This is a genomic window from Chitinophaga eiseniae (genome assembly GCF_900167135.1).
In the GTDB taxonomy this organism is placed as follows: domain Bacteria; phylum Bacteroidota; class Bacteroidia; order Chitinophagales; family Chitinophagaceae; genus Chitinophaga; species Chitinophaga eiseniae.
The window spans coordinates 301,689-532,374 of record NZ_FUWZ01000005.1 but is presented as its reverse complement, the minus strand read 5'-3'; the positions used below and the strand labels follow the sequence as shown (position 1 = coordinate 532,374).

Here is a 230,686-nt window from a genome sequence, read left to right as displayed (position 1 = left end):
ATATGGCGGCAGCCTCTCCGAACCGCATGCCCGCAAAATATGCAAGATCATGGACCTCGCCATGCAGAACGGCGCCCCGTTGGTAGGCCTCAATGACAGTGGCGGCGCCCGTATACAGGAAGGAGTGGTGAGCCTGGGCGGTTATGCGGATATTTTCTACCGCAACACCCGCGCTTCCGGCGTTATCCCCCAGATATCCGCCATCATGGGACCCTGCGCCGGCGGCGCCGTATATTCTCCAGCCATCACCGATTTCATCATGATGGTGGAAAATACTTCCTACATGTTCGTGACCGGTCCCAACGTGGTGAAAACCGTCACCCACGAAGAAGTGACCTCCGAAGAGCTGGGCGGCGCCCAGACCCACGCCACCAAAAGCGGCGTTACCCATTTCGCCTGCGCCAACGAGGTGGAATGCATCCAGAACATCAAAACACTGTTGAGCTATATCCCGCAAAACTGCGAGGAGACAGCACCCGTATATCCTTACGAAGGCGGCAACGAGCTGCGGGAAGCCCTGAATACGCTGATCCCTGCCAGCCCCAACCAGCCTTACGATATGAAGGAAGTGATCGCCCATCTGACAGATGCCGACAGCTTCTTTGAAGTGCATAAGGACTTTGCCGACAACATCATCGTGGGCTTCGCCCGCATCGGCGGCAGAAGCATCGGTATTGTGGCCAACCAGCCCGCTGTGCTGGCCGGCGTGCTCGATATCCACGCCTCCGTGAAAGGCGCCCGTTTTACCCGCTTCTGCGATGCGTTCAACGTACCGCTGCTGGTACTGGTAGACGTTCCCGGCTTCCTGCCCGGTACCGACCAGGAATGGAACGGCATCATCACCAACGGCGCCAAACTGCTGTATGCCCTCTGCGAAGCGACCGTACCCAAAATTACCGTCACCACCCGCAAAGCCTACGGCGGCGCCTACTGCGTGATGAACTCCAAACATATCGGGGCCGACCTCAACTACGCTTTCCCACAGGCGGAGATAGCCGTAATGGGCGCTAAAGGGGCCGTGGAAATCATCTATAAGAAAGAAATTGACTCCGCTCCGGACCCGGAAACCCGGACCAACGAGCTGGTGGCCGATTATACCGAAAGATTCGCCAACCCTTACCTGGCAGCTGAAAAAGGATATATCGACGAGGTGATCCTGCCGGAGCAGGCCCGCGCCAAACTCATCAAGGGCTTCAAAATGCTGGAAAATAAAGTGGTGAACATGCCGAGAAAAAAACACGGTAACATACCTTTGTAATCAATTACGAGTTACGAATTACGAATTACGGATTTTGGCGTAAAAGGTAGTCCCAATTCGTAATCCGTAATTCGTAATTCGTAATTGATGAAGTCTATTTTTAATTTCATCCTCTTTACATCGGTATTCATTGCCTTGTGTGCACTGCTGATGATATGGCAGGCCAACCAGTTGCTGGGACTGCAGTATCCGCGACAGACCTTTTATCTTTTTGTTTTCTTCTCCACTATTTGCAGTTATAACTTTCACTGGTACCTGACTCCCGGCTCCTATTCGTCGTCAGAAAGGCTGCAGTGGGTTGACCGGTACCGCGACCTCATGCTGATGCTCTGCGGTGTTGGGCTGGCTGGCGCCCTGTTCTATTTCTGGCCCTTACGCAGCCACTGGCTGGTACTCAGCGGCGGCGCAATACTCACCTTCCTCTATTCTGCCCCTAAGGTGCCCTACAAACCTTTTACCTGGCTGCGCCGGATAGCCGTAGGCAAAACGCTGTTCCTCACCGCGGTGTGGACGTATGTGACCACGCTGCTGCCCGCCTTCGTGGCCAATCAGGGCCTCTCCTGGCCGCTGGTGCTTTTTACGCTGCACCGTTTCCTGCTGATATATGCCATCTGTATCCTGTTCGATTTCCGCGATGTGGAGTCCGACAAAAAGGAAGGCATCCGCAGCCTGATCACGTATCTCGATTACCGAAGCCTCAACCGGCTCTATTATATCACCCTGCTGTTTTCCGCCCTGAGCGCGGTTCTGCTGGGCCCTTACACCTCCGTTCCTGTAATAGGGACTTTGCTGGTGCCCGTGCTGGTGACCGGTTTGCTGACAAAAAAAGCCCACCGCGACCCGTCCGACTACCTGTTTTATTTCGGACTGGACGGCCTGATGGCCCTGTCGGCCCTGCTCCACCTGATGCTGGTCAGCCTCTTCCCGTAAAGAAGCCTTTGTCATAATGGGTAATTTGCTACATTTGTCCGGTCTCAAAAAGTGATATTACTATGTCCAAAAAACAGAAATCCATACTCACGAAGGAATCGCTGGCATTCCTCAAAGACTACCTGAATAATCCCTCTCCTACCGGTTTTGAGAAAGAAGGACAAAAGCTGTGGCTCAAATATCTGACACCGTATATCGATGAACACCAGGTGGACGCCTATGGCTCCGTGGTGGGAGTTATCAATCCCAAAGCCCCTTTTAAGGTGGTGATTGAAGCCCACGCGGATGAAATTTCCTGGTTTGTCAACTATATCTCCCCGGAAGGACTGATCTATGTGATCCGTAATGGCGGCTCCGATCAGGCGATCGCCCCTTCCATGCGGGTAAATATCCACACCGAAAAAGGCACCGTTAAAGCGGTCTTCGGCTGGCCCGCCATCCACACCCGCCTGCGCAGCGGCGACGGTAAAGAACCACAACCCAAGGTAGAAAACATCTTCCTGGATTGCGGCGCCCGTTCCCGTAAAGAGGTGGAAGACCTGGGCATCCATGTAGGCTGCGTATGTACTTTCGACGATGGTTTTGAAGAACTGAGCTACGACTACTTTATTTGCCGCGCTATCGACAACCGTATCGGCGGTTTCATGATCGCTGAAGTGGCCCGCCTGCTGAAAGAGAAAAAACAACAACTGCCTTTCGGCCTGTATATCGTTAACGCCGTACAGGAAGAAGTAGGGCTGCGGGGCGCCGAAATGATCGCCAAACGCATCAAACCTGATGTGGCCATTATTACCGACGTTACCCATGATACCACCACGCCGATGATCAACAAAAACATCGAAGGGGAAATCAAATGCGGCGGTGGCCCCAGCATTACCTATGGCCCTGCCGTGCACAATATCCTGCGCGAGCTGATCATCAAGACCGCAAAGAAAAACGACATACCGCACCAGCTGCATGCCGTAAGCCGCAGCACCGGCACAGATACCGACGCTTTTGCTTACTCCAACGATGGTACGCCGTCCGCGCTGATCAGCTTACCGCTGCGTTACATGCACACGACCGTGGAAATGGTAAAACGCGACGATGTCGAAAATACGATTCAGCTGATCTACCAGACATTGCTGCAGATCACGCCGAAAACAAACTTTAAATATCTGTAAATCAATTACGAATTACGGATTACGAATTACGAATTGAGGCCTTTCCTTACAGAGCGGTTATTTAATAACCTTTCCAAAAGAGAGCCCTCAATTCGTAATTCGTAATCCGTAATTCGTAATTGATCAACGGAAGTAGTCAGCAGCCCTGCGTACTTTCTCCACCCACATACCGGAAGAAGGCAGTTCCACATACTCACTCAGTCCCACTTCACTGGCGCCCGGCGCCCAGTCGTACGTGTAGCCCATACGGGTCCATGGGTAATGATAATCCGTGTTCGTGATCAGCGGGCGGTAATATGCAAAGATGATGTAGTTGTTAAACCAGGTGGTGTAATCAGCCGATACGCCGTTTACCAGCGCATAACCGGTAGTGGTGGTGTTGATGGCCGGATTGCCCGCGGGGCGGTACAGACGGGCGGCTTTCACCCATACTTCAGCGATGTGCGTGTTGGTTTTGGCGTTTACCGGCGGCAGGCCAAGCAGTTGACAGATGCGCTGCACGGTATCTGAGCCGGGCTTAAAGTCCTGCCCGATACGGCTTTTCATCTGTTTGGGGATAAACAGCCAGGCTTCCCCCCAGGTGTTGGTGATAGAATCGCCTTCGGGGTAGCTGGAAGGGAAACGCATGAAAGTAGCCATCAGCACGTAGCTCTGGCCGTTGATGGTTTTCCATTGCAGGTTGGGGTTGTCTGCCGTGATCGGCCACAGGGCATTGGAGATCTCGCTGCTGTCGGCCACCATGGCGTCAGCCACGGCACGCGCATAGAGGGTGTCCATGTTATACACCGGGATGGGAGGCGCCGGATCATCGTTCTTGCTACAAGCCGAAAAAAAGAGGGCGGTGAAGCAAAGGTAAACGAGCAGTTTACCGCTTAACAAGGTGTTTTTCATAGTAATGGTTTTGCTGTAGAGGTTATTGATATTTGGATATTTGGATATTTGGTTATTTGGTTATTTGGCTATTTTTTTTGAGTGACCGCAAGAAACTAATTTTCAAGGATATATACAACTTTTTCCGGCGAGGGGTTGTATTGGTGTTACAGCCAACAGTATATTTACTGTAACGAAAACCCTTTTTATGATGCAGTCATTATTTACCGAACTGCAGTATCCTTTTCCCTCAAGGATCCATCCAAACCATGCCCTGATTGAAAAAGAGATACCTGCGTTGATAGATGCTTACACTTTCCTTTCGCCCGATGCCCGCCGACAGTTCAAAGCCGCTGATTTCGGCCGGCTGACAGCCCTTTGGTATCCTGATTGTCCTTTTAAGATGCTGATCCCCGCTGCCCGCCTCCTCGTCTGGGTGTTTATTTTCGATGATGTATACGCACGGCTACCGCTGCCACAGCTGAAAGCGGCGCAGGACCGGCTGACCGGCATCCTCCGGGGCCATTCTCCCGCTCAGGAAGAAGAGAGTGTGTTTCAGCAGTTTGCCATCGCGCACCACGAGCTTGCCTTTCACAGCCAGGCAGCAGCCTGGAAAGCACGCTACCTCAAAAGCTGGCAATATTTCTTCGAAGGCCAGCAGCTCGAAAAGCAGTACAGTTATAAGCAGGAGCTGACTTATCCCCGGCTGGCCGAATATATGGACCTCCGCGAAAAATTGGGTGCTGCCTATCCTTACATTGACCTGGTGGAGGTAGTATCCGGTTGTATCCTTCCTGCGGAGGTGTTTCAACATCCGGCTGTTCAGCAGCGCAGGTTTTTCGTCAGCAGGCTGACCACCTGGGACAATGACCTGTTGTCTTTTGAGAAAGAAAAACGTAGCCTGGAGGCGATGAACCTGGTAGCGGTCATACAGCATGAATACCGTGTTTCGTTGGAAGAAGCTTATCGTATAGCCCTGCGTATGCGCCAGGAGCAGGTGGCCGACTACCGGCAGCTGTGCACCGAATGGCCGGACTTTGGCGCCTGGAAGGCGGTGGTGGCCGACTATGTGCTTCAGCTGGACCGGATGATCAGCGGTCACCTGGAGTGGTACCGGGATAATCCCCGGTATGCCTGAAACGCAGCGGCCCGGGAGGCATCTCCCGGGCCGCTGCCAGTATGTGACCACCGTTATGATGGCTGCACAAAATACTCCACTCCGAGGCGGTATCCTTTCATGCCGAGGCCACAGATGGAGCCTACGCATTTAGGCGCGATGAGGGAGGTATGCCGGAATTCTTCCCGGGCGTACACGTTGCTGATGTGTATTTCTATCACCGGTGTTTTGATGGCGGCGATGGCGTCGCGGATAGCTACGGAAGTATGCGTATAGCCGCCGGCGTTAAGCAGGATGCCATCATAGGAAAAACCGGTCTGGTGGAGATAGTTGATGATCTCTCCTTCCACGTTGTGCTGGAAATAGCTGAATTCCACTGCGGGGAAAGCTTTTTGCAGCTGCCGGAAATAATCTTCGAAAGACTCGCTGCCGTAGATGCCCGGTTCCCGCTTGCCCAGCAGGTTGAGATTAGGCCCGTTGATGATGGCTATCTTCATGATAATGCTGAAAGTAAATGATGAACGACGAAGATAATTATATCCGTTGTATTATTTATTGTCGCTCCCCCAGCGGAAGGTCTGCTGTTCCACGCCGGCCAGGTCGATGATACGGTCTACCACGGTGGCGGCCACGTCTTCGATGGTGGCAGGCAGGCTGTAATACGACGGTGTGGCGGGGCAGATGATACCGCCGGCCAGCACCACGGTTTCCATGTTGCGGATGTGCATCAGGTTATAAGGTGTTTCCCTTACCACACAGATCAGCTTGCGCCTTTCTTTTAATACAACATCAGCGGCCCGGGTGATCAGGTCATTGGAGATGCCGGTGGCGATGCGTCCGAGGGTGCCCATCGAACAGGGACAGATGATCATGGTATTAAATCTTCCGGAGCCGGAAGCAAAAGGAGCGTTGAAGTCCTGCTGCGTGTAAAAACGAAAGGGTAGCTGGCGATAATCTTCGTTTTTCAGTTCTGTTTGCCAAACGGTCTTGGCATTCTCGGTCATGACAACGGCTACCTCATCCAGCTGACCGGCCGCGGCGTGGAGCTTATGAAGCAACTGCCTGGCGTAGATGGACCCGCTGGCGCCGGTAACTGCTACTACTATACGATGTTTCATGGTGCTATACGATATATAGCACAAAGCTAGTCTATTATCCGTTCAGGTGATCGGCAATCTCATCCATGGTGATACCGGTATGGCTTTCATCATAGATACAGGCGCCGTTACGGATCAGCAGGATCTGGGGAGACTCATGAGGCACCTGGTACCGGTGGGCTATTTTACCGGAAAGATCACGGTGAGCCAGGAGGTCCAGGTAATAAAACGTTAACCCTTCCGGAGCTGCTGCACGTTCCAACCGGGACTTCGCCATGGAGCTGATGGAGCACCGCGTACTGTGCTTAAAGATAACTACCGGCTGCAGGGCAGACGCCTCGTTGATTTCCTGCAGTTGTTCCTCACTGGTTAACGTTTTCCAATTCATGATGATTAGCTCATTTTATTATGCGTCGCTGCCGGGGCCTTCGCCATCCCTTTCATCGGACATCCCAGTTTCTGGTGGCTCGCGCAGGACGTTAAGAAAGCTGCAAAGATACAAACCATACCGGCGCAGCCCAAAATTCTTACATACGATTTCATGGGAGAAAATTTAATTGGTAAACGAAATTTCATAGGAATTTATGATAATGACAACTTTTTTAATCGTCTTTTGTAACGTTATTTTGCAAATATAATTAATACATTAAAAAAAACAACGATACATATTAAATTTGGATATTTGAAAATTTTAAAATTTTGTTATTGGATTTGCGGACTTTGCGCCCAAAACCAATAACAAAATAGCTAAATATCCAAATAACCCAATAGGTATGAAGGTACATTTTATCGCAATAGGTGGAAGTGTGATGCACCAGCTGGCCATTGCGCTCCAACAGAAAGGTTATGAAGTAACCGGCAGCGATGACGAGATATTTGAACCGGCATTATCCAACCTGCGGCAGGCAGGTATTTTACCGGACAACATCGGCTGGGACCCTGCCCGTATCACCCCTGGTATCGATGCCGTCATCCTGGGCATGCATGCCCGGGAAGACAACCCCGAACTGATCAGGGCCCGTGAGCTGCAACTGAATATCTACTCTTTCCCGGAATACATCTATCAGGAAAGCAAAAATAAAACAAGGGTAGCCGTAGGCGGTAGTCATGGTAAAACCACCACCACCGCCATGATCATGCACGTGCTGCAATACAGCCAGCGCCGGTTTGATTACCTGGTAGGCGCCAAACTGGAAGGGTTCAATCAGTCTGTAAACATCACCGACGCCCCCCTGATCGTCTGCGAAGCCGACGAATACCCTGCCTCCGTCATCGAAAAAAGGCCCAAATTCCTTTTCCTGCACCCGCAGATAGCGGTACTGACCGGCATTGCCTGGGACCATATCAACGTATTTCCCACTTACGACATTTATAAAGAACAGTTCGCCCTTTTTATCCGGCAGATGGAACCCGGCGGCGTGCTGATCTATAACAGCGCTGATACGGAGCTCAACAGCCTCGTGGCTGCCGAAGGCCGTCACCTGAAACTGGTCCCCTATACCACCCCCATCCATATGATCCGCGAGGGCGTTACCCGCGTGTTCTTCGATGAAGGGCTCGCCGACCTGGCGGTATTCGGGGAGCACAACCTGCTCAACATGCACGCCGCGAAGCTGGTATGCAACGAGCTGGGCCTGTCTGACGAGGAATTCCTCGCTGCCATCGCCTCCTTCAAAGGCGCTGCCAAAAGGCTGGAGCTGGTTGCCAAAAGTGATAACAGCGTGATTTACCGCGACTTTGCCCATGCCCCTTCCAAAGTGAAGGCCACCATGGAAGCCACCCGGCAGCAGTTCCCCCACCGCAGGCTCATTGCCGTGCTGGAACTGCACACCTATAGCAGCCTCAACGCGGACTTCCTCTCGCAATATGCAGGCGCCATGGACCCCGCCGATGCAGCCGCAGTATATTACAGCAAACATGCCCTGGAAATTAAACGGATGCCCGACCTCGAGCCGGCAATGGTCCGGGAGAAATTCGGCCGCAGCGACCTGCAGGTCTTCAACGACCGCGCACAGCTGGAAGCGTTCCTCGGGGCGCAGGATTATCACCAGGCCAACCTCCTGCTGATGAGCTCCGGAACATATGACGGACTGGATTTCCCGTCACTAAAGAAGCTGCTAGCCAAATAATACGCTACCTTTGCGCAAATTTCAAAATTTCAAAATTTCAAAATTTCAAAATTCCTAAATTTCTAAATAGCATGCCTTCTTTGCTCCTCAAAAGGCCATTGGCCGTAATTGATCTGGAAACGACGGGTACGAACGTGGCCACAGACCGTATCATTGAAATCGCTATCATTAAAGTATTTCCTGATAAAACCACACAGTCGAAAGTAAAACGCATCAACCCCGGAATGCCTATTCCGGCCGGATCTACCGCCATCCACGGCATTAAGGACGAAGATGTGAAAGATGCGCCTACCTTTAAGCAGGCTGCCAACGAACTGAAAATGTTCCTGGAAAACTGCGACCTGGCCGGCTATAACAGCAACCGCTTCGATATTCCGCTGCTGGTGGAAGAATTCCTGCGTACCGGCATGGAATTCGACGTGTCCAAACGCCGCTTTGTGGACGTTCAGCGTATTTTCCACCTGATGGAAAAAAGAACGCTCGCCGCCGCTTACAAATTCTACTGCGACAAACAGCTGGAAAATGCGCACAGTGCCGAAGCCGACGCACTGGCTACCTACGAGATACTGGAAGCCCAGCTGGGCCGTTACGAAAACCTGCAACAGGATATTGACGGACTGGCGGACTTCACCAAAGAAGAAGAATACATCGACTTTGCCCGCCGCATCGTGATGCAGGGCGGCCAGGAAGTATTCAACTTCGGTAAGTACAAAGGCCGGCCGGTGAAAGAAGTGCTGAAGGCTGAGCCTCAATACTATGACTGGATGATGAAGGCAGACTTTCCGCTGAATACCAAGCAGAAACTGTCAGAAATCTATCACAATATGATGTTAAAAAAACTGTAATATTTTTCAGGAACGCGGTATCTTGCGTCGTAATTGAACTATTTTCGCAGTACACAAAATTTCATCGGCTGAATTGGAAAAGCTTGTCATTATTCCTACGTACAATGAGAAGGATAATATCCGCAATATCATTGACGCTGTATTTTCCTTACAGCAGAATTTCCATATCCTGATTGTGGACGATGGTTCTCCTGACGGTACAGGCAATATTGTAAAATCACTGCAAAATGAACATCCGGGACAACTGTTCCTGGAAGAACGTTCCGGCAAACAAGGGCTGGGAACTGCTTACATCCACGGTTTCAAATGGGCGCTGGCCAGAAACTACCAGTATATCTTTGAGATGGATGCCGACTTTTCCCACAACCCGAAAGACCTGGTACGTCTCTACGACGCCTGCGCCAAAGGCGGTGCAGACGTGGCCGTGGGCTCCCGCTATGTAAAAGGCGGGAAAACCGAAAACTGGCCCTGGGACAGAGCAGTGCTCTCCTACGGCGCCTCCATCTATGTGGGCATGATCACCTGGATGCCGGTCAAAGACCCCACCGCCGGGTTTGTATGTTACCGTAATACGGTGCTGGAAGCCATCAATCTTGACCAGATCCAGTTCGTAGGCTACGCCTTCCAGATAGAAATGAAATTTACCGCCTGGAAGCTGGGCTTTACCATCGCTGAAGTGCCCATCACCTTCAAAGACCGCCGCGAAGGGTATTCCAAGATGAGCAAAGGCATTGTGAAAGAAGGGGTGCTCGGCGTATTGAAAATCCAGTGGCAGAGCCTCTTCCGCAACTACAAAAAAAGAGTTACCAATTAATTAATCTGATGATAGGGATATTCAGTGGTCCGGGTGTGTACCTTTGCAGGGAATCCATCCGGATCACTGAATTTGAAAGGCGGACGGCGACTATTCGCGTTCGCATCGCGTGTGTATGAAAAAAGCGTTTTTACAGCTGCATCTGTCTGTATTTCTTGCAGGATTTACCGGCATCCTGGGCAAACTGATATCCCTGAATGAAGGACTACTGGTATGGTACCGGTTACTCATCACCGCTGTGACCATGTACATCCTGTTCCGCCTGCAGGGCACCTTCCGTAAACTTCCCTTTAAAGATATTGTACCTATCGGCGTCACCGGCGTAGTGGTGGCCCTTCACTGGCTTTTCTTCTACGGCAGTATTAAATACTCCAACGTGTCTATCGGGGTGATTTGTTTCTCGCTCACCAGCCTGTTTACCGCTATTTTTGATCCGCTGATCAACCGGCGACGGCCGGATATGGTGGAAATGCTGCTGTCTATGCTGACGCTTTTCGGTATTTTACTGATCTTTCATTTTGACACCCAATACCAAACCGGTATTATTCTCGGCGTTATTTCCGCGATGTTCGCCGCACTGTTTACCGTATACAACAAGCGGCTGGTGAAACGGTTCGACACCAATACCATCACCTTTTACGAGCTGTCCACCGGTTTTGTGGTCCTCTCGCTCATCTTACCTTTTTACCTTCACTATTTCCCGGTGAGCACTGTGATACCGGGCTTTTCAGACCTGATGTACCTGCTGGTGCTGGCCTGGCTGTGTACCATCTGTATGTACACGCTGAGCATGAATGCACTGAAAAAAATCTCCCCTTTTACCGTCAACCTGTGTTTTAACCTGGAGCCGGTATACAGCATTGTGCTGGCGTTTATCCTTTTTCATGAGAACAAACATCTCAACAACGCCTTTTATGCGGGCCTGGCCTGTATCATACTGTCCGTAGCTTTGCAAATGGCGCGGGTCAGCTGGCAGCACCGTACCGGCAGAATGCTGGCGGGCTAAAACAGTTGCAGGTCCAGGTGCTGGTAGGCGCCCAGGAAATGATTATCGGGTTCCAGTTCCGTGATGAGGTAGTTGATCTGGTTCAGGTCACATACTTTCATGCGTTGGGAGGAGTTCAGTTTTTCGGCGATACTGAGGATGGCCATTTTGTTGGTAGCCCGCAGCATGGCCCTTTTCACCTGTACCACTTCCCAGTCTGATTCCGTCATGCCATCCTGTATGGAGAAGCCGTTGGCCCCCATGAGGCAGAGGTCTACTTTTATCTCCGACAGCTGGTTGATAACGCTGGCGCCTATATGAATATGGGAGCTGCGGGACAGTTGACCGCCGATGGTGATCACGGTCAGGTTCGGGTGCTCCACCAGTTGCAGCGCCACGAGGGGGCTGATGGTAAAGAAAGTGGCCCGCAGGTTGACCGGGATGGCTTTTGCCAGTTCAATCATGGTGGTGCCGCCGCCGGTGAGGACCACCATATCATTTTTCAGCAGCTTCAGCGTTTTTTCCGCTATTTGTTTCTTCGCAGCCTGTGCATATACAGAGTTTCCTTCATCAAACGGGTAATGGAAGGAGCGGCCAATGGCGCCTCCATGTACTTTTAATACTTTCCCTTCTTCTGCCATCTCTTTCAGATCGCGCCGTACGGTATCTTCAGAAATACTAAGCATAGCACTGATATCGGTTGACAACACTTTATTGTGCAGGTTGATCTGCTTCATGATAAACGCCTGGCGCTCTTCTTTCAACATGCTGTGGGGACTTTTTTGCTTGTTCACAAATGTAGAAAAATCTAATCCAAATTGATTGTGCGTGTTTTATCCGCTTTTCACATTAAATAAACGCATTTTCCTGTAATTTGCCTTTTTTTCATGAAATTTTATGCTACTTTCATGCACAAAAACGCAAAGTAATGCAAGATTCCCGTGTACCAGAGTGAAAAGCTGCGTTCTGCCTGTAACAGTAACCGATCAACATAAAAAGTTTAATTATCTGAATTTTAGCACGTTATAACTAAAAACTTTTAAAACAACCAACATCTAAATCTAAAAAAACATGAAGAAAAGGCTACTTTTCACTTTCATTTTTTTGCTGGTTTATGCGAGTTCATGGGCCCAAAATATCATCAAGGGCACCGTACTGGACAAGAACAATCAGCAACCCATTATCGGCGCTACGGTGGTAGCCGGTAAAAAAGGCACCGTAACAGACCCCAACGGCAAATTCTCCCTGGATGCGCCCGCGGGCACGCTGGTGCTGCACGTTACCTTCATCGGCTATCAGCCGCAGGATATTCCGGTAGGTAAAGGCAACGTGCAGGTGCTGCTCTCTCCTGACGAACGCTCACTGGAACAAGTGGTGGTGGTGGGTTATGGTACGCAGAAAAAAGCCAATCTTACCGGTGCGGTCAACACGGTTGATATCGGCAAAACCATGCAGAGCCGTCCCATCACCGATCCCTCCAAAGCATTACAGGGTATCTCTCCCGGCCTGAACATCCAGTTCTCCAACGGCGGCCTCGCTTCCGGTACCCCCTCCATCAACATTCGCGGCGTCGGTTCCCTGAACGGCACCAGCCGTCCGCTGATCCTGGTAGACAATGTGGAAACACCGGACCTCACCCTGATCAACCCTGAAGACATAGAAAGCGTGTCCGTACTGAAAGATGCGGCCTCCACTTCCATCTACGGCGCCCGTGCGGCATTTGGTGTGGTACTCATCAAAACCAAATCCGGTACCCGCAACACGCCTACCCGTATCACCTACTCCAACAACTTTGCATGGAACTCCCCGTTGAACCAGCCGGACTTCGCAGATCCTGAAAAAGAACTGCCCGGCCTTATCAACTCCGCTGCCCGCGCAGGTCTGGCCCCGGAAGCATTTGGCATGTCTTACGCCAAAACACTGGCCGGTATCAAAAACTGGAAAGCGAAATACGCTAATAACCGCACCAGCAACGAGATGATACCGGGAGAAGACTTCGACCTGCCCACCGCCAACGACCCCGCGCTGTTCTACCGCGTATGGGACATAAAAGATATCATGTTCAAAAAATGGACGCCCCAGCAGATACACAACCTGAACGTACAGGGCGGTAGCGAAAGAGTATCCTACTACCTGTCCGCCGGTTACAATCAAAACAGCGGGGTGATGAAACCCAACCCGGACGGTCTGAAGAAATACAACATCACCGGCGCCATCAGCGCACAAGCCACCAAATGGCTGGACGTGGACCTGAAGATGATGTACCGCAACTACGAATATGATTTCCCGTTTGAGTACTGGCCTTACTTCCAGTACATGTGGCGTTGGGGAGCCTATTTCCCTTACGGCACCTATAAAGGCGTTGGCTTCCGTACGCCTGCAGGCCTCATGGGAGGCGCTCCCACCAACAGCGTGGTCGATAACTACACCCGCGTGAACCTGGGCGCTACCCTGAAACTGACGAAAGACCTGAATATCCGCGCTGACTACACCATCGGCCGCGACAATATCGTAAGGCACGAAACAGCCAACAAGATCAACCTGTGGAACTACTGGTCAGCCACCATGCCACTGGAAAACGTTGCCACCACCAGCCAGGACTTCGCCAGCTACGGCGGCAGACGCTTTAAGGTAAATACCTTCAACATCTACGCTACCTACGACAAAAAACTGGGTAAAGACCATCAACTGAAACTGATGGCCGGTATGAACGCCGAAGACACCGACACACTGGGCTTTGGCGCTTCCAAACGCAACATCCTCGATCCTTCCATGCCGGAGCTGACACTGGCCATCGGCGACCAGTCTGTAAATGGCTTCCACTATATCAACGCATACGCCGGCTTCTTCGGCAGAGTGAACTACGCCTATAAAGACAAATGGCTGCTCGAACTGAACGGCAGATACGATGGTGCTTCCGCCTACCCTGTCAACAACCGCTGGGCTTTCTTTCCCTCTGCGTCCGCCGGCTACCGTATCACGGAAGAAAACTTCATGCAGTCCTACAGAAAAGTACTGTCTGATATGAAAATCCGCGCTTCTTACGGTACGCTAGGCAATCTCGACGTAGGTGGCAAATATTACATTCCCTCCATGGAAACCGGCAACGTGACCGGCTGGATGAACGGCAATATCCTGGCACTCGGCGTAGACGCCCCCTCCATCGTCAGCGACGCGCTCCGCTGGGAGAAAGTAAACACACTGGACTTCGGTACAGATATCAGCCTGTTTAACAACAACATCAATGTTACTTTCGACTGGTATCAGCGTAACACCAACGGTATGATCACCAGCCGTACGGTGCCCGCTTTCCTCGGCGCCAGCGCTCCTAAAATAAACGATGGCTCCCTGCGTACCACCGGTTACGAGATCTCTATCGGCGGTAACTACCAGCTCAAAAAAGACTGGACCGTTTACGGTACCCTCGCCTTCTGGGACAACAAAACCGTTGTTACCGAATGGAACAACCCTTCCATGCTGATCAACCAGGCCTATAAAGGCAAAGTGGTCGGTGAAATCTGGGGCTTTGAAACAGACCGTTATTTCACTTCCGCAGATGACGTAACCAGTTCCCCCGACCAATCCAAACTGACCAGCGGCAACTTTAAATTCGGTCCCGGTGACATTAAATACAAAGACCTCAACGATGACAAGGTCATCAACGGTGGTAAAGGCACCCTCAACGATCACGGCGACCTGAAAAGAATCGGAAACTCCCGTCCCCGCTACCAATACAGCCTGAGACTGGGCAGCAACTTTAAACAGTTCGATATAGACGTACTGTTCCAGGGCGTAGGCAAACAGGACTTCTGGGGCCTCGGCGACATCGCCATTCCGCTGTACCGCGGCAACGACATCATGTACGATCACCAGCTGGATTTCTGGACACCGGACAACCCCAACGCGAAATATCCCAATCCTTTCCCGGGCAATAACGGCGGCAACGTGACCGGCCTGGCGAGACTGGACGGTAGCAATAACTTCTATCCACAGTCCAAATACCTGCTCAACCTGTCATATCTGCGCCTGAAAAACATCACCCTGGGATACACCCTGCCTGATGAACTGGCCAAACGTATTCACTTACAACGGTTACGTATATACGGCAGCGCCCAGAACATTGCTACCTTCTCCAACGTCGGTGTGCCCATTGATCCGGAAATCACCACCGGCCAAGGCTCCATCTACGGCAGGACCTGGCCTTTCCAGAAAACATGGTCCTTTGGTTTACAGGTGAACTTCTAAAAAAAACAGACATGAAAAAACGTATATATCTACCCGTTATACTCGCTGCAGCCCTGCTTACCGGCACCGGATGCAAAAAATATGTAGACAAAGGTCAGATTGATAAATTTGACGACAACAACTTCTGGAAATCAGAAGACAACGTTCGTATCTACTCCTGGAACTTTTACAGTGTATTTTCAGGCTACGGCAACAACTCCACCTTCGGTGACTTTTACTTTACCTCTTTAAGTGATGACCAGGTAGGCGCCAGCTTAAAAAACTTTACGCTGACCGTTCCCTCCGATATCGGCGGCACCAAATGGAACTTTGAAATGGTCCGCAGGGCCAACCTTCTGCTGGAGCGCATCGACAGGGTGCCCACTTCCGATGAGACCAAAAACCACTGGAAGGGTTTTGGTCGTTTCTTCCGCGCCTACTGCTACTATATCCTCGTAAGGGAATACGGCGACGTGCCCTGGATGGACAAAGTGCCGGATGTTTCAGACGAAAACTACCTGTACAAGGGAAGAGACTCCCGTACTACGGTCATGGACAATGTACTGGCCGACCTGGATTTTGCCATTGCCAACCTGCGTACCAAAGACCAGGAAAATACCGTCAACAAATATGTGGCGCTCGCCCTGAAATCCCGCATATGCCTGTTTGAGGGCACCTGGCGCAAGTATCACAATATACAGGGCGGCGCGAAGTTCCTGCTTGCCGCCAAAGACGCCGGCGACCAGCTGATGAAAGGGCCTTTTACCCTCAATCCGCAGTATAAAACCATCTACAATTCCATGGACCTGGCGGGTAACAAGGAAGCCATCCTTTACAAAAAATATGTGGTAGGCTATCTCGGTCACAGCCTGATCAACTACCTGAGCACCAGTACCCAAATGGATGGCATCTCCAAAGATGCGGTGGAATCATTTGTGTGCACAGATGGTTTGCCCATTGCACAGTCACCCAAATATGCCGGCGACGAGGACCTGAAACATACCCTCACCGACCGTGACGGCCGTTTGATCCAGTCTGTGGACACCGTGCTGGCATATAAAGGAAGAGCCAATAAAGGGCTTACCACTTCTACCGGCTACCGGCCGGCCAAATTCCTGAACCCGCAGGTGGCCAGCACCGACGGCAGCAAAGGCGATACCGACGCCCCGCTGTTCTGGCTGGCAGAAGTGCTGCTCAACTACGCCGAAGCCGCAGCAGAACTGAATGACTTAGGCCAGTATGCTTTTGCCCAGGGCGACCTGGACAAAACAGTAAACCTGCTCCGTGCCCGCGCAGGCGTAGCCAAGCTGGAATACCTCGGTGGCAAAAGCGCCGGTGTAAGCGGTAAGGAAATCATCGACGCCAAAAACAAAGCCGGTGTAAGCTCCCTGATCTGGGAAATCAGACGCGAAAGAAGGTCTGAGCTGATGCTCGACGGTTTCCGCAAATATGACCTGTTCCGCTGGGGACAGGGCAAGGCCCTGAACACCGCCACCAACCCTGATATTATCAGAGGCGCCAAAATTCCGGAGTTCCCTGCAGGCACCACAGAAAAAGCGGAAAGGGACGCCAACGGGTATATCATCGTTAAACCAGTGATAGAACGGGAGTTCAAAGACCCCAAGAACTACCTAGAACCTATCCCGAGCGGCCAGATCGCCCTTTATCCGGACGGCAGGCTGACACAGAACCCCGGCTGGTAACCTCCTATCGTGTGATCTGCATATGAGATAAATCGAAACAACAAAAAGTGAAGGCCCCCTGACCACCGTTGGTCAGGGGGCCTTTCGCTTTCCATACCCGCTCCCCGCCGCTGGTAAAAGTCTTTATACTTTTGCCCGAAAAAAGTATACTTTGCGCGCATGAGAAATATGTTACTGGCCCTCTCCCTGCTGGGGGCCTCTTTTGCTTATGCACAACAACCTGCCAAAAAACCGCTTGACCATACCGTGTACGACAGCTGGCAGAGTATCGGCACTAAACTCATCAGCAACGATGGACAATGGGTAGTATACACCGTCACCCCACAGGAAGGCAACGCATCCCTGGTGATTTATGACCGCAAAACAGGCCAGTCCCGTACCATCGCCCGCGGCGCCAGCCCGGTGATCACCAACGATTCCCGGTATGTGATCTTCAGCATTAAACCGCTGTATAAAGACACCCGCGAAGCCCGCATCAAAAAGAAAAAGCCGGCCGATATGCCGAAAGATTCCATGGGCATCTTCACCCTCGCTTCCGGCGACCTGCAGAAACTGCCCCGCATCAAATCCTTTAAAACACCCGCCAAAGGCAGCGGATGGCTCGCCTACCTGACGGAAAAACCCGCCGACAGCGCTAAAACCAAAGGAAAGGCCGCCCCTAAAGCTGCTGACTCCGACCGCGCCGACGACGACAAAAGCGGCAGCGATAAAAACGAAAACGGCACCCTCGTGATCCGGCAGCTGAAAGACGGCAGCCAGGATTCCGTTAAAAACGTCGCTGAATACGCATTCAGCAAACCCGGTAACAACCTCCTCATAGAAATCACCTCCGATAAAAAAGACTCCCTGTCCCGCTCCGGCATATTGCTATGGCATACCGCCACCCGCAAGGCAGACACCCTGAGCCGCGGATACGGCGACTATAAACAGTTTGCCTTCGACGAGAAAGGTGAACAGGCAGCTTATTTTGGTACCCGCGACAGCGCCAAATCACTGCAACAGTTCTACCAGCTGTTTTATTATAAACCCGGACAAGACAGCGCCATCACCGCAGCCGACAAAAACAGCAGCGGCATCCCTTCCCGCTGGACCATCAGCCCCAACAGCCTGATCTGGTTCAGCAAAGACGGGCAACGCCTGTTCTTCGGCACCGCTCCCATCCTGCCGGCAAAAGATACTACCATCGTGGACTTTGAAGTGGCCAAGGTGGACATCTGGAACTACAAAGACGATTACCTGCAGCCCATGCAGCTCAAAAACGCCGACAAGGAACTGAAAAGGAGCTACGCCGCAGTCTATTATCCAGGCAGCAAACGTATCCTCCAGCTGGGCGACCAGGACCTCGAGAACGTGGTGGTCCCGGCAGAAGGCAACGGCCGCTACGCCCTCGGATACACCGACAAAGGCCACAGAGTGCAGCTGCAGTGGGTGGGCCGTACCCTCAAAACAGGCTATCTCGTTAACCTGGAAGACGGTACCCGCAAAAAAATCAGGGAAAACCTGGACGGCTTCTACTCCATCTCCCCCAACGGTCAGTATATCGTGTGGTATGACCTGGCAGACAAACAATACTTCAGCTACCACAACGCCACCGGCGCAGTCGTGAACATCAGCAAAGACATTCCGGCCAAACTGTTTGATGAAGAAGACGACCATCCGGACGTGCCGGAACCATACGGCTTTGCAGGATGGCTCAACAACGACCGGTACATTTATATTTATGACCGCTATGATATCTGGCAGGTAGATCCTACCGGTAAGACAGCTCCCGCTATGATCACCTATGGCGTGGGCCGTCAGACCAAAACCCGCTTCCGCGCGCTGAAACTGGACCAAGAACAGAAATTCTACAACGCCGGCGATGTTATTGTCATGAGTGCATTCCAGGACAGCACTAAATATAACGGATATTACAGTCTGCGACTGCTGGCCAAAAATGATAAACAACGCAGGCCGCAACAGCTGGTGCTGGGCCCCAACAGTTACCTGGACCTGCTGAAAGCAAAAGACGCCAACGCCTACACGTACGTACGCGCCAACTACACAGAGTCGCCCAATGTGTATACCGGCGAATTGAACAAAGCAGTGAAAATCAGCAATACTAACCCGCAGCAACAGGAATACAACTGGGGCACAGCCTCGCTGTATAAATGGAACACCTTTACCGGTAAAGCATCAGAAGGTATTCTCTATAAGCCGGAAGACTTCGACCCGAATAAAAAATATCCTGTTATTTTTTACTTCTATGAGAAGCTGACCGATGGGCTGTATAACTATCAGGCGCCTGCTCCTACGCCTTCACGGCTGAACATTTCTTTCTTCGTGAGCCGCGGTTATCTGGTGTTTGCACCGGATATCACTTATGAGAACGGCTATCCGGGCAAGAGCGCGTACGACTACATTGTGAGTGCGGCAGAAAATCTCGCCAAACAACCCTGGGTAGACGGTAAGAACATGGGCATCCAGGGCCAGAGCTGGGGCGGTTACCAGGTGGCATTTCTGATTACGCAGACCAATCTTTTCAAGGCTGCCTGGGCAGGAGCGCCCGTAGCCAATATGACCAGCGCTTATGGAGGCATCCGCTGGGAAAGCGGCATGAACCGCCAGTTCCAGTACGAACATTCCCAGAGCCGCATTGGCGCCACCCTGTGGGATAAACCGGAGCTGTATATCCAGAACTCCCCGCTGTTCAACCTGCCCAAGGTGAACACGCCGGTTGCCATTATGGCCAACGATGCCGACGGCGCCGTTCCCTGGTACCAGGGCATTGAAATGTTCACCGGCTTACGCCGGCTGGGCAAACCCGTATGGCTGCTGAACTACAATAACGAAGCCCACAACCTGGTACAACGCCAGAACCGCAAGGATATCCAGCGCCGCGAACAACAGTTCTTCGACCACTTCCTGAAAGGCGCTCCGGCGCCGCAATGGCTGGAATCCGGCGTGCCTGCTACTGAGAAAGGCATTAACTGGGGCTTTGATGTTAAATAGTCACGCGAAGGGTTTCTCGCAAAGGGTTCTCGCAAAGCACGCAAAGCAGCAAAGAGCGCAAAGATTATATAAGCGAGCAAAGAAAGCAAAGGAGCGGAGATCAAATGTGATCTCCGCTCCTTTGCTTTCTTATTTAAACTTAAAAAAAATCTTTGCGCGCTTTGCTGCTTTGCGTGCTTTGCGAGAACCCTTCGCGAGAAAAATTTTAAAATATTTAACAAAATTTATATATTTACAATAAATAATCGCCACTTTAGCGTATGGTGTGACTTGCAGCGATAGCGATATCCACTAACACCACATTTTTGTACCTATGAACTTCCATATCTGTCATCCTGAAGATGCATTGCGTCCGTTTGTCAAGCAGTTTTATTACTGGGAAGATGATTCCCGCGGCCTGATCCAGTTACCGCAGCATTTGTTTACGTTGGGCGACCAGTACATGGTATTTATGCTGGAAGGAACGGCCGAGGTAAAGCCGGCAGCACACGCTGCGTTTACGGTTCCGCGTCATGCCGTGACGGGGCATTTTACCTGCGCCTATCAACTACAGGTGACGGGCCCGGTAAGGATGGTGATCGTGCAGTTGAACGCTTACGGATGTTATCGTTTGTTGGGTATTGATGGTCAGTCTTTCACCAACTACTACCGCAACCTGGACCTGCAGGAGAATGCAGCCTGGGCGCAACTGGGCGGTCAGTTGCAGCAGTTGCGTCATCCACAGGAGATCGCTGCGCTGCTCAACAGCAGCCTGCAACAGGTATTACAGGCCGACGCGCCGTGTCTGAAACAGGCCGACGAGATGGCGGATTACCTGCTGGCGCGTCAGGGCAATGTGAGCGTGGAAGAACTGGCGCAAGCCTTCCGGCTGTCCCGTCCAACGCTGGAGCGGTTCTTTAACCGCGTCATCGGCATACCGCCGCAGTTATTTGCCCGCATGGTGCGTTTCCGCAACGCCCTGCAACAGGCAGACAAAGCGCAGTGGCAGTTGCCTGCTACCGCCTATTACAATCTGGCGATGTTTATACAGGACCATCTGCAGTTCAACGGCGAAATGCCTTCCTGGTACAATGCGCCGGCTACGATTGCACATATGCCCGCACGGCCCCTGCAACAGGTAGCCGTGGCGAGTTAGAAAAAAATGTCTACATTTAGTAACGCTCAACGTTACTAACTATGACAACTGCAGTATACCTTGTAAAAGACGGAGATTATACGGTTTCAACTGATAAAAACAGGCTGGACATCAGCGTTATACACGATTTTCTGGCCAAAGAGTCCTACTGGGCGCAAAATATTCCTGTCAGTGTGGTAGAAAAAGCACTGGCAGGATCTTTATGTTTCGGGCTGTATCACCGCGACCGGCAGATAGGTTTTGCGCGGCTGATCACCGACCAGGCTTCCTTTGCTTACCTGGCGGATGTTTTTGTGGTGAAGGAACAACGGGGTAAGGGGCTTTCCAAAATGCTGATGCACGCTATACTGGAACACCCGGAGCTGCAAACGCTGCGGAGATGGCTGCTGGTAACCCAGGATGCACACGAATTATACCGGCAGTTCGGTTTCACCGAAGTACCCAATCCGGAGAAGTTTATGCAACTTCATAACCCGAACATCTATACGAAGTAACTATTCAATCATTCTATTACCCCCATCAATTTGGTGCTATATGCAATATTCTGCGGCCCACTGGCGCGACCAACTAAAACTGCAACCACACGTGGAGGGCGGCGCCTTCCTGGAAACGTACCGTTCTGACTGGATGCTGGACATGAGCACCCTGCCGGCTGGCATGGGTGGCAACCGCAACGCATCTACCTGTATTTATTTCCTGCTGGAAGAAGGTCAGTTTTCTGCGTTTCACCGTATTGCCGCCGATGAAATCTGGCATTTCTATGATGGCCATACGCTTACTATTTATGAAATTGAACCCGGCGGGCAGCTTCAGGCGCATAAACTGGGCCGTGACATTGCCAACGGGGAAAACCTGCAGGTCATCATCCGTGCCGGCAACTGGTTTGGCTCCCGCGTGGAAGTGCCCGGCGGTTATGCCCTCACCGGCTGCACCGTAGCCCCCGGCTTCGACTTCGCCGATTTTGAGCTGGCTGACAAAGCCACTTTACAGGCCGCCTATCCGCAACATGCCGCGCTGATTGACAGCCTCACGCGGTAAACTAACGTTAACGATTAAACGCATATGATACTCCCGGCTTTTTATTAATTTACAGCCGGACAGGCGTTGTTTGTCCCGTTTTTCAAATCATCCTCATGAAAAAGATCCTCTATATTGCCGCCTTTTTGTTACTGGCTGCCCTGCTGTTCTGGCTGGGCAAACGTTTTGGTTCCACGAATGTCAGCGAGCAGGTGATCTCCAACAGCACCATCGTGAAAGAGATCGCAGAACTGGCCAGCCTGGACGTACGGGGCACCTCCAGCATCAAGCGGAGCAATATTGAAGACAGTGGCGGATGGAGTGATAATCTGAAAAAAGCCTTCCTGGAAAACACCGTCTGGGTGTCTATCCCCTATCAGGCTAAATACGGGGTGAATATCGACAGCAGTAAATTTTATGTGGAAGTGAGCAACAAAAAAATCATTGTCCGCCTGCCGGAACCCAGGCTGCTGAGCTACGAGCTGAAAGTGGACCGGATGGAAACCGCCAACCGCAAAGGATGGTTCCTGTTCCAGGACGATGAAACCTATACCGCTGTACAGAAGAAATTATACCAGACCTCCCGCGATCAGCTGCAAAACAACCAGATATACATCCAGCAATCCAAAGACAAGATCCGGAAGGTGATGGAACAATACTACGCCCCGTTCCTGAAAGACCATACCCTTGAGGTGCAGTTTGGCGCCGCGGGTACCGCCACTCCGCCGTTGGACTGATCAGGCGGCATTGAGCGCAATGTACCGCACGAGGCTGCGTTTGGCCACCGGCAACAACGTTTCGTTGACCGGCACCACCAGAGAAGTTTCCACACAGTATACGGCCGGATTCGGTAACTGATTGTTTTTCCGGATCAGAATGGTTTTGATGTGTTCGCAGGTATGTACCAGGTCTTTGGTATAAGCCTCCAGGTACTCCGTGCGGATACCCCGGAATTGTTCATCGTGCCGTTCAAAAATAGTCAGGTGATAACTGTACACCAGCGTGTCGCTGTAGCGTCCGTCGCACAACAGCAGGTATCCCGACGTGTTTTCCAACGGCACCAGTCCCACCGGTGAAATCCGCAGTTTATCCTGCACAAACTCATAGATTTCCGTTCCGTCGCGAATGGTATCATTCATCGCCGAAAGAGCGTAGGCGATAATTTCCTCCAGCTCCTGCATCAGTTCATCGTCTGCACTTACTTTTTCATACAACAGCAGCAGTTTCTCCAGGTCTATGCCGGTCAGGCGTTTGGGAAACTGTTGCTCCATCAGTTGTTTGTTTTCCCGGAACGCCCGGAGGTTGTTAAAATGAAAGATGATGTCAGCCAGCTGGGGATACAGCATGTTTTGATTAAAGGCACGGTGAATTTCCTGCAGGTAGGACAACAAGGTGTATTTCTTCAGTTCAAAATCGATATACCCGTCCGCAAACCAGGTTTCGCTCAGCTTTCCCATACGAAAATGAATTTAATGGTCAGCTTTAATTTACGAAAAAAAGGGGACAAAACCCGGGGCGGCCCCACCCCTTTGAAATGCTTTGAAATGCCTTGTTCCGGGAGCAACAGGCGGAAGAAATGACGCAAATTTTCCGGGACAACGGCAACATAAAACGGACAACAGCGGAAAATATCGTGCGCCCGTCAGCCTGATTGACCCGCAAATGACAGCATGGAAGCGTCATTTAGCGCCTTATTCATATGAAAAATAAAAACAATAACTAAGTAATGGAAGGCATAAAACGGAAACTATCCCCGACGGTGTAAAAACAGCGCAGAATGTTTACTGTAGAGGATTTCCACATGATTGCCTTCACCTGTGGCGATGCTTGCCGGAAATATTTTTTAACCATCACTACTTTATTAATGTTTATTTCATAACTTCAGTATATTATTTTTCATTTTTTTAATTTCAGTTATCATGAACATTTACGTAGCCAACCTGCATTATAGGTTGACCGATGAGGATCTGCATCAGATCTTCAGCGATTATGGAGAGGTTACCTCCGCTAAGGTTATCAAAGACCATGAAACAGGCCGCTCCCGTGGTTTCGGTTTTGTGGAAATGCCTAATCAGGAAGAAGGAGCCAAGGCTATGGATAGTTTAAACGGCAGCGAGATAGAAGGCAAGCAATTAATGGTAAACGAAGCAAGACCTAAACAGCCGAATAATAATTTCAAAGGAGGTGGTAATCGTGGTGGCGGAGGAGGATATGGCTCCCGTGACCGTCGTTACTAAACCCTTATTCGGGCACAAAGGAATTGAAGAGGCGCTTTAAACGGCGCCTCTTTTTTATTGGGGGATTTTTGATTTACTGATTTTTTGATTTACTGATTTTTTGATTTACTGATTTTTTGATTTTTTGATTTCGGGAGATGATCGACCAGGAAATGATTGCCATAAACTGGAAGACCGATGCGATCCTATCGCATCGGTCTTCCAGTTTATATTCGATTTATAATCCACAAAATCAAAAAATCCGTAAATCAAAAAATTTCAAAATGATCATACGGTTCTTTTCGGGTCGAAATTTTCCAGTTCCTGTGCTACGGCGGTCAGGAAAGTGGCGCCGAGGGAGCCGTCCACGATACGGTGATCGTAGGACATGGACAGGTACATCATGTGGCGGATGGCGATGGAGTCGCCCAGTTCGGTTTCTATCACCACGGGGCGTTTTTTGATGGCGCCTACCGCGAGGATGGCTACCTGCGGCTGGTTGATGATGGGTGTTCCCATCAGGCTGCCGAAAGTGCCTACATTGGTGAGGGTGAAGGTACCTGCCTGGGTATCTTCCGGTTTCAGTTTGTTCTGACGGGCAGCATTGGCCAGGCCGTTGACCTGTTTGCTGAGGCCGGTCAGGTTGAGCATATCCGCGTTTTTGATCACGGGCACGATCAGGTTGCCGGAAGGTAAGGCGGTCGCCATACCGATATTGATATCTTTTTTGATAATGATTTTATCGCCGTCGAGTGAGCAGTTGATCAGCGGGAAACGTTTGATACATTTCACGATGGCTTCGATGAACAGCGGGGTGAAGGTGAGTTTTTCGCCTTCTCTTTTTTCGAATTCGCCTTTCATGCGGTCGCGCCATTTCACCATGTTGGTCACATCGGCTTCTGCGAAGCTGGTCACGTGCGGGCTGGTTTGTTTGCTCATCACCATGTGATTGGCGATCAGTTTGCGCATGCGGTCCATTTCCACGATTTCCACGTTGCCGTTATAGGTAGGGGAAGCAACGGTGGTGACTGCCGGCGTGCTGCGTACAGCAGCAGCGGCGGCGGCGGGAGCGGCAGGTTCCGCAACGGGTGTTACGTCAGGGACTACCTTACCTTCTTTACGATCGGCTACATACTGGAGGATGTCTTTTTTGGTAACGCGGCCGTCGCTGCCGGAACCGGGAATCCTTTCCAGGTCGGCGAAGCTGACGCCTTCCTGTTGAGCAATGGTGAGCACGAGCGGGGAATAGAATCTGGCACCACCGGCAGCAGGCGCTGCGGGGGCAGCGGCAACAGGGGCAGCGGAAGGTACGGCGGCGGCAGTGAATCTCGGCTCGGAGGCCGCTGCCGGCGTTTCTGGTACAGGTGCAGGAGTGGCCGCTGCATCGGCATTGGTATTGATACGGGCTATCACAGTGCCTACCGGTACTACATCGTTTTCTTTGAAGAGTACTTCGGAGATGGTCCCTTCCGCGATAGAGGGGACTTCACTGTCCACTTTGTCCGTAGCAATTTCCAACACGGTTTCATCCACTTTTACGTGATCGCCCGCCTTTTTATGCCAACGCAAAATGGTGGCTTCCATGATGCTTTCTCCCATTTTTGGCATTACCAATTCTACAATGGCCATAAGATTGTTTTTAGCTTTAAGTGTGGACAAAAATAAGGGAATTGTATCAATTCAATCAGCAGGCCCTGCGGCTTATTCCAAAATGAGCCTGCGCAGCTCATTCATGGCGTAAACTGCGGTCATCTGGGTGTTCCGTTCCCGGTCATACCGCAGGTGATATTTGATGGTCGTCATTTTCTCACGGTTGCCCACCGCCACCCATACGGTGCCGACCGGCTTTTCCGGTGTACCGCCATCGGGGCCCATAATGCCGGATACGGCTATGGCATAATCTGTTTCCAGCAGCTGTAGCGCGCCGGCCAGCATTTCCTTTACTGTTTCCTCACTCACCGCGCCATAAGTCTGCAGCGTCTCTGCCTTTACGCCCAACAACTTCATTTTCATCTCATTGGCATAGGTAATGGCGCTGCCTTTATAATAGGCGGAGCTTCCCGGTACCGCCGTGATCCAGGTGGATATCTGTCCGCCGGTACAACTTTCCGCGGTGCCAACCGTCTGGCCTCTTTCTTTCAGCAGTTGCCCCAACACCTCCCCGATCGAAATATCCTGATCAGTGACAGTGATATCCGGCAACAGGGCCGCCAGTTCATGGAAATACACTGTCAGTTCAGCCGCCGTGGTGACCTTGTCTGCCCCGAAAGCGGTAAGTCGCAGTTTCAGCAGGCTGTAGCTGGGCAGGTAGGCCAGTTTGATATGCGGGGGCAGTTTGGCTTCGAAAGGGGCGATGCGTTCCGCCACAAAAGACTCTCCCATGCCGGAAGTGATGAGCGTACGGTGCACAACGGCGGGCGTATTAAAATGTGCCGCCAGCTGCGGCAGCACGTAACTTTCCATGATACCTTTCATTTCATGCGGCACGCCCGGCATAGACACATAGATCTTACCGTCTTTTTCGAACCACATACCCGGCGCCGTGCCTCTTTCGTTGGCGATCACCGTGCAGGATTCCGGCACCATGGCCTGAGCCACGTTGCGCTCCAGTATCGGCAAGCCGCGGCTTTCGAAGATATGAAGCACCCGCTGCAGTGTGGCTGCATCCTGCACCAGCCGTGTCTGGAAATACTCACAGAGGGTAGGCTTGGTGATATCGTCGGCCGTAGGCCCCAGTCCACCTGTAATCAGTACAATATCAGCCACTTCGGCTTCTTCGGCCAGGGTGGCCAGAATATCTTCCTTCACATCGCCAATGGCTACACGCCGATGCACCCAGATACCTAACGCATTGAGTTCCTGCGCCATCCAGGCGGAATTGGTATCAATCGTTTGTCCTATCAGCAGTTCATCACCAATGGTAATGATGCTGGCGGTTATTTTGCCCATAAACAATTACGAGTTACGAATTACGAATTACGAATGGAGGGCCTGTTATGTGGCTATAGTTGCGAACTAAGGCTTATAATAAGTCCTCAATTCGTAATTCGTAATTCGTAATTTCTAATTAAAAAATGGTTCCAGCCGTTCTTTCAGCGCTTCCGGCAGGCCTGCTTTCTGTTTGGTTTTCACATCGATGAACACCAGGGTGGTCACGCCTACGTTCAGCAATTCTCCTTTTTCGTTGTATAGTTCACTGTGAAACTGTATCCGTGAGCTTTTCGGCAGCTCTTTTAATATAGTCTTCACCGTTATCAAATCGTCGTAATAGGCCGGCCGCAGGTATTTTACATTCAGTTCCGCTACCGGCATGATCACGCCCTGTTCTTCCAGCTCGCGGTAGCTGAAACCCAGCTCCCGGATGGCTTCCGCCCTGCCTACTTCATAATACAGGCCGTAATTGCCGTAATAGAGATATCCCATCTGGTCTGTTTCCCCATATCTTACCCTGATCGTCGTTATACTGCTAAACATGATTCCATTTTTTTATTTTGATATTTTCTTATTTTGATATTGTTATTTCGATATTTTCCAATTTAAGAACACCTGGGCAGCCTGCAAATAAAAAAATATCAAAATGAAAAAATACCGAAATGCTGTTATTTGCCCAATGCACCGTCAACAGAGAACTTGCCCGGACCGGTAAACAGCACCACCAGGAAAGCCGTCAGGTACATCAGCGGCAACTCTATCTTATCAAAATTAAGCGCCAGCAGATCGGCCTTATGCACCATCCCCAGGATGACGGACATGCAGATCACCAGCGGCACGGCGGCCAGCCTGGTCAACAATCCGAGCATCAGAAAAATTGAACAGAAAACTTCTGCAAAAACGGTCATCCCCAACGAAAATTTGTGCCCTACCCCCAAAGGATCGGGGAAAGTATTCATTTTGGCAGCAAAATTGATCAGTTTGGGCCATCCGTGCAATAACAACAGGCCGCCGAACATCAGTCGTAATATCAGCATAGAGAAGCTCACGGCACCGCCGGTATAGCCGGTTGAGAATAGTTTTCTCATAACAGGTAAGGTTTTTGCGCTATAAAAATATTTGCCGCAATATAGCGCAATAGCCTTTTCCGGACATCCGGAGTTATCCACATTGTTGGAAAACCGATCAGAAAAGAAAGGATATTACTTTTATATTTGCCTGGTTTGTGTCCCTGATACTGTTCCGTATAATACCTGGCGGGAAAATATTTCCGGCAGGGATTCGTTTTAAACGCATAATTCAAGATATAACAGCAAAAGCATGCAGTTCATAAGAAAAGTTTATATTCCAGGACATCTGTACTTATCCATGCTGACTTTCGCCGGCGCAGGTATCGCTGGGATGCCCGCTGCCCACGCGCAGCAAACGCGTATTTACACCGAGCCGGAAAAAGTGTTCAAAGATGCACAACAGTACTTCCAGCAGGAAAAGTACAGCGTATCCATGCAGCTTTTCAAGCAAACGATCGACAACATCGATTATTTCCATGAAACCAACCGCGACCTGGTAAAGTCCGACGCCTACTATTATTACACCGTATGCGCGCTTAAACTGGGACAGGGCAACGCAGAAAAAACAGCGCTGGAATACCTTAAAATATTCAACAACAACGCCCGCGAACAGCTGGTGAGCTATCAGCTGGGAAAATATTATTTCCACCAGAACAGGTTCAAAGACGCCATCCCGCTGTACGAAAAAGCCAGCATCGACAACCTCTCCAATGAGGAAATAGCCGAAGCCAAATTTGAGCTGGCCTACTGTTACTTCAACGTCAAGGATTTCCAGAAAGCACAGCCGCTGTTTGCCAGCATCCGGGAAGTACAGGGCAAATACTACGTGCCGGCCAACTACTACCACGGCTTCATCTCCTACTACAACCATCAGTACGGCGATGCGCTCAGCAGCTTCCAGAAAGTAGTGGAAGATCCCAAGTACAAAAACATCGTACCTTACTACATTGCTGAGATCTACTACTTCCAGGGCAAACACGACCAGCTGATCTCCTACACGGAGCCCCTGCTCCGGCAAGGCGGCCAGTACTACGAAGCAGAGATGAAACAACTGCTCGGTAAAGCCTACTTCGAACGTAAAGACTATAAAAAAGCCCTGCCCCTGTTGCAGGAATTCCAGGATAATGCCGACGAAGTACGTAATGAAGACATCTACCAGCTGTCTTATTCCTACTATCAGACCGGCAATCTCAACAAAGCCATCACCGGCTTCAAACAACTCAGCAGCGCCAAAGACTCCCTGGGACAGAATTCCATGTACCTGCTGGGAGACTGCTACCTGCGCACCGGCCAGAAAGCCAACGCCCGCAATGCCTTCGCCTTCTGCGCCAACAACAGCTCCAACGCACAGCAACAGGAAATTTCCCGTTTCAACTACGGCAAACTCTCCTATGAGCTGGGCTACCAGGACGCTGCGCTCAACGAGCTGACGCAGTTCGTTAAAAACTACCCGCAGTCGCCCTATAACAAAGAAGCCCGCGAAGTCCTCGTGAGCCTCTTTATGAACACCAACAACTACCGCGACGGCCTGGCCACCATCGAACAGATCCCCGATAAAAACCCGGCCGTACTCAAAGCCTATCAGAAGATCGCCTACGGCAGGGCTACCGAGCTGATCAACGATCAGCAGCTGGCAGAAGCCGACCGTCTGCTCGATATCGCCATCAACAACCCTTACGACGCGCAAACCAAACAGCTGGCCCAGTTCTGGAAAGCAGAAATAGCCCTGCGCCAGAATAAAACAGACAAGGCGATCACTAACCTGAACGCCTATCTGGGCGGCACCCCGCCGGTATCCGGCGAAGCCAACCCGCAGACCGCCAGCTACAACCTCGGCTACAGCCTGCTCAAACAGGACAAATACGCCGAAGCGCTGCCTCATTTCGAAACAGCACAACGCGCCAGCGGTCCTAACGCCACCAGGATTTCCACCGACGCCGCCCTGCGCGCCGCCGACTGTTACTATATGCTGCGCCAGTTTCCGAAAGCGCTTTCGCTGTACGACCGCATCATCAGCAACAATGAACCGGGCGCCGATTATGCTATTTACCAGAAAGCCATTATCCTCGGCCTTCAGGGTAAACAGGCCGATAAACTGGCCCTGCTGAAACAACTGGGCAACAAGTTCCCGTCTTCCGACTTCAGCAACCAGACAGACATGGAAATCGCCAACACCTATCTCTCCCAGGAGAAATACAACGAAGCGATCCCCTACCTGGAAAACGTACTGCAGAAACAACCCAACGGCGCCAACGCCCCGCGCTCGCTGCTGAAACTGGGCCTCTGCTACTACAACAAAGACAACGAAAGCAAAGCCCTCGCTTACTATCGCCAGGTGGTGGAGAAGTTCCCCGGCTCCCCGGAAAGCAATGAAGCGCTGCAAAGCATTAAATCTATCTATGTTAGTCAGGGTAAAACGGACGACTATCTCGCATTCCTGAAAGCCAGCGGCCGCACCGTGACTGCCACCGCAGAAGATTCGCTCGCTTACGCCGCCGCAGAAGCCCGTTTTACGAACAACGACTGCTCCGGCGCTATCACCGCTTTCGACAGCTATATCCAGAAATATCCCAACGGCCAGTTTATTCTGCCCGCCCATTTCTATAAAGCCGAATGCTCTTATAACAACAAAGATTACGCAGGCGCGTTGCCGGCTTATGAATTTGTGTTGTCCCGCAACAACAGCCTGTACGCCGAGCGTTCAGCCCTGCAGGCGGCCAACATTAATTTCTACCAGAACAAAAGTTACGATAAGGCGCGCAGCTACTACCTGCAGCTGCAGGACCTGGCCACCAGCAAAGAGAACAGCCTGGCAGCCACCCGCGGCCTGCTGCGCAGCAACTACCAGCTGAAACACTGGGACGAAGTAGGCAACTACGCCGAAATGCTGCTGTCTACCGCCAATATCAGTACCGACGATCAGATCATCGCCCACTTCTACCTGGGTAAAGCGCAAAAAGAAGCGAAACAATACGCCAACGCACTGGCTGAATTTAAAACAGTGGCCGGCATGACCAAATCCGAAACAGGCGCCGAAGCCCGTTACGATATGGCCGACTGTTACCTGCAGCAAAACGATCTGGCAGCCGCTGAAAAAGCCGGCTTCGACGTGATCAAAAACACGCCTTCCTACGATGTGTGGGTGGCCAAATCATATATCCTGCTGGGTGACGTGTATTTCCGTCAGCAGGACTACTTCAACGCCAAAGCCACTTTCCAGAGCATCGCTGAAAACTGCCCCATTCCGGAGCTGAAAGCCGAAGCAAAGGAAAAATTCGCCAAAGCGGAAGCAGCAGAAAAAGCAGCCGGAAAAAAACCTAAGAAACAGTAGCCATTTGGAAATTTTCAAATTTTCAAATTTTGAAATTTTAAGATTACGACAGCATGAATATTCTCAACATACATCGCAAACGCGCTTTTACCATAGCAGGCATGTGCCTCGCAGGCATCCTTCATCAGCAGCAGGCATGGGCACAGGAGCCGCTGAAACAGGAAACGATCGATATCATTTCCACCAATCAGCCTAAACTCCGCGACGCCTATAAACTGAACCTGACCGCCTCCCTGCCGGGAGTGGACACCAGCAGGCCCATGTTAAAATACCAGGTGCCGGCCCTGAACCTGAACTTCATGTACCAGGCCGCCCCACTAAAACCACTGGCATTGGGCAAAGATTCCCTGTCGCTGTTGCAAAACAATTTTGTCAAACTCGGTTACGGCAACTATAAAACGCCGTATGTGCAGGCAGGCTTCGGCAGCGGCCGCAAAGACCTCTACAACTACGGCCTGTTTGTTAACTACACCAGCTCACAGGGCAAAGAGATATCCGACCAGAACTACAGCAACCTCAATGCGCTGGCTTCCGGTTCGTACCTGCTGCCCGGCCTCCAGATGGACGCAAGCCTTGGCTACGACCGCAACACCATCCACTACTACGGGTACAACCACGACAGCGTCAAATACGACAAAAAAGATATCGCGCAGACTTTTAACACTATCACGGCACAGGTGGGACTAAAAAACCGCCCGCAGAACGACTGGGCGTTTCAGTTTCAGCCAACAGTGAAGTTCATCGCTTTCAACGATTCGTATAAACGCACGGAAAATACTTTCATCGCCAGGATACCCGTGCGCAAGCAGGTGTTTGAAGACATCTACATCAAAGCCGAAGGCGTTTTTGATCTGTCTACCTACAAACAGGACAACGGCCGTAACATCAACAACAATGTGGTGGCCATCCATCCGGCAGTAGACATCATCAAACCGGGATTTGTGCTGCATGCCGGCGTAAACCCCACCTGGACCAATGATAAGTTTTATCTGCTGCCCGACATCGTGAACGAGTCGCACCTGGTACGCAAGAAACTGATCCTGAGCAGCGGCTGGATTTCCTATTTCGATAAGAACTCTTACCGCAACCTGGCCAACAAAAACCCGTTCCTCAACGGCCTGGTGGATGGTATCCTCAACACCCGCGTGGAAGAGAAATATACCGGTATCAAAGGTACGCTGGGCGGCCACTTCAACTACAACACCAAGTTTGCGGCTGTAACCTGGTACAACATGCCCCTGTTCGTCAACGACGCCACAGACATGAAATATTTCACTACCCGCAACGAAGAGCAGTTACGCGCTTTCCAGCTGCATGCGGAAGTAGGGTATATTGAAGAAGAAAAATTCCAGGCAAGGGTAACTTTCGACTGGTACAATTACAACAAACAGGAGACGGAAGTGAAACCGTGGCACCTGCCTCCTTTCCAGGGCGACCTGTTTGTGCAGTATACGCTGGCAAAGAAGCTGCACCTGAATGCCGACCTGTTTGCCCTCAGCGGCAGTTATTACCAGCTGCCAAACAAGGACTTTGGTAAAACGAGCGGCGCGTGGGACATGAACGCCGGCGCTTCTTACGATATCGGCAAAAACTTCAATGTATGGCTGAACGCCAACAATATCTTTAACTCCCATTATCAGCGCTGGTACCTGTATCCGACCTACGGTTTCAACATCGTGGGCGGAATTATGGTGAAGTTCTGATTTTGAGTTAATTTAGTTGCACGCAAAGACACGAAGCAGCAAAGCGCAAAGAATGATATTTGCTGCTTTGCTGCTTTGTGATTTCATAGGAATATTAACCACAAACACCTCTTCATGTTGACACTACAGCAATATATCCAGGAAGTATTGTTCAGGCAGCGGATTTGCGTTGTTCCCCACATCGGTACGTTCTCCATCCAGCATTTCCCCGCACGGTATAACGCCGGCGCACAAACGTTGCTGCCTCCGCGCGACCAGGTGGTTTTCACCCAGTCGTGGCAGGACGACGGCTCCTGCCTGGAATGGATAGCCCTGAAGGAGAACCTGGTCCCTGCTGTAGCCCAGCGGAAGCTGGAGAAGTACATCGAAGAGTTTAAGGAGGCCCTGCAACCGGGGCAGGCGCTGGAGCTGCCGGGTATTGGCAAGTTACAGGGCGATTTTGCCGGCAATCTGCATTTTCATGCCGAAGAGCTGCCGGTAGACCCTGCCGATCTGCCGATCACGCCCATACAGCGGCAGGAACCTGCTGCGCCGTTTACCCCGCCGGCCACAACTCCTATGGCGGAAGAGCCGCCTGTACCGCCGGTTTCCGCTCCTGTAGAGCCGGTTATGACGGAAGAAGAGGAAAACACGCTGGAAGCAGTGACGGAAGGCAGTATTTTCAAATGGTGGTGGGCCGTGGCCGGCGCCTTGATTTTACTGGGCGGCCTGGCTGCCTGGTGGTATATTGGCCGTCAGGGGGGTGGTAATACGCCCGCCAGCCCCCCTGCAGCGCCGGTAACAGCAGACACAACACAGCAGGCCATGCCCGACAGTAGTCTGGCTGCAACGCCTGCTGCGCCGGACTCCATCTCTTATTTTATTGTGCTGGAAGAATTCCCCGACAGCCTGACAGCCGCTAAGAAGACCGCCAAACGACAGGCCTGGGAACAGCCTGTGGTGATGATCCAACGGGGCAATCGCTATAAAGTAGCGGTACCGGTAACGTCTTTACCGATAGATACCACGAGTGAATTACAGGCTAAAAGAAGTAAATACGGTATCAATAAGGCCTACCTGGAGTATTGATGCTTATTTGATTTCCGCGGCTACGATATCCAGCCCTTCCGCAAAAGAATGTGGCTTATATCCCAGTTCATTGATCGCCTTATCGATGACCAGGCCGGTTTTGGCCGGGCGGGCGGCAGGCTGGGAAAGGCTTCTGGAGCTGATCTTTTCGATCAGGCTGGTATCCAGCTGGAAGTATTCGGCCGTTTTAATGGCCATATCATAGGGTGTCAGGACTTCGCTGCCGGAGATATTGAACATACCGGTAGCTTTCTTCTCTGCCAGTAACAGGCATCCTTCCGCCAGGTCCTGGCACAGGGTAGGCGTACGCCACTGGTCGTCTACCACTTTTATCTTTTTACCCTGCTGGAGATTATTTTTCACCCATGTGATCATGTTGCTGCGATGCGGATCGTTGGAGACGCCATATACCAGCACGGTACGCACGATGGCCCATGACAGCTTGCTGTTACGCACCAGTCTCTCCGCCGCTGCTTTACTGGTGCCGTAATAATTGATGGGGTTGACCGGCGCCTCTTCGTCATAAGGGCCGTTGAGCCCATCAAATACAAAGTCAGTCGAGAGGAAAATAAAGGAGGCGTTTATTTTTTCCGCTGCGTTCACGAGGTAGCGCGTAGCGCCGACGTTCGTATCCCAGCAGGCGTCTTTATTTTTTTCGCAGTCGTCCACCTGGGACATGGCCCCGCTGTGGATGATCAGGTCGGGCTGATGTTTCTGTACCAGCTGCTGCACGCTGCCGGCATCCCGCAGGTTTACCGCTTCGTAAATGTAATGGTCGCGTTGAGGGGAACGGTTAGCACCTCTGCCGGTGGCTATTACATCGTATGTCTTGTTTTGGACGAATACCGAAATCAGGTGTTGACCCAGCAGTCCATTGCTACCTGTAATTAATACCTTCATAATGCCATATTAGTACGCTGTCTTTAAAGATAAGAAAACAATTACGAATTACGAATTACGAATTACGAATTACGAATTACGAATTACGAATTACGAATTACGAATTGGGGGGCTTTTAATGGAGGGCTATTTAAGCAACCGCTCCGTAAGGCAGCCCTGAATTCGTAATTCGTAATTCGTAACTCGTAATTGATTTACATGCCCAGGTTATACATGGTGAAAGACCATATGTCTGTCGCCTCATCGATCAGTTTGGACGTAGGTTTTCCTGCGCCATGTCCCGCCTGTGTTTCGATGCGGATCAGCACCGGGTTGGGGCCGGCATTGCAGGCCTGCAGCGTGGCGGCGAACTTAAAAGAGTGCGCCGGCACCACACGGTCGTCATGATCGGCGGTAGTCACCATGGTGGCCGGATAAGAGACGCCCGGTTTCAGGTTATGCAGCGGAGAGTATTTCAGCAGGTATTTAAAATCTTCTGCGTTGTCGCTGCTGCCATATTCCACCGCCCAGGCCCAGCCGATGGTGAATTTCTGGAAGCGCAGCATATCCATTACGCCTACTGCCGGCAGCGCCACTTTGAAGAGATCGGGGCGTTGCGTCATGCAGGCGCCTACCAGCAGGCCGCCGTTGGAGCCGCCGCGGATAGCTATTTTAGAAGGATTGGTATACTTTGTTTTCACGAGGTATTCAGCGGCGCCGATGAAGTCATCGAACACATTTTGTTTCTTTTCCTTCATACCGGCTTTATGCCATGCCTCTCCGTATTCGCTGCCCCCGCGCAGTGCTACTACCGCATAGGTACCGCCCTGTTCCATGAAGTAGAGGTTGGACACGCTGAAACCGGGTGTCTGTGCGATGTTGAAACCACCGTAACCGTAGATCAGTACGGGGTTATTGCCATTATTTTTCATGCCTTTTTTGGAGGACAGGAACATGGGCACTTTGGTACCGTCTTTACTGGTAAAGAAAACCTGTTTGGTTTCATATTCGTCCGGATTAAATTTCACCGCTGCTTTGTTGAATAGGGTAGTTTTGCCGGATTTGATATCATAGCGGTAAATGGTGGGTGGCGCCACAAAAGAGGTGTAAGCGTAGAACAGCTCCTGGTCTTCTTTTTTACCGTCGAAGCCACCCGCGGTACCGATGCCCGGCAGTTGGACTTCATGTTCGGGGCGGCCGGTATAATCATATTGATATACGCGGGTAGAGGCATCTTTCAGGTAAGAAAGGAACAGTTTGCCGCCGGCGTTGCCTACATTTTGCAGCACTTCTTTCTTTTCCGGCACGATCACTTTCCAGTTGGTTTCCGCCGGGTTGGCCGGATCTACCAGGACGATCTTATAATTGGGCGCCTCGTGGTTGGTGAGCAGCAGCAGTTTGTCGCCGGCATTGTCTATAACAGCTGGTTCGTAGGAGAACCCTTTCACCAGCAGGGAGAAATCTTTCTGCTCCGGGTTTTGCATATCGCGGAACCACAGTTCCCTGCCGGAGGTGCCTTCTGTTGTGGAGAGGATAAGGAAACGTTCATCTTCCGTTACGCTGACGCCAGCGTTGCGGAGCGGATGGTCTTTATCCATATATATCAGTTCATCCTGTTCCTGCGGCTGACCGATTTTGTGAAAATATACCTTTTGGAATTCGTTCTTTCCGGACAGTTTGTTTTGTTCGTCCGGTTTGTCGTAACGGCTATAGTAGAAGCCATCGCCTCTCCAGCTGATGCCGCTGAATTTGATCCATTCCAGTTTATCGGAGAGCAGCTGGCGGGTGGCCACGTCCATTACATAACCTTCCTGCCAGTCGGACCCTGCTTTTGCGATCAGGTAAGCCGCGTATTTACCATCTTTAGAGAAGGCGAGGGTCCCCAGGGCGGTGGTGCCGGCGGCTGACAGTTTGTTAGGATCTATAAATACCTCCGGGGTACCGTCGGGGGTGGCGCTGCGGTACAGTACGGACTGGTTCTGGAGGCCGTCATTTTTAAAGAAGTAATAATAGTTACCGTGTTTAACGGGGGCCCCTGTTTTGGGGTAGTTCCATAGTTCTTCCAGTCTTTTTTTAACGGACGCGCGGAAAGGGATGGTAGCGAGGTAATCCTGTGTTACCTTGTTTTCGGCGTCTACCCAGGCTTTTGTTTCGGTGCTGTGGTCGTCTTCGAGCCAGCGATAGGGATCGGGGATGCGGGTCCCGTGGTAATTATCTACGGTGTCTGTTTTTTTGGCAACCGGATATTGCCAGTTTTTTTGTTGTGCCATACCTTCCAAAGTCATTAAGCTCATGCCTAATATCAACCAACTCTTATTAGTCTTTTTCAACATGCCTATATTTTTTAAAAAAATTAGCTACTTTGTTTGATTAAAATTAAATATTTAGGTTAATTCATAAGATAACTGTTAGAAAACAATTGCAAAATGTTATTTTTGTGCGCCTTTAAGATATTTTTTTAGCAATTTATATGAAAAAATTGAACAACATTGCAGTCCTTACCTCCGGCGGAGATGCCCCGGGCATGAACGCAGCCGTTCGTGCGGTGGTAAGAACGGGCATTTATCATCAGCTGAATGTGTTCGGCGTCATGTATGGATATAGGGGAATTTTGAAGAATGAGATTTTCCCGATGGAGTCCAAATCAGTAGCCAACATTATTCAACGTGGAGGCACCATCTTAAAGACCGCCCGGTGCAAAGAGTTCTATGAATATGAAGGGCGAAAAAAGGCTTATGAAAATCTGAAGAAGCACAACATTGACGGGTTGGTAGTGATCGGGGGAGATGGTTCGTTCAATGGGGCGCAGAAGTTCAGCCAGGAATTTGACATTCCGTGTATAGGCTTGCCTGGTACTATTGACAAGGACATTGCGGGTACTGACTTCACCATTGGTTTTGACACGGCGGTTAACACTGCGATCGAGGCCATTGACAAAATCAGGGACACTGCAGACGCGCATGACCGGCTGTTTGTGATCGAGGTAATGGGCCGTGACGCCGGTTACATCGCATTGCACAGCGGTATCGCCACTGGTGCCGAGCATATTATGATGCCGGAACGCAAAACCGAATTACACGACATTATCGAAGAATTGCAGGCTAATGAGCGCCGCAAGAAACTGGTTAATCTGATCGTGGTAGCCGAAGGGGATGAAACCGGAGGCGCCAATGAAGTAGCACGCCGTATTAAAGAAAGTTGTCCGCAACTGGATACCAGAGTATGTATCCTCGGGCATATCCAAAGGGGAGGTTCTCCCACCTGTACCGACCGTATCCTGGCCAGCCGTATGGGCTATGCCGCTGTAGACGCCCTCCTCGAAGGTATTCACAATGTGATGATCGGGATCGTAAACGACAAGATCCATTATACCCCCCTGGACAAAGCCGTTAAAGCAAAACAGGAAATTGACCCCGAATGGTTTAAGATTGTTAAAATTCTTGCGAGTTAAAAAATAAGACTTATGAGTACAAAGGATCTATCGAAATACTATCACAAGCAGATGGACAACGCTGCCGGCAGAGCACACTCTTCCCGCAAAACGAAAATCGTGGCCACTGTTGGCCCGGCCTGTGATACCTATGAACAGCTGCTGGCACTGGTGAAAGCGGGCGTGAACGTATTCCGCCTCAATTTCTCCCACGGCTCGCATGAAGATAAACTGCGGATCATTGAATACATCCGTCAGATCAACAAAACCGAACCTTACAACGTAGCCATGCTTGGAGACCTTCAGGGACCGAAACTCCGCGTAGGTGAAATTGAAAATAACGCCCTGCCGCTGAAAAAAGGGGATATCCTCACCTTTGTAAACGAAAAAGTGGTGGGCAACATGGAGAAAATCTATGTTTCTTACCCTGACCTGTATAAAGATCTTCGCATTGGCCAGAAAATCCTGCTGGACGATGGTAAAATCGAAACCGTAGTAAAAGAGCTGTTGCCTGCTACCGGTGAAATCAAAGCAGAAGTAAGCTTACCCGGCGTACTGTCTTCCAAAAAAGGTTTTAACCTGCCAGACACCAAGGTATCCTTACCTGCGCTGACAGAGAAAGACATCGTGGACCTGGAATTCATCATTGACCAGGAGCTGGACTGGGTGGCCCTGTCTTTCGTACGCAGCGTAAAAGACCTGGCTGATCTGCGCAAGCGCCTGGAAGCAAGGAACTCCAAGATCAAAGTGATCTCCAAGATCGAAAAACCGGAAGCGATCCAGAACCTGAAAGAAATCATCTGGGAAAGTGACGGCGTTATGATTGCCCGTGGCGACCTCGGCGTGGAGCTGCCGGTAGAGCAGATCCCGATGATCCAGAAAGATATTATCCGTAAATGTATCCACCGTGCGAAGCCTGTGATCGTGGCTACGCAGATGATGGAGAGCATGATAGACCGTACCCGTCCGAACCGTTCTGAAATCACCGACGTGGCCAATGCCGTACTGGAAGGCTCCGACGCCGTGATGCTCAGTGGTGAAACCGCTACCGGTCAGTTCCCGGAACTGGTGATCCAGACCATGAACAAAATCATTATGGAAGTGGAAAAAGAAGCGATCATTTACAACCGTAACCTGATCCCTCACCGCCACTCCCCTACTTTCCTCAGCGACGCGCTCTGCTACAACGCTTGTAAAATCGCGGAAGACCTGGATGCAGATGCCCTCATCGGCATGACCCAGAGCGGCTATACCGGCTTTATGCTGAGCAGCTACCGTCCGCGCTCTCCGCTGTATGTATTCACCAAAGAAAGAACGCTGGTGAACCAGCTGAGCCTCAGCTGGGGTGTACGCGCCTTCTACTACGAAGAAGAAGAAAGCCTCGATGATATCGTATTCGATCAGATCAATATCCTGAAAGAAAGAGGTTTCATCAAAGTGGGCGACGTGGCCGTAAACACCGGCAGCACGCCGGTGAAACTGCACCTGCCGACCAACATGCTGAAAATTACGCGTGTAGAATAGTTTTTCACGATTATTCTTAGCGATATCCTACAAAGGGAAAGCCCGAAGCAGTTGCTTTGGGCTTTCCCTTTTAAACAGTTTCCTGTCAATATTATAGAATTTATTTCTTTTTATAGGTCGCCAGGTAAATCGCCAGCGCAGCGAGTATCAACAACGTGCCTGCAAGACATACCCCGTTCCACTTGCCGACAGACCATACCCACAGTCCTATTCCGGAGCCGAGGGAAGTACCGATAAAGCTGGTCGTCATAAACACGGTATTCAACCGGTTACGCGCTTCCGGCACCAGTGCGTATATGCGTGTCTGATTGGACACATGGATGCCCTGTAAGCCCAGGTCTATCGCGATGATGCCGACGATGATCCCGATGATGTTTGCCTGGAAGACATAAAACATCGCATAACCGGCGAGCAGGAAGATGATACCGTACCCGATGGCGATGCGCGGGTTCTTTTTATCGGCGATGCGTCCGATCAGCGGCGCCCCCAGTGCGCCGGCGGCGGCGGCAAGGCCCATAAGGCCTATCTGTTCGCTCGTATACCGGAAGGGTGGCTCAGACAACAGGAACACAACGGTGGTCCAGAACATGCCGAACATCGCAAAACAGCAGGCGTTGATAGCGGATGCTTCTCGCAGCATCGGTTGCTCTTTTGCCAGTGTAAACAGGGATTTCATCAGATCGCCGTAGCTACCGGTGAACTGTGGTTTGCTTTGTGGAAAGGAGAAGACCATAATGACCACCAGTAATGCGCTGATGCCTGCCGCGATGAAGAACATGGCGCGCCAGCCCCAGTGGTGGCCTACTACGCCGCTCAGGGTGCGGGACAGGAGAATACCGACCAGCAGACCGCTCATAATGGTACCGATCACTTTTCCGCGGTTGGCCGCATCTGTCAGGTGTGCCGCCAGCGGGAGGATAAGCTGGGGTACTACCGACGTGAAGCCGATCAGGAGGCCGGTGATTTTCAACATCAGGATGTTTTGGGAGAAACCTGCCGCGGCGAGGGCTGCTACCGCTGTGGCGGTCATGGCAATGATCTGCCCTTTACGCTCGAGCTTGTCACCCAGGGGTACGCAGAAGAGGAGCCCCAGCGCATAGCCTACCTGTGTGAGAAAAGTGACCTGCCCGGCATTGGCTTCAGACACGCCGAATTCCTGGCTCATCAATACCAGCAGCGGCTGGCTGTAATAAATATTAGCGACGATCAGGCCTGTACACAAGGCCATGATCATGATATTCCATCTGCTTAATGCCATAAAACCTGTCTTTTGGAGGTGCAAAGATACAGTTCTCCGTTCATCCTTGCCCGAAAGTCTGTTTAATATGAAATGGCTAAATTTGTGATTATTTCACTGCTTACGGGCAAAAAGGTTACAGCTATGTTTACAAGTATCCATCCGTTTACACAGAAGACCATTGCTGAATACAAGCCGCACACCAAAGCGGAAATCGAACAGAAGCTACTGACAGGAGAAAAGGCCTACCGTACGTTGTTGCAGGTACCGCTGGAACAGCGCCGGGAATGGATGATGCAGGTTGCCCGTTCACTGAAGGAGAACGTGGAAACACATGCTACGCTGATCACGCAAGAGATGGGCAAAACGCTGAAGGAAGCCCGCGCCGAAGTGCTGAAATGTGCTTCCACCGCCGAATACTTCGCCGAAAACATCACTGAAATATTACAGCCGCGGCCTATACCCTCCGACGCCTATAAGAGTTACGTCAGTTATGAGCCGAAGGGCATCATCCTGGCGATCATGCCCTGGAATTTCCCCTACTGGCAGGTTTTCCGTTTTGCCATCCCCAATATATTAGCCGGCAATACCGGGTTGCTGAAACATGCCAGCAATGTGAGCGGCTGTTCACTGGCCATCGAGAAAGTGTTTATGGAATCAGGATTTCCCGAGGGTGTTTTTCAGTCGCTGCTCGTATCCTCCAAAGACCTGGAGCCGATAGTAGCCGATCCGCGGGTACAGGGCGTAACGCTGACCGGCAGCACCCCTGCCGGCAAAAGCGTGGCCGCACTGGCAGGCAAATACCTGAAGAAAACAGTATTGGAGCTGGGAGGCAGTGATCCGTTCATCGTGTTGAAAGATGCCGACCTGGAAGCCGCTGCGCGGACGGCCGTACAGGGACGTATGCAGAATGCAGGGCAGTCCTGCATCGCCGCCAAACGCTGGATCGTAGAGAAAGAGATCGTGCCTGCGTTTACCGCGGAAGTGCGCCGGCTGCTGGAGCATCTTCAGCAGGGCGATCCTATGCTGGAGAGCACCAACATGGGGCCCATGGCCCGCCCGGACCTGGCGGAGGAACTGGGCAAACAACTGCAGGACACCATCCGCCAGGGCGCCAAACTGGAATTGGGCGGCACCTATGAAGGATGTAACTTTGCCCCCACGCTGCTGACAGGTGTCACCAGCGATATGACTGCTTTCCGGGAAGAGACCTTCGGCCCGCTGGCGGTGATCATTGAAGCGGCCGACGAAGACGAGGCCATTGCGCTGGCCAACGAGACCGATTTCGGCCTTGGCTCCGCGCTCTGGACCAGCGACCTGGATAAAGCCGCCCGCCTCTCCTCACGGATAGAAAGCGGCAACGTATTTATCAACGCCATGGTGCGCTCCGATGCCCGCCTGCCTTTTGGCGGCGTGAAACAATCGGGCTATGGCCGGGAGCTGTCACTGGAAGGCACACACGAATTTTTGAACATCAAGACTGTTTATATACAACAATAACTGTAAAATGACCACGTCCCTTAAACGAGAACGATATACTCCCTATATCACTTTCTCCCGTGAGGAATGGGCAGAGACAAGCGGTGACGCGCTGCTCCAGCTGCAGGACTACTACGACCTGGAACAGCTCCACGGTATGAACGAACCGCTTACGCAGGAAGAAATCACCCAGATATACCTGCCGCTGGCCCACCTGCTCAACTTATACGTAAAATCCTCACAGGCGTTGCATAAAGCCACCAGCAGCTTCCTTGGCAGCCAGGTGCTGAAAGTGCCCTATATCATCGGCATCGCGGGCAGCGTGGCCGTGGGCAAAAGCACCACCGCCAGGGTATTGCAACGGCTGTTGCAGGCATGGCCTGATCATCCGCGGGTGGACCTCGTCACCACTGACGGGTTCCTGTATCCCAACAAAACGCTGGAAGCCAATAATATCATGAACCGCAAAGGTTTCCCTGAAAGTTATGATATCAAAAGGCTGATCCATTTCCTCGCCGATGTAAAATCCGGTAAAGAACGCGTGGCTGCGCCGCTCTATTCCCACCTGGAATATGACGTGCTCCCCGGCCAGCTGCAGTGGATAGAACAACCCGACATCGTGATCGTAGAAGGCGTGAACGTGCTGCAGGTACGACCGCGCCAGCAACAGAAAGACCCGGCCATCTTCGTGTCTGATTTCTTCGATTTCTCCATTTATGTAGATGCCGCAGAAAAAGATATCCGTAAGTGGTACATCTCCCGGTTTGAGTCCTTACGGGCCACCGCCTTCCAGAACCCCGAGTCTTTCTTCCACCGCTACGCCCACCTGTCAGATACCGCCACCGTGGAACTGGCCACGCAAATATGGGAAGACATCAACAAACCCAACCTGGAGCATAACATCGCTCCCACCCGCTACCGCGCCAGCCTGATCCTGGAAAAAGGACATCATCATTTTGTGCAGTCGGTAAAACTGCGGAAGGCATAAGCGTTTATTCATTAGCGTTATATGACAACAGGTCCGTGCTTAGCAGGCACGGACTATTTTTTGCGCTATATTTGTTGCAAATTTTCACTGTCATGCATATTCATTTTCTCCGCCACGCTACCGTAGTGATAGCATGGGGTACACATAAGATCCTGGTCGACCCGATGCTCAGCCACAAAGACGCGCTCGATACAGTGCCCAACGCCGCCAACACCCGCCGTAACCCTCTCATCGACCTGCCGCTCAGCCATACCGAACTGGCAGCGCTGCTGGACACCATCGATGCGGTGATCGTCACCCATCTTCACCGTGACCACTGGGACGTGGCCGCGCAACAGCTGGTGCCTAAACACCTGCCGCTGTTCTGCCAGCCGGAAGATGTGGAAAAACTCACCGCACAAGGCTTTACACAACTGATCCCCGTTCACGACACCACCACCTGGGAAGGAATTCGTATATCCCGCACCGGTGGACAACACGGTACCGGCGATATCGGTAAACTGATGGCGCCCGTATCCGGCTTCGTACTGGAAGAAGGCGCCGACCGCCTCTACATCGCCGGCGACACCATCTGGTGCGACGAAGTAAAAGCTACGCTGGACCAGTACCAACCTACCGACACCATCGTTAACGCCGGCGCCGCACAGTTCCTTACCGGCGATCCCATTACCATGACAGCAGAAGATGTACTGCAGGTGCTGCAACACCCTGCAAACACCCGCGTAACCGCCGTACATATGGAGGCTATCAATCATTGTTACTTGACAAAAGAAAAGCTGAAAGCCACTATCGGCGATAGTTTCGGGGATAGATTGTTTATTCCGTAAAATATTTTTTTGGAAGTATGGAATAATTATATACCTTCGCGCTCCAATCAATTGAAAACGATTCCGTAGCTCAGTTGGTAGAGCAATACACTTTTAATGTATGGGCCCTGGGTTCGAGTCCCAGCGGGATCACAGACAACTTGCAAACCTCGCGCTAGTCGCGGGGTTTTGTTTTTTTAGTTGAGCGTTTAGTCGAGCTCCTTTTATATAACGGATCAAGTTGAAAGGTTGGGGGATAGCGTAAAAAGTTAAGCATATAATTTAGTTAATCGGTAGAGAAAAAATTCTATATCCCGTACACCTCTTAGCGCATTTCTAAAGGATTTTATTTTGGCATTAAAAGCCTCTGCAGCAGCATTTGTCGCTCTGTTATTGAAGAAGTTGAGGATGCCCAGATAATGAGTTCTGATAGTCCTGGCAACGGTTTTGATGGATAATATCCCCTTAAAAGAACAAAACCTTTGACCAGCACAGGTTTTGGAAAGTTTCTGTGATCCCGCTGAGACTATATCCTTCTGGAATAACTTATTTTATACCAGAACCGTTTTACTAATTTCTGCTTTCAATTTGTTCACGGATCAACTGTTTTTCTCTCTCTAGTTCGGCTCTCAATTCTTCTTCAGTTGGTAAAACAAGTCGGTACTTCGATGCAAATAATTGTTTATTTTCTTCAAGTATGCTGTACTTTACTATCGTATGATCTTTTTCGGCACAGAATATTATTCCAATCGTTGGATTATCACCCTCTGTTTTTTTCAGGTCTTCGAACATACGTACATACATATCCATTTGCCCGATATCTTGATGTGTTAATTCATTGATTTTCAAATCAATTAATACGAAACACTTTAAAATGTAGTTATAAAACACCAAATCTATATAAAAGACTTTTGTGTCAGTTTTAATTCGATATTGCCTGCCTACAAATGAAAATCCTTTACCTAATTCCAGTAAAAACGATTGCAAATTACTAATAATGGCGGTTTCGATCTCGCTTTCCGAATATCCTGTTGGCCGCTCCAATCCCAAGAATTCTAAAACATACGGGTCTTTAATAATATCGCTTGATATAACCTTTTCCATGTGTAGCTCATCTCTTAATGCAGCACTTTTATTTTGTGTAGATAATAAGCGTTCATAATATAGTGTATTGATATTGCGTTCCAACTGCCGGGTACTCCATGATTGCGCAGCAGTTTCGCTTATATAGTAATCCCGTGCAGTTGAGCTTTCTACACGCAATAATATTCTATAATGCGTCCAGGTCAATTCGGGACGCAGTGCGTCCCGAATTGGAAATGTCTGGTAAAATTGCCTTATACGACGCAACTCCCTTTCTTCAAATCCTTTTCCAAACTCTATTGTCAAATGTTTGGCCAATTCTTTCAATAAAAAGGTTCCATAATTAGTTTTTTCATTTCCATTTTGTTCTTCCTCAATAATACGTTTGCCAATCTGCCAATAAGCATCCACCATTGTAGAACTAACAGCAGCATATGCTTTTTGCCTGGCAGCTGAAAGCATTTTTCTAATATCTGCAAGAAATGATTTCTCAAGCATAAACAATGACCATTGTTTGGGCTTTCAAACTTACTGAAAAATTCAATAATGGCAGGACACATAAAGTGAACGAATTAAAAAAGGATACACTAAAAGTAAAACTGTTTTATGTATCCTTTTTTGGGATCAAGTTGAAAAGTTAGGGGATAGCGTAAAAAATAGTTTTTTTGCGTCCAACTAAGATTGATAGCCGTGGATAAGAATTTTAGCCTTCTGATTGAGGCCCTGCTCCCAGAAGGGATTTTATATTATTTTGAGATAACTGATGCTTCTCAAAATGAGACTGAGATTAGTATTTATTTAGAAGAAAAGAATATTGTTCCCGCTGAGCATCAGCATAAAAAACTTCACGCCAAGGACTTCCTTCCCCCCGTTGCAGTTCAGGATTTTCCTATCCGCAGAAAGAAGGTTACTTTATATGTAAAACGCCGCCGGTGGGAGGTCGTAGCTACCGGAGAAACAGTAACAAGAGATTGGGAAATAGTAAAGAAAGGTACGCGAATGACGTTGGAGTTCGGTTACTTTTTAAAAGGATTACTTAGATAATCACCCTATCAGCCCCGTTCAGCTTGGCCATATCTACGGAGTTGACGGAAAACAGGTCGGTCAACAATACAAACATCATTTAAGTGATTTTTCCAGTTGGGAGCAGAAAGAACATGCTTCCCTGTGGATGCTTTTTGAACAAAACATTGGCCCTGCATTAAGTATAGACGAAACGGCCTTTTCCAGCGGGGAATTGTATACAATCGTCACCAACAAGCTGGCTAAAGGGCGTAAAGGCTCAATAGTGGCTATGATCAAGGTCACTCAGTCTGAATTTCTCAAAGAAATACTATTTAAAATCCGTAAGCGCCTACGCCAGAGAGTACAGGAAGTTACGATTGATATGTCTGGCAGCCTCAATAGCGCCGTTAAAGCCTGCTTCACCAACGCCCATAGGGTGATAGATCGCTTCCATGTGCAACACCTGGCTTTTGACGCAGTGCAGCAAATAAGAATAAAACATCGCTGGGAGGCCCTGGAACAGGAAAATCAGGAATATGAGCAAGCGAAACGGACAGCAATAAAGTATGAACCTTTCAGGCTACCCAATGGCGACACCGCTAAGCAGTTGTTAGCCGGAAGCAGATATTTGCTGTTTAAACATCCCAGACTATGGACCAGAATGCAGCAGCAGAGGGCGGAATTACTATTCAGCCACTATCCCCTCATTCATAAATCCTATCAACTATCCCTGCGTCTGGGTGAGGTTTACAGGCAGTGCAAGTGTAAAGAAGAGGCGTTTAAGAAACTGGCTTTGTGGTATAATGACGTAGAGGAATCAAGAGATCGGACCCATTATATCATCCTATTATTCACCGCCTGCGCCAACGCATCCGCAATACTCCCCACTTCTAACCGCTCAAATATCTTCCGTCGATAATATTTCACTGTATTCGGCACTACAAATATTTTTTCCGCAATATGGTTAATAGAAAGTCCCTGGGCCACTCAGGTAGCTGTGTATAAAAATCAAACCCAGCATTAGGTCGTCCGCAGTTATATCAAGGCCGAAGTAGTTGGCAAACAAAAATGATGAAGATTTTTTTTGTACTACCTTTACAAAGGTAACCGCCTGATTATATCATTTTTAAATCTGTTTCAAAACCGTCTGTATCTATAAAATAGCTGACATGTCATTAACCCGAAAGCCTGCGCGGCCTGTAGAAACCAGGCCACTTCGTTTCTCAGTTAAACATTACTTTTAAAATCATCTTATCTATGAAATTAACTTTTCGCTTATGCCATGTGTTCGTTCTTAGTTTGTTACTAACGACTATCTCTCATTACGCCCATGCCAGGGCAGCAGCACCCGTTGACACCGGCTGGGTGGGAATGGGCCCCACACAAGCCCCCGCCAGTCCTAATGACCCCTACTATTACAAACTGGTACAGGTAAATGGCAGCGCCTCACGTTATGCTACGGTGATCGAACTGGCTGTCAGTGGCGACGCCAACTTTTATGACCAGCAGGGTACCTACCAGATCAGGGTAGATAAGTTTGACGGAACGCCAGGCAGGTTTGACGGCCTTGAAATCCGGTGTGTTTCGGGAAACCCGGCGGCGGCCACTTTCTATGTATATAATGATGCGCTATGGCTTAAATCGAACTACAAATGGGGACTGATTGCTTACCGCACTCTGGCCCAGTTTCACGCTTCCCCCATTGTAGCAGCCCCCTACGCTCAGACGACGACCACGCCGGTAGGATTTTTAGCTACCACAAGCATCAATGGACTAAAATGCGATTTTGATAATAACCGCTTTTATCCGCTTCCCTATCAGGATATACAGGGGAATCTGTCCGTACCCGGAAACATAGGCGCGGGGGTAGTTCCTAATTATGCACTACATGTACTCTCACATGGTAACACGAACAAAGCAGCGGCGTATCTGTGGGGAGAAAACTATGGAACGGCCATAGGCACGCTCAATGCAACTGCGGCCAACTATGCCTTTGCGGTACTGAATAACGCTAAGGCCGACGGCTCCAGTGCACCGGGCGGCGGCAAGCCCCTGCTGTACGTAAGAGGCGATGGCAACGTAGGCATAGGCACCTCCGTGCCTCAGGCCAAGCTGGCGGTAAAAGGCGATATCTTTGCCCAAAGGATCAAAGTTACCCAAACCGGGTGGGCAGATTTCGTATTCCATCCCGAGTACAAACTGCCCGGATTACTGGAAGTAGAACGTTTTGTCAAAGAACACAGACATTTACCCGAAATCCCTTCCCAAAAAGAAATAGAACAAAATGGGCAGGACGTCGGTGACATGAATAAGAAACTACTACAGAAAATAGAGGAATTAACACTCTACCTGATCGAAATGAAAAAGGAGAATGAAGATTTAAGAAAACGGATGGAAGCAGTAGAAAAGAAACAGGATAGCAACCAGTAAACATGTTTGTCCGGTAACAAAAAAGCCCGTGCAGAGACATCGTTCTTTTTTGTTACCGGATTCCTTCCCCCATTGCCCATATTTTTTTTGTTTCACGGGAATACCCTATCTTTTTAGCCGGAAACCCGATCATGAGAAGATGCCCGGCAAAATAACCTTAATTGTTAATTACCAGAAGATAATTTAATCTTCCTATGTCTTTAAAGGCAATTAGCTTAGCATCCCTCCTCTTTTTAGCCTGGCTCCCAACCTGGGCGCAATACAGTCTACAAGGAATTGTGGCAGACAGCAATCATCAACTACTAACCAATATGCATATAGCATTGTCCGGGACGACTGGACAAGTTTATAATACCGTGACCGGGAAAGCAGGCCGGTTTGCTTTTGACAAACTGCCCCAGGGCACCTATACGCTGAAAGTGAACGGAATGGGATATAGTGCCGATAGTATGCAGATAAACCTGATCAAAGATACTTTTGTTACAGTAACATTAAAACCTGTTCCCACGGAACTGAAAGGCGCCACCATCATGGCCACCAAACCTGTATTTGAGAAAAAAATAGACCGATTTGTATTTAACGTGCAAAATACGGGTTTAGTGATTGGTAACAACGTTTGGGACGTATTAAAACAAACACCGCTTGTCAACGCCCGGGAATCCGGCACCTTATCAATTCTTGGATTACAGGGGGTATCCGTGTACATCAATAATCGCCGAAGTATTTTGAGTGGCCGCGACCTTCAGCAATATTTAAACAACCTGCCCGCGGATAATATAACGAGCATTGAGGTAATTACAGTACCCTCCAGTAAATATGAAGCCGGCAATCCCGGAGGTATCATTAATATCTTACTTAAGAAGGATGAATCCATTGGTTTAAACGGAAGTATAAACATAGCTGACAGGCAGGCCACCTATAATACGCCAGGCGGAGGTTTACAACTCAACTACCGCAACCGGAAGTTTGGCCAGCAACTGATGGTAAACGGCAGCTCACGGAGAGCTTATTTTTATAACGACAATGTCATCAACTACCTCGGAAATACCCAACAACAGGAGTTGATACACAATCAAACTATCAAAAAACCGGAAAACAGTATTGGCCTGTCCACGTCCGTGGATTATACCATTAATCCCTCGTCCGCATTAGGGGCCACCATCGACTTCAGAACAACCCATTCCAATGATTACAACAGCGGGTTTAATGAGATCAATGCCCCCGGTCAAAAACAACTATACACCAACACCAACCCGGAAACACGCAATACCAACTTTCTTTCGTTAAATCTTAACTACCAATACCTCGATAAGAAACATAAAAGGGAATTTGCAGTCAGCGCCGACTATTTCAATTATCAAAATAATCAGCAGGCCGAATTTTTCTCCTATAACAAGCAGACACCCGAGATAGTACATAACGGGAATCGTACCGACACCCGACAGTTGATTAACAACTACGCCATAAAAGCGGATTACAATCAGCTGGTCCTTAAGAATGTGAAAATGGAGACAGGTATACGGTTTTCCCATACCCGGACCAATAACCTTCTGGCTTTTGATAACTTTAGCAACGGCAACTGGATTCCCAATCACCTCCGGTCAAATGACTTCACGTACCAGGAATGGATCAGTGCAGCTTATATTTCACTATATAAAAAAATCAATAAGCACCTGGAGATAAAAGCAGGAGCGAGACTGGAACAAACGAACTTAAAGAACAGGCTTACAACCGCTAAAGAATTCCATGACCAGCACTATATAAATGTATTCCCTACCGCATATATCAATTACACTGTTAATGATAATAATACACTATCATTTTCAATGAAAAGCGATATCCGGCGCCCCGCGTATGCACAACTAAATCCTTTCATTTTTGTAATCAGCGACAAATATCTTGTGAAAGGAAATCCTGAATTAAGCCCCTCCAACAGCATTATGATGGAGCTGGCCTACACAATGTACCACGATTATATTTTTATGGCACGCTACACAAAAAGCACCCGCCTTTTTGAACAAATAGCAATCGTCATTCCTCCTGACACAACGCTGCTTGACAGGTTCAACTATGGCAACGCGGATAACTGGAGTTTAGTAAGTGTCATCAATAAGTCAATCATAAAAGAACGGTGGAAAATTAGCCTTTCCAATACCCTTACGTTGCAACGGCAACAGGTGGATGCCCCTCAAACTCATATCCGTACCAGAGATTACCTATACATGTGTAATCTTTCCCAGCAGTTCACCAATCTTTTCGGAAGCAAAATAGACGCCTCTATTAACGGGAGTTATTTTAGCAAGATGGTTACCGCCAACAGCGAAATCAGCGGCTTCGGAGAAGTCGGAATAGGTTTTACACGAAATATACCTGCACATAACCTGTCGGTATCTTTCTATGCAGGAGATATATTTAATACCCAGCGGCTAAAACATTTCTACACCACAAACGACCTTTCTGTGTCTGATATGACCGGATTCAGCGACACCCGTTACGTCAGACTTTCCATAGTTAAAAAAATAGGAAGCAATAAAGTTAAGACCGTTAGAAAAAAAGATCCGGGCAATAGCGAAGAGGCCAACAGAACAAGATAGCCAGACAGCATCATATTTAAGTAACCATTTAACCCGATTTGAATCCCTTAGACAACTCCGCATATCAGCGGACACAACACGGTAGTAGTTTGGTTGCCCACCGGTTAAGTACCGTTAAAAATGCCGATCAGATTATCGTATTGGAGGGAGGACAGCTATCTGAACAAGGTACCCATACCGAACTGGTCAGCAGCAGGAAAAAATATTTCGAACTGATACGAAACCAACTGGAATTAGGGCAATGAGGGCTCATTCCAGCTGGTTTACCTTATTCTTCCACCCACATCCCCGTACGCTTTGCCAGGTCGATCTTTTCCTGGCCCTGCGCTGTCATCAGTCCCGCCGCGATCATCCGGCCTGCCCGTTCGATATTAGGTTTGCTCCACTTGCTTTTTGCTTTGCGGGGTGTAAATGTCAGGTAGAAGCTTTCTTCATCCCGCTTTTTGGCTTTGCTGTCGATCCAGCCGAAGCACAGCGCTTCTTCTGTTGCTTCAATCAGGGAGACGCAGCGTACCTTGCTTTTTTTACGATATTGTATAAGCCATACACCTGCTTCCGCCTGGCTATTCTTCGCCAGCCACTTCCGCCATTCGGCCCTGGTGGGGGCATATACGGCTTGTCTTCCGTCAAGGGTTTCCATAGCTATAAATTATTTTTCTGTTGAAGAATTTCCTGGTAATGTGGGTTGGTCATGATACCGATAATATTTCCGAAGGGGTCTGTTACCGCTGCTGTAGCAAAGCCGCTTCCCTCCTGCCCGCGTTGGGTAATAGGCTCAAATACCGTGGCGCCCAGCGCTATCAGCCGGTCTAAAGTAGCTTTGATGTCATCCACATGCCAGTAGGTCACGGCGCCGCCGGTGTCTGCGGACCTGCCCGGAGGAGCGTACTGGCTGTCTATTACTCCCAGCTCATGCTGATAGTCGCCCAGACGGAACTCGAAATAGCCAGGCATGTCAAAATAGGGTGTTATGCCGAGGAATTCGGAATACCATTTTTTTGCTGCGGCGTGGTCGGCGGCGTAAAAGGTGAGTGTTGCCATGCCGCGTAATACTGATGAATGTGCCATATGGATAGTTTTTTGAATGATTGTTTAACAAAAATAGACCCCGGTTTTGACAACCTTATGTCAGCAGGGTCGGAAAAAATTTTAAAAATATCCGGAGATGAGGCTTTATCCTTTTTTTACTTTTCCTTTCCGTAGTGCCCTGAAAACCATTATTTTTACGCCAAACGTTAATCCATCATGAAAATTATATCCCTTACTGTGATAGCGCTCTGTAGCGCTGTATGTGCATTTTCCCAAACCTTGCAATCTATTACTGACAACGGAAACTACACCACTAAAAATGTCTGGATAGGCATGGCGCCGGCTGGCGGCGTAGCTGAAAACTGCCTGAACATCGGTGGTAAGATAAAACTATTGGGGCTGGCGCAGACCTATACTACCGGCGCCGATGGCAACCAGCCCACCATCTTTAGAAGTGGTATTGCTACAATGGCCTATCCGTTTAACGCCTTTGACAATCTTATTCTGCAAGCCGGTATACAAGGCAAAGATATTCTGTTTGTTACAGGCAGTACACCCAGGGAGCGGCTGGTCGTGAAGTCAGATGGTAACATTGGTATTGGCACCGCTTCACCGATTGCTCCCCTGGACATAGCCACCAGCACCAACACTTTCGGGCTGAAGATCGGGGACGCCGCCAAATCCAATATCCGGATAGCCGGTACTACCGAAGGCGCAGAAGGTTATGGGCTCATACAAACTTTTACCAATGGTACTACAGCAGGTGGTAACCTGGTGTTACAGCGGGATGGCAGCGGAAAGGTAGGCATCGGGCTTCCATCACCCCGATATGTGCTCCATACGGTCGCTTACAATAATTCCGGCGCCGCCGCAGCCTTGCTATGGGGACAACAATATGGTGTGATGATAGGCGTCGAAAACAACTCTCCCAACTACTATGCGTTGAATGTTGCCGGTAATGTCAGCCCTCTCGGTTCAGGCAACACCAACGAAGGTGCTAGAAGCCTGTTGTCTGTAAGGGCAGATGGGAATGTAGGTATAGGCACCCTCAATCCGGGCACGTATAAACTCGCGGTAGACGGCACCGTGGGCGCCAGGAGAATAAAGGTGACCCAGCAGACTTCCTGGGCTGATTTTGTGTTTCATGAAAACTACCGGCTGCCTTCCCTGCAGGAACTGGAGGGTTATATACAGCAACACAAACATCTCCCCGATGTGCCGACAGCGAAAGAAGTACAGGAAAACGGTATCGACATTGGCGATATGAACGCTACCCTGTTACAGAAAGTAGAGGAACTCACCCTGTATATCATCCAGCTGAATAAAAAGAATGAGGCACTGGAAAAGCGGGTGGCGGAGATGGAGAAACAAAAAAAATAAGCGATCTGTATTAAAAGATGATAAAAAAATAGCCGTTAATCAACCCGTTAACGGCTATTTTTATGATAGCTGATTACTTGGTGTTCATGCTGTTGATCAGCGCAATAAGTGTAGTAGCGCTAACCGGAGCAGGATTAAAAGTGACGGTAGTGTAGTTCTTACCGGCAGGAGGAGCAGCGATCGTTACTGTTTTCTGTTCGGCATAGAATTGACCGCCAATAGAAGAGATGGCCAGGAAAGTGCCACTCTGTCCAACCGGGATAGCGTTCTGATAGCTCAGGAAGCCCTCAAAACCAGCCGGTGGCGTGAAGATGGTATTGTAGAATTTGATGATGCTGTTAATACCAGTAGGTTTGAAGTACAGCATAGTAGGTTCCTCACCGCCAAAGCTGCTGCCGGTGGCCGGATTGTAATTGGAATTAAAATAGGCCAGCACAGTGGTTTTAGGATTAGGCAGGCTCATTAACCGGTCGCAGTTGGTCCACTTGATGAGGCTGTCCAGCCGGAAGTTGAGCGTACCGTTGGTACCGTCAAACAGCGCATAGGCAGAAGCCGGATTGGTTACCTGCTGCCAGTCCACCCCTTTATTGGCGCTCACGGTAGTAGACAGGGTAATAAACTGGTTTAAATAAGTATAACCGCTGGTATTAACGGTGATGGTGGTATCTCCGTTCCACATCGGGATACGCTGGGCGTCTGGTTTGGCAGGCACCTGTACCCTGATGGCGCTGTCTTTGCGCAATTTAAGCGGTGTGGTACCCTGTGAGGCGGCCACAAAAAACTCACCGAAAGATTCCAGCGGCGCACCGGTGTTAGTAGCGGTAGGCCTGTCCGCGAAGATCATACCGGAGGCATTGCTGATTTCCTTCACAGTAAACGTGATAGTGCCGGAAGCCGGGCTGCCGTCAGGCCTTACCAGTGCGTTACGGTAAATGGTATACTTCCTGCCGTTTTTAGTGGTAAAAGAAGCGTTCTCCTGGAGGCTTACGGTATAGCTTTCGTAGGCAGGCCCGTTGGCCCTCAGGAATGTGTGCAGTTTTAAACCGTCCGGATCCGGCGCTGGCGCAGCGGTGGCAGTGAGTTTTTCTTTTGAGGCGTCGGTAGGATCGGAAAAATCGTTTTTCAATTGCTTGGTACATGCACCGAGCAGCAGGAACACGGCAACGCCGCCTGCAACGTAGAAGGATTTAATGCTCATAGTTTTGACTTGAGGGAATTTAGGAATTGGGTTTCAAGTGATCAGTTATTGCAAAAGTGATTATTGGTTGAGCTATGAAATTACCATGTATAACTGCAGTGATAATTCAGATGGATAATTATTTTTATTTTATAGAGAAACCAGGGTGATATAGATCGTCAGGTGTCCGGATCACCCCCTGACTTTGTCCGGATTGCCTGCTGCGGGCATTGACCTAAAAAGGTACATTTGACAAAACAATTCGTTATGGCAAATATCTTACACCGCATAGGGATCAAAACTATGTCTATTGAGGAAGTATACCGTGCTTTAACCACCAGGGAAGGGCTCGCTGGCTGGTGGACCACCGACACGCGGGGCGAAGGTGATCAGACCGGAAACACCGTTATATTCCGGTTTGGTACAGACGGGTTTGATATGAAAGTAACAAACCTTCAATCGCCCGGCCTGGTAGAATGGGAAGTAATCGACGGCCCCCGGGAATGGATCGGCACTACCATCCGTTTCGAGCTGAAGCAGGACCGTGACTATGTCATTGTACTATTTAAGCACCTGGACTGGAAGGAACCTGTTGAGTTCATGCATCATTGCAGTACCAAATGGGCCATCTTCCTGATGAGCCTGAAATCGCTGGTAGAAACGGGGAAGGGACACCCTTTTCCTGATGACGTCAAAGTCGATAACTGGAATTAAAAAAAGCTCGATGACCTACGAGACTTTTCCGCCGCACCCTGATTTGAGCGCCTTCGTCAAATGTTACTGGACATTAGCGGTCCCAGCTGAAAAAGAAGCGCCCCGGCAGCGGGTGCTGCCGGACGGGTGCATCGAATTGTTTTTTATTCTGGGAGATGACATCCGGCGGTTTGTGTCGGAAGACACTTTTATTATCCAACCCCGTGAAATGGTGCTGGGACAAATTACGGAACCTTATTTCATACAACCCGCCGGGCATGTCCACTCTTTCGCGGTCCGTTTTTATCCTTACGGCTTTGCCAATTTTATTACACTACCTATTCAGCAGCTGGCCAATAAAGAAACACCGCTCGAACTGTTGTTCGGCCCGGAAATATCCGCTACGCTGACGCGGGACATCATCGACGCCTGCGATACCACGCAAAGGATACAGATCATCGAAACCTTCCTGATGAACAGGCTGAACCGCCAGGCAACGATCGACCAGGTCGTAAAATCGACGGTAGACGCCCTGCTACACAAAAAAGGCGGCACTTCCATCCATTCCATCCTGGAAGTGGACCTGTCCAAACGGCGACAGCTGGAACGGAAATTCCTGAAGCAGATCGGTATGAGCCCCAAACAGCTGGGTAAGGTCATACGGCTGCAAGCCGTATTGAAAATGTTGCTGCATGAACAGCCAGGCCATTTAACCAACATCGCCTATGAGCGCGACTATCACGACCAGGCTCACTTTATCAAGGACTTCAAAGAGTTTACGGGCGTAAGTCCCAGGTACTTTTTGAACGACGATTCCATGGCGCTTTCATCGCTGTTATATTCCCGGGACTAGTGTCGCAATTTTACAATTTGATGCCCACCGGGTACTGTAGTTTTGTCGAAAACTTCAGTAGACATGGAAAACTTCATTTCAATCGTGGAAATCCCCACCGGATCGTTTGCCCGTGCGGTAGCATTTTACCAGTCTGTTTTCAACATCGGGATCCGGGAGATAGATATGCAGGGAACGCAGATGGGATTGTTTCCCGGCGGCGGACCTGTGAATGTGGCCCTGATAAAGGGAGATGACTATAAGCCCTCCGCGATCGGCACGCTGGTTTACTTTAACGGCGGCGATGATCTGCAAAACGTACTCCATAAAGTTGAACCCGCCGGCGGCAGAGTGCTTCTGCCTAAAACGCTCATCGACGCGGAGAATGGCTTCTACGCCCTATTTACGGACACAGAAGGCAACAGGATGGGACTGCATTCTTACAAATAACTTCAGATACCGCTGCTAATGTCAATCAGGCGGATTATGCTTATCTTCAGCTTCTAAAATGCAAAACCAATGGATAAGTTATTAAGTATGGGCTCAATGGCTCTCAGGAAAGCGGCGTTAAACGAACAGGCAAAGGAATTTCTGCTGGAGAACGAAGTTTTGTTTAACGTATTAAAGAAGGCGGCTGACAGGTATATCGGCGGAGAAACGCTGGACGAAACAGTCCGCAAAGTAATGCAGCAAAACGGGAACGGCTTTAAATGCTCCATTGAGTTTATGGGCGAGAGTACCCGGAACGAGCACGAGGCGGCAGAAGCCACTACCGAATTTGTGAAGATCTGTCAGCAAATCAACCAGCAAAACCTGTATTCAACTGTCTCGCTGGACCTCTCCCATATCGGGCTGGCGGTTTCGGAAGACCTTTGTTACAACAACCTGATGACCATCTGCGCAGCAGCAACCAAAGGAAAAACAGAAGTAATTATCAGCGCGGAAGGCACCGAACGCACGGATGCCATCCTCCATACCTACAAACGCGCAGTAAAAGAATATAGCGACTTAGGTATCACCCTGCAGGCATACCTTTACCGTTCTAAAGATGATTTTGCCGAACTGCTGAAAACGCCTGGCCGCATCAGGATCGTCAAAGGCGCCTTTGAAACCGCTCCTCAGCTTTCCATGCCGAGAGGGGAAGCGCTGGATGAAGCGTACCTGGACTATGTAGCGCAACTGTTGTCCAACGGTCACCTGTGCTCCATTGCTACCCACCACGATAAAATACAACAGCAAGCCAAAGCGCTGGTCCATCAATATCATCCGGACAAAGACAAATACGAATTTGAGAGCCTGTATGGCATCCAGACCGAACAACTTGACAAACTAAAAGCAGAAGGTTATCCCACCAAATTGTATTTCGTGTATGGAAAGGAATGGTATCTGTATTTATGCAACCGGCTGGCAGAATATCCGATGAATATTTTCAGGGCGCTGAATGATATTGTTGGTTAATTCGACCCAGGTATACACAGAAATAGCGATGAACAACAATATCACTTTCTCTGAATCAAAATATTCCGTCAAATTTGACATTGAACACGGAACGTTCCTGCGGATACTACATACCATAGATAAATACTGCGATGAAGATGAGAGCGAACAGCAGGAAGAGCAAGACCCGGCGCCTGCCGATCATGTCGTTATGGAAGAAATGAAGAAAGCAGGGGAATTCCGAATACCGCCTTAAATGCCTTATCTCCCCTTCTTCATTTGTTCCACCACCGTCCATCCTTCCGGGGTGATGCCCATAATCTCTGTCACCACCCCAAGCGTTTTATAAGTATCGAAGAAAGCCATCCGGGCAATAGGGTGGTCCACTTCACTGATGACGGGGTAGCCCTGCTTTTGCAGTTCGTCGGTCACTCGCCCGAAGCCGCTTACCGGCAGCCGGAATGCCAGATGCTGTGTGCCGCCGGCTGGATATTGCGCAAGGTAATCATGGAACATGCTTTGCCCGGAAAGCGGCTGGACCAGTTCAATAAAAGTACCACCGTTATATGTCTGCGTGGTGAGCCATTCGGCAGCCACTACCTTTCCATGGTAGGTCATCGCCAGGTCCTGCGCACGGACATGTTCCGGTTCAGGAAAACCAGCAATGCCCAACGCCCCTGAGAGAAATTTCACCGCGGCATATATATCAGGCACCACCCAGCCTATTTGTGCCAGCTCCAGTCCGGCGATGGTTTCATTAATAGTGTTCATATCCGTTCCTTTAAAAGCGTATAGCCATGTGATCAGGCATCCGGTATCTGCGGTTCTACCAGTTTAGCCAGTTTCTCCAGTGATTCCTGCCAGCCCAGGTAACACATTTCCGGTGGTATCATCGCAGGAATCCCCTCCTGTGTAATCTTTATCTCCGTGCCGGCCACTGTTTTCCGTATCCAGACGGACGTGGTCATTTCCCCGGGCATATTGGGATCGTCGAACTGATCAGTATATTTCAGGAACTCATTGGGCTTTACTTCCAGGTAGGTGCCACCGAAAGAATGACCATTGCCCGTAGAGAAATTATGAAACGATGCTTTATGCGAACCGCCAGTCACCGCATTCAGTTCATGAACAGTGCAGAGATATCCGTAAGGAGGTAGCCATGCAGCCAGCGCCAGCGGCTCTGTAAAGGCGCGGAAAACTTTGTCGGGAGTAGTTTTCAGCATTCTGTGCAAGGAGACAGTATTATTTGCCATAAGATAGACTTTTGCTTCCTACTCGTGTGGCTTTTCGGCTCCGCCCGTTTTTGGTAGTGGTCGCTGCTCCACTTGTTTGCAGGTTGTTTTCAACACAACAAAGATGGGAATAAGATGGGAATAAGAAGGGGGCCGGATAAGACAATTTAAAGGGCTGTTTGCGACGGGAACCGGAAGCATATTGCTATCCTATAACTCCCTGACACCCTGCGCGCTATCTGTTGGCGAGCATCTATACATTTTTTGGCCGGATTTAAAAAAGGAGGTACTTTGCACCACCGAAAAAAATAGTGCACGCTATTCTTTTGCAGAAATTTTTTTGATAACCATGCTATATGACCCGCTGTGAACCTATGTGCGGCCGGGCTATTTCTTGTACCATGAAAAATATATTAGGAGTACTGTTATCTGTCAGTACATTGTTTGGAACCTTATCTGTCCGGGCCCAAGGCCAACGTCCTCCCCTGAAGGAACCCGTAAAAGTGATACCTTCTTCACCGGAAGCTTCTGCACTGGGGCGATACGGGGAATGGCCGGTGAGTTTACATACAGGTACTGCTAATATCAGTGTTCCGTTCTACACTATTTCACTACGTGATCTGTCGTTGCCGGTACAGTTGTCGTACCATGCCTCCGGTATCAAAGTGGAAGATGTTGCTTCCTGGGTGGGCACCGGCTGGGCACTGGAAGCCGGCGGGATGATCACCCGTACCGTACAGGGCATACCTGACGATGAGATGAACGGCTATATGAGAACGCGGACCGAACTGGATAACTTTCCGAAGGTATTTGATGCCAGGCAACCGCGGGATTACAAGATCCTGAGCGAGGCCAGTCAGACCGGCGCTACGCCTTATGACACGGAGCCGGACTGGTACTTCTTCAACTTCGCAGGTAAAAGCGGAAAGTTCTTTATCGATAAAGATGGTTCCATGAAATCCATGCCTGCCAGTAACCTGAAAGTGATTCACTACCCTGCATTCTTCTCCGGAAGCCTCAGCGAGCGTTATTGGGAGATCCTGGATGACAATGGTGTCACTTACTTCCTTGGCCAGGATGGGGCACAGGAGAAAACCACCTACCAGGATGATGATAAAATGGTGCGCAGGAGTAATATCAATGGATGGTACCTGAACAAAATCGTATCTCCCAACAAACAGGACAGCATTGTCTTCACCTACGATGACAAAAGCGAATTTTATAACGTAAAAGGATCACAGGCGCTGGTACTGCCACAGGCAGTACCAAATGATTTTCTGACCACCACCATGCTGGAAAACGCCGGATTCGGGTATTACGGCACTACTGACCCGGGCGCCGCTACCAATGCGGTCAGCGGTAAAACCCAACTCAGGGCTATCACCTGGAAAGACGGCAGGATCGACTTTCATGCAAAAACACGGCGTGCGGATATCTCAGGCGTATTGCTGGACAGCATAGTGGTACGGAATGCTCAACAAGACATCATCAACAAGTATGAGTTTAAATACGACAACAACACTAACCGGCCTTATCTGCTGAGTATTGTGCAGCGTCCGTCGCCCGAAGTAACACAGGACTATTACTCCTTCGAATATGATAAAAATTCTATGCCCAACCGGTTCTCCGATGCACAGGACCGATGGGGATACTACAATGGCGCCAATAGCAATACCAATATGATCGAGAGCCATCCGGCGATGACAAAATACAAAAACCCATTCCCCGTGGCTAAGGCCGACAGGGTCGCCTCTAACCAGGCAGCCGTTGGCAGTCTGACCAGAATAAAATACCCAACCGGCGGGTCCACTTCTTTTACCTATGAAGTGAACCGGTATGACCGTACCGCCGAACCGCCGAAGGAGATACCTGGCTATTATGGATCGGGAGGATTTAACAGCACAGCATCCTATTTAAGTACTCGTCACATCGAACACACCGTTGATGCAAGGGAACGGGCCGCCGGGAAAACCACAATATCGATTAAAGTAAATAATTATATGAGAGGCGTAGAACCTGAAGATGCCTGGCTACCCCGCTTTATCATCTATTCAATAGACAAAGAAGGAAAAGAAAGTATATTCTATCAATGGAACGCGCATGATAATAAAATGACCAGCGATTACACCTATAACAAAGACGGCACAGAAAATCTCAGTTATAATTCGGAGGGCTATCTTGAGAGTTTTCCGGAAGGAAAAATAAGGTTCGTACTCGAGATCGTTTGCATTAAAAGATGGGGGGAATGTCCTGTATTTCCAAGAATGCCAGACATTTCGGTTAACTATGAATATATGAAGTGGTACCCGCCTACCACCGAATCCCAGGCGCAATATAACACCGCCGGAGGTATCAGGATAAAGGAAATGACGATTTACAGTCATGATAACAAGCCGCTGATCCGAAAAGAGTATACTTATACGAAAATGGGCGTTGTAGACAACAAACCGCAGGAAATATCCTCCGGCACACTGATCAGCACGCCGGTTAATTACTCCATCAGCAGACGGGCATTGTCCTGTGGGCCGATATACGATGCAAATGGACAACAGGCTTGCAGTTTCTCGCAAATCATGGTGGGCACCTTCAGTTCTACACCGGTGACGGTATTGGGTATGACAGGCGGGGGCTACGTGGGATATGACAAAGTAACTGAGAAAGTTATTGACTATGGTAAAAATACCGGAAGAACCGACTATTACTACAGCAATGCCTACAATGGTTATAGTTCCGTCAACATGAACGGCATCTACAACGGTTTTGAAGCCGATGGATGGGGGCTTCAGTTCCCTTTAATCGACCGTAGTTATGCCAGGGGCTTGCTCCTGCAGAAAGATGTCTTTGCTATCCCCCCGTCAGGGGCCGAAAAGCTGGTAGCACAGGAAGTAAACAAGTACAACCTCAATGACAAAGAGAACGATCCTAATCTCGTTACTTCGCGTTATCTCCGGGTGGTGCGGCTGGCCGACTCCCTGAAAACCTGCTGCGCCAGAACTTACACCGACGCCGAAAGAATAGAAAACAGGGTATATGAATTCGGGTATAGCTATTACGATGTCAAATCTCCATGGGTAACACTCGCCAGCAAAACAATGATGAACGACAGCGTCACTACCACCACCAACTACAGCTATAATAGTTCCAACCAGTTAATTTCAAGGGAAGAGCGGACCAATAGCAGGAACGAGACCGCCGTTATCAGCCTGAAATACCCTTCCGATAAGGTATGGGCCGGGCAGGACCCGAAGGGGATTTACCAGAAAATGATCGACCGGAATATGATCCTCCCTGTTGTGGAAGAAGAAAATATCGTCAACGGGGTCCAACGTAATAAAACTACCGTCAGCTATAGAGACTGGTACAATAACGGCAGAATCATCAGACCCGATACCGTGTTTACCTCCAACCTGGGCAAAACGATGTATCCTGCGGTCATTTATAAATCCTATGATCCACTGGGTAATATCAGGTCCATGAGCGCCGGCAGTAATTTCACCTCCTCCATTATATGGAGTTACAACGATGCTTACCCGGTCATGAAAGCAGACAATGCAGAAGCGAATGAAATATACTACGAAGGATTTGAAAACAGCACGCTGACCGGAGTAGCCTCTGATGTGTCCCACCAGGGAAATAAATCTTTCAGGGGCACGCTGTCTGTCAATTTCGTAAGGCCCGACAACAAGGAGTACCTGCTCTCCTACTGGAAGTACACCGGCGGCAGCTGGAAAAAAGTGATTCAGCCGTTAACCGTTAACAATCCGACAGTGAACGCCACCGAGCCTATCGATGATGTTACGATATATCCTAAAGGAGCGGCCGTAAGCACTTACAGCTACCTGCCGCTAGTAGGGATGACGTCAGAGAACTCACCGGTTAACATCCTCAGAAAATACTCGTATGACAAACTGGGCAGATTGCAGATCGTGCGCGATGCAAATAACAGAATACTGAAAATGCTCTGTTACAACTATTACGGACAGGCCACCGATTGTCTGCCAAAATAGCCCTGTGCCATCGTAAACGCTTATTCTACTAACATTGTAGCACACTATACAATATGAAATTCAGAAAGTCAGTTAACCTGATCATAAAACTGGTCATCCCTATACTCAGCTTTTGTGAAACCGTTTCCGCCCAGAATGTACCTGCGGAAACCGACAAACCGCCGGTAGCCGCGCCATTGTCGCCGGCCGCCGGGTATGACAGTGTTCTCCGGAACTATATCTGTACCTGGGAGCCGTCGATGCCACTAACCAATCCTGCAGATGTTTCCAATGCAGGACGCCCCGCGGCAGAGGTCAAATTGACCACAGCATATTTTGATGCCATCGGCCGGCCATTGCAGACGGTCAGCAAACAGATGAGCGGCACCGGGAAAGATCTTGTGTCGATGTTCCTGTATGATAACGTTGGACGGGAAAAGTTGAAGTACCTGCCTTACGCATCGCAAACCGGCGCCAATGATGGCAAATTCAAACTAAACCCGTTCGCGGACCAGAAAGATTTTTATCAAAGTGAGACGTTAAATCCCGGATCGGTCAATGAAACTGTCTACTATAGCGAGGTTGAATTTGAAGCTTCGCCGCTGAACCGCATTTTAAAGACCTACAGTCCGGGCAATAGCTGGGCACAAACAGGCGGCAGCCACCCCGTTGGCCAGCAGTATGACGCCAATACCACGGAAGATGCCGTTCGCATCTGGAAGATAGCGGACGACCAGAGCATACCGGTTAGTCCGGGTACCTATGCCACCAAACAGCTCTATAAAGTTATCACGTCCGACGAACAGGGCCAAACCACCATTGCATTTACCGATAAAGACGGTCGTCTGATACTGAAGAAAATTCAGTTGAACAATGACTGGCTTTCCACTTATTATGTTTATGATGACTCTGGCAACCTGCGGTTTGTGATACCTCCGCGGGCGGTACAGATTATCAACGGCAACTGGAACCTCGCTCCTGTGGCGGCAGAGCTCTGCTTTCAGTACCAGTACGACGAGCGTAACCGGATGATTGTAAAAAAGGTACCCGGCGCCGCCCCCGTAGAGATGGTGTACGACATCCGCGACCGGTTGGTACTAACCCGTGACGGAAACCTGAAAAGTAAGCGCCAATGGCTCATGTCCTTTTATGACGGCCTTAATCGCGTGGTGGAAACGGCCTTATACACAGCTGACACCAATACTTACACACGGGCAGTATTGCAGCAGCAGTTAAATACCTCCACCGGTACAGGCAGCATACAATATGATTTCCCGGGTGTCACGCACCTGGTCGTTAAAACCAATGACCGGCAGCTCTATGAAGCCCGGGAGAGTATCACCATAGAACCTGATTTTGAATCCGCCAGCGGCGATAACCTGGACTTCCGTGTTGATCCGGCATTGTCAAACGGCAGCATCTACCTGCCCGTTACCAACCCGCTGCCCAACATACCCGCGGCGGCGCTAACGCCACTTACTTTCACCTATTACGACCATTATGCGTATGACGGTCTGAAGACCGCAGTGGCTGCCGACTTCACTAAACCGCAGGCCGGAAGCAACTTATACGCACAACCGGTCCAAACCAATACTGCCCCTGAGGGAATGGCTACAGGAACGCGCATACGGGTCTTAGGGACAGATACCTGGCTGACCACCACCAATTATTATGATGATGACAACCGGTTGGTACAGACGATCAGTGACAACCTGGGCGGTGGACAGGACGTAGCCACCACCCTCTACGATTTCAGTGGTAAAGTGCTGAGCACGTATGTGCATCACCGCACCAAACAGAGTAGCGCCACACCGGAAACCAAAGTACTCACGATGATGCATTACGATCATGCAGGAAGGGTGGATGAAATCACTAAGCGGATCAATGACAACCCCGCTTTGCAGCGGACCATTGTTACCAATAGTTATAATGAGCTGGGACAGATAAAAACAAAGCGGTTGGGCATAACCGGCACCGGCCAGTTGGAGACCCTCGACTATGAATACAATATCCGTGGATGGCTGAAAGGCATTAACAGAAAGTTTGCCACGGGCAAGGCCAGCAGTAACTGGTTTGGCCAGGAGCTCAGCTATGACTATGGGTTCTCCGGGAAACAGTTCAACGGTAACATCGCCGGGGCGAAATGGAAAAGCCGCTCCGACGGAGTAGCACGGGCCTTTGGGTACCGGTATGATCCTGTTAATCGTTTGACTGCCGCGGACTTTAGTCAGTTGGAAGGAAGCGCCTCCTGGACAAAATCAAAAATGGATTTCTCCGTCAGCAATCTGACCTATGATGCCAATGGCAACATACTGTCCATGAGCCAGAAGGGAATGGAAGGCAGTGTTATCAAACAGATTGACAGCCTGAAATATGGTTATCTCTCCAACAGCAACAAATTGTCGTTCGTTACAGATAAACAAAATAATCCCAACACGCTGCTGGGTGATTTCCGGGAAAAACAAAATGACGAATCCCCCGATTATCAGTACGACCTTAACGGCAACCTGGTCCTCGATCAAAACAAACAGCTGACTATCCGCTACAATCACCTGAATCTCCCTGAAAACATCGTCGTTACAGGAAAAGGTTCTATCACCTACACTTATGACGCCGGCGGGAATAAATTAAGAAAGACAGTAGTGGACCAAACCGGTACCGGTAAAACAACTGTCACCGATTATACCGGCATGTTCCAGTATACCAATGATACTTTACGTATTATCAGTCACGAAGAAGGCCGTATCCGTACCATTGTAAAGGCAGGAACACCCCTCGACTACAAATACGACTACTTTATCAAGGACCACCTGGGTAACATCCGCATGGTACTCACCGAGCAGACAGATTTCACCATGTATGCTGCCACCATGGAAAATACCCGTGCCGGTGTTGAAACAGCGCTCTTCAGCAATGTGAATGAAACCAGGGTCCCAAAACCGGCAGGCTATCCCAACGACGACATGGATAGTAAAAATGCCGCCGTGGCAAAGCTGAATGCCAATCCCGGCGGAAATAAAATCGGCCCGTCACTGGTACTGCGCGTTATGGCCGGCGATACTATTCAGGTGAATGCCCGCGCCTTCTATAAATCCCAGGGTCCTGTAACCCAAAATGCACCTCCGCCGCCGGAAGACATGGTAGCGGGACTGGTACAGGCTTTCGGCGGACAGGCAGAGGGCGGTAGCCAACACGGATTTGCAGCAGGAAACAACAGCACGCCTTTCAATACCAACTTCTACAACAATCAATACCAGCGGCTTAAGGAAAAAAGCCCGGATCAGCCGGACAGCAAGCCCAAAGCATATCTTAATTTTGTATTGTTCGACGATCAGTTTAAATTAGTCGATCAAAACAGTGGTGTTAAACAGGTGAGCGGTGAAGCCGATCAACTGCAAACCCTCGGTACAGACAGAATGCCGATCACCAAAAATGGCTTCCTGTATGTATACACCAGTAACGAATCACAGCAGGATGTGTTCTTTGATAATTTAGTGGTGACACAGGCATCCGGACCAGTGCTGGAAGAAACGCATTATTATCCGTTTGGGTTGACGATGGCTGGGATATCTTCCAATGCACTCAAAGGGAGCAGTTATGCGGAGAACAAATATAAGTTCACCGGGCAATTGTTAGATGAAGATTTAGGATGGAATACTTACCAAATGAAATGGCGGACGATGGATCCTCAAATTGGGCGTTTTTTGCAAGTTGATCCGCTGGCGACTAAGTATGTACATAATAGCCCTTATGCTTACGCGGAGAATAAAGTAACTACAGGTATTGACTTAGAAGGTTTAGAATGGGTATCAAGGATAGATGGTAACGGGGCTACCAGTGTAAACGCCAATGTAAAGTTTAGTGTAAATGAAATGCTTAAGCTTACTCCTGAGCAGATAACAGCTTATCAAACAGCAATCAGTAATCAACTTAATAAGACATTACAAATTTCATCTGATGGCTCGATTTCGGGAAATGTTACATATAATGGAGGTAACGCCAGCAAATTGAGAGTTGTTGTTCCTAGTTTAGAGCTTTATGGAAAGGCTAGTATAGTTGGTGGGCAAACGACATTTTCTGCTTCAAGTATAAACGTATTTGATAAAGAAGGTAATTTACGTTCTCCAGAGAGTGTAGGTATAGACGGAGCTCATGAGCTGTTGCATACATTGAGACTTGAACATCCTTTTGAGAAAACACAAGGGGTGGACACCAAGCTCATTAGCGAAGGAGGTAATAATTATTCAACTACACCAGGGACAGACTCTAAAATACCATTTAATATTATGAATTATCCTATGATAAATATAGATGGAAAGAAGTCCGGGGATTTATGGAAGAGTACAGGGCAATCTCCTTCCTACCTAACTAAAGATCAAGTTAAAATATTATTAAATGAAATTAAGCTTCAGAATACTGGAGCAGGGGCGCCCGGTAGTTCAGGATTTCAAAATTATTGGATAAACACTCCAGGGGAAGAAGTTAAAAGGAAAATCAAATGAATAAAATTGCATTAATATTTTTAATACAAATTATTTGGGGGTATAGTTGTAAGGCTCAAAATAGAGTCAGTACTGGAGCTACGGATTGTGTCCAGGAATATGATTCTACCCTACAGCAAAAGGTTTATACTAACGTGGATAAGATGCCTGAATTTGAGGAGGGGGAGTTAAGTTTAATGAAGTTCTTTAGAGATCATTTTCGGTATCCCAAAGACCAGGATTTTTTTCAAGGGTCAATTAATTTAGTGTTTGTGATTGGGGCTGACGGACAGGTAAAAAATGTCCATATTGCAAATAAGCAGGATGCATCTTTAACATTGGTTGATAAGGAAGCCCTGAGAGTATTAAATAGTATGCCCAAATGGAAGCCAGGACGTTGCAAAGGGGAAAATGTGCCTGTAAGAATGTTTTGGCCAATAAGGTTTTAAATTTTGATAGTCTGGAAAAGGTTCTCGGGTTATGTGTTATGTTAAAAACGAAGAAGCCGCAGAAAATCTGCGGCTTCTTCGTTTTATGCTTTTAATTTTTTAGCAGTGTCAAGCTGAGCCGGTAAGTGTCTCCATCACCCTAAACCCCACCACATGTCCTCCTCCTCCACCGACATCATCACCCACGCCTCACCCTGCGCCTACTCGGCGATGCGGTAAGAGACGCCTGCCTCGCCGGCGACCTCACCAAAGCTGCTCTCCTCCTCGGCGCCAACATCCCCGCCGCCATGCTGGACCACCCCAGCAGCCTGGAACACGATAAAAAACAACTCTCCTTCGATACTAAATATGCGCCCTGGTCTTCCCGCACCATCATCCTCAGCGGGGAAAATAAAACCATCGGCCTTATCCGCTTTCATACCAGCCCTGATCGTCACGCCTCCAAGGACTACCTGAAAAACGCCGTGGAAATCGGCTATCAGATCTTTGCACCGCACCGCAGAAAAGGATATGCCAGGGAAGCGGTGACGGCGGTTTTCAACTGGGCTGAGGAGCATTTCCAGGTCTACCGCTTCGTAGCTTCCATAGCGCCGGATAACCGGCCGTCGCTGAACCTGGTGACCTCCCTCGGCTTTACCAAAGTAGATGAAGTCATGGATGAAACAGACGGTATGGAACATGTTTTTGCCGTAAATTACACAGATGAAAAACATCGTTGAACAATACCTGGCCGGTCTGCAGGAGCGGCTATCTGAAGAGGATAAAGCCGAATTGACCTATGCTTCCGGCGCCACTGCGGCGCAACTGGAAAAACTGCAGCAAACCTACCCCGACTGCCCCGCATCACTGCTGCAACTGCTCGCAAAAATAGACGGCACCTACTGGCGCGAATACGGCGAACATACCGTCTCGGTGTTAATACTGGGGTCTGACATACACCGGTACCCGTATTACCTGAAATCTGTGGACCAGATACTGGAAGACGACAAATACGGACTGAGCATCCGGGACATCTACGGAGAAGATGCTGACGAGACGCCCGAGCTGGTAGATACCGGTATCGATTCGAATATCAATATGAACCGCTGGTTGTGTTTTTCCGATTGTACGAACAACGGTGGCACCTCCAAACTTTACCTCGACTTCAACCCTGCCCCCGGCGGCGCTTCGGGGCAAGTGGTACGTTTCCTGCACGACCCCGACAACTACCGGGTCATCGCCGGCAGCTTCGACGAATACCTACTGAAACTCATGGAGCACGACTATACGTTTATTTCTTCAGAATGAGGTTGTTCGCAATTTTACAATTCCGGGCTGGCTAAAAGCGCTTGCTTTGTAGAAAAAAGACAAATGAAACAACTCCTTTTTTTAATCCTGCTGATATCCGCCAGCTACGGCGTGCAAGCGCAATCCGAAAACGCATCGTTACAAGCAGCCAGGAAAGCCATTGAAGCCAGCAATGACGTCTATTCCGATTTGGCCAATAAAAACGACGGTAGTATCCTGACATGTTATACCGCCGATGCCTGCCTCTATCCTCCCAATGCGGCGCCGGTATGCGGCCGCGACAACATGGCTAAGTTTTTCAAAAACGGCCCGAAAGTAAACTCCAGATTCATTATCCAGCACCTGTACGGCGACGGACAAACTTATGTTACCGAAGAAAGTTATTATGAAATGACCGACCCACAAGGCCATAAAATAGACGACGGCAAAGTCATCGTCATCTGGAAAAAGACTGCCGATGGATGGAAAATGTACAGGGACATGTTCAGCAGCAACCACCCGGCAAAATAACTAAAACCCAATGTTCACCGCCTGCTGAAGCGCCACATCATCTTTTACCAGCCGCCGCCTTGCCTCAGAAGGAGTGATACCGGTAAACTTCCGGAATTCTTTGATAAAATGCGCCTGGTCATAGTAGCCACCCTCGTAAGCGATGGCCGTCAGTGACGCCGGCGTGTCCAGCACCAGTTGCAGGGCCCTGTTGAAACGTACCACTGCGGCCAGCGCAGCGGGACTGATGCCCACATGCTGCAGGCAAAGCTTCTGGATATATCTTTCAGACATCCCTGACTTTCGGGCGATAGCGGGCAAGTCCAGTTTATTATCCCCCGACAACAGCAGCCGGGAAAACTGCTGCACCATGGTCACCTTCTGCAAATGTTTTTCCTGCTTTGCCAACCGCTCCAGGAAGAACTGCTCCAACACCGCGATCTTGTCCCTGATGGCACCCATTTCCATGATCCGGCCATACAGTTCCCTGATCTCCGGCAAACGTATGTCATACAGATCAGTGGCATAGTTGGTAAATTCCGAAAGCGGATTGGGAAAAAACAAAGCGCCGGCATGGGGATAAATCCGTGCAATCAGTACTACGGTCCCTTTCGACACCGTCAGCCGGGTCGGCAGTGTCAGATGTCCCAGCAGCTCTATCTCCGGCAGGTCTTTCCTCCTGCCGTTGATGATGGTCGCCGCAGCTCCGGACAGGTTGATCACAAAATCCATGTACCCGCTGGGATAAAACACCTCATTGTCAAGATCTTCCCCGATCGTGACCACTGTATAGTTCTTTATGTAGGGCGCCAGGATGGCAGATGGCAAAAGCTGCATGTAAGCCGGACATAAAATTGTCCTTGCTAAAGTTAAAAATAAAAAACGACTGCAGAATGGCATGTAGTCAATAACACTATTGGTCATATTTCACTTCCCGCATTTCCCTGAATCCTTCTTTGACAAAAGGCTCCAGCCAAGGGGTAAACACCTGCGGTTTAAAGACAATCTTTTTCGTTGCTTTGTTAACAATCCACTGTGAACGTTTCATCAGTATAAAATCCAGGCGTTGCTTTGCAGTGAGGCGGGGCAGCGTATAATAATCCGTATGTTCTCCCTCCTTTCCCTGATTTTGGCGATAGGTACCGCTGACAGACACTTTATGTTGTTGTTCAAAGCTTTTGATCACAGCAGCATCTTCCTTCTCCAGTTCCCATTTCGGGTCCTTCGGACAACATACAGACCCGTAGCTTTCGCTCCGGTATACCGCGATATTACCAGCCGGCACCTTCGGTTCATGGAAGGTGATACCAGGCTGTTCTCCTGAGACACGGACACTATCTATCTTTACAAGAGTATCCATTCTCCGGATATGATAATAGATATTGGTGGTGGCAGGTTCTATACACATCCCTTTACGGCTGGCCTCTTCGGCAATCTCATGATATAATTGCCAATCAGGCACGATCAACGTAAATTCTTTAATCGACGGATAAAACGTATTGGAGGTGGTAAACAACGCCGTTGGAATTCGTGCCGACAGAAAAAACACATAGTGGGAATCCGGGCTTTCTACCAGCGGAATATCTACCAGCCAGTTGTCTCCGGCTTGTGCCACATGTTTGTTTTCAATCATGATCACATGATCATACGATTTTTGCAGCCAGCTGTCGTCCACGGCCGCCGGCGGATTTGCCTGTCCCATACAGCTTGTCGTAAATAAAGAGATGATCGAATATAGTTTTTTAATCATGGTATTTTTTTGAAAAAATCTTATATAGACCGGATGATCAACGGCTTTTGTATCCTGATGCAGGTATCTATAGCCGTTTCAAAGACGGCGATCAGCTTTTTGCCATCACTGGTCACAAAATAATCTGCGAGGTTGTTAATAGTTGATGCGATGCCCGTTCCCCACGGCGGTTGTTTGGAAAGATCATCGATGTCCCATATCACCTGGTCCGGCGGCAGGGCGGAGAGTTCCTTTTTTATGACTGCCAGTTCCCGCAACACGGCGTCACCTTGTGCGGGCGCAATGCCATCGATAAACAGTTCATTCATCAGCACCGGGAACCGGCTTCCCCATTCACTCCCCTCCAACCGATAAGCGATCGTAGAGAAAAAAGAATGCAGAAAATCTCCTGTGCCGATGACATGAAAAATGGGTGCGGTAAATAATCCTACTGCCATAATTTTCTTATTGGTATTTCCCGGTATGATGCCTTTTCAAAACAGGAAGTTGCAAAAACTACTACCAGCAATCATAATTCTTATCTTATCGTGTTTATTCCTGTACAGTCAAAAATGAGAAAAAAAAACCGCACTGTCCACCGCATTTAACATTCGCGGGATATGGACCAGCATTCGCCGGTACAGGATAAAAATATGCAGACTAATAGTTCCGGATAACATCACTGTTTCGGGAAGAAGAGGCAGATGATTTCCAGCGGTTTGGCGATACAATAAATAGCTAAACGAAGTTTCCGGAACCATGTGGTGAAACGGCTTCAGCACCTGTCGAGGAAGAGCAATCGTATACCGTACTCCGCCATTGACCACATTTCTGCGGAAATTATTTGGATACTTTTTCATTTCAACTTATCTTAGTAACTAAGATATTTAGATAATAAGATAAAAATGGGACCCGAAATCATCAAACAGATCAGAAAATTGACCCAGTCATACGCCTACACCTCGCTCCGGATGCATGAAGCGGTGGCCCGGAAGGCAGGACTTTCCGGCACCGACCACAAATACCTCGGTTTCCTGCTGGAACGGGGTGAGATGACGGCAGGGGAACTGGCCAGCCTCACCGAACTTACCACCGGCGCCATCACCGGCTTAATAGACCGGTTTGAAAAGAAAAACCTGGTGAAAAGGAAATTTGCGGAAGGTGACAGAAGAAAAGTGCTCATCGAGCCCAACACCAAACTCATCATGGCGCTGTTTGAGCCGCTGTACAGGGACTTCCGGCATAAATCGGAAAAACTGACGGCGACATTTTCGGAGAAGGAAGTCAAAGTCATCGAACGGTATCTCACCCAGGCCATTGCCATCATGCAGGAAACCACCACCACCCTCAACGATAAATAAAAAACTATGCTTGCCTACTTACTGGATTTTCAGGAAATCGATAAGACGACCCTCGCACTCACCGGCGGTAAAGGGGCCAACCTCGGAGAACTATGTCACATCGAAGGTATAGCGGTGCCTCCTGGCTTCTGTGTGACCACGGAGACTTTTAAGGCGGTCACCGCCAGCAATGCCACCCTGCAGACGCTGCTGGACCAGCTGACATTGTTGAAAGCGGACGACCGGAAAAATATCGGCGATATCAGCGCACGGGTACGCTCCATCATTGAAAGCACGCCTATTCCCGGCGATATCGCCGCGGCGGTAACAGACCATCTCCGCCCTTTCGACGAAAAAACAGCCTTCGCCGTGCGGTCCAGCGCCACCGCGGAAGACCTGCCCACCGCCTCATTCGCCGGCCAGCAGGATACTTACCTGAACATCATTGGAACAGCATCGGTACTGGAACATATCAGCCGCTGCTGGGCATCATTATATACCGACAGGGCCGTCGCCTACCGGCTGCAGAACGGATTTGACCATCACCAGGTCAGCCTCGCGGTAGTAGTGCAACAAATGGTTTTCCCGGAAATTGCAGGGATTATGTTCACTGCCGACCCGATAACGTCCAACAGGAAAGTGTTGTCCATCGACGCCAGCTTCGGGCTGGGAGAAGCACTGGTATCCGGCCTTGTCAACGCCGATAACTACAAAGTCAGAGAGCAGCAGATCATCGACCGGAAAATTGCAGCTAAAAAACTGGTCGTAAAAGCGGTTGAAAATGGCGGCACGGAAGAACAGCCTGTCCCAATAGGACAGCAAAACAATCCCGCGCTGACAGACCTGCAGGTGCTGACCTTAGCCCGTCTCGGCAGAAAAATCGAAGCACATTTCGGCAGTCCGCAGGACATCGAGTGGTGCCTTGCCGGCGACACCTTCTACTTCGTCCAGAGCAGGCCAATCACCACTTTGTACCCTGTACCGGAAGTAAAGGATACCGAAAATCACGTATTTATATCCGTCGGCCACAACCAGATGATGACCGACGCCATCAAACCGCTGGGCCTGTCCTTTTTCATGATGGTAGCATCCGGACAAATGTATACGGCCGGCGGGAGGTTATTTGTCGATGTCACCCGGTTCCTGACCACCGCCGGCGGCAGACAGGCCATGATGGACACCCTGGGCAAGTCCGATCCGTTGATTAAAGACGCCCTGAACATCATCACTGCACGGGAAGGCTTCATCAAACAGTTACCCGACCATAAGACAGAACGCCCCCTTCCTACCTTCGAAGGAGAGCCCCCTCTGGAAAACGATCCGGCCATCGCTACGGAATTAATCAGCAATAGCCAGGCTTACATCGCGCAGCTGAAACAGGATATTCAAACCAAATCAGGACAGGCGCTGCTGGATTTTATCCCGGAACATATACGGCAGGTCCAGACAACGATGTTTGACCCAAGAAGCCTGCGTATCATCATGGCCGCCATGGATGCCGCATGGTGGCTCAACGACAACATTGAAAAATGGTTAGGCGAAAAAGGGGTTGCAGATACGCTTTCCCAATCCGTCCCCAATAACATCACCTCGGAAATGGGACTGGCCCTGCTGGATGTGGCAGACGCTATCCGCCCTTATCCGGAGGTCATCGCGTATCTGCAACAAACCACCGATGATCATTTCCTGGAAGTGCTTCCACAGCTGAAAGGCGGACAGGAAGCCCGCAATGCCATAGAAGACTATCTCCGCCAATACGGTATGCGCTGCGTCGGTGAAATCGATATCACCAAAACCCGCTGGCGTGAAAAACCCCTCAGCCTCGTTCCCATCATCCTCAGTAACATCAGGAACTTCGCGCCGGGCGCCGGCAAGCGAAAATTTGAACAGGGAAAACAAGAGGCGCTGCTAAAGGAACAGGAGATATTGCAGCGGCTGCAGTTCCTGCCGGATGGCGCGCAAAAGGCCGCAGAAACCAAAGAAAAGATCAGCTTTATGCGGAATTTCCTCGGTTACCGGGAATATCCCAAATACGCCATCGTCAACCGTTACTTTATCTATAAACAAGCACTGTTGCAGGAAGCGGAAAAGCTCGTACGGGACCATGTGATCCGGGAAAAAGAAGATATCTGGTACCTTACCTACGAAGAATTACGCGAAGCAGTAAGTACCCGCCAGCTGGACACCACCATCATCGACCAGCGAAAAGAAACTTACCAACAATACGAAAAACTCTCGCCGCCACGGGTCATAACGTCTGACGGGGAAATTATCACCGGCAGCTACAAACGGGAAAACCTTCCTGCAAACGCCATCGTTGGACTGCCTGTTTCTACCGGCGTCATCGAAGGACGGGCGCGCGTGATCCTCAACATTGCCGATGCAGACCTGGAAGAAGGCGATATACTCGTCACCGCTTTCACCGACCCCAGCTGGACGCCGCTGTTTGTCTCCATCAAAGGCCTCGTCACCGAAGTAGGCGGCCTGATGACACACGGCGCCGTGATCGCCCGGGAATATGGGCTGCCGGCCGTAGTAGGCGTAGAAAGCGCCACTAAACTGATTAAAGACGGACAGCGCATACGCGTGAACGGCACCGATGGTTACGTGGAAATATTATAACCACCCGGGCTAAAAGTGGATTGCCTCCAGGTGCCGGCACTGGGGGCAATCCAATGCCCTGGGTTGCTTTATATTATCTTTTCATTTCCTGATATAAAATCTGAATTTATTTTTATAATGTTGCGTACCACGCCTGTCACATGAATCGGTACGAAACACCATCTGATGCTGACCTGATGCTGTCCCTCCGCGAGGGCGACAGCTGCGCTTTTACTGAAATCTATCACCGTTACTGGAAACAACTGCTGGCTGTCGCTTACCTGCACTGCAAGGATAAAACCATGGCGGAAGAAATTGTACAGGAAGTGTTCATCAGCCTCTGGAACAGGCGCAGCGAGCTGTATATCGACAATATAAACGCCTACCTGGCCACCGCCGTGAAGCTGTCCGTATTCAAACAATACGCACGGCAGAAACGGAGAGACGAAATAAAAGAACAGGTAGCCGCGCCCGATATCACCACCTTTGACGAAGAACAGATCTACACCCGGTTTCTGCAACAGCAGATCAACGGCGTGGTGGAAGTGCTGCCGGAGAAATGCCGCCTCGTTTTCAAACTCAGCAGGGAGGAAGGCCTCACCATCCCGGAAGTAGCCCGCAGCATGGGCATCGCTGAAAAGACGGCGGAAGCGCACCTGACCAAAGCGCTGAAAGTATTGAAACTCAGACTGAACCGGCCCTATATCTGGGTAATCCTCCTCCTCAAGGCCCTGATGCACTAAGCGAAAAAAATTTTTATCCGCACTAAGGGTATGCCCCCTCCTTATGGTACATAGAGTTGTAACCGTAATATCCATGTTATGAACAGCAGCGTATCTGCCGCTTTTGCTGACATCTATAACCAACACTGGAAGACGCTGCTGGCTATTGCCTATCATCACTGCAGGGATAAAGCCATGGCGGAAGAAATTGTGCAGGAAGTTTTTGTCAGCCTCTGGAACAACCGGAAGAAACGGCACATCGGGAATATAGAAGCTTACCTGGCCACCGCTGTCAGGCTGTCGGTTTTTAAACAATACCTGCGGCAAAAAAGAAGAACAGCCATCATCGAACAAACAGCCGCTCCCCTCATCTCCTCTCATGATGAAGAAAAAATTTTCACCCGGCTGCTGCAACAACAAATCAACGGCATCGTTGAAACACTACCCGCGCAATGCCGCCTCGTTTTCCGGCTGAGCAGAACGGAAGGATTGAGCATACCGGAAATAGCGCAACAGCTGGGCATCGCCGGAAAAACAGCAGAAGCTCATCTCACCAAAGCACTGAAAGTATTAAAACTGAAACTGGACCGCTCCTGCCTGTGGGCCCTGTTATTTTTTTTCCTATACTAAGGGTAAAACAACATTCACGGTACATACCTGTATAAACGATAAACCTTACACGTTGAACGACCACATACATCACCTCATAGAAAAATACCTGGACGGCAGCATTACGCCGGCAGAAGAAACGACCCTGATGGCCTGGTACCAGGAACAAAACCAGGCGGATGTGGAATGGCTGTCGGAAGATGAAGCGGAAGAAGAACAGGTGCGTCTGCGGATGCTTTCGAAACTGCAACAGCAAATCAATATCCCGGAAACTACGCCGGCCCGCAACAGGCGGCTGTGGTACTACCTGTCTGCCGCCGCGTCGGTGCTCGTTCTCCTCGGCCTTGCCGGCTACTTCTACCTGATGCCGTTGCGTCCGGCAGCACCGCCTGCCGGACCTGCGCTGGCCAATAATGACATCAGCCCCGGGGGGAATAAAGCTATTTTAACATTGGACAACGGCGAGAAAGTTGTCCTTGAAGATGCAAAGAACGGCGTCATATCACAACAGGGCAATGCTGCGGTCAATAAAACAGACAGCGGTCAGTTGTCCTACCAGTCAACCGGCAACACTTCCGCCGCCATCGTCTACAATACCATCACCACTCCCTACGGCGGCCAGTACCAGGTAACCCTGCAGGACGGCACCAAAGTATGGCTCAACGCCGGCTCCTCCCTGCGTTTCCCGGCAGCGTTCTCCGGTGATCACAGGAATGTGACACTTACAGGCGAAGCGTATTTCGAGGTGGCGAAAGACAAGGCAAGGCCATTTTTTGTCACCGTGGGGGCCGGCGCCGCAACTCCCCTGACCGTAAAAGTGCTCGGCACCCACTTCAATATAAACGCCTATCCGGAGGAGCAGCAGCATACCGTTACGCTCGTCGAAGGTGCGGTAAAAGTGGACTATGGCGCCGCCAATGCCTTGCTGGCGCCCGGTAGAGAAGCGGTACTGGATAAAGTATCGGGCAGGCTGCAGACCGCTGCCACCGACACAGAATCCGCCATCGCCTGGAAAAACGGCTATTTCATTTTCGACAACGAAAAAGTGGAAAGCATTATGCGGCAGATCAGTCGCTGGTATGACGTGAAGATCAGCTACCAGGGCGATGTTTCGAAGAAAGCCATCGGGGGTAGTTTATCCCGTTCGAAGAATGTTTCCGAAGTATTAAATATGCTGGAATTAACCGGTACTGTTCACTTTAAAATCAATGGAAGGAGGATCACCGTTATGCCATAGAAAACAGCTGTAAAACAGGTGCTATAAAAATAACCGGGAGTGTTCCCGCACCCCCGGCCGGTTTGAGCTTACCTGCAAAAACAAATTTCAATCGCTATTGTCGTCACAGTTTTTTATTAAACCCAAACATCCAAATGTAATGAAATTTTACATACCTGACGTGCGCCCTGACCAAGCCGGCGCCACGCGTAAAAAACTCCTGTTGATAATGAAACTGACCTTAGTTTTAATGATCGCAGCGTTAATGGAAGTCAGCGCCACCAGCTACGCCCAGAAGGTAACGTTATCAGCCAAAAAGATCGCGCTCAGCGATGTATTCCGTCAGATCCGCAAACAAACCGCCTACAACGTATTGTGGAATGTCGACATCCTGAAAGATGCACAGCCGGTGGCCATACAGGTCACCAATGCCAGCGTGGAAGATGTGCTGAAACAATGTTTCGCGCACCAGCCCTTTACCTATTCCATTCATCAGAATACTATCGTGATCACGCGCACCTCCGGCACAACGGTCGTGGCCATTACCATCAAAGGCAGCGTGACAGACGTTAACAACCATCCCCTTCCCGGCGTGGCCGTCAGGCTTAAGGGCACCCAAACCGGCACCGCCACCCTGGCTGATGGCACTTTTACGCTTACTGTTCCTGATGCAGGCGGGGTGTTGTTGTTCAACTACATGGGTTATACCCCCAAAGAAGTTCCTGTCAACGGACAGACGGTCATCCATGTGCAGCTGGAACAGGCATCGTCGCAGCTAAACGAAGTGGTGGTTGCCTACGGTAAACAAAGTACCCGTGAAATCGTGGGATCGGTAGCCAAATTATCCGCCGTCGATATTAAAGATCAGCCTACCGGTACTTTTGCAGAAAGATTACAGGGCAAACTACCCGGCGTACAGGTGCCACAAACCACCGGCCGGCCGGGGCAAGGCATGGACCTGCGCATCCGCGGCGCCGCCTCTCTCACCTCCAACATACGACCGCTGGTAGTGGTGGACGGTCAGCCTATGCTGGGCAACCCCGATAATATCAACAACATCAACCCGGACGAAATCGAGTCTTTCACCGTATTGAAAGACGCTTCCTCCACTGCATTATACGGCTCCCGTGCTGCCAACGGCGTGATCATGATCACCACCAAAAGAGGAAAGGCCGGCGCCACCAGGATCGATTTCAACTCCTACTACGGCAGCGCCTCGCTCATGCGCGAACTGATCCCGCCAGTGATGAACGCCACCCAGCTGGCCACCTACATGAAAGGCTTCTACGAAGATAAAATCAAATATGAAGGCTATACCGGTGGCATTCCCGCAGTATACCAAAACCCGGAGCAGTACGGTGAAGGCACCGACTGGTTCAGCGTGCTCACCCGAAACGCACCGGTACAGAACTACAGCCTCTCTGTCACCGCCGGTAATGAAAAAGCGGCCGTCAGCGTGGTGGGCGGTTATTTTGACCAGCAAGGCATCCTGCTCAACACCGGCTACAAACGGTTTTCCCTGCGGGTGAACGCCGACTTCAACCCCGGCAAAAGGATAAAAATAGGTGTCGGCGTAGCCCCCTCCCTGCAACTGGAACATAACAACCGTCAGGGCACCGGCTTCAACATCGACGGACAACGCGCCATCTTCGCCTCCGCTTCCATGATGCCGACCATGGGCTCTCCCTATAACCCCGACGGCTCCCTCGCACTGGGCATCTCCGGCTTCACCAACCAATTCGTGTGGGCCAACCCGCTGCGGCAACTGCTGGAAGTGAAAGATGATGCCAACCGTCTACGATTACTGGCGAACGTATTCACCGAAGTAAAACTGACCGATCACCTGACCTTCCGCACTTCCGGCAGTACAGACATCGCCAGCATGACGCGCAACAGGTTCATTCCTTCTACTTCCGTTGGCGGCTTCAACGCCCTGCCGATGGAAAACCCGCCACCGGGCAACAATACCGCTATCGGTCAGACGACCGTGAACAACGACTACTCCTGGCTGAACGAAAACACGCTCAACTATCAGCAGCAATTTGGGAAAGACCATTCACTGGGACTAATGGGCGGCTTCACCATCCAGCGCTCCACCGGCTTCTTCAGCGATATGGTAGGCCGTGATTTTCCCGACAACAGCATCTCCTATCTGAGCGCCGCCACCCGCTTCACCACTAATACTTCCAGCGCCGGCGCCTGGACGATGATGTCGTTCCTCGGCCGGTTGAACTATACCTTTAAAGACCGTTACATGCTGCAGGCCACCATCAGAAGAGACGGCTCCTCCCGTTTCGGCGACCGCAACAAATGGGGCACCTTTCCCTCTGTCGGCGCTGGCTGGATCGTTAGCGACGAAGCGTTCCTCAAAAACGTACCAGCTATCAGCCTGCTGAAAGTAAGGGCCACCTTCGGCCTCACGGGCATGAACGAAATCGATAACTACGCCACGGCCGCCCGCATCGGAAACTCCAACTACAGCTTTTCCGGCGGTCTGGCCCCCGGCAAAGTGCAAACCACACTGGGCAACCAAAGCCTTGCCTGGGAACGCAACCGCCAGTTTGACGCCGGTATCGACATTGGCCTGTTCGACGGCAGGATCAACCTGTCTTACGATTACTATAACAAATTGACGACAGGTCTGCTATTTATCCTGCCGGTGCCGCAATCATCCGGTTTTGCCAACGTGCAGGACAACCTCGGCGATATCAGCCAGTGGGGTCATGAGATCATCCTCAGCACCCGGAATCTCACCGGCAAACTCAAATGGAACACCAGCTTCAACATCGCCTTCAACAGGAACGTCGTGAAACGGATCGGCTTAAACAATATTCCTTTCGCGGACAACCCTAACATCACCCTGTCAGAGTTTACCGACTACCGCACGCTTGTAGGCAAACCCGTAGGACAGTTTTACGGCTACATATTTGACGGCATCTTCAAAAATCAGGCGGAAGCCGATGCCGGGCCTAAATACTACGGCACCGGCAGCACTACCCTGTCTCAGGCAGGCACTGTACGGTTCAAAGACCTGAACGGAGATGGTAAAATCACCTTCCCGGACGATCAGACCGTGATCGGAGATCCGAATCCGAAATTCATTTTCGGCTTCACCAACACCTTCCAGTATCAAAACTTCGACCTGAACATCGCCATGTCCGGCACTTACGGCAACAAGCTGAAAAACGGTATGCAGGAAAGTACGTATAACCTCGACGGTGTGTTCAACGGTCCCCCGGAACTGCTGGACCGCTGGCGCTCTGAAGACAATCCCGGTAACGGCCGCGTGGCGCGCACGCTGGCGAATACCACCGCCTCCTACCGTACGGACCATACGCTGTTTATCCACGATGCGTCCCACCTCACCATCAACAATATCGCGCTGGGCTATACGCTGCGGAAATTCAGGACGCCCTATATCAAAAGCCTGAGGTTGTATGCTTCTGCACAGAACGTATACATCTTCACCAGCTATCCCGGCAACCCGGAAGTAAGCGCCGGCGGAATAGCATTTGTAACGCAACAGGGGCAGGACCTCGGCGCGTACCCACTGCAACGGACCTTTACATTTGGTTTGAACCTTGGCCTTTAAAAATGAGCAAAATGAAAAAGATCTCCTGTTATATACTTCTGGTAGCCAGTCTGGCAACAACCTCCTGTAAAAAATTCCTGAACGAAATCAATCCCAACTTTACCACACCCGACAGCTATTTTAAAAATCAAAATGATTTTGACCTCGCTGTCAATGGCGCCTATAGCCAGCTGCGCGGCCTTTACAACAATAAAAGCGCCTGGATAATGGGTGAAATGCGTTCCGACAATACGCACTACGATTACAAATCTTCTGATCAGGCGGTAGCGACTGTCAACAGATATGCCGTCGCCGATTTCCTGGACGATAAATACAACAATCAGACGCCTCCCAAGTGGAACAGCGGTTTCAATACCATATCCGCAGTCAATGTGATCCTCGATCATATCGATGATATCCAGTTGTCTGCCTCTGCCCGTAATGCCATTATAGGTCAGGCTAAATTTATACGCGCCCTCACCTATTTTGACCTTGTACGTTTCTACGGCGGCGTGCCTATTTATAAACATGCGCCGCTCAACCGCGAGGAGACCTACATTCCCCGCGCTTCCGCACAGGAAGTGTACGACCTCATCGTATCCGACGCCACCGATGCCGCCGCCAAACTGGACGCGCCGGCCTTTCCACAGACCGGCCGCGCTACCAAAGGCGCTGCGCTCACACTCCTGGGCGATGTATACCTGACGCTGAAAAAGTACGATCAGGCGGAAAGTGTGCTGAAACAGGTGACCGCCATGGGTTATACCCTGTTTCAGCACTACGGCGACGCTTTCCAGTTAAACAATAAAAATGGGAAAGAGTCCGTCTTCGAGATCCAGTTCAACACCGCGCTGGCAGTGCCGCAGGCCAATACGAATGCTTCTGTCTACAATTTCCTGCCACGCATGGCCAATACCTCCGTGGTGACAGGCATTAACTTCAACAGCATTACCAACACCGGCGGTTTTAATACGCCCACACAAGACCTGATCAACGCTTATGAGACCGGGGACCAGCGCCTCGACGCCTCTATTGCCGTCGCGGAAGGCAGCTTCAATGCCTCGGACGACTTCACGGCTACAGCCGTAAAATCGGTGATCGGTTACACACCACCTGCCGGCAAAGTGGGCCGTCCGTTTCCTAAAAAATTCCTGCATACGCACACTATCGGCAATCAAACCAACGATAACTGGCCGGTATACCGTTATGCAGAAGTACTTTTACTGTTGGCCGAAAGCCTCCACCAGCAGGGCAAATCAGGTGAAGCGCTGGTATACCTGAATACCGTAAGACAGCGCGCCTTTGGCGATGCCCTGCATGACATCAGCACCACCGATCAGGCGGCCCTGCAGGCAGCGATCCTGAAAGAAAGAAGGGTGGAACTGGCTTTTGAGAACAAACGCTGGCTGGACCTCGTGCGGAGCGGCAAAGCCATCAGCGTTATGACCGACTTCGGCGCACAGCAGAAAGCACAGTACAGCTACCTACAGGCAGGAAGTTACAATATCACCCAGAACCGGCTGTTGTTTCCCATACCAAATGCGGAGATACTGCTGAACGATAAACTCACACAAAATCCGGGTTATTAATTAAACTAAAACTTTATGCTCATGAAAAACATGATGATGAAGGCAGGGCACTCCTGCCTTCGGTACGCCTGTGTTCATTGGATGATAGTGGTGATGGTTTTATTGACAGTTTCCTGTTCACGGCAACCCGAACAACTGCAACCGGAGGAAGTCACCGCTCCGAAAAACCGGCAGGCACAAACAGAAAGCACCTGCTGCTGGGTAGCCATCACCAATCAGGCTACCAAAAAAATAGAAGTGTATGACCCTGCAGACGCTTCCTGGTCTACTCCTAAATGGTCGTGGATGCCCACCACCGCACTTTCGTATAACGCTGCCAGTGAGATAGCGCTATGGGATGTACCTACAGACATCAAGGTCCGTAACAACACCGTGTTCGCCAACACCGCACAGGTGATCACCGCCACCTCCTACCGGCTGGCCACCATCGCCCGGTATACGGGCACGGGTACACGCGGACAGAAACTATGGGTGATGGGTTTTAACGACACCACCAGTCTTCATGCGATGGAAATACTCCCCGACGGTAACAGTGTGGTGGCCAGCGCCGGCAAGGACTGGCCACAGGGTTGGATACGCATTTATTCATCATCTCAGCCTGTACCAAACCATGGGGTGAATACACAGTATTACTTCCCGTCGGCCCATGCCGTGCTGTGGGACGACACCCATAAAATACTCTGGGCGCTGGGCAATCAATTGCGGAAATACGGTTACAACACGCCCCGCTCCGGCGGAACCATCACCAATCCCAAATTGGACCTGCTGATGACCTATAGTTCGCTGCCCAGGCCGTGGGGACACGATCTCTCCGCCGATGTCAACAATCCCGATCAGCTGCTGCTCACCACTAACGGTGGCGTGCATACTTTTCATATCTCCACCGGCACCTTCAGCGACATCCCAGGAGCCGCATACGATACCTTCGTAAAAGCAATCAGCAGTCAGCCCGGGCAGAACACACTGGTAGAAACAAAACCTGCCAGCGGTTGCACGCTTAACAACTGGTGCACCTCCGTCGTCAATTTTTACAATGCCACCAACGGAAACGCCGCCGGCTCCCGCACCGTCAGCGGCGCCGCTATCTACAAAGCGAAAACATTTGATCCAAACTACTATTGAGGTTATGAAAAAAATGATACTGACAGGAGCAGCATTTGCGCTGGTTGTTTTCCAGTTAGCGTGCAGCAAAAAACAGGGGGCCACAGCGCCCCCTGACAACCCTCCAGCCATAAAGCAACCGGAGCCCTACCCCGGGCTGCCGCTGGCACTCACCAACGATGCCACCAGGAGAATAGAAATCTATGACCCAATGGCCGTCGACTGGAACACCGCCGACGCCAAAAAATGGAGCTGGTCGCCCACGACAGCGCTGGGCTTCAGCACCGACGAGATCAACCGCTTCGGCGGAGGCACCGATTTTAAAGTCAGGAAAAACTACGCCGTCATGAGCGACAATGGTATGGCCGCCATCATGACCTATCCTGCGGGGCAACGGGTATGGGCCAAAATCATCAGCGGCAACGTACATTCCGCGGAACTGTTGCCCAATGGTAATATCGCACTGGCAGCATCTGACGGTAACTGGATCAGGGTGTATGCTTCCTCACAGGGCGCCAATAGCAGTACCTATGCAGCGTTTCCGCTGGGCGCCGCCCACGCCGTACTGTGGGACCCTGAGCTCAGCGTCCTGTGGGTCACCGGCCAGGACCAGTCCAACAATGCACATATCCTCACCGCCCTCGCCGTAGGCGGCACCGATGCCCTGCCGGAACTAAACGAAGTAAAACAATATCGCGTTACGCTCCCCACGCCCTGGGGACATGAGATAAGCGCTTACTACGGCAACAAAAACCTATTATGGGTAACGACTAACGGTGGTGAATATGTGTTTGATAAAAGTACGAAACGTCTATCGATGGCGCCCACCAATAACCTCACCTTCGTAAAAGGTATGGGCAATCAGCCCAACGGGCAGATTGTGCTGGTACGTCCGGACGCCAATAAAAACCCGCGGCCGCCGGTCAGCTGCTCTCTTAATAACTGGTCTTCCAGCACCATAGATTTCTATACCGCCGGCGGACAACATCAGGGCTCCAGGATAGTGAACGGCGCCTGCTTTTATAAAATCAAAATCGTTTACGACAACTATCAATAATGCACTTCAAAACCTATGCGTATTGTTTCGCTTTTCTCTGTAACAGCCTGCTGAGCGCCAACGCGCAGTCGCTGATACCCATGCCCAAGTCAGTGACAAAACGCGCCGGCAGTTTTACCTTTCATCCCCATACCATCATCCGGATGGATGTGCAGGACAAGCGCGCTATAGACTGGTTCACCGGCCGGCTGTCAGGCATGCTACCAGCGGGCAACCAGGCAGCTACCGGCACGGCAAAAGCGCCGGTACTGATGATCACCGATCGCAATGCCGCACAGCTCCCTGCCGAAGGATACCGGCTGGAAGTCACGCCAGACAGTATTCTGCTGACAGGCCGTGATGCGGGTTTGTTCTACGGTATGCAGACGTTATTACAACTGCTTTCCGGTGAAACCACCATTCCCTGCATCAGCATTACAGACGCACCCCGCTACGGCTACCGCGGCCTGATGCTGGACGTATCCCGGCATTTCTTTAGCGTCGCGCAGATCAAAGACCTGCTCGACCTGATGGCTTCCTATAAACTCAACCGTTTTCACTGGCACCTGACAGACGACCAGGGCTGGCGGCTGGAGATCAAAAGTCTCCCTGAGCTGACGCGCACAGGCGCCTGGCGCGTGCCCCGCATTGAATTCAGCGGTAACACCCTGCCGCCACAGCCCGGCGAAAAAGCCACCGACGGTGGTTTTTACACCCAGGAAGAAGTAAAAGACATTATCCGCTATGCTGCCGAAAGGCATATAGAAATACTGCCGGAGATAGACGTACCAGGACATTCCATGGCCGCCATTGCATCCTATCCGTGGTTGTGCGTAACGCGTGACAGCAGCATCAAAGTAAATCCGGGAAGCAGCTTCGCCAAATGGTTCCCTGCCGGTGGCTTTGAAATGTATACAGACAATTCCCTGAACCCTGCTGACGAAAGGGTGTATCAGTGGCTGGATAAAGTCTTCGGAGAAGTAGCAGCATTGTTTCCTTACCCCTATATCCACATCGGCGGAGATGAATGTTACAAAGCTTTCTGGGAAAAAGACAGCAGCGTGCAACGGTTCATGAGGCAACACAACATCCGCAACAGCCACGCATTACAGGGTTATTTCATCTCCCGGTTGAACAAAATCATTCAATCCAAAAACAAAAAGATGATCGCCTGGGATGAAATCGCCGAAGGCGACTTCAAAGAAGATATTGTGGTGATGAACCGCTTCGGAGAAAAAGGCGCAGTGCAACAAATAAAAAAAGGGCTGAACATTATACTGGCTCCCGGCGGCAACGGGCTTTATTTCGATTATGCGCAAAGCCTTTCTGAGCAAGAGCCTTCCAGTCATGGTGGTAATGCGCCCGCATGGAAAGCGTATCAATACAACCCTGACTACGCAACACTCTCCGGCGAGGAACGCAAACACATCATGGGCGTGGAAGCCTGCGTGTGGACGGAAAACATTCCAGGGATCTCCAAACTGCAATACATGCTGCTGCCCCGTATGCTGGCGCTGGCAGAAACAGCATGGTCTGCTATCGAAACTAAAGATTACCAACGTTTCGCCGGTTCCGCGCTGCCCGCGCATCTGGCACATTTTGACAAGGCAGGCATGAACTACCGCGTGCCAACCGTCTTTCCATACACAGACAGCACCATTGCCACCGGCAATTTCCGGTTTGAAGTAACGCAGCCGCCCGTACCAGGCGCCCGTATTTATTACACGCTGAACAACCGCCCACCCGGAGATTATGATCACCTGTACACCGGGCCGGTGACTATTGCTGTGCCAAAAGGCAAAACTATCACCTTAAAAACCATCGTGATCACACCAGCAGGCCGCAGAAGCATTATCACCCGCACCGTACTGGACAATAGTGACAAACCTAAAAACGAACATTAGCCATGCAAAAAAGCATTCGCCAATTCTTATACCGTGCCCTGAGCATCGCGGCTGTATTGGTATCTTCCGATATACACGCGCAACAAAAGTTGCAACGGTTCGAAGACATGGCCGCCGGATTTAAAAACCCCGAGGTGGATTATGGAACAGTGCCCTTCTGGGTATGGAACACCAAAGTCACCAAACCTGTTATCGACTCCATGCTGAACGACTACCGCAAGAATGACTTCGGTGGTGTTATCATTCATCCGCGGCCGGGATTAATCACAGAGTACCTGTCCAGGGAATGGTTCGATTTGTTTACCTATTCCGTGCAACAAGGGAAAAAACTGGGGCTGAACATCTGGATATACGATGAAAACTCCTACCCTACCGGTTTTGGCGGTGGTTTGGTGGGAGAGCAAATGCCCGAAGCGTATAACCAGGGGCAGATGTTGTATATGGAGGAAAAAGACCAGTTGCCCGCGGATCTGTCGCCCTACTTTCTGGTCCTGAAAAAAGAACAAGGTGGTAACAAAGATATCACAGGACAGCTGCAGGCTGAAGCCGGCAAAACCGGGCAATATCAGCTTTTTAAAAAGGTAAACTACCAACGCTCCAACCGTGGCTCTGTAGCTGGTCCTATCGGTGTATCCTACGTAGACCTGATGGCCAGGGGCGTTACCGAAAAGTTCATTGACGTGACCTACAAAGGTTATGAGAAAGCGATCGGCAAAGAATTCGGCAAGGCCATCAAAGGGGTATTCTCCGATGAACCAACGATTATCAACGAAGGACGCAACTGTGTCCGCTGGACGCCTGACCTGTTCGACCGTTTTTATAAAAGCTGGGGATATGATCTCCGGCTGCACCTGCCTTCTCTTTTCAAAGAAACGGGCGACTGGAAGCGGGTCCGCCACAACTATTATGAGATGCTGCTGCAGCTGTTTGTGGACCGCTGGTCCAAACCTGTAGCGGACTACATGCAGAAACATCAGCTGGTGTGGACCGGCCATTATTGGGAGCATGGCTGGCCCAGTCCCTATCATGGTCCGGACAATATGGCGATGTATGCCTGGCATCAGATGCCGGGCATCGATATGTTGTTCAACCAGTTTAATGAAGACAAACCGGTACAGTTTGGCAATATCCGTGCGGTAAAAGAACTGAGCAGTGTAGCGAATCAGCTGGGCAAAACCCGTACACTGTCAGAAACCTACGGCGGCGCCGGCTGGGAACTCACTTTTAAGGACATGAAACGGTTGGCCGACTGGCAGTTTGTATTGGGCGTCAACTTCATGAACCAGCATTTGTCGTTTATGACGCTAACGGGTGCACGTAAATACGATTACCCGCCCAGCTTCTCCTATCATGAGCCGTGGTGGCCGTATTACCGTCACATGAATCATTACTTCTCGCGGCTCTCCTATCTGTTGACCCAGGGACAGCAGTATAACGATATCCTCATCATTGAACCCACCACCTCTGCATGGATGTACTACGCCCGGGACGGAGAGCACAAACGTTTCTTCGATATCACCAAAAGCTTTAATGATTTTGTCACCGCGATGCAAAGGGCGCAGTTGGAATATGATCTGGGGTCTGAAAACATCATCAAAGATAATGGCCGGGTAAAAGGCGATCGTTTTATCATAGGGGAGCGGGCGTACAAAACAGTGGTGATACCGCCTGGCATGGAAAACATTAACGGCGCTACTTTCCGGCTGCTGAAAGATTATATGGCCGCAGGCGGAAAAGTTGTTTGTTTTGAGCAGTTGCGGTTGGTTGACGGTGCGGAGAACAAGGCGCTGGCATCCATGCTTCCGTCGGATAAGGTACAGTCGATAAATACAGCGCTTTTCCAAAATACCGGTTTCCGTATAACCGGCAGCGATAGTACCGGCGGCAATCTCTATCATCAGCGGCGACAACTGGCCAATGGTGAATTATTGTTGCTGACCAACGCCAGTATGACCCATGCATCCTCCGGGAGTATACATATGAAGGGGCGTGATGTACTGGAGATGGATATGCATTCCGGGAAGATTGCCCGTTATCGCTGCCTGCAACAAAACGGGGAAGTGCAGTTTGAGGTGAACGTGCCGCCTGCCGGCAGCCTGATGTTGTTCGTAGCAGATAAACAACAAACCGGTTACCGGTTGGCACCGCAGGCCGGCCAATGGGATACTGTCAATGCGTCCGGCACTATGGTATCCCGGCCGGCAGACAACACACTGACGATTGACTTCTGTGATCTCCATTTACATCAGCCGGATACCGTCTATCAGCAGCTGCATGTCGGGCAGGCTTCCAATGCCGCTTTCAAACATCACGGATTTACCGACGGTGTAGGCAATCCATGGAATAATCGCACGCAGTTTAAAGATGCCATTGTAAAACGGGATACTTTCTCTACCGGCACCGGCTATACGGCAGTGTATCATTTCAACCTGAAAGACGGTGTTGACGGGCGTAACTTCAAAGCAGTGACAGAGCAGCCGGGCCTCTGGCGCAGCGTAAAGATCAACGGCGTAACCGTTAAAAATGAACCTGGTAAATGGTGGCTCGACCGTTCCTTTGGCGTGTACCAGATCGGCGCTCATTTAAAGCCCGGCGATAATGAACTGGCGTTGACCGTGGCGCCTATGAGCGTGTATGCCGAAATTGAGCCGGTGTTTATCCTCGGCGATTTTAACCTCGAAGCAGCGGCGAAGGGCTGGAATATTGTAGCGCCGCAACCGCTGCAGATGGGCTCCTGGCGTCGGCAGGGGTTACCGTTGTACAGTCAGGGTATCGCCTATACGAAAACGTTTACAGCTAACCATGCTGCTGCTTCCTACGCCGTAGTTCTGGGCAAGTGGCAGGGCACCGTAGCCGCCGTAAAAGTGAATGGTGTGTTTGCGGGTATTATCACTGCCGAACCTAACCGGCTGGACATCGGACAGTGGGTAAAAAAGGGGAATAATAAAGTAGAGGTGACTGTGATTGGCAGTCTGAAGAATCTGTTGGGACCATTTTACAACAAGCCCGTTCCCGGTTTGGTAGACCCTGGCAAATGGTATAATGTTAAAACACAACCTTCCGGCAATGCGTATGATCTTTATGATTATGGCCTGATGGAAGATTATGAGATAGAGGTGATGCTATAAACAAAGCGATGTTAGGGGGAAGTCAGGTACTTCTCCTTAACATTCCTCAACACTACTCCCAATTTTTGTTTCCCCACAAATGCAGCTGCCGTAATATTTCAATCAGTGCTTTCGCTTTATCGGTATGCTTATACAGGGTCTGCAGCGGTACCGTTTCAGCGACAGATTCCTTCTGCACTAACCCTTCACTCACCATCTCCGACAATCGTTTACCCAATATCTGATCCGATAAAGAAGGAAATTTTTCTTTTAAGCGGCTGAACTGATTCACTCCCAGGGATATATTACAGAGTATCTCCATTTTCCACCGGGCGCTGATCATCCTCAAAATATCATTTACATCATGGGCGTCGGCTAACAACCGAAGGTTATGAGCATTGGATGAACTCGCTTTAATCTTACTGGACATATAACTGGTTTAACGACTCACTTTCGGGTGATCTATTGGCCACCTTTGGAGGCGTAGATAAGTTTGCAAAAATAATTTTAAAATGAATTACAAAAAAATCAGACAGGCTTTTGCATGGGCATTATTGTCCCTGCTGTTATTCAATGATAGTTATGCACAATCCCCTAACGACCAACCACCGGTGTATGTGCTGGTACATGGCGCCTGGCATGGCGGATGGTGCTGGCAGCAGGTGAGCACTATCCTGCGCGGAAACGGCGCCATTGTATACACGCCGACGCTCAGCGGCCTTGGAGCACACAAAAATATGTTGAGTCCCGCTATCAACCTTGAAACACATATCGAGGATATCGTTAATCTGATAGAAATGGAGGACCTGCATAACGTGATACTGGTAGGCCACAGTTACGCCGGCCCGGTTATCGAAGGGGTGGCTGACCGGATCGCAGGCAGGCTGCGCAAACTGGTGTTCCTGGATGCGATACTGGCACAAAACGGGCAGAGCGTATTATCTGCTATCAACGCCCCTTCTGTCACAAAGGTGGTCAACGAATCCGCAGCGAAAGATGGCGGGTTATCCATCCCGGCATGGCCGGTATCCGTCTACGGCGTTAAAGACTCCGCAAATGCCCGCTGGGTACGTCCAAGACTGACGGGACAGCCTTACCGCACATTTACCCAGCCATTGACACTACATCATCCGGTAGGTAATCAGGTGCCGCTGATCTTCATTGCCTGCACCGCAGAGATTAACCCCGCGTTCGCACACTTCGCCCAAAGCGTCAAAAACAACCGGCAATGGCAATATCATGAACTGGTAACCGGTCACGATGCGATGATCACCATGCCAAAAGAAACCGCCGCATTGCTGGCGTCCTTTGCGAAATAGGCACCTATCATTAATTAACAGGATGTTAGGAGAAAACAGGCATAAATTCCTGTATCTTCCCCTAACATCCACCCAACATGATAAAAGTAACCTTTCTGACATTATTCGCTTTCCTGTTGACCAGCTGTGCCACCAGACTAACGGACAACAAAAAAACCGCGCTGAAAAACGAACTGGCGGAAATGGTAAAAACGGACCAGATCGCGGCTTTCGTTCGCCAGGGGAAGTACAAAACATATACCCAGGAGCAATGGGACCGCTTTAAAGACAGCGTGTATACGACACATCAAAAAAGAATTGCCGTTATCTTCAGGCAATACGGGTTCCCAGGCATAGACATGGTAGGTAAAGACGGCTCTAATCACTTCTGGTTACTGGTGCAGCACAGCGATAAATTCCCCGAATTCCAGACCAAAGTACTGAAAGCCATGGAGAAAGAAGTGAAAAAGCAGAATGCTAATCCTGACAACTATGCCTATTTGTATGACCGGGTGCAGGTCAACGCCGGGAAAAAACAACGATTCGGTACACAGGTAAGTTATCTGGCAAATACCACCGGCAGGGCTTTTCCGAAAATCGGCCTGATCGACTCAGCAAATGTGGATAAAATCCGGAAGGAATATTCTTTATCTTCGCTGAAGGACTACCTCAATAACATGACGGAGATGCACTATGAGATGAATAAGAAAATTTACCAGGAAAAAGGAGTGATGAAACCGGATCTGTATTGAGTGATCTCCAATCTTATGGAATTTTGCGGAACCTGCATCTTCCAGGAAAGCGCCTGCATGAAATCATTTCTTTTAATATTGCTGACGACCGTAGCAGCAACTGCCCTCTACGGGCAGCAGAAAGTGGTTGACATCCCATTACCCGCGGGGTATTCACGGGTCGCACAGGAACGGCACTCTTTCGGAGAATGGCTGCGGAGCTGCACATTAAAATCTGATAAGATAGTATATCTCTATAACGGCGCCCTCAAAAAAAATCAGCAGGCACAATACGCTGTACTCAATATACCTGTAGGTGAAAAAGACCTGCAACAGTGTGCCGACGCCGTCATTCGCCTGCGGGCCGAATACTTCTATAGCAGCGGCCGGGCTGAAGCCATTGCTTTCAAGGCCACAGACGGTACACGAATGGACTACAGCGGCTGGTTGAAGGGAGACCGCTTTCTGTTACAAAAGGGAAAGCTGTTACGCAAACGCGCAGCAGCGCCGGCGCAGGGAAGGGCATTGTTTGAAAAATACCTGGAAACAGTATTCGCCTACGCCGGCACTGTTTCCCTTAGCGGTGAACTGAAGCAGGTACAAACCACGAAAAACATACAACCAGGGGATGTATTCATCCAGGGAGGATCGCCTGGTCATGCCGTTATTGTGATGGACGTGGCGCAAAACCGTTCGGGTAAAAAGATATTCCTGCTCGCCCAGAGCTATATGCCGGCACAGAATATACATATCCTGAAAAATCCGGCTGCTACTACTCCCTGGTATGATGCGGACTATAGTGGTAAACTGTATACGCCTGAATGGGTATTTGGCGAAGGGGCTTTAAAGCGATGGTAAATCGTGAACGAGCTCAATAGAACATATCGGCCCCATCTCTAGAAAGGGAAAACAAGGAAAGAAGTGTATCTGGATGCATTTTGCCTTAAGTCAGGGTGCTATCAATAAAAATTATATTATGCATCGAACACGCAGATCGAAAAATATCTTTCACAACATTTAATCTTTCATCAATTATTTGCTCGCTTTTATATCCATAGAACTCCAACCATTTCACAGCTTCTTTAATTCGAAAATCGAAAGCGAACTCCTTTATGACAAACTCCTCGCGAAAAATAGTATTGATGATTATTTTAGAAAACCGCTCAATATCCACCATCAGCTTTCCTTCAACCTCCGCTTCCTGCTGTAATTCTTCCATTATTTCATCTACATAATATCTTTTCATAAGCCCAATGGAATCATCAAATTCTTGTAGCCGTTGTTCTAATAGCTTAAGACTGGGTAATGCCGCCTTAAACTCTTCTATTGGCACATTCGTGCGATAATATCGTATTTTTTTTATCAGCTCTCCTATATTACCTAAGTATGATCCCTTAGGCGCTGTCGTAAATTCGTATTGCAATAATTCCATGTTAACATCTTGCAATTGTATGACGGACATACCCACGCGATAAAAGCATATTCATTAAAACAAAACTCTAGATTAATGCATGAGCGCAACGACAGTTGCCACTATTGTCGCCCCCACAGAAACCCAAGTCGCAATTCTTGACCCTTTAGCGTCTCGTAAAGTCCTTTCTGCCGCCTCATGGTCCTTAAATTCTTTAAAGTAAGCGGATAGATAACCCACTTTTTCCTTTTTCCTCTATCATATAATAGATTTTTATCTAAAAACAACACGCAGCAAGGCATTTCTAAATAAATGCCCACAGTGTTAAGTTAACATAGTGATTTATTCAAGTATCACGGGGAGCATCCTGCGATTCATCAATCTGACGCCGTTCCGCTCTTATATCAATTTCCCGGACATCTCCTGTTGTAAGGTGGCCATTCTCCTGTTGTATCATCAACCGATCGTTTGCTACTACACGGAAGTCAGGATCCATTTGAACCAACCCTCTTGCCAATCTCTCAACCAACATATCATCCATCTCCATTTCCTGCTTTTTATTAGCCAGCTTCATGGCTTTAACTTCTTCTCTTTTTGCCTCCAGCAACAACTCATTATATTCCCTCGTCTGCTCTTCCGACATCATACGTTTTGTCTCTTTCTCTGTTTTCTGTCGTTCTGCTTTCATCTTTTCATAAGGTTCAACATGTCTGTCAAGAGCATAACCTTGCGCCGCTTTTTGCGCTTTGGTAAAAATTTCTTTCGTTTTCTCTTTCGCAAAAAAACCTTTCATTTTTAGAATACAATTTTGGAAAAAACTCCCAACTCCGGCACTCACGATATCCATTTTAACATTTGGAATATAACAAAGCGTAGAAGAAATTAAATTCATGAATTTATTGGCAACGCCGGCATCTTTTGTATCGATCCAAATACGAATAAACCACACGTACTCAATATCTTCTCCATCGGGCATACATCCTTCGTTCGTACTTTCATGCCTAAGCGCAGTATTGGCGATCTGGACGGACATTGATGGGTGGGATTGCCTTAGTGTTCTGACAGCCATCAAAGAGGGAGAAAACAATGTTGGCTGAAGCCCAGCTACGAGTTTATCAACCAGTTGTCTGCTCAGGTCAGGAATACCGTTCGACATCCGGGACAGTCTGTCATTATCTAAATCATCCACAATAGTTTCAAAATCAATTTTCTGTATCAGAAAAATAGAAGAAAAATCTTTTTCGATGGCAGCAATGGACCTGCTATGAATATTTTCTGCACCTATATATCCAATTATATCGTCCAGCTCATAGTTAAAAAGATGAACAATACTACGGTTTTTGCTCCTATTTAAAAATAAGACAATCCATTTTTTTAATAATCCCAAGGTCTTTTTGATAACAATATCACCAGCCATCGATTCACTTTCATTCTCAGGATCTATCATTTTGGATAAATGTTGCAATAACATCTTAATAAGATGAACCTTATTCATGATCTCGTGCAACCCCAAAGCCGACTTTCCAAGCTGTCTCGATTGTTCGATCTCACTGGTATAACGATCGAATATATCATCATGGTTTCCACCATAATCAACTACTAATTCAAATTCTTTTATCATTAATTTTCCTTTGTAGGCTACAACTAGTTATTATCTCAACAATATATAGGCTCAATAAGTAAACGCAAAAGAAGAAAAAAGGTACTATTACAGAAAAACGAAATTTCAAATTGCAGCTATCCCACTCCTCTTCAATTCCCACCTTTCCCCTTACCATGGCTCACATCGCCGGTATACACCATCGATTTGATCCATTTCTGACGCGCCACACCGTTACCAGTATCCTTTGTCAACGAGGTAAACTACCAGGGCTATATCCCATGCTCCGCATTAAATTTTTCCCTGGCCTGTTGCAGCACCGAATCCTTTTCATATACTTTTTTATACATGGCTTGTTTCTGTACACTCAGTTCATAGATCTTTTTATGGGCATTCATGGCTGAATCGCCTTTCATGCGTCGTGCGATTTCCCGTTGGGTTATCTCATTGCGATCGAAGAGCTGCAGCGCTTTCACTGCGGTATAGTAGTCCACTGCCGCAGCTTTTAACGGTTCACCTTGCTTAATACCGGTAACTGGTAAGGATTTAATGCTGTCTATCAGCCGGTCAAAATCTTTTTCCTCCTTATCCAGCGCAGCAAGCGCTCCCTGGTAATCGCCTTTTATCAGGCACTGCAACTTCTGCCCTTCGGCGCCGCCTTCACCTGCCACGATGTTAAATGCTGTTCTATTTTTCTGTTCGAGGGCCTCTCTCAGTTGGATGGCTTTTTTAGGCTTACAACCTGCGAGACTGATCAACAGGAAGACGGCAATGAACGGTTTTTTCATATGGTCGTAAACTTTATATATGGGGAAGATGGGCTACAGCGCTAAGTTATACATTTTTTTGTAACTCCTGTCACTGGTTATTGATCGTCCTTCCATCGATTTTAAAGCAAATTTAATTTTAAACTATACCTACTTAATTGTTTTGATATTAAATTTGGCTTCTGATGACGAGACTATTTATAGGATATCTCCTCTCATTATGCCTTCTTTTACTGGGAAGCTATGCATATGCGGACGAACTACGTTTGGACCAGCCAGGCCGGCAGACTACCGACAACACGGTATGCTCGACGTTGGCTGCCATGCAAAACTACGACGCCCTCGTTTGCTCCCTTCCCCACGGAAAAGACAGCATAAGTGACAGGATGAAAGCAACGGAAATCGAAGAGGACTGCGATTCGGAATCCTTCAGGAAACTGCTGGAGACCGGCATCTGCCGTATTACCTCTTTTTATGCCCTCCAGCCCGGATCTGTTTTTCCCATCCTCTTCAGCAACCGCCGACCCAATTTCCCTCACTTTTACTGTACGGCCGCTGATAAATTTATTGTGAACCGCGTCATCAGGATTTGATTTCCTGCGCTTACAGGCGAACGACTATCGCCTGATCTCTCTGTTATATACTGATTAAAACTGCTGCCCTGTTGTCTGCATAGCTCACCCGCTGTGCGATCGGGACTGTCATGTGTTCAAACCGACCTGAATCCAAGCATCATAATTATATGAAAAGAATCGTCATGCTCATGGGCTTGTATGCCTTGTTGTGCCATACAAGCTGTAAATCGTCCAAAGGAGAAGAAAAAGAAGAAGCTACCAAATTCCTGGTGACCAGTCCGCTGAAAATGGACACCACCATTACCCGGGAATATGTCTGCCAGATACGCTCCATCCGCAATATCGAATTAAGGGCCCAGGAAAAAGGCTACCTGCAAGGCATCAACGTAGATGAAGGCCAGGCCGTAAAATCCGGCCAGCTGCTGTTTAAGATCATGCCCAAACTCTACGAGGCGGAACTGGCAAAATCGGAAGCCGAAGCTCAGGCCGCAGCGATCGAAGTACAAAATACCCAAAGTCTCGCCAACAAAAACGTAGTATCCAAAAATGAACTGGCCCTCGCCAACGCCAAACTACAAAAAGCCAACGCGGAACTGGCCCTCGCCAAAGTACACCTCGGCTTCACCGACATCAGGGCGCCTTTCGACGGCATCGTTGACCGCCTGCACCTGAAGCTGGGCAGCCTCGTAGGCGAAGGAGACCTGCTCACCACCCTCTCAGACAACAGCCACATGTGGGTGTATTTTAACGTGTCCGAACCGGAATACCTCGACTACCAGGCCAGCTTAAAATCAAAAGGCGAAGTAAAAGTAAACCTGCTGATGGCCAACAAACAGGTGTTCAAATACCCCGGCGTAGTGGAAACCATCGAAGGAGAGTTTAACAACGAAACCGGTAACATCGCCTTCAGGGCAAATTTCCCCAATCCCGACAAACTGCTGAGACACGGGGAAACCGGCAGCATCCTCATGGACGTGCCCCTGAAAAACGCCCTTATCATCCCCCAGAAGGCTACCATGGAGATCATGGATAAAAAATATGTCTTCGTTGTCGGCAAAGACAACGTGGTGACACTCAAAGCCATCACCATCGGCGCTGAAATGCCCGACCTGTATGTCGTACAGGAAGGACTGGCCGAAAACGACAGAATACTGCTGGAAGGTTTACGGAAGGTGAAAGACAAAGACAAAATCACCTTTGACTATGAAGAACCGGCAAAGGTGATTTCCCACCTGAAGTTACCAACGGAATAACGTAAACATCCACCTAAAGAAAAAAGAGACATGTTTAATATATTCATGAAACGGCCCGTCTTTGCGATAGTGATATCCCTTGTCATTATCTTCATGGGCGTACTGGCCATCAATACCCTCCCTACCTCACAGTTCCCCTCCATTGCGCCGCCAAGGGTGATCGTGAGCGTAGCCTACCCGGGGGCCAGCGCAGACGTGCTGGTAAAATCCGTGCTCATCCCGCTGGAAAAGTCGGTCAACGGCGTACCAGGCATGAAGTACATGACCTCCGACGCCACCAGCGCCGGTGAAGCCAATATACAAGTGGTCTTTGACCTGGGCACCGATCCCAATCAGGCCGTGGTCAACGTAAAAAACCGTATCGAACAGGTGACCAACCGTCTCCCTGAACTGGTACAACGCGAAGGTATCGTGGTAAACATCCTACAGCCCAACATGCTGATGTATGTGAACGTATACAGTAAAGACCCCAAAGCGGACGAGAATTTCCTGTATAACTACTCCAACGTAAACATCCTCCGCGAACTGAGCAGGGTAAAAGGTATCGGTAGCGCCCAGATCCTCGGCAGCCGCCAGTATGCTATGCGTATCTGGTTGAAACCCGACAGGATGCGCGCCTACAACGTATCCACCGACGAAGTGATGGAGGCCCTTGGCAGCCAGAGCATCATCGGCTCCCCCGGCCGCCTCGGTCGCAGCGACGGCAAACGCTCTGAAGCCCTCGAATATGTGCTCACCTACCAGGGACGGTATAATCAGCCCGAACAATATAAAGATGTCATCATCCGCGCCAACGCCAACGGTGAGATCCTGCGCCTCAAAGACATCGCAGACGTAGAACTGGGCAGCGAATTCTATGATATCTATTCCAATCTGAACAACCACCCGTCTTCGGCCATTGTACTGAAACAAACCTACGGCAGCAACGCCAGCGACGTTATCAAGGAAGTAAAAGCCAAACTGCAGGAAATGAAAGCCGATTTCCCGCCCGGCATGGACTACGAAATCAGCTACGACGTATCCACCTTCCTTGACGCGTCCATCGAAAAAGTGATCCACACCCTCGGCGAAGCCTTCGTGCTGGTGGCGGTAGTGGTATTCCTCTTCCTGGGCGACTGGCGCTCTACGCTCATCCCCACCCTCGCGGTACCCGTATCGCTGGTGGGCGCCTTCTTCTTTATGCAGGTCTTCGGCCTCACCATCAACCTCATCACCCTGTTTGCCCTGGTACTGGCCATCGGTATCGTGGTAGACAACGCCATTGTGGTGATAGAAGCGGTGCACGCTAAAATGGAAGAAGAACACCTCTCCCCTTATGCAGCCACCAAAAAAGTACTGCATGAGATCAGCGGCGCCATCGTGGCCATCACCTTTGTAATGGCGGCGGTATTTATCCCGGTGTCGTTCATGCCCGGCCCCGTAGGCATCTTCTACCGGCAGTTCGCCATCACCATGGCGACGTCCATCGTACTCTCCGGCGTAGTAGCCCTCACGCTCACGCCCGTGCTCTGCGCCATCCTGCTGAAAAACAACCACGGCCAGCCTAAGAAGAAAACACCCATACAATTTTTCCTCGACGCGTTCAATAACGGCTTTGAAAAACTCACCGGCCGCTACACCCGCCTGATGGAAAAAATCGTCAACCGCAGGGTGATCACCTTCGGCATTCTGCTGGCCTTCGGCGCCGGCATCTTCGGCGTAAGCCAGGTACTGCCCTCCGGATTCATCCCCAGCGAAGACCAGGGCATGATCTACGCCATCATCCAGACGCCCCCCGGCTCCACACTGGAACGCACCAACGACCTCGCCAAAAAAGTACAGGAGATCGCCGAACACGTGGAAGGCATACAGTCCGTTTCCGCACTGGCAGGTTATGAAGTGCTCACGGAAGGCCGCGGCTCCAACGCCGGCACCTGCCTGATCAACCTCAAAGGCTGGTCTGAAAGGAAACATTCCGTCAACCAGATCATCGCCGAACTGGAAGAAAAATGTAAAGAGATACCCGGCGCCACCATCGAATTCTTCGGCCCCCCCGCCGTACCAGGCTATGGCGCCGCCGGTGGCTTCTCCCTCCGCCTGCTGGATAAAACCAACAGCGATGATTATAAAGAGATGGAGAAAGTCAACGATGAATTTATGGCCGCACTGAAACAACGCAAAGAGCTGACCGGCCTGTTCACCTTCTACAGCGCCAACTATCCGCAATACGAACTGCAGATAGACAACCAGGCGGCCATGCAAAAAGGCGTCTCCATCGGTAAAGCCATGGACAACCTCTCCATCCTCATCGGCAGTACCTACGAACTGGGCTTCATCCGCTTCGGCAACTTCCTGAAAGTATATGTACAGGCCGCGCCCGAATACCGCAGGCTGCCGGACGACCTGATGAAGCTCTACGTAAAAAACAACCGCGATGAAATGGTGCCCTACTCCGCTTTCATGAGCATCAAAAAAACACACGGCCTCAATGAAATCACCCGGTACAATATGTACAACTCTTCCGCTATCCGCGGAGAGCCCGCAGCAGGCTACAGCAGCGGCGAAGCCATCAAAATCATCCAGGAAGTGGCCGCCAAAACACTACCACATGGTTATGGCATCGACTGGGAAGGCCTGTCCAAAGACGAAGCAGGCCGCGGCAACGAAGCCCTGTACATCTTCCTGATCGTACTTTTCTTCGTATACCTGATCCTCGCGGCACAGTATGAAAGCTTCGTACTGCCGCTGGCGGTAGTGCTCTCCCTGCCGGCCGGCGTGTTCGGCTCCTTTATGCTGATCAAACTCATGGGCCTGTCCAACGATATCTACGCACAGGTGGGCCTGATCATGCTGGTGGGCCTCCTCGGTAAAAACGCCGTACTGATCGTGGAATTCGCCGCGCAGAAACACCGTTCAGGCGTACCCGTATTCGATGCCGCCATCGAAGGCGCCAAAACCCGTTTCCGCCCGATCCTCATGACCTCCCTCGCGTTTATCGCCGGCCTGATCCCGCTGATCTTCGCTACCGGTCCGGGCGCAATCGGCAACCGTACCATCGGCGCCTCCTCACTCGGCGGTATGCTGATAGGCACCATCTTCGGCGTCATCCTCATCCCGGGACTGTATTACATATTCGGCTCCATCGCCGCCAAACGCAAGCTGATCAAAGATGAAGATGAGAAACCGCTGACCGAACGCAAAATCATCATCATGGAAGAAGACAGCTTTAACTCAAGAAACTGATCATCATGCCAGGAAAAAAATCATATATAGGAATCATCTGTCTTTCCCTCACCTATGCGGCCTGTAAAGTGCCGGAGCTGACGGGAAAGACAGCCAGCAAAGAAACACCCGCCAGTTACAATAACTCGCAGGACAGCGTCAACACGGCACAGATAAAGTGGAAGGAATATTTTACAGACCCGCATCTGGCCGCCCTGATCGACACAGCGCTGAAGAACAACCAGGAACTGAATATCACCTTACAGGAGATAGCCATCGCCCGCAACGAAGTGAGGGCTAAAAAAGGGGAATACCTGCCTTCTGTAGGACTGAGGGCCGGCGCAGGGCTGGACAAGGTAGGCCGCTATACCAATATCGGCGCACTGGAAGAAAATACGGAAATCAAACCGGGGAAAGAAATGCCCGACCCGCTGCCCGACTACCTGTTAGGGGTATACGCCAACTGGGAAGTAGATATCTGGCATAAACTGCACAACGCCAAAAAAGCAGCCGTAGCCCGCTACCTCTCTACCGTGGAAGGACGGAACTTCGTCATCACCAACCTCGTGGCGGAAGTAGCGAACTCCTACTATGAACTGCTGGCGCTGGACAACCAGCTGGAGATCGTGACAAAGAACATGGAGATACAGCAGAACGCCCTCGATATCGTAAAGCTGGAGAAAGAAGCTACCCGGGTAACGGAACTGGCCGTACGTAAATTTGAAGCGGAAGTACTGAAAACCCAAAGCCTGCAATACGACATCCGGCAGAAAATCACCGAAACGGAAAACAGGATCAACTTCCTGCTGGCAAGGTATCCGCAGCCTATCCCAAGAGATGGACAGCATTTCGATGAACTGGTACCTGCGGCTATCCATGCCGGGCTGCCCTCTCAACTGCTGGCCAACCGTCCTGATATCAAACAGGCAGAACTGGCGCTGGCAGCGGCACAGCTGGATATCAAAGTCGCCAAAGCACAGTTCTATCCATCACTGGGCATCTCTGCCGCTTTCGGGTACAACGCCTTCAATCCGGGGTACCTGCTGCGGACACCGGAATCCATGCTGTACTCCGTGGCCGGGGAACTGGTAGCTCCACTGGTCAACAGGAACGCGATAAAAGCCACTTACTACAGTGCCAATGCCAAACAGTTACAGGCGGTCTACAACTACGAGCGCACTATCTTAAACGCGTACGTGGAAGTAGCTAACCAGCTGGCAAAAATTAACAACCTGGAGAAAAGCTACGACCTGAAATCCAGGCAGGTAGCCGCACTCACACAGTCTATCAATATCTCCAACGACCTGTTCAAATCTGCACGGGCCGACTACATGGAGGTGCTGATGACACAACGCGATGCACTCGAGTCAAAATTTGAACTCATCGAAACCAAAAAACAACAGCTGAATGCGATGGTGAATATTTATCAGGCGCTCGGCGGCGGTTGGAACTAAGTATTTATCTGTACACCTATGACGCCCCGGGAAGCAACCTGCTTTCCGGGGCTTTTTATTGTTCAGCAACGCGCCAGCACAGCTTCCGCAGCCTTATTGCCATGATAAAAAGCTTCTTCAAAAATAGAAACCCCGCTGAGGTCAGCATGTGCGGTAAATATGTTCGGGCAGGAACTTTGAAGCGTTTCTTTCAGCGCATGGCCACTGATAAAACCCGGATAAGGCCTTATCATGCCATGTCCCCATACCTGTATGTCTATCTGGCGGATCAACCGGTGGATGCCTCTGTGCGCCACCTCCAGTTCATCCGTGATCAGTTTCACCCAGTGGGCATGGTCCAGAGCAAGCGCATATTGCCGGGAAGCAACCGGCTCCAGGTGGTCCAGTGGCAGATACCAGGTGATGACCCGCTTTTGGGGAGCCACTGCAGACAACGTCTGTTGCTGCGCATTGACATACCCCAGCGAACGTCCCTTATACACCACGTTATCCCAGCTAAGCGGATAACCACTGGACGATGGCACTTCATCCAGCGTAACATTGGCCACTAACCAGGGAGAATATACGAAACCGCTGGCAGGCGCCATGTCCGGCAGCAAACGATGCGCAACGAACCGGGGAATGGCCAGGATACAATGGTCTGCGATAATACGTTTGGTCCGGTGTTCTTTTACATCAAAATAATCCACGTGTACCTTGTCACCGACAGGTGTTACCCGGTACACCAGGCTGTTGGACAACAACGCGTCTTCACTGAACTGCAGCAGATGTTGGATCAGCCGCCCATTGCCTTGAGGCCAGGTCAGCACCTGCGACGATTCCGCGTTTGCCGCCCGGCCTTTACGGCCGGCAAAATAGTGAATGCCGGCCCAGGCGCTGACAACATCGGCAGCAGCGCCATAATCGTCCCGGCAACAATAGTCGATATACCAGGTCAACTCTTCGGAGACATACCCCCGCTGCTGCATCCAGGCTTTCATGGTGAGCTGATCGAGCGCGGTGAATTGCGGGTCCGTGGAGCTGAAGGCGACAGGGATATCGAAAGCAAACCGCTGATCAACGCCTTTCGCCCAGCGCAAATGCTCCATCTCGGCGAGAAAACGCCGGATTTCTGCGGCCGTAGCGCCGGAAATGCCCAGCTGTGGTACCAACCCTTCCTGCCACCGGTTGTGAATAAACAACCGCTCTTCCGGATCGAAACAAAGGTCCGTTTCATTATACACCGGCACCCCGGCAGGATCATAGCCGGTGAGGATACCTGCTTCTTCCAGTAATGCCAGCAGGGGTTTGTTATCCAGGTTGGGCAGCGGGAGATAATGCGCACCGAGCGGATAAGGGGAATAGTTGTTCTCTCCCCAGCCGGCATTGCCGCCCACCCGGGGTTCCAGTTCCAGTACTTTGAATGGAATATTGTGCTGCCGCAGTTTACGTGCAGCTGTGAGTCCGGCCACACCGCTGCCGGCAATCACTGTATTCGTATGGCCAACAACGACAGGTTCAGGGAAACCGCCCTCCCGCAAACGGTGTCCCACCGCGGCAGACGCACCGTTTATTTTACCCGTGATATGGGCGTACCTGTCTGTTTTACCGGCACACGCCAGGTACTGGCCGAGGGTCACCGTTCCCCCCGCGACCAGCGCCATATACCGCAGAAAATCTTTTCTGCTCAGTGGTTTACTCCTGGTATCTTCCCCATTCATCTTCAAAATATTGCACCAATACCTGGTTATTCAATTGATTGGGACGTACGTCCCTTTTATCCATATCCGCTGTAAACAGCCGCATCTGAGGGAATACGCCCGCAGCGAAATAACGCAGCCCTTCCGGCACATGGTCCTGTTGCTGATGCAGTGCGCCAGGCGAAGCCATCACATATCCCCACTCTCCGAAAGACGGCACATATGTATGATAGGGTATCGTCTGATAGCCGCAAGCCCGCAGGGTGGTGTCCACACACCAGAAAGCGCGGGGAGCCACATAAGGAGAGGTAGACTGTACCACCACCACGCTGTTTTCGTTCAGTGAACGCCGCAGATGGCGGTAAAAAGCGGTGGTATATAATTTCCCTACGGCATAGTTACCAGGATCGGGAAAATCGATGATCACCACATCGTAAGGATCTTTGTTCTCTTTGATCCACTGGAAAGCGTCTGCATTGACGACAGACAGTTTAGGCGACTGCAGGGAATGCGCATTGAGCTTCGTCAGCAACGTATTGCCTTTAAAAAGCCGCGTCATGGCGGGATCCAGGTCTACCAGCGTGATATGCTCCACATCGGGGTATTTCAACAGCTCCCGGGCGGCCATGCCATCGCCGCCGCCGAGGACCAGCACCCGCTCACGGTGGCCGCTGTACATCATCACCGGATGCACCAACGCTTCGTGGTAACGGTATTCGTCGGACGAACTGAACTGCAGGTTGCCATTCAGATACAACCGCAGGTCCGATTTCCCGCTGGTCAATACAATACGCTGATAAGACGACGTATGCGCAAAGATGACCGGATCACGGAAAGCCATGCCTTCCGCAAAACTCATAATAGCGTCCGCCTGGAAGAAGATACCCGCCAGACAAACGATCACCGCTACTGCCTTTATCTTTAAGTATGCCGCCCATTTGATCTCCTGCCGGAATTTTACCAGCACGATCAGCGCCACCAGCACATTGAGAATGCCAAAGAAGCAGGACGTGCGGATAAGGCCCAGGTGAGGCACCAGGAGCAAGGGAAACACAATCGACGCCAGCAACGCCCCGATATAATCGAAGGTAAACACCCTCGATACCAGGTCGCGGAACTCGTACCGGTTCTTCAGGATATTCATCAGCAACGGCAGTTCCAATCCTACCAGCGTACCTGTCAGTCCTACCAGCAGGTAAAGCACCAGCCGGAAAGACAACGCATGTTCGAACAACAGGAACAATGCCGCGGAACTGATGCCGCCCACAAAGCCTACCAGTATCTCCAGCTGAATAAACCAGCTTAACAATTCCTTCTTAAAAAAGCGCGATAACCACGCGCCTATCCCCATCGCAAACAGGTATACACCGATAATGGTGGAAAACTGCGTCACGGAATCCCCCAGCAGGTAACTCGCCAGCGTCCCGGCTACCAGCTCGTAGATCAGGCCGCAGGTAGCGATGACAAATACTGAAAAAAGTAATAATACCTCCACTCGCTCCTGATGATTTAACCGTGAATCGCTGAACTGATAATAAGCCCCATCGCAATGATAAAGGCCCCTACCACGATCGCCAGCGCAACATTTTTGTTCTGCACAATTTCTTTCCAGGTATTCTCCGGCGTGATCCGGTCTACCAGCCAGAAGGCCACGATCAAAATAATTACGCCCAGCAAAGAATACACAATAGAGGCGAGGATGTACTTAAACTGCAATACTTCCATAAAAGGATGTTATTTATGATGAAAACGATTAATACCGCCATGTGACCGGCTGTTGCGGCTTCCGCCGGGCTCCCATTTGTCGGTGCTGGTACAGTTGCAGATACGGTAACCGTAGTGGTTACTCAGCAGCAGCGCTGCCAGGAATAAGGTAAACACGCAGATCAGCAGCCTGTCTGTCTGCCACAGTCCTTTTATAGTATTGATAATAGCGTTCATTAGCGGCGATTTTAAAGATTACTGCCGGCCCATCGGCGGGCTTCAAATGACCGGTGGATGGCCCATACAATAACAGCGATGATCGTCATCAGCACAGACAACAACACGGCATTCCACCAGGAAGGCACGTCCCACCAGGCGGTAAGCCCGATGTTCACCGGCCGGCGGTCGTCGGCCTTGCTGAACGTGGTCACAAAATGATAGTTGCCTTCGGGAACGCTGCACACAAATTCTTTCTGCATCCGGGAGCCCTCGCTCCAGGACTCCCCCTCTGAAAAGCCGCTATAGAATTCAGCGCCCACCACAAAAGCCGTTTCTTTCCCGGTTTGTTCGTTGACGAGGTTAACTTCCACTTCGCACCAGCTGTTATCCACATCTGTTTCCAGCTGCACCTCCAGGTTGGAAGTCTTTCCCTCCAGTTTAAAGGACGGCGAGATAACCGGTTTACTGACATTGGCGGTATCCATATAGATCCTATCGTCGAATACCGGCAGCTTTTTGCTGTTGTAGGAATAGATCGTCTGAATAATCAGGGCGAGGATACAGAATGCCAGCGTGCCTTTCAGGAAACGCTGCGGGTCAAGGTTAAAACGCGCAGGCTGTGCAGGCGCCACGCCTACCGGCGCCGGCAGGAACCCACCCTTCAGGAATGTTTTGCTGATTTCTTCCTGCGGCATATAGGTGCCCAGGTAATAATCCTTTTGCTGCTGATAGTCGGCCTCTTTCTCTACCGCCAGCAATTGCGGCGGCCGGATAAACTCCTCGCAGTGCTTCGACTTGCTCAGATTGTCGAGCCAGTGAAACTCTCCCTCAGCATAGCGGTAGTTAGCTTTATAAGCACTGAAACGTTCAAAGAAAAGATCTTTCACCGTAAGACCGGTAGCGCCGCCTTTACTGGCCGGTTGCGGCAGCTCATTCGCCGGCAGGGGCTCCAGGAAATTCCAGTGGCCATCGTAGCTGGACAAGTAAGCGGGTTGATGATCATTGTCCCGCAGCAGGGTATATTCAAACCAGCTATAGGGCGTATTCACTTCGTACCGCTCTGCAACGGCGATCACCGTATAGGCGTGCCCTTTCAGCGTGCCGCGTTGCCATGTCTGTAATGTCGGCTTCCCTTTGGGTTTGTGCAATTTATAAGCCGTAAAAAGACCGCGCGGGCCGGCTTCAATCACGGCATGACACTTCCCGCACACGTACATCGCTGTCTTTTCAACGTCAAACAACTGATGGTGTCGCTGGCAGGTAGGACAATTAAAGGAAGAAGGGAACTGGTCGCTCATGAATGTATAAGGATTCTATCTTCTGATACAATGGGATTCCTGGCGCGTGGCCCCGAAAAAGAGCTGCAATGCCTCCATGATAGCCGTGGTGATAGCATCATTGTTTTTTCTGAAATTGGAGAGGAACACGTCACAGGTACACAAACCATACTCCGGCCACGTATGTACGGAGATGTGGGATTCTGTCAGGCAGTGGACCGCCGTATAGCCTCCGGTGGGGAAGTCATGTACCGTACTACCTACTTCCGTGAGTCCGTGGTGTTTGATCTGGGCATCGATAAATGCCCGCCAGTGGCTACTCTCCAATAACAAATCGGTCCTTTGGGTATACAATGTCGCTAACAGGTGTAATCCTGGTTGGTATTCCATATAGGTCTAAAAAAATTCCGGCCGGCAAAGTAATACTATAAATTGGAATATCCTTGCACAGGGAAAGGCCCTGACGCCTGCAAGATAAAAAAAGGGAACCTGTTACGGTTCCCTGCAACCGGTAAATCCGGCTGTGGTTATGGATGTTACGCTTACTGAACCATCATTTTACATACTCAAAACTGGGCCCCGCATATAAGCCGTTGCCCATGGGCACGTTCATCAGTCCCTGTGCGAGATATTTAAGCTCATACATCATCAGTACCGCTTCTTCCAGCTTTTCCCGCTCGCCGTTGGTGGTGCGGTGCAGCATCTTCAGCATATCACAATAGCGCTTGTTGAACTGGTACATCATATTCCACTCCTCGGTACCTTCCTTGAAATCTTTCATTTTGATGTTCTCTTTGAGATGATGCACCTGTGTCCAGTCTACCGGGAACTTCTCCCCGGTAGGGCCGCCTTTCGGCGTGTCAGTAGGCTTATAATACCGCCCTTCATGGATCTCATTGAAACGGAAGTAGTGGGCGTATTCCACCTCTTCCCCGAAAAGCTGATGATTGCTGTCTTCAATGGTATCGTCTATTCCTTCTCCCTGTCCTACGATTTCGGAGATGGCTTCTTCCGCGGTAGCGAGGTCGTACACCTCTATGAGTCCGCCTCCGCCGCCGTAAAACTGCTCGGGCCTGATCTGCCGGGAACGTTCCCCGGTGAAGATGTTCCCTTTGGCACTGAGTTTTTTTATGCCATCCACAATGGCTTCATAAAACTGCCCGATGGACGCGTAGTTGTTCGGCTGCGGCGGCGCACCTTTCCCGCTGGGCTTTTCTATTTTCAGGAATGTTTCAACGGCCTGCCTGGAGAACTTCTCCAGGTTGACCTCAAACGCCTTGTTGCTATGCGGCAGGCAGGTTGGATACTCCGGGATGAAGTCCGGAGATGATATGTCCGGTTTTCCGCCGATGGCATTCAGGATATTGCAGGCCAGTATCATATGCAGCATCTCTTCCATGACCACGCCTTTGATGACCCGGGAAGAGGCGTCGTTGGTGCGTTCACGTATAGAGTACAAAGCATACAAATAAGGCGGTATGGTGGAGTGTTCCAGTTCGATCGCCACCTGGAGATGCTCACGCAGTCCTTCTATCGTAGTGATACTGTCAAATTCTGAGGGTTTCCCGCTTCGCATTAACCGTTGACGGTTGTCGGAAATGAGTGGATTGGCTTCCATATGGATGGTGGATTTAAGATGAATGATTATTTGAGTGCCTTTAAAATGTTTTCCGCTGCCGCAAATGACAACGCCGCCAGCGTGAGCGTAGGGTTGGAGGTGCCCAGCGTGGCCATATTACCGGCGCCGACCAGGTACAGGTTCTGATGGTCCCAGGCCTGCTGCTGGCTGTTGACCACCGAATTCTGTTTGGTAGTGCCCATACAGTGCGTGCCTACTACGTGACCGGCGCCGCGGAACACATACCCCTGTTTATCGAAAGTAACATAGTCCGGTTCGTCAGAAGGGTAGTTGGTAAAATCCTGTACGCCCATGCCGGCAAATATCTGGTCAGACACGCTTTTGGCGGCTTTAAAGGATTTTAGTGAGTAGTCGGTCACTTTATAATCGATGACCGGGCGGTAGTTCCCGATATTGTCCCGGTAGTTGTTATCGATGGTAACGCGGTTAAACTTCTCGGGCAGTTGCTCACATTCGAAATGCAGCAACAGCTGCCGGGAGAGCGTATCGCCAATGTAAGTGCGCAGCTCTTTGCCGAACAGGTTGAGCGTAGACACGGCGTGGTCGAGGTCCGTGTCCGGTGAACCGGTGGGCCAGCCCCAGCCCCAGTTGTCGATCGGCGATATCCAGGCGGCATGGTCTTTTCTGAAATCGCCATCGCGGAAGGTGGGGATATTGGTGGTAGAACCCGGTCCTCTGAAGGGAAACACCTTGTCCCTCATAAGCCCCCAGGTGAGCAACACCGTATGGTCCATGAGATTGCATCCCACCTGTTGACTGGTTTTACAGGCGCCTGACGCCAGCAGTATCTTGGCATTTTCAATGGCGTTGGCAGCCAGCACATATATTTTCCCTTTAGCCGTACCGGGCGTATAGTCCTTGCTGTCGGCATGTGGATATTTTTTGTAGGATATGCCGGTGATATTACCATTGCTCGTGTCGATGTGGATCTCGGTGGCTACCGCCTGGCTGATCAGCGTCAGGTGTTGCTTTTTGGCGCTTTTCAGCGTTTTCAGCGCATTGTATTTTGCCTGTACGGGGCAGATAGGTACGCAGCTGGCGTTGCCCTCACAGCGTTGGCCGGAGTAAGGGTCCCAGATAGCGCCTACCGGCACGTACACATCGCTTTCTTTGGGGAAAGGCTGCAGTTCCAGCTTTTGTTTGGTGGCATTCCATGCGGTATTCGCATAACGGTATTTTTCGTTGGGCGTGGAATTTCTGCCTTGTGGCGTGCTGGTGCACCAGGGAGTGTATACGTCACCGTTGAGCGATACTTTGAGGCCTTCCATACCTTCGATAAAAGATTTATCGATGTAGCTCTGGGGAATTTTGTACATGGGAAACACGTAGTCTTTACCGAAGAAGTTATTGCCCATGTTGGGATACCGTTGTTCGCTCACATCGCAGGATACGCCTATTTCCCGTTCAGCCATTTCGTAATACGGTTTCAGGTATTCATAGTCAATGGGCCAGTCCACGGCCTGTCCGTATTTGCTGCGCATTTTAAAATCATTGGGCAGCATACGCAGGCAGGTGCCCAGCCAGTGCAGGGTGGTGCCGCCGGCGGCGCGGGCATAGTCGCTGGCAAAAGGCAATGGGCCATTCTGCACAAAATATCCGTTGGTGTCGGGCTTGCCGTTGATCTGTGTCATGTCCAGCACATTGGGCGACTCCGCGTCTTTCACATCGGGGTAGGGCGCGTTGGGTACTTTGGCCTGCGCCATAAAATAGGACTGCAGATAATCCTGGTAGTTCTTATAGGCGCCTTCTTCATCGAAGGCCATGCCTGCTTCCAGTCCGGCTTCCAGCAAAAGTACCTGTTTACCGGCCTGTGTCAGCATTTTAGCCACGATAGCGCCAGCGATACCGGAGCCTACAATGACTACATCATATTCTTTGTTTTCCATGGTTGAGGGGGGTTTAATGAGATGTATCCGTTTATACCTGTTCGTTATGACACCTTGGACGCGACGCTCCAGGAGCCGAAGCCCGGTTGTTCAGCACCTTGCGGATGGCTGCCCATGGCATTCCATATCAGTCCCTGCTGATAGGCTTCCGGCGTCACAAAATGGTTCTCATTTCCTTTGATGCCTTTACCGTACTTCGCTACCCAGGCAGATGGCAGCTGGAGCCAGGAGCCCCAATACCACAACTGGATAATGTTGCGGGTAATGGGCCCATATTGCAGGCTGGCCAGCAGCTGTTGCCGTATGGCGCGGTCCAGCGCCGGCTCTTTGCCACCGCTGTCCTTTAGGATGCTGGCCGTCAGGGCCAGGTATTCTTCCGTCATCGCAGCGCCGATGACACGTTGAACGGCGTCCAGGTATAGCTGCGCCATCCCGGTGGCTAACAGGGCGACCCTGTTGTAGCCGGTAAGCGGTACTGAGATGGCAAGAAATGCATCCAGCCCGGCGGTTGTTTTCTCCATAGAGTGCTATTTAGAGGGTTGAAATTTTCAGGCGGGCACGTAGTTTCACAGGCTACCGGGCATGACGGTCCCGATGGCTGCATATCATCAGCACATAACGTTAAAACAAGCATAATGCATGACTATGCATCCGTCCATTCATACGGGACAATCCTATGAAAACAGGCATGGCGCATTCGCCGGCCATGACAACAGCAAAAAGGGCTTCCTTCCTTACAGATCTTCTTAGACATTTGATAGTCGTGTATTTGAGGGATTCACCAGGAAATGCCAGAGAAATACCTGAGGCTTCATCTGACAACTGTTACGGCTATACTTATGGCTATTGAGTCTTGATTAATGGTGATGTATCCGGAATAGTTAGTCGGTTCTAAATATAGAATAATTTTTCAAAACAAAGAAATTGCACTGACATAACCTGTTGGAACACAGAAACACTCCGTTGTTTCCTGCTGTATACTTTCCGATGAGCAACAAGGACAGGACAAAAAAATAATTGCCTTGCGAATACAATGCAGTGACACTTTTTAACTTCATTTTAACGAGAGCCCTTATATACATATCTGTAGCTAAAAAATCGATAGCCCAAATTAATGATAGCAACCAAAATCTGTCAACCTGCTTCAGACTTGATGTAAACCCAAACCCTCAAAACCTGACAAATGAAAATCACTATTAAACAGGCCGCCGGCCTCACTTTGATGGTTGCCATTCTCTCCGGAGTGGTATACTCCTGTAAAAGAGATAACAACCAGGATCTTGTTCAGCAGGAACAAAAAACAGTTTCTGATGAAGCAAAGAAACAGATTGCCAGTCTCGGTTACAACACCGATAATATTCGGAATGTGGAAGGTGGTTATGTAGTGGAAGGTGATATCTTCCTGACACACGAATCACTGAATTACAAGCCCAATTCTCCTGTATTGCGCATTGCCAATGATGAGCAATATCGTACCAACTGTCTGATCACGCCGCTGCCGAAGACCATCACTGTTTCTATCAGTGGTCTCCCGTCCGGCTACACTACAGCAACTGATATTGCTATCGCCCGTTACAACGCGCTGGGCCTTCGGCTCAAATTTACCCGTGTAGCCAGTGGTGGCCAGATCAAAATCCAATATGCCAGCCTTGGCGCCGGCATCCTGGGTCAGTCAGCTGGCTTCCCTAACTGCTCTACCGGCAATCCTCCGAGCCCGATTAAACTGAATTCCGATGCAAACGCACTGGGTAGCAACCCTAACCAGAACTATCTGGCCACCGTTATTGCCCATGAAATCGGTCATACTATCGGCTTCAGACACACAGACTACTTCAACCGCGCTTACAGCTGCGGCTCCGGCGGCAACGAAGGTTCTGCCGGCGTGGGCGCAGTTCACATCCCGGGCACTCCCACCGGCGGAGATCCCAACAGCTGGATGCTCGCCTGTATCCCTAACGGTGTAAACCGTCCTTTCAATGCTAATGATATCATTGCATTGAGATACCTGTATCAATAACCACAACACCAGCAGGCATGATAGGGTAACTGTCATGTATACACGGCATTTAAATCAGTTACAATATATATGAAGGTTTCTCCGCGAAATCTAAGGGCCGGCGTATTGCCGGCCCTTAGTGTTAGAAAGTAAAGACATATCAGGCCATTCGCGCCGACTAATACCTTGAATAGGATTTTACCCATTCCAGGCTGTCGGGAAAAGAAAGATTGAACGGCTTAAAGCGGTCAGGGAAAATCAAAATCTTATTGTTATTAACCTTTCCCTTTTCATATACAAGGGGAAAAATCTTCCCAATAAGTGAAGACGCTTTTTCCGCATTTAAATCCGGATATCCGGTAGCTCCCTTATGGATTTTCCCTTCCAGGCGAAACTCATAAGACACTGTACCGCCGGTACCTCTGTAATCTGCCGAAAAGGACGATATAATAGCTGACGTAACAACATAATCATGCTTCAACTTGTTAAGACGAATAGCATAAATTGTACAAAGAGCGCCTAAAGCTAAGGCTACTATGTATGGTACACCTCTTATAATCTTTCTAATAATACTGTTTCTCTGAGCCCTTTTGTTCATGATCTGTCAGATGATTCAAGTCACTAAAGATAAACGGCGAATATCATACCCATGCAACAAAATCAGAAAATAAAATCCGCTGTCATTCGTCTACTAAAATAAACACCAGCAAAAACGATTAAAAGTATTAAATTTAAAATATGTAACCTTAACCCAGCCACTACATACTTTAAATTTTGTTCGAGTAATGCACACCGGAAGACGTTATACTCCGCTGGAGTTTTTTAAATGGTCCTCACGGGACACCCTCTGGCTGCTTTTAATCGCCGCGGTGCCCACTGCCTTGTACGCCGCAGGACTTCATTTCATCGCACTGCCCTGGCAGCCTATCGCCATCCTCGGCACTGCGCTGGCGTTTGTCGTAGGGTTTAAAAACAATGCCAGCTACGGCAGGATATGGGAAGCGCGACAGATATACGGCGCTATCATCAACGACAGCCGTACCTTTGCCTATACCCTCCGGGATGCATTAGGCGGCAAACAGTCCGAACTGGTAAAGCACCTGTTCAACCGCCACTATGCCTGGCTGACAGCCCTGCGGTTCCAGCTGAGGGAACCCCGCAGCTGGGAAAATATGCAGCGGCGCAGTAACAAGGAATTCCTTTCCGGCAGATACACCGTCCCCGAATGGGAAAGCAAAGTAGCCGAAGAACTGGCGAAATACCTGACTGCGGACGAACTGCAATACATTCTGGCGAAAAAAAACAAAGCCACCCAGCTGATGGCGCTGCAGTCCGAGACACTGGCTGCGCTTAGAAAGGAAGGTCGCATCAACGACTTCCAGTGGATGGAACTGCAGAACAGCATCATCCGCTTCACCGACGATCAGGGAAAAGCAGAACGCATCAAAAACTTTCCCTACCCAAGAAACTTCGCTTCCGTCACCAGTTACCTGCTTTTTATTTTTATTGTTTTATTACCTTTCGGCCTGTTAAAAGAATACAGCAAAATGGGAGATGGAACCTTCCTGGAAGGATATACGATCTGGCTGAACATCGTTTTCTCCGCCGTAGTGGCATGGGCGTTTCATATTCTGGACACCATCGGCGAAAGCGCCGTCAACCCCTTTGAAGGAAGCGCCAACGACATTCCCATCACCCAGATCAGCCGGACCATAGAAATTGATATGCGGGATATGCTGGACGAAAACCTTCTGCCGGAATCCATCGCCCCCCGAAACAATATTGTGCTCTAACAATCGTCATCATAAAAGTAAATATGCTCGAACACTTCCCATTTTATCTGGCCATTATTGTCCTGATCGTATTATTAATCATGCTGGGCAACCGTATCAAGGTTGCCTACCCGGTATTGCTGGTGCTTGCCGGGCTGGCCATCAGCTTCATTCCCGGCATCCCTGTTCTCAAAATAGATCCCGAACTCATTTTTATCATCTTCCTTCCTCCACTCTTGTATGAAGCCGCCTGGGCCAACTCCTGGAAAGAGCTCTGGCACTGGCGGAGAATCATCGGCAGCTTCGCCTTTGTCGTGGTTTTTCTCACGGCGATCTCTGTAGCGCTGGTGTCCAACGCTTTCATTCCCGGCTTTTCGATCGCGCTGGGCTTCCTGCTGGGCGGCATCGTTTCGCCGCCGGATGCCGTGAGCGCCAGCGCCATCCTCAAGTTCGTAAAAGTACCCAAAAGGATGTCTTCCATCCTGGAAGGCGAAAGCCTGCTCAACGACGCCTCTTCCCTCATCATCATGCGGTTCGCCATGGTGGCCGTGGGAACCGGTCAGTTTATACTGCATGAAGCCGCCCTCACTTTTGTATGGATGGTGGCCGGTGGCGTAGTCATCGGGCTGCTCATCGGGCTGGTTTTCCTCAAAGCACATAAATGGCTTCCTACGGATGTCAACATGGACATCATCCTCACCCTGGTCACCCCTTATGCAATGTACATCGGGGCGGAAGCCGTCCATGCCTCCGGCGTGCTCGCCGTCGTGAGCGGCGGCCTTTTCCTCTCCTATCACCGGCACCGCTTTTTAAGCGGCTCCTCCCGCCTCAGAGGAGAGAATGTATGGCAAAGCCTCGTCTTCGTGCTGAACGGACTGGTGTTCATCCTTATTGGCCTGGACCTTCCGGAGATCACCAGCGCTTTAAAAGCAGAAGGCATCAGCTTCTATCAGGCCACGGGATACGGGCTACTGGTGACCGCCACGCTCATCGTAGGCAGAATGCTGGCAGGCTACGGCGCCGTCATCTTCACCAAAGTAGCCAGCCACTTCATCACGGTAGCCGATAAAAACCCCGGTAACAAAGCCCCGCTGATCATGGGGTGGACCGGCATGCGCGGTGTAGTGTCTCTCGCCGCCGCACTGTCTATCCCGGTGGCATTCGATAACGGCGTTCTCTTCCCGCAACGTAATCTCATACTATATATCACCTTCATCGTGATCCTCGTTACACTGGTACTGCAGGGATTGACCCTGCCGCTCCTGATCAGGAAAGTAAATCTCCCGGATTTTAACGATCACCTGCCGGAAGAGGAAACCGAAACCATGATCCGGGAAGAACTGGCTAAAACATCGCTGACCTACCTGGAACAACATCACCCGGCAGATATGGAACAGAACTTCCATCTCCGCAAGCTGGTCACCGTTTGGCAAAAACAGCTCGAGTCCGACGACAACGCTGTTGTCCCGGAAAACATCAGATCGATCTACAAAAATATCCTGGAACAACAACGGACCTTCCTGCTAAAAAAGAATAAAACAGAACAACGGATAGACGAAGAAATCATCAGAAAATTCCTCCACCACATCGATCTGGAGGAAGAAAAATTAAACATGAGGTAATGAAGAAAAAATATGGCCTGGCGCCTGATACAACACGGACAACTTTTTTCAATACACTATCCAACTATAAAAACGGACAGTTCCAAAACCAGGTCCTTACACCTGCATTGGTAGAAGGACAAAATATGCTGAAAGTACTCTGGCATTTTTTTGGCAAACATACCGATACCACGCCAACAGCTCCGATCCCCTTTGTCAGCACAGACATCAAACACCTGTCGCCGGAAGAAAATGTGCTGATCTGGTTTGGGCACAGCTCCTATTTCATACAGCTAGATGGCCGGAAGCTGCTGATAGACCCCGTCTTCAGCGGCAACGCTTCGCCGGTAAGAGGCTCCGTAAAAGCCTTCCCCGGCTCCAATCACTACCAGGCAACAGACCTGCCGGACATCGATCTGCTGCTGATTTCGCACGACCACTGGGACCACCTGGATTATGAAACGATACAACAGCTGCAACCCAAAGTGAGCAAAGTGGTGTGCGGCCTGGGGGTAGCGCAGCATTTTGAATACTGGGGCTGGGATAAAAACAAACTGACAGAAAAAAACTGGTATGAAAACTTCAGTCCTATGGAAGGCATTCACATCACACTCACGCCGGCAAGGCATTTCTCCGGCAGGCTTTTTAACCGCAACATCTCCCTGTGGACCTCCTATGTGCTGCAAACGCCCACCAAAAAACTTTTCCTTGGCGGCGACAGCGGCTACGGCCCCCAATTCAAGGACATCGGTGAACGCTTCGGCCCCTTCGACCTCGCCATCCTGGAATGCGGACAATATAATGAGCGATGGCCATATATCCACTCCCTTCCCGACGAGGTGGTGAAAGAAGCCGGAGAACTGAAAGCTGCGAACTTTATGCCGGTACATCATTCCAAATTTAAACTGGCGCAGCATCCGTGGTATGAGCCGCTGCACCAGGTGACCCTGCTGGCGGAAGCCGCCCACATACCCGTCACCACCCCTAAAATCGGGGAAAAAGTAGATCTAGACCATCTCGGGAAAGTCTGGGAAAAATGGTGGGAGCCTTTATCATACAAATAACAGCGGTCTTCAATGAAACTGAAAGTAATCATCACCGGCGCCACCGGCATGGTGGGAGAAGGTATCCTGCAGGAATGCATCGCCAATCCCAAAGTGGAGAAAATCCTGCTGATCAACCGCAAGCCTACAGGCGTGGTACATCCTAAGGTGACAGAAATCCTCCACAGCAATTTCAACGATATCTCCCCTGTGCTGGAGCAGCTGAAAGGGTATGACGCCTGCTATTTCTGTCTGGGCGTTTCTTCTGTAGGCATGAAAGAACCAGCCTACTACGCGGTCACCTATACGCTGACACTGAACTTCGCCGGCGCCCTGGCCGCCGTAAACCCGGGCATGACGTTCGTGTATGTTTCCGGAGCGGGTACTGACAGTACTGAGAAAGGAAGAAGCATGTGGGCACGGGTAAAAGGGAAGACGGAAAACGATCTGACAAAGCTCCCGTTTAAAGCGGTTTACAACTTCCGGCCGGCATTCATGAAAGCCAGCAAAGGGGCGAAAAATATTCCGTCTCTCTACAAAGTATTCAGCGTACTGTATTTCCTCAGGGCTGTTTTTCCCAACTATTTCCTTACGCTGCAAGAGGTAGGTAAGGCCATGATCAACATCACGATCAACGGCTATCCGCAGCACACCATAGCCGTAAAAGACATCGCGCTATTGGCCAGGGAACAGGCGGATTAAGAGATCAGCTTCAGCGACTCCGCCATCCTGCAGGCCTCCATGGAATTGGCCACATGCAGTTTCTCGAGGATATTCTGCCGGTGGCGGTGTACGGTGTTAACGCTGATCGAGAGTTGTGCGGCGATGTCTTTGCTCTTTTTCCCTTTTTTGATCAGCATCAGTACATCTTTCTCCCTGGCGGTCAGGATATCATCTACCTGGTACTCATCGTCCCCTATCACATCCCCGGTGCGGGTGTTAACGATCGAACCGCAGTAAGCCGCCGCCTTGCCTGCCTCAAACGACAGGTTATAAAGACACAGTGCCAGCCAGATACTGCCGTCTTCCGTACTCTGCACATAAAACATGCGGTGCTGTACAGGAATGTAAACGCCCTGCCTGTCCTGCATACGGAGATAACTCACCAGTTGATAGTCGGCCCTTTCTGCTACAGGTAAGCTTTTTAACAGGTGGAAAAAACGCAGCTCCAGCGCATATTTTTCGATCAGGTCTTCCTCCTTTATCTTCCGGAGAATGTCCTCTTCCCAGATGGACCCGATTTCTTTCACGCCTGGCGGTCCGTCAATACCCAGCGCGGTAGCCGCCCCCCCGGTATAGATATAACTTTTATTGGCTTTCAGATCACTTAAAACACTGATGGAATTTTCCATCTGTGCATACACCTGTGCTATCATCTGCGACCGGGAAAGTTTTACCGATGCATGGTTATCATCAAATGTCTGCAGCAGCAGGTAATCATTCAGTGTATCGAGGATGTTCATGATAAGCAAATATGGTTATTTTTAACCATTGTCTGTTCATTTACAGGGATTTACCTTTGCGAAGGTATTTATTTTATATGGTTAATTATATGAAGAAACTTATACTGAGTGTGGGAATGATGTCGGTACTGCACACGCTTTCCGCCCAGTCACTCGAGAAAATGCAGTGGTTCAATGAGCCGGCCAAATGGGAAATAAAACAAAACACCCTGTCCATGTTTGTTACCCCCCAAACGGATTACTGGCGTATATCGCACTATGGTTTTACGGTAGATGACGCCCCCTTTTATTATGCGACCTATGGAGGGGAGTTTGAAGCGAAAGTGAAGCTCACCGGAGATTACAAGGCGCGTTTTGACCAGATGGGCCTCATGATCAGGATTGATCAGGAACATTATATTAAAACCGGCGTGGAGTTTTTCGACGGAAAGTTTAACGTCAGCACGGTGGTCACCAACCAAACCAGCGACTGGAGCGTACTGCCGCTCGAAAAAACGCCGCCGTTTATCTGGATCAAGGCTGTCAGGAGACTGGATGCCGTGGAGATCTATTACTCTTATGACGATAAGACCTACGTCATGACACGCAACGCACCGCTGAAAGACAACCACCCCGTGATGATCGGCCTCATGGCCGCATCACCCGATGGAAAAGGCTTCCTGGCGAAATTCGAAAATTTCTCCGTTACGCATCTGCCGGACCAGCGGAGGCTTAACTGGCTTCAAAAAAATACAGAGAAATAACAAGTGAGCAAAGGCTTCAGGTATTAGTGTTACTACCCGAAGCCTTCTTTTTTTTACTGACATCCGATCGCATCTTATCCTGTTTTAGATTTAATCCCCGCACGTGGTCAACTTTCATGCGTCTGGCCTAATTTCGCAGAAGGAAACATCATCACCAATGATCGCCAACACAAGGAAACCATGAGAAAATATGCAGTAATGGCAGCACTGGCCCTCACAGTTGCCTGCAAAAAAGATGACAAAACAGTCGAGCCGCCTGTCCAACCGGAATTGGTAGAAGTCACCTATCAGCTTGAAGCCTTCACGGATGCACCTTTCGAGAGCATCAATTATGCTGCGGGAAAAGGTGGCATGACAGACGAAAAAGGCCAGGAAGTAAAAGGATGGGAACTTGATGCAGGGAAAGGCACGTATATCAGGAAAACACTTATCAAAAGAGGCAAGGCTATTGTGTTTGGCGCCAGCAACCCCACATCTGCGGATTTCACCCTGAGTATTTCCACTAAATATGAAACGGCCAGGATCCAGGCGAAGGACTATCCTGGCGCGGGCCAGCCGGGGCATTATGCGGAGATCATCCTTGATAACGGCAGCGATGTGCAGGAAGAGAAACCTGTAGTCACCGAAATGGTGGCTGTTACTTATGAGGTACGGTCATTTACGGATGCGCCTTTCCGTTACGTGCAATACAACGAAATGCAAGAGAACAAACCCGGAACCCGCGGTACAGCATTCAGGAACTGGGTCATCAGTGGAAAAGGTACCTTTACCAAAACCGTTTATATTGAACGAGGCTTTGGTGCGTTCCTCTCTGCCAAAAACCTGACATCCGGCGATTTTGTGCTAAGTATCAAAACCAAATATGAAAGCGTCTCTGACATCGGAAGGGATTACCATATACCCGGCTGGCCGGGTTACAAGGCCGACATCAGCCTTCATAACAGGGAAGACTAATGTGACGACCGGAGAACTTACCCGAAAAGAAAAAGCAGCCCGCGATACCTGGTATGCCCCCAGGAAGTTTGTCTAAACTTTTGGGTGCACCTCAAACTACGCCGACTGCTTTTTTTGACTATTATGCGGAAACCTATCTCGTACAATCAGCTCCCCATATCTTGTTATCCCTGGTAAAACCAATTACCAGCTTGTCTTTGGTGATGGTGATAACGCCTGTTCCGGAGGAGCCTATATTTACCATCGTGTTATCATCTTTTTTCTCAAATTCAACACCGGTAAGATCCGGGATGCCATCAGAAAATCTGAAATCATAACGGGTACCCACCTTGGTAACAAAAACACTTCCATTGTCTTTAGTGGTGTTTGTAGTACCATCCTTGTAACTGATCTTTCCTTTGAAGGTTCCGGCAAACACGTCTACATCAGCGGGGTCAGTATCTTTGCTACAGGCGGCAAACAGGAACGCGACCATCATTAGTGCGCCAACAATTTTCAGCATTGACTTCATAACATCTGTTTTGGTTAACCAGCATTTTGCAATTGATATACCAAGTACTTCAACAAACGCATAAACAGCTGATTTCAACATAGTTACACCTCAAAAAAGAAACTACCCTCTCCTGCGGACACCGGGTTGCCTGCTCCCCAAAGTGGGTATACAAATCCTATAATCGTTACCGTGAATGAGCCGCAGCAGCCGATTACAGACAAATACAATTCATTAAACATTACAACGCCGATCAATATCTTTTTATGTAGTTGTGGTTATGTCCGTCATCGACAGCGGAGCAAGGTCCGGCGCCACAAATCTTTTTCTGGCGGCAACAGAGAAAAGTAACGCATGGCTGTAAAATTGCAACGGAAAATTTTTATTTGTATAACGTGAACGTATAAACGTACTACAGTATTTTTCCATAGATGTTGATTCCTGCGCCTGTAAAAAAGCGTCCGCCATCCATATCCAGAAACAGGTGATCGTTTCGTGGTAGCCGCTCTCGTCTGTATTGGGTGTTCCAACCGCTTCGTTGTAGCGGGTTATGCACAGCCTTGCCATTTCAAGCGCCATTGCTTTACCATAACGCAAATTATAGACAACCGCTACGATGAGATGTGCTTCGTGTGTCCACGCTGCCTTGGGCAGCGTGCAGGATTCAAACTGATACAGTAACCCGGAAATTTCTGCGGCTGTTAATGAAACGTAAGTCATGCAGAAAGATACATAATTATCATGCTTTTTTTCTGCGTTTTATGAATCGTGGCGCCACTGGCGGCCTGGAAGCCGCAGTATTAATGCAGTAGCCATTCATTAAGACAACGTCCTATACCATCATCAAGATAACATGAAGTATCCTCCTGAAAATATAAAGGGGCTTTCTTTCGAAAGCCCCTCCTGCTAAATCAATAATGTCTGGAGTTTATTACACCCATTCATTAACATGTTTACCGCTACCCATGCTCATTTCACGGGCCGAAATGGTGAATGTGATGACCATCGGGTTTTTGTTTTCGTAGTCGAAAGACTCTTCAAACCTAACCAGATAGCCTTCTTTGAATTCCAACGTTTTCAGTTTGGAATCGGTGTCTCTCTTGTAGAATGTAACGGTACCGTCTTTTCTTTCGAAATTGTTTACCATCCACTCGAAGAGCTCGGTTTTACCAGTAGACTCTACGGTCATTCTGATGCGTCCGCCGCGAGTGATCGCTGAAGGGCGGCCTGTTGCATCTGTTTCCTGGCTGAGGTCGTAGGAGACATGCTGAACATTGTAGTTCTCTCCATTTACTGTAAAGACTGCTTTGAAGGACATGTTGGGTTAAATTTTTAAGGTTACAATAAAGAAAATACCTATTAAAAAGGAAAAAGTATGAGCCTCAAATATAACCCAATTTTTTGTTTCAGTCAACAATCCTAACTAGTTTTTTCGTACGTTAACAATTTTTTTCTATCACGACAATATATCCGGAATCGTTAGTGAGCACGGCTGTTAAGCAGCATCATCTGGCGACAGTTGTCCAGGTCTCTGCTTTTGCTTTCGAGTTTGCTGGTCAGGTCCAGCACCTGTTCTTTCAGCCCAGCGATGTTCTGCTGCGCATTCTGCAGCTCTCGCAGCTGCTGTTTGGTTTGCTGCAATGACAGGCATGCCTGCACGATATTATCATACAACGCATAATGTGTTACCACATCCTTTGGAATGGAATTCCGCATTTCCGCCAATGAACCCGCGATGACCTGGTCCATGTAATTCGCGTTCTGGTTAGGGAGATTAATAGAGTCGAGGTTATGTTTCACCTTGTCCAGCTTTTGCAGGAACTCCGCCTGAAACGCCTGTTCCTGGCGGAAAGCGGTCAACTCCTTGCGCAGAGAGGCGTTCTCTCTTGAGGGCACCTGGTAGTTAAAGAAAATGGCCAATACGAACAATGCCACGGTGACCACAAAAAATAACAGGAACCATAGGAAGGAAGCTGTTCTCTCCTGCTTGTTTAATACTTGCATACGAATCTGAGCTTTAAGCTGTTATTGGTTTAGATAAATTTAATATCGCAGATAGTTGCCGGCTCCGGCTTTGACACAGCTTCGGGCGAAAACCCATCAACTACCCTGTTATGGAAAAAGCGCCAAAAGCTGTCTGCCAAAAGCCTGCAACTAATATTATCAATCGGTAAAGAACCAACGTTTGGTTTTATGTTTACGCAGGTATTCCGAATCCTCTGCGGATTCTTCCTTCACAAAAATATTGCTGTCCTGTTTGCGGCCGATGTAATCCAGTCTGCTGAGGCTTTCGAAGAGCTTATTTACTGCACGCACAAACGGGATCATGGGCTGCAGGCACTCCCGCACGTCCAGATGTTTATACCGGATATTGGCGCAATTCACCATCAGGTTTTCCAGTTCGCCCTGTCGCAATTCACACCATTCGGAAAGATAGTTAAGCAATTCTTCTTTACCGGCGCCGGCACGCTGGTCAATAGCGTTTTTCATGGTACGGGCCAGTCCTGCGATCACTTCCAGCATCTGTGCCGGCGGCTGGTTGAGCGCCAGCCAGCGGAACTGTGTGATACGCGTACCCAGGAATTGTACCATTTTCTCCGTGATGTACAATACGACCAGCGCCAGATCATTATTCTGGTTGCGGCCATAGATCTTCTGCACGATATGTACACCATATAGTTCCATCTGTCCGAGGAACTGGTCCAGTTCGTGATACAGGTCCACCAGGGCCGGATGCGCAACGGCGATGCTGCACGGCGGAATATAATCATCATCCATCTGCGGCCGTCCGTCCGTTACGGTAATCTTGGCCAGTACTGCCTGATAGCTGCCTAATTGTCCCTGTGGCAACTGGGATGCCGGCAACACGTAGAGGCTGTATTCCGGCGTGGCGTATGGCAGCCGCGGCGGATCTTCCTCCAGCAACGGCTCTCCGCTCGGTTGACGGTTGAACGGATTTACCTGTATTAATACATAATAAGTGCTTTCCGTATGTTCCGGGTCCCAGGCGTAAGTGGCTTCCGGGAAGGTGGTGGCATAACGCAGCGAATGCACGGTATGCTCCGGTATCTCTATGCGGGCGCCGCCGGGAGTAACCGCCCTGCATTCTGTCAGCTTTATACGCCACTGGTGCTGATTGTCGGTCACAAACCAGCAACGCAGCGATTCTTTATGTTCCGCTTTGGGAGGTAACAAACCATAGTTCAGGGCGTTCACGCCGCAGGCCAGGGCATCTCTGATCTGGTCCAGCAGGGCATTTTCCGTATCGATAAAATGTTGCTTCTTTATCTTCATCCCATCGACCCAGTTGACGGGAAAGTGTTTTAATGGCTCTGCCATAATAATACGTTTAGGATAACATAATTCTGTTGCAAATGATCACGCTGTTCTCTTTGATCCCATTCATAAACACTGCCTTTGCAGGGTCCAGTGTTTTGGCAGCGCCAAACCACCTCGGCTTCAGGTGAAACACCCAGCCATAGGCTTGCCCGTTATCGTCCACAAAATCAATCGGTGTATTTGGATATCGGTCGTTGTAATCATTGATGAAGTGGTAAAAAAGATCGCCCAGGTCCATTTTAATAGGCGTACGGGCCCTGAAATAGGTCCGGTTACGGTCACCCTTCCCCTTCTCCATTTCCAGCCCTATAACGATCAGATCGCGCATATCCTCGTCATTCACGTCCGGGACTTCCTTGTACATCGGGTACTGCCACCACTTATGCACCTTCACCGGGATGGCCATCATCCGCTCGAAAGTCTTGTATACAAAAGTGGGCAGCACAAATGCAAACATACTGGTGAGCATCGGGTAATAAAGGAAGGCGTCCTTGTCAAGAAAACGGTTTACCAGTACAAATCCGACACCACCAAACAACCAGATAGCGACGATAAAGGCCAGCTCAGACCCCAGCGTGGTTTCATTGGCCCAGAAGCGGGTATACATAAAGTGACAGTGTAACACCCCCAAACCTAAAAACCATACCTGGTAAAAAAGATACTGGTCCATCAGGTTTTTGTGGGTAAATAGGAAAGGGATGGAACTAATCACGGCAAATACCAGCGTCATACATGCTAAATACCACAGTGCCTTCTTTTTAAAAAGACTGAAATTTTTAATGTATCTGCTGAGCAAAGCCACTATGATAGATCCTACGGCCATAACGCCGGCCAGCATCAAATAGAATTTAGCGGTGTATCTCATAGCTCTTCCGGTATGTCAGGTTTTTCTTTTTTTGGGTTTTTAACATAACAGCGTTTTTACGCGTTAACAATGTTAACAAAAATAATTCCACATCAGCATAAAAAAGTGGCTACAGGAAAAAATTATATCCCATAAGCCCGTCTTCCACCTGCTGATCGGACAGTGTCTTCTTCTTGTCGGCCGGATCAGGCACCAGTACGGTATTGATGTCCATGTCTGCCGGGAAAAGATAACCGTAACAGGTTTCCAGCAGCTTCCCATAAGCCTGCCATGGCAGGTAGTCATATATGCGCTGACGTTGCAGCGGCCCGATCGTCACCGTGGCACGGGGCATATCTGTATAAAATACCTGCCCCACCATACTGTCCACCCCCAGCCGCCATTCGCCCAGCGGCACACTGGCCTCTGTTTGCACAGCCTGTGGCGTATGATCTGTTTCGATCTCCACCTCCTGCTCCAGCACCAGCTGCAGACAAAGGCGGACCATGCGGTAATTACCGGCAATACGATGCATATATGGCAGCAGTTTCACCAGCCTGTTGGCCGCCGCCCCCGGCAACCCCTCCGGCAGGTCCCAGAACTGGCTGAACAACTGATCGGCATCTTTACCAAACACATCAAACAATAAGTGTTTCTCCCGCTGCTCTAAAAAAACCCGCTGCAGAAAAAACTCATTCTCCAATGGCTGAAAAAAACGCCGCGCCTGCAATTCCTCCTGCTGCTGCCGCTTATAACGGGCAACCATATCCGCAGTGCCCCGCACTTTCCGCTGCTCTGAAAACTCGTGAAATAACCCCTCCGGCAACCGGTCATATATGCCATCCCGTGACAGTGATAACAATACATAAGGTTGATATGGCTGACTGTCATCCAGTTTTACATGGAGAATATCTTTATTAAATGACCGGGTAAACACGTTCTGCAACTGCACCACCACTTCTTCCCTGCGCACCTGGTTGTCCAGCAACTCGCCCACCACCACTTCCGCCCTTACATCATAAGGAAATTCCGCAACGTGTGTTATAACATCTTCCAGGACCGCAGCCTTCTGGGCATTGTTTACCATGAGGTGATGATTTTAGGTTTTTCGGGTGTTCCGTTGTTAGCATAACTATCTAATCTCAACTGTTCTATGGTTATCCGGGCTAACGATCTGTCCCAAAAATAATATATTGCGTTTATATGTGACTCAAATTCTGAAAAAAGAAAAAACGCCCCTGACACATAGGCAAGTTATCCAAAAAAACAGTAAAATTGTAAAATCTGAAATTGTAAAAACCTGAAAAACCAATGGCCCCCCGTAAACCCGAAAATGAACACAAGGTAAATTCGTTCAGACCCTTTGGTAAAATTGCCAGTCATGTTGACCCCATGGTACTGTGGACTTTCTTTGGCCTATTCCTGATCAGCGCCGTGCTGCTGGCATTCCAGCTGGACACACGGGAAGACTGCACTACCACCGACATCGTTCTCAGTAACAAACAACATACTTCCGGCAAGACCTACATGGTCGGCCAGGTCATCACCTTCAACGCTGAAAGCAGCGATAAAAAAAGGACGGACTACGCCTGGGAATTCGGCGACTCCTCTGCCCGGCAAACCGGCACGCAGGTGTACCACTCCTTTAACAAACCCGGCAGCTATATGGTCACCCTCGTGTCCGGCAAATGCGCGTGGAACAAAGAGATCATCGTTATCGCCGCTCCCGCCGCACCTGCCGAAGCCGGCCCGGATATCTTCCCGGTCATCGACGGCCCCGGAGAAGTATTTGCCGGCAGACCTGTCACTTTCACCAACAAAACGCCCGGCGCCCATACCTGGACATGGCGACTGCTGCAGGATAACGCCGAATCGCATTCAGGCGCTGCCGTTACCTACACCTTCTCTTCACCCGGCGAAAGGACCCTGTCCCTCATCGTCAATGGCGACACGGCCCACATGGTAATGAAACGTATCACGGTATTCCCGGCAAGGCCACAGGCTGCAGCCCCTGCACCAGACCCTGGATTCGCACCGCCGCCACTGCCTCCGCCAACACCGGAACCGGAAAAGCCCAAAGGCCCCACCGCACCCGCCGTGGCCGATGACGAATTCCTGTTCATGCTGTCGCAAGTGACCACCAAACAAAAAAGCGCCGCCGATTTCTCCAAGTACCTGTGCGACAACCTGTCGGCACGCGTGCTGCTCAACGATAAGGAAACAGACAACTTTGCCCACTTCTGCTCACGCATATACGGCAAAAAGAAATTCAAAATAGAAAAAGTAAACCTGATCAAAGACGCCAACGGCTGCGTGAAGGAAATCAGGATCATATACGACCGGAAAAGAGTATTGGGTATTTTTTAACCAACTCCCATGAAAGGAAAATACTATAAGCTGCCCATGGACTTCTCCCAGCTGCTGCAAAAGAAAGACATACCGGCTGTCAACCTGGAAGAATCCGTGGCACAACATATTCACCTGCTGATCACTACCGTACTGGGGGAAAATAAAGACGACCCCCAGTATGGCTGTCAGTGGTGGGACAGTGATTTTGATATCAAAGCGTCCAACAATGAGGTAAAGGAACAAGTGGAATCCGCTGTTAAAACGGCTGTATTCCGCTATGAAAAAAGACTGGCACAGATCCGCGTGGTAGCGGCCGTCAATCAGGAAGAACTGATGCTGGCGCCGGCCCGCAAAATGAAAAAAAAGATAAGGGTCACCGTTAGCGGCACACTGGCCAAAAACAACAACCCCTTCCAATACACGAGTTATTTCTATATCAGCCCGCTGTCCTACGATTAATTTGGTTATTTAGAAATTTGGTTATTTAGAAATTTTAAAATAACCAGATTTCTAAATAACCAAATTTTCAAATTTACTGCGCCTTTGCGTGAAACCATCCGACACATGAAAGAAAAAAAAGAAAGGATAAAAGACCGTATGCTGAAAACCGCTGCCCGCCTCTGGGGATACCCCGACGCGGAAGTGGAAACCTCTTTTGACCCCATCGTACAATTACTGCTGGAAGCCTGCGCCAGTGAACTGGAAAAAATATCCGGCGAAGTGGACGTATCCCACGCCCGCCTCGTGGAAAGACTGGCCCAGATCATGATGCCGGAGCCTATCACCAGCAGCCAGCCCGCATTTGGTATACTCCACGCCACGTCTACCGAAACCAGCGCCGATATCCAGGCAGATCATCAATTCTATCATCATACCAAAGCAGGGCATAACAGCCAGGACCTCTTCTTCTCACCGGTAACTACCCACCGCCTCTTCAAAGGCCATGTGCAATACCTCGGTATCGGCGCCAAACTCTACGAAACACGGGACAACTGGTTCAAAGAGCAAACCCTCCAGGGACAAGCCCTGCCGGACGTACCCTCCAACCACCTGTGGCTCGGACTGGCCATGGAAGATGCCAGCCTCAGCTATGAAGGCATGTCCTTCTTCTTTGACCTGCGCAATATCCACCAGCAGGAAATGTTTTACCACTACCTCCCGCTGGCCCGCTTTTTTATCGACGATGCTGAAGTAACCGTAAAAGCCGGCTACCACCACAGCCGCCCGGCAGACGAAGAAGAAATAGAACGCATGGTGGAAGTGGCCGTTGATACCAACGCCCGCTACAGTCAGCATGTGCTGCAGCGCTTCCGCAGACACTTCCTCACCATCACAGACAACCGCGTGCACAAAACAGGAAATACCTCCCTGCCCGCCGCGCTGGCAAATCTCTTCGGACAGGAAGCGGAGAAACTGCAAAAAGAAGTGCAATGGGTCCGCATCGAATTCCCGGAAGCGCTCCACCACACTTTGCTGGAAGACCTCTACTGCAGCATCAACTGCTTCCCCGTCATCAATAAAAAAAATAACGAACAGTCGCTGAAGCTGAACCGTTATCTTAATATTATCCCCCTCCAAACACCGGATATCTTCTTTGATATCAAAAGAGTGTACGACCTCGAGGGAACAGACTACTATGTCCGCAATTTCGCCACCGCCGGCCAGATGCAGGAAGGAGAACTGGTGGTACGCAGCAGCGGCATCGGCCGCTTCGATACCCGTGAAGCCAAAGAAGTGATCGCCTATCTCATGGAAGTAATACGGGATGAAAGCTCCCTGTTCGAAGAAGTAAAAAACGACTACGTCACCAACCGTATGCGGGAGCTGCATCAGCTGATAGCCTCCCTGGAAGAACAGCTGCAACCCGGCTCCAATAAAGGCAATATCCCCTATGTGATGGTGAAGCCAAAAGAAAATGCCGCTTACATCTTCATTGAATTTTACTCCACCAACGGTACGGCCGCCAATAATATCCGTATGGGCAGCAAGCTGCTGGAATACGGCAGCATACAAACCAAACCGGGCAGCATCACTCTGCTGACCAATACGCAGGGCGGCAAAGACCGGCTGAACATCGATGAGAAAATCAACCTTTACCGCTCTCACCTGCTGTCGCACAACAGGATCGTGACGCCGGAAGACATCAAAGCATTATGCCGTACTATTTTCGGTAAAGAGTTAAAAGCAAGCGGCGTTACCAAAGGCGTAAGCCTGCAACCCGGCGGCAACGCGGGCTATATCAGAACAATGGACATCCGGCTGCAACTGGTACAGCCAATAGCAAAATATCCATCCGCCAATCTGAACTATTTAAAAGAGGAACTACTGCTCCAGCTGGAAGAAAAATCGGCCAACACATTCCCGTTTCGTGTATTCATCAACGATGTACTGATGTGAGAAGCGGTACTCAGCAATTTTACTTCGCCGCCGGTCTTCAGCAAATCGAGCGGCACACCTTTTTTGCCATCGGTGGCACAAAGTACGACCGTATTGCCAAAGCCAAGGTCTACATACACCCGGTTGCTGATAATCCACCCCTTGCCGGATAAACTGGCATTACGACCCACATACACGCCGTTCGCCTGCATGTTCTCCAGCATGTGGATACTGATCAGCTCTCCGTCACGAAAAGCGGCATTGATCTGCAAACGTGCGGCATATACACTGCTGGATTGTTTCGGCAGCGCCTTCTTCCCGATGGTGATACGGATGGTGTTAAAGTCCCGGATATTGCCCGGAGGCGGCGTCTGCGGATTGGCAAATACAGAACCTTTGCTGTCCCTTTTGGCAAAAACATTATACCCGAAGCCGGGAAGATATAGCTCGGGGCTTTCGAACAGCTGTTTGATAGCGATGATTTTGTAGATATACTGCGCCGTTTCATTGTTCAGCATCAGCTGATAATAATCACGGCTCCCCTGCCGGCGGATGTTTTTGGAGATGTTGCCCGCTCCACAGTTATAGGCGGCGGCGGCCAGTGTCCAGGACTGCAGCTGGCTATGCAACATGCGTATCAACCGGCAGGCGGCATGGGTGGCCTTGATCAGGTGGTTACGCTCATCGTAGTCACCCGCAACGGTCAGCCCCAGTTCTGCGGCGGTACCCGGCATGATCTGCCACACTCCCTGTGCGCCCACCGGAGAGGTAGCGTTGGTCAGCCCGCTCTCCACAATGGGCAGGTACTTAAAATCCAGCGGCACCTGGTATTGCTGAAGAATAGGTTCTATCACCGGGAAATACATTTCTGCTTTGGAACGCAGCACCGGCAGGTATCCCTGGTAACGGAGATTCCTTTTGATGACGTCCATGAGCCGGGACGATACAAAGTCCCGTTCCATCGGCACCATCTCGCCGCAAAAGTCGACCTGCTGCGCCATTACCGGAAAGGCAAAGAGGCAGGCAAACAATCCTGTAAGATACCAGCGTCTCATGACACGTTTCCCTATTTTGTCAACATATACTTCGGCAATGTGCTGGCAGGTACATACAATACCAGCTGCGGCTTGTTTTCCGCCGGTTCCAGTACAATGATGATCTCATCATCTTTCCTGAATGTCCTGGAAGGCACAACAAACACTTCTTCCGCTTCACTGCGGGCCTCAATGGTAGTAGGACCTTTCTTGTACAACAACGGCATGGTATGCAGCTCCGCAGTGTCTTTCTTCTCTTTGTGTATCAGCGTCGCCTTTACAAACTCGTAAGTTTCTTTGCTTTTGTTGCGGATGTGAAAACAGAAATAGTTCAGTGAGCTGAGCGTCATCGCTTTGGCGTAGCCCAGGCTGACACCCTCCACCTTCACTTCATGATTGCGATTGACTTTACTGTCCTTTTTGAAGTCTTCCGCAAGGTCACTGACAGTCACCGTATCCACGCTGATCAGTGGTGCGCTTTCATCTTCTTCGGGCAGTTTAAACGTAGTGGTCGTTTTACTGCCCGAGTCTTTGTCACCGTGCCGCGGTTCAGGTGTACCGGCCATCACCGGTTCTTTACCGCCTGCCGGTTTCTTTGACAGCACGTACTTCAGTTTGGACAAGTCTGCATTCTCGCGGTACGCGAGGATCATGTAGTGAATATTGTCTCCTTCGCGGACAATCAGGTTGGTAGGTCTGGGAGATGCTGTTACCGGTCTTACTACGGCCATATTGCCGTCCACGATCCGGTAATCATAATCCGTGTTTTTTCCATCACCGATCTGGAACGTAGTGATGGCGGACCCACTGGTGATAAGGGTCGAAGCGCCTCTTTTTGTCAGCACGGTATCGGTTCTTCCGACTTGCTGTGCCATTACTGTGGGGGCCGTTCCAATTAACAAACAAAATAAAATACTGCGCACCGATTTCATAGTATTTACACTTAACAGTTGAGTTGGCTTTCAGGTTGTTTTGTCTACCTGAAAAACAACCGTAATAGAATTTATGTCGTGCCGCTATGATCATCGTTGTACAAGGCTTGCTGCCGGTTGTTCAACGATGATCACTGCCAGCATCTGTCAGATGGATGACCTGTTTATTTATCCTGTTCATAGGTGGTATCCCATTCAGCTGCATCATCTCCTTTCTGGCCTTCCATTTTGATCAGGAAGTTCTTGGCAGGGAAATAAGGCTTCAGATGAATATCCAGGTGAATACGGTCTTTCTGTACCGGGTCCTGTTCGAAGCGGCGAATATTAAAATCTTCGATCAGTTTATCCGGGCCGGTAATATTATCGAGGAAGCGGATGATCTGCTTCATGAGATCTTTCCGGGTATTGGCGTTGAAATTTTCGAATGCACGGCGGTTCAGGAAGTCCATCAGCACTTTGGTCACGAAGTCGAACACCCGTACGACAGAGTAGGTTTGCAGACCGAGGTTGTCGCCATTGAACAGGGTTTTGGCGCTGAAGGCCATTACTTTTCCGTATTCCTTTACCATGGGTACGAGGCCCATTTTTTCGAGGCTGGCGATTTCGCTTTTCTTCAGTTCAAAACGTACTCCGTCCACTTCGTTCATGCCACCGAATTTTTTACCGGCGGTCACCTGCGACATCAGTGTTTTGTAGATTTTCCCTGCCAGAGCGCCGGAAGGGGGAACGTAGAGGTTATCTTCTTCTCCCACTTCGTCGAATTTACCACGGCCTACAAGCCAGTTGCAGGACATGATCACGTTGGAGCGGTGTATTTCGCCACCGGTGAGGTTGGCCAGTTCAAACATCTCCATTACGTCGTCCGGAGCGTCGAGGTGGGCGAAGTCTGTCACCAGCATGGCTTTGTTTTCATGGGCGATCTTGGCCCATTTTTCCAGCACCTTGTTAGAGCCGAGGTAACCCGGAACGACCAGCAGGCTGTAGTTATCGCGCAGATCGAGGCGGTCGTAATTGGCCACCAGTTCTTCGCGGATCGCATCAATAAAGCGGGTGTTATCGAGGTCTTTCAGCTGTTCGAGTTCCACGTTGATGAAAGAGATGTTTTTCACCTTGTCGGACTCGGTATTTTTGAAGAACAGGGCTACGTTGCGATAAGCCTGCTCCAGTTCGCGGGTACTTTCCACCGCTTCGCCGAGGTTTTTGTTCAGCACCTGTTCCGCTTCGGCAGCGTGGTTGTTACAGAACTCCACCATATCGGGCAGGTCTGTGGCTTCGGAGAGCACTTTCTCCCAGAGGGACAACGTTTTGCGGAGTTTATCCCTTTCCGATTTTTTACCGGCTTCCGTGAGGAAGATATTACGACGTGCTTTACGGTCGGGGTTGAGGTTCTGGGCGCCTTCCACTGCTGCTTCGATGAGGTCGAAGCCGCCGTATTTGGTCAGATCCTCAATATTTTGGGTGAGGTTAACTTCTGGTTTGGCCGAAGGCTGTTGCCCTGCATTTTGCAAGTCCTGCAGCTCTTCCTGGTTTTTCTGTAATTCTGCCATAAGAAATGATATTATGTTCCGGGATAGGGGAACTGTTTAATTATTTTGTGTTCAGGTCTTTCAGCATGCTGCGGATAGCGCCGAGCATGGCCTTCCTTGCGTCCGGATCTGCCAGTGCCTGTTTCAGGATCTTGTTGGTCTTCAGGTTTTTCATGATTTTCAGGTATTGCTCTTTCTCTGTGGCGAGATCATTGAGGAAAGCGCTCTGTTCAGTGATACCTTTCACACCAAAATCGCCGAGGTGGTGGAACTGCAGTTTTTCCGGCACCGGGCGGCCCTCAGCGTCATGAAAACTCACATTTACGCCGGGCTTGAAATGTTCAAAAACGGCTTCCACGGAAGTAAGCCCTTCCACGATTTCAGGCTTTACAGGTGCTTGCTGGGTGAGCTTTTCAGCAAACAGCGTACGGTTATGCGATATTTCCGCAATGGCTTCATTGGCGTCCAGTTTGACTTCTGTGCCACCAATTCCGTAGTTGTCATTCATAACAAAAACATTTTGAGATTTTCCAAATTAGCAAAGGGCCGGGTGACAGGTCTCCTGTCCCTTTTATTGTTTGAGGTTTTTTACTTGTTGATAGACCAATCCGGTTTATCGTCTTTCAGATCGAGCGTGACAGTCATATCCTTGCTGAGGCTTCCGTCTATGATCATGCGTGACAATGGCTTGCGGAGCTGGCCGCGGATCACCTCCCGCAGCGGGCGGGCGCCGTAGCGGGGCGAATAGCCCATCATGGCGAGGTGCTGCCGGGCGGCCGGTGTAACCGTCAGTGTTATCTGTTGTTGTTGCAGCAGGTGCAGGAGATGTTGCAGATGGATATCGAATATCTTCTCTACGTTTTCCTGGCGGATAGGCCCGAAAGGAATAATCTCTGTGAGCCTTCCGAGGAACTCCGGCCGGAAGTGGCGGGTCATCAGTTCCATCAGTTGCTGTGACGGCGGGATCACGCCCTGCTCAAATGAAGCGGCGATGGCGTCGCTACCGATGTTGGAGGTAAAGAGCACCAGCGCGTTGGAGAAGTCTCCCGTTTTTCCCAGTCTGTCGTGTAATTTCCCTTCATCCATGATCTGTAAAAAGATATCAAATACAGATGGATGGGCTTTTTCTATCTCATCAAATAATACTACTGCGTATGGTTGTTGCCGTATTTTGTTGACCAGCAGGCCACCTTCTTCGTATCCCACATATCCCGGAGGCGCGCCGTATAACAGGGCAGCGGCATGTTCTTCCTTGAACTCGGACATATCAAAGCGGATCATGCAGCGTTCGTCCTGGAACAAGAAGTCTGCCAGAGATTTTGCCAGCTCCGTTTTACCGGTGCCGGTAGGTCCGAGGAAGAAGAAGGAACCGATCGGCTGCCCGGGTCTGCTGAGGCCTGACCTGGACTCCAGGATGGCGTCAGCGACGGCTTTCAGCGCGTGGTCCTGTCCTACCACCCGTTTACGCAGGTGCAGGTCCATCGCCACGAGGCGTTCTCTTTCCTGAGACTGGATCTTGCCCAGCGGAATACCGGTCATCCCTGCGATCATGGTAGCCAGGTCTACAGGGGTAACGGCTTTATGTTGTACAGACACCACGCCGGCCAGCTGGTCCAGCAATTGTTGCAAGGCCTCCAGCAGTGCGGTGTTGTCCGTTAGTTTGGTCAGTTCAGTATCAACCTGCAATTTACCAGCCATCAGTGCGCCCAGCCTGTCAGTCAGCTGCCGGTAAAACCAGTGGAGGTCTTCACTTTGTAAGTCCTCCTTACCACGCAGCGTTTCCAGTTCTTCCCTCAGGGATACCAGCAGTGGTGCGCCGGTGTCCTGCATGGCGCGGATAGCGGCCATGGTACGGTCCAGCAGGTTGATGGCGCTGTCGGGCAGGCAACGTTCTTTCAGGTAACGCCGGGAGAGGCGGATGGCCTCGCGGGTAGCTTCCTGCGGCACCTGTAGCTGGTAGAAGCTTTCATATACCGGCACTACGGCCGTCATCATACGCATGGCCTGTGTTTCATCAGGCTCTGCGAGGTTGATGGTTTCAAAACGGTGGCGCAGGATGGCATCCGGCTCTATGAGCTTTCGGAAGCCTTCCGGCGTAGTGGTGCCGATCAGGATGATTTCTCCTTTGCCAAGCGCCGCTTTGATGACGTTGGCCATGCCACCACCGGATTGTTTATCGAGAAGGGTGTGAAGATTGTCAATGAAGAGGATATGCCTGCCGGTTTGTTTGAGCTGCTGAATGATCTGAAGCAGTCTGTCTTCCAGTTCGTTTTTATAAGCGGCTCCGGCGATAAAGGCGCCATAGTCGAGCGCATACACGTCGGATTGCTGTAGCTGCAGGGGGACCTGCTTTTGCGCGATCGCACGTGCCAGTCCTTCTACCAGGGAGGTTTTGCCTACGCCGCCGTCACCGATGACCAATACGCTGGCGCGGTCTTTACGGGTAAGCACCTCCGAAAGTGCCCGTATATCGCCGTCTCTGCCAATTACCGGGTGATAGGTCTGCAACAGCTGCGGGTCTGTCATCCGGTACACATACTTCAGCGACGCCGGTTTAATGCCTGGCGACGCCGTGTTGCCGCTGCCGTTATTTTCAGGCCGGGTGCGGCCCTGTTCGCTGGCTGCAATAAGCTGATCACGGGTAAAGGGGAACGATTTCAGTTGCTCGTAGGAAAAGCCCACGCCCGGCGTGCACAGGGCAATCAGCAGGCTCCACGCGTCAGTCTCCGGTTTATCTGCTTCCTGGGCAACATTCAGCGCTTCCTGCAACACTACCGTAGCAGCCTCGTCTGGTTCCGCTTCGTCTACGGTGCGGGATGTACGGGGCAACTCATCCAGTCTCACGTCGGCCCATTCTTCGAGGTAATATACGTCGATGTTCATCTGATGCAATACAGGCGCAAGCCCCACCTCCTTATGCATGGCTGCACGAAGCAGGTGCGCAGGGCTATACTGCACATGATGATGGTCTTTTGCAATTGCTTTCGCAATCCGGATGGCAGATTGCAGTTCAACGCTGAATATGGTCAATGTTGAAAGGGTCATTTGGATGATTCAAGGTTTTTCTGATCAAGTTAACAGTTACAACAACGCGGCTGCTTAACAAAAGCAGTTGGGTAAAGATACTGCGAAAACATTTACATAAAATTGAATCTGCAAGAAATTCTCACCGGAGGCTAACATTATCTTTTTCATAAATATCTATTATGGGGGCAACCTATAACTATATACGATTTAAAGAGACTTCCAAACACAATACCAGTATATATCCCAGAAGATCTACTGCTATTTTATCTCATTAAAATCAGCAATTATTTTAAACATAAAATTAATACATAAATTTTTTATCTGACAAAAAATACTGGTAAATTGAAAGGATGTCTACCTATTAAACAGGAACAGACAATATACATGATCGAAAATAAATCACATCACTTACACCATTTATGCACGAGAATATTTATTTTCGTACCAACCTTTATTGAAAGAACAAACCTTTAAACACCCTTGAACAGATGACCCATAAGAAAGACCTTTTGCCCGGAAACTTACGTCACCATTAACTTTCATAGGTATCACACAATTTACCTGTTACAACATCAGGACCACAACGACCATATCAATTTCAGATATCACCTGTTATGCCTGTATCTACTATGTAGCAGCAGGACAACGGATTGTTAACACTAAAAAACGACTTTTTTTATGTCTTTTAAGGCAGAACTGATCATAGGCGGAAAGTCAGCCAATGTGCTGGAATGTAACTACGGCTTTTCCCAGGGCACTGACGCTATCGGCAAACCCAGCACCATGCCCCGCGGCGGCACCATTTCCCTCGTTCTGGAATCAGCCCGCGACACCGACCTGATACAATGGATGATCTCCCCCGAAGAAAAACGGGACGGCACCATCATCTTTAAACGACGCGATCACGACTCCAGCCTTCGCACGGTAGAGTTCACCGAAGGCATCTGCGTGCAGTTCCATGAAAGTTATCACCACTCCGGCGCCAGTCCCATGATCACGCATATAGTCATCTCTGCAAGAGAACTGAAAATCGGCAACGTTGCCTATAAAAGAAAATGGGAGGACTAAACCATGCAGCATATCCCCGAAAATATTAAAGTAGCGGCCCGCTTTATTTTGCTGGCCCTGCAGCGTAGCCTGGCGGATCATGCAACGCAACGACAGTTGCATCAGGGACTGACGATCCTCACGTATCACCTGCCGGCGGTACTGCACAACGCGGGGCTCACCAAAACCCTGATACCGGCTTCACACATCCACTGCCAGCTGCAAAACAACCTGCTGGGCGTTGACGTGCCGGAGGTAGGTACCTTCCTGCTGGATATACAGCATGCCTCTATGATCACGTTTACACGGCCACCGGAAGAAACAAGACATACCGCCGCGGACAGCCGTGACCGTTATCCGCTTGGCGCCCCCGCCGGCGCAGGCCATCCGGCAGCCCGCTACACCAGACCAGGGACAGCCAAAACCGATAATGTCGCAACAGACCCGTTAAGGACATTCCGTTACACTCCCCCGGTGGCGAATCTTCCCCGGCGCTTTGACCCCAGGCCCAGAGAAAACACAGGGCAGCCGCATCAATATTTTATCTACCTGCATACAGAAGATATCCACACCAACGATATCGACCTGCATCAGACCGGCGTAGTCAGGATCAACCCGAAAGACTGACCCGCACACACACATTCATCGATAACAATTTTTAAACCTGAATACTATGGGCGACGATAAATTTCTGAATAAGTCAACAATAGGCATTGAAGGCTATGCCGGACCGGTAGAGTTTAAAAATGTAACATTGGAACAGGCTGTCGGCAGCCATCACTACTTCAGCTTCCTGTGGCGCCCCGGCAGCCTCAGCAGCAACCTCTCCTATCAGCAAGGCATCATCGAAAAATATATCGGCAAAGGAATCTCCATCAGCTTCGATGCATTCCGCTTCAAAGGCCTGATCACCAGCATGGCGGTGATCGAAGAAGATGGCGCCGCCATCGGCTTCCAGGTATCGGGCGTCAGCCCCACCATCCTGCTGGACGATGTCCCGCAGAGCACCTCCTTCTATCAGCAATCACTACAACAGGTAATACAGGGCGCCCTGCAGGACGCCGGCTCCGGCCTGCTGAAAACGCAGGTGGTGCCCGCGCATAAAGGTACCCTCCCCTATTGCGTGCAGTATAACGAAACAGACTTCAACTTCCTCGCCCGCATCGCCGCCCGCTACGGCGAATGGATGTACTACGACGGCAGCGCCCTCGTGATCGGCGATACCCAGAAAAACGAAGTGAAGCTCACCAAAAATGTAACGCTCCACCAGCTGAAAACAGTAGCCGCCGTCACACCGCAACGTTTCAATTACGTGTCGTACGATGTGATGAAAGCCTCCCCCCTCAGCGAAAAATCGCAGAAAGCCGACACCGGGTCCCATCCCCTGATGCACCTGTCTTCCGCAGCATCCGACGATCTGTACAGCTCCTCTTCCCAGAAACAAACGTTTGTACATCATGGCTATACACAGGATGAACTGAAACAGGTGAAAGAGGTACAGAACAAAGTCACCGCCGCCGCCTTTGTACGGGTAAGCGGTATCAGCGAATTACCGGTAATGCCGGGCCAGCAGATCAGCATCGCCAGCGACAGCGGACAAAGCGCCTACACCGTGATATCGGCTACCCACTATGCCGATACCCCCGGTAACTACCACTGTACTTTTACCGCCATACCGGCAGATGTGAAAGTGCCCCCCTATAGTAACCCCCACCTGGTGCCCAAAGCAGATATGCAGAGCGCCATCGTGAAAGACAATAACGATCCGGAAAAACTGGGCCGCGTAAGAGTGCAGTTCTTCTGGCAGCAACAAAATGATATGAGCCCCTGGATACGGCAGGCAGCACCCGCCGCCGGCGGTGGCACCGGTTTTCACTTTGTGCCGGAAGTAGGCGAAGAAGTGGTGATCGGCTTCGAAGGCGGTAACGCGGAAATGCCTTTTGTCCTCGGCAGCAAATTCAACGGCAAATCCAAAAGCGGCTATGGCGACGCCCAGAACAATATGAAAGCCATCAAAACACGCAGCGGCAGCCTCATACAACTGGATGATCAATCGGGCAGCGTGACCGTGACCGACAAAAACGGCAGTACTATGATCATGGACGGGTCAGGTAATATCACCGTGAAATCACAAACGCTCGTTACCGTAAAAACGGAAGACAAAATCGTGGTAGACGCTCCCAACAAAATTGAATTCATGTCCAAAGAAATTCACCTGAAAGGCACACAGAAAGTGGTCATCGGTGAAGGCCCCGCGAAAGTCACTATAGACAACGAAGCAAACAAAATCACCAGCGACGCTGATAAAATAACGACTACGGCCGTTACCCTGCATGAGCTGAAGAGTCTCGCCAATATGAAGATGAGCGCCCTCCATCACCAAACAGACGGCAGCACGGAAGTCATGATCAAAGGCACCTCCATTAAAGTAGACGGAGGCACCACAACAGACATTAAAGGAGGCATGGTAAACTTAAACTGCTGATGAACGAACACAATCCGATAGCACTGGAGATCAATAAAATTCAGGCATACTGGCGCAAGGCGGTCAACGGAAATGATGCACTGCGCCTCGTCCGTCTCATGATATTACCCGAAGAGGCCAGGCTCTACGAAGGTTTTTTAAAACTGGAATCCTCCCCTCACGGTCAACTGGAAGAAGTATTTGTTACACACCTCACCCCGTTCGAAGACGAAGATACTTTCAGCGCCGCCATCATCAGGGACTGGCTGACGACCTATGATAACAGCACTGCTCTGCTGCAGGAAATGGAAGCCAAAGACAACGCACTGGTATGGGACCCTGCCCCCTACCGCCAGCTGAACGCTTCCCTCCCGCAGGACAAACAACTGCTGCAACTATTGCAGTCTTTCCGCACGGCATTGCCCGAACAACCCCGTACACTGGTACTGGCGCTGCTCCCATGGCAGGTGAGCGACACCCGCGGCTTTACCAACTGGCTCACCCGCCTGCTTAAACTGGGCATTCCGGCAGGTGTACGCATCACCGTGGTAGACCACGTTGGCAAAGACTACCTGTTGATCAACGACCGTCCTTTTCCCGGGCAAATCATTTCGTTTCATGTGCCGCTGCAACTGGCAGCGGCCATTCAACGCCTCGCCACCGCCGGCAATCCTAACGACCCGGAAATAGCCTACCGCAAATGCCTGTTCGAAATGGGCAATGCCGCCAAAGACAAAGACATCAAACGGCTGCACTACTGGGGAGAACGGATGCTGGAAGCCACGCAACGCAGCGGCAACAAAGGCCTCTTCGCCACAGCCCACCTCTCCTATGCCGGCATGCTGTTTAATTTCAAACGGGACCCCAAATTGCCGCAACTGCTGGAAAAAGCCACACGCATCGCCAAACAGGGATTGCAGACAGGCGACCAGGCCTGCCTGTCACTGCTGATACAGGCCTATGGCTACCAGGGCGCCTACGCGCAGATACGGCGCAACTATGGCCCTGCCATCGAATGGTTCCTGCAACAGGCAGCGCTGGCGGAGCAACATCAATTCCTGGCGCAGGCAGTAACTTCCTGGTACCAGGCAGTGGAACTAAGCCGCCGCAAAGACAGCAGCCGCTATCACACCCTGCTGGAACAAGCCTATAAATGCGGTATCCCCATGACGGACGATGAAATCAGCTCGTCTGTATACAGTTTTCTGGCAGCAGACTACTACGATTACGCCTATACGAATAAACAATCAACGCTGGTCAGCGAAATTGATGAACGCATGCGCCGCATCTTTGGTAAAAACTGGAAGGAAGAAGTGGACAAACTGAAAAAGTCCAAAGTAAAATCACTGATGCAGCCGCAACTGAGTGAAGAAGAGGAAGAAAACACCGGGGAAACCGCTGACGCTCCTGCACAAAAACGATAACACTGTTAAGAACGGGAAAAGGCAATAGAGGTCCATATACCGCCGTTCTGCCGCAGGTCGTCCACGATCTCCAGCAGGCTGGTGAAGTCCATGTAAAAATTGGTCAGCATCCTGCGGTCTGTCAGCGAATCCTGCAGCCCCGCTTCGAAGTAATCCTCACCGTGACTGATACCGATACAGATCCGGTTGTTATAAAACGATATAAATACCGGCGCCTGTGAACGCGCCTGGAGGCGGACGATTTTTTCCAGCAACGGCGCAGTCAGTAGCTGCTGCGCCTCTTCTGTATCTTGGGCATACGCCATAAAAAGCTTGTTGAACGCAGTATCAGAGGTGGTTATCTTCTTTCCGAGGTTCCAGGTTTCAATATAATCCGTGTCCGTCTGCGTGACCGATGTCAGCTTCGCCATCATCGTACTGCGCGGTACGATGTACACCGGCGTATTGAAGTAGCGGGGGAACTGCGCCATAAAATAAGTGCCTTCAAAAATAACGTCAGCGCCCAGTCCGCGCAGGGTAATGGTAGGCATATGCGTTACCTTCAGGTCACACCATTGAAAATTCAGATCGCCCGTTTTACCGAATACCTGGTCGTTGCCGGTGATATTGTATTCCTGGCGCGAGAACAATCCGCTTTCAGTAAACTCTTCATAACTGGCATGGTTCAGCGGCTGATAGGTATAAGCCGGGTCTATGAAGCGGATGATGGGTTGTATTACCTTGTTTTTAAAATCCTGTTTATAATCCACCATTTCCAGCATACCCTTCTGCTTCGCCATATAACGGCGGAGCGCAAAGCTCAGTCCCAGTGTGACAACAATTCCCGCAGCCAGCATCCACATGACGGACATGTTGTTTCCTGTGTTGTTTTCCTGCCGGGGAATGACGACCCACATCAGGAAAGCAAAAAAAATGATGACCGGCACTACGCCGAGGATACGCATACGGCGTACCCAGCCCTGTCCGGCTTTGCGCTGGTCCTCCAGCTGCTGCAGCTGTACATCCAGTTGCTGGTCTACAAACGTGTTGAATTCGGCTAATGTTTTCATACTGTTATAACAGCCTCACGGCATCGTTGTTTAATTGGCGGACCAGTTGGCGGAGGGGTTGCCGCCGGCGACGGCACTGGCGCCGGTCCTGCTCACAAAAGCTCTGAAGGGTTGCACGTTTTCTTCGGAAAGCGGCAGCTTGTAGGACTTTCTGCCGGGCCCCACTACCATGTGCGCATATTCCATGGGAAACAACCGTATGCGGATGATGCGCAGTGGCAGGATCAGTTTATAGTCGGTGTAGGTGTTCAGGTTATTGACAGTCTCTCCTTTCCGCAGGCATTCCACGAACTCGTCAATTTTCTGCTGCCGGTTGTTAGCCTGAAAAAGCATAATGGCATAGGGTATCACCGGGCCGATGCCGATGAGGCAGAACATCGCTATCAGTAGCGGAGGGATAGCAGCGCTGCTTTTCAGCACGGAGGTAAGGACCACCGCCAGTAGCAGTAGCGCCAGTATTTCCGCGGTGATCAGCGCCTGGAATATCTGCTTTTTATCTTTTTCATGGATGGCCGTCAACGTTGCCTTGAGGTCCTGTAGACTGTTCATATGGTAGTTAGTTTTTCAATATCAGGAAATCCGGGGATGGGTTAACCTTTTTCCGTGACGAAGTAAAGTAAAAAGCATGACATCTCAAAATAGAACTAGTCTTTCCGGACCACCGGCGGGAAAGCAAAATCCTTCCAGGCTGCTTCAGCCTCTGCCGGCGTTAGGTCACCATCATAGACCATCACCCGGTATGTCAACGTATATTCATTTCCGTTAGTAAGCGTCCAGGATTTCATTTTAGTAGGGGAATAGTTGAGCATCAGTTCACCGCCTTCCATATTTTCGGGCCATACGCGGAGTGGTTCCGGCGAGTCATAGTTGGCCGGCGCGTTCATGATGAGCAGCCCTGCCTGGCCCTGTGGCGTGGTACCGGTGATTTTCACCCAGCGGGCGCGGGTGCTGTCTGCGTCTTTGCGGGTTTTACCTTCAGAGGTAAGCACCTGGCTGGTGCCGGCGGTGAAAGACGGCGTAGTACGCAGCCCGAACCCACCGCCATAGCGGTATTGCAGGAGCGTGATCCCTTCGGCGGTGGCCGGCGTGAAACGGGAAGTAATATCCCACAGGCGGCGTTTACCGTTGTCCGTTGCAGGATAGGCTTGTACCGTCCAGGTTTCATGGATCGCTGTTTTTTCCGTGCCATCATTCAGGAAGGCCACATGTTCCTGCCGGGCGCTGAAACCGCAGAAGGCATTGCCGGAAGTCACCGCTTCCATTTTCACGAAACGTACTTTCCCTTCTTTTTTCTGCACGTTCCAGAAATCTGTTACCCTTCCTTCGAAGGAAGTGTGCGTCCATGGGTTCCAGATGCCCATATGATGACGGTGGCCACTGTTGGGAAAAGCGTTGGTGAGTACGGCGCCGTTGGGCGCCCACAGCGGGTGGATAAAGGCGCTGCGGCGATATACCGTATCGCTGCCGGCCGGTGGTTCGACCACAGCGTAGTTATATTGCAGGATTTTCTGCGTTCCCTGCTGCAGTGTCAGTGCACGCTGGTTATCGGTGACGACCATGACCGGCGGCGCGGACAATTTCCGGTTGGCTTTCTTCAGTTCGTAAGACCTTTGGGCGCCTGCGGGGGTATGGCCTTCCAGTATCCACCAGAGGACTCCGTTCGCAGCGGTAACGGCGACGCGCACACGTTTTTTCCCCGCCACCTCTTCCAGCAGCAGGTCTTCTGTGTCCGCCGGCTGGTCAAGCCGTATATGCACGATACTGTTGTAACGGGCGATATCGCCGGCCTGTACAGTATAGCGGGCGATGACCTGGGCCGGGGCGTGAAGACCGGCCAGCAGGCCGCCAAGAAGGCAAATGGTCCGGATGGGTGCTTTCATGTGCAATCGTTTGCAACAAAATACAGTTTCCTTTTTCACTATGCAAGTACTTTGCGTAGCGGATGCTTAATATTGTCAACGGAAGCTTGCTGGTTGTCCGTTTATTTTAATATTTTTAGCGCTTAATGAAAGATATATGGCAAGCCCCGCGATTCATATGCTGACAACAAAACTCATTATAACCAATAAGACGGCCTTACAGCAGAAGTATGGAGACCGGCATCAGGCCATATTAGACGACCTGAAAACACTGCAGGCTGCTGATGCGGGCAGGCAGTTGTCCACCCAGCTCATTTTCCTGGATGATACCGCGCAGATGCAGGCATGCCAGTCCGCCCCCGTAACGGACAGTAAAGATGAAGCCCAGCATAAAAAGGCGATCGATGACCTCTACCGTTTTTTTTCTCCCGGGTACATCATGCTGGTAGGCGCCCAGGACATCATCCCTTTTCAGCGGCTGAAAAACCTGCTGAAAGAGAATGATCCGGACAGCCTGATTCCCAGCGACCTGCCCTATGCATGTGATACGCCTTACGACACCGATCCGGGCAAGTTCATCGCCCCCGTGCGGGTAGTAGGGCGCCTGCCCGATGTACCTGGCGTAGCAGACCCCGCTTACCTGCGATCGCTGATTAAGGACATCCTGGACACAATACCGCAGCCGGTACAGGTGTACAAGCCCTATTTCTCCGCCAGCACATTTGACTGGCAGGACTCTACGCAAAACAGCCTGCAGAACATATTTGGCGATAAAAGCAACCTGCTGATTTTTCCCGGCGCCGATATACTGGACGGTACCAACTGGTCTACCCAGATGATGCCTAAAACCCATTTCATCAACTGTCACGGCGCGGTGTATAATCCCGGCTACTATGGGCAGAAACTAACCAATTTTCCCCTGGCGATGCGCTCAGACACCATCACCGCCAAACTGAGCACCGGCACCGTGGTAGCGGCTGAATGCTGTTACGGCGGCCAGTTGTATGATCCGCAGAAAAACGCCGCTAAACTCATGAGCATGGCCAACAGCTATCTGCTGAATCATGCCATCGCTTTTGTAGGCGCCTCCAACATCGCCTACGGGCCGCCCACGGGGCAGGGACTGGCAGACCTGCTTACACAGTTCTTCCTGATCAACGTGCTCAACGGCGCCTCCACCGGAAGAGCCCTGCTGGAAGCCCGTCAACGTTTTCTGCATGAAATGGGCCCCACCCTCGATCCGTTCGAGCTTAAAACAGCCGCCCAGTTCTATCTGCTGGGAGACCCATCGCTGCAACCGGTGATCAACGACAGAGATCCCAGCACCGACGGTATCACCCAGGCATTTGTGAACAGCCTGCAGAACCGCCGCGATAACCTGGAAGCCCGCGGCAAAATGCTGGACGATTTTCTGTCTACCCCGGCGCGTACGACAGAAAACCACGCCACCGATCCAGCCCTGGAGGCGGCCATGCATTCCCTGCTGGGAGACAAACTGTTTACCGTGCCCCCTCCTGCCAAAACCTTTATCAGCCAGCGGAAAAACCCGTTGGTAAATGCCGCATCAGGCACTTCCATGCCATCTGTAAAATTTCATGTATTTTCGGAATCAGCAGTCAGTGGAGAGCGTACCAGCACCAAAGTGCTGGTCGTAAAAGAAAAAAACAATCAAATACTGGGCTACCGTGAATATGTCAGCAGATAATTATTCCGAAAAAGACAGCATCCGCCTTACCGGTCGACTGGTACTGCGGACTTTCGGCCAGCGCTCCAAAAGTGAGCACCTTGGCGTATACCTGGTGACCGATCAGGGCGACTACCTGATACGCCCCACCGGCGCCAACCCTTTCATGAACAACCCACTGATGAAACTGGCGGGTAAAACCATCACCGCTGAAGGATATATTGTGGATTATGTGTTCCTGGCCCGCTCCTGGCAAGAAGGAGAAGAAGATCCCCGGCCGGATGCTGCCATTTAGTGGTTTTTTATTACTTTGGCATTCATGCATCCCGCACGCATAGATGACAACAGCAACCTATGAATCTATCCTCATTTATAACGACCCTGGTCCGCGACGGACAAGTGACTGTAGACACAGCGGCCCATTCTTTTTCCAAAGATGACCTGACAGCCACCAGGAATGTACTGCTTCATTACTACCAGCACGACCTTACCGATATGCCCGGTGAAGCCCCCGCGTTTGACAGCGACACCGCCCTCTGGGCTGCCGGCTTCATCTACAGAGCGGCACAGCTGATAAGGTTCCGGCCATGCGGTAATACCGGCATTGAAGAATGGCTACCTAAACACGCCGTTGCAACCGGACCGGAAGCCGTGTACTCTGCCGACCTCTGCCTGCGCTATCTGCCCGATCTGCTGAGCATCGCCAAAAACCTGGCGCCTGCAGACCCGCTGGTACAACGCCTCACCGACATAGCTGCCCAATGGCCGTTCTCCTCCACCGGTATGAACATCTACCCCGCTACACCGATAGCGGTGATCACAGAACACCCATCGCTGTTGCAGGCTTACACAGACCGCATCATCGCCAGCAAAGACACCGGCAGGTGCAACGACCCCGTAGTGATGACCGCCGTCAAGACCTCACTCGGCAGTTATGCCCACCTGTTATGGCCCGGATTTCATGACAGCTTCCGGGACTAACTATTGCAACTTAATAACGGGGTAGCATATACGCTATTTTATCAGATGGAGGTCGCTTGCCGCAGTACCGCACCCACACCCGGCCTGTCAGCATAAATAATACGGCCGTTGTCAATACGGATACCGTCTGCCGTATCTTCGGCCAGCAACAATGGCCCGTCCATATCCACATAATCCAGCAAGGGCAACAAATGCGCCACCGCAGAAGTACCAACGGTGCTTTCATTCATGCTGCCGGTCATCACTTTCATGCCGCATTGTCTCGCTTCTTTGATCATACGCAGCGCCGGTGTAATACCACCGCATTTGGTGAGTTTGATATTGATACCATGGAAGTAGCCATAGCAGCGGGCTACGTCCTGCTCTACAATGCAGCTTTCATCTGCAATGATGGGCAGAGCAGACTGTTCAAAAACATTTTTCATCCCAGCGCGGTCTGCTGCCGGCATGGGTTGCTCAATGAACTCCACGCCCAGGGGTTTCATGGCGGCAGCGTTCTGCAGGGTTTCTTCCACGCCCCAGGCGCAGTTGGCATCTACACGGAACACTGCGCTGGTGTGCTTTCTCAGCTCGGTGATAATCTCAATGTCTTCCCTGGTGCCCAGTTTAATTTTGTAAATCGGCCAGGGGAACTCTTTTAATTTCTTCACCATATTCTCAATGGTATCAATGCCGATGGTGTAATCAGTCAGCGGGTTATGGGAGATATTGAGGCCCCACACTTCATACAGCTTCTTATGCTGGCGTTTGGCGTACAGGTCCCATGCTGCCAGGTCCAGCGCACAAAGCGCAAACATATTATCCTCCAGTAACGGGTACATATCCTGCCAGAAAGTCTCCGGCTTATCGAGCGTATAGTTTTCAATAAACGGACGGTGTGCGTTGATCGCCTCCATCAGCCGGGGAACAGTCATGTTATAATAGGAGTTGTCGGCCGTTTCTCCGAGGCCGGACAGGCCGTCCTGTTGCAATTCCGCTACCAATAGGGGTTGTACATCTTTTGACTTGCGTGAAATGGTAAATGTGTGGCGGAATTTCAGTTCAAAAGGATAAAGTGTGAGTTTCATTTTAAAACTTTCGTAGTTGGTAATCCGTAATTGGTTTATCGATTCGGTATCTCCAGTAATGTTGCGTCACTGCGGGAATATTGACCCTTTCCTTATCAGGATGCCGGTCGGAAATATAGCCGGTTGCTGCCAGCAGGTCCTGTATTTGAAAGATACGCCACATGGCGTTAGCCTGCAAGTGCTGGTTGATAATTTCCTTTATCAGGGAGGCATTGGCGTGCGGAGGTACCGGGGTGTTGTGTTTCAACACCTGTTGATAGTATTTCCGGGAGATGCCTTCGTTTTCTTCCCACCACCCTCTGAGGGTGCTCATATCGTGGGTGGCCGGGGTCAGCACAGAGAGGTAAGGCGCTTCAAAGATAGCGGCGAAATCGTACCCCGCATGTTTGGGCATACGCTGCACTTCCAGTCCGAGGATACCCTGGGCCTCCATCACACCCGGCACACAATGCGGCACCATGCCTAGATCTTCCCCACAGATCAGCATACGGGTGGCCCTTCTGATTAAAGGCAGCTTATGCATAGCTTCCTTGCGCCAGCGGCTCTCCTGCCGGACATAAAAGAAGTGGTGATAGAGGTCTCGTAATCTTTGCTGGGTAACAGCATCCAGCGCGGCAAAAGAGGCGGTGGAAGCCAGGTCGTACCGGGGATGATACATCACCCGCTCCCCCTGCGTCACCTTTATCAGCAACACGTCCGCTATCAGCTGGAACAGAGCGGATTCCACTGCTTCCGGCAGTTGCAGCTCCCTGACTTTACGCTGGGTATCGCAATGCGGCTGTAGGGCATAACGCCCCTGAGGCAGTGCGTAGAGGTAACGGTCTTTGATGATGCCGGCATAGCTGCCAAAGATCTGGTCCAGCACCGCGTCTGTGATCCATGGCTGGCAGAAACGCGCTTCGTCAAAAGGAATACCTTTCTGCAGCAGCTCCTCCCTGCTGAGGGGGATGGCCGGATAAAAATACCCCAGCAGGCCCTGTACCGCCTGTTGCGGTACCTGCCAGATACGGAAAAAACCGAGGATATGGTCGATCCGGAAAGCGTCGAAATAAACGGACATATGCCGAAGCCGCTGCTGCCACCATTCGCAGCCATCGGCCATCATCTTTTTCCAATTGTACGTGGGGAAGCCCCAGTTCTGCCCCTCTGCCGTGAAGCTGTCGGGAGGCGCGCCTGCCTGCATATCAAGATGGTAAAGATCTGGGTTCATCCAGGCGTCTGCGCTGTGGCGGGATATGCCGATAGGGATGTCTCCTTTAAGCGCCACCCCTTCGTTATGCACCGCCGTTATGGCCTGTTGCAGCTGCAGATGCAGATGGTACTGTACAAAAAACCAGAAATGTGCAGTATCGGCAGCGGCGCTGTCGTTTATCACCAGCTGGTTGATAGCCGTATAGTCGTATTGGTTATATTCCGGCCAGCGGGAAAAATCGGCGGTATGGTATTTATCACGCAGGTAGCAGAAGACGGCATAAGGCAGCAGCCAGTGCTCGTTGGCGGCAAACCACTGCCAGTAGGCGCGTGTCTGCAACTTCTCGCCTTCCGCTTCATAAAGCGCCTTGAGATAGGCCAGTTTATAGGACAGGACGGTTTCGTAATCCACCTCCTCTTTTTCGTTGAGCCACTGCCGTAAGGAATGAAACTGCCGTTGCAGCGGATGTGTGGCCGGCAGCTGCCCTACTTCCTGCAAGCGGATGTAAAGCGGATGCAGGGCAAAGGAAGAGATGGCGTTGTAGGGATAGGAGTCACGCCAGGTCCAGGTGCTGATGGTATCGTTGACCGGCAGCAGCTGTATCAGCTGCAAATCACCCTGCCGGGCCCATTGTGCCAGTGGTACGAGGTCCGCAAATTCACCGGTGCCAAAGCCCTGATGGCTGCGCAGGCTGAATACAGGTACGGACACGCCGGCGCCTTTCCAGCGGGGATAATCCAACCGTACGAAACCATCATGCAGCACGGTATGCTCAGTGGTAGCGAAGACCGGCAACTCCCGGTCAGGACCGTTTTCATAATGTTCGAAGGTATGGTCATCAAGATCGTAAACACCGTATTTGTACCGTACCGGTGTAGGGCTGGCCGGCAGCTGCGGTGCTGCCGTAAACCAGCCTTGCGCATCGTATTGCAGCAGCAGGGGCGTCTCAATGTTCCAGTTGCCGAGTGACGGGATATTACCGAGGAGACAGATGGTCTTGCCTGCTGGCAGCAGCGGCGCCTGTACCCGGAACTGATGGGTGGCGGTACGGCTGTCCGGTCGTTGTACCGGACGACGGAAAAATACGCGGGTAAAAGGAGCTGTCTGCCAGGCGTTCTGCGGTTGGCCGGCGTAGTTCCAGGTATCGGTGAACCGGTATGCTTCCCGGGCGGGGTCGAGGAGTATTTCGCGGATACCGCCTTCGTAGGTCACTTCTTCCAGTTCCCGGAGAAGATATTGGTATTGGAGAACAAAGGGTTCTGTAGTGGTGATCCGGATAGTAACGCTCCACCATTCGTCGTTTTCCCATTGCAGGCGGAGGGCCTGATGCGGCACGTCACCGCCCAGTGCAGGAATGTTTCCCAGCAGGTAAACGTCCTGCCCGTAACGGGTGTGATAACGAAGGTAAAAACGTATGGTCTGATGCATCTGTTCCCAGGCTAAACGGGAACAAAATAAAGATATTTAGGGATTTATTGATTTATGATTTTTTTGATTTTGGGGAATGATGAACGCGATTTGACCACATTAAATAAAAAGACCGAAGCGAAAATCATTCGCTCCGGTCTTTTCGTTTATTGATCTACGAAATTAAGAAATCGTAAATCAAAAAATCCGTAAATGGATTTATTTCACTTCTTCAAACTCCGCATCGGTTACACCGTCTGCGCCTGCGTTAGGCTGGCCTTGTTGCTGGCCGGCACCTGCAGCAGCGCCTTCCGGCTGTCCCTGGGTGGCTTTGTAGATTTCTTCAGAAGCAGCGGTCCATGCAGCCTCCAGTTCAGCAGTCGCAGCGTCGAGCTGTGCACCGTCCTGGGATTTGTGGGCTTCTCTCAGTTTATTGAGCGCTGTTTCGATAGTGGCTTTTTTATCAGCAGGCACTTTATCACCATATTCTTTCAGTTGTTTTTCTGTCTGGAAGATCAGGCTGTCTGCTTTATTGAGCTTTTCGATTTTTTCACGTTGTTCTTTATCGGATGATTCGTTGGCTTTCGCTTCTGCTTTCATTTTTTCGATCTCATCTTTGCTCAGGCCGCTACCAGCTTCAATTTTGATATTCTGCGTTTTACCGGTGCCTTTATCTTTGGCAGTAACGTGCAGGATACCGTTGGCGTCGATATCGAAGATTACTTCGATCTGCGGAACGCCGCGTGGAGCCGGAGGGATGTCTCCGAGGATAAAGCGTCCGAGGGTCCTGTTCTGGGCAGCCATAGGCCTTTCACCCTGCAATACGTGGATTTCCACGCTGGGCTGGCTGTCAGCAGCTGTAGAGAAGGTTTCGGATTTTTTGGTGGGGATGGTGGTGTTGGATTCGATCAGTTTGGTAAACACGCCGCCCATGGTTTCGATACCGAGAGACAGTGGTGTTACGTCGAGCAACAGTACATCCTTTACTTCACCGGTCAGTACACCACCCTGGATAGCAGCACCTACGGCTACTACTTCATCAGGGTTTACACCTTTATTTGGTTTTTTGCCGAAGAATTTCTCCACCACTTCCTGAATTTTAGGGATACGGGTAGAACCACCTACGAGGATGATCTCGTCGATTTCGGAGGTGTTCATGCCGGCATCTTTCAGGGCTTTGCGGCAAGGCTCCAGTGTTCTTTCCACCAGGCTGTCGCTCAGCTGCTCAAATTTAGCACGGGTCAGTTTTTTCACCAGGTGTTTAGGCACGCCGTCAACAGCGGTGATATAAGGAAGATTGATTTCTGTTTCAGCAGAAGAAGACAGCTCGATTTTTGCTTTTTCGGCAGCTTCTTTCAGCCGTTGCCAGGACATCGGGTCTTTATGCAGGTCTACCGCCTCATCTTTTTTGAATTCGTCGGCCAGCCAGTCCATGATCACCTTGTCAAAGTCGTCACCACCGAGGTGGGTGTCACCGTTGGTGGATTTTACTTCAAATACGCCATCGCCCAGTTCGAGGATGGAGATATCGAAGGTACCGCCACCAAGGTCAAATACAGCGATTTTGGTATCGGTGTGTTTTTTATCCAGACCGTATGCCAGGGCGGCAGCGGTAGGTTCGTTGATAATACGGCGGACAGTCAGACCGGCGATTTCACCGGCTTCTTTGGTCGCCTGACGCTGCGCGTCGTTAAAGTAAGCAGGCACAGTGATCACCGCCTCCGTTACTTCCTGGCCAAGATAGTCTTCAGCCGTTTTTTTCATTTTCTGCAGGGTCATTGCGGAAATTTCCTGCGGCGTATATAATCTGCCATCAATATCAACGCGGGTGGTGTTGTTATCACCTCTTACCACTTTGTAGCTAACGTGCGTCAATTCGTTGGACACTTCGTCAAAATGACGGCCCATGAAACGTTTCACTGACATAATGGTATTAACGGGGTTGGTAATAGCCTGACGCTTTGCAGGGTCACCTACTTTCCTTTCTCCGTTTTTCAAAAATGCCACTACAGACGGGGTCGTTCTCCTTCCCTCATCATTGGCAATCACTACCGGCTCGTTACCTTCCATAACGGCAACGCATGAATTGGTAGTTCCTAAGTCAATGCCTATTATTTTTCCCATAGTATTAAGATTCTCCTTTAGTTGTAAGTTAAAAGTCGTATTTGTCTTAGGTTTGTCAATGATTATGCCAAGCAAAAAAATATGAAATTATGTCAGTCAGGTGTCCTATATTTGAACAAGTGGATTGATTATTTGGTTATTTAGTCATTTGCGGAACCCGACAAAATGGCCAGGCAGAAGGCCATCCGTGCAGTAATGTTACCCGTTCTTAACCTCGCCTTTCTTTAGCTGCTATTCATCTCTAAGCCTGTATTTCAATCATTTTATCAGACAAAAAGCAAATTGTATAACCTAAGTGTTTTCTTATGAACAAATCCATTATCTGGCGGGCATCCTGTGCCCTGATGGCCCTTTTGCCCCTCTTTAGCAACGCCCAGGACCAAACATCGACTTCAGCTGTTCCCTCCGTACAGTTATTTAAAGGCCCCCAGGAATTCAAAACATGGTCTATTGGCGTAAACGGTGGTATCCTGGCCCCTGTGGCTGCCACTGGTGGCAGTAACGACTTTACCAAATGGAAAGCATCCGGCGGCTACGGCGCCTATGTAAAATACCAACTGCTTCATTTTATGGCGCTGAGGGCCGATTATGTAGGCGGCAAGCTCCAGGCCGACAACAGCAAAAACGAAGGTAACGACAAACCCCGGGTAAGCCCCTACAGTTCCTTCGAAACAAAGCTCAAATGGTCCGCTTCCCTGAACGCGGTATTTAATATCACGACCGTCAACTGGCTGTTCCGTAAGAATTTTGTACTGTTGTACGGCTCTGTGGGCGGTGGTATAGCCGGTTATAGCCCTGCCCTTACCCGAACTAGCAGCAACACGTCCTTCGATTATAAACCTGATGGAACGATTAAGGAACTGATCATCCCGGTGGGCGCCGGCCTGAAATTCAGATTGTCCGAATTTATCAACCTGGACCTGGGTTACACCATGTATTATACCGACGGGGACAATCTCGACGGTTACCACCGAGGCCCCAACAAGGACAAGTTTTCCTATGGCTACGCCGGACTGGAATTTGCCCTGGGCAAAAAAGGCAAGCCACAGCTGCAATGGCATAACCCCGCCGCCGCCACCTACGATGAACTGGAAGCCCAGAAAGCCACGCTGCGTACAGCCCTCGACGCTGCCAATCAGAACAATGCTAGGCTGACAGCCGATGTGGACAAACTGACCAAAGACAGTGATGGCGACGGCGTTTCCGATTTCTTCGATAAATGCCCCGGCACCCCGGCCAATACCGCTGTAGACGGCGCAGGATGCCCGCTGCCAGCTCCCGTTATCGAGAAAAAAGAAGAAAAGGTGGTCATCACGGAGGAAGATAACCGCATCGTAAAAGAAGCTATCCAGAACCTGGAATTCGACTTCGCGAAAGCAACCATCAAACCACAATCCTATTCGGCACTCGACAGGGTGGCAGACCTGCTAAAACGCAAAAACCTGAACCTCAAACTCAGTGGCCATACCGACAACGTAGGCAGCAAAACACGTAACCTGGCCCTCTCCAGGGAAAGAGCGGAATCAGTGAAAGCTTACCTCGTGGGTAAAGGCGTAAACGCATCTAAAATTGAAGCCGTAGGTTATGGTATGACACAGCCCATCGCCAGCAATAAAACAGCTGCCGGCAGACAGAAAAACAGAAGGGTGGAATTCACTATATTCTAATATTTGACGATCATCTCCCCCAATAAAAAAGCGAAGGTTGCCCTCGACCTTCGCTTTTTTTATAGCCTAATTTGTAATTTAGGGATATGGAAACTATGACTATCAGAACAATTACGCCTGCCGACAACCCAACACTGGCCAACATTATAAGGACCTCCCTGGCAGAATTTGGGATGGACAGGCCCGGAACCGTTTATACCGATCCTACGACCGACCACCTCTCGGATATCTACAGTACACCACGGGCCACCTATTTTGTGGCAGAAGAAAACGGAACGGTCCTCGGCGGCGCCGGCATTCATCCGCTGGATGGCGGAGAAGCCCATGTCTGCGAACTGCAGAAGATGTACCTCCTTCCCACTGCAAGAGGCAAAGGCCTCGCCGGTAAACTGATCACCATGTGCCTCGAATACGCAAAGACCAACGGCTACACCCAGTGTTATCTTGAAACAGATCCGCAGCTGGCCAGAGCAAGGCAGGTATATGAACAATTCGGCTTCCGGTACCTGACAGGCCCGATGGGCAACACCGGTCATTTTGGCTGTGACAGCTGGATGCTGAAGGATTTATAGGATTCCCCGTTCCGTAGTTTTTTCTGCACTGACGAAAACCGGCATATTTCTTGGTATGAGGGGCGAAGCAAAAAAATTCATATCATGAAAAAACTTATTCTGTCTGGTATACTTGCCATTGGTACTGTACTGGCAGTAAAAGCACAATCCGTAAAATTCGGCGTGAAAGGCGGTCTTAACCTGGCTAAAATCACCAACGAAAGCTCGTCTAAAACCCGTGCTTCCTTCTATGCCGGCGGTTTGGCAAACATCGCACTGGACCAGCACTGGGCCATCCAGCCGGAACTGCTGTACTCCGGACAAGGCACCAAAATGAAGTCCAGCTACCTGGGAGGCCTGATCACCGCTGAAAGCACCCTCAAAACAGATTATATCAACATCCCGGTGATGGTGCAATACTCCATCGTTCCGGCATTCTACCTCGAAGCAGGTCCGCAGCTGGGTATCCTGGCCGGCGCTAAACTGAAAGGCGGCAACGTGTCCGTAGATGTAAAGGACCAGATGAAAAGCATCGACTTTGGTATCGGCGTAGGTTTTGGCTATAAGTTCGATATGGGCCTCGGCGTTTCCGGCCGCTATAATTTCGGACTGACCAACCTCAATGAATCCGACAAACAAACCAACAAAAACTCAGTAGCGCAGATAGGCCTGTTCTACATGTTCTAGTGGTTGCACCATACTGATCATTACAGGGCTGGCCTTCGGGCCGGCCTTTTTTTGTTCCCCCGGCTGAAGCCGGGCTGCATGGCGATTAGTCCCGTTTTACCACCTCCCCCAAATCCCCGCTTTGCGCCTTAGCATTAAACCCACTATCTTTGCTGCTCGTATTAATCATTTTCAGCATGAGTGTTGTACAATCTATCAGAACGGCTGCCGTAGCCGCTATCAAATCACTTTACAACCAGGACCTCGCACTGGCCGATGTTTCGATCAATGTGACCAAGCCTGAGTTCCAGGGTGAGTATACCATTGTTGTTTTCCCGTTCACGAAATTCAGCCGACAAAAACCCGATGAAACCGCGCAGAACATCGGCACATGGCTCGCCGCCAACCAGCCGGAACTGATCGCCGGCTTTAATGTGGTAAAAGGCTTCCTGAACCTGGACATCAACCAGGACTATTGGACCGCTTTCCTGCAAGACAACTATAACAATGACAACATTGGCATACAGCCCTCCAACGGCAAAAGGATCATGGTGGAGTATTCCTCCCCCAATACCAACAAGCCGCTGCACCTCGGGCACCTCCGTAATAACTTCCTCGGTTATTCCATCGCGGAGATCCTGAAAGCCAACGGTTACGAAGTCATTAAAACCAACCTCGTCAACGACCGCGGTATCCACATCTGTAAGTCCATGCTCGCATGGCAACTGTTTGCGCATGGCGACACCCCCCAATCTACCGGTATCAAAGGCGACCACCTCGTGGGCGACTACTACGTGAAGTTTGAAAGCGTGGTGAAAGAACAGGCCGAACCCATCATCGACAAAGTACTGGAAAATGACTTCCAGGATTTTGAAGGCGCTGATGTGGAAAAACTCACCAAACTGGTGACCGCCCTGCATAAACCGGAAGTAAAAGCCGATGCTGAAAAAACCGCCAAAATTATGGGCGACATCAAAGAGATGTCCCGTAACAAAACGGAGATCATGCAACAAGCCAAAATCATGCTCCAGCAGTGGGAAGCCGGCAACCCGGAAGTACGCCACCTGTGGGAAACCATGAACAGCTGGGTGTATGAAGGCTTCGAAAAAACATACAAACGCCTGGGTATCGACTTCGATAAAATGTATTATGAAAGCGATACCTACCTGCTGGGTAAAGACCTGGTGGCAGACGGTCTTGCCAAAGGCGTGCTGTTCAAAAAAGAGGACAACTCCGTTTGGATAGACCTCACCGCCGACGGGCTGGACGAGAAACTGCTGCTCCGTGGCGACGGCACTTCCGTATACATGACACAGGACCTGGGCACCGCCCGGTTAAAATACAACGACTATCACATGGAACAGAGCATCTATGTGGTGGCCGATGAACAGAACTATCACTTCAAAGTACTGCAGCTGATCCTGGAAAAACTCGGCGAACCGTCCGCCCCCGGTATCTTCCACCTCAGCTACGGCATGGTGGAACTGCCGCATGGCCGCATGAAGAGCCGGGAAGGCACCGTAGTGGACGCAGACGACATGGCGGAAGAGATGGTGAATACTGCTAAAGAAGCGACAGAGAAAGCCTTTCAGCGGTATAACGACATTACCGAGGCAGAACTACAAGGACTATACGAAACCATCGGTCTGGGTGCGATGAAATTCTTCCTGCTGCGGGTAGACCCTAAGAAAAAAATGATCTTCAACCCGGAAGAATCCATCGAACTGCAAGGTTTCACCGGCCCATTCATTCAGTATGCGCATGCCCGTATCAAATCCATCTTAAGAGAGATAGGACCTGTGGAAGGTCTTGAGAACTTCCGGTACAACGGCCAACTGCTGCCGCTGGAAAAAGAGCTGATCGTGCTCAACGAACAGTTCTCGGGTGTGGTGGCAGAAGCGCACCGCGAAATGAGCCCGTCTGTTATCGCCAACTACGTGTTTCAGCTGGCGCAGGTGTTTAACTCTTTCTATGCAGAGAAAATAGAAGGCGTATACACTTATTCAGTACTGCGGGAAGAAAATGAGGACAAGAAAAAATTAAGGCTGCAACTGATCACGCTGACCGCACGCACCATCCGTCAGGGGATGAAGCTGCTGGGGATTAATGTGCCGGAGCGTATGTAATCACGCAAAGGTGCTAAGCAGCAAAGCACGCAAAGAATAAAATATACGTAAGCAGAGAAAGCAAAGGAGCAGAGATCAAATTTGATCTCTGCTCCTTTGCTTTCTTATTTAAACTTAAAAAAATCTTTGCGTCTTTGCTGCTTAGCGCCTTTGCGTGACGGCTTTGCGTGAAAAAATAAACGCTGCGGTCCTCGCGGGCCGCAGCGTTAGCAGCTTACGGCCACCGTGGCCGAAACTGCCGAAGAAAATACCACAGCTGGCAGCAACGAAAAAGGAGCTTGCCATTCCCTGATACGTTGTTTTCTAATCCTTCCTTCACTGTGGCAAATAGATTGGCCGGATATTATTTGATAGTGCCGGTAGCCGTAGCTTTGTCACAAAGGGCCATGCCTTTTTCCATCTCACCCTTACCCATATACGACTTTCCGAGCATAAACATAGCAAAAGCATTTGTAGGTTGCAAGCGTAATACCTTTTCCCACTGAGAAACCGCCGCTTCAAAGTCCCCTTTACCGTAAAAAGCCTGGGCGAGGTTGAACCCAATTTGCTCATCGTCTGGTTGCGCTTCCTGTGCTTTCAGCAGGCAGGCAATACCTTTGTCTGTCTGTTGCAATTGCAGCCATGCCACACCACTGTTGAACAGGAAAACGGCGTCTTGCCGGCATCCCATTATGGCAGCTTTTTCAAAGGCCTGTATGGCTTTGGCCGGCTCGGTCACATTAAACCACATCATGCCCAGTTCGTACCAGGCGGCGGTATGCGCGCTGTCTATTGACAGGTCCTGCTGATAATAGTGTATGCTTTCCCGGTAGTTGCCCAGCTGTGCATAGAGCTGCGCCAGCTGATACGGCACCATATTATTTTCCGGCTCTTCCTGCAAGGCCTGTTGCAGCGCTTCCAGCGCGTCGTCATACTGATGCAGATAGTAATAACTCAATCCTATCTGCCGGCTCATATTGGCGGCGCCCAGTTGCTGCGCTTTGCGGCAGCAGCGCAGCGCCTCGGCGTATGATTTCTTCTCAAAGTAAAGCTCTCCCAGCGCACTATAGGCAGCAGTAAACGCGCTGTCGGCCTTGATGGCCGCAGTAAAGCGTTGACGGGCAGCTTCGTGCTGACCGGATCTTCTGAAGGCGATGCCTTCCCGGTAAAGATCACGGGCTTTATCGTACGATTTGTTCAACGGTATTGCGCTGACAGCGTGCAGCACCATGGTGAGCATCACCACAGGCAAACATAGGATAAGGCGACAGGTCATCATGTGTAGGCTTCCCTACAAAGATAACATTATTTAAATATTTATATATTTTATTATTTAGATACTAAAGGAATGATTTTCAGCCACTTGAATTTATTTGTCAGACATATCGGAAGCGGAGAAGCCCAGCGGCAGCAGGTCAGTGGCTTTACTGATAACGTATATTTTCCCGCTAAGGCCGCCCAGTACCAGGCGGATGGGGCTTTCCTGCCGCAGTTCGTATTCCGCCAATGTCTGACGGCATACGCCACAGGGGGAAATGGGATGGTCGCTATCGCCCCGCAGATTATTAAAGCTGACTGCAATGGTATCAATCGGCACGTCGGGATAAGCCGAGGACGCGGCGGACAAGGCCACTCTTTCAGCACACAAACCGGCAGGAAAGGAAGCGTTTTCCTGGTTGGTGCCAGCTACTATTTCCCCGTTGGCCAACCGGATCATCGCGCCTACCTGGAAATGGGAATACGGCGCATAGGCATGGCGCGTCACAGCACGGGCTTCCTTCAGCAGCCAGGCGTCTCTCTCATCCAGGCCGGTAATATCGTTATATACTAAGAATTCGAATTGTTGCAGTTGTTTCTCCATAAAAAAAAGTGTGATACTGTTAAGATGTAGCCTTTACCGGAATAGGCCTTTAATGGGGCTATAGAGGGGCAAAGACAACTACGGACCGGCAATGTGCCGATCCGTAATTTACTTTAAAAAATATTTTCAGCCAGTGCTTATTTGATCCCTCTGAAGAGACGGCTCCAACGGATGCCGTGTTCACCATAGCTCATCCAGATCAGCCATGCCTTACCGACCACGTGATCTTCCGGCACAAAGCCCCAGAAGCGGGAATCGAGGGAATTGTTGCGGTTATCCCCCATCATCCAGTAGTAGTTCATTTTAAAAGTGTAGCTGTCTGTCTGTTGACCGTTGATGAAGATTTTACCCTCTTTTCTTTCCAGCGTATTGCCTTCATACACACGGATGGCGCGGTCGTAGATGGCAAAGTTGCTGTCGTCCAGTTTGATGGTAGCGCCTTTCTTCGGAATATACAGCGGACCGAAGTTTTCTTCTGTCCATTTGACATGTGTGGTATCGTGCGGGAACACCATGTTGTAGTTAAAATCAACATAGTTGGACTCTTCGTAGACCGTGATGTTTTTAACGATCGGGAACTGTTTGAGCGCCGTTACGTTCTCCGGCGTAAGGTTATACACATACTTGTTGTTATCAAAAGTATATTCCGGGCCAACGATGCCCAGTTCTTCCAGGCGGCTGGTATTGAGCTGGTCGCCGGTAGTTTCCACCACGTATTTGTGCTGGCTGCCGGAAGGCACCGGTGCTGGCTGACCATTTACATACACAGCGCCGTGTACGATTTTAATGGTATCGCCGGCTTCGGCCATACAGCGTTTGATATAGTTTTCCCTTTTATCTACCGGGCGATGAATGATCTGATAGGAATTGTTGACTGCCTGCCAGCCGACCTGCCTTACCATGTTGTAATAACTTGGGTCCGGTGCGTCAATAGCCACAGTGTCTCCTTCCGGGAAATTGAACACCACTACGTCATAACGTTTGATATCGGAGAAGCCCGGGAGGCGTTTGTATTTCCATTTAATGGCTTCAGAGTAAGCTTTGGTGGATTTGGTGAACGGCATGGTATGATGCACAAAAGGCATGGCCAGCGGCGTCATTGGAATACGGGGCCCGTAGCTGATTTTGCTGACAAAGAGAAAGTCGTTTACCAGCAAGGTCTTTTCCATGGAAGGTGTAGGAATGGTATAGGCCTCAAAAATAAAAGTGCGGATAAGCGTGGCTGCTATGATAGCAAAGATGCCAGCGTCCAACCATTCTCTCGCCGTAGATTTCTTTTTCTTTGGCTGACCTTCTTTATTTTTTTTCCAAAATGCCAGATTCATTCAAATACGCTTATTAGATGCTTAAAAAGGCAAATATAATATTCTGTTGTTAGTGAGTAGCTTTTCGTAGGGAAAAGTTTTCTTAAAAATAGCTTAAATAATACAGTTATAGTTATTAAAACTAAAAATAATATTTCAATTCCGTAGAAAAAAGTTCTCGCAAAGCACGCAAAGCAGCAAAGAGCGCAAAGATTTTTTTAAGTTTAAATAAGAAAGCAAAGGAGCGGAGATCAATTCGAATTGATCTCCGCTCCTTTGCTTTCTCTGCTCGCTTATATGATCTTTGCGCTCTTTGCTGCTTTGCGTGCTTTGCGTGAACTCCGCGTGCCGCTACCCGAGCAGCGTTTCACCCAATATCCGGTTCATCTCGGCGGCGCGGTTGAGCACCATAAAATGGCCACCGTCGGGGATCACATGGGTAGGCTTTACAAAACGGATGGGGAAAGGCATGTCTTTTCCCCCGTGAATATGTACCAGGTGGGGAGGTATGATGTCATTTTTCCAGTGCAGGATCGTGTTGACCGCCCATCGGGTGTAGGTGAAGTCTTTTTTGGAGAGATATTCCCTGACCAGCTGTCCTTCTGCTTTCGTTTCGATGTTGAGGAACTTTTTCACCACCATGCCCCGCTGCCGGTAGAGGATGGCGTCGGGCAGCTGGTGGAGGCGGAGCCTGCGTGCCCAGTTGTAATACGGCGGCTTTTCGGCTGTATGTTTAATGCTGGACACGAGGATATTTTGTGCAATGGGCCGCACACGGGCGATCTCCAGGCTCATGATACCGCCAAAAGATACGCCCAGTAAAGAAATGGGCCCATCGGCCGTGATGCCTTCCGCCATACGGGAGGCATAACTGCTGATGGGCTCATCGGGAAGCGGTGGTATCCACTTCAGGTGATGTATGTCATAGCCGGCCGGGAAACGCAGGTTGTCGAAGATGCGTTCGTCGGCCCCGAGGCCGCTGATGAGATACAGATGTCTGGGCATATGGTTTCAGATTCAGGAACCTGCTTTTTTTCTTTCGCGGACGGGCACGACAAAGTCTTCCACATCTTCTGTGGTGATGGTTTTACCGGAGAGGATCACCAGTCTTTCCACCACGTTGCGCAGTTCACGGATATTACCGGACCAGTTGTGGTTTTGCAGTGCTTTCATGGCCTCTTTGTCAATGCCTTTGCGGGCGATACCGTACTCGCTGCATACAGCGTCGAGGAAGTTATCTACCAGCAGCGGCACGTCGTCGCGGCGGTCGTTGAGGGACGCCACGTGGATGAGGATCACACTCAGGCGGTGGTAGAGGTCGAGGCGGAAGTTTTTCTCTTCCACTTCCTTCAGCAGGTCTTTGTTGGTAGCGGCCACCACGCGCACGTCGACACTGATTTCCTTGTCGCCCCCCACGCGGGTGATCTTTCCTTCCTGCAGGGCACGGAGCACTTTGGCTTGTGCGCTGAGGCTCATATCGCCGATTTCGTCCAGGAAAAGGGTACCGCCGCTGGCCTGTTCAAATTTGCCGATGCGTTGTTTTACCGCGGAAGTAAAAGAGCCTTTTTCATGACCGAAAAGTTCGCTTTCTATCAGTTCGCTGGGGATGGCGGCGCAGTTCACTTCCACCATAGGGCCGGAGGCGCGGTTACTGCGTTCATGGAGCCATCGGGCCACCAGTTCCTTTCCTACGCCGTTTTCCCCGGTGATCAATACACGGGCGTCGGTAGGCGCCACTTTTTCGATCGTTTCCCGGATTTTCAGGATGGGAGCGGAATCGCCGATCATTTCCGGTACCTTGTTCACCTTGCGGCGCAGGGTTTTGGTTTCTGTCACCAGCTTGGTTTTATCCATTGCGTTGCGCAGGGTGATCAGGAGGCGGTTCAGGTCCGGCGGTTTGGAGATATAATCATAAGCGCCTTTTTTCACAGCGTCAACAGCGGTGTCGATATTACCGTGGCCGGACACCATGATAATAGGCACGTCCTGGTTAATTTCCCGGGCTTTCTCCAGGAATTCCAGGCCATCCATTTTAGGCATTTTGATATCACACAATACGGCATCGTATTGTTTTGCCTGGAACATTTTAAATCCTTCCAAGCCGTCCGCAGCCTCTTCTACCTTATAGCCTTCATAGCTCAGAATTTCAGTGAGTGTTTTACGGATGCTTTTTTCGTCGTCAATAATTAAAATGTTAGCCATAGCGATTGTTGAGATTTATAATACCGGTATAGTCCGGTAGTAATCAGCGCCAAAAATAACGGAGATTTAGGTATTTTTTGATTTTGTTATTTAGATATTTAAAATGCAGCGAAGAATAACTGCATTAAATATATGTAAATTAACATACCTTTTTCTCCGCTGCATTTTAAATATCTAAATAACAAAATTTGAAAATCCCTGAATGAAAAGTCTACTAACTTTACGGGGAATATGAGTAATTTTAGCATACAAACGAATACAGATCTGTAATTCCTTCCGCATATGAGCGATTTTTTGGAAGAACTGGCGCGAAGACACCAACTGGCTGCCGCAAATGCTTATCCCGCCACAAGTGTTGTAAGTGATTTTGCCAATAGTCTGATTAATTGGTTATTCCCCGAACATACCGGCCAGGTGATGGCCGACCCCGTACTGTTGAAAGAGTACGGCCGCAAGCTGGAGAAACAGCTGGAGACTTTGCTGCTGCCGATGCAGCATCAGTTGCCCGAAGAAGCGGGCCATATCAGCCGCGCTTTTATGAGCAGGGTGCCTCTGATATATGATGAGCTGACCAAAGACGCGAACGCCATTTTCCAGGGCGACCCGGCGGCTACCTGTCTGTATGAGGTGATCCGCGCCTACCCCGGGTTCTACGCCATCGCGTTTTACCGGATGGCCCACGCCCTGTATGAGCTGAAGATCCCGCTGCTGCCCAGGATGATCACGGAGCTGGCGCATGCCCGCACCGGTATCGACATACACCCGGGAGCAGTGATAGCCCCGTTCTTCTGTATAGACCATGGCACCGGCATCGTCATCGGGGAAACGACCGTTATCGGCCAGCACGTAAAGCTGTACCAGGGCGTCACCCTCGGCGCGCTGAGTATTGAAAAAACCATGGCGCGCAGCAAGCGGCATCCTACCATTGAAGAACATGTGGTGATTTATGCCGGCGCCACCATCCTGGGCGGCGATACCGTTATCGGCCACCATAGCGTTATCGGTGGTAACGTATGGCTGATACGGAGCGTAGAGCCTTTTTCCCGCATCTATTACAAAGCGGAGCATAAATACCTGGAGAGCAATCACGAATAACTACCGACTATGGCGACAATACTGGACCTCGTTGGCAATACGCCAATGGTGGAATTACAACGAATCCCGGAGAACCCGGATGTTAAAATCTATGCTAAACTGGAGGGTACCAATCCCGGCGGCAGTGTAAAAGACCGCGCAGCCTATGGTATGATCAAAGGGGCGCTGGACAGGGGCGAGATCCGCAGCGGCACCCGCCTGATAGAAGCTACCAGCGGCAATACCGGCATAGCACTGGCAATGATTGCCAATTTATTCGGCATCGAGATAGACCTGGTCATGCCGGCAGACTCCACCCTCGAGCGGGTGCAGACCATGCAGGCTTACGGCGCCAGGGTGATATTGGAAGAATCCATGGAGGCTTCTATCGACTTCGCCAACGCACAGGTGGCCAAAGGCGGCTACGTGATGCTGAACCAGTTTGCCAACCCCGATAACTACGGGATGCACTATAAAACCACCGGGCCGGAAATCTGGCGGGACACGGCCGGCGAGATCACCCATTTCGTGAGCGCCATGGGCACCACGGGTACCATTATGGGCGTATCCCGGTACCTCAAGGAACAGAACCCGGCGGTACAGATTGTGGGCTGCCAGCCTACCGACGGTTCCAAAATACCCGGTATCCGCAAATGGCCGGAGGCCTATCTCCCTAAAATATTCGATAAATCGCGGGTGGACATGACATTGGACATCTCCGAACAGGAGGCAAGAGAAATGACAAAAAGGCTGGCGAAAGAAGAGGCTATTTTCTGCGGCATGAGCAGCGGCGGCGCTATGGCGGCGGCCCTGCGCCTTTCAAAGGAACTGACCAGCGGTGTGATCGTGGGTATTATCTGCGACCGGGGCGACCGCTACCTGTCGAGTGACCTTTTTGCATGATCTTGGGATTTACGATTTTTGGATTTACGATTTTTGGATTTATAAAAAGCGAAGACCTGAGCGACATATGTTTGCTCAGGTCTTCGCTTTTTATAAATACCAAAATTTTTACATTTCAAAATCCGTAAATTTTGAAATCCATAAACCCCGGTTATTTCTTCATATACATTACTTCTTTCACCAGTTTCACGGTACGCTCTACATCCGGCATGTACAGTTTCACCAGGTTGGGTGCGTAGTGCATGGGAGCATCAGGAGCAGTGATACGGCGGATAGGTGCATCGAGGTAGTCGAAGCCTTCTTTCTGGATGCGGTAAGCGATTTCAGAAGAAACGCTGGAGAACGGCCATTGTTCTTCCACGATCACGAGGCGGTTGGTTTTCTTTACAGACTCGAGGATGGTGAACCAGTCCAGCGGACGGATCGTACGCAGGTCGATCACTTCCGCTTCGATACCTTCTTTAGCCAGTTCTTCCGCAGCACCCAGGGCCACTTTCATCATTTTATTGAAAGAAACGATGGTCACGTCTTTACCGGCACGTTTGATATCAGCTTTACCGATCGGGATGATGTATTCCTCTTCCGGTACTTCGCCCATATCGCCGTACATCACTTCACTTTCCATGAAAACAACCGGATCGTCGTCGCGGATAGCCGCTTTGAGCAAACCTTTAGCATCGTATGGATTGGAAACGGAGATCACTTTCAGGCCGGGGATGTTGGCATAGTAGCTTTCGAAAGCGGTAGAGTGCTGAGCGCCCAGCTGACCGGCAGAACCGTTAGGTCCGCGGAAAACGATCGGACAGCCAACCTGGCCACCACTCATGGCGAGCATTTTGGAAGCCGTATTCAGGATCTGGTCTAAAGCCAGTGTTGCGAAGTTCCAGGTCATAAATTCCACTACCGGGCGAAGGCCGTTCTGCGCAGCACCAACGCCAATGGCAGCAAATCCAAGTTCAGCGATCGGGGTGTCGATCACACGTTTTGGACCAAACTCATCGAGCATTCCCTGGCTCACTTTATAAGCACCATTGTATTCGGCTACTTCCTCCCCCATCAGTAATACCCGTTCATCACGGCGAAATTCCTCCTGCAGGGCTTCTCTTAAGGCTTGTCTGAAAGCTATCTGACGCATGCTATTCTTAATAAAGTTTGAAAGTTTAAGTGCCTGATTGTCGTAAGGCAGGGCAAAAATATTGTTTGTTGACGAAAAAGCAAAGGATTAATAATTAATATGACAGCCCGCCAATAATATTTACTTATTTTATTATTTTTATATTTAATAATTTTATTATGCATATTTTCAGAATTTCGGAGTAAGAGCGGAGTGATCCAATTCCAAAAATTTCAAAATAAACAAATAATTAAATGACATGGTGACCCTGACCATCCTTGCCATCTGTTTTCTGACAGCTGTCTCCTGTAAAATCAAGAAGATAAAATCGCCGGTAGCACTGGCCCTTACCTGGTACATTCACCTCATTTTCCTGTTCTTTTCGGTCGTCTGTCTGCTGCTGATGATCAACGGGTACGGGTTTAAAGGCATACAGACAGAAAGGGTGTTCTTCACGCTCTATGCCGGCAGCGGCATGGTGCTGTATGGCCTGAGCCAACCCGGTACCGACGCCCGCTATGCCTACCTGACGGTGCTCTTCGGGTTTCCGTTTGTACTGTTGCTGGGGCTGATCATCCCTCCCCTGCGCATCCTCACGCTGGTGGCTACGCTTACCCTGCTGTCTGACAGTGACTTTCACCGCTACACGATCGACGAGGACCATGCCCTGCAAAGCAAAACCAGCGGCATCCTGTCAGCGACGCCTACCTATAGCATGGTGACGGACAAATACTGGCTGTTTGAAGAAATTACGCCTGATGTGATAACTCCCCAACGCGCCGTGAGTAACCTGCGCATGAAGAAAAAAGGGGCTGACAGCGTATACTTACAATGGGGTTACGGCAAGATGCGGAAAGATACGCTGCTGGAACTGGAATAATTTTTTGATTTTCGATTTTTTGATGTTGAAATTTCGGGAGATGTCCGCAAAATCTCAACATCAAAAAATCGGAAATCAAAAAACACTATTATGCTTTTTCGATGATCATCGCGCTGGCGCCGCCGCCGCCATTACAGATAGCAGCCAGGCCATAACGGGCATTATTTTCATGCAGGATGGAATTGAGCGTTACCACGATCCTCGCGCCGCTGCAACCGATCGGGTGCCCCATAGACACCGCGCCGCCCCACACATTCACTTTTTCCAGCGGCATGTTCAGGTCTTTGGCATTGGCAATAGGCACGCAGGAGAAAGCTTCATTCACCTCCGCGAAATCCATATCGGAAATTTTCAGGTTGGCCTTGGCCAGCGCTTTCTCAGCGGCTTTCACCGGCGTGGTGGTAAACCATTCCGGCGCCTGGTTAGCATCGGCGAAGCTGATAATTTTAGCCAGCGGCTTCAGGCCCAGCTCTTTCAGCTTCTCTCCGCTCACCAGCACCACGGCAGCAGCGCCGTCGTTGATGTTGGAGGCATTGGCCGCCGTGATGGTGCCGTCTTTCTGGAAGGTAGGTTTCAGCGTGGGCACTTTCTCGAGGATCACCTTTTTGTAATCTTCATCTTCTGATACGGTCACCACCGTTTTACCGGGCACTTCCACCGGCACCACTTCTTTTTTGTAATATCCCTTCTCCCAGGCTACCGCCGCCCGCCGATAACTTTCAACAGCGTATGCGTCCTGGTCTTCCCGCGTAATTTTATATTCGGCAGCGCAAAGTTCAGCGGCGTTGCCCATGTGGAAATCTTTGTAAGGGTCCCAGAGGCCGTCGCGGATAATAGCGTCCGTCACCGTGCCATGACCGAGCTTGTACCCGGTACGGGCCTTATCCAGGTAATAAGGCGCATTGCTCATGCTCTCCATACCACCGGCCACCACGATATCATTTTCCCCCAGCTGGATGCTCTGGGCGCCCAGCATAATGGCTTTCATACCGGAAGCGCATACCTTGTTGACACCCGTGCAAGGCACGGTATTCGGCAGACCCGCACCCAGACCGGCCTGCGTGGCAGGCGCCTGGCCCAGGTTAGCACTGAGCACGTTGCCCATGTATACTTCATTCACTTTAGCGGCATCGATCCCTGACTGCTCCAGCGCAGCTTTGATAACGGCAGAACCCAGCTTTATGGCCGAAACACCGGACAGCGTACCGTTGAAACCACCAATAGGCGTACGGACTGCGGCTACTATAAAAACTTCTTTCATCTGTTTAATTAAGATTGATTTGGCTTGTTGGATAATGTACCAAATATAAGAAAAGCAGATTTGGAAAAAACCGCAGGCGAATAACGATTTTTGAGCGAAAAACAGCAAAAACTGAAAGCTGTTTAATGTATGGCCGGGTATGGACGGTCCGCCGGCCTGAAATGCCGTCTTTTATTGAATACTTACCAATTGTTTTTGCTTCCGGTTTCCCAGCTCCGGAGAAATTACCGTATGTTTGCAGTTGCATCGATCAGACCGTGATATCTCAGCAATCCATACAACAGATCCTCAGCCGCATTGACATTGTGGAGATCGTGGGTTCTTTTGTGAAACTGAAAAAACGGGGCGCCAATTACATGGGGCTTTGTCCGTTTCACAACGAGAAATCCCCGTCCTTCACCGTATCTCCCAGCAAGGAGATCTACAAATGTTTTGGTTGTGGTAAAAGTGGCAACGCCATCAGCTTTGTCATGGAGCATGAGAAGTACTCTTATGTAGAAGCCATCAAATGGCTGGCGCAGAAGTACCAGGTAGAGATCGAAGAAACGGAAGTGAGCCCCGAGCTGCGGCAGCATCAGCTGATGTCTGACAGCCTGTTCATTATCAACAGCTTCGCCCGGGAGTATTTCACTGATACCCTGTTTAACTCGGAAGAGGGGCAGAACGTAGGGGTCAGCTATTTTGAGGAGCGCGGTTTTACGGAAGAGACGATCCGCAAATTCCAGCTGGGGTACTGCCTCAATACGCGCGACGCCTTCGCCCAGACAGCGCTCGCCAAAGGCTATAACCTGGAGTATCTCCAGAAAACGGGCCTGGTCACCATCCGCAATGAGCAACCGGCCGACAACTACCGTGGCAGGGTTATCTTCCCGATCCATAACCAGTCAGGCAAGATCCTCGGCTTCGGCGCCCGTATCCTGGTCAAATCTGACCGTGCGCCCAAATACATCAACTCTCCCGAAAACGAGATATACGTCAAGAGCCGGGTGCTGTACGGTACCTATTTCGCGCGGCATGCCATTGACAAACTCAATGAATGCCTGCTCGTGGAAGGATATACCGACGTGATCTCCCTGCATCAGGCAGGGGTGGAAAACGTGGTGGCCTCCAGCGGTACCTCCCTCACGCAGGACCAGCTGCGGCTCATTAAAAAATACACCAACAACCTCACCATCATCTACGATGGCGACAGCGCCGGTATCAAGGCGGCGCTGCGCGGCCTCGACATGGCCGTAGAGGAAAGCCTCAACGTAAAGCTGGTACTGCTGCCGGATAAAGAAGACCCGGACAGTTACGTGCAGCGCATCGGCGCCGCTGCTTTCCGTACGTTCATCGAAGAGAACAAACAGGACTTCGTGCTGTTCAAGCTGCAGCTGAGCATGCAGGAAGCCGGCAACGACAGTAATAAAAAATCGCAGCTGGTCAATGAGATCGCGGAAACCATTTCCAAGATCGACAAAGCAGAAGATTTTACCCGGCAGCAGGACTATATCCGCCAGTGCAGCCAGTTGCTCAGGATCGACGAGCAGGGTCTGGTGGCGCTGGTCAACAAGTTCATCCGCGAAAGACTGGTCAAACGTGAGCAGGCCAACGCCCGCAACACACCGGCGCCGTCCGAACAGGACGATGTGCTCAGCGAAGAGGCCATCGCCGCTATGGAGGCCGCCGAAACCGGCGTTTCCATTGCATCGCTGCTCAACAGAGATGAAAAGCAGGAGAAGGAGCTGGTGAAAATATTGCTTCGTTTTGGCGACAAGCCTTTCAGTGAAGAAGAGAACAGTACGGTGGCCGATTATGTTTTCCACCTGCCCTATGACTTTGAATCGCTGGCCGACAGTGAGATGGTGAAACGTATCCTGCGGGAGTACAAACAGTTGTACGATGAAGGCAGTCTGCCTGATAAAAAATGGTTCCTCTACCACCAGGACCCGGACATGAGCAAGTATATCGCGCTGATACTGGAAGATAAAGAAGCGGAATTAAGTACTAACTGGAAGGAGCGGTTCGAGATTGATACCGTTTATGGAGACAATGCCTACCTGAAAGACACCATATCTACCACCAACTATCTGATCCTCCGGAAGATCAAGAAGCTGATCACGGAAAACCAGGACGAAGCGGAGAGAGCCACCGACATGGAACAGGTGATGCGCTGCCTGGAGATGCAGGTGCACCTGAAAGCCCTGGAGAAAGAGCTCACCCAGGGCCTCGGTACCGTTATTTTCAAATAAATTTTATTGGTTGCGTTCCCATACCTGGAAGGAGAAGGCATGGTCATTCTTTTCATCCGCCTCATGGCGTTCGTCGCTGACCAGCGTCCATTCGCTGCCGTGTATGGCGGGGAAAAACGCGTCTCCCGGCACAACGGCGTATACCCGTGTGAGGTAGATACGGTCTACCAGGTGCCAGGCCTGCTCAAATATCTGGGAACCGCCGGTGACGAAGAGCTCATCCCCTTCGAAGGTGTTGGCTTTGCCGATAGCCTCGTCGATGGAAGATACCACGTACACGCCGTCCGGCTGGAAATCCGTTTGCCGGGTGATGACGATGTTCGGCCTTCCGGGCAGCGGCTTACGCAGCGATTCGAACGTTTTTCTTCCCATGACAATGGGTTTGCCCAGCGTAGTACTTTTAAAGTACTTCAGGTCTGTTGACAGGCGCCAGGGCAACTGATTGTTGATGCCGATCACATTGTTTTCGGATGCGGCCACTATAATGGATACCCTCATATCAGATCGCTACGGGTGCTTTGATAGCAGGATGGAACTGGTAGTTTTCCAATTCGAAATCCTCAAATTTAAAGGCGAACAGGTCTTTCACTTCCGGATTTATTTTCATGACCGGCAGCGGGAACGGTGTTCTGCCCAGCTGCAGCTGCGCTTGCTCCATATGGTTGCTGTACAGGTGTACGTCGCCGAAGGTATGGATAAAGTCGCCCGCATCGAGGTCGCATACCTGCGCCATCATCATGGTCAGCAGCGCGTAGGAAGCGATATTGAAAGGTACGCCGAGGAATACGTCAGCGCTGCGCTGATAGAGCTGGCAGCTGAGTTTGCCCCTGGTTTCCCCTTTGGAAGCGTCGGGAGGTGTCACATAAAACTGGAAGAGGCAGTGGCAGGGGCTGAGCGCCATTTTAGACAGGTCGCCCACATTCCAGGCATTCACGATGATACGGCGGGAGTCCGGGTTCTTTTTAATCGTGTCTACCGCGATGCTGATCTGGTCGATCACCTCCCCGGAGGTGGTTTCCCAACTGCGCCACTGTTTACCGTACACGGGGCCCAGGTCGCCGTTTTTATCTGCCCATTCATCCCATATGCTGACGTTATGTTCTTTCAGCCAGGCAATATTGGTATCGCCTTTCAGGAACCATAACAGCTCATATATAATGGATTTCAGATGTAACTTTTTGGTAGTCACCAACGGAAATCCTTCGCTGAGGTTGAACCTCATCTGGTATCCGAAGCAGCTGGTGGTACCGGTGCCGGTGCGGTCGGTTTTAACAGCGCCTTCTTTAATAATATGTTGTAATAAAGTGAGATATTGTTCCATAATCAGGCGGCAAGTTACGAGAAAAATATAACCTAAATAAGTCAAATAAAAAAGTCAAAGTCAGGTTGAATTTTCGTAAACTGGCGTCCAAAATAGCCAGAAGTTACAACAGCATTTTTACAGGAAACTACGAAGACTACGAAGACCACGAAGACCACTGCCGGACGGCGCGACACGATATTGAAAAGCCTGATACAAGCCACCCGGTAGCAGACAGATGATAAGATTCAACCAAAATCAAATTTGAACGCCATATTTCCCCATTTACCAAAATCTTAATTACGCTAACGTGATTACGCCATCATTTTAATCTAAACCAATTCGTGCTATGCTTCTACCAAAATCCAGCATGCTGGTGCTGCTTTGCTTATGCAGTACTCTTGCCTTATTTGCGCAACAGAACATTTCGGGCAGGATCAAAGATGCCACCAATGGCAATGCCATTCCCGGCGCTACCGTGCGCGTGCCCAACAGCAACAAGGGTACTATTACGGACGTAGACGGTAAATACATGATCAGCGTGCCGGCATCAGTGTCCCGGCTGATTGTGAGTTATACCGGTTACAAAACGCAGACCGTGTCTATCCCTCCCGGCGCCACCACCCTGAACGTTTCACTCGAAGAGGATTTCGCCCGGCTGGACGAGATCGTGGTGACGGGTTTGGCGACCAATATCAAACGAAGTAACCTGGCCAATGCCGTGGCCACCATTTCAGGCAAGGAACTGAATGGCGTGGCGCCGGCCCAAACTTTTGACGCCGCCCTCAGTGGTAAAGTGCCCGGCGCGCTGATCACCGCCAACTCCGGCGCGCCCGGCGGCGGTATCTCCGTAAAGCTGCGCGGTATCACCTCTGTTTTCGGCAACTCTCAGCCGCTGTATGTGGTGGATGGTATCTTCTTCAACAACAGCAGCATCCCCGCCGGCCTCAATGATGTGACCGGCGCCGCTACTTCCGGCAACCCCAACAACCAGGACAACCCCTCCAGCCGTATTGCGGACCTCAACCCGGAAGACATTGAGAACATAGAAGTACTCAAAGGCGCTTCTGCCGCCGCCTTGTATGGCGCCAAAGCAGCAGCAGGCGTAATCGTGATCACCACCAAAAAAGGGAAATCGGGTAAAACCAAAGTCACCGTCAACCAGGAAGTGGGCTTCGCTAAAGTACGCCACCTGGTAGGCGTAAGGAAATTTACCGCCGAAACAGCCGCCGACCTGGGAGGCAGCGCCGCCAGCGCCGATCCGGATGTGATCGCCGCCCGTGCCGCCATGAAAGCCCAGTTCGAAGCTGCACAGGCTGCCGGCAAAATCTATGACTACGAGAAAGAGATCTTCGGCGAGACCGGCCTCATTCTCAATACCGGCGTATCCCTCAGCGGCGGGTCGGAAAAAACCACGTTCTACCTGGCAGGCAACCGCAGGCAGGAACAGGGTATCGTTAAAAACACCGGCTATTTCAACAACTCATTCCGTCTGAATATCAATCACCAGATAAATGATCGTTTGTCCGTCAGCGTTACCACCAACTATATCAACTCCTCCTCAGACAGAGGTCTTGGCAACAACGATAACAACGGCGTATCTCTCGGCGTAGCCCTTTCCACCACACCAGGCTTTGTGGAACTGCATCCCAATTCCCTCGGTGAATATCCGCGTAACGCATTCGCTGCCTCCAACCCGATAGAAACACGCGACAAAATGATCAACAACGAAGGCGTGAACCGCTTCGTAGGTGGCGGCAACATCGAATACCGCCTCCAGCAAAGCGAACGTTCCACCACCAAAGTGGCTGTGAGGGCAGGTGTGGACTACTTCAACCTGAAAACCATAGCAGTATTCCCGCGCGACCTGCAGTTTGAGGAGAAAGCCCAGCAAGGCCATTCCATCCAGGGTAATACCAATAACATCAACACCAACATCCTGGGTTTTGTGGCCAATACCTGGACCCCGCATGAAAAACTTAGTCTCACCAGCACCGCCGGCGCCACACTGGAAACAGGCTACATGGACAACATCGTGACGGTAGCCACCAACCTTGTGTCCGGCCAGACCAACCTCGATGCCAGCGGTAATACCGCCACCCGACAGTTCCGGCAGAAATACCGGGACAACGGTATTTTTGTGCAGGAAGACCTCTCCCTGATGGACGCCTTCACCATCAGCGCCGGCGTGCGTTTTGACCGTTCCACCAACAACGGCGACTATCTTAAATACTACGTGTTCCCCAAAGGCGCTTTCTCCTGGAACATCAGCAAAATGCCCTTCTGGCATGTGGATAAAGTAGATAACCTGAAAGTACGCATCGCCTACGGCCAGTCCGGCAACGTACCGCCTTACGGCAGTAAATTCACCGGCATGCTGGGCAGCAATATCGGCGGGTTCCCCGGGGTACTGGTAGATAACCTGCTGGGTAACCCGGACATCAAACCGGAAAGACAGTCAGAGCTGGAAACCGGTCTCGATATCAGCATCCTCAACGGCCGTGTGTCACTGGAAGCTACCTACTATAATAAACGTATTTACGACGTATTGTTAAGACACGCTATCCCCTCCTCTACCGGCTACGCCACAGAGTGGAAGAACAGCGGCGACCTTACCAACAGCGGCGTGGAACTGGGTCTGACCGTTATCCCTGTTAATACCAGCAATTTTAAATGGACCTCCAATATCAACTGGTGGCGGAACCGTTCCAAAATGACCAAGCTGCTGATTCCGCCTTACGCCATTGGTGCATTTGGCGCCTCACTGGGTACTTTCTACCTGGAAGAAGGTCAACCGGTTACCCAGATCAAAGGTATTGTGGACAATCAACTGAAACTGATCGGTAATTCAGAACCGAAGTTCCAGATGAGCTTTTATAATGATCTGACATTCCTCAAAAACTTCTCGCTGCGTTTCCTCATTCACTGGAAAAAAGGCGGAGACAACATCAACCTGAGCCAGTTGCTGAACGACGGCGGCGCTACTTCTCCTGACTATGACGATATGATCAACGGGGTGAAGTTAGGTGCATACAGGCCCGGCGCCGGTGCAGGCGTATACCTGCAGGACGCTTCCTATGTGCGTATCCGTGAGATCGGCTTGTATTATAATGTTCCGCTGAAGAATACCAAAACGGTGAAAGGTATCCGGCTGGGCGTTTCCGCCAATAACTTTTTCACCTGGACAAAATATGTGGGATATGATCCGGAAGTGTCCAACTTCGGCAGCAACACCATTACCACTGCGCAAAGCCGCGGTAGTAACGGTTTGTCTACCGGCGTGGACGTAATGCCTTTCCCGTCCAACAAAAGGGCCAGCTTCCACATAGGCGTCGACTTCTGATCATTATCTGACTATCAAAACTGAAACAAATGAAAAAGCTTATTATATGCCTGTCCGGCGCCCTGCTCGCGCTAAGCGCCTGCCAGAAAGGAGAAATCAACAGTCTGAATACGCCGGTGGTGGGCGGCATTGTGGTCAACCCCAGCCGCAGCGACCTTTTTAACCTCGTTACCGGCGCCGAATCCGGGCTGCGTAACAATGCCGGCACCTATCTCGATGGCGTAGGTGTAATGGGCCGGGAGCAATACCGTTTCTCCGGCTCCGAACCCCGCTGGACCACCGATATGCTTGGCGGCGGTTCCAAACAACTGGACAACAACACTTTCTACATTACTAACCCATTTGCTGCCCGTTACCAGGTGGCCCGTCAGTGTTTTATCCTCATGCAGGCGCTGAAAACCACCCGTACCGAAGTGGCCAGCGACGCACAGAAAAAAGCTTTTCAGGGTTTCGCAGAAACACTGATCGGTTACCAGTTGCTGATGAACATCAACATGACCGATTCCAACGGCGCCAGGATCCCGGTAGCAGACAATGCCAACCTGGGCCCTATTATCACTAACCCGGGCACCGTACTGGATTCCGTCTTAAAATACCTGGATGCCGGCAAAGCAAGCCTCACCGGTGCTGATGTGCTTTTTCCGCTCTCCGACGGGTTCAAAGATTTCAAGACGGCTGCCGGTCTGCTGAAATTCAACCGTGCTATCGCTGCAAGGGTACACATTTACCGTAAAAACTGGGCCGCCGCGCTGACCGCCCTGAATGAATCGTTCTTCGATCTGAACGGTTCTTTCACCATGGGGATATACAGCACCTACTCTACCAATGGCGGCGACCAGATCAACCCTATGTACCTGCAGCCTAATGCCACCGGGGAAGTAAGGGTGGCACATCCATCATTTGCCGCAGATATTCTTCCCGGCGATAACCGCCTTAACACCAAAACGGCGCTCCGTAATGCCGCGGTGAGCAGCGTGGGCCTTACCGGCAACCGCGACCTGACGATCTGGCCTACGCTGAGCAGCCCCATCTCCATCATCCGGAATGAGGAGCTGGTGCTGATCTACGCCGAAGCCAAAATACAGCTCAACCAAATCCCTGACGCTATTGTGGCCCTCAACAGGATCAGGACCGGCCATAACCTGCCGCCTTATGCCGGCGCCGTTACACAGGACGCGCTCATCAATGAGCTGCTCTATAACCGCCGCTACTCTCTCTTCATGGAAGGCCACCGCTGGATAGATATGCGCCGGTACAAACGACTCAACCAACTCCCGGTAGACCGCCCGGGCGACGATGTCTGGTCACGGTATCCGCTGCCAATGAGCGAAACGAATCAGTAATTATTATCAAACAAAAGGGTATAAAAGCGAAAACCGCCTGATATATTATCAGACGGTTTTCGCTTTTTATCTTCTTGTTGGTGTACGATTAAATTCCTCTTCTCTTCATTTCTTTTCTTATCAGCGACAGTTCGCGGCCCATCTGACCGGCAATGGAGGTGTTTTCCTGCGCTCTGCGGATGAGGTAGGGCATCACGTCTTTCACCGGGCCGTAAGGCAGGTATTTGGTGACGGTGTAGCCGGCGTGTGCCAGGTTGAAGGTGATGTTGTCGCTCATGCCCAGCAGCTGAGAGAAGCTCACATGCGGATGGTTATGCGGAATATTTTTCTCGTCCATGGTACGGGCGGCGAGCATGCAGCTGTGCTCGTTGTGGGTACCGATGAATACGCCCAGCTTATCAAGGTTATTGAGACAGAACTGTACAGCAGCGTTGTAATCTTTGTCGGTAGCTTCTTTGCTGGGCTGGATCGGCGTCGGGTAATTATTTTCTGCCGCACGTTTGTTTTCTTTTTCCATATAGGCGCCGCGTACCAGTTTAGCGCCAAGGAGGTAACCTTCTTTTGCCGCTTTCTCCAGTGACTGCTGCAGGAAAGGATAACGATCGTGGCAGTACATCTGGAAGGTGTTGTAAACGATCACTTCGTTGCGGTTGAAGAGCGACATCATTTCGTCTGTCAGGTCGTCGACCGGTTTCTGTATCCAGGATTCTTCCGCATCGATCAGCAGGCCTACTTTATACTGCGCAGCTGCTTCTGCCACGGAATGCACACGGGAACGGACACGGACATATTCCTGCTGTTCCTGTGGGGTAAGGGTATCGCCGCGATGTACTTTTTCCAGCAGCTCAAAGCGGGCGAAACCGGTGATTTTGATGGCGATGAATGGGATATCCGGTTTGCTGGCCGCATACTGGATAGCGCGGATAAATTCCGGTACCGCGTGATCGTAGCTTTCCTCTCCTTCCATGGCTTCCACGCCATAGTCGAGCACTACGCCCACATGGTAATTTCCCAGTTGCAGCGCCGTGTGTGCTGCTTCGTCCAGGCTTTCGCCTCCGCAGAACTGGGAGAATATGGTGCTTTTGATAATGCCTTTGATCGGTAGTCTGAGTTTGAACGCCAGTGGAGTGAATACTGCGCCCATTTTCACCAGCCATGGCTTTCCAATGTTGCTGAAAAGAAAGTTGGCTTTTTTTAACGCCTTGTCGGTCTTTGCCTCGAATGCAATAGCCGTATTATCGAATGATAAAGTTAGCTGCTTTTCCATGGGGCGCAAAGTTAGGGTGCGCCTGAATTCTAAACAAAAATCATTATAATATCAGCAGATATTTTTAATAGCATAAACCGAAATTGTCTATTGCTTCTCAAAAATTGTTGCCCCTGAAAAAGTGGGCCGTTCCGCAGTGGAATTTAGTCGCCGCTACTCTATCAAATACATTTTAATTAGCATATAACATCTAAACGTAATACTGAAAAAAAATGCCCAAAGGGGGCTGGTTAGTCTCTCTGCGACTGTGAAAATCTTGCAGGGACCGGTTTATTTTACTTATTTTTAGGCTTTTCTGCAGACAAACATCCGGAAATTATGAAGAAATCCCGTACTTGGCTTTATGCATTGATTTTAGTGGCCTTAGGCGTCGTTATTCTACTGACCTGGAAATTACGGGAACCAGCATCACCGAAAACACCGGCAGAAATCGTTGCCGCGTTACAGGTACCGGGCGTGCAGTACCAGCAACACAAGGGCAAGACCGGCGTCCGTACGGAAATCATTTTGCCTGACAGCACAGAGGTGATCCTGAATTCCGCGTCCACCCTGTATGTTCCGGCCGATTATGCCTCAGGGCACCGCGCAGTAGTGCTGGACGGGGATGCTTTTTTTGAGGTGAAGCCCGGCAAAGACAGCTTTACCGTCACCAGTTCCATCCTCAAAGCCACCGTACTGGGCACCTCTTTCCGCATGCGTTCTTTTGCAGCCCAGCAGGGAGCCACCTACTATCAGCTGACAGGCACCAGCCGGGTGGGCAAATCCTATCACTCCGCTACCGATAACCAGCCTGAAGTACTGGAACGCGGGCAGATGGTGCTGGCCAACCGGGAGATAGACCTGATGGAGAAAGAAACCTATCAGCCGGAGGAACTGGAGACCTGGCTTTCAGACATCCTTAGTATCAAAAATGCCAATCCGATGGCCGTGTCCCGCACGCTGGAGGACTGGTTCGGCGTGGAAGTGGAAATGCGCGGCGATGCCTCCAAAGCCCGCATCATCACCGAAGCCCTCTATTTCAACGCCTCCCTTGAGGATGTGCTCAATGACCTTGGCAGCCAGCAGGGCTTTAAGTACAAGATTGATCGGAATAAAGTAATGCTCAACTTTTAGTATATCCCTCAACGTTATACAGGCCCGATGTACCCACATCGGGCTTTTTTTTTGCAATGCAGCAGCCTGCAGCGCCGATAAGACCCATGAGGGATTCCCGCGACATTTTTGTATTTTTAGTACAATCAAAGCGCTCCTTTTATGAAAAAGCTATCCTTACTGCTGCTGATACTGGGCAGCGCACTCGGGCTGTCGGCACAGACAGCGCCGTGTTGCCATACAGACGCCGTGACAGAATTTGCCGGGCTTGCTAACCGGGAAGACTTCCGGATGGCACACAAAGACCCTCTCCCTTACACCTACCAGGGAACAGCCGGTACCGAAGTGAGCTTTCATGCCCCCGATGGCAAAACAGCCTACGGCTTCCTGTTTAAGGCGAAAAAACCTACCGATAAATACCTGTTTGTATACCAGGAATGGTATGGGCTGAACGATTACGTAAAAAAAGAATCCGAAAAACTTTACAACGATCTCGGCGGAACGGTAAATGTATTGGCAGTGGACATGTATGATAAAGTAGTAGCCACCAACCGCGAGGAGGCGGCTAAAGCCATGCAGTCAGTCCCCCGCGAGCGATTGAAAGCGATTATGGAGGCGGCCCGCGATTATGCCGGTAAATCTGCGCAGATCGTCACCCTGGGCTGGTGTTTTGGCGGAGCGATCGCGCTGCAGTCAGCGCTGATCAATGGTGACAGGAACCTCGGCTGCGTGATGTATTACGGTATGCCGGAAAAAGATGTGAATGCGCTGAAACAGCTGCATGGGCCGGTATTAGGGCTGTTTGCCAATAAGGACAAAGGCATCAACCCACAGGTGGTGGACGAGTTTGAACAAAACATGCAAAAAGCAGGTAAAACGTTGACGGTTAAACGTTATGATGCAGAACATGCCTTTGCGAACCCCAGTAACCCGATCTACAACAGCGAAGCCACGAAAGATGCTTATTCGCATACATTGACTTTTCTGAAGAAACAATTCAAGCTATAGCCATCCGGATTTCGCAGACCGGACAAAAATAAAGACCGAAGCAAGAGATCGCTGCTTCGGTCTTTTTATTCGTTTTTATCTCCGAGAAATCAAAAAATTGTACATCCCCAAAATCTCTAAATCGCTCCAAGGCGCAGCAACAGTTCTTTTGACTTGCGCACCCCTTCTTCTTCAGACAGGCGGGTACCTTCATATTCGATACCAATAAAGCCGCCTTTATAACCGGCGTCTTTTACGATCTGCAACATGCGTTTGTAGTCGATGGTAGTTTCATTGCCGGCATCATCAAAATCGTAGGTCTTGGCGCTGACACCTTTCGCAAAAGGCATCAGTTCCGTTACCCCTTCATAGCGGTCATATTCTTCGAGGCAGGTAGTTTTGGCCCATGCTTCCGGTGTATTATTTTCCGGTTTGCTTCTCTTGATACAGAAGTTGCCCAGGTCCGGCAATGTACCACAGTTTGGCATATTCACGGTTTTCATGATGTTGCTCAGCCATTTGCCGTTGGAAGAGAAGCCGCCGTGATTTTCCACGATCACATTGATGCCATGGTCTTTTCCGAAAGCGGACAGTTTGGTCAATGATTCGATCGCCGCTTTGGCTACGTCTTCCGCTTTACCTTCGCCGGCAGCATTTACGCGGATGGCGTGGCATCCGAGGAACTGCGCCGCTTCCACCCATTTGTAGTGATTTTCCACTGCCTGCATTCTCTTTTTAGCATCGAGGTCGCCCATTTCACCTTCGCCATCGCACATGATCAGAACGCTGCGTACCCCGTTGTCGTCTGCACGTTTTTTCATGTCGGCCAGGTAAGCCTGATCTTTGGCTTTGTCTTTAAAAAACTGGTTCACGTATTCCACGCCGGTGATACCGAATTCATTTTTAGCGCGGGCTGCGAAGTCGAGGTGGTTCATTTTTCCGGCAAAGAGGGCCTGGTGGAATGACCATTCTGCCAGTGAAATTTTGAAGAACAGTTCCTTCGCTGTTTCGGTACCGGCGCCTGGTTGCGCAGTGCTGTCCTTGTCTTTTTTGGTGGACTGCCCTTCATTGCAGGCTGCCAGTACGGATGGCAGGAAACCGATGCCCATCGTGTACAGCCCCATTTGGCGCAAAAACTGACGGCGGTTGTTGATGTTACTCATATAACGTGGGTTTTTAAAATTAAGAGTGACTAAAAATATTGATTTCGGCGGGGTAAAGCAAGTTTGTTGCCAGAAATGACAAAAAAGCCCGGAGCGAATGCCCCGGGCAGTGTGGTTATGATCAGCAAACTTTCAATTGTTATTATCGAGAAACTGTATTACGCCACGGATCACCGGCTCCTGGCGCATGATGCGGAAATGCCCTTCCCCGGTGATGCGCAGCGTGCGGATGGCCGGGTATTGTTCCACAAAAGCGGTGACTTCTTTTTCATCCACCAGCGTGTCTGTGGTGTCATACGCAAAGAATATTTTCTCCGCCTTGATCTGATTGATATAGCGATGGAGGTCCATTGTTTCCAGATCGTCGCGCAGCCGTTTGTGTATCAGCCGGCGTAATGGCGGCATTACCACAGGATGTATCCGGAACAGCTGCAGTGCTTCATTAAAAAATACTGGTGCGCTGAGTGCACAGCTGAGCATGACCAGCCGGGGCACTGTTACTGTTTTGCGGGAGAGCGTCAACGCTGCGTTCAGGCCTCCCAGTGAGTGCCCGATAATAGCGTATAGCGGGCCTGTCTGCGCGATCACCTGCTCCAGTACATGTCCCCATTGCACCAGGTTGGTGCGTTTACCGTCGGAGCCGCCATGTGCCGGCGCATCATAGGAGATCACTTCATACCCCTGTTGCACCAGCGTATGGATCAGTTGTTTGAAATGGAACGGACTGCCACCCCAGCCATGTAACAGCAATATCTTTTTGTCCGAACTCCCCCAGCGGTACGTTGTAATAGTTAATGGCCGTTCATCGAAAGGGTAACGGGTAACGGTCAGCTGATGGCGTTGGGCCGTATCCCGCAGCTGCAGATGAGACGAGCGGATTTTAGTTCCGGGCGGCGTACAATACAGGCGGTAAAACAGCCGGGCGGTAAGCCCCGGAAAGGGTTTACTCATACCGGATAGCAGGAAGGCTGTCATCCGCAATGACAGCGGTAAAACCTGGTGTTGCATTTTCAGACCGATTGGTTTATTATTTGGACTAAAAAATCACTGTGGAAGATGCCTTGCATCATTTACAGTGACGTTTGATTTCCTTTCTCAAAAAATCCAGTACCACCAACATTTGCCGGTTGCTGTTCATCAGGCCGGTGACGAAAATGGCGCCTTCCAGCATAGTGAACATGAGGATGGCAAACCGGTCTTCATCCCAGTCTTTTTTAAATTCTCCGTTGTCTTTGCCCAGTTGCACCAACAGCCGGATGCGCTGCTGGAAATACTGCACCAGCTCCTGTACTTTCTTTTTCAGCACGGGATTAGTGTCATCCGCTTCAATGCCGAAATTGAGCATAGGGCAGCCGCCGGCGATATCACGGTTGAGCGGGTAACGGGCATAGTACGAAAACAGGGCCTCAAATTTTCCTATGGCCGTTGGCTCAGGCCCAGTCACCGCTTTGAGCCGTTGTTTTTCCTGCTCCGCGATGTAATCAAACACCTCCGCCACGATTTCCTCTTTGGAAGAAAAATTGCCATACAGCCCCCCTTTGGCCAACCGGGTAGCCTCCATAATATCGCTGATGGCTGTACCGGCCACCCCTTTCTGGTTAAAAATGGGCGCGGCGGTTTCGATGATGAACTGCCTCGTTCTCGCTGCTTTGCTCATAATGTTAAAATTAGACCTTTCGGTCTTATTTAACAAATAAAAATTGGGGGCTTCTTTTTATCTTGTCTTACCCTGTCCAAATTCAATCCAGCCCCGGGCCAGGACATTGTTCAAATTCGTTTTTAAGTCCGCTGGTCCGGGAAGGTGTGGAGCATTCTCAATGCGTTTTAAGCAAGGTGGTGAGGGAAGGCGCAGCTTTCTTCCTTATTCATTTTAAGTAAGACGATTGTGGAAGATGTGGACCGTCTCCCGAATCATTAATTACCCACACGCATCACCGGCCGGAGGAGCCCAGTATATTATCCACGGCGGCTCCATAGGCAGCGCCGATGGGAACGGCCACATTACGGATGTACAGCGATGCGCGGTCGGCCCGTTCTACTTTATCATTGGCTACGATATAGGAGCGATGCACACGGGTAAAAAGCGTGACAGGCAACAGGTCCATCGCTTCCTGCATAGACAGGCGGGAAATCAGCCGCCGGTCTTTCAGGATAAAATTCACGTAGTTACCTGCGCTTTCGAGGTATAGAATATCCTCCAGCATGATCTTGAACTGTTCGTAACCACTTTTCAGGAAAATGTAGGCCGGCGCGTCTTTTGGCTGAGGGCTCTGTTGTTTCAGCTGCCACAGGCTATGGGCCTTGTTACACGCTTTGATAAAACGGATCAGGGAAAACGGTTTCAGGAGGTAGTCGACCGCATCCAGCTCAAAACTTTTTACCGCATGTTCGGAATAAGCAGTGGTAAATATAGTCATGGGGGGCTGAGGCAGGCTGGCGATAAAGTCCAGGCCCGATATATCCGGCATTTTGATATCGAGAAAAAGGAGGTCCACCTTCTCCCTGCTCAGAAACTCCATGGCTTCGTAGGCGTTGGTAAAATAGCCTTTCATTTCCAGGAAAGGCACCATGGCGGCGTGATTCTTTATCACGGCCAGGGCGACTGGTTCATCATCAATTGCAATGGCGGCAAGCTTCATAACACAACATTTTCCTGTAACAAGATAGGGATTTACGATATTCTGCCGAGCAACAGATTTTTCATCTGTTGCCACAGCTGGCGATACTGCCGGTTCTCCCGGCGCTGCCAGTCTCTGACGATGGCCGCAGCTTCTTCCCGCCGCAGTTCCCGGGTACTTTCAAACACTTCGTCCACTATTTCCTTATCGGCCGTCAGTGCGGCTTCCTGGTAATGATGCAGCAGTTCTTTTCCGGCTTCGGTTTCCAGCCTTGCCGCGGTAGTTCCCTGCGCCGTAGCGCTGGCCAGCCTTTCCTCGTACTCTCCTTTGGGCATCAGTACTTTGCTCAGCAGCGGCATGATCTCTATCAGCGTGATGATAAATACGATGAGCCGGTACCGTTGCTGCAACGCGGGATGCTGATCTGTCAGTTCATGCAGGGCTTCCACCTGCGCCAGGAAACCATCCGTCAGCGTACCCTGATAGATCGTTTCCTTCAGGCTGTCGGCGCTGTGCATGGCGGCTACCTGTGCCTGCAGCTGTTGTTCCTTAGGTTCCCAGTCGTGCCGCATCAGGGCCAGCTCTTCTTCCGACTTCATATAAGCCGATTTTTTTACGCGGGCGATAGACGACTCCCCTATCCGGCCGGAACCGCCGGTACCATCGGTTTCTTTGATATAAGCGTCTTTATCAAATTTCAGTTCCCGCTCTTTCTGTTGTATCTGCTGCCGGCCGCGGTCCAGCGCCTGCTGCAGTTCCGCCCGCTGGCCGGCATTCATGGCGGTCAGCTGTTTGCGGTAAGCATCGAGCTTGCTTTGTTTGCTTAGCTCCAGTTGAGCTGTAATATCTTTTTTAAACAACATCAGCACCACTGGCTGAGATATAAAAAGCCCGATGGTAACGGCCAGCAATAAACGAAATGCCACCGGCATAAAACGCATATTACCGTTACCACGGGACATGGCTGCTATCAACGTCCTGTCGATCGACAGGATGGCGAAACCGAAGAATAACGCCAACGCCAGCACGATCATATCATCTTTTACAATGGTGGAGAAAAAATATCCCCAGGCGATGGTGGCAAACATCCAGGTGACGAAAACAGAGAGGCCAATGATACGGTACCGTTCCCGTTCCGTTCTGCATACTGCCAGGACATCGGCATCGGCAGCCGCCAGCCACCACAGGAAGCGGGTGATCCCGTCCGGCGCCGGCAGCGGTTTAACATCTTCTTTCGTGTTTGTGTCTTTCTTTAACATCAAATCAGTCTTTAACATCTATCGTCAGGTGTACAAAAAATTCGCTGGTGGTATGTCGTATGCTCAGTTCATGGCGGTTGGGGTACAACAACGCCAGTCTTTCTTTTACATTATTGAGCCCGATGCCCATGCTGTCACGCTCCGGATCATTTTCCGGACGCTGATGCACACTGTTGTACACATCAAAAAAGAGCTGTTCGCTGTTGCAGCTGAGCGAGATCACGATACGTGACCGGTGGCGCAGGCTGATGCCATGTTTGAAAGCATTTTCCACGAACGGGATGAGCAACATGGGCGCTATTTCGTGCTGGCACTGGCTGTCGTCGATATTCACTTCGATCAGGATATCAGGAGAAGACATGACCCGCAGGCGCTGGAGATCGATATAGTTTTGCAAATAAGCCACCTCTTTGTCCAGCGGTATTTTAGTGAGATGGTTATCATGCAGCATAAACCGCATCATGTCGCCCAGCTTCTGAATACCCTCGCTGGTGCGGGGTGCTTCCTCCTGTAAAGCCGTACCATACAGGGTATTGAGCGCATTGAACAAAAAATGGGGGTTGATCTGCGCACGCAAAAAATCCAGATTAGCGGTGGAATGTCCAAGGGCAGTTTGCAGTTTCTTTACCGTAACCACCTGCTTCTGGCGGGACTGGTAAAAGAACCAGGTGACCGGCAGTACGATACCGGCACATATCAACACGCCGAAAGTAAGGATAGGTCCCAGCATTCCTACGCCACCATGGTGAACGGCCCTGACAACCATCGCCATCAGGAAATTAGCGCCCAGTATCAGCAATATCACATCCCGGATGAAGAGCCGTTTGTTATGATGTACTGCTTTGAAGTCCGGAATGATTTTATAGAAAAGGATGAAAGCCACACTGATAATAACAGGGCCGAAAAAAAACATCAGCCAGAAAGCGTCCCTCGAATCGCTGAAAACCAACGCCATCATCGCCAGCAGTATACCGGAGAAGATGAGCACTTCCCGGGCAATCTTGCGGTATTGGGCATTCACCAGCATCCGTTGGTGCAGGTAATCGAAATAGGCATTCCGCAGGTAATAGTACACCACGTACAACACGCCACAGAAAATGGTGGTGATAAACGCCGATTTGGCGAAGTGCGTATGTGCACCCTGGACGGTATCGTAAACGCCAAACAGATAACCGTTATAATAAGAGCCAGCCACCATCATCCCCAGAAAAAATATCAGTCCGGTGAGCAGTAACAATAAAATGCCGGTCCACCATTTCTTTTGTTCCAGAAAGCGGGGAACGATCACAAAGTTCAGCATCAGGAAACCGCTGTAAACGAAAATAATACGCGCCATCGCCGGCAGCAGGTAATGGATGTAATAATCGAATACCTGATTATACCGGGCGAACTTATGCCCGTAGATTTGCTGTAACTCAAACACATTGTAAATAATACTGGGATAGAGCAGGCCAAACAGCAGCAACAGGGCGATCCCTGATGCCACACCGAACTCTAATTTCCTGAACTGGTCCATAAGCGGGAATATTTACGGCAATATTAGCTATTGAAAAGGTGCAGCCGGCCAAAATGGGATGAAAACACCGGATTATGGGACGAATCCCGGATCTTTATTATTTTCAGGTCCACAATTTACACCTTATGAAAACATCCAGCAGAAGAAAATTCCTCGGTACCGCTGCCACGTTATGCGCCGCCAGCGCCGCTACCGCCATGCCACTGCCCGCCGGCAACCATCAGTTTCCAATTGCGCACCATGTGTTTTTCTGGCTAAAAAACGCCGGTTCCACCGCCGATCGCGATAAACTGGTGGAAGGCATCAAAAAGCTGTCCGCCATCCCGGCAATAGGCCAATTGCATGTAGGCATAGTGGCCGCCACCGAAAAAAGAGACGTGGTAGACGCCAGCTGGGCCGTGTCTGAACTAATGTTCTTTAAAGACCTGGCATCACAGGCAGCTTATCAGACACATCCTATCCATCAGGATTTTATCAAAAACTATAGTCATCTGTGGGAAAAAGTCGTGGTTTACGACATCCAGGAAGTATAAACCACCCTACCATTATGGCAACAGAATACTGGATGCAGGGGCCTGTAGACGGCATCCCTGCTTTATTGCAGCCTGTAGCCCATACGCTGCTACAGGCCCGGGCGGAAATCAACGCCCTGATGGCCGGCTTCCCGGAAGACCGGCTATGGGAGCAACCGGCCGGCGTAGCATCTCCCGGTTTTCACCTGCAGCACCTCCGCGGCGTACTGGACCGGCTTTTCACCTATGCGCGGGGACAACTGCTGTCACCGCAGCAACTGGAAGCACTGGCCGCCGAAGGCCAGCCTGTTGCCGACGCCGCTACCCTGCTGGCAGCGTTTGACCAGCAGGTGGATAAAGCGCTGGCACAACTGTCACAGACAGACCCCGCCACGCTGACGGACTTCCGGGGCGTAGGCCGCAAACAGCTGCCTTCCACCGTACAGGGACTGCTGTTCCACGCCGCCGAGCATACCATGCGGCATACCGGGCAGCTGCTGGTGACGGTGAGGGTGCTTTCTTCATAGCACGGCTACCGCTTGTCCTATCCAAAGTTGTATTAAAGTCTATAGGAAACCAATAGAAAATTCGGTTTTTTTCCGAACTTTAATTAACTTTGAGATGAGAGTTACTGGTATAAGTAAACTGGTTAAGCTTAAAAAAAGAACGCAGGTAATAAAAATCTTTGTAAAGAGATAGATAAACTTTTAAGGGATTCACAACAGTTTGGTCCTGCTAATTCTAAGTTGACTGATATACGAAAGGACGCGGATTGTGTTCACAGTGATGGCTTTTACTTTTTTAATATCAATGATCATCGTTCTTTCGTTATGATTGATTTTGATGGGGAGGGAAACGCCACGATAATTTGGGTTAGCTCTCACGATGAATATGAACGAACCTTTAAAAACAATAAGTCAACAATTGAAAAATGGCTTAGAAAAAATGGGCATATAGAATAATGGCTATGCATATGGATATTGAAAAGTTAGTTGAATCTGGTTCTATTGTGAATGAATTGGACTACGAACGAGCGATGGTTGCTGATCGCAAGTTGCGTTTACTTGCGAAAACAAATACTCATTTTAAGCATCTGCGAAACAAACTGCGAAACTTAATTGTGGAATATGAAAAACGTGTTTGGAGTAACGAGGATGCAGTAGATGCTGAGTTGTTAGCGCAAAGCGACCGTGCCCAGTTAATTATTGAGAAAGAAAGAATGTTTCTTGAAAAGAGAAAAAAGATAATTCAGGCCAGGTTAAAAGACTTTAGCTTAACACAGGCCGAATTAGGGTTATTGCTCGGACATAAAAGCAAAACACATATGTCTGAGCTAATCAATGGTATCAAACCATTTACCTTACAGGATCTCGTCATCATCAGCAAGATATTTAAACTGGATATTGATTCTTTAGTCCCTAAATACCTTTCAATTGAAAAAATAGACAGGATTAGTGCAGTAATTGAAGAAATCAATAACCCTAAGCTCAGCAAAATTAAGCCTACACTTCTTTCTGCCTCTTAAAAATGAATAACACACAAAGGCACCCATTAAGGGCGCCTTTGCAAAGTAGTATTATCATTATCTGTTTCCTGCCTTCGGCAACTGATACACTACGTTTTCGGTCACTCCTTTCCACTGGTCCGTCCGGAAGGGTGCTGCCGGAAGTCCTTCTTTGTTGAAGAGATTACCGTCGGCCGCATCGTCGGCCCAGTTGTAACGCACCGCCACAGGGGTTGTTACCTGGTCGCTGTATACTTCCACTTTTCCATTCACGATGGCCGCTTTGGCATAATAAAAACGCTGGTCCGCTCCGGCTATCTCAAAGCCTTTCAGGTAGCCGTAGCGGTCTTTGACCATCAGTCCTGATCCCGGATCGGCAAAAGTTATCAGCGCCTTATTGCCGCTGACATTCATGGACTGGTAGGCAGGTCCGGCGGGCACTACCGGTTTGGCATATACGTTTTTCAGCACATTCAGGGCCAGGCGTTTGCCGACATCTTGTTTGTTCCTGGGGTGGATATCATTCCGTTCACCGATATCAGTTATAACGGCCATGCCTGTATGTGGCAGTGACAGTGTCATAGCCTGCGCCTCCCGCAGTTCCGCCCAGTTGCTGCCGTTGTTGCTGTTGCCTTCTCCCTGGCCACGGGTAGGATCGTAGCTGGCCAGCTGTACAAAATAAAAAGGGAAATCGCCCTGTTTCCACTGGTTGCGCCAGTCGGTGATCATCAGCGGAAATGACTGGCGGTATTGATAGGCGCGGCCGGCATTGCTTTCTCCCTGGTACCAGATAGCGCCTTTGATGCCATAAGACAGCAAAGGATGTATCATGGCGTTGAACAGGCAGGCGGGATAGCCATTGGGCCCGGTGATGGAGTCGATGCCAAGGGGGGCTGACATCATGGCCCGGAAGGTTTCGCTGCCGAGGAAACCTTTTTTGCTGATCCAGGCTTCCACCTGGGTACCACCCCAGGAGGTATGGATCAGTCCTATCGGCACCTGCAGTTCTTTATACAGTTCGCGCCCGAAGAAGTAGCTCACTGCGCTGAAACTGCCTACATGTTCCGGTGTGGCGGGCACCCAGGCGGCTTCGGCCACGTTGTCCTGCGGCTCTTTAGCCACGGCTCTTTTCACGGTAAACTCCCGGATCTGCGGATAGTCCGCCGCTTTTATCTCTTCGGCGCCTTTGGCGGCGTCTTTTACATGCCATTCCATATTGGACTGCCCGGAGCAGATCCATACATCGCCCATCATGACATTGTCGTAAGCGACATTATTTTTGCCGGTAACCGTCAGCACATAGGGGCCGCCCGCCTGCTCAGGTTTCAGTTTCACCATCCACTTGCCATCGCTGCCGGTTTTCACTGACTGTTTTTGTGATTTAAACTGTACCGTCACTTTCTCGCCTTTATCGGCCCAGCCCCAGATACAGACCGGCTGGTCACGTTGCAGCACCATACCGCTGCCAAAAAATGCGGGCAAAGTAACGTTGGCGGATACACTCGCCGTTATTAACAAACAGGCTGTCAACAGCCAGGTGTTTTTGATCATGGTTGATAAATTTGCGTGCTTTAGAAAGGTAAAAAATAATAAAAAGAATGTTCCGGTGCAACCTGTACTCACACAATCAGGGATACTTTATTATTTTTAGTCTCCCGGCGGCACACTCATGTGCTGCCTGCTATCAAAACCAATATCCAAAATCGCAAATTTGCTTTATGAGACATCTTCTTTTATGGCTGGCCGCCATTCTTTTATGGACGGGCGTACAGGCGCAACAAACGCAGAAGCCGCCGCTGCACGGCAAAAAATGGATGGCCGTTACCGGCAAACCGCTGGCAGCCACCGCCGGCGCCATGATTTTCCAGCAGGGCGGCAACGCCGTAGATGCCGCCTGCGCTATGCTGGCAGCCACCTGCACCATGTGGGACGTATTGAGCTGGGGCGGTGAAACACAAGCGTTGATCTACAACCCAAAGACGGGGAAAGTGATCGCCATCAACGCACTGGGCGTAGCACCTACCGGCGCCACACCGGCGTTCTTCAAATCTAAAGGATATGATTTTCCACCGGAATACGGTCCGCTGGCGGCCGTTACCCCCGGTACTGCCGGCGGCCTCTGTTATATGCTGGCGCAATACGGCACCATGAGCCTCAAAGAGGTACTGGCGCCTGCCATGGACATGGCCGCCGGTTACCCTATAGAAGCGCAGACGGCCAACAGTATCGAACGCGGGAAAAAATATATCGGGCAGTGGCCTTACAGTAAAGCTGTTTTCCTCACGCACCCCGGTGAAAAAAGGGAAGCGCCCGAAGCAGGGGAAATGTTTATACAGAAAGACCTGCTGGCCACCCTCACCAAAATGGTGGAAGCCGAACAGGAAGCCCTGAAAAAACACAAAAATCGTAAAGAGGCTATCATGGCCGCTTACGACCGTTTCTACAAAGGAGACATCGCGAAGGAATTTGTACGCGGCTGCCAGGAACAGGGCGGTCTCATTACGCTCGAAGACCTGGCGCGCTGGAGACCGATAGAAGAAGAACCGCTGCATGTCAACTATCGCGGTATTGAAGTATATAAACTGCAGGAATGGACACAGGGACCGATGTTACTGCAAAGCCTTAATATCCTCGAGAACTTCGACCTTAAAGCCATGGGCTATAATTCACCGCAGTACATCCATACGCTCTACCAGACCATGAACCTTACCTTCGCCGATCGTGATTTTTATTATGGCGATCCTTATTTCAATAAGAACAGGGCTATCATGGGACTGCTGAACAAAGACTATGCAAAGGCGCGGGCCAAACAGATCCTGCCTGACCGCAATGACGACGACGCCGGTCCGGGCGATCCGTATCCCTATATCGGTAAAAGCAACCCCTATCTGCATTTCCTCGAAGAACGCAAAGGATATATGGATACCACCAATGGCCGCAAGCCCGGTGGTTTTGTCCCCAAACATGACGCGACCACTTTCAATGCCGGAACAAATATAGAGCAGTTGTACGCGCAGCAGTCAGCCGACAGCGCCTACCACGACCGGCTCTGGCGTGGCACCACCAGTGTGGAAGCAGCGGACAAGGACGGATGGGTTGTATCTATCACCCCCAGCGGCGGCTGGCTGCCCGCCTGTATCGCCGGCCACACCGGTATCGGCATGAGCCAGCGCCTGCAGAGTTTTGTGCTGGATTCCGCCATTTGCCCTTTCAACGTTATTGCGCCTGGTAAAAGGCCACGTGTGACCCTCACCCCTTCCATGGCGCTGAAAGACGGTAAACCGTTCCTCTCCTTTGCCGTACAGGGCGGCGATACGCAGGACCAGAACCTGCTGCAGTTCTTTGTAAACGTAGTGGATTTCGGCATGACCGTACAACAGGCGGCTGAAGCGGCCAATATCAATACCAACCAGCTGTGGCTGTCGCTTGGCGGCACTAAGGTCAGCGACCGCATGCCCCGGCCCGGAAGCCTGCTGCTGAATAGCAATACGCCTGAAAAAACACGCAGCATACTGGAAGGCATGGGTTATCACCTCAGCTTTGAACAGCGCACCAGCGGTCCTGTCAATGCTATTTATCTTGACCGTAAACACGGCACGCTGTGGGGTGGCAGCAGTAACCATGGTGAAGATTATGGAATAGGCTGGTAGTCAATTACGAATTACGGATTACGAATTACGAATTACGAATTGAGGGTTTCCTTACAGAGGGTTACTTAATAACTTTTTCAAAATGAGCACCCTCAATTCGTAATTCGTAATCCGTAATTCGTAATTATTTCGTCCAGATTTCGTGGATCGGCTCTCCTTTGGAGCTGAGGCCACTATGGTCCCACGAATTGCCATCCACTTTTCCTTTGAAGGTGAGGGAGGCCCCTACGCGGGAGTTATCCCGGGAGAAGAAGTCAATTTTCTCTGTGTACACACCATCCGCGAAGGTGTAGGTGCCGCCGCCGGTACCGAAGAATTCACCCGTAGCCGTATTGATGGCCACCCATTGGAAGCGGGTACCGGTCAGGATTTTAATGGTTTTGCGGGCCCCGGGCGTGATCGTATTCATTTTTCCGTTCTGTTCCCTCCCTGTGATCTGCCAACTGCCGGCCAGCGGAGCATCGCCGTTATCTACGCGGGTCCATTCCACCTGTTGGCCACCGCTCTGGGTGGTAGTAAGTTTTCCATCCGCATAAGAAAGAGGCACAGAACCCTCCCAGCCTATTTGATTACGCTCTTCCGTATTGAATTCTATTTTCACGGCTACATCATCGCCGCCATCGGCTTTCCAGGTACCACCCATGGTGTCAATAAAACTGGTGTCCTGGTAGGTGGTGATGGAGAAATAACCTGGCGTGATCAGCAGGACACTGTTCACACCGCCGTGAGATGACTTCCATGCGCCCTGGAAGTTATCCTGCGCTTTCCCGATGGTCGCGAAGGCGCACAGGAAAGATAAAAGAAGGCATAATGTTCTCATACAAGCTGTTTTATAGTGAAAAATATAAGCATTTTATGAGGCGCCCTTTCTTCTTACTTTGTTGCCTTGTTCTGCGCCGTAATGTCTTTCAGCACATCCGGCCCCATGCCTGTGTGCGCCAGTATTCCCGTAATAAACGCTGTTTTCCCTTCCACGTAACTATCAATGTCATGGGGATATTTTGCCGCCAGTTCCTGTTTGAGTGCGCCATACTGCCGGGCGGCGTCAGGATGCTGCCGCAGATAGTTGCGGAGCTGTAAATGGTTTCTCAGGCTCACACATCCTTCCACACAAACATACAAATTATGCGCCGGCCATAACGTATCCTTTCCATCCAGCGGTGAAGTGTCTGCATTCCTGCCGAAAGCTTCCCTGCCCGGGATGCCCAGATCTCCCCTCCACGTGTATCCCAACCGTTCCAGCACCGCCACCACCGGGGGTAAACCGGCAGGCTCCCGTATCAGGATATCCATATCGATGACGGGCTTCGCCGCCAGTCCGGGTACTGAGGTACTGCCTACATGCTCTATACCGGTAATAAGGTCCCCCAGCCGTGCCCGGTAAATATCTGCCAGCCGTTCAAAGGTATCTGCCCATTCGGTGGTATAGGGCACTACGGTAATAGTTCTCTTTTCCATGGCGATTGGTTTGTTCCACGATAAAGATCCTAAAATCCGTAGTAAATCGCTCTTTTTGTATACACGCCGCGGTCAAACTGGAATAATACTTCATAACCACCGGCGCCATCACTGTTGCTGGCGATGATATAAAGCCGGTCGATTTTTCGGTCATAAAACACCTCGGTCAGCTCTGGGTTCGGCTGGTACAGATCGCGTATAGCCTTATCCGGTACCGCCACGGCGCGATTGCCGATTTGTATCGTGAAGGTGTTGTATTCGCGTGTGGGCAGGCCACCGTCACAACCGTAAAAATCCTTGCCGTCTATTTTTTCAACGAAGGAAAAGCCTTCCTCCGACTTACCATGGTGCACCTGGTGGTCTTTTTCCACAAAAGCCCGCGTTGTGAACATTACTGTCACCGAGTCCTGCTGGAACACCACATTGGTTTCCGTCTGCTGCCTGACTTTGATCTTTTCAAAGGTGTTGACCATTTTTATACGGGACCGGTGCACGAAACCACCTTCAATTTCGTTTTTCCGGTGATAATTGATATTACACCATTCCCCCTCCTGCTCCCACGTATACACGACTTCGCCATCCTGTAGCTTGTCAGCTATCTTCCGGGAGATGCCTGCGCCCTCCCTTACATTGGTATAACCATCTTTGTCCTGTATAACGCCAAATTGCGCCTGCGCCTGCATTCCTATGGACAACAACATTACTGCGCCGATATATTTCATCTAGTTATGTTAAACGAAAAAGAAAAAAACAGGGACACACGCGCCGCCATCGCCAGCTGATGGTTTTTTCCCGGAGGATATTCATGGATATTTCCGATAAAATAGCAGGGCGTTTGCATACTGTCAGGGATATACGACGCAAGATACGTTTATTCACCAAACAGCGTTGATTTTTCAAATAGCGTGAGTTGCATACCCGCAGGGTCTTTCAGCCGCACCACCCGGCTCCAGGGAGCGGTAGTGACCGGGCTTAAGACCTCTGCTCCTGCTGCTGTCAGTGTATCCGTGGCCGTGGTTATCTCCTTGCCCACATTGAGGGCCAGCCGCACCGGGCCTGCTACCCTGTGTCCTACTTCAAGTGCATCGATGGTGGCGGCATGCCTGGCATCTATCAGCTCCAGTGACGCCAGGCCTGCTTCCAGGATAATACCGCTGCCGGTTTCTTCATTCCATGATTTGGAAACGGGCAGTCCCACCGTATCCCTGTAAAACCGGATGATCTCTTCCAGATTATCCACTGTGAGTACCAGTCGTAGTTCTTTTACTTGCATATAAGAATCGTTTTAGGGATCAAATGTAAAACGGGCGGACAGGGAGTAACAGGTACAAATAGAGGTTGTTCCGGTACGGAGGCAGGTTCCTTTGTAAAATACCGGATTTTTTGTCGTATTATGGCATCCTGTAACCACGTTTTAAGGAAAGGAAAACGAACAATGAAGCCACAGACCGCCATCAACCCGGTCATGTAAAGTTTCTGTTAAGACTAACGCACGGTAGGGAAATATGCCAGTGGAGATACTACTTTTATTTTTTGTTTTTTCTTTAAAGGCGCATCGCAGTTCATGATCTCAGGAAAAGATTTAAAGAAAGAATGGGGGGAATTTGCAACACGGGAAAGCACGGAAGCTTTCTACAGCATCTACATGCACTATTACCACTACCTGTCTTATGTGGGCCTGAAAAAAGGATTTGACGGCGAGCAGGTCAAGGACATCATCAACGATGTTTTCCTGAAGCTCTGGGAGGGCCGACACAAACTACAGCAGGTGACACATTTCCATAATTACATCGTGACCATCTTCCTGCGGGCGCTGTTCCGGCAGGAAAGCCCCTTCGCAGATCTCACCCTGATGACAGCCGAAGCGCCGGACTGGCTGCTGTCCGACTCCGCGGAAGAACAGCTGATAGCCCGGGAACAGAGCGCACAATTACAACAGACGGTCAACCGCCACCTGGAAAACCTCCCGTCCCGGCAGCGGCAGATGATCTACCAGAAATTTTTCCTGAACCTCTCCTATGCCGAGATAGCCACGGCCAACGACGTGTCTGTCAACACTGTCTACAATACCATCTACAAAACGCTGGACAAGCTAAAATCCAGTATCAACAAGGAGTTGATCACCGTGTTGATCTACCTGCTTTTTTTCTTTCACATTTTATTTTCCCACTGAGTAGTGAAAATGAATTTTTTCCTGCTCTATTGATTAAACAGCGGATGACATATGTCTGAAAATGACTTCTCCCACCTCGTCGATGACGAACGATTCATCAACTACTGCCAGCAGCGCAATGCCGCTGACGTACAGTATTGGGAAGAGCGTCTTCGCCAGGACCCGGCACTGGCCAGAGAAGCCGCAGCGCTCAAACCGCTGGTCATAGCCCTCGCCACCGCCTCGCAGCAACAGGAGGCACAACAGCAATGGCAACTGCTCCGCCAGCAAATGGGCAGTACCTCCGCGCCCTTACTACGCAAAAACCGCCGCAGCTGGTACCGGATACCAGCCGCAGCTGCCGTATTGGCGTTGCTGTTATGGGGCGCTTACACGCTGACAAAACCGGCGGTACCGCCCATCCCTATTGCGCACCGCAACAAAGTACAGGATATTCCCGCCGGCGGCAACAAAGCCACGCTGACGCTGGCCAACGGCGCCCGCATCGTACTCGATGACGCTGCCGATGGCACCGTCGCCAGCCAGGGAGGCATCAGCATTCAGAAAACCACCAACGGTCAACTGGTGTATACCGTTACCGGCAACAACCGGCTGACAGATACCGGCTACAACACCATCCAGACGCCCAAAGGCGGCCAGTACCAGGTGAACCTGCCCGATGGCAGCAAAGTATGGCTGAACGCAGCCACATCGCTGACATTCCCCGCGGCTTTCGGCACAGGCGCCCGTACCGTGTCGCTCAACGGGGAAGCCTATTTTGACGTCGCCACCACCACCAACGCACAGCCATTTACCGTTAAAGTAAACGACCTGTCCATCGATGTACTGGGCACACAGTTCAACGTGATGGCCTATACTGACGAGCCAGCCAGTCACACCACCCTGCTGACAGGCGCCGTACGCGTCACCCAGGGCAATGCCAGCAAACTGCTGCAACCCGGCCAGCAGGCAGTTGCCGGCAGCCGTATACAGGTGCAGGCTGCGGATACCGAAGCAGCTGTGGCGTGGAAAAACGGGATGACCGTTTTCACCGATGCAGACATCCACAGCATCATGCGGCAGATAGCCCGCTGGTACGACGTGGACATCATATACCAGGGAGAGATACCACAGCGGCTGTTCACCGGTAAAATACCCCGCAACGCCAATGTCTCCAAAGTGCTGAAGATCCTGGAACTAAGCAATATTCATTTTACAATAGACGGACGAAAGATCATTGTAACACCTTAACCAATCTGATATGAAATAAGATTACGATACCAACGATACATGCTGTTCAAAAAAAATCCGGTAGTGCTGGGAACACTACCGGTGGGAGCTGTTTTCTCAAAACTGCCCTTTTGAGCGTATGTCAACAATCTGCAACAGACGATTAAACACTTCACTCAAACTTTTCAAAAGTATGAAATTTTCTACGCTTTATGTTCCTCCAAAAGGACAATGGAAGAAGCATTGCAAAATCCTGATGATCATGAAACTGACGGTATTCTTACTCCTGGTGGCCTGCCTGCAGTTAAGCGCTGCCAGCTATGCCCAGCAACTGACGTTATCTGAGCAGAACGTGCCACTGGAGCGTATCTTCAAAAAAATAGAGCAGCAGAGCCACTACCTCTTCTGGTTCGAAAATTCCAGCCTTCATCGCACCAGGCCGGTCAGCATACAGGTGAAGGAGGCCCCCCTGCAACAGGTGCTCGACGCCTGTTTCAGAGACCAGCCCCTTACCTATAGCATCGTAGACAACGTGATCGTGGTGACGGCCAGACAACCCGCGCCTTTCAATCCGCTGACACTCCTGCAGGTAAAAGGCAAGGTCACCGACGAAAAGGGGAACGGCCTTCCCGGCGCCATCGTCCGTATCAAAGGCAGCACCGCCGTCACCACTACCAACAGCAACGGTGAGTTTGTATTTAAAGAAGCGGACAACCATGCCGTACTGGTGGTGTCGTACGTTGGCTATGTCACCCAGGAAATCCCGTACAGCGGCCAGGAAGGCTTCACCATCGTACTGAAAGAAAAACCTACCGGCCTGGATGAAGTGATCGTGGTAGGTTATGGCCAGGTAGCCAAAAAAGATCTTACCGGCTCTGTAGCCACCATCAAAGGCGAGACCTTTGAGAACGTGCCCATCCTCACGCTGGACCAGATGCTGCAAGGTAAAGCGCCCGGTATGCAGGTCACCTCCATCAGTGGTCAACCCGGCGACGGTACCAGTATCCGCATCCGTGGCGGTAACTCCCTCAGCGCTTCCAACGAGCCGCTGTACGTGATAGACGGCATCATTGCCGCCGGCGATGAATTTAACCTGAACCTGCTCAACCCGGAAGATATCGCCTCCATCGACGTCCTCAAAGATGCCTCCTCCACCGCTATCTATGGCGCCCGTGGCTCTAACGGCGTTATCCTCATCACCACCAAAAAAGGAAAAACAGGAAAAGACCGTGTATCCGTTAACGTTAACTCCGGTTACCAGGAGCTACCAAAGTTCATCGACATGATGAGCGGACCGGAATACGCGCAGATGGTCAACGATCAGCTGGCATCACAAGGCAAAGCCCCCTTCTATCCCGATGTGAACAACGTTCCCAATACCAACTGGCAGAAAGAAATTACCCGTGCCGCCCGGCAGAACAGCATCACCGCGCAGGCCTCCGGTGGCGACGCCAGATCCAGCTACATGATCTCCGGCAACTATGCCGACCAGGAAGGCATTATCCTCAACTCCGGCTTCAAACGTTATCAGTTCCGCCTGAATTATTCCAGGAACGTATCCTCCAAAGTAAAGGTAAGCACCACCCTGAACGCCGGCAGCGGCCTTACCAAAAACAACCCCGTTTCCCTCGGCGGCCTCGACTACTACTCTTCCGCGCTGGGCGTAGCGCCTACCATGCCGGTATATAAAGAGGACGGCACTTTTGCCCTGAAAAGGGAATACAGCTCCGGTAACCTCAACCATCCGCTGGCGCAGGCCACTTACATCAGCAATCCTATCCGCAGGAACAACCTGCTGGGCAATGTGACCATCAATTATAAACCCGTTAAAAGCCTCACCTTTAAAACATCTTTCGGTACAGAACTGAACTTCACCAAAAACAATTCCTATTCCTCCGGTCAGCTGCCCGTTGCTAAAAACGGCAATGGCGGCGGCGTAGCCAGCATAGCTATCACACAGAATATGATGTACCTGCTGGAAAACACCGTATCCTACAACCAGACTTTCCGCAAACACCACCGGGTAGATGCCGTGGCCGGTATGACTTTCCAGAGCGCCAATACCGAATATGTGCGGGCACAGGGCTCCAAATACCCGACAGACGGGATGGAATACAACAACCTCAATGGCACCGATCAGAGTACTTTTAATATCAACTCCTCCTATTCCCAGTTTGCCATTGTCTCTTATCTCGGCCGTGTCAACTACGGCTATAAAGACCGCTACCTGCTGACGCTCACCGGCAGGGTGGACGGCTCCTCCCGCTTTGCCGTCAACAACAAATACGCTTTCTTCCCCGCCGTGGCGGTGGCATGGCGTGCTATCGAAGAACCGTTCATCAAAAACATGAACGTGTTCTCCAACCTGAAACTGCGTGCCTCCTATGGTAAAGTAGGTAGCCAGGCGATAGCCCCCTATGGCTCCCTGCCTACCCTCAGCGGCTCCCGGTACATACTGGGCAACAACAACAATACCCTGGGTTATGTACAGGGCAACTACGGCAATGCCGATCTCCGCTGGGAAACGACCGGGCAATACGACCTCGGCATCGAAGCCGGTTTCTTCAACAACCGCCTTACCATCGAAGCCGATGTCTATACCAAACGCACCAACGACCTGCTGAATAACAAACAACTGCCCGAACAAACCGGTTACTCCAGTATCCGCACCAATATCGGCGCTATCCGCAACAGCGGCGTAGAGCTGATGATCAACACCGTTAACATCGACCGGAAAAACTTCAAATGGAATACTTCGTTTAACATCGCCCATAATAAAAACAAAGTGGTAGACCTGGGCGGCGTGGATTATATTCTCACACAAAACGTCTCTTATGCCGGCAACGTAAGCCGCCTTACCCTCAACGACCCTGTAGGCACCTTCTGGGGGGCGGACTATTACGGTACCCGTAAAACAATGGATAAAATACCCGGCGCCGTTTCGCCTAACGCCACCCCCAGACTGGGAGAAGCACTGTACGTAGACCGCAACGGCGATGGTAAACTGAGCGTTGACGATTATCATGTGATCGGCGACGCCAATCCCCGCTTCTTTGGCGGCCTGGCCAATAACCTCACCTTTAAACGGTTTACGCTCAATTTCTACCTCTCTTATTCTGAAGGCAACCAGATCATGAATATCGCCGACGCGTTCTACAACTCCGGCGACCTGTTGTCCAACCAGTACAAAACGCTGGTCAACCGCTGGTCTCCGCAGAACCCTACCTCAGACATACCGGCCTTTTCAAGAGATTATATCCCCAATACCCGCTGGGTGTACGATGGCTCTTTCCTCCGCCTGAAATCGCTCACGCTGGGATATAACATTCCTTCCAAAGCGGTGCATGCAAGCTGGTTCCGGAATATCAACGTATACCTGTCCGGTTCCAACCTGTTCCTGCTCACTTCCTACCCGTACTTCGACCCGGAAACCAACGCCTATGGCAGAAGTTCCACCGTACGCGGGTTTGACGCCACCAACTATCCGCAGAGCCGGACCTATGTGGCGGGCATCAAAATAGATCTTTAATCTCTCCGAAATCAGCAAAAAAACATGAAAAAGATATATATCCTCTTTAGCGCCTGTATCTTACTGGCTTCTTCCTGCGGGAAGCAGCTGGTAGAAAATCCGAAGAGCGCAATTGGTACCAACACCTTTTACTCCAACGATGCAGAAGCCGTGCTCGGCGTCAACGGCGTATACTCCTGGCTGGGCACCTCCGGCGGCTTCAAGAGCAGCTTATGGCGCGCGCTTGACGAAGGCACCGACGTTATCCGCGGCCGTATCTGGGCCAATGATCCTGTGCCTACCTACCAGCTCACTTCTTTCAATCCGGGATATACCTCTGCGATATGGACCACCATGTATCGCGGCATCAGCAATGCCAACCTGGTGATTGACAAAGTGAGCAAGTCCGCCGGCGTCAGCAAAACCATCAAAGACCGGGTGATCGGCGAAACCAAATTCCTGCGGTCCCTGTATTACTATTATCTCACCGGTCTCTTTGGGGACGTGGTGTATTACGACGAAACCAACTACGCTATCGAATACACGCAGAGCCTATCACGTATATCCGCTGCCGATATAAGGGAGAAGCTGGTCGAAGCGCTGACAGACGCCGAGAGCAAACTGCCCGCCAAATACGCCGGCGCCGATGCAGGCCGCGCCACCAAAGGCGCCGCACAGACGCTGCTTACCAAGATTTATCTCTGGCAAAAAAAATGGGACCTCGCACAGAAAAAAGCGCAGGCCATTGTAGACAGCAAGACTTACCTGCTGCAGGCCAACTACGCCGACATTTTTCTGGAGACCGGCGAGTTTGGCCCCGAAACTATTTTTGAGGTAGACTTTGAACCGGTATTGAACGGCCATGACCATTCCGCCTGGTACCAGCCCCAGAAACAGGTGGGCGTAAGTCCGTTTGTAAGCCGCTCCTGGTATGGCACCTATATTCCGTACACCACCTTTGTAAACACCATCGGGGAGAACGATAAGCGCCGCGCCTCCATCATTGCCACCGGTTACAACAATCAGCCTTTCCTGGTAGATCCCGTAGAGCAGATTAAAGTATGGAGCGGTCCTAAATTCTGGCGGCTCAATACCCGACAGGACAACGACGGTGGGCTGGACATGTACGTGTTCCGCTACGCCGATGTGCTGCTGATGCTGGCCGAAGCCGCCAATGAAAGTGGCGATGCCGACAAAGCACTGTGGGCCGTCAATGAAGTACGCAAGCGGGCGTTCGGCGCCACCGGTGTATTTACCGCTACATTAGGACAGCAGGCCATGCGCGATTACCTGTTCAGGGAACGTGCCGTAGAACTGTATGGAGAAGGACAACGCCGGCTGGACCTGATCCGCTGGGGCAAACTGGTGACGGCCGTAAAAACAGCTGCCGCTACGGAAGACACCTATATCGCCAACAACATCCAGGACTTTCACATACGGTATCCGATACCGGCCATTGAGATTCAGAAAAACCCCAACCTCGCTCCCAACAACGATGGATATTAGCAACAGCGGCGCCTTCACCGGCGCCGTTGTTGTTTTACTACTGCTTGTTTTCTGCCCTTCCTTTCAAAAAAAACGGGTCTGTTAACTAAAATCCCTATTTTGGCTTTGTGAAATGGAGTTCCAGATGCCAAAACCAAATCGTGATTTCCCGGATGACTATGGGAAAGAGTTATGGGAAAAGATGCGGGCCGGAGGTGATCAGTCTGTCTTTGCAAACTTCTATCATCACTATGCCAGCCGGCTTTTTCACTTCGCCTGCACCTTGCTGGGCGCAAGGGAGCCGGCAGAAGAAGTGGTGAACGATGTGATGCTCTGGACCTGGAAAAACAGGCATACCTTGCCGGCAGTGGAAAAAGTAAACGTATATCTCTATACCGCTACCAGGAATACCGCCTATAACTATCTGAAAAAAAATGCACGCAACGCCACCGATCCGCTGGACGATATCCGGCCGGAGCTGTTGCAGTTTTCCCCATCCCCGGAACAATTGCATCTTTCTTCTGAAGCCATCAGGAAAATAGAACAGGCCGTGAGCGCCCTCCCCGGCCGTTGCCGCCTCGTTTTCAAGCTTATCCGGGAGGATGGCCTGAAATACCGGGAGGTGGCGGACGTACTGGATATTTCCGTAAAAACGGTGGAGGCCCAGATGGCCATCGCCGTCAAAAAACTGCATGAGCAGTTGCAGGATATGACCGTGCCTAAAAACAGTTAAAAAAAAAATTTTGTCCCTTTTAGGGGTTTTTGAATAAACAGGTTGCCTTATACATAGAGGCATCTTTTGAGAGAGCTATCAGAACCAAGGATATGTTGCCTGAAAATATTTGGGAAATAGTAGCCCGGAAGTTGTCCGGAGAAGCCTCCGAAGCGGAAGAGAGGGAGTTACAGGCCCTTATGGACCAGCGCCCTGAGCTGCGGGAAACCATACTGGCCGCCGAAGCGCTGCAGCTCACCCCACAGGTGGAACATGCAGCCGAAGATATGCGGCTGCATGGCTGGCAACAGCTGCAACAGGAGATCGGCGAAACGCCTGCCCCTGCCCGCTCCAACATCCGTCGTTTGTTAATCCGTACCGGATGGGCTGCCGCTATCGTGGTGATGGGACTGTTGTCCTACAACTGGTGGATGGGCCATACCTGGAAAACGCTGGCCACCACCAGCGGCAAAGACAGCCTGCTACTGCCGGATGGCTCGCGGGTATTCCTCAACGCCAATACCACGCTGCGTTATGCACGCAACTACGGAAATGGCAGCAGAGCGTTGATACTGGACAGCGGCGAAGCCTATTTTGAAGTGGCACAGCAGCAAAACAGTCCTTTTACCGTACATGTCGCCGCCGTAGATATTAAGGTGCTGGGGACAGCCTTTAATGTACACCGTGCAGCCAACGGGCAGGTAGACATTTTCGTGACCAGCGGGCGCATAAGAGCGGTAAACAAAAGCGGTAAAAGTATGGTGCTGAGTGCCGGCGCACAGGCCACCTCGTCGGATAAAACGCCGGATATCAGACCGGTAACCACTTCCACGGAAAACGTACTGGCCTGGAAAACCAACCACCTCGTGTTTAACCGGATGCCCCTCAGCGACGTAGCTGTGGTGCTGGCCAATTATTACCAGCTGGATGTGGTGGTAACAGACAGCGTAGTGTCACACAAAGTATTACAAGCTACTTTTAACAATAAACCAATCGACGAAGTATTGGATGTCATCGGGAAAGCATTAAATGTCAACATTACCAAAAAGCAAAAAACACTTGAATTCCATCAGTAAAAATTCAACCAAAAGTAACCGCCGAAGCAACGAACAGTGAACAAAATTCCTGCTATCCGGCATTGACAAACAACCATTTCAATCGTAATTCCAGGCCACCGCTGATGCATTGCCATGCATCCGATGGGACCTCATTCACCTAAAAAAACCAGCTCTAATGAAAAGAGTGCTACTAAGCATGCAACCGCGCCGCCGCGGAGGCAGGAAACTCCTTTGCCTGTTACTGACAGGCTCCCTGTTGACCTGGCATAACCTGGTGTATGCCGGCGCCACCAGTCAGCAACAGGACCCCGAAAATCCAAGGGTGTCCCTGCACATGACCAGAGCCAGCATGGCGGAAGTGATCTCACAGATCGAAAAACAGACCCGCCTGTCCTTTGCCTACGATGTCAGCATGCTCCCACCGCGGGAAATCAACCTGAACATCGATGCACAACCGCTGAAAGAGGTACTGACCAAACTTTTCCCTGCCGACAGGTTTGACTATTCCATCAAAGGGGACCAGGTCATCATCTCTGTGCGTCATCCCAAAGCCACTGCCAACGCCGGTAATGGCAATGGCAACAGCAGCACCGCACAGGAAAAATTCACGGTCACCGGTAATGTTACCGATGGCACCAATGCCTTGCCCGGTGTGACCATACAGGAAAAAGGCACCCACAACGGTACCAGTACCGATGAAAACGGCCGTTTCCGCCTCGCCGTGAGCGACAAAAACGCTGTGCTGCTCATCAGCTTCATCGGGTATGAACCCCGTGAAGTGGCTGTCAAAGGCAGCGCCACCATCCATGTACAACTGCAGACAGATCAGAAAAAACTGGATGAAGTAGTGGTGACCGCCCTCGGTATCAAAAAAGAGAAAAAAGCCCTTGGTTACGCCGTACAGGAAGTAAAAGGCGAAACGGCGGTGAAAGCCCGTGAACCCAATGCGGTCAACTCCCTCGCCGGTAAAGTGTCCGGCCTGGTGATCACCACGCCCACCCGTCTGTTCCAGAACCCCGGCATCTACCTGAGAGGCGTAAAGCCACTGATCGTAGTAGATGGTGTCCCCATCAACTCCGACTCCTGGAACCTCAGCGCCGACGATATCGAATCCTACAGCGTACTGAAAGGCCCTAACGCCGCAGCCCTTTACGGCTCACAAGGACAAAACGGCGCCATCCTCATCTCCACCAAAAAAGGCACTACCGATAAAAGAGGCATCTCCGTGGAACTGAACTCCAGCACCCAATTCCAGATGGGCTTCCTCGCCATCCCCACCAAACAGGAAGAATATGGCCCGGGTTCCAACTTCCAGTATGAATATGTAGACGGTATGGGCGGCGGCACCAACGACGCCGACTACGACATCTGGGGACCTAAATTTGAAGGACAGCTCATTCCGCAGTACAACAGCCCGGTAGATCCGCAAACCGGTAAACTGATGCCTATTCCCTGGGAACGCCGCGGTCACGATAACCTGCGTAATTTCCTGCGCAAAGGCTTGCTGTCTTCCAACAACATCGCCATCTCCGCCAACAACGACAAAGGCAATATGCGGATGTCTGTAACACAGCTCTACCAGAAAGGCGTAGTGCCCAACACCAAATTGGGCGGTACCAACGTCAACTTTTCCGGTACACTGAACGTCAGCAAAAAAATGACGCTGTCTACCGCTATCAACTACGACAAACAGTATACGCCTAATTATCCCGATGCCACCTATCAGCCCTCCAGCCCTATCTATACGCTGATGCTCTGGAGCGGCGCCGACTACGACATCCGCGATCTCAAAAACTACTGGATACCCGGCAAGGAAGGGATACAGCAACGTAACTTTGAATCGTACCAGTACACCAACCCGTATCTCACCGCCTATGAGGCGCTGCACGGCTACTACAAGAATGACCTGTACGGCCACATCAAACTGAACTATACGTTCAACGATCACTGGAGCGGCTATTTCCGCACCAACGTCAGCACCTACGATCTTTCTGAAAATAAACGTTATCCTATCTCCGGCTCCTACCGTTCCGGTGATGGCGGCTACTTCATCAAAGGCGGGTACAATGAATCCGGCGAAAACTACTGGGACAACAACACCGATGTATTGTTGAGCTACAACAACAAAATCGGTAAGTCCTTCGATGTGAAAGCATCTGCCGGCGGCAACCTTCGTACCGTGAAATACAACCGGCTGTATGCCCACACCAACAACGGTTTGCTGCTGCCTCAGCTGTGGACCGTGGACAACAGCGTAGACCCGCCAGGCGCTACTTCTGTTAAAAACAAACGCCAGGTGAAAAGCGCTTATGCGTCTGTTGACTTCTCCTTCCGCGATTATCTCTTCCTGGGGATGACCGGCCGTATGGACCAGTCCAGCACCCTGCCGGCCAACAAGAACGCTTACTTCTACCCTTCCGTGTCACTGAGTGCGGTGATGTCAGACATCCTCCATCTGCCGAAAGCGATTTCCTTCTGGAAAGTACGGGCTTCCTATGCCAACGTAGGCGGCGACATGGTGAACGATGACGGTACCGCCAAATATAACCTGTACCCCAGCTATACCGTGGGCAGCCGCTGGGATGGTAATCCTGCTGAAGTGTTTGGTGATATTCTCTACAACCCCAATATCAAACCGGCCTTCAGTAAATCCTATGAAGTAGGTACAGATATCCGCCTGCTCGATAACCGTCTCGGTCTTGACGTATCTGTTTATAAGACACTGGACGGCCCGCAGATATTCTACCCTGCCATTTCCGAAGGCTCCGGCTTCAAAACCCGCCAGATGAACGGTTTGGTAACCATGCGTAAAGGCATCGAAATATCGCTGAATGCGTCGCCGGTCCGTTCCGCCGGTGGTTTCAACTGGGATGTGCTGGTGAACTGGTCTACCTTCCAGAAATACCTCAACAAGGTGTACGATACGCTCAGCGTGTACAACCGTGTAAAAATCGGCGAACGTATGGACCAGATCTTTATGACCGACTTCCAGCGTACGCCTGATGGTCAGCTGGTATTGGGTTCCAATGGTCAGCCACGCTCCAATTCCTACGTTTCCATGGTAGGATATGCCAACGATAAATGGGTGGCCAGTGTGATCAACACCTTCTCCTATAAAAATCTCTCCCTGAGAATACAGGTCGATGGTCGTTATGGTGGTAAGATCATCAACTATCTCGATCAGAAAATGTGGCAGGGTGGCAACCATCCGCTTTCCGCGAACCAGTACCGCCAGGCCGACTGGGAAAACCGTAACACCGCCGGCTATAAAGGCACTTACGTACCGGAAGGCATGCAGGTGACCGGCGGCTCTCTCCAGGTGGATGGCGACGGCAATGTGATTTCCGACACCCGTAAGTTCGCTCCCAACACCACGCCGGTGCTGTGGCAGACATGGTCTAAAAACTATTACGGCAACGCCATCACCAACCTGTACGACCGCTCTTATCTGAAAATACGCGAAGTGGTGCTGACCTACAACCTGCCTTCTTCCCTGCTGAAACAGGCGAAAATCATCAACAGGGCCAGCATTTCCGTGGTGGGCCGCAACCTGTACTATCTGGCGCATAAAGGAGTGAGAGACATCGACGTTGACCAGTGGATAGATCAGAACGCCGGACTGGAGATGCCTTCCACCCGCAGCGTAGGTTTCAACATTAACCTTGTTTTCTAAAAAATCAGACATGAACCGTACAACCAGAAATATATTAGCCGCCTGCCTGCTGCCACTGGCGATAACAGGCTGTAAAAACTTTGACGACCTGCGGGTAAACCCCAACGTGTCTGTGGTAGGTACGCCCAAACTACTGCTGACAGGGCTGCAGATGGATATGATCGGCGGACAGGGCTCTGCAAGGAGTGGTTTCTCCTCCGGCAGTGACCTCAGCGGCGATATGAGCAACAGCCCCTGGAACTACACGCATATGAGCAACCAGTTTCTCGTACTCGGCCACGATTATTACGGCAGCCAGGACTACGCATGGGATGATGGCGCCAGCTACTACGGTAGTCTCCGCAACGCTGCGCAGCTGGACCTCGAAGCGGCCAAACAAGGCCCTGAACTGGCAGCGCCTTACTATGCCGTCAACAAATTTATCCGTACGTTCTTCTTCCTGTCCATGACCTCGCAGATGGGCGACATCCCGATGTCTGAAGCCATCAAAGGCGCTACGGACGGTATCTACGCTCCCCGCTACGATACACAGAAAGACGTGTTCCTGCAGTGTTTCAAATGGCTGGAAGAAGCCAACGACTCCCTCGCCGCTATCAGTCAGCGTAACGCCAAAGCCACGGTAGACGGCGACATCTTCTATGCCGGCAACCTGCTGAAATGGAGAAAGGCCATCAATACCTGCTATCTCCGCGAGCTGATGAACCTGAGCATTAAAGCCAATGACGCCTCCCTCGACCTGAAAGGACGTTTTAACCGTATTATCAGTAATCCGGCGAAATACCCGCTGATACTCGACAATACAGATAACCTTCAGCTGAACTACAACGCCAGCCAGAAGAGCAACAACTACCCGTTGTACCCGATGGAAGTAGGCGTCCTCTCTGCCAAAAGGAATGCGCTGGGCAGCACCTACATCAACATCCTGGATTCCCTGCGCGATCCCCGTGTGTTCATCGTGGCGGCTCCTGCCGATTCCCTCCCTGAGGTCCCCGGTAATCCGTTCGCCCGCTACAAAGGCGCCAATACCGGCGACCGCCAGGACCAGATCTACATCGATATCAACAAAGGGCAATACAGCACTTTTAATATCAACTACTGGCTGAGCAGTCCTGCCGGTGTGCCCAACATCCAGCTGGGCGCTTCCGAAACACATTTCCTGATCGCAGAAGCGATCAACCGCGGCTGGATCGGTGGCGACGCCGCGCAGCACTATAAAGACGGTATCACCGCCTCTATGAAGTTCTATGGCGTGAGCGATGCAGACATCGCTACTTTCCTCGCGCAGCCGGCGATGCAATATGCCGGCAACAACGACGCCGGACTGAAGCAGTTGCTCACGCAGAAATATGTGGCTTTCTTTAACAACGCCGGATGGCAGGCCTATTACAACCATCGTCGTACAGGCGTGCCCGTGTTCTCCGTTGGCCCGTCTAACCAGAACGGCGGTAAAATACCTACGCGGTTCATCTACCCGCAGTCGGAGTACCAGAACAACAAGGCCAATCTGCAGGAGGCCCTCAAGCGGCAGTTTGGCGGCTCTGATACCCGGAACGATGTGATGTGGATGCTGAAGCCTTAAAATAAAAAAGCCGGTCTGCTGTGTTGTAATGCAGACCGGCTTTTTACTGTGTATTCATTTAAAACGGCACCACCGAAATCGCCTTGTACAACTTCGCAGGATCATAGATCACACCATTTTTAATCACCAGTTTTGTTTTCCGGATGTTGCTGATATGTTGTACCGGGTCGCCCGCCACCAGCACCATATCTGCTGTTTTCCCCACTTTGATGCTGCCCAGTTCTTTACTCTTCCCGGTATATTCCGCGGTACCAAAAGTAGCCAGCTGCAATACTTTCTCCGCCGGAATACCTGCTTTCACATACAGCTCCAGCTCCCGTTGGTAATCAAACCCCGCTGTGCCGTCCGTACCGGCTACGATGCGTATGCCGCTGTCGTATAACAGTTTCGTCAGTTTCAAAAAAACGCCGAACGACTGTATGTAAGTAGTGTCCATTCCCGGCGGGACCGGCAGGCCGCTGCCGCCGGCACGCATGCCGCGTTGTATCTGCAGCGGAAAGTGGGTGATGATGTCTTTGTTTTTTTCTTCTATTACGCCATCGCGGCCGGTCAGCATGGGCTCAAAAGCTACCAGCGTAGGGTCAGATGCGATATTCCGGGATTTCATCAGCGCGATGAACTCCTTCACCGGGGCACTGTTCAGGTCCAGTGAAGCTGCCCGTTGCGCCGGAATAGCAAAACGTTGCGGCGTACGGGTATCGATAGTATCGCCGAAGAAGTTCAGCAGGAGCATGTTCATATGCGTCACCTCATTATATCCGGCTTCTATGGCCTGCGCGGCTGTCATGAAAGCAGGGATATGGCCACATACGCGCATATGGTACTTCTTCGCTTCCGCAATCAGGGGTTTTACCCATTCCGGTTTGATAGAGCTGTATAGTTTGATCTGATCGTAGCCTTTGTCAGCGAACATGCGGACAAACTTTTTGCCTTCTTCTTCGTTGTGGATTAGTATACCCGTAGGAGCAGCCATAGGGCCGGCCCCGTCAATCAGTCCGCTGATGACTTCCAGGTGCGGGCCTATCAGTTCGCCGTTATCAATTTCTTTGCGGAGGGTCAGCAGGGAAGTATCGTTGCCCATATCCCGCGTATGTGTAACACCGGCAGCGATATGCATAATGCCTTCCGGTCCGTCGCCCATATGCACATGCATGTCCCAGAACCCGGGCAACAGTGTCTGTCCGCGGCCTTCGACGATCCTGGCGGCCTTCGCTGTGATCGGTTTTCCGACAGATACCGCTTTGATTTTTCCGGCGCCGATCAGCACATCGGTGTGAGGCAGCAAGGTCGCTTTTTCTGCATCAAAGAGGGTAACATCGCGGATCAGTATGTCTCCGTTTACCTTTTCAGGTATCGTTTTCGCCAGTTGACTATCATGCTGCCGCTCTATCTTCTGCTGCACTGCCAGCAGTTCTTTCACATAGGGTTCATAACCCTTACGGATCATCGAAAACCAGTCGCCTATATACCCGAAGGTGACATTCTTTTCATCTGCCCAGATATACTCCGGTGTGTAGTACATACCGGAGATGCGGCACAGCTGCAACTGCTGGTCGCCCGCTTTGTGTTGCTGTACCACTTCCAGGGTGGCTTCACCGAACGGCAGCAGCTTTATTTTATGCTGACCGGCTTTCAGCGCTTTGATCATGTTTCCGCTCTCTCCATTCAGGCAGGTGTAAAAAGCCTTTCCGGTAACAGGCCGGGACTCATTCTCAGCGGTATTCTTCCAGGTGGCCACCCCGTCTTTCAGGGAAAAATCTTCCGATATCGGTTTTTTGAAATAGTCTTTCCCAATAGCGTGGACATAAGTGGGAAACCCGTCGCTGTCCTGACGGTAGATGGTATGCAGGCTGTCGCCCCTGCCACGGTCGTTGTACTGGTACCAGGATTCGAACATACCGGGAGATGTTTCTATCACCTTTTTTTCGCCTTTGATGTTTCCTGTTAAAATAAGTGAGTATCTGATGGTGTCTTGCTGCTGGGCGAAAGTACAAACAGGCGTACTGAAACCAATCAGCAGTAACATCCTGAAGATGGCATTACCGGGTAACATAAGCGGTTATTATTTTGGTTGAAAAGGATAAAGTAAATATAATGATTATTTCTTCTTCAATGGGTAAGACATCCGGTGACCGCCGTTCACCTTGCCATCCAGATAGGGGACAGTACAGGATGTATTTTCCTTCTTCTTTTTCGATCCGTCGGCGTCATCGCTGGATGCATGGAGAACAGTAGTGTAGGTGCCCTTCCAGGAAACATTCACAGGGGCGCCTGCCGGCGTGTCTTTCCCGCTGGTGACAGTCAGCCGTAGATAATCTGAAATAGCGGCATCATCACCTTCTTTCTCCCAGGTTTTGATGTATATCGTATGGCTGTCTTTCCAGTATAGCTCCCTGGCAAACCAACGGGAGGGCTGCAGGAAGATCCTTTTAATAACATGGTTATCCACGGTATAAATGCTGATGTCTTCTGTGGGAGGCGGAATATGTTCGTACTCCTCATAAGGATTGTATCGTTTGCTCACCATCAGTCTTCCATCGGGCGACAGTAACGGGAAATTGCTGACCGTATCTTTTTTACCGGTGGTTTTATCAATCAACAGGACGTGGTATCGAAATCAACCTGGCTGGAGGCGGGCGGCTGGTGACGCCTGAACGCCGCTTCCGTGATACCGGTCAGCTCAACGGATAGTTGCCCAGGTGCCGGAACCATTGTTACAACAGTATCGGTTTTACCGGTGGCTATTGCGCTGTCGGCGGCCATATGGCCGGATGGCCCCTGGTTACAGGCGTACAGTAAAAAGACGAACAGCTGGCTCACGCAGGTAATGCGGGTTATCTGATATAAACAATGACCGGTGGACTTATTCATGAATAGGAGCTTTCGGCGGGGGTATGCTGCCGGGGGTATACCACCCTGTTTTTTTTTTTAATTTAAAAATAGACAAAATAATTATCTTGTGTTGTGTAGCTACTATTTACCTTACCCCGGTAAAACAGATCTATCTCAACCGCCAAACTTTTTTTTAACGTCTGTTTTTACTGCTGACATAAGGTTGTCATGCCGAGGTTGGAATTTTGTTTTATTAAATACAAAATACCATGAAACAGCTTGTTCTTTTATTTTCTGTCACTGTTATAGCGATTACCGCACTTTCACAACCTACAAAACAAGACCGTATGTTTACCGTAAAACCGTTTAAAATCGATGTACAACAATCTGTACTGGACGATCTTAACAACCGCCTCCGCCAGACCCGCTGGCCCGACGCGCCAGATAACGCAGGCTGGAACTATGGCACAGACCCCGTATTTCTCCGGGACCTTGTTGCCTATTGGCAAAACGGCTACGACTGGCGCAAACAGGAAGCCGCGCTCAACAAGTTCCCACAGTTTACCGTGGAAATAGACGGCGTCAGCATTCATTTCCTGCACATCAAAAGCCCGAATGCCAATGCCAAACCTTTGCTGCTGGTACATGGCTGGCCCGACTGTTTCTATCGTTTCCACAAAGTGATCCCCTTGCTGACAAACGATTATGACCTGGTGATCCCCTCCATTCCCGGGTTTGGTTTCTCCGGTCATACAGCCATGACCGATGACGGCTCTGCCAAAGTCTTTGCGACGCTGATGAAGGATGTGCTCGGTTATCAATCCTACTATGCAGCCGGCGGCGACGTAGGCAGCGGCATCGTCAAATCACTCGCCAACCTGTATCCCGAAAATGTAGCCGCCATCCACCTGACAGATGTTGGTTACCCGAACGGTTCTGAAGACTGGAGTACGATGTCTCCCGCGGAGCAGGCCTTCGGGCAGTTTATCCAGCAATGGTGGTTCCGGGAAGGTGCCTACGCCATGCTGCACGCTACCAAACCACAAACACAGGCCTATGGCCTGAACGACTCCCCCACAGGCCTTGCCTCCTGGATCGTGGAAAAGTTCAACGCCTGGCGTACGCCTGGTGGCACACTGGAAGAACATTTCACCAAAGATGAACTACTTACCAACATCATGATCTATTGGGTGAGCCAGACGATCAACTCGTCCATGCGTACCTATGCCGTAGGCGCCTTTCAGCAGCTGGCTTCCGGGCAGAAAGTAAATACGCCCACAGGCGTGGCGGTATTTGCAGGCGATGCGCCTACGCCGAAGGAATGGGCAGAAAGAAAAGCAAATGTAAAACGGTTTACCGTGATGGAGAAAGGCGGACATTTTGCCGCGCTGGAAGCACCGGAACTATGGGTAAAAGAAGTGGATGCATTTTTTAAAAGCGAAGGCATAAAATAAGCAAGATAAAAATTGGAAAAAAGACAGCCCACAAGGGGGCTGTCTTTTCCAAAATAAAACGCCGAAAGCCAATAACGCTGACTATATTTAATTTATAACGCCGATGCTTAAACGAGCAACAGCGATTGATTTCCCCGATAACACAAATTGTTTGCAAAACCCGTAGCCGCAGCTATCAGCATCTGAAATACACATTCCCTGCCGACGATCGCCTCAGCGCTCCCTCCAACATTCAACAGGTATATAACGTATTACACTGGAGTGCAATAGCGCCTGATAGTTCGTGTGCAGGCAAATTTGAACGGGCAAAGATGAAAATTATCAGGTCCGTATTCAGGGTGAAATATACCTCTTCTATATCAAATTCAGTATCTTTGAATTATATAAGTCCCAAAGCGATGGCAGACAACTTCATTCCTACAGAATCACTCGCCCAGTTTTACAAGCGCACCGGTCAGGACATCCCTTTGGGCCTCGACTCCGGCAAAGCGCATTTTAATGTCCGGGAGACACTTACTGCCACCCGCAAAACCCCCTTCAACCGGCGGGACTATTTCAAAATATGCTTAAGCCAGACGCCGGCAAAAGGCAGCGGCATACTGCTGTATAATGACCAGGAGATACCAATCCATCAATGCTGCCTTATTTTTAATAATCCGGCCGTACCCACTTCCATAGAAGTAAATACTCCATTCAACCGTTTTTACTGTTTATTCAACACGCCTTTTATCGAGGGGTCCATCCCCGCTGACATACAATACGCCTGCCCGTTGTTCAATCCTTCGCTCATGCCGGTCATACCCATCACCAAAGATGACAGGCTGCGAATAAGCGCCTATTTCACGCAAATGCAAACGTTGCAGGACAGTGACTATCCCCACAAATGGGATATGATACGCCACCTGCTACAACTCGTCATTCACGAAGGCATCCGGCTGCAGCAAAACCAGGAGATGCCGGCTGCGGTAGTCCGCGACCGGCTGGTGAACGACTTTCTTGCTTTGCTGAACCAGCAGTTCCCGGTAGATTCGCCTGAATCTCCATTGAAATTATTAACGCCGGCTCATTTTGCCAGCCTGCTGCATGTCCATGTAAACCATCTAAACAGCGTCGTAAAAAAGCATACGCATAAAACCACCCGCGACATTATCCATGAACGGGTGATCATCGAAGCGAAAACACTACTGCGCAACACCAACTGGAACATCTCAGAGATTGCCTATGCGCTGGGGTTTGAATACCCCTCCCATTTCAATAAATACTTCAAGCAGTTTACCTCCCGCACGCCCCTGGAATTTCGTATGGGAAGAAAACGGTGATACAAAAACACCTTTGATTTGTATAACCATCTCTTTGAAACGTGTAATTACAACAGCTACCCGCCTTCCTAACTTTACGTCGCTAAAATAAAGCAACCAGTATGAGAAGGATCCAAACATCAAGAATAGGATGGAATACGGTCATGTCGTTGTGCCTGATACCATTATCAGGCTTTGCCATGGACATATTTATCCCCTCCCTGCCCGACATGGCGGTACAGCTGCACGCTTCACCCGCCGCCATTCAATTGACACTTTCGCTCTTCATCATCAGTTATGGTATTTCACAATTGATCGTAGGCGGACTGATCGACACCTATGGCCGCTACCTCCCCAATATGATCGCCATACTGGCCTTCAGCGCCAGCAGCTTTGTCATCGCCTACGCCACCAATCTGGAGATGATCTACGCCATGCGTATACTGCAGGGCTTTACCGTCGCCGTGATCGCCATCAGCAAACGCGCCTTTTTTATAGACCTCTATAAAGGCGAAGCATTAAAGAAATACACCAGCATGTTCTCGGTGATCTGGGCTATCGCGCCCATCGTAGCGCCTTTCCTGGGCGGATTCTTTCAAACGACCTGGAGCTGGTCATCCAACTTCATGTTCCTCGGGTATTTCGGACTGCTATTCTTTATCGCCGAACTGCTCATCGGCGGCGAATCCATGAAAGCAGCACAGCCGTTCAGCGTATCCTCGATGGTCCAAACGTACAGCAGGATGCTCAAAACACCGGACTTTACTTCAGGCCTGTTCATACTCGGACTAGCCTACGGAATGATATTACTGTATGGCATGTGCAGCCCGTTCCTGATCGAACATCAGTTGCAGTTCTCTGCCGCTGCCACAGGCTACTGCGCTTTATTCTCCGGTGTATCAGTCATGATCGGCGGGTCAGTATCAAGAATACTGGTGAGCAACCCCCTGGGCAAAAAACTAATGACGGCCAGCATCATGCAGTTGACCACAGTAGCCCTGATGATTCCGTTAACACGCTACTACCACAACCTGGCGACGCTGCTCATTTATGTATTCCTCCTGCACAGCGCCGCCGGCTTCATCTTCAACAACCTGATGTCGTATTGCCTGATCCGCTTCCCGCAATATGCCGGCAAAGCCAGCGGGCTTACCGGCGGCGGATTTGCAGTAGTGACCTCTATTCTCAGTTCATTGATGGTGAATACGATTGCTATTACTAACCAGGTTACGCTGGGGATAGCTTATGGCATGATAGCGGTGGTGACTTTTCTGTTTTTGCTGAAAACGAAGTGGAAAGAGGAGGAGGAAAGGAAGGTGGAGGTACCCGGACAACGGCTTTCAATACAAACGATATCGGCAGAGGCGAATGTGTAAGGGATATTCCTGTTCTAACTAATTGTAATTAGAAGATCTAAAGTGGTGGCCTTAAAGGCCACCGCTCTCATTTGTTAAGATACTTTTCTACGGCAGCAGAGGAGTTGCCAACTGCTTTTACTGCTGCTCTTAACCGAGCTTCAGTGCAACCAAATTTTCTACACCAGTAATCAATTTCCCATTGCTCGCTAAGATTGATCTTACTGGCGTCCTGCGGCCTTCTTTTACTTAAATCATCAGACATAAACATTAAATTTAAATGAATATAGCTCCTGGTCTCGGCACAAATGACATTGTCGGACATGGCTTTTAACCAGGTACCTTTCGAAGGTACAGGAAGCGTAAGACATCAAAATACGGGAACCCGTAAAGGTTGTCTGATATACCAGGTAATGAAATACGGTCAGGCATAACGAAAACGATAAATATCTCCCAGAGAAAGTGAAATGCAAAGTTGTAGACATGAACCCTACACTACTAATACTATCGAAGGCTTCCATCGCCAAGTCCGTAAAAAGTAACCCAAACCAAAGCTACTTTTACCTCTGATATGGCCCTGTTAAAATTGATTTACGTCGCCGCCCGGAACATTCACTTCCCTATTTGCTGAGGAACACTGTTTAATCTAAAACCCGTTCAAAAATTCCAATAACCTGAAGGCTGGACAATTCATCCCCTTCAAGTACGATATCCTTGTAGGACCTGTCTGTGGAGGAAGGTTTAAGTATAATGCGATTATGCTTCCAGATCCCATCAGGATAGTGTACTTTCTCACTAAAGTACTTTTTTACGGTATAACCCGAGCCGAAATCAGCATCCTGTATACTGGTGTGAGATACCAATACAACCTCCCCATTCCTGGTACCTCCTGCATATCTGCGAAATAAACAAATGGCGCCGTTAGGAATTAGTTTATTCATAGATTTCCCCACTACCTCGCAAGCAAAGTGATCATCTGATATCTTTGAACCGTCCTGTATCGGAAAGCGCTCTATTTCCCCGTTGAACTGCTGTTGTTCACTGAAACCGCCTGCGGCAATCTTCAAATTTATGAATGGGACACTTTTTCCGGAAACCAGCGTTTCGCTCGGATTTTGATTGCTGTCTACACCTGCTTCCTCAAAAGAAGGAATATAGCGGGAAAAATATTCACGCAGTGCTTCATCACAGACATACAGGTAAGTCCCTTTAATACCACGTAGCATCAACGTCTTGTAAATATTGAGAATAAAATTCTTCAGCTGCTGAGGATTTTTAACGCCGTTCTTCCCATTTCTGTCATAATAATTATCTTTTCTGATGATGATCTCGCCTCTGTCTTTATCATAACCAATCTCATTGCCGAAAATTATACCCGTGTAATTTAAATCATATCCCTGTACGGTATGAATGCACCCTACCTCATTAATGGCATTGGGTGAGTTGATCCAGTCTTTCATCACACTATTCCATCGTAATTCCAACTCACCAATTTTGATGTCTATTGCCTTCTTGTTTTTCTTTGAGGGCCACGGCCACGCATACCCTGCCACCACTCTTGCCAGCTGTTCCTTATCGTTCTTTTCTTTGATATGAGCTATCATTTGCGCTGGATCATTAAAAATCCGGAAGTCATAGTCTTCGTCCCATTTCGTGTTTTTACCGATGATAGGTTTGCCTTGTAATAACCTGTCGATAAAATTTACATATCTCAATCCAGCCTTCACACGGAACTGCGAATTCAGATACGCTGCTTTGGTGTATTGATTATTCTTCAACATGTCAAACCTCTCCCGAAGTACATCTGAAGGCTTCACTGACTGAAACTCATCGTAAAAGAAAATGCTTTTATCTGACTGTCGCACTACCCAATCAAGCTCGTCATTTTTTTCCCTATCGAAGCCCAATTCATTGCATACCCTATCAAATCCACCAAAATAACTGCCTAAATTCTTCCTCCTCCGTAAACGATGAGCCTCATCGACCAAAACAATATCGTAACGGTTTCTTCCAAGATCGGCCGGTCCTATTACCATATCCGCACTTAGTCCTTCCACATGCCTGAATATTTTCTGTACTGTAGACCTAAAGGATTCAACAGGAACAACCAATGCCATTTTGGGATTGGGTATTTTCTGCTTCAATAAATTTACCAGTTCCACTATTCTCTTGTCTTCCTCGCCAAAAACGCTGAAATTAAATTCTTCTTCAGCCGTATGCAACAGCTTAAACAAAAAAACAGCCAGCACTGTCTTTCCCGAACCAGCACCGCCTTCAATCACCATCCTTTCATATTGGTCTTCTAATAGCGACTCAAGAATCATTATCAGACTGGCTGTCTGCTCAGGAGTTAGCGATTTATATGGAGAATACTTAAAGAGATCTGAGTTACTAATCTTGCTCAATGCCTGTTGTGCTATGCCCAGCGAGCGAAACTCCTCCCAGATAGACTCGAAAATTTTGAAGTATACTTCCTCCCTTTGATAATAGTTATGATTAGGAATTCCTAAATTACCGTTTAACAGTCTGTATCGCCCGTCCCCGGCCAAATACTTAATGCAATATGCTTCTATGTCAAGCGTCGCCGACTTGTTAAACTTTCTACTAGAGATTAAATATGCTTCCTGCAGCCTGTTTTTTTCGGGATGACTTAAGTGAGTTGTTAACCTGGTCTTTACATCATACGTTTCGCCAACATAGGCAAGGGCCTTTTGTTTATTCTTTTCTTTCAACAGGTAAACAATAGGCCAGAACTTTCCGATTAGAGTGTCGGCAGAGAGCTCATTGATGGCGCTCTGGCTAAAGCCAAGCTTTTTAATGGCGTACTCCTGAGGGGTTTTCATAACTCGTTGTATTTCTTAGCACTACCTTTTGCCTTATCAACAGGGTATTTCAAGGCGTTCTTTTCAATTTTATCAGCTACGATTTGACCGACATCAAACCCGTACTTATCTGCTAACTGCAACGCATAGGTAAAGATATCTGCTAATTCCTCCTTTACTTTTTCAGCATCCGCTTCTTCAGCTTTTTTCCATAGAAACAGTTCATTCAGTTCAGCAGCCTCAATACTTATTGCCAGCGCCAGGTCCTTCGCGTTGTGGAACTGGCTCCAGTCACGTTCTGTGTTGAACTGTCGGATTTTGTTTATTAGCATTTGTAAATCGCTCATACAGTACAATTGATACCCTAATTTAAGAAACTAACACGATAAAGATTAAACGCTCTTTCTCATGATTAAATCGTGGATATCAAACTGCAACATACTTTGCTAAAAAACAAAAAAAGGGGAGCAGTCTTCCGACTGCTCCCCTCTGTGGAGATGGCGGGAATCGAACCCGCGTCCAAACATATTCCTCAAAAGCTTTCTACATGCTTATTTACGCATTGGTTTGTCGGGACTTGGCAGGGGCGCAACAAACCAACCTTGTCCTTATCCGTTTAGCTTCAGTGCTCACTCACAGAAACCATGAGCACCTATCCCTATGGGTTTGATGATTCAGCGGCGGGAGTCGCATAAGGCGACAACTCCAGGCGGCTATAATGGGTGTCTAATCGCTGATTAGGCAGCCATGGCGTAGTTAGATTCGCCAATTAAAGTTTGAATATTCAGATTATCGTGCTAATTATCCAACGCACGGCATGCTTACACTTTCAAAGACCTATGCTGTCAAAACCAGGCATCCCCGATTTCAGACAACAAATATACGAAAAAAATATGGATTACGGAAATCCCGTAATCCATATCCTTTATAAAAATCAGATGATTTAGAACCACTTACTGATAATATGCCGCCAGAAGTCGAGCCCGTTGGCCAGCAGCAACAGGCCGAACAGTATGATCATACCGGCAATCTGTGCATACTCCAGGAATTTCTCGCTGGGCTTGCGGCCGGTGATGATCTCGTAGAGGAGGAACAGCACGTGCCCGCCGTCCAGCGCCGGGATAGGCAGGATGTTCATAAACGCCAGGATGATGGACAGGAAGGCGGTCATCTCCCAGAACGTCAGCCAGTCCCACGCTTCGGGGAACAGGTTGCCGATGCTCATAAAACCACCCAGCGACTCGCTCACCTTCACCTCTTTGGAAACGAAGATCAGCCGTAACTGCTGCACGTATTTCACCAGCTTGTCCACGCTCATTCTAAAGCCACCTGGGATGGCCTCCAGCAGCGTATATGTTTTGGTTTTAAACGAAAAGAATTTCTCCGGGTCCTGCGGATAGATGCCCAGTTTTGCCTTATCATCCAGCTGGATGGGGATCGTTACGGAATCTTTGCCCCTCAGCACACCGATGCTTACCTGCTCATTTTTATGCTTGCGCAACTCTTTGGCGAAGTCGGAGAAGTAAGGCACTGACAGACCGTTGATAGACAACATCTGGTCCCCGGGCTTAAAGAGACCGGTTTTTTCGGCGATAGACCCTTTTTCAAAGCGGTCAACGTAATACGGCACGCGGATGTAGGCAAAAGGTTCCTTTTGCTTCAGCAGCGCCCGGATAAACCCGTCAGGGATAGCGATGCTCTGCTCCTGGCCGTCACGCACCACTTCAATGCTTTTGGCTTCCTGCAGGATCACCTGGGCGGTGATAGCGTTGAACTGCTCTATCTTCTGATGGTTTACGCCGATGATTTTGTCGCCGTCACGCAAACCGATGCTCTGTCCGAGGGAATCCACGGCAATACCGTATTTCACGGCATCGGTGGGCAGGTATTTTTCGCCCCAGTGCCACAGGATCATGGCATAGATGAAGAAGGCCAGCAACACGTTCACCGTTACGCCGCCGATCATAATGATCAGCCGCTGCCAGGCCGGTTTGGACCTGAACTCATAAGGCTGCGGGGGAAGGGCCATGGCGTCTTTGTCCATGCTCTCGTCGATCATGCCGGATATCTTTACATATCCGCCAAGCGGCAACCAGCCGATACCATACTCTGTTTCTCCCTTTTTGATCTTAAAGAGCGAAAACCAGGGGTCGAAGAAAAGGTAGAACTTTTCTACCCTTGTTTTAAACAATTTGGCGGGGATAAAGTGGCCTAACTCGTGCAATACGACCAGTATAGAGAGTGACAGTAACAACTGTCCGGCTTTCACCAATATTACCTCTGTTGTCATTTACTTGTTTCTGCTTTAATCTGCCCAAGATATCGGATTTAACAGATATTCCGGCAAAACTATTTGTTAATTTTCAACGGTTATTTTAGATAACGATAGCATTGATAAGGGTTGCAGCGTGTTCACGCGCAGCCTGGTCGCACTCGTAGTAATCATGCAGCGTCGGCGCTTCGATGAACGGGATTTTGGCAATGGTTTCCTCAATCACTTCGGTCATCTGCAGGAACCCGATCCTGTTGCGCAGGAAGGCGTGCACCACTTCCTCGTTGGCCGCATTCATCACGCAGGCGGTATTCCCCCCTTTGTGCATGGCGTCTATAGCGATGGCGAGGTTGCGGAAAGTCTTGGTGTCCGGCTGCTCAAAGGTGAGCGATGAATAGTTCCGGAAGGAGAACCGCGGGAAGTCGTTGGCCAGGCGGTCAGGATACCCGAGGGCATACTGAATGGGCAGTTTCATGTCAGGCAGGCCCATCTGCGCTTTGAGGGAGCCGTCCACGAACTGTACCATGGAGTGGATAATGGACTGCGCATGGATCACCACTTCGATGTTTTCCGGGTGCAGGCCAAACATCCAGCGGGCTTCGATCATTTCCAGCCCTTTGTTCATCAGGGTGGCGCAGTCGATGGTTATTTTAGCGCCCATCCGCCAGTTGGGATGCTGCAGGGCGTGGTCTTTCTTTACGTTGATCAGGAAATTGGGCTTTTTGCCGAGAAACGGACCACCAGAGGCGGTCAGGATCACTTTTTCCACTTTACTGAAGGGCTCGCCTACCAGGCACTGGAAAATAGCGGAATGCTCGGAATCTACCGGGATTACCGGTACATTCTTCCTGCGGGCGGTGGCCATCACAATATCACCGGCCACCACCAGGGTTTCCTTGTTGGCCAGCGCTACCGGCGTACCCTGCTCGATGGCCGACAAGGTGGGCGCCAGTCCGGCAAAACCCATGATAGCGGCCAGCACCATGTCGATAGAGCTCCAGGAAGCTACTTCCACCATGGCCTTGGCGCCGGCAAATACCTTGATGCCTTTGTCAAACAATACGTCTTTTACCTGCTTGTATTTTTCCTCGCTGCCGATCACAACCGCGTTGGGCTTGAATTTCAACGCCTGTTCGATCAGGAGGTCGGCATTCTGTTGTGCAGTCAGCACTTCAACACTAAACCGGTCGGGGTGCGCTGCTATCACCTCCAGTGCCTGTATACCAATGGATCCGGTGGACCCGAAGATGGCAATTTTTCGTTTATTCATTACGGTGATTTACTTTATTAATCTTTCACAGTGATGTGAACCCTGCTACAGTGGTCACACCTTTCATGATGGCTGCACATATTTTGTCAGCTCGTCGGCCAGCTTTCTGTCATTGCTCAGACGGGGCACTTTGTTCTGGCCCCCCAGTTTTCCAATAGCCTTCATGTAATCGATGAAGCCTTGTTTGCGTACGGTCCTTATTTTCAGGGGTTGTAAAATATTGCCGGTCAAAAGGTCATCATAGTAAATGTTTTTCTGACGCAGGTTATGGTCTACTTTCATGGCAAAAGCCTGCAGGTCTTTCGGGGCGTTTTCAAACTCCACAAACCACTCGTGATAAGGCAGTTCACCGTTGGTCTGCACCATCGGGGCCACGGTAAACTCCGTGATCTGCACATTTTCCTCAGCGGCAGCTTTCATCAGGCTGTGTTCTACCTCCTCTCCGATCACATGCTCGCCGAAGGCGGATATAAAATGTTTGATCCTGCCGGTCACCAGCAAACGGTACGGATTGGTGGAGATAAACTTCACGGTGTCACCGAGGTTGTATCCCCATAATCCGGCGTTGTTGTTGATGATCATAGCGTAATTTACACCGGTTTGCACTTCTTTGAGCGACAGTCGGGTCGGATTTTCATTAAAAATTTCCTGTGCCGGGATAAACTCATAGAAAATACCGGAGTTGGTGTTCAGCAACAGCCCTTCCTGCTCCTGCGAATCCTGGAAGGCAAAAAAACCTTCGGATGCCGGGAAGGTCTCTACCGTGTGGATAGGATGACCGATAGAAGCCATCAGTTTGGCACGGTAAGGTTCAAAATTCACCCCGCCATACACCATCACATCAAAATTTTTAAATATCTCTTTTATCTTTTTACCATCCGTACGCTCCATCAGCCGGTCAAAATACATCTGTACCCATGGCGGTATGCCGCTGATCAGCGTCATGTCCTGGTTGATCGTTTCCTCCACAATCCTGTCCAGCTTGGTTTCCCAGTCATCTATACAATTTGTTTCATACGAAGGCAGTTGATTGGTACGCAGATAACGGGGGATATGGTGATTCACGATACCGCTGAGCCGGCCGGTGGGAATACCACCTACCCTTTCCAGCTCGGGGGAGCCGGAGAGGAAGATCATTTTCCCGTCAGCAAAAGCCGTATTGCCGGTTTCTCCCATATAGTTAAGGAGGGCGTTACGGGCGGTATCTATATGATTGGAAATAGAATCTCTGGAAATAGGGATGTATTTAATACCGCTGGTGGTACCGGAAGTTTTAGCCAGATAAATAGGCTGCCCCTTCCACAACACATTCTGCCTGCCCTCTTTAATCCGCTCTATGTAAGGTTTAAACTGCTCGTAATCCCTTATTGGCACAGCTTGTTTGAACTCCTCGTAGGTACGCACTGCATCCAACTTATGGTCATTTCCGAACTCCGTCTTTTTGCCTGTCTTTATCAGTTCCTCCAGGATGGCCTCCTGGTCTTCCACCGCCCTGAGCATCTCCTTCCTGATCTTGTTGTGCACAATAGAAGCAAATGGTTTGGCTAGCAGTGATTTAAACTTCATGCCCTTTATTTTATAATTGAGAGTATATTTTCATTTTTTGATGTTGGGATTTTTTGATTTCGGGAGATGATCACCGTCTGTCCATCCCCCGGGAAATCAGAAAATTTTTAATTTTAAAAGATCATCGCTCCCAAAAATCCCCAAATTCAAAAATCCCAAAATTCAAAAGTATATAAAATTGTGGTGGTTTGTACAGTAAAATAACTGTTTTTACTGCTTTGTCACCTCCTGCCGGAAAGCCGGCCGGCATGGCCCGGAATTTGTTAAAAAAATTTAAAATTCAAGAAAGTACGTATCTTTGAAAAGATTAAGTTTTTATCCGGCTTTTAATACGTATTTACATATATGAATTAAAAAAAGCCGGAAATCTTTGTTCAATTGGAAAACAATTGATACTTTTGCGGAAATTATATTTTGGATAATTATGTTTGCAGTTGTAAAAATCGCAGGTCAGCAATTTAAAGTAGAAAAAGACCAGGAAATTTTTGTACAGCAGTTACAAGGAAATGTTGGAGACAAAGTGGAGTTTTCCGAAGTACTGTTGACAGACAATGCTGGTGCACTGACCGTAGGCACTGATGTAAAATCAGTAGTAAAGGCAGAGATCCTGAGCCATGTACAGGGTGACAAAGTGATCGCTTTCAAAATGAAGAGAAGAAAAGGCTTCAGAAAGAAAGTCGGACACCGTACCCATTTCACTAAGATCCGGATCAATGAAATAGCTTAATTCATTTTAAGCTGGTTATTTTTATTTAGACACATTATTATTAAAGTAATTATACAATGGCACATAAAAAAGGTGAAGGTAGTGTAAAGAACGGCCGTGACTCCCAGAGCAAAAGGCTCGGAGTAAAAATCTTCGGTGGTCAGCCTGCTATTTCTGGTAACATCATCGTTCGTCAGAGAGGCACCGTTTATCATCCCGGTCAAAACGTAGGCGTTGGTAAAGATTTTACCATTTTCGCGCTGGCAGATGGTGTGGTTGAATTCAGAAAAGGTCGCGAAAACAAGACTTACGTTTCTGTTAAAGCATTTGACACCACTGCTCAGGCAGAAGCCTAATCAGTGTTAGCCATAAAGTTTTTTTATACCCAATATTTTTTTACTAACCCAAATTCAAAAAACAATGGCAACAATTAAAAAAGCAGCTGCTAAGAAAGCTGCGCCTAAAAAAGCTGCTGCTAAGAAAGCTGCGCCTAAAAAGAAAGCTGCTGCTAAGAAAGCCGCTCCTAAAAAAGCTGCTGCTAAAAAAGCCGCTCCTAAAAAGAAAGCTGCTGCTAAAAAAGCTGCTCCTAAAAAGAAAGCCGCTCCTAAAAAAGCTGCTGCTAAGAAAGCCGCTCCTAAAAAAGCTGCTCCTAAAAAGAAAGCCGCTGCTAAGAAAGCGGCTCCTAAAAAGAAAGCCGCTGCTAAAAAAGCTGCTCCTAAAAAGAAAGCTGCTCCTAAAAAGCCTGCTGCTAAGAAGAAAGCTCCTGCTAAAAAAGCACCAGCTGCTCCTTCTACACCAGCTGCTCCGGCAAACTAAGATCGGATTTACAAAATGTAGTTATAAAGGTCCCGGCTTACCCGCCGGGATCTTTTTTATGCCCCCCAACAAAGCACCCCCTCCCCTCATTTACTCCCGTCGAATCGTTATAAACACTATTTTTACACTTCCCGTCATCAGCATTACCAGACAATAACTTAGCCCCCGGCTTCACCCCGGGAATTTGTATTTTTACCACATGGACAATAATTCAATCGCCGATAACTTTTCCCTGCTGTCCAAACTAATGGACATCCACGGAGAAAACAGCTTTAAAGCCAAATCCTTCGCCTCCGCAGCCTTTACCATAGACAAACTGCCGGTTCAACTGAAAGATACCCCCCGCGACGAGATATTCCGCATCAAAGGCATCGGGGAATCTACCGGGAAAAGCATCCTCGAAATGCTGGATAATCAAAGTTTTTCCCTGCTCAACAACTATCTCACCATCACCCCTCCCGGTATCCTCGAAATCATGAAGATCAAAGGACTGGGACCAAAAAAAATAGCCACCATCTGGAAAGAACTGGAAATCGAATCCATGGGAGAACTATTATACGCCTGTAACGAAAACCGCCTCCTGCTCCTCAAAGGCTTCGGTGAAAAAACACAGGAAAACGTTCGCCAGAATATCGAATTCTACCTCTCTAACCGCAACCGCTTCCTCTTCGCGGAAGTGGAAACCATTGCAGCCGACCTGCAAAAACAACTGCAGGAGCTGCTGGCACCCGCACCCGTAGCCCTCACCGGCGCCTTCCGCCGCCAGGAAACGATCATCGATGAACTGGAATTCGTCATCGCCACCACACCAGATACCCTGCGCGAACACGTAGCCGCCCTGCCCGGTTTCACCCCCGGCGATGCCAACGGGCCCGACCTGGTATGGAAATACAACGATAAACTGAACGTGGTCACCCACGCCTGCGCAACCGACGATTTCTACAGCACCCTCTTCAACACCACCGGCGCACCCGCCTTCATAGATAAATTTAATGCCGCCGGCGGCGCCTCTCATGTCCACAAAGCACCCTCTGAAGAAGCCATCTTCAGCAGTGCCGGCATGGCCTGCATCCCGCCCTGCCTGCGGGAAGGACAAAACGAGATCGAACTGGCACGGGCTCAACAACTGCCCACCCTCATCACCCGGGCAGACATCAAAGGTATCATCCACTCCCACAGCCAATGGAGCGACGGCCTCGACTCACTGGAGGAAATGGCCACCGCCGCCGCCAGCCAGGGCTTCGAATACCTCGTCATCAGCGACCACTCCCGCTCTGCCTTCTATGCCAACGGCCTGAGCATCGAAAGAGTGATCGCACAACACGAACAAATCGATGAACTGAATAAAAAACTGGCCCCCTTCCGCATCTTCAAAAGCATTGAAGCGGATATCCTCAACGATGGCACACTGGACTATCCCGATGAAATACTGGCCCGGTTCGACCTCGTCATCGCCTCGGTACACTCCAACCTGAAAATGACGGAAGAAAAAGCCATGGCCAGGATACTTAAAGCCATCGAAAATCCATACACCACCATCCTCGGCCATATGACCGGCCGCCTGCTCCTGAGCCGCAACGGATACCCGGTCAATCATAAAGCTGCGATAGATGCCTGTGCTGCCAACAATGTGGTGATTGAACTCAATGCACACCCACGCCGCCTGGACATCGACTGGACCTGGCTGCCTTATGCACTGGAGAAAAACGTGCGTATCTCCATCGATCCGGACGCCCACAGTATCCGGGGCTTCCACGATGTGCATTACGGCACACTGGCCGCCCAAAAAGGCGGTGTCACCAAAGTCAACAATCTGAGCAGCTTCGGTGTTGACATGCTCAATGACTTCCTGCAGGAACGTAAAAAACAAAAAAATATCCTCTCATGATGTTATTGGCGCTGGCCGTAGCCCCGGGACTGGCTATCTGCCTGCTGATGTTTGTGATAGACAAATACGACCCGGAACCGGTTGGCCTCCTGCTGAAAAGCTTTCTCCTCGGTATGCTCTGCGTAGCCCTGCCGCTGGTATTTCAGCTGCTCGCCTCCATGTACGGCTTCCGGGAAACCAACGACAGCCTCTTTGATACCGCCCTCTTTGCCTATGGCATCGTAGGCCTCTCCGAAGAACTCACCAAATTCCTGGTGCTGCGCTTCTATGCCTACCCTAAAAGCGCCTTCAACGAACCGCTGGATGGTATCGTCTACGCCGTCATGATAGGGATGGGCTTCGCCACCCTGGAAAATATCGCCTACGTGGGCCAGTACGGCTTCAGCACCGGCGTGGCCCGCATGTTCCTCTCCGTGCCCGCCCACGCGACCTTCGCCATACTGATGGGGTACTACGTGGGACTGGCCAAATTCATCCCCGCAGAACGGGACATGCTGCTGCTCAAAGGCCTGCTGATAGCGGTGTTTTTCCACGGCTCCTTCGACTTTTTCCTGTTCTCCGGGAATAACATCCTGGCGCTGGGAGCCGCTGTACTAACGCTCATCATCGCCGCCAGGCTATCTTACAGGGCCACCCGGAAAGATCTGATGCTGTCGGAAAAACTGTTCCACCGGCATTTAGACAAAGAGGCCACAGGCCCCTCTCCCCTGAATGGAGATGAAGACGACTTACTATAATTACGATTTACTCCATTAAAGATGAGCACAATTCAATCGGGAGATTAGTATCTTTGTAGCCGCTTGCACTTTTTTCGAACGGCTAACTGCACAGCTAACCGCGAAAAGCTAAATGCCTGTTTATGCGTTTTATATATGTCTATGATCCGCTTTGTGGATGGTGCTACGGGTTCACGCCTGTAGTCATGCAGTTTCAACAGCTGCATAGCGGGACCATGGAATTTGATATCCTCTCCGGCGGCATGATCGTAGGAGACAACCGTCACCCGTTCTCTACGATGACGGCCTATATCCAACGGGAACATACCAATGTGGAAGAGATGACCGGCGTAAAATTCGGCAGCGCTTTTCTTGAAAAACTGCTGCCTTCGGAAGAAATCATGGACTCCGAAAAACCATCGGTGGCCCTCACCGTTTTTAAAACGTATGAGCCCGAAAATGCCATCTCCTTCGCACATGATATGCAACATGCACTCAACTACGACGGACTAAGCCTTAACCTGGACCATACCTACCGGAAACTGGTCAGGAAATATGGCCTGCCGGAAGATGAATTTATTGACCGGCTGCACGACGAACGCCTCCGGTATGAAACCAACCAGGAATTCCAACTCGTGCACAACTGGGGCATCACCGGCTTCCCCGCCGCCATTCTCGACACAGGCAAACAATTATACCTCTGCGCAAGAGGATACACACCACTCGACCGGCTTCAACAAACCGTCGATAATATTATTGAGGAAAGTAACCGTTTATAATACACAAATCATGTATCGCGTAAAATCAACATCAGTAGCCGACATTCCCGTTATACAGGAGTTGACTGAAAGAATCTGGAAACCAACTTACCAACGCATACTCGAACCTGAACAGATCGAGTATATGATCGATATGATGTACAGCACTGCCGCACTCACTGAACAGATCACGGAGTTAAACCACAAGTTCATCATCCTGCAGGACGATAAAAGACCCATCGGCTTCGCTTCCTATAGCACCACCGATACGGAAGGCGTCTATAAACTGCATAAAATCTACCTCGACGCCACCTACCAGGGTAAAGGCGTTGGCCGCTTCCTGCTGGAAACCGTTATCCGCCAGGTGAAAAAACTCGGCGCCACCATCCTCGAACTGGATGTAAACCGCTATAATAAAGCCCGTTATTTCTATGAGAAAATGGGATTCTCTACCTATAAAGAGAAAGACACCGATATCGGCAATGGTTACGTGATGGAAGACTTTGTAATGAGGAAAACGTTATAAAAAAAGAGCCCGGTAAGGACATACCAGGCTATTCCCAAGTTAACCATTAAAAGACACAACTCTTTTATTTTTGAGTTATTTTATTAATTCCTTCTACCATTACCTACGATAAACGGATTATGGTGGATTTATAAATAATAAAAAAAGCAGCATCTTTTATATTTTAATATAAAGGATGCTGCTTTTAAGTTTATTAAAGAAAAAATTCCCGCATAATAACTATGCGGGAATGTAGGTGTTGCCTGAAGCAGCGTATATCGGTTATTGATTCAAGCCAGGATTACTTGGTGGCTGTCAGCACGGATCCTTCATCGCTGTCGTCGTCATGGATCACAGCCAACGCCTTATTCAGCTTCAGCTCAGGAGAGATCTTCAGCACACCGGCATTGTTGGCGGCTGTCACGTCGCGCAGTTTCACGGCTACCACCGCATCGGATTCTTTGATACGGTCGTTTACCACGGCCACCTGGATGTCTGTTTCGCTAAAGGCACAGTCACCCGTAATTTTTACCATGTCGCCGTTCATGATCACGAACTTACGGCCGTAAGCGGCTGCACTCACAGAATCCACGCCAAAGTAGATATTGATATCACTGCCGGTACAGTTGGTCTGTACGGAGCCATCCACCGCTTTCACGAGGATACACTT

The 230,686-nt window shown here is 50.2% G+C and carries 199 protein-coding genes, 1 tRNA gene, 1 other RNA gene and 1 pseudogene (2 of these 202 only partly in view); 112 read left to right on the top strand and 90 right to left on the bottom strand.

All coding sequences use genetic code 11. From position 1 onward, the window contains the following. From B5D63_RS28305 to B5D63_RS28295, 3 genes are all read left to right on the top strand, one after another. A protein-coding gene (locus B5D63_RS28305) for an acyl-CoA carboxylase subunit beta (protein WP_078672224.1) crosses the window boundary here: on the top strand, positions 1 to 1,258 show its 3' portion. It extends 281 nt beyond the left edge of the window; the window shows 1,258 of its 1,539 coding nt (coding positions 282-1,539); its start codon lies off the left edge, out of view; it ends in the stop codon at positions 1,256 to 1,258. Between the two features lie 87 nt (positions 1,259 to 1,345). Next, entirely contained in the window at positions 1,346 to 2,188 is an 843-nt protein-coding gene (locus B5D63_RS28300; protein ID WP_078672223.1) for a UbiA family prenyltransferase, read from the top strand. 62 nt (positions 2,189 to 2,250) lie between these two features. Continuing rightward, positions 2,251 to 3,351 (top strand): M42 family metallopeptidase, encoded by a 1,101-nt coding sequence (locus tag B5D63_RS28295; protein WP_078672222.1) that lies wholly within the window; start codon positions 2,251 to 2,253, stop codon positions 3,349 to 3,351. 123 nt (positions 3,352 to 3,474) lie between these two features. On the opposite strand, the gene B5D63_RS28290 is transcribed toward B5D63_RS28295, so the two are convergent. After that, a complete protein-coding gene (locus tag B5D63_RS28290) occupies positions 3,475 to 4,242 on the bottom strand; it encodes a hypothetical protein (protein WP_078672221.1) in 768 nt (255 codons plus the stop codon). A gap of 187 nt (positions 4,243 to 4,429) precedes the next feature. Here B5D63_RS28290 and B5D63_RS28285 point away from each other — a divergent pair, with 187 nt between their 5' ends. Then, a complete protein-coding gene (locus B5D63_RS28285) occupies positions 4,430 to 5,359 on the top strand; it encodes a terpene synthase family protein (protein ID WP_078672220.1) in 930 nt (309 codons plus the stop codon). A gap of 53 nt (positions 5,360 to 5,412) precedes the next feature. On the opposite strand, the gene aroQ is transcribed toward B5D63_RS28285, so the two are convergent. From aroQ to ytxJ, 3 genes are read right to left on the bottom strand one after another with little or no spacing between them, the layout of a single operon-like run. Further along, the gene (aroQ, locus tag B5D63_RS28280) at positions 5,413 to 5,835 is read right to left on the bottom strand and encodes a type II 3-dehydroquinate dehydratase (RefSeq protein ID WP_078672219.1); all 423 of its coding nucleotides are present in this window, start codon (positions 5,833 to 5,835) and stop codon (positions 5,413 to 5,415) included. A gap of 51 nt (positions 5,836 to 5,886) precedes the next feature. Continuing rightward, complete coding sequence (locus tag B5D63_RS28275) at positions 5,887 to 6,456, bottom strand: UbiX family flavin prenyltransferase (RefSeq protein ID WP_078672218.1); 570 nt, start codon at positions 6,454 to 6,456, stop codon at positions 5,887 to 5,889. A 34-nt stretch (positions 6,457 to 6,490) separates the two neighbouring features. Next, a complete protein-coding gene (gene ytxJ / locus B5D63_RS28270; RefSeq protein ID WP_078672217.1) occupies positions 6,491 to 6,823 on the bottom strand; it encodes a bacillithiol system redox-active protein YtxJ in 333 nt (110 codons plus the stop codon). 385 nt (positions 6,824 to 7,208) lie between these two features. Here ytxJ and B5D63_RS28265 point away from each other — a divergent pair, with 385 nt between their 5' ends. The 4 genes from B5D63_RS28265 to B5D63_RS28250 all read left to right on the top strand — a co-directional run bounded on the left by B5D63_RS28265 (position 7,209) and on the right by B5D63_RS28250 (position 11,229). Further along, positions 7,209 to 8,564: a UDP-N-acetylmuramate--L-alanine ligase gene (locus B5D63_RS28265; RefSeq protein WP_078672216.1), complete on the top strand. Its 1,356-nt coding sequence runs from the start codon at positions 7,209 to 7,211 to the stop codon at positions 8,562 to 8,564. Positions 8,565 to 8,635: 71 nt separating this feature from the next. Further along, the gene (locus tag B5D63_RS28260; RefSeq protein ID WP_078672215.1) at positions 8,636 to 9,409 is read left to right on the top strand and encodes a 3'-5' exonuclease; all 774 of its coding nucleotides are present in this window, start codon (positions 8,636 to 8,638) and stop codon (positions 9,407 to 9,409) included. A gap of 73 nt (positions 9,410 to 9,482) precedes the next feature. Continuing rightward, on the top strand, positions 9,483 to 10,223 hold the full coding sequence (locus B5D63_RS28255; RefSeq protein ID WP_078672214.1) for a polyprenol monophosphomannose synthase: 741 nt from the start codon (positions 9,483 to 9,485) through the stop codon (positions 10,221 to 10,223). Positions 10,224 to 10,338: 115 nt separating this feature from the next. Beyond that, positions 10,339 to 11,229 carry a DMT family transporter gene (locus B5D63_RS28250; protein WP_078672213.1) on the top strand — a complete coding sequence of 297 codons (891 nt, stop codon included), beginning with the start codon at positions 10,339 to 10,341 and terminating at the stop codon, positions 11,227 to 11,229. On the opposite strand, the gene B5D63_RS28245 is transcribed toward B5D63_RS28250, so the two are convergent. Next, positions 11,226 to 11,975, bottom strand: coding sequence for a DeoR/GlpR family DNA-binding transcription regulator (locus B5D63_RS28245; RefSeq protein ID WP_078672212.1), 750 nt, complete (start codon positions 11,973 to 11,975; stop codon positions 11,226 to 11,228). The two genes, B5D63_RS28250 and B5D63_RS28245, sit on opposite strands and share 4 nt — an antisense overlap. A gap of 304 nt (positions 11,976 to 12,279) precedes the next feature. Here B5D63_RS28245 and B5D63_RS28240 point away from each other — a divergent pair, with 304 nt between their 5' ends. From B5D63_RS28240 to B5D63_RS28205, 7 genes are all read left to right on the top strand, one after another. After that, positions 12,280 to 15,453, top strand: coding sequence for a SusC/RagA family TonB-linked outer membrane protein (locus B5D63_RS28240; RefSeq protein ID WP_078672211.1), 3,174 nt, complete (start codon positions 12,280 to 12,282; stop codon positions 15,451 to 15,453). 11 nt (positions 15,454 to 15,464) lie between these two features. After that, positions 15,465 to 17,135 carry a RagB/SusD family nutrient uptake outer membrane protein gene (locus B5D63_RS28235; protein ID WP_159456198.1) on the top strand — a complete coding sequence of 557 codons (1,671 nt, stop codon included), beginning with the start codon at positions 15,465 to 15,467 and terminating at the stop codon, positions 17,133 to 17,135. 159 nt (positions 17,136 to 17,294) lie between these two features. Then, positions 17,295 to 20,126, top strand: a complete 2,832-nt coding sequence (locus B5D63_RS28230; RefSeq protein WP_078672209.1) for a S9 family peptidase — start codon at positions 17,295 to 17,297, stop codon at positions 20,124 to 20,126. Positions 20,127 to 20,439: 313 nt separating this feature from the next. Next, positions 20,440 to 21,261 (top strand): DUF6597 domain-containing transcriptional factor, encoded by an 822-nt coding sequence (locus B5D63_RS28220; RefSeq protein ID WP_078672207.1) that lies wholly within the window; start codon positions 20,440 to 20,442, stop codon positions 21,259 to 21,261. A gap of 41 nt (positions 21,262 to 21,302) precedes the next feature. Continuing rightward, positions 21,303 to 21,755 (top strand): GNAT family N-acetyltransferase, encoded by a 453-nt coding sequence (locus tag B5D63_RS28215; protein WP_078672206.1) that lies wholly within the window; start codon positions 21,303 to 21,305, stop codon positions 21,753 to 21,755. Between the two features lie 40 nt (positions 21,756 to 21,795). Then, positions 21,796 to 22,299, top strand: a complete 504-nt coding sequence (locus B5D63_RS28210; protein WP_078672205.1) for a cupin domain-containing protein — start codon at positions 21,796 to 21,798, stop codon at positions 22,297 to 22,299. Between the two features lie 95 nt (positions 22,300 to 22,394). Further along, positions 22,395 to 23,015 (top strand): DUF4230 domain-containing protein, encoded by a 621-nt coding sequence (locus B5D63_RS28205; RefSeq protein ID WP_078672204.1) that lies wholly within the window; start codon positions 22,395 to 22,397, stop codon positions 23,013 to 23,015. Here the strand turns inward: B5D63_RS28205 and B5D63_RS28200 are convergent, their stop codons facing one another. Further along, positions 23,016 to 23,735 (bottom strand): hypothetical protein, encoded by a 720-nt coding sequence (locus B5D63_RS28200; protein WP_078672203.1) that lies wholly within the window; start codon positions 23,733 to 23,735, stop codon positions 23,016 to 23,018. 462 nt (positions 23,736 to 24,197) lie between these two features. On the opposite strand from B5D63_RS28200, the gene B5D63_RS28195 reads away from it, so the two are divergent. Beyond that, the gene (locus B5D63_RS28195; protein WP_078672202.1) at positions 24,198 to 24,515 is read left to right on the top strand and encodes an RNA recognition motif domain-containing protein; all 318 of its coding nucleotides are present in this window, start codon (positions 24,198 to 24,200) and stop codon (positions 24,513 to 24,515) included. 267 nt (positions 24,516 to 24,782) lie between these two features. On the opposite strand, the gene B5D63_RS28190 is transcribed toward B5D63_RS28195, so the two are convergent. The 4 genes from B5D63_RS28190 to B5D63_RS28175 form a co-directional block, all read right to left on the bottom strand. Further along, positions 24,783 to 26,123, bottom strand: a complete 1,341-nt coding sequence (locus tag B5D63_RS28190) for a dihydrolipoamide acetyltransferase family protein (protein WP_078672201.1) — start codon at positions 26,121 to 26,123, stop codon at positions 24,783 to 24,785. Between the two features lie 72 nt (positions 26,124 to 26,195). Beyond that, a complete protein-coding gene (locus B5D63_RS28185) occupies positions 26,196 to 27,443 on the bottom strand; it encodes a CinA family nicotinamide mononucleotide deamidase-related protein (RefSeq protein ID WP_078672200.1) in 1,248 nt (415 codons plus the stop codon). Between the two features lie 114 nt (positions 27,444 to 27,557). Then, positions 27,558 to 27,968 carry an acyl-CoA thioesterase gene (locus B5D63_RS28180; RefSeq protein ID WP_078672199.1) on the bottom strand — a complete coding sequence of 137 codons (411 nt, stop codon included), beginning with the start codon at positions 27,966 to 27,968 and terminating at the stop codon, positions 27,558 to 27,560. Between the two features lie 125 nt (positions 27,969 to 28,093). After that, positions 28,094 to 28,513, bottom strand: a complete 420-nt coding sequence (locus B5D63_RS28175; protein ID WP_078672198.1) for a DoxX family protein — start codon at positions 28,511 to 28,513, stop codon at positions 28,094 to 28,096. Between the two features lie 232 nt (positions 28,514 to 28,745). Between B5D63_RS28175 and B5D63_RS28165 the strand changes: the two genes are divergently transcribed. The 3 genes from B5D63_RS28165 to B5D63_RS28155 all read left to right on the top strand — a co-directional run bounded on the left by B5D63_RS28165 (position 28,746) and on the right by B5D63_RS28155 (position 34,597). Next, positions 28,746 to 31,826 (top strand): tetratricopeptide repeat protein, encoded by a 3,081-nt coding sequence (locus B5D63_RS28165; protein ID WP_078672196.1) that lies wholly within the window; start codon positions 28,746 to 28,748, stop codon positions 31,824 to 31,826. 53 nt (positions 31,827 to 31,879) lie between these two features. Then, positions 31,880 to 33,529, top strand: coding sequence for a TonB-dependent receptor (locus B5D63_RS28160; RefSeq protein WP_078672195.1), 1,650 nt, complete (start codon positions 31,880 to 31,882; stop codon positions 33,527 to 33,529). A 114-nt stretch (positions 33,530 to 33,643) separates the two neighbouring features. Continuing rightward, on the top strand, positions 33,644 to 34,597 hold the full coding sequence (locus B5D63_RS28155; RefSeq protein ID WP_078672194.1) for an HU domain-containing protein: 954 nt from the start codon (positions 33,644 to 33,646) through the stop codon (positions 34,595 to 34,597). A 3-nt stretch (positions 34,598 to 34,600) separates the two neighbouring features. Here B5D63_RS28155 and B5D63_RS28150 read toward each other — a convergent pair whose 3' ends face one another. After that, on the bottom strand, positions 34,601 to 35,497 hold the full coding sequence (locus B5D63_RS28150) for an SDR family oxidoreductase (protein ID WP_078672193.1): 897 nt from the start codon (positions 35,495 to 35,497) through the stop codon (positions 34,601 to 34,603). A gap of 194 nt (positions 35,498 to 35,691) precedes the next feature. Next, on the bottom strand, positions 35,692 to 37,746 hold the full coding sequence (locus tag B5D63_RS28145) for a prolyl oligopeptidase family serine peptidase (RefSeq protein WP_078672371.1): 2,055 nt from the start codon (positions 37,744 to 37,746) through the stop codon (positions 35,692 to 35,694). 200 nt (positions 37,747 to 37,946) lie between these two features. Here B5D63_RS28145 and pfkA point away from each other — a divergent pair, with 200 nt between their 5' ends. Next, a complete protein-coding gene (pfkA, locus tag B5D63_RS28140) occupies positions 37,947 to 38,927 on the top strand; it encodes a 6-phosphofructokinase (RefSeq protein WP_078672192.1) in 981 nt (326 codons plus the stop codon). A gap of 12 nt (positions 38,928 to 38,939) precedes the next feature. Next, on the top strand, positions 38,940 to 40,430 hold the full coding sequence (gene pyk, locus B5D63_RS28135) for a pyruvate kinase (protein ID WP_078672191.1): 1,491 nt from the start codon (positions 38,940 to 38,942) through the stop codon (positions 40,428 to 40,430). 100 nt (positions 40,431 to 40,530) lie between these two features. Here the strand turns inward: pyk and B5D63_RS28130 are convergent, their stop codons facing one another. Next, on the bottom strand, positions 40,531 to 41,688 hold the full coding sequence (locus B5D63_RS28130; protein ID WP_078672190.1) for an MFS transporter: 1,158 nt from the start codon (positions 41,686 to 41,688) through the stop codon (positions 40,531 to 40,533). A 123-nt stretch (positions 41,689 to 41,811) separates the two neighbouring features. Between B5D63_RS28130 and B5D63_RS28125 the strand changes: the two genes are divergently transcribed. The 4 genes from B5D63_RS28125 (at position 41,812) to B5D63_RS28110 (ending at position 45,093) form a co-directional block, all read left to right on the top strand. Next, complete coding sequence (locus B5D63_RS28125; protein ID WP_078672370.1) at positions 41,812 to 43,167, top strand: NAD-dependent succinate-semialdehyde dehydrogenase; 1,356 nt, start codon at positions 41,812 to 41,814, stop codon at positions 43,165 to 43,167. A gap of 7 nt (positions 43,168 to 43,174) precedes the next feature. Next, positions 43,175 to 44,134, top strand: coding sequence for a type I pantothenate kinase (gene coaA / locus B5D63_RS28120; RefSeq protein WP_078672189.1), 960 nt, complete (start codon positions 43,175 to 43,177; stop codon positions 44,132 to 44,134). 92 nt (positions 44,135 to 44,226) lie between these two features. Continuing rightward, positions 44,227 to 44,961 (top strand): MBL fold metallo-hydrolase, encoded by a 735-nt coding sequence (locus tag B5D63_RS28115; RefSeq protein WP_078672188.1) that lies wholly within the window; start codon positions 44,227 to 44,229, stop codon positions 44,959 to 44,961. A 59-nt stretch (positions 44,962 to 45,020) separates the two neighbouring features. After that, a tRNA-Lys gene (locus tag B5D63_RS28110) sits at positions 45,021 to 45,093 on the top strand. A 116-nt stretch (positions 45,094 to 45,209) separates the two neighbouring features. Here B5D63_RS28110 and B5D63_RS28105 read toward each other — a convergent pair. Continuing rightward, positions 45,210 to 45,401 (bottom strand): transposase, encoded by a 192-nt coding sequence (locus B5D63_RS28105; RefSeq protein WP_449384860.1) that lies wholly within the window; start codon positions 45,399 to 45,401, stop codon positions 45,210 to 45,212. Between the two features lie 109 nt (positions 45,402 to 45,510). Then, positions 45,511 to 46,521, bottom strand: coding sequence for a PDDEXK nuclease domain-containing protein (locus B5D63_RS28100; RefSeq protein WP_078672369.1), 1,011 nt, complete (start codon positions 46,519 to 46,521; stop codon positions 45,511 to 45,513). A gap of 192 nt (positions 46,522 to 46,713) precedes the next feature. Here B5D63_RS28100 and B5D63_RS28095 point away from each other — a divergent pair, with 192 nt between their 5' ends. Continuing rightward, positions 46,714 to 47,067 carry an ISAon1 family transposase N-terminal region protein gene (locus tag B5D63_RS28095; protein WP_235021641.1) on the top strand — a complete coding sequence of 118 codons (354 nt, stop codon included), beginning with the start codon at positions 46,714 to 46,716 and terminating at the stop codon, positions 47,065 to 47,067. 7 nt (positions 47,068 to 47,074) lie between these two features. Continuing rightward, a pseudogene (locus B5D63_RS35515) lies at positions 47,075 to 47,842 on the top strand (ISAon1 family transposase); the annotation flags it as partial. 20 nt (positions 47,843 to 47,862) lie between these two features. On the opposite strand, the gene B5D63_RS35895 reads toward B5D63_RS35515, so the two are convergent. Further along, entirely contained in the window at positions 47,863 to 47,967 is a 105-nt protein-coding gene (locus B5D63_RS35895) for a hypothetical protein (protein ID WP_449384859.1), read from the bottom strand. 318 nt (positions 47,968 to 48,285) lie between these two features. Between B5D63_RS35895 and B5D63_RS28080 the strand changes: the two genes are divergently transcribed. Further along, on the top strand, positions 48,286 to 49,458 hold the full coding sequence (locus B5D63_RS28080) for a hypothetical protein (protein ID WP_143313139.1): 1,173 nt from the start codon (positions 48,286 to 48,288) through the stop codon (positions 49,456 to 49,458). Positions 49,459 to 49,652: 194 nt separating this feature from the next. Next, positions 49,653 to 52,052, top strand: coding sequence for a TonB-dependent receptor (locus tag B5D63_RS28075; RefSeq protein WP_078672183.1), 2,400 nt, complete (start codon positions 49,653 to 49,655; stop codon positions 52,050 to 52,052). A 268-nt stretch (positions 52,053 to 52,320) separates the two neighbouring features. Here B5D63_RS28075 and B5D63_RS28070 read toward each other — a convergent pair whose 3' ends face one another. Beyond that, on the bottom strand, positions 52,321 to 52,692 hold the full coding sequence (locus B5D63_RS28070; protein ID WP_078672182.1) for a YdeI/OmpD-associated family protein: 372 nt from the start codon (positions 52,690 to 52,692) through the stop codon (positions 52,321 to 52,323). Positions 52,693 to 52,694: 2 nt separating this feature from the next. Next, entirely contained in the window at positions 52,695 to 53,120 is a 426-nt protein-coding gene (locus tag B5D63_RS28065; RefSeq protein WP_078672181.1) for a VOC family protein, read from the bottom strand. A gap of 177 nt (positions 53,121 to 53,297) precedes the next feature. Here B5D63_RS28065 and B5D63_RS28060 point away from each other — a divergent pair, with 177 nt between their 5' ends. After that, the gene (locus tag B5D63_RS28060; protein ID WP_143313137.1) at positions 53,298 to 54,461 is read left to right on the top strand and encodes a hypothetical protein; all 1,164 of its coding nucleotides are present in this window, start codon (positions 53,298 to 53,300) and stop codon (positions 54,459 to 54,461) included. A 73-nt stretch (positions 54,462 to 54,534) separates the two neighbouring features. On the opposite strand, the gene B5D63_RS28055 is transcribed toward B5D63_RS28060, so the two are convergent. Then, positions 54,535 to 55,659 carry a hypothetical protein gene (locus tag B5D63_RS28055; RefSeq protein ID WP_078672179.1) on the bottom strand — a complete coding sequence of 375 codons (1,125 nt, stop codon included), beginning with the start codon at positions 55,657 to 55,659 and terminating at the stop codon, positions 54,535 to 54,537. 246 nt (positions 55,660 to 55,905) lie between these two features. On the opposite strand from B5D63_RS28055, the gene B5D63_RS28050 reads away from it, so the two are divergent. The 5 genes from B5D63_RS28050 (at position 55,906) to B5D63_RS28030 (ending at position 58,856) form a co-directional block, all read left to right on the top strand. Beyond that, positions 55,906 to 56,352, top strand: a complete 447-nt coding sequence (locus tag B5D63_RS28050) for an SRPBCC family protein (RefSeq protein WP_078672178.1) — start codon at positions 55,906 to 55,908, stop codon at positions 56,350 to 56,352. A 10-nt stretch (positions 56,353 to 56,362) separates the two neighbouring features. Then, on the top strand, positions 56,363 to 57,184 hold the full coding sequence (locus tag B5D63_RS28045; RefSeq protein ID WP_078672177.1) for an AraC family transcriptional regulator: 822 nt from the start codon (positions 56,363 to 56,365) through the stop codon (positions 57,182 to 57,184). Between the two features lie 63 nt (positions 57,185 to 57,247). After that, positions 57,248 to 57,613, top strand: a complete 366-nt coding sequence (locus B5D63_RS28040; RefSeq protein ID WP_078672176.1) for a VOC family protein — start codon at positions 57,248 to 57,250, stop codon at positions 57,611 to 57,613. A 69-nt stretch (positions 57,614 to 57,682) separates the two neighbouring features. Continuing rightward, positions 57,683 to 58,621, top strand: a complete 939-nt coding sequence (locus B5D63_RS28035; protein ID WP_078672175.1) for a proline dehydrogenase family protein — start codon at positions 57,683 to 57,685, stop codon at positions 58,619 to 58,621. 28 nt (positions 58,622 to 58,649) lie between these two features. Further along, positions 58,650 to 58,856 (top strand): hypothetical protein, encoded by a 207-nt coding sequence (locus B5D63_RS28030; protein ID WP_143313136.1) that lies wholly within the window; start codon positions 58,650 to 58,652, stop codon positions 58,854 to 58,856. A 5-nt stretch (positions 58,857 to 58,861) separates the two neighbouring features. On the opposite strand, the gene B5D63_RS28025 is transcribed toward B5D63_RS28030, so the two are convergent. Next, positions 58,862 to 59,371 (bottom strand): VOC family protein, encoded by a 510-nt coding sequence (locus B5D63_RS28025; RefSeq protein ID WP_078672173.1) that lies wholly within the window; start codon positions 59,369 to 59,371, stop codon positions 58,862 to 58,864. A gap of 32 nt (positions 59,372 to 59,403) precedes the next feature. Then, positions 59,404 to 59,853 carry an SRPBCC family protein gene (locus tag B5D63_RS28020; RefSeq protein WP_078672172.1) on the bottom strand — a complete coding sequence of 150 codons (450 nt, stop codon included), beginning with the start codon at positions 59,851 to 59,853 and terminating at the stop codon, positions 59,404 to 59,406. A gap of 380 nt (positions 59,854 to 60,233) precedes the next feature. On the opposite strand from B5D63_RS28020, the gene B5D63_RS28015 reads away from it, so the two are divergent. From B5D63_RS28015 to B5D63_RS27990, 6 genes are all read left to right on the top strand, one after another. Beyond that, positions 60,234 to 63,839 carry a hypothetical protein gene (locus B5D63_RS28015; RefSeq protein ID WP_143313135.1) on the top strand — a complete coding sequence of 1,202 codons (3,606 nt, stop codon included), beginning with the start codon at positions 60,234 to 60,236 and terminating at the stop codon, positions 63,837 to 63,839. 53 nt (positions 63,840 to 63,892) lie between these two features. Then, a complete protein-coding gene (locus tag B5D63_RS28010; RefSeq protein WP_078672170.1) occupies positions 63,893 to 68,320 on the top strand; it encodes a DUF6443 domain-containing protein in 4,428 nt (1,475 codons plus the stop codon). Then, entirely contained in the window at positions 68,317 to 68,748 is a 432-nt protein-coding gene (locus tag B5D63_RS28005; protein WP_078672169.1) for an energy transducer TonB, read from the top strand. Before B5D63_RS28010 ends, B5D63_RS28005 begins: the two co-directional genes overlap by 4 nt. A gap of 287 nt (positions 68,749 to 69,035) precedes the next feature. Continuing rightward, complete coding sequence (locus B5D63_RS28000; protein WP_078672168.1) at positions 69,036 to 69,467, top strand: GNAT family N-acetyltransferase; 432 nt, start codon at positions 69,036 to 69,038, stop codon at positions 69,465 to 69,467. Further along, complete coding sequence (locus B5D63_RS27995) at positions 69,451 to 70,035, top strand: SMI1/KNR4 family protein (protein ID WP_078672167.1); 585 nt, start codon at positions 69,451 to 69,453, stop codon at positions 70,033 to 70,035. The genes B5D63_RS28000 and B5D63_RS27995 overlap by 17 nt, the downstream gene beginning before the upstream one ends. 63 nt (positions 70,036 to 70,098) lie before the next feature. Then, complete coding sequence (locus B5D63_RS27990; protein ID WP_078672166.1) at positions 70,099 to 70,545, top strand: Cif family virulence factor; 447 nt, start codon at positions 70,099 to 70,101, stop codon at positions 70,543 to 70,545. Here B5D63_RS27990 and B5D63_RS27985 read toward each other — a convergent pair whose 3' ends face one another. The 3 genes from B5D63_RS27985 to B5D63_RS27975 form a co-directional block, all read right to left on the bottom strand. Continuing rightward, positions 70,546 to 71,361 (bottom strand): helix-turn-helix transcriptional regulator, encoded by an 816-nt coding sequence (locus B5D63_RS27985; RefSeq protein WP_078672165.1) that lies wholly within the window; start codon positions 71,359 to 71,361, stop codon positions 70,546 to 70,548. A gap of 76 nt (positions 71,362 to 71,437) precedes the next feature. Then, a complete protein-coding gene (locus tag B5D63_RS27980) occupies positions 71,438 to 72,274 on the bottom strand; it encodes a hypothetical protein (protein ID WP_200817112.1) in 837 nt (278 codons plus the stop codon). 20 nt (positions 72,275 to 72,294) lie between these two features. Further along, the gene (locus tag B5D63_RS27975) at positions 72,295 to 72,711 is read right to left on the bottom strand and encodes an Imm70 family immunity protein (protein ID WP_078672164.1); all 417 of its coding nucleotides are present in this window, start codon (positions 72,709 to 72,711) and stop codon (positions 72,295 to 72,297) included. 447 nt (positions 72,712 to 73,158) lie between these two features. Here B5D63_RS27975 and B5D63_RS27970 point away from each other — a divergent pair, with 447 nt between their 5' ends. The 11 genes from B5D63_RS27970 to B5D63_RS27920 all read left to right on the top strand — a co-directional run bounded on the left by B5D63_RS27970 (position 73,159) and on the right by B5D63_RS27920 (position 91,070). After that, the gene (locus tag B5D63_RS27970; protein ID WP_078672163.1) at positions 73,159 to 73,614 is read left to right on the top strand and encodes a MarR family winged helix-turn-helix transcriptional regulator; all 456 of its coding nucleotides are present in this window, start codon (positions 73,159 to 73,161) and stop codon (positions 73,612 to 73,614) included. Between the two features lie 6 nt (positions 73,615 to 73,620). Then, positions 73,621 to 76,215, top strand: a complete 2,595-nt coding sequence (ppsA, locus tag B5D63_RS27965; protein ID WP_078672162.1) for a phosphoenolpyruvate synthase — start codon at positions 73,621 to 73,623, stop codon at positions 76,213 to 76,215. A 140-nt stretch (positions 76,216 to 76,355) separates the two neighbouring features. Next, positions 76,356 to 76,937 (top strand): RNA polymerase sigma-70 factor, encoded by a 582-nt coding sequence (locus tag B5D63_RS27960; protein ID WP_078672161.1) that lies wholly within the window; start codon positions 76,356 to 76,358, stop codon positions 76,935 to 76,937. A gap of 78 nt (positions 76,938 to 77,015) precedes the next feature. Continuing rightward, positions 77,016 to 77,546: an RNA polymerase sigma-70 factor gene (locus tag B5D63_RS27955; RefSeq protein ID WP_078672160.1), complete on the top strand. Its 531-nt coding sequence runs from the start codon at positions 77,016 to 77,018 to the stop codon at positions 77,544 to 77,546. 52 nt (positions 77,547 to 77,598) lie between these two features. Next, the gene (locus tag B5D63_RS27950) at positions 77,599 to 78,762 is read left to right on the top strand and encodes a FecR domain-containing protein (RefSeq protein ID WP_078672159.1); all 1,164 of its coding nucleotides are present in this window, start codon (positions 77,599 to 77,601) and stop codon (positions 78,760 to 78,762) included. A 208-nt stretch (positions 78,763 to 78,970) separates the two neighbouring features. Continuing rightward, a complete protein-coding gene (locus B5D63_RS27945) occupies positions 78,971 to 82,333 on the top strand; it encodes a TonB-dependent receptor (RefSeq protein ID WP_159456196.1) in 3,363 nt (1,120 codons plus the stop codon). An 11-nt stretch (positions 82,334 to 82,344) separates the two neighbouring features. Further along, positions 82,345 to 83,901 (top strand): RagB/SusD family nutrient uptake outer membrane protein, encoded by a 1,557-nt coding sequence (locus tag B5D63_RS27940; protein ID WP_159456195.1) that lies wholly within the window; start codon positions 82,345 to 82,347, stop codon positions 83,899 to 83,901. Between the two features lie 21 nt (positions 83,902 to 83,922). Then, positions 83,923 to 85,023, top strand: coding sequence for a DUF6528 family protein (locus B5D63_RS27935; protein WP_143313133.1), 1,101 nt, complete (start codon positions 83,923 to 83,925; stop codon positions 85,021 to 85,023). A gap of 4 nt (positions 85,024 to 85,027) precedes the next feature. Continuing rightward, a complete protein-coding gene (locus B5D63_RS27930) occupies positions 85,028 to 86,059 on the top strand; it encodes a DUF6528 family protein (protein WP_078672155.1) in 1,032 nt (343 codons plus the stop codon). After that, complete coding sequence (locus B5D63_RS27925; RefSeq protein WP_078672154.1) at positions 86,059 to 87,942, top strand: family 20 glycosylhydrolase; 1,884 nt, start codon at positions 86,059 to 86,061, stop codon at positions 87,940 to 87,942. The genes B5D63_RS27930 and B5D63_RS27925 overlap by 1 nt, the downstream gene beginning before the upstream one ends. Positions 87,943 to 87,944: 2 nt before the next feature. Continuing rightward, a complete protein-coding gene (locus B5D63_RS27920) occupies positions 87,945 to 91,070 on the top strand; it encodes a glycosyl hydrolase (protein WP_078672153.1) in 3,126 nt (1,041 codons plus the stop codon). Between the two features lie 52 nt (positions 91,071 to 91,122). Here B5D63_RS27920 and B5D63_RS27915 read toward each other — a convergent pair whose 3' ends face one another. After that, complete coding sequence (locus B5D63_RS27915) at positions 91,123 to 91,479, bottom strand: winged helix-turn-helix transcriptional regulator (protein WP_078672152.1); 357 nt, start codon at positions 91,477 to 91,479, stop codon at positions 91,123 to 91,125. An 82-nt stretch (positions 91,480 to 91,561) separates the two neighbouring features. On the opposite strand from B5D63_RS27915, the gene B5D63_RS27910 reads away from it, so the two are divergent. The 3 genes from B5D63_RS27910 (at position 91,562) to B5D63_RS27900 (ending at position 93,936) form a co-directional block, all read left to right on the top strand. Further along, positions 91,562 to 92,368: an alpha/beta fold hydrolase gene (locus B5D63_RS27910; RefSeq protein WP_078672151.1), complete on the top strand. Its 807-nt coding sequence runs from the start codon at positions 91,562 to 91,564 to the stop codon at positions 92,366 to 92,368. Between the two features lie 77 nt (positions 92,369 to 92,445). Beyond that, positions 92,446 to 93,099 carry a DUF6624 domain-containing protein gene (locus tag B5D63_RS27905; protein WP_078672150.1) on the top strand — a complete coding sequence of 218 codons (654 nt, stop codon included), beginning with the start codon at positions 92,446 to 92,448 and terminating at the stop codon, positions 93,097 to 93,099. A 57-nt stretch (positions 93,100 to 93,156) separates the two neighbouring features. Next, complete coding sequence (locus B5D63_RS27900; RefSeq protein ID WP_078672367.1) at positions 93,157 to 93,936, top strand: DUF4846 domain-containing protein; 780 nt, start codon at positions 93,157 to 93,159, stop codon at positions 93,934 to 93,936. An 85-nt stretch (positions 93,937 to 94,021) separates the two neighbouring features. Here B5D63_RS27900 and B5D63_RS27895 read toward each other — a convergent pair whose 3' ends face one another. From B5D63_RS27895 to B5D63_RS27885, 3 genes are all read right to left on the bottom strand, one after another. Further along, positions 94,022 to 94,510: a hypothetical protein gene (locus tag B5D63_RS27895; RefSeq protein ID WP_143313132.1), complete on the bottom strand. Its 489-nt coding sequence runs from the start codon at positions 94,508 to 94,510 to the stop codon at positions 94,022 to 94,024. 325 nt (positions 94,511 to 94,835) lie between these two features. Then, complete coding sequence (locus B5D63_RS27890) at positions 94,836 to 96,110, bottom strand: hypothetical protein (protein ID WP_078672148.1); 1,275 nt, start codon at positions 96,108 to 96,110, stop codon at positions 94,836 to 94,838. A gap of 251 nt (positions 96,111 to 96,361) precedes the next feature. After that, on the bottom strand, positions 96,362 to 96,877 hold the full coding sequence (locus tag B5D63_RS27885) for a hypothetical protein (RefSeq protein WP_078672147.1): 516 nt from the start codon (positions 96,875 to 96,877) through the stop codon (positions 96,362 to 96,364). 164 nt (positions 96,878 to 97,041) lie between these two features. Between B5D63_RS27885 and B5D63_RS34800 the strand changes: the two genes are divergently transcribed. The 4 genes from B5D63_RS34800 (at position 97,042) to B5D63_RS27865 (ending at position 103,339) form a co-directional block, all read left to right on the top strand. Further along, positions 97,042 to 97,449, top strand: a complete 408-nt coding sequence (locus B5D63_RS34800; protein WP_143313131.1) for a hypothetical protein — start codon at positions 97,042 to 97,044, stop codon at positions 97,447 to 97,449. A gap of 149 nt (positions 97,450 to 97,598) precedes the next feature. Then, the gene (locus B5D63_RS27875; protein WP_078672145.1) at positions 97,599 to 98,684 is read left to right on the top strand and encodes an efflux RND transporter periplasmic adaptor subunit; all 1,086 of its coding nucleotides are present in this window, start codon (positions 97,599 to 97,601) and stop codon (positions 98,682 to 98,684) included. A 30-nt stretch (positions 98,685 to 98,714) separates the two neighbouring features. After that, entirely contained in the window at positions 98,715 to 101,906 is a 3,192-nt protein-coding gene (locus tag B5D63_RS27870; protein WP_078672144.1) for an efflux RND transporter permease subunit, read from the top strand. Positions 101,907 to 101,911: 5 nt separating this feature from the next. Continuing rightward, positions 101,912 to 103,339, top strand: coding sequence for a TolC family protein (locus B5D63_RS27865; protein WP_078672143.1), 1,428 nt, complete (start codon positions 101,912 to 101,914; stop codon positions 103,337 to 103,339). A 62-nt stretch (positions 103,340 to 103,401) separates the two neighbouring features. On the opposite strand, the gene B5D63_RS27860 is transcribed toward B5D63_RS27865, so the two are convergent. The 9 genes from B5D63_RS27860 to B5D63_RS27820 form a co-directional block, all read right to left on the bottom strand. Beyond that, entirely contained in the window at positions 103,402 to 105,039 is a 1,638-nt protein-coding gene (locus B5D63_RS27860) for an FAD-dependent oxidoreductase (protein WP_078672142.1), read from the bottom strand. Then, positions 105,014 to 106,513, bottom strand: a complete 1,500-nt coding sequence (locus B5D63_RS27855; protein ID WP_235021639.1) for a polyamine aminopropyltransferase — start codon at positions 106,511 to 106,513, stop codon at positions 105,014 to 105,016. The genes B5D63_RS27860 and B5D63_RS27855 overlap by 26 nt, the downstream gene beginning before the upstream one ends. A gap of 14 nt (positions 106,514 to 106,527) precedes the next feature. Continuing rightward, positions 106,528 to 106,743 (bottom strand): DUF350 domain-containing protein, encoded by a 216-nt coding sequence (locus tag B5D63_RS27850; protein ID WP_078672140.1) that lies wholly within the window; start codon positions 106,741 to 106,743, stop codon positions 106,528 to 106,530. 9 nt (positions 106,744 to 106,752) lie between these two features. Beyond that, positions 106,753 to 106,959, bottom strand: a complete 207-nt coding sequence (locus tag B5D63_RS27845; protein ID WP_078672139.1) for a hypothetical protein — start codon at positions 106,957 to 106,959, stop codon at positions 106,753 to 106,755. 11 nt (positions 106,960 to 106,970) lie between these two features. After that, entirely contained in the window at positions 106,971 to 108,239 is a 1,269-nt protein-coding gene (locus tag B5D63_RS27840; protein WP_078672138.1) for a TFIIB-type zinc ribbon-containing protein, read from the bottom strand. Positions 108,240 to 108,254: 15 nt separating this feature from the next. After that, the gene (locus B5D63_RS27835; RefSeq protein ID WP_078672137.1) at positions 108,255 to 108,608 is read right to left on the bottom strand and encodes an S-adenosylmethionine decarboxylase family protein; all 354 of its coding nucleotides are present in this window, start codon (positions 108,606 to 108,608) and stop codon (positions 108,255 to 108,257) included. A gap of 163 nt (positions 108,609 to 108,771) precedes the next feature. Continuing rightward, entirely contained in the window at positions 108,772 to 109,836 is a 1,065-nt protein-coding gene (locus tag B5D63_RS27830) for a ferritin-like domain-containing protein (RefSeq protein WP_078672136.1), read from the bottom strand. A 26-nt stretch (positions 109,837 to 109,862) separates the two neighbouring features. Further along, the gene (locus B5D63_RS27825) at positions 109,863 to 111,743 is read right to left on the bottom strand and encodes a GMC family oxidoreductase (protein ID WP_078672135.1); all 1,881 of its coding nucleotides are present in this window, start codon (positions 111,741 to 111,743) and stop codon (positions 109,863 to 109,865) included. A 44-nt stretch (positions 111,744 to 111,787) separates the two neighbouring features. After that, positions 111,788 to 112,264 carry a hypothetical protein gene (locus B5D63_RS27820; protein WP_078672134.1) on the bottom strand — a complete coding sequence of 159 codons (477 nt, stop codon included), beginning with the start codon at positions 112,262 to 112,264 and terminating at the stop codon, positions 111,788 to 111,790. A gap of 662 nt (positions 112,265 to 112,926) precedes the next feature. Between B5D63_RS27820 and B5D63_RS27815 the strand changes: the two genes are divergently transcribed. Then, positions 112,927 to 113,760, top strand: a complete 834-nt coding sequence (locus tag B5D63_RS27815; protein WP_078672133.1) for a M57 family metalloprotease — start codon at positions 112,927 to 112,929, stop codon at positions 113,758 to 113,760. Between the two features lie 157 nt (positions 113,761 to 113,917). Here the strand turns inward: B5D63_RS27815 and B5D63_RS27810 are convergent, their stop codons facing one another. Further along, positions 113,918 to 114,337 carry a hypothetical protein gene (locus B5D63_RS27810; protein WP_078672132.1) on the bottom strand — a complete coding sequence of 140 codons (420 nt, stop codon included), beginning with the start codon at positions 114,335 to 114,337 and terminating at the stop codon, positions 113,918 to 113,920. Positions 114,338 to 114,524: 187 nt separating this feature from the next. Here B5D63_RS27810 and B5D63_RS27805 point away from each other — a divergent pair, with 187 nt between their 5' ends. From B5D63_RS27805 to B5D63_RS27790, 4 genes are read left to right on the top strand one after another with little or no spacing between them, the layout of a single operon-like run. Further along, positions 114,525 to 115,532, top strand: coding sequence for a bestrophin family protein (locus tag B5D63_RS27805; protein WP_078672131.1), 1,008 nt, complete (start codon positions 114,525 to 114,527; stop codon positions 115,530 to 115,532). 23 nt (positions 115,533 to 115,555) lie between these two features. Next, positions 115,556 to 117,133, top strand: coding sequence for a Na+/H+ antiporter (locus tag B5D63_RS27800; RefSeq protein WP_078672130.1), 1,578 nt, complete (start codon positions 115,556 to 115,558; stop codon positions 117,131 to 117,133). Beyond that, a complete protein-coding gene (locus B5D63_RS27795) occupies positions 117,133 to 118,176 on the top strand; it encodes an MBL fold metallo-hydrolase (RefSeq protein ID WP_078672129.1) in 1,044 nt (347 codons plus the stop codon). Before B5D63_RS27800 ends, B5D63_RS27795 begins: the two co-directional genes overlap by 1 nt. 12 nt (positions 118,177 to 118,188) lie before the next feature. After that, positions 118,189 to 118,857 carry an NAD-dependent epimerase/dehydratase family protein gene (locus B5D63_RS27790; RefSeq protein WP_078672128.1) on the top strand — a complete coding sequence of 223 codons (669 nt, stop codon included), beginning with the start codon at positions 118,189 to 118,191 and terminating at the stop codon, positions 118,855 to 118,857. On the opposite strand, the gene B5D63_RS27785 is transcribed toward B5D63_RS27790, so the two are convergent. After that, entirely contained in the window at positions 118,854 to 119,618 is a 765-nt protein-coding gene (locus B5D63_RS27785; protein ID WP_078672127.1) for a response regulator transcription factor, read from the bottom strand. The genes B5D63_RS27790 and B5D63_RS27785 overlap by 4 nt on opposite strands. An 89-nt stretch (positions 119,619 to 119,707) precedes the next feature. Between B5D63_RS27785 and B5D63_RS27780 the strand changes: the two genes are divergently transcribed. Then, on the top strand, positions 119,708 to 120,361 hold the full coding sequence (locus tag B5D63_RS27780) for a DUF1349 domain-containing protein (protein ID WP_078672126.1): 654 nt from the start codon (positions 119,708 to 119,710) through the stop codon (positions 120,359 to 120,361). Positions 120,362 to 120,541: 180 nt separating this feature from the next. Beyond that, positions 120,542 to 121,315 (top strand): hypothetical protein, encoded by a 774-nt coding sequence (locus B5D63_RS27775; protein ID WP_078672125.1) that lies wholly within the window; start codon positions 120,542 to 120,544, stop codon positions 121,313 to 121,315. A 133-nt stretch (positions 121,316 to 121,448) separates the two neighbouring features. Here B5D63_RS27775 and B5D63_RS27770 read toward each other — a convergent pair whose 3' ends face one another. The 7 genes from B5D63_RS27770 to B5D63_RS27740 all read right to left on the bottom strand — a co-directional run bounded on the left by B5D63_RS27770 (position 121,449) and on the right by B5D63_RS27740 (position 127,075). Continuing rightward, a complete protein-coding gene (locus tag B5D63_RS27770; RefSeq protein ID WP_078672124.1) occupies positions 121,449 to 121,826 on the bottom strand; it encodes a hypothetical protein in 378 nt (125 codons plus the stop codon). A gap of 243 nt (positions 121,827 to 122,069) precedes the next feature. Then, positions 122,070 to 122,525, bottom strand: a complete 456-nt coding sequence (locus B5D63_RS27765) for a hypothetical protein (RefSeq protein WP_078672123.1) — start codon at positions 122,523 to 122,525, stop codon at positions 122,070 to 122,072. Positions 122,526 to 122,736: 211 nt separating this feature from the next. Then, positions 122,737 to 123,123 (bottom strand): type VI secretion system tube protein TssD, encoded by a 387-nt coding sequence (tssD, locus tag B5D63_RS27760; protein WP_078672122.1) that lies wholly within the window; start codon positions 123,121 to 123,123, stop codon positions 122,737 to 122,739. A gap of 161 nt (positions 123,124 to 123,284) precedes the next feature. Next, positions 123,285 to 123,809: a type VI secretion system TssO gene (tssO, locus tag B5D63_RS27755; protein ID WP_078672121.1), complete on the bottom strand. Its 525-nt coding sequence runs from the start codon at positions 123,807 to 123,809 to the stop codon at positions 123,285 to 123,287. Positions 123,810 to 123,968: 159 nt separating this feature from the next. Beyond that, a complete protein-coding gene (locus B5D63_RS27750) occupies positions 123,969 to 125,144 on the bottom strand; it encodes a hypothetical protein (RefSeq protein WP_143313130.1) in 1,176 nt (391 codons plus the stop codon). A 10-nt stretch (positions 125,145 to 125,154) separates the two neighbouring features. After that, positions 125,155 to 126,009, bottom strand: a complete 855-nt coding sequence (locus B5D63_RS27745) for a TssN family type VI secretion system protein (protein ID WP_078672119.1) — start codon at positions 126,007 to 126,009, stop codon at positions 125,155 to 125,157. A 109-nt stretch (positions 126,010 to 126,118) separates the two neighbouring features. After that, complete coding sequence (locus tag B5D63_RS27740; protein ID WP_078672118.1) at positions 126,119 to 127,075, bottom strand: hypothetical protein; 957 nt, start codon at positions 127,073 to 127,075, stop codon at positions 126,119 to 126,121. A gap of 224 nt (positions 127,076 to 127,299) precedes the next feature. Here B5D63_RS27740 and B5D63_RS27735 point away from each other — a divergent pair, with 224 nt between their 5' ends. From B5D63_RS27735 to B5D63_RS27725, 3 genes are all read left to right on the top strand, one after another. Beyond that, on the top strand, positions 127,300 to 128,355 hold the full coding sequence (locus B5D63_RS27735; protein ID WP_078672117.1) for a PKD domain-containing protein: 1,056 nt from the start codon (positions 127,300 to 127,302) through the stop codon (positions 128,353 to 128,355). A 9-nt stretch (positions 128,356 to 128,364) separates the two neighbouring features. Beyond that, positions 128,365 to 128,796 carry a GPW/gp25 family protein gene (locus B5D63_RS27730; protein ID WP_078672116.1) on the top strand — a complete coding sequence of 144 codons (432 nt, stop codon included), beginning with the start codon at positions 128,365 to 128,367 and terminating at the stop codon, positions 128,794 to 128,796. A gap of 105 nt (positions 128,797 to 128,901) precedes the next feature. Continuing rightward, positions 128,902 to 130,734, top strand: coding sequence for a type VI secretion system baseplate subunit TssF (locus B5D63_RS27725; RefSeq protein ID WP_078672115.1), 1,833 nt, complete (start codon positions 128,902 to 128,904; stop codon positions 130,732 to 130,734). Here B5D63_RS27725 and B5D63_RS27720 read toward each other — a convergent pair. From B5D63_RS27720 to B5D63_RS27700, 5 genes are all read right to left on the bottom strand, one after another. After that, positions 130,644 to 131,768 carry a lytic transglycosylase domain-containing protein gene (locus B5D63_RS27720; protein ID WP_078672114.1) on the bottom strand — a complete coding sequence of 375 codons (1,125 nt, stop codon included), beginning with the start codon at positions 131,766 to 131,768 and terminating at the stop codon, positions 130,644 to 130,646. The genes B5D63_RS27725 and B5D63_RS27720 overlap by 91 nt on opposite strands. Before the next feature lie 11 nt (positions 131,769 to 131,779). Beyond that, a complete protein-coding gene (locus tag B5D63_RS27715; RefSeq protein ID WP_078672113.1) occupies positions 131,780 to 132,622 on the bottom strand; it encodes a hypothetical protein in 843 nt (280 codons plus the stop codon). Positions 132,623 to 132,843: 221 nt separating this feature from the next. Beyond that, complete coding sequence (locus B5D63_RS27710) at positions 132,844 to 134,226, bottom strand: DUF5458 family protein (protein WP_078672112.1); 1,383 nt, start codon at positions 134,224 to 134,226, stop codon at positions 132,844 to 132,846. A gap of 40 nt (positions 134,227 to 134,266) precedes the next feature. After that, a complete protein-coding gene (locus tag B5D63_RS27705; RefSeq protein ID WP_078672111.1) occupies positions 134,267 to 134,713 on the bottom strand; it encodes a hypothetical protein in 447 nt (148 codons plus the stop codon). Between the two features lie 80 nt (positions 134,714 to 134,793). After that, positions 134,794 to 137,250 (bottom strand): AAA family ATPase, encoded by a 2,457-nt coding sequence (locus tag B5D63_RS27700; RefSeq protein ID WP_078672110.1) that lies wholly within the window; start codon positions 137,248 to 137,250, stop codon positions 134,794 to 134,796. 660 nt (positions 137,251 to 137,910) lie between these two features. On the opposite strand from B5D63_RS27700, the gene tssD (B5D63_RS27695) reads away from it, so the two are divergent. From tssD (B5D63_RS27695) to B5D63_RS27680, 4 genes are read left to right on the top strand one after another with little or no spacing between them, the layout of a single operon-like run. Then, the gene (gene tssD / locus B5D63_RS27695; RefSeq protein ID WP_078672109.1) at positions 137,911 to 138,300 is read left to right on the top strand and encodes a type VI secretion system tube protein TssD; all 390 of its coding nucleotides are present in this window, start codon (positions 137,911 to 137,913) and stop codon (positions 138,298 to 138,300) included. 3 nt (positions 138,301 to 138,303) lie between these two features. Beyond that, positions 138,304 to 138,906 carry a hypothetical protein gene (locus tag B5D63_RS27690; RefSeq protein ID WP_078672108.1) on the top strand — a complete coding sequence of 201 codons (603 nt, stop codon included), beginning with the start codon at positions 138,304 to 138,306 and terminating at the stop codon, positions 138,904 to 138,906. Positions 138,907 to 138,952: 46 nt separating this feature from the next. Further along, positions 138,953 to 140,764 carry a type VI secretion system Vgr family protein gene (locus tag B5D63_RS27685; protein ID WP_078672107.1) on the top strand — a complete coding sequence of 604 codons (1,812 nt, stop codon included), beginning with the start codon at positions 138,953 to 138,955 and terminating at the stop codon, positions 140,762 to 140,764. Then, positions 140,764 to 142,167 (top strand): hypothetical protein, encoded by a 1,404-nt coding sequence (locus B5D63_RS27680; RefSeq protein WP_078672106.1) that lies wholly within the window; start codon positions 140,764 to 140,766, stop codon positions 142,165 to 142,167. The genes B5D63_RS27685 and B5D63_RS27680 overlap by 1 nt, the downstream gene beginning before the upstream one ends. Before the next feature lie 5 nt (positions 142,168 to 142,172). Here B5D63_RS27680 and B5D63_RS27675 read toward each other — a convergent pair whose 3' ends face one another. From B5D63_RS27675 to B5D63_RS27665, 3 genes are all read right to left on the bottom strand, one after another. Continuing rightward, the gene (locus B5D63_RS27675) at positions 142,173 to 143,216 is read right to left on the bottom strand and encodes a DUF3137 domain-containing protein (protein WP_078672105.1); all 1,044 of its coding nucleotides are present in this window, start codon (positions 143,214 to 143,216) and stop codon (positions 142,173 to 142,175) included. 30 nt (positions 143,217 to 143,246) lie between these two features. After that, the gene (locus B5D63_RS27670; protein WP_078672104.1) at positions 143,247 to 143,765 is read right to left on the bottom strand and encodes a hypothetical protein; all 519 of its coding nucleotides are present in this window, start codon (positions 143,763 to 143,765) and stop codon (positions 143,247 to 143,249) included. 95 nt (positions 143,766 to 143,860) lie between these two features. Beyond that, entirely contained in the window at positions 143,861 to 145,096 is a 1,236-nt protein-coding gene (locus B5D63_RS27665) for a DUF6807 domain-containing protein (protein ID WP_078672103.1), read from the bottom strand. A gap of 157 nt (positions 145,097 to 145,253) precedes the next feature. On the opposite strand from B5D63_RS27665, the gene B5D63_RS27660 reads away from it, so the two are divergent. The 3 genes from B5D63_RS27660 to B5D63_RS27650 are packed head-to-tail and all read left to right on the top strand — an operon-like array spanning position 145,254 to position 147,740. Continuing rightward, positions 145,254 to 146,780, top strand: coding sequence for a C25 family cysteine peptidase (locus tag B5D63_RS27660; RefSeq protein ID WP_078672102.1), 1,527 nt, complete (start codon positions 145,254 to 145,256; stop codon positions 146,778 to 146,780). Further along, positions 146,767 to 147,054: a hypothetical protein gene (locus B5D63_RS27655; protein ID WP_078672101.1), complete on the top strand. Its 288-nt coding sequence runs from the start codon at positions 146,767 to 146,769 to the stop codon at positions 147,052 to 147,054. Before B5D63_RS27660 ends, B5D63_RS27655 begins: the two co-directional genes overlap by 14 nt. A 59-nt stretch (positions 147,055 to 147,113) precedes the next feature. Further along, positions 147,114 to 147,740, top strand: coding sequence for a hypothetical protein (locus B5D63_RS27650; protein ID WP_078672100.1), 627 nt, complete (start codon positions 147,114 to 147,116; stop codon positions 147,738 to 147,740). A gap of 41 nt (positions 147,741 to 147,781) precedes the next feature. On the opposite strand, the gene B5D63_RS27645 is transcribed toward B5D63_RS27650, so the two are convergent. The 3 genes from B5D63_RS27645 to dnaK all read right to left on the bottom strand — a co-directional run bounded on the left by B5D63_RS27645 (position 147,782) and on the right by dnaK (position 153,530). Then, positions 147,782 to 148,807, bottom strand: coding sequence for a dipeptide epimerase (locus B5D63_RS27645; protein ID WP_078672099.1), 1,026 nt, complete (start codon positions 148,805 to 148,807; stop codon positions 147,782 to 147,784). A 1-nt stretch (position 148,808) separates the two neighbouring features. Continuing rightward, positions 148,809 to 151,427 carry a 4-alpha-glucanotransferase gene (locus B5D63_RS27640; RefSeq protein WP_078672098.1) on the bottom strand — a complete coding sequence of 873 codons (2,619 nt, stop codon included), beginning with the start codon at positions 151,425 to 151,427 and terminating at the stop codon, positions 148,809 to 148,811. Between the two features lie 198 nt (positions 151,428 to 151,625). Further along, positions 151,626 to 153,530 carry a molecular chaperone DnaK gene (gene dnaK / locus B5D63_RS27635; RefSeq protein ID WP_078672097.1) on the bottom strand — a complete coding sequence of 635 codons (1,905 nt, stop codon included), beginning with the start codon at positions 153,528 to 153,530 and terminating at the stop codon, positions 151,626 to 151,628. A gap of 305 nt (positions 153,531 to 153,835) precedes the next feature. On the opposite strand from dnaK, the gene B5D63_RS27630 reads away from it, so the two are divergent. From B5D63_RS27630 to argS, 4 genes are all read left to right on the top strand, one after another. Then, complete coding sequence (locus B5D63_RS27630) at positions 153,836 to 155,197, top strand: OmpA family protein (protein ID WP_078672096.1); 1,362 nt, start codon at positions 153,836 to 153,838, stop codon at positions 155,195 to 155,197. 86 nt (positions 155,198 to 155,283) lie between these two features. Beyond that, the gene (locus B5D63_RS27625) at positions 155,284 to 155,769 is read left to right on the top strand and encodes a GNAT family N-acetyltransferase (protein ID WP_078672095.1); all 486 of its coding nucleotides are present in this window, start codon (positions 155,284 to 155,286) and stop codon (positions 155,767 to 155,769) included. Positions 155,770 to 155,853: 84 nt separating this feature from the next. Continuing rightward, positions 155,854 to 156,435: a porin family protein gene (locus tag B5D63_RS27620; RefSeq protein ID WP_078672094.1), complete on the top strand. Its 582-nt coding sequence runs from the start codon at positions 155,854 to 155,856 to the stop codon at positions 156,433 to 156,435. 176 nt (positions 156,436 to 156,611) lie between these two features. Next, positions 156,612 to 158,540: an arginine--tRNA ligase gene (argS, locus tag B5D63_RS27615; protein WP_078672366.1), complete on the top strand. Its 1,929-nt coding sequence runs from the start codon at positions 156,612 to 156,614 to the stop codon at positions 158,538 to 158,540. Positions 158,541 to 158,681: 141 nt separating this feature from the next. Here the strand turns inward: argS and B5D63_RS35505 are convergent, their stop codons facing one another. From B5D63_RS35505 to B5D63_RS27590, 6 genes are all read right to left on the bottom strand, one after another. Further along, a complete protein-coding gene (locus B5D63_RS35505) occupies positions 158,682 to 158,825 on the bottom strand; it encodes a hypothetical protein (protein ID WP_235021638.1) in 144 nt (47 codons plus the stop codon). 58 nt (positions 158,826 to 158,883) lie between these two features. Beyond that, on the bottom strand, positions 158,884 to 159,798 hold the full coding sequence (locus B5D63_RS27610) for a tetratricopeptide repeat protein (RefSeq protein WP_078672093.1): 915 nt from the start codon (positions 159,796 to 159,798) through the stop codon (positions 158,884 to 158,886). Between the two features lie 90 nt (positions 159,799 to 159,888). Continuing rightward, positions 159,889 to 160,380 (bottom strand): cytidine deaminase, encoded by a 492-nt coding sequence (locus B5D63_RS27605; RefSeq protein ID WP_078672092.1) that lies wholly within the window; start codon positions 160,378 to 160,380, stop codon positions 159,889 to 159,891. 137 nt (positions 160,381 to 160,517) lie between these two features. Further along, complete coding sequence (gene lepB, locus B5D63_RS27600) at positions 160,518 to 161,705, bottom strand: signal peptidase I (RefSeq protein ID WP_078672091.1); 1,188 nt, start codon at positions 161,703 to 161,705, stop codon at positions 160,518 to 160,520. Between the two features lie 330 nt (positions 161,706 to 162,035). Beyond that, complete coding sequence (locus tag B5D63_RS27595) at positions 162,036 to 162,689, bottom strand: alpha/beta hydrolase (protein WP_078672090.1); 654 nt, start codon at positions 162,687 to 162,689, stop codon at positions 162,036 to 162,038. A gap of 12 nt (positions 162,690 to 162,701) precedes the next feature. Further along, positions 162,702 to 163,886, bottom strand: coding sequence for a sigma-54-dependent transcriptional regulator (locus B5D63_RS27590; protein WP_078672089.1), 1,185 nt, complete (start codon positions 163,884 to 163,886; stop codon positions 162,702 to 162,704). Between the two features lie 282 nt (positions 163,887 to 164,168). On the opposite strand from B5D63_RS27590, the gene B5D63_RS27585 reads away from it, so the two are divergent. Together B5D63_RS27585 and cysM are read left to right on the top strand one after the other, a co-directional pair. Beyond that, the gene (locus B5D63_RS27585; protein WP_078672088.1) at positions 164,169 to 164,981 is read left to right on the top strand and encodes a serine O-acetyltransferase; all 813 of its coding nucleotides are present in this window, start codon (positions 164,169 to 164,171) and stop codon (positions 164,979 to 164,981) included. 9 nt (positions 164,982 to 164,990) lie between these two features. Next, the gene (gene cysM, locus B5D63_RS27580) at positions 164,991 to 165,863 is read left to right on the top strand and encodes a cysteine synthase CysM (RefSeq protein WP_078672087.1); all 873 of its coding nucleotides are present in this window, start codon (positions 164,991 to 164,993) and stop codon (positions 165,861 to 165,863) included. Positions 165,864 to 166,014: 151 nt separating this feature from the next. Here cysM and B5D63_RS27575 read toward each other — a convergent pair whose 3' ends face one another. Further along, complete coding sequence (locus B5D63_RS27575) at positions 166,015 to 166,998, bottom strand: pyruvate dehydrogenase complex E1 component subunit beta (RefSeq protein ID WP_078672086.1); 984 nt, start codon at positions 166,996 to 166,998, stop codon at positions 166,015 to 166,017. Between the two features lie 238 nt (positions 166,999 to 167,236). On the opposite strand from B5D63_RS27575, the gene B5D63_RS27570 reads away from it, so the two are divergent. After that, a complete protein-coding gene (locus tag B5D63_RS27570; RefSeq protein ID WP_078672085.1) occupies positions 167,237 to 167,857 on the top strand; it encodes a hypothetical protein in 621 nt (206 codons plus the stop codon). A gap of 88 nt (positions 167,858 to 167,945) precedes the next feature. On the opposite strand, the gene B5D63_RS27565 is transcribed toward B5D63_RS27570, so the two are convergent. Next, positions 167,946 to 169,118, bottom strand: coding sequence for an acetyl-CoA C-acyltransferase (locus B5D63_RS27565; RefSeq protein ID WP_078672365.1), 1,173 nt, complete (start codon positions 169,116 to 169,118; stop codon positions 167,946 to 167,948). A gap of 257 nt (positions 169,119 to 169,375) precedes the next feature. Between B5D63_RS27565 and dnaG the strand changes: the two genes are divergently transcribed. Next, positions 169,376 to 171,349 (top strand): DNA primase, encoded by a 1,974-nt coding sequence (gene dnaG, locus B5D63_RS27560; RefSeq protein WP_078672364.1) that lies wholly within the window; start codon positions 169,376 to 169,378, stop codon positions 171,347 to 171,349. 3 nt (positions 171,350 to 171,352) lie between these two features. Here the strand turns inward: dnaG and B5D63_RS27555 are convergent, their stop codons facing one another. Continuing rightward, positions 171,353 to 171,847 carry a dihydrofolate reductase gene (locus B5D63_RS27555; protein WP_078672084.1) on the bottom strand — a complete coding sequence of 165 codons (495 nt, stop codon included), beginning with the start codon at positions 171,845 to 171,847 and terminating at the stop codon, positions 171,353 to 171,355. Between the two features lies 1 nt (position 171,848). Further along, positions 171,849 to 172,670 (bottom strand): thymidylate synthase, encoded by an 822-nt coding sequence (locus tag B5D63_RS27550; RefSeq protein WP_078672083.1) that lies wholly within the window; start codon positions 172,668 to 172,670, stop codon positions 171,849 to 171,851. Positions 172,671 to 172,735: 65 nt separating this feature from the next. Between B5D63_RS27550 and B5D63_RS35165 the strand changes: the two genes are divergently transcribed. From B5D63_RS35165 to B5D63_RS27540, 3 genes are all read left to right on the top strand, one after another. After that, positions 172,736 to 172,891 carry a hypothetical protein gene (locus B5D63_RS35165; RefSeq protein WP_159456194.1) on the top strand — a complete coding sequence of 52 codons (156 nt, stop codon included), beginning with the start codon at positions 172,736 to 172,738 and terminating at the stop codon, positions 172,889 to 172,891. A gap of 107 nt (positions 172,892 to 172,998) precedes the next feature. Next, complete coding sequence (locus B5D63_RS27545) at positions 172,999 to 175,992, top strand: SusC/RagA family TonB-linked outer membrane protein (RefSeq protein ID WP_078672082.1); 2,994 nt, start codon at positions 172,999 to 173,001, stop codon at positions 175,990 to 175,992. A gap of 29 nt (positions 175,993 to 176,021) precedes the next feature. Further along, positions 176,022 to 177,335, top strand: a complete 1,314-nt coding sequence (locus B5D63_RS27540; protein ID WP_078672081.1) for a RagB/SusD family nutrient uptake outer membrane protein — start codon at positions 176,022 to 176,024, stop codon at positions 177,333 to 177,335. Between the two features lie 88 nt (positions 177,336 to 177,423). Here the strand turns inward: B5D63_RS27540 and B5D63_RS27535 are convergent, their stop codons facing one another. Then, positions 177,424 to 178,602, bottom strand: coding sequence for a proline dehydrogenase family protein (locus B5D63_RS27535; protein WP_078672080.1), 1,179 nt, complete (start codon positions 178,600 to 178,602; stop codon positions 177,424 to 177,426). 318 nt (positions 178,603 to 178,920) lie between these two features. On the opposite strand from B5D63_RS27535, the gene B5D63_RS27530 reads away from it, so the two are divergent. Then, the gene (locus B5D63_RS27530; protein WP_078672079.1) at positions 178,921 to 179,715 is read left to right on the top strand and encodes a FecR family protein; all 795 of its coding nucleotides are present in this window, start codon (positions 178,921 to 178,923) and stop codon (positions 179,713 to 179,715) included. 141 nt (positions 179,716 to 179,856) lie between these two features. Further along, the gene (locus B5D63_RS27525; RefSeq protein WP_078672078.1) at positions 179,857 to 180,702 is read left to right on the top strand and encodes a dienelactone hydrolase family protein; all 846 of its coding nucleotides are present in this window, start codon (positions 179,857 to 179,859) and stop codon (positions 180,700 to 180,702) included. A 116-nt stretch (positions 180,703 to 180,818) separates the two neighbouring features. On the opposite strand, the gene B5D63_RS27520 is transcribed toward B5D63_RS27525, so the two are convergent. From B5D63_RS27520 to B5D63_RS27495, 6 genes are all read right to left on the bottom strand, one after another. Then, positions 180,819 to 181,844 (bottom strand): sugar phosphate isomerase/epimerase family protein, encoded by a 1,026-nt coding sequence (locus B5D63_RS27520; RefSeq protein ID WP_078672077.1) that lies wholly within the window; start codon positions 181,842 to 181,844, stop codon positions 180,819 to 180,821. 132 nt (positions 181,845 to 181,976) lie between these two features. Beyond that, on the bottom strand, positions 181,977 to 182,852 hold the full coding sequence (locus B5D63_RS27515; RefSeq protein ID WP_078672076.1) for an alpha/beta hydrolase: 876 nt from the start codon (positions 182,850 to 182,852) through the stop codon (positions 181,977 to 181,979). A gap of 58 nt (positions 182,853 to 182,910) precedes the next feature. After that, the gene (locus B5D63_RS27510) at positions 182,911 to 183,501 is read right to left on the bottom strand and encodes a TetR/AcrR family transcriptional regulator (RefSeq protein WP_078672075.1); all 591 of its coding nucleotides are present in this window, start codon (positions 183,499 to 183,501) and stop codon (positions 182,911 to 182,913) included. Between the two features lie 274 nt (positions 183,502 to 183,775). After that, on the bottom strand, positions 183,776 to 184,483 hold the full coding sequence (locus B5D63_RS27505) for a LytR/AlgR family response regulator transcription factor (RefSeq protein ID WP_078672074.1): 708 nt from the start codon (positions 184,481 to 184,483) through the stop codon (positions 183,776 to 183,778). A gap of 32 nt (positions 184,484 to 184,515) precedes the next feature. Continuing rightward, positions 184,516 to 185,721, bottom strand: a complete 1,206-nt coding sequence (locus B5D63_RS27500) for a DUF4407 domain-containing protein (RefSeq protein ID WP_159456193.1) — start codon at positions 185,719 to 185,721, stop codon at positions 184,516 to 184,518. A gap of 4 nt (positions 185,722 to 185,725) precedes the next feature. Continuing rightward, a complete protein-coding gene (locus tag B5D63_RS27495) occupies positions 185,726 to 187,237 on the bottom strand; it encodes a sensor histidine kinase (protein WP_078672072.1) in 1,512 nt (503 codons plus the stop codon). Between the two features lie 125 nt (positions 187,238 to 187,362). Between B5D63_RS27495 and B5D63_RS27490 the strand changes: the two genes are divergently transcribed. From B5D63_RS27490 to B5D63_RS27475, 4 genes are all read left to right on the top strand, one after another. After that, a complete protein-coding gene (locus B5D63_RS27490) occupies positions 187,363 to 187,770 on the top strand; it encodes a Dabb family protein (RefSeq protein ID WP_078672363.1) in 408 nt (135 codons plus the stop codon). Between the two features lie 14 nt (positions 187,771 to 187,784). Continuing rightward, on the top strand, positions 187,785 to 188,276 hold the full coding sequence (locus tag B5D63_RS27485; protein ID WP_078672071.1) for a DinB family protein: 492 nt from the start codon (positions 187,785 to 187,787) through the stop codon (positions 188,274 to 188,276). A 219-nt stretch (positions 188,277 to 188,495) separates the two neighbouring features. Beyond that, on the top strand, positions 188,496 to 188,711 hold the full coding sequence (locus B5D63_RS35840) for a type II toxin-antitoxin system HigB family toxin (RefSeq protein WP_200817111.1): 216 nt from the start codon (positions 188,496 to 188,498) through the stop codon (positions 188,709 to 188,711). A gap of 11 nt (positions 188,712 to 188,722) precedes the next feature. Next, the gene (locus B5D63_RS27475; protein ID WP_235021637.1) at positions 188,723 to 189,274 is read left to right on the top strand and encodes a transcriptional regulator; all 552 of its coding nucleotides are present in this window, start codon (positions 188,723 to 188,725) and stop codon (positions 189,272 to 189,274) included. Positions 189,275 to 189,331: 57 nt separating this feature from the next. On the opposite strand, the gene B5D63_RS27470 is transcribed toward B5D63_RS27475, so the two are convergent. Then, the gene (locus B5D63_RS27470; protein WP_078672069.1) at positions 189,332 to 190,804 is read right to left on the bottom strand and encodes a sialate O-acetylesterase; all 1,473 of its coding nucleotides are present in this window, start codon (positions 190,802 to 190,804) and stop codon (positions 189,332 to 189,334) included. A 167-nt stretch (positions 190,805 to 190,971) separates the two neighbouring features. Between B5D63_RS27470 and B5D63_RS27465 the strand changes: the two genes are divergently transcribed. Further along, positions 190,972 to 192,903: a gamma-glutamyltransferase family protein gene (locus B5D63_RS27465; RefSeq protein ID WP_078672068.1), complete on the top strand. Its 1,932-nt coding sequence runs from the start codon at positions 190,972 to 190,974 to the stop codon at positions 192,901 to 192,903. A gap of 124 nt (positions 192,904 to 193,027) precedes the next feature. On the opposite strand, the gene B5D63_RS27460 is transcribed toward B5D63_RS27465, so the two are convergent. From B5D63_RS27460 to B5D63_RS27445, 4 genes are all read right to left on the bottom strand, one after another. Next, the gene (locus tag B5D63_RS27460) at positions 193,028 to 193,723 is read right to left on the bottom strand and encodes a hypothetical protein (RefSeq protein ID WP_078672067.1); all 696 of its coding nucleotides are present in this window, start codon (positions 193,721 to 193,723) and stop codon (positions 193,028 to 193,030) included. A 53-nt stretch (positions 193,724 to 193,776) separates the two neighbouring features. Further along, a complete protein-coding gene (locus B5D63_RS27455) occupies positions 193,777 to 194,361 on the bottom strand; it encodes a GrpB family protein (RefSeq protein ID WP_078672066.1) in 585 nt (194 codons plus the stop codon). A 29-nt stretch (positions 194,362 to 194,390) separates the two neighbouring features. After that, positions 194,391 to 195,083, bottom strand: coding sequence for an SH3 domain-containing protein (locus B5D63_RS27450; RefSeq protein WP_078672065.1), 693 nt, complete (start codon positions 195,081 to 195,083; stop codon positions 194,391 to 194,393). 149 nt (positions 195,084 to 195,232) lie between these two features. Further along, on the bottom strand, positions 195,233 to 195,634 hold the full coding sequence (locus tag B5D63_RS27445) for a VOC family protein (protein ID WP_078672064.1): 402 nt from the start codon (positions 195,632 to 195,634) through the stop codon (positions 195,233 to 195,235). Between the two features lie 291 nt (positions 195,635 to 195,925). Here B5D63_RS27445 and B5D63_RS27440 point away from each other — a divergent pair, with 291 nt between their 5' ends. The 8 genes from B5D63_RS27440 to B5D63_RS27405 all read left to right on the top strand — a co-directional run bounded on the left by B5D63_RS27440 (position 195,926) and on the right by B5D63_RS27405 (position 209,758). Continuing rightward, positions 195,926 to 196,534 carry an RNA polymerase sigma factor gene (locus B5D63_RS27440; protein WP_078672063.1) on the top strand — a complete coding sequence of 203 codons (609 nt, stop codon included), beginning with the start codon at positions 195,926 to 195,928 and terminating at the stop codon, positions 196,532 to 196,534. Between the two features lie 51 nt (positions 196,535 to 196,585). Then, positions 196,586 to 197,764, top strand: a complete 1,179-nt coding sequence (locus B5D63_RS27435) for a FecR family protein (protein ID WP_078672062.1) — start codon at positions 196,586 to 196,588, stop codon at positions 197,762 to 197,764. 241 nt (positions 197,765 to 198,005) lie between these two features. Continuing rightward, positions 198,006 to 201,272 carry a TonB-dependent receptor gene (locus B5D63_RS27430; protein WP_159456192.1) on the top strand — a complete coding sequence of 1,089 codons (3,267 nt, stop codon included), beginning with the start codon at positions 198,006 to 198,008 and terminating at the stop codon, positions 201,270 to 201,272. A gap of 24 nt (positions 201,273 to 201,296) precedes the next feature. Further along, the gene (locus tag B5D63_RS27425) at positions 201,297 to 202,757 is read left to right on the top strand and encodes a RagB/SusD family nutrient uptake outer membrane protein (protein ID WP_078672060.1); all 1,461 of its coding nucleotides are present in this window, start codon (positions 201,297 to 201,299) and stop codon (positions 202,755 to 202,757) included. A 124-nt stretch (positions 202,758 to 202,881) separates the two neighbouring features. Further along, positions 202,882 to 203,469 carry an RNA polymerase sigma-70 factor gene (locus B5D63_RS27420; RefSeq protein WP_159456191.1) on the top strand — a complete coding sequence of 196 codons (588 nt, stop codon included), beginning with the start codon at positions 202,882 to 202,884 and terminating at the stop codon, positions 203,467 to 203,469. A gap of 92 nt (positions 203,470 to 203,561) precedes the next feature. Continuing rightward, positions 203,562 to 204,524, top strand: a complete 963-nt coding sequence (locus B5D63_RS27415) for a FecR domain-containing protein (RefSeq protein WP_143313128.1) — start codon at positions 203,562 to 203,564, stop codon at positions 204,522 to 204,524. Positions 204,525 to 204,681: 157 nt separating this feature from the next. Next, positions 204,682 to 208,179, top strand: a complete 3,498-nt coding sequence (locus B5D63_RS27410; RefSeq protein WP_078672057.1) for a SusC/RagA family TonB-linked outer membrane protein — start codon at positions 204,682 to 204,684, stop codon at positions 208,177 to 208,179. A gap of 10 nt (positions 208,180 to 208,189) precedes the next feature. Continuing rightward, positions 208,190 to 209,758, top strand: a complete 1,569-nt coding sequence (locus B5D63_RS27405) for a SusD/RagB family nutrient-binding outer membrane lipoprotein (RefSeq protein ID WP_078672056.1) — start codon at positions 208,190 to 208,192, stop codon at positions 209,756 to 209,758. 58 nt (positions 209,759 to 209,816) lie between these two features. On the opposite strand, the gene B5D63_RS27400 is transcribed toward B5D63_RS27405, so the two are convergent. The 3 genes from B5D63_RS27400 to B5D63_RS27390 are packed head-to-tail and all read right to left on the bottom strand — an operon-like array spanning position 209,817 to position 212,629. Next, positions 209,817 to 211,811, bottom strand: coding sequence for an amidohydrolase family protein (locus B5D63_RS27400; protein ID WP_078672055.1), 1,995 nt, complete (start codon positions 211,809 to 211,811; stop codon positions 209,817 to 209,819). Positions 211,812 to 211,856: 45 nt separating this feature from the next. After that, entirely contained in the window at positions 211,857 to 212,357 is a 501-nt protein-coding gene (locus tag B5D63_RS27395; RefSeq protein ID WP_078672054.1) for a hypothetical protein, read from the bottom strand. Further along, positions 212,354 to 212,629 carry a hypothetical protein gene (locus B5D63_RS27390; RefSeq protein ID WP_078672053.1) on the bottom strand — a complete coding sequence of 92 codons (276 nt, stop codon included), beginning with the start codon at positions 212,627 to 212,629 and terminating at the stop codon, positions 212,354 to 212,356. The genes B5D63_RS27395 and B5D63_RS27390 overlap by 4 nt, the downstream gene beginning before the upstream one ends. A gap of 308 nt (positions 212,630 to 212,937) precedes the next feature. On the opposite strand from B5D63_RS27390, the gene B5D63_RS27385 reads away from it, so the two are divergent. From B5D63_RS27385 to B5D63_RS27375, 3 genes are all read left to right on the top strand, one after another. Further along, complete coding sequence (locus B5D63_RS27385; RefSeq protein WP_078672052.1) at positions 212,938 to 214,044, top strand: epoxide hydrolase family protein; 1,107 nt, start codon at positions 212,938 to 212,940, stop codon at positions 214,042 to 214,044. Between the two features lie 374 nt (positions 214,045 to 214,418). Further along, positions 214,419 to 215,363, top strand: a complete 945-nt coding sequence (locus B5D63_RS27380) for a helix-turn-helix domain-containing protein (protein ID WP_159456190.1) — start codon at positions 214,419 to 214,421, stop codon at positions 215,361 to 215,363. A gap of 101 nt (positions 215,364 to 215,464) precedes the next feature. Then, positions 215,465 to 216,718, top strand: a complete 1,254-nt coding sequence (locus B5D63_RS27375) for an MFS transporter (RefSeq protein WP_078672050.1) — start codon at positions 215,465 to 215,467, stop codon at positions 216,716 to 216,718. Positions 216,719 to 216,785: 67 nt separating this feature from the next. Here B5D63_RS27375 and B5D63_RS27370 read toward each other — a convergent pair whose 3' ends face one another. From B5D63_RS27370 to B5D63_RS27340, 7 genes are all read right to left on the bottom strand, one after another. After that, a complete protein-coding gene (locus tag B5D63_RS27370; protein ID WP_078672362.1) occupies positions 216,786 to 216,962 on the bottom strand; it encodes a DUF3606 domain-containing protein in 177 nt (58 codons plus the stop codon). A 376-nt stretch (positions 216,963 to 217,338) separates the two neighbouring features. Then, on the bottom strand, positions 217,339 to 219,540 hold the full coding sequence (locus B5D63_RS27365; protein ID WP_078672049.1) for a DNA/RNA helicase domain-containing protein: 2,202 nt from the start codon (positions 219,538 to 219,540) through the stop codon (positions 217,339 to 217,341). After that, on the bottom strand, positions 219,537 to 219,866 hold the full coding sequence (locus tag B5D63_RS27360) for a nucleotide pyrophosphohydrolase (RefSeq protein WP_078672048.1): 330 nt from the start codon (positions 219,864 to 219,866) through the stop codon (positions 219,537 to 219,539). Before B5D63_RS27360 ends, B5D63_RS27365 begins: the two co-directional genes overlap by 4 nt. Positions 219,867 to 220,008: 142 nt before the next feature. Further along, positions 220,009 to 220,382: a transfer-messenger RNA gene (gene ssrA / locus B5D63_RS27355) on the bottom strand. Between the two features lie 80 nt (positions 220,383 to 220,462). Further along, positions 220,463 to 221,809, bottom strand: coding sequence for an RIP metalloprotease RseP (rseP, locus tag B5D63_RS27350; protein ID WP_078672047.1), 1,347 nt, complete (start codon positions 221,807 to 221,809; stop codon positions 220,463 to 220,465). Between the two features lie 85 nt (positions 221,810 to 221,894). After that, entirely contained in the window at positions 221,895 to 223,061 is a 1,167-nt protein-coding gene (locus B5D63_RS27345) for a 1-deoxy-D-xylulose-5-phosphate reductoisomerase (protein ID WP_200817109.1), read from the bottom strand. Between the two features lie 63 nt (positions 223,062 to 223,124). Next, on the bottom strand, positions 223,125 to 224,627 hold the full coding sequence (locus B5D63_RS27340) for a GH3 auxin-responsive promoter family protein (RefSeq protein ID WP_078672045.1): 1,503 nt from the start codon (positions 224,625 to 224,627) through the stop codon (positions 223,125 to 223,127). A gap of 424 nt (positions 224,628 to 225,051) precedes the next feature. Between B5D63_RS27340 and rplU the strand changes: the two genes are divergently transcribed. The 7 genes from rplU to B5D63_RS27305 all read left to right on the top strand — a co-directional run bounded on the left by rplU (position 225,052) and on the right by B5D63_RS27305 (position 230,037). Further along, positions 225,052 to 225,354, top strand: coding sequence for a 50S ribosomal protein L21 (rplU, locus tag B5D63_RS27335; protein WP_078672361.1), 303 nt, complete (start codon positions 225,052 to 225,054; stop codon positions 225,352 to 225,354). Between the two features lie 56 nt (positions 225,355 to 225,410). After that, a complete protein-coding gene (gene rpmA, locus B5D63_RS27330) occupies positions 225,411 to 225,689 on the top strand; it encodes a 50S ribosomal protein L27 (RefSeq protein ID WP_078672044.1) in 279 nt (92 codons plus the stop codon). 64 nt (positions 225,690 to 225,753) lie between these two features. Further along, positions 225,754 to 226,149: a histone gene (locus tag B5D63_RS27325; RefSeq protein WP_078672043.1), complete on the top strand. Its 396-nt coding sequence runs from the start codon at positions 225,754 to 225,756 to the stop codon at positions 226,147 to 226,149. Positions 226,150 to 226,348: 199 nt separating this feature from the next. Then, positions 226,349 to 228,037 (top strand): helix-hairpin-helix domain-containing protein, encoded by a 1,689-nt coding sequence (locus B5D63_RS27320; protein WP_078672042.1) that lies wholly within the window; start codon positions 226,349 to 226,351, stop codon positions 228,035 to 228,037. Then, positions 228,034 to 228,774, top strand: coding sequence for a PrsW family intramembrane metalloprotease (locus tag B5D63_RS27315; RefSeq protein WP_078672041.1), 741 nt, complete (start codon positions 228,034 to 228,036; stop codon positions 228,772 to 228,774). Before B5D63_RS27320 ends, B5D63_RS27315 begins: the two co-directional genes overlap by 4 nt. A gap of 122 nt (positions 228,775 to 228,896) precedes the next feature. Continuing rightward, positions 228,897 to 229,532, top strand: a complete 636-nt coding sequence (locus B5D63_RS34790; protein WP_143313127.1) for a DsbA family protein — start codon at positions 228,897 to 228,899, stop codon at positions 229,530 to 229,532. A 10-nt stretch (positions 229,533 to 229,542) separates the two neighbouring features. Then, complete coding sequence (locus B5D63_RS27305; RefSeq protein WP_143313126.1) at positions 229,543 to 230,037, top strand: GNAT family N-acetyltransferase; 495 nt, start codon at positions 229,543 to 229,545, stop codon at positions 230,035 to 230,037. A gap of 280 nt (positions 230,038 to 230,317) precedes the next feature. Here B5D63_RS27305 and B5D63_RS27300 read toward each other — a convergent pair whose 3' ends face one another. Next, positions 230,318 to 230,686: the 3' portion of a Calx-beta domain-containing protein gene (locus B5D63_RS27300; RefSeq protein WP_078672038.1), read on the bottom strand. It continues 2,118 nt past the right edge of the window; only the last 369 of its 2,487 coding nucleotides appear in the window; its start codon lies off the right edge, out of view; the stop codon is at positions 230,318 to 230,320.

What these genes read in the sequence shown, in the direction of transcription:
- B5D63_RS28300 (WP_078672223.1), top strand. Translation starts at nt 1,346, where the DNA reads ATGAAGTCTATTTTTAATTTCATCCTCTTTACATCGGTATTCATTGCC.
- B5D63_RS28295 (WP_078672222.1), top strand. Translation starts at nt 2,251, where the DNA reads ATGTCCAAAAAACAGAAATCCATACTCACGAAGGAATCGCTGGCATTC.
- B5D63_RS28290 (WP_078672221.1), bottom strand. Translation starts at nt 4,242, where the DNA reads ATGAAAAACACCTTGTTAAGCGGTAAACTGCTCGTTTACCTTTGCTTC.
- B5D63_RS28285 (WP_078672220.1), top strand. Translation starts at nt 4,430, where the DNA reads ATGATGCAGTCATTATTTACCGAACTGCAGTATCCTTTTCCCTCAAGG.
- aroQ (WP_078672219.1), bottom strand. Translation starts at nt 5,835, where the DNA reads ATGAAGATAGCCATCATCAACGGGCCTAATCTCAACCTGCTGGGCAAG.
- B5D63_RS28275 (WP_078672218.1), bottom strand. Translation starts at nt 6,456, where the DNA reads ATGAAACATCGTATAGTAGTAGCAGTTACCGGCGCCAGCGGGTCCATC.
- ytxJ (WP_078672217.1), bottom strand. Translation starts at nt 6,823, where the DNA reads ATGAATTGGAAAACGTTAACCAGTGAGGAACAACTGCAGGAAATCAAC.
- B5D63_RS28265 (WP_078672216.1), top strand. Translation starts at nt 7,209, where the DNA reads ATGAAGGTACATTTTATCGCAATAGGTGGAAGTGTGATGCACCAGCTG.
- B5D63_RS28260 (WP_078672215.1), top strand. Translation starts at nt 8,636, where the DNA reads ATGCCTTCTTTGCTCCTCAAAAGGCCATTGGCCGTAATTGATCTGGAA.
- B5D63_RS28250 (WP_078672213.1), top strand. Translation starts at nt 10,339, where the DNA reads ATGAAAAAAGCGTTTTTACAGCTGCATCTGTCTGTATTTCTTGCAGGA.
- B5D63_RS28245 (WP_078672212.1), bottom strand. Translation starts at nt 11,975, where the DNA reads ATGTTGAAAGAAGAGCGCCAGGCGTTTATCATGAAGCAGATCAACCTG.
- B5D63_RS28240 (WP_078672211.1), top strand. Translation starts at nt 12,280, where the DNA reads ATGAAGAAAAGGCTACTTTTCACTTTCATTTTTTTGCTGGTTTATGCG.
- B5D63_RS28235 (WP_159456198.1), top strand. Translation starts at nt 15,465, where the DNA reads ATGAAAAAACGTATATATCTACCCGTTATACTCGCTGCAGCCCTGCTT.
- B5D63_RS28230 (WP_078672209.1), top strand. Translation starts at nt 17,295, where the DNA reads ATGAGAAATATGTTACTGGCCCTCTCCCTGCTGGGGGCCTCTTTTGCT.
- B5D63_RS28220 (WP_078672207.1), top strand. Translation starts at nt 20,440, where the DNA reads ATGAACTTCCATATCTGTCATCCTGAAGATGCATTGCGTCCGTTTGTC.
- B5D63_RS28215 (WP_078672206.1), top strand. Translation starts at nt 21,303, where the DNA reads ATGACAACTGCAGTATACCTTGTAAAAGACGGAGATTATACGGTTTCA.
- B5D63_RS28210 (WP_078672205.1), top strand. Translation starts at nt 21,796, where the DNA reads ATGCAATATTCTGCGGCCCACTGGCGCGACCAACTAAAACTGCAACCA.
- B5D63_RS28205 (WP_078672204.1), top strand. Translation starts at nt 22,395, where the DNA reads ATGAAAAAGATCCTCTATATTGCCGCCTTTTTGTTACTGGCTGCCCTG.
- B5D63_RS28200 (WP_078672203.1), bottom strand. Translation starts at nt 23,735, where the DNA reads ATGGGAAAGCTGAGCGAAACCTGGTTTGCGGACGGGTATATCGATTTT.
- B5D63_RS28195 (WP_078672202.1), top strand. Translation starts at nt 24,198, where the DNA reads ATGAACATTTACGTAGCCAACCTGCATTATAGGTTGACCGATGAGGAT.
- B5D63_RS28190 (WP_078672201.1), bottom strand. Translation starts at nt 26,123, where the DNA reads ATGGCCATTGTAGAATTGGTAATGCCAAAAATGGGAGAAAGCATCATG.
- B5D63_RS28185 (WP_078672200.1), bottom strand. Translation starts at nt 27,443, where the DNA reads ATGGGCAAAATAACCGCCAGCATCATTACCATTGGTGATGAACTGCTG.
- B5D63_RS28180 (WP_078672199.1), bottom strand. Translation starts at nt 27,968, where the DNA reads ATGTTTAGCAGTATAACGACGATCAGGGTAAGATATGGGGAAACAGAC.
- B5D63_RS28175 (WP_078672198.1), bottom strand. Translation starts at nt 28,513, where the DNA reads ATGAGAAAACTATTCTCAACCGGCTATACCGGCGGTGCCGTGAGCTTC.
- B5D63_RS28165 (WP_078672196.1), top strand. Translation starts at nt 28,746, where the DNA reads ATGCAGTTCATAAGAAAAGTTTATATTCCAGGACATCTGTACTTATCC.
- B5D63_RS28160 (WP_078672195.1), top strand. Translation starts at nt 31,880, where the DNA reads ATGAATATTCTCAACATACATCGCAAACGCGCTTTTACCATAGCAGGC.
- B5D63_RS28155 (WP_078672194.1), top strand. Translation starts at nt 33,644, where the DNA reads ATGTTGACACTACAGCAATATATCCAGGAAGTATTGTTCAGGCAGCGG.
- B5D63_RS28150 (WP_078672193.1), bottom strand. Translation starts at nt 35,497, where the DNA reads ATGAAGGTATTAATTACAGGTAGCAATGGACTGCTGGGTCAACACCTG.
- B5D63_RS28145 (WP_078672371.1), bottom strand. Translation starts at nt 37,746, where the DNA reads ATGGCACAACAAAAAAACTGGCAATATCCGGTTGCCAAAAAAACAGAC.
- pfkA (WP_078672192.1), top strand. Translation starts at nt 37,947, where the DNA reads ATGAAAAAATTGAACAACATTGCAGTCCTTACCTCCGGCGGAGATGCC.
- pyk (WP_078672191.1), top strand. Translation starts at nt 38,940, where the DNA reads ATGAGTACAAAGGATCTATCGAAATACTATCACAAGCAGATGGACAAC.
- B5D63_RS28130 (WP_078672190.1), bottom strand. Translation starts at nt 41,688, where the DNA reads ATGGCATTAAGCAGATGGAATATCATGATCATGGCCTTGTGTACAGGC.
- B5D63_RS28125 (WP_078672370.1), top strand. Translation starts at nt 41,812, where the DNA reads ATGTTTACAAGTATCCATCCGTTTACACAGAAGACCATTGCTGAATAC.
- coaA (WP_078672189.1), top strand. Translation starts at nt 43,175, where the DNA reads ATGACCACGTCCCTTAAACGAGAACGATATACTCCCTATATCACTTTC.
- B5D63_RS28115 (WP_078672188.1), top strand. Translation starts at nt 44,227, where the DNA reads ATGCATATTCATTTTCTCCGCCACGCTACCGTAGTGATAGCATGGGGT.
- B5D63_RS28100 (WP_078672369.1), bottom strand. Translation starts at nt 46,521, where the DNA reads ATGCTTGAGAAATCATTTCTTGCAGATATTAGAAAAATGCTTTCAGCT.
- B5D63_RS28080 (WP_143313139.1), top strand. Translation starts at nt 48,286, where the DNA reads ATGAAATTAACTTTTCGCTTATGCCATGTGTTCGTTCTTAGTTTGTTA.
- B5D63_RS28075 (WP_078672183.1), top strand. Translation starts at nt 49,653, where the DNA reads ATGTCTTTAAAGGCAATTAGCTTAGCATCCCTCCTCTTTTTAGCCTGG.
- B5D63_RS28070 (WP_078672182.1), bottom strand. Translation starts at nt 52,692, where the DNA reads ATGGAAACCCTTGACGGAAGACAAGCCGTATATGCCCCCACCAGGGCC.
- B5D63_RS28065 (WP_078672181.1), bottom strand. Translation starts at nt 53,120, where the DNA reads ATGGCACATTCATCAGTATTACGCGGCATGGCAACACTCACCTTTTAC.
- B5D63_RS28060 (WP_143313137.1), top strand. Translation starts at nt 53,298, where the DNA reads ATGAAAATTATATCCCTTACTGTGATAGCGCTCTGTAGCGCTGTATGT.
- B5D63_RS28055 (WP_078672179.1), bottom strand. Translation starts at nt 55,659, where the DNA reads ATGAGCATTAAATCCTTCTACGTTGCAGGCGGCGTTGCCGTGTTCCTG.
- B5D63_RS28050 (WP_078672178.1), top strand. Translation starts at nt 55,906, where the DNA reads ATGGCAAATATCTTACACCGCATAGGGATCAAAACTATGTCTATTGAG.
- B5D63_RS28045 (WP_078672177.1), top strand. Translation starts at nt 56,363, where the DNA reads ATGACCTACGAGACTTTTCCGCCGCACCCTGATTTGAGCGCCTTCGTC.
- B5D63_RS28040 (WP_078672176.1), top strand. Translation starts at nt 57,248, where the DNA reads ATGGAAAACTTCATTTCAATCGTGGAAATCCCCACCGGATCGTTTGCC.
- B5D63_RS28035 (WP_078672175.1), top strand. Translation starts at nt 57,683, where the DNA reads ATGGATAAGTTATTAAGTATGGGCTCAATGGCTCTCAGGAAAGCGGCG.
- B5D63_RS28030 (WP_143313136.1), top strand. Translation starts at nt 58,650, where the DNA reads ATGAACAACAATATCACTTTCTCTGAATCAAAATATTCCGTCAAATTT.
- B5D63_RS28025 (WP_078672173.1), bottom strand. Translation starts at nt 59,371, where the DNA reads ATGAACACTATTAATGAAACCATCGCCGGACTGGAGCTGGCACAAATA.
- B5D63_RS28020 (WP_078672172.1), bottom strand. Translation starts at nt 59,853, where the DNA reads ATGGCAAATAATACTGTCTCCTTGCACAGAATGCTGAAAACTACTCCC.
- B5D63_RS28015 (WP_143313135.1), top strand. Translation starts at nt 60,234, where the DNA reads ATGAAAAATATATTAGGAGTACTGTTATCTGTCAGTACATTGTTTGGA.
- B5D63_RS28010 (WP_078672170.1), top strand. Translation starts at nt 63,893, where the DNA reads ATGAAATTCAGAAAGTCAGTTAACCTGATCATAAAACTGGTCATCCCT.
- B5D63_RS28005 (WP_078672169.1), top strand. Translation starts at nt 68,317, where the DNA reads ATGAATAAAATTGCATTAATATTTTTAATACAAATTATTTGGGGGTAT.
- B5D63_RS28000 (WP_078672168.1), top strand. Translation starts at nt 69,036, where the DNA reads ATGCTGGACCACCCCAGCAGCCTGGAACACGATAAAAAACAACTCTCC.
- B5D63_RS27995 (WP_078672167.1), top strand. Translation starts at nt 69,451, where the DNA reads ATGAAAAACATCGTTGAACAATACCTGGCCGGTCTGCAGGAGCGGCTA.
- B5D63_RS27990 (WP_078672166.1), top strand. Translation starts at nt 70,099, where the DNA reads ATGAAACAACTCCTTTTTTTAATCCTGCTGATATCCGCCAGCTACGGC.
- B5D63_RS27985 (WP_078672165.1), bottom strand. Translation starts at nt 71,361, where the DNA reads ATGCAGCTTTTGCCATCTGCCATCCTGGCGCCCTACATAAAGAACTAT.
- B5D63_RS27980 (WP_200817112.1), bottom strand. Translation starts at nt 72,274, where the DNA reads ATGATTAAAAAACTATATTCGATCATCTCTTTATTTACGACAAGCTGT.
- B5D63_RS27975 (WP_078672164.1), bottom strand. Translation starts at nt 72,711, where the DNA reads ATGGCAGTAGGATTATTTACCGCACCCATTTTTCATGTCATCGGCACA.
- B5D63_RS27970 (WP_078672163.1), top strand. Translation starts at nt 73,159, where the DNA reads ATGGGACCCGAAATCATCAAACAGATCAGAAAATTGACCCAGTCATAC.
- ppsA (WP_078672162.1), top strand. Translation starts at nt 73,621, where the DNA reads ATGCTTGCCTACTTACTGGATTTTCAGGAAATCGATAAGACGACCCTC.
- B5D63_RS27960 (WP_078672161.1), top strand. Translation starts at nt 76,356, where the DNA reads ATGAATCGGTACGAAACACCATCTGATGCTGACCTGATGCTGTCCCTC.
- B5D63_RS27955 (WP_078672160.1), top strand. Translation starts at nt 77,016, where the DNA reads ATGAACAGCAGCGTATCTGCCGCTTTTGCTGACATCTATAACCAACAC.
- B5D63_RS27945 (WP_159456196.1), top strand. Translation starts at nt 78,971, where the DNA reads ATGAAACTGACCTTAGTTTTAATGATCGCAGCGTTAATGGAAGTCAGC.
- B5D63_RS27940 (WP_159456195.1), top strand. Translation starts at nt 82,345, where the DNA reads ATGAAAAAGATCTCCTGTTATATACTTCTGGTAGCCAGTCTGGCAACA.
- B5D63_RS27935 (WP_143313133.1), top strand. Translation starts at nt 83,923, where the DNA reads ATGAAAAACATGATGATGAAGGCAGGGCACTCCTGCCTTCGGTACGCC.
- B5D63_RS27930 (WP_078672155.1), top strand. Translation starts at nt 85,028, where the DNA reads ATGAAAAAAATGATACTGACAGGAGCAGCATTTGCGCTGGTTGTTTTC.
- B5D63_RS27925 (WP_078672154.1), top strand. Translation starts at nt 86,059, where the DNA reads ATGCACTTCAAAACCTATGCGTATTGTTTCGCTTTTCTCTGTAACAGC.
- B5D63_RS27920 (WP_078672153.1), top strand. Translation starts at nt 87,945, where the DNA reads ATGCAAAAAAGCATTCGCCAATTCTTATACCGTGCCCTGAGCATCGCG.
- B5D63_RS27915 (WP_078672152.1), bottom strand. Translation starts at nt 91,479, where the DNA reads ATGTCCAGTAAGATTAAAGCGAGTTCATCCAATGCTCATAACCTTCGG.
- B5D63_RS27910 (WP_078672151.1), top strand. Translation starts at nt 91,562, where the DNA reads ATGAATTACAAAAAAATCAGACAGGCTTTTGCATGGGCATTATTGTCC.
- B5D63_RS27905 (WP_078672150.1), top strand. Translation starts at nt 92,446, where the DNA reads ATGATAAAAGTAACCTTTCTGACATTATTCGCTTTCCTGTTGACCAGC.
- B5D63_RS27900 (WP_078672367.1), top strand. Translation starts at nt 93,157, where the DNA reads ATGAAATCATTTCTTTTAATATTGCTGACGACCGTAGCAGCAACTGCC.
- B5D63_RS27895 (WP_143313132.1), bottom strand. Translation starts at nt 94,510, where the DNA reads ATGGAATTATTGCAATACGAATTTACGACAGCGCCTAAGGGATCATAC.
- B5D63_RS27890 (WP_078672148.1), bottom strand. Translation starts at nt 96,110, where the DNA reads ATGATAAAAGAATTTGAATTAGTAGTTGATTATGGTGGAAACCATGAT.
- B5D63_RS27885 (WP_078672147.1), bottom strand. Translation starts at nt 96,877, where the DNA reads ATGAAAAAACCGTTCATTGCCGTCTTCCTGTTGATCAGTCTCGCAGGT.
- B5D63_RS34800 (WP_143313131.1), top strand. Translation starts at nt 97,042, where the DNA reads ATGACGAGACTATTTATAGGATATCTCCTCTCATTATGCCTTCTTTTA.
- B5D63_RS27875 (WP_078672145.1), top strand. Translation starts at nt 97,599, where the DNA reads ATGAAAAGAATCGTCATGCTCATGGGCTTGTATGCCTTGTTGTGCCAT.
- B5D63_RS27870 (WP_078672144.1), top strand. Translation starts at nt 98,715, where the DNA reads ATGTTTAATATATTCATGAAACGGCCCGTCTTTGCGATAGTGATATCC.
- B5D63_RS27865 (WP_078672143.1), top strand. Translation starts at nt 101,912, where the DNA reads ATGCCAGGAAAAAAATCATATATAGGAATCATCTGTCTTTCCCTCACC.
- B5D63_RS27860 (WP_078672142.1), bottom strand. Translation starts at nt 105,039, where the DNA reads ATGAATGGGGAAGATACCAGGAGTAAACCACTGAGCAGAAAAGATTTT.
- B5D63_RS27850 (WP_078672140.1), bottom strand. Translation starts at nt 106,743, where the DNA reads ATGGAAGTATTGCAGTTTAAGTACATCCTCGCCTCTATTGTGTATTCT.
- B5D63_RS27845 (WP_078672139.1), bottom strand. Translation starts at nt 106,959, where the DNA reads ATGAACGCTATTATCAATACTATAAAAGGACTGTGGCAGACAGACAGG.
- B5D63_RS27840 (WP_078672138.1), bottom strand. Translation starts at nt 108,239, where the DNA reads ATGAGCGACCAGTTCCCTTCTTCCTTTAATTGTCCTACCTGCCAGCGA.
- B5D63_RS27835 (WP_078672137.1), bottom strand. Translation starts at nt 108,608, where the DNA reads ATGGAATACCAACCAGGATTACACCTGTTAGCGACATTGTATACCCAA.
- B5D63_RS27830 (WP_078672136.1), bottom strand. Translation starts at nt 109,836, where the DNA reads ATGGAAGCCAATCCACTCATTTCCGACAACCGTCAACGGTTAATGCGA.
- B5D63_RS27825 (WP_078672135.1), bottom strand. Translation starts at nt 111,743, where the DNA reads ATGGAAAACAAAGAATATGATGTAGTCATTGTAGGCTCCGGTATCGCT.
- B5D63_RS27820 (WP_078672134.1), bottom strand. Translation starts at nt 112,264, where the DNA reads ATGGAGAAAACAACCGCCGGGCTGGATGCATTTCTTGCCATCTCAGTA.
- B5D63_RS27815 (WP_078672133.1), top strand. Translation starts at nt 112,927, where the DNA reads ATGAAAATCACTATTAAACAGGCCGCCGGCCTCACTTTGATGGTTGCC.
- B5D63_RS27810 (WP_078672132.1), bottom strand. Translation starts at nt 114,337, where the DNA reads ATGAACAAAAGGGCTCAGAGAAACAGTATTATTAGAAAGATTATAAGA.
- B5D63_RS27805 (WP_078672131.1), top strand. Translation starts at nt 114,525, where the DNA reads ATGCACACCGGAAGACGTTATACTCCGCTGGAGTTTTTTAAATGGTCC.
- B5D63_RS27800 (WP_078672130.1), top strand. Translation starts at nt 115,556, where the DNA reads ATGCTCGAACACTTCCCATTTTATCTGGCCATTATTGTCCTGATCGTA.
- B5D63_RS27795 (WP_078672129.1), top strand. Translation starts at nt 117,133, where the DNA reads ATGAAGAAAAAATATGGCCTGGCGCCTGATACAACACGGACAACTTTT.
- B5D63_RS27790 (WP_078672128.1), top strand. Translation starts at nt 118,189, where the DNA reads ATGAAACTGAAAGTAATCATCACCGGCGCCACCGGCATGGTGGGAGAA.
- B5D63_RS27785 (WP_078672127.1), bottom strand. Translation starts at nt 119,618, where the DNA reads ATGAACATCCTCGATACACTGAATGATTACCTGCTGCTGCAGACATTT.
- B5D63_RS27780 (WP_078672126.1), top strand. Translation starts at nt 119,708, where the DNA reads ATGAAGAAACTTATACTGAGTGTGGGAATGATGTCGGTACTGCACACG.
- B5D63_RS27775 (WP_078672125.1), top strand. Translation starts at nt 120,542, where the DNA reads ATGAGAAAATATGCAGTAATGGCAGCACTGGCCCTCACAGTTGCCTGC.
- B5D63_RS27770 (WP_078672124.1), bottom strand. Translation starts at nt 121,826, where the DNA reads ATGAAGTCAATGCTGAAAATTGTTGGCGCACTAATGATGGTCGCGTTC.
- B5D63_RS27765 (WP_078672123.1), bottom strand. Translation starts at nt 122,525, where the DNA reads ATGACTTACGTTTCATTAACAGCCGCAGAAATTTCCGGGTTACTGTAT.
- tssD (WP_078672122.1), bottom strand. Translation starts at nt 123,123, where the DNA reads ATGTCCTTCAAAGCAGTCTTTACAGTAAATGGAGAGAACTACAATGTT.
- tssO (WP_078672121.1), bottom strand. Translation starts at nt 123,809, where the DNA reads ATGCAAGTATTAAACAAGCAGGAGAGAACAGCTTCCTTCCTATGGTTC.
- B5D63_RS27750 (WP_143313130.1), bottom strand. Translation starts at nt 125,144, where the DNA reads ATGGCAGAGCCATTAAAACACTTTCCCGTCAACTGGGTCGATGGGATG.
- B5D63_RS27745 (WP_078672119.1), bottom strand. Translation starts at nt 126,009, where the DNA reads ATGAGATACACCGCTAAATTCTATTTGATGCTGGCCGGCGTTATGGCC.
- B5D63_RS27740 (WP_078672118.1), bottom strand. Translation starts at nt 127,075, where the DNA reads ATGGTAAACAATGCCCAGAAGGCTGCGGTCCTGGAAGATGTTATAACA.
- B5D63_RS27735 (WP_078672117.1), top strand. Translation starts at nt 127,300, where the DNA reads ATGGCCCCCCGTAAACCCGAAAATGAACACAAGGTAAATTCGTTCAGA.
- B5D63_RS27730 (WP_078672116.1), top strand. Translation starts at nt 128,365, where the DNA reads ATGAAAGGAAAATACTATAAGCTGCCCATGGACTTCTCCCAGCTGCTG.
- B5D63_RS27725 (WP_078672115.1), top strand. Translation starts at nt 128,902, where the DNA reads ATGAAAGAAAAAAAAGAAAGGATAAAAGACCGTATGCTGAAAACCGCT.
- B5D63_RS27720 (WP_078672114.1), bottom strand. Translation starts at nt 131,768, where the DNA reads ATGAGACGCTGGTATCTTACAGGATTGTTTGCCTGCCTCTTTGCCTTT.
- B5D63_RS27715 (WP_078672113.1), bottom strand. Translation starts at nt 132,622, where the DNA reads ATGGCACAGCAAGTCGGAAGAACCGATACCGTGCTGACAAAAAGAGGC.
- B5D63_RS27710 (WP_078672112.1), bottom strand. Translation starts at nt 134,226, where the DNA reads ATGGCAGAATTACAGAAAAACCAGGAAGAGCTGCAGGACTTGCAAAAT.
- B5D63_RS27705 (WP_078672111.1), bottom strand. Translation starts at nt 134,713, where the DNA reads ATGAATGACAACTACGGAATTGGTGGCACAGAAGTCAAACTGGACGCC.
- B5D63_RS27700 (WP_078672110.1), bottom strand. Translation starts at nt 137,250, where the DNA reads ATGACCCTTTCAACATTGACCATATTCAGCGTTGAACTGCAATCTGCC.
- tssD (WP_078672109.1), top strand. Translation starts at nt 137,911, where the DNA reads ATGTCTTTTAAGGCAGAACTGATCATAGGCGGAAAGTCAGCCAATGTG.
- B5D63_RS27690 (WP_078672108.1), top strand. Translation starts at nt 138,304, where the DNA reads ATGCAGCATATCCCCGAAAATATTAAAGTAGCGGCCCGCTTTATTTTG.
- B5D63_RS27685 (WP_078672107.1), top strand. Translation starts at nt 138,953, where the DNA reads ATGGGCGACGATAAATTTCTGAATAAGTCAACAATAGGCATTGAAGGC.
- B5D63_RS27680 (WP_078672106.1), top strand. Translation starts at nt 140,764, where the DNA reads ATGAACGAACACAATCCGATAGCACTGGAGATCAATAAAATTCAGGCA.
- B5D63_RS27675 (WP_078672105.1), bottom strand. Translation starts at nt 143,216, where the DNA reads ATGAAAACATTAGCCGAATTCAACACGTTTGTAGACCAGCAACTGGAT.
- B5D63_RS27670 (WP_078672104.1), bottom strand. Translation starts at nt 143,765, where the DNA reads ATGAACAGTCTACAGGACCTCAAGGCAACGTTGACGGCCATCCATGAA.
- B5D63_RS27665 (WP_078672103.1), bottom strand. Translation starts at nt 145,096, where the DNA reads ATGAAAGCACCCATCCGGACCATTTGCCTTCTTGGCGGCCTGCTGGCC.
- B5D63_RS27660 (WP_078672102.1), top strand. Translation starts at nt 145,254, where the DNA reads ATGCTGACAACAAAACTCATTATAACCAATAAGACGGCCTTACAGCAG.
- B5D63_RS27655 (WP_078672101.1), top strand. Translation starts at nt 146,767, where the DNA reads ATGTCAGCAGATAATTATTCCGAAAAAGACAGCATCCGCCTTACCGGT.
- B5D63_RS27650 (WP_078672100.1), top strand. Translation starts at nt 147,114, where the DNA reads ATGAATCTATCCTCATTTATAACGACCCTGGTCCGCGACGGACAAGTG.
- B5D63_RS27645 (WP_078672099.1), bottom strand. Translation starts at nt 148,807, where the DNA reads ATGAAACTCACACTTTATCCTTTTGAACTGAAATTCCGCCACACATTT.
- B5D63_RS27640 (WP_078672098.1), bottom strand. Translation starts at nt 151,427, where the DNA reads ATGCATCAGACCATACGTTTTTACCTTCGTTATCACACCCGTTACGGG.
- dnaK (WP_078672097.1), bottom strand. Translation starts at nt 153,530, where the DNA reads ATGGGAAAAATAATAGGCATTGACTTAGGAACTACCAATTCATGCGTT.
- B5D63_RS27630 (WP_078672096.1), top strand. Translation starts at nt 153,836, where the DNA reads ATGAACAAATCCATTATCTGGCGGGCATCCTGTGCCCTGATGGCCCTT.
- B5D63_RS27625 (WP_078672095.1), top strand. Translation starts at nt 155,284, where the DNA reads ATGGAAACTATGACTATCAGAACAATTACGCCTGCCGACAACCCAACA.
- B5D63_RS27620 (WP_078672094.1), top strand. Translation starts at nt 155,854, where the DNA reads ATGAAAAAACTTATTCTGTCTGGTATACTTGCCATTGGTACTGTACTG.
- argS (WP_078672366.1), top strand. Translation starts at nt 156,612, where the DNA reads ATGAGTGTTGTACAATCTATCAGAACGGCTGCCGTAGCCGCTATCAAA.
- B5D63_RS35505 (WP_235021638.1), bottom strand. Translation starts at nt 158,825, where the DNA reads ATGGCAAGCTCCTTTTTCGTTGCTGCCAGCTGTGGTATTTTCTTCGGC.
- B5D63_RS27610 (WP_078672093.1), bottom strand. Translation starts at nt 159,798, where the DNA reads ATGATGACCTGTCGCCTTATCCTATGTTTGCCTGTGGTGATGCTCACC.
- B5D63_RS27605 (WP_078672092.1), bottom strand. Translation starts at nt 160,380, where the DNA reads ATGGAGAAACAACTGCAACAATTCGAATTCTTAGTATATAACGATATT.
- lepB (WP_078672091.1), bottom strand. Translation starts at nt 161,705, where the DNA reads ATGAATCTGGCATTTTGGAAAAAAAATAAAGAAGGTCAGCCAAAGAAA.
- B5D63_RS27595 (WP_078672090.1), bottom strand. Translation starts at nt 162,689, where the DNA reads ATGCCCAGACATCTGTATCTCATCAGCGGCCTCGGGGCCGACGAACGC.
- B5D63_RS27590 (WP_078672089.1), bottom strand. Translation starts at nt 163,886, where the DNA reads ATGGCTAACATTTTAATTATTGACGACGAAAAAAGCATCCGTAAAACA.
- B5D63_RS27585 (WP_078672088.1), top strand. Translation starts at nt 164,169, where the DNA reads ATGAGCGATTTTTTGGAAGAACTGGCGCGAAGACACCAACTGGCTGCC.
- cysM (WP_078672087.1), top strand. Translation starts at nt 164,991, where the DNA reads ATGGCGACAATACTGGACCTCGTTGGCAATACGCCAATGGTGGAATTA.
- B5D63_RS27575 (WP_078672086.1), bottom strand. Translation starts at nt 166,998, where the DNA reads ATGCGTCAGATAGCTTTCAGACAAGCCTTAAGAGAAGCCCTGCAGGAG.
- B5D63_RS27570 (WP_078672085.1), top strand. Translation starts at nt 167,237, where the DNA reads ATGGTGACCCTGACCATCCTTGCCATCTGTTTTCTGACAGCTGTCTCC.
- B5D63_RS27565 (WP_078672365.1), bottom strand. Translation starts at nt 169,118, where the DNA reads ATGAAAGAAGTTTTTATAGTAGCCGCAGTCCGTACGCCTATTGGTGGT.
- B5D63_RS27555 (WP_078672084.1), bottom strand. Translation starts at nt 171,847, where the DNA reads ATGAGGGTATCCATTATAGTGGCCGCATCCGAAAACAATGTGATCGGC.
- B5D63_RS27550 (WP_078672083.1), bottom strand. Translation starts at nt 172,670, where the DNA reads ATGGAACAATATCTCACTTTATTACAACATATTATTAAAGAAGGCGCT.
- B5D63_RS27545 (WP_078672082.1), top strand. Translation starts at nt 172,999, where the DNA reads ATGCTTCTACCAAAATCCAGCATGCTGGTGCTGCTTTGCTTATGCAGT.
- B5D63_RS27540 (WP_078672081.1), top strand. Translation starts at nt 176,022, where the DNA reads ATGAAAAAGCTTATTATATGCCTGTCCGGCGCCCTGCTCGCGCTAAGC.
- B5D63_RS27535 (WP_078672080.1), bottom strand. Translation starts at nt 178,602, where the DNA reads ATGGAAAAGCAGCTAACTTTATCATTCGATAATACGGCTATTGCATTC.
- B5D63_RS27530 (WP_078672079.1), top strand. Translation starts at nt 178,921, where the DNA reads ATGAAGAAATCCCGTACTTGGCTTTATGCATTGATTTTAGTGGCCTTA.
- B5D63_RS27525 (WP_078672078.1), top strand. Translation starts at nt 179,857, where the DNA reads ATGAAAAAGCTATCCTTACTGCTGCTGATACTGGGCAGCGCACTCGGG.
- B5D63_RS27520 (WP_078672077.1), bottom strand. Translation starts at nt 181,844, where the DNA reads ATGAGTAACATCAACAACCGCCGTCAGTTTTTGCGCCAAATGGGGCTG.
- B5D63_RS27515 (WP_078672076.1), bottom strand. Translation starts at nt 182,852, where the DNA reads ATGCAACACCAGGTTTTACCGCTGTCATTGCGGATGACAGCCTTCCTG.
- B5D63_RS27510 (WP_078672075.1), bottom strand. Translation starts at nt 183,501, where the DNA reads ATGAGCAAAGCAGCGAGAACGAGGCAGTTCATCATCGAAACCGCCGCG.
- B5D63_RS27505 (WP_078672074.1), bottom strand. Translation starts at nt 184,483, where the DNA reads ATGAAGCTTGCCGCCATTGCAATTGATGATGAACCAGTCGCCCTGGCC.
- B5D63_RS27500 (WP_159456193.1), bottom strand. Translation starts at nt 185,721, where the DNA reads ATGTTAAAGAAAGACACAAACACGAAAGAAGATGTTAAACCGCTGCCG.
- B5D63_RS27495 (WP_078672072.1), bottom strand. Translation starts at nt 187,237, where the DNA reads ATGGACCAGTTCAGGAAATTAGAGTTCGGTGTGGCATCAGGGATCGCC.
- B5D63_RS27490 (WP_078672363.1), top strand. Translation starts at nt 187,363, where the DNA reads ATGAAAACATCCAGCAGAAGAAAATTCCTCGGTACCGCTGCCACGTTA.
- B5D63_RS27485 (WP_078672071.1), top strand. Translation starts at nt 187,785, where the DNA reads ATGGCAACAGAATACTGGATGCAGGGGCCTGTAGACGGCATCCCTGCT.
- B5D63_RS27475 (WP_235021637.1), top strand. Translation starts at nt 188,723, where the DNA reads ATGGATATTGAAAAGTTAGTTGAATCTGGTTCTATTGTGAATGAATTG.
- B5D63_RS27470 (WP_078672069.1), bottom strand. Translation starts at nt 190,804, where the DNA reads ATGATCAAAAACACCTGGCTGTTGACAGCCTGTTTGTTAATAACGGCG.
- B5D63_RS27465 (WP_078672068.1), top strand. Translation starts at nt 190,972, where the DNA reads ATGAGACATCTTCTTTTATGGCTGGCCGCCATTCTTTTATGGACGGGC.
- B5D63_RS27460 (WP_078672067.1), bottom strand. Translation starts at nt 193,723, where the DNA reads ATGAGAACATTATGCCTTCTTTTATCTTTCCTGTGCGCCTTCGCGACC.
- B5D63_RS27455 (WP_078672066.1), bottom strand. Translation starts at nt 194,361, where the DNA reads ATGGAAAAGAGAACTATTACCGTAGTGCCCTATACCACCGAATGGGCA.
- B5D63_RS27450 (WP_078672065.1), bottom strand. Translation starts at nt 195,083, where the DNA reads ATGAAATATATCGGCGCAGTAATGTTGTTGTCCATAGGAATGCAGGCG.
- B5D63_RS27445 (WP_078672064.1), bottom strand. Translation starts at nt 195,634, where the DNA reads ATGCAAGTAAAAGAACTACGACTGGTACTCACAGTGGATAATCTGGAA.
- B5D63_RS27440 (WP_078672063.1), top strand. Translation starts at nt 195,926, where the DNA reads ATGATCTCAGGAAAAGATTTAAAGAAAGAATGGGGGGAATTTGCAACA.
- B5D63_RS27435 (WP_078672062.1), top strand. Translation starts at nt 196,586, where the DNA reads ATGTCTGAAAATGACTTCTCCCACCTCGTCGATGACGAACGATTCATC.
- B5D63_RS27430 (WP_159456192.1), top strand. Translation starts at nt 198,006, where the DNA reads ATGAAACTGACGGTATTCTTACTCCTGGTGGCCTGCCTGCAGTTAAGC.
- B5D63_RS27425 (WP_078672060.1), top strand. Translation starts at nt 201,297, where the DNA reads ATGAAAAAGATATATATCCTCTTTAGCGCCTGTATCTTACTGGCTTCT.
- B5D63_RS27420 (WP_159456191.1), top strand. Translation starts at nt 202,882, where the DNA reads ATGCCAAAACCAAATCGTGATTTCCCGGATGACTATGGGAAAGAGTTA.
- B5D63_RS27415 (WP_143313128.1), top strand. Translation starts at nt 203,562, where the DNA reads ATGTTGCCTGAAAATATTTGGGAAATAGTAGCCCGGAAGTTGTCCGGA.
- B5D63_RS27410 (WP_078672057.1), top strand. Translation starts at nt 204,682, where the DNA reads ATGAAAAGAGTGCTACTAAGCATGCAACCGCGCCGCCGCGGAGGCAGG.
- B5D63_RS27405 (WP_078672056.1), top strand. Translation starts at nt 208,190, where the DNA reads ATGAACCGTACAACCAGAAATATATTAGCCGCCTGCCTGCTGCCACTG.
- B5D63_RS27400 (WP_078672055.1), bottom strand. Translation starts at nt 211,811, where the DNA reads ATGTTACCCGGTAATGCCATCTTCAGGATGTTACTGCTGATTGGTTTC.
- B5D63_RS27390 (WP_078672053.1), bottom strand. Translation starts at nt 212,629, where the DNA reads ATGAATAAGTCCACCGGTCATTGTTTATATCAGATAACCCGCATTACC.
- B5D63_RS27385 (WP_078672052.1), top strand. Translation starts at nt 212,938, where the DNA reads ATGTTTACCGTAAAACCGTTTAAAATCGATGTACAACAATCTGTACTG.
- B5D63_RS27375 (WP_078672050.1), top strand. Translation starts at nt 215,465, where the DNA reads ATGAGAAGGATCCAAACATCAAGAATAGGATGGAATACGGTCATGTCG.
- B5D63_RS27370 (WP_078672362.1), bottom strand. Translation starts at nt 216,962, where the DNA reads ATGTCTGATGATTTAAGTAAAAGAAGGCCGCAGGACGCCAGTAAGATC.
- B5D63_RS27365 (WP_078672049.1), bottom strand. Translation starts at nt 219,540, where the DNA reads ATGAAAACCCCTCAGGAGTACGCCATTAAAAAGCTTGGCTTTAGCCAG.
- B5D63_RS27360 (WP_078672048.1), bottom strand. Translation starts at nt 219,866, where the DNA reads ATGAGCGATTTACAAATGCTAATAAACAAAATCCGACAGTTCAACACA.
- rseP (WP_078672047.1), bottom strand. Translation starts at nt 221,809, where the DNA reads ATGACAACAGAGGTAATATTGGTGAAAGCCGGACAGTTGTTACTGTCA.
- B5D63_RS27345 (WP_200817109.1), bottom strand. Translation starts at nt 223,061, where the DNA reads ATGAATAAACGAAAAATTGCCATCTTCGGGTCCACCGGATCCATTGGT.
- B5D63_RS27340 (WP_078672045.1), bottom strand. Translation starts at nt 224,627, where the DNA reads ATGAAGTTTAAATCACTGCTAGCCAAACCATTTGCTTCTATTGTGCAC.
- rplU (WP_078672361.1), top strand. Translation starts at nt 225,052, where the DNA reads ATGTTTGCAGTTGTAAAAATCGCAGGTCAGCAATTTAAAGTAGAAAAA.
- rpmA (WP_078672044.1), top strand. Translation starts at nt 225,411, where the DNA reads ATGGCACATAAAAAAGGTGAAGGTAGTGTAAAGAACGGCCGTGACTCC.
- B5D63_RS27325 (WP_078672043.1), top strand. Translation starts at nt 225,754, where the DNA reads ATGGCAACAATTAAAAAAGCAGCTGCTAAGAAAGCTGCGCCTAAAAAA.
- B5D63_RS27320 (WP_078672042.1), top strand. Translation starts at nt 226,349, where the DNA reads ATGGACAATAATTCAATCGCCGATAACTTTTCCCTGCTGTCCAAACTA.
- B5D63_RS27315 (WP_078672041.1), top strand. Translation starts at nt 228,034, where the DNA reads ATGATGTTATTGGCGCTGGCCGTAGCCCCGGGACTGGCTATCTGCCTG.
- B5D63_RS34790 (WP_143313127.1), top strand. Translation starts at nt 228,897, where the DNA reads ATGCGTTTTATATATGTCTATGATCCGCTTTGTGGATGGTGCTACGGG.
- B5D63_RS27305 (WP_143313126.1), top strand. Translation starts at nt 229,543, where the DNA reads ATGTATCGCGTAAAATCAACATCAGTAGCCGACATTCCCGTTATACAG.